Origin of the sequence: Streptomyces sp. NPDC057302 (assembly GCF_042667685.1) — a bacterium.
Classification (GTDB): Bacteria; Actinomycetota; Actinomycetes; order Streptomycetales; family Streptomycetaceae; genus Streptomyces.
Genome location: NZ_JBHUZJ010000010.1, coordinates 1 through 163,323 on the forward strand (window position 1 = coordinate 1; position 163,323 = coordinate 163,323).

General features: G+C 69.6%; 133 protein-coding genes and 10 pseudogenes. 96 read left to right on the forward strand and 47 right to left on the reverse strand.

Annotated elements, in window-relative coordinates:
• From ACFUPX_RS10145 to ACFUPX_RS10210, 14 genes are all read left to right on the forward strand, one after another.
• Positions 1-1,185: glycoside hydrolase family 15 protein (locus ACFUPX_RS10145; RefSeq protein ID WP_383319062.1), on the forward strand; the 1,185-nt coding region annotated here is incomplete at its 5' end.
• 104 nt (positions 1,186-1,289) lie between these two features.
• Positions 1,290-1,763: a hypothetical protein gene (locus ACFUPX_RS10150; protein ID WP_383319065.1), complete on the forward strand. Its 474-nt coding sequence runs from the start codon at positions 1,290-1,292 to the stop codon at positions 1,761-1,763.
• Positions 1,764-1,855: 92 nt separating this feature from the next.
• Positions 1,856-2,437: a hypothetical protein gene (locus ACFUPX_RS10155; RefSeq protein WP_383319068.1), complete on the forward strand. Its 582-nt coding sequence runs from the start codon at positions 1,856-1,858 to the stop codon at positions 2,435-2,437.
• A 106-nt stretch (positions 2,438-2,543) separates the two neighbouring features.
• Positions 2,544-4,073 carry an ATP-binding protein gene (locus ACFUPX_RS10160; protein ID WP_383319071.1) on the forward strand — a complete coding sequence of 510 codons (1,530 nt, stop codon included), beginning with the start codon at positions 2,544-2,546 and terminating at the stop codon, positions 4,071-4,073.
• On the forward strand, positions 4,070-4,477 hold the full coding sequence (locus tag ACFUPX_RS10165; protein ID WP_383319074.1) for a roadblock/LC7 domain-containing protein: 408 nt from the start codon (positions 4,070-4,072) through the stop codon (positions 4,475-4,477). Before ACFUPX_RS10160 ends, ACFUPX_RS10165 begins: the two co-directional genes overlap by 4 nt.
• A gap of 1 nt (position 4,478) precedes the next feature.
• Positions 4,479-4,865 (forward strand): DUF742 domain-containing protein, encoded by a 387-nt coding sequence (locus tag ACFUPX_RS10170; RefSeq protein ID WP_383319077.1) that lies wholly within the window; start codon positions 4,479-4,481, stop codon positions 4,863-4,865.
• A gap of 13 nt (positions 4,866-4,878) precedes the next feature.
• Positions 4,879-5,445, forward strand: a complete 567-nt coding sequence (locus ACFUPX_RS10175; RefSeq protein ID WP_383319080.1) for an ATP/GTP-binding protein — start codon at positions 4,879-4,881, stop codon at positions 5,443-5,445.
• Between the two features lie 55 nt (positions 5,446-5,500).
• Positions 5,501-6,094, forward strand: a complete 594-nt coding sequence (locus ACFUPX_RS10180) for a GAF domain-containing protein (RefSeq protein WP_383319083.1) — start codon at positions 5,501-5,503, stop codon at positions 6,092-6,094.
• A 36-nt stretch (positions 6,095-6,130) separates the two neighbouring features.
• Positions 6,131-7,357 carry an acyl-CoA dehydrogenase family protein gene (locus tag ACFUPX_RS10185; protein WP_383319086.1) on the forward strand — a complete coding sequence of 409 codons (1,227 nt, stop codon included), beginning with the start codon at positions 6,131-6,133 and terminating at the stop codon, positions 7,355-7,357.
• Positions 7,358-7,378: 21 nt separating this feature from the next.
• Positions 7,379-7,918, forward strand: a complete 540-nt coding sequence (locus ACFUPX_RS10190; protein WP_383319089.1) for a hypothetical protein — start codon at positions 7,379-7,381, stop codon at positions 7,916-7,918.
• A 5-nt stretch (positions 7,919-7,923) separates the two neighbouring features.
• Positions 7,924-8,796 carry a helix-turn-helix transcriptional regulator gene (locus tag ACFUPX_RS10195; protein WP_383319092.1) on the forward strand — a complete coding sequence of 291 codons (873 nt, stop codon included), beginning with the start codon at positions 7,924-7,926 and terminating at the stop codon, positions 8,794-8,796.
• 197 nt (positions 8,797-8,993) lie between these two features.
• A complete protein-coding gene (locus ACFUPX_RS10200; RefSeq protein ID WP_383319095.1) occupies positions 8,994-10,298 on the forward strand; it encodes an MFS transporter in 1,305 nt (434 codons plus the stop codon).
• Positions 10,299-10,474: 176 nt separating this feature from the next.
• Complete coding sequence (locus tag ACFUPX_RS10205) at positions 10,475-11,368, forward strand: endonuclease/exonuclease/phosphatase family protein (RefSeq protein ID WP_383319098.1); 894 nt, start codon at positions 10,475-10,477, stop codon at positions 11,366-11,368.
• Entirely contained in the window at positions 11,365-12,699 is a 1,335-nt protein-coding gene (locus ACFUPX_RS10210; RefSeq protein WP_383319101.1) for a protein-L-isoaspartate O-methyltransferase, read from the forward strand. The genes ACFUPX_RS10205 and ACFUPX_RS10210 overlap by 4 nt, the downstream gene beginning before the upstream one ends.
• A 177-nt stretch (positions 12,700-12,876) precedes the next feature.
• Here ACFUPX_RS10210 and ACFUPX_RS10215 read toward each other — a convergent pair whose 3' ends face one another.
• On the reverse strand, positions 12,877-14,343 hold the full coding sequence (locus tag ACFUPX_RS10215) for a peptide deformylase (protein WP_383319104.1): 1,467 nt from the start codon (positions 14,341-14,343) through the stop codon (positions 12,877-12,879).
• Between the two features lie 270 nt (positions 14,344-14,613).
• Here ACFUPX_RS10215 and ACFUPX_RS10220 point away from each other — a divergent pair, with 270 nt between their 5' ends.
• The 7 genes from ACFUPX_RS10220 (at position 14,614) to ACFUPX_RS10250 (ending at position 22,591) form a co-directional block, all read left to right on the forward strand.
• Positions 14,614-15,861, forward strand: a complete 1,248-nt coding sequence (locus ACFUPX_RS10220; RefSeq protein ID WP_383319107.1) for a methyltransferase domain-containing protein — start codon at positions 14,614-14,616, stop codon at positions 15,859-15,861.
• 80 nt (positions 15,862-15,941) lie between these two features.
• Positions 15,942-16,658 carry a uracil-DNA glycosylase family protein gene (locus ACFUPX_RS10225; protein ID WP_383319110.1) on the forward strand — a complete coding sequence of 239 codons (717 nt, stop codon included), beginning with the start codon at positions 15,942-15,944 and terminating at the stop codon, positions 16,656-16,658.
• A gap of 89 nt (positions 16,659-16,747) precedes the next feature.
• Positions 16,748-17,521 carry a nucleoside 2-deoxyribosyltransferase gene (locus ACFUPX_RS10230; protein ID WP_383319113.1) on the forward strand — a complete coding sequence of 258 codons (774 nt, stop codon included), beginning with the start codon at positions 16,748-16,750 and terminating at the stop codon, positions 17,519-17,521.
• Between the two features lie 160 nt (positions 17,522-17,681).
• On the forward strand, positions 17,682-19,454 hold the full coding sequence (locus tag ACFUPX_RS10235) for an AMP-binding protein (RefSeq protein ID WP_383319116.1): 1,773 nt from the start codon (positions 17,682-17,684) through the stop codon (positions 19,452-19,454).
• Positions 19,451-20,587, forward strand: coding sequence for a beta-ketoacyl synthase N-terminal-like domain-containing protein (locus ACFUPX_RS10240; protein ID WP_383319119.1), 1,137 nt, complete (start codon positions 19,451-19,453; stop codon positions 20,585-20,587). Before ACFUPX_RS10235 ends, ACFUPX_RS10240 begins: the two co-directional genes overlap by 4 nt.
• A complete protein-coding gene (locus ACFUPX_RS10245; RefSeq protein WP_383319121.1) occupies positions 20,584-21,552 on the forward strand; it encodes a beta-ketoacyl synthase N-terminal-like domain-containing protein in 969 nt (322 codons plus the stop codon). The genes ACFUPX_RS10240 and ACFUPX_RS10245 overlap by 4 nt, the downstream gene beginning before the upstream one ends.
• Before the next feature lie 40 nt (positions 21,553-21,592).
• The gene (locus ACFUPX_RS10250; protein ID WP_383319124.1) at positions 21,593-22,591 is read left to right on the forward strand and encodes an alpha/beta fold hydrolase; all 999 of its coding nucleotides are present in this window, start codon (positions 21,593-21,595) and stop codon (positions 22,589-22,591) included.
• 77 nt (positions 22,592-22,668) lie between these two features.
• Here ACFUPX_RS10250 and ACFUPX_RS10255 read toward each other — a convergent pair whose 3' ends face one another.
• On the reverse strand, positions 22,669-23,064 hold the full coding sequence (locus ACFUPX_RS10255; protein WP_383319127.1) for a hypothetical protein: 396 nt from the start codon (positions 23,062-23,064) through the stop codon (positions 22,669-22,671).
• A 775-nt stretch (positions 23,065-23,839) separates the two neighbouring features.
• On the opposite strand from ACFUPX_RS10255, the gene ACFUPX_RS10260 reads away from it, so the two are divergent.
• From ACFUPX_RS10260 to ACFUPX_RS10315, 12 genes and pseudogenes are all read left to right on the forward strand, one after another.
• Positions 23,840-25,840 carry an ABC transporter ATP-binding protein gene (locus ACFUPX_RS10260; RefSeq protein WP_383319130.1) on the forward strand — a complete coding sequence of 667 codons (2,001 nt, stop codon included), beginning with the start codon at positions 23,840-23,842 and terminating at the stop codon, positions 25,838-25,840.
• Positions 25,837-27,189, forward strand: a complete 1,353-nt coding sequence (locus ACFUPX_RS10265) for an MFS transporter (protein ID WP_383319133.1) — start codon at positions 25,837-25,839, stop codon at positions 27,187-27,189. Before ACFUPX_RS10260 ends, ACFUPX_RS10265 begins: the two co-directional genes overlap by 4 nt.
• Positions 27,190-27,299: 110 nt before the next feature.
• Entirely contained in the window at positions 27,300-28,787 is a 1,488-nt protein-coding gene (locus tag ACFUPX_RS10270) for an NUDIX domain-containing protein (protein ID WP_383319136.1), read from the forward strand.
• Positions 28,784-30,046: a methyltransferase domain-containing protein gene (locus tag ACFUPX_RS10275; protein WP_383319139.1), complete on the forward strand. Its 1,263-nt coding sequence runs from the start codon at positions 28,784-28,786 to the stop codon at positions 30,044-30,046. Before ACFUPX_RS10270 ends, ACFUPX_RS10275 begins: the two co-directional genes overlap by 4 nt.
• A 267-nt stretch (positions 30,047-30,313) precedes the next feature.
• A complete protein-coding gene (fxlM, locus tag ACFUPX_RS10280) occupies positions 30,314-32,689 on the forward strand; it encodes a methyltransferase, FxLD system (RefSeq protein WP_383319142.1) in 2,376 nt (791 codons plus the stop codon).
• Entirely contained in the window at positions 32,686-33,552 is an 867-nt protein-coding gene (locus tag ACFUPX_RS10285) for a hypothetical protein (protein ID WP_383319145.1), read from the forward strand. The genes fxlM and ACFUPX_RS10285 overlap by 4 nt, the downstream gene beginning before the upstream one ends.
• 33 nt (positions 33,553-33,585) lie before the next feature.
• Positions 33,586-34,452 (forward strand): glycosyltransferase family 2 protein, encoded by an 867-nt coding sequence (locus ACFUPX_RS10290; protein WP_383319148.1) that lies wholly within the window; start codon positions 33,586-33,588, stop codon positions 34,450-34,452.
• Positions 34,453-34,566: 114 nt separating this feature from the next.
• On the forward strand, positions 34,567-35,070 hold the full coding sequence (locus ACFUPX_RS10295; protein WP_383319151.1) for a GFA family protein: 504 nt from the start codon (positions 34,567-34,569) through the stop codon (positions 35,068-35,070).
• Positions 35,067-36,113 (forward strand): phosphotransferase enzyme family protein, encoded by a 1,047-nt coding sequence (locus ACFUPX_RS10300; RefSeq protein ID WP_383319154.1) that lies wholly within the window; start codon positions 35,067-35,069, stop codon positions 36,111-36,113. Before ACFUPX_RS10295 ends, ACFUPX_RS10300 begins: the two co-directional genes overlap by 4 nt.
• Before the next feature lie 171 nt (positions 36,114-36,284).
• Positions 36,285-37,031 carry a PIG-L deacetylase family protein gene (locus tag ACFUPX_RS10305; RefSeq protein WP_383319157.1) on the forward strand — a complete coding sequence of 249 codons (747 nt, stop codon included), beginning with the start codon at positions 36,285-36,287 and terminating at the stop codon, positions 37,029-37,031.
• A 102-nt stretch (positions 37,032-37,133) separates the two neighbouring features.
• Positions 37,134-37,382 (forward strand): annotated as a pseudogene (locus ACFUPX_RS10310) (NUDIX domain-containing protein); the annotation flags it as partial.
• A 134-nt stretch (positions 37,383-37,516) separates the two neighbouring features.
• Positions 37,517-38,122 (forward strand): hypothetical protein, encoded by a 606-nt coding sequence (locus ACFUPX_RS10315; RefSeq protein WP_383319452.1) that lies wholly within the window; start codon positions 37,517-37,519, stop codon positions 38,120-38,122.
• A 235-nt stretch (positions 38,123-38,357) separates the two neighbouring features.
• Here the strand turns inward: ACFUPX_RS10315 and ACFUPX_RS10320 are convergent, their stop codons facing one another.
• On the reverse strand, positions 38,358-38,600 hold the full coding sequence (locus ACFUPX_RS10320) for a hypothetical protein (protein ID WP_383319160.1): 243 nt from the start codon (positions 38,598-38,600) through the stop codon (positions 38,358-38,360).
• Positions 38,601-38,888: 288 nt separating this feature from the next.
• Between ACFUPX_RS10320 and ACFUPX_RS10325 the strand changes: the two genes are divergently transcribed.
• Positions 38,889-39,716: a hypothetical protein gene (locus ACFUPX_RS10325; RefSeq protein ID WP_383319163.1), complete on the forward strand. Its 828-nt coding sequence runs from the start codon at positions 38,889-38,891 to the stop codon at positions 39,714-39,716.
• Positions 39,717-40,147: 431 nt separating this feature from the next.
• Here ACFUPX_RS10325 and ACFUPX_RS10330 read toward each other — a convergent pair whose 3' ends face one another.
• Both ACFUPX_RS10330 and ACFUPX_RS10335 read right to left on the reverse strand, forming a co-directional pair.
• Complete coding sequence (locus tag ACFUPX_RS10330; RefSeq protein ID WP_383319165.1) at positions 40,148-40,636, reverse strand: glutathione peroxidase; 489 nt, start codon at positions 40,634-40,636, stop codon at positions 40,148-40,150.
• A gap of 37 nt (positions 40,637-40,673) precedes the next feature.
• Entirely contained in the window at positions 40,674-42,152 is a 1,479-nt protein-coding gene (locus tag ACFUPX_RS10335; RefSeq protein ID WP_383319168.1) for an MFS transporter, read from the reverse strand.
• A 128-nt stretch (positions 42,153-42,280) separates the two neighbouring features.
• On the opposite strand from ACFUPX_RS10335, the gene ACFUPX_RS10340 reads away from it, so the two are divergent.
• Complete coding sequence (locus ACFUPX_RS10340; RefSeq protein WP_383319171.1) at positions 42,281-43,243, forward strand: Lrp/AsnC family transcriptional regulator; 963 nt, start codon at positions 42,281-42,283, stop codon at positions 43,241-43,243.
• A 186-nt stretch (positions 43,244-43,429) separates the two neighbouring features.
• Here the strand turns inward: ACFUPX_RS10340 and ACFUPX_RS10345 are convergent, their stop codons facing one another.
• Positions 43,430-43,687 carry a hypothetical protein gene (locus ACFUPX_RS10345; protein ID WP_383319174.1) on the reverse strand — a complete coding sequence of 86 codons (258 nt, stop codon included), beginning with the start codon at positions 43,685-43,687 and terminating at the stop codon, positions 43,430-43,432.
• 200 nt (positions 43,688-43,887) lie between these two features.
• Here ACFUPX_RS10345 and ACFUPX_RS10350 point away from each other — a divergent pair, with 200 nt between their 5' ends.
• The gene (locus ACFUPX_RS10350; protein ID WP_383319177.1) at positions 43,888-45,114 is read left to right on the forward strand and encodes a tyrosine-type recombinase/integrase; all 1,227 of its coding nucleotides are present in this window, start codon (positions 43,888-43,890) and stop codon (positions 45,112-45,114) included.
• On the forward strand, positions 45,111-47,510 hold the full coding sequence (locus ACFUPX_RS10355; RefSeq protein ID WP_383319180.1) for a tyrosine-type recombinase/integrase: 2,400 nt from the start codon (positions 45,111-45,113) through the stop codon (positions 47,508-47,510). Before ACFUPX_RS10350 ends, ACFUPX_RS10355 begins: the two co-directional genes overlap by 4 nt.
• A 54-nt stretch (positions 47,511-47,564) precedes the next feature.
• On the opposite strand, the gene ACFUPX_RS10360 is transcribed toward ACFUPX_RS10355, so the two are convergent.
• From ACFUPX_RS10360 to ACFUPX_RS10370, 3 genes are all read right to left on the reverse strand, one after another.
• Complete coding sequence (locus ACFUPX_RS10360; RefSeq protein WP_383319183.1) at positions 47,565-48,149, reverse strand: hypothetical protein; 585 nt, start codon at positions 48,147-48,149, stop codon at positions 47,565-47,567.
• Positions 48,150-48,295: 146 nt separating this feature from the next.
• Positions 48,296-50,515 carry a tyrosine-type recombinase/integrase gene (locus tag ACFUPX_RS10365; protein WP_383319439.1) on the reverse strand — a complete coding sequence of 740 codons (2,220 nt, stop codon included), beginning with the start codon at positions 50,513-50,515 and terminating at the stop codon, positions 48,296-48,298.
• Between the two features lie 2 nt (positions 50,516-50,517).
• Entirely contained in the window at positions 50,518-51,786 is a 1,269-nt protein-coding gene (locus ACFUPX_RS10370) for a tyrosine-type recombinase/integrase (RefSeq protein WP_383319186.1), read from the reverse strand.
• A 138-nt stretch (positions 51,787-51,924) separates the two neighbouring features.
• On the opposite strand from ACFUPX_RS10370, the gene ACFUPX_RS10375 reads away from it, so the two are divergent.
• Complete coding sequence (locus ACFUPX_RS10375) at positions 51,925-52,098, forward strand: hypothetical protein (protein ID WP_383319188.1); 174 nt, start codon at positions 51,925-51,927, stop codon at positions 52,096-52,098.
• Between the two features lie 81 nt (positions 52,099-52,179).
• Here ACFUPX_RS10375 and ACFUPX_RS10380 read toward each other — a convergent pair whose 3' ends face one another.
• The 4 genes from ACFUPX_RS10380 to ACFUPX_RS10395 form a co-directional block, all read right to left on the reverse strand.
• The gene (locus ACFUPX_RS10380) at positions 52,180-52,554 is read right to left on the reverse strand and encodes a fic family toxin-antitoxin system, toxin component (RefSeq protein WP_383319191.1); all 375 of its coding nucleotides are present in this window, start codon (positions 52,552-52,554) and stop codon (positions 52,180-52,182) included.
• Between the two features lies 1 nt (position 52,555).
• Complete coding sequence (locus ACFUPX_RS10385; RefSeq protein WP_383319194.1) at positions 52,556-52,777, reverse strand: hypothetical protein; 222 nt, start codon at positions 52,775-52,777, stop codon at positions 52,556-52,558.
• A 124-nt stretch (positions 52,778-52,901) separates the two neighbouring features.
• Positions 52,902-53,414, reverse strand: a complete 513-nt coding sequence (locus ACFUPX_RS10390) for a PIN domain-containing protein (protein ID WP_383319197.1) — start codon at positions 53,412-53,414, stop codon at positions 52,902-52,904.
• A 386-nt stretch (positions 53,415-53,800) separates the two neighbouring features.
• A complete protein-coding gene (locus tag ACFUPX_RS10395; RefSeq protein ID WP_383319200.1) occupies positions 53,801-54,061 on the reverse strand; it encodes a hypothetical protein in 261 nt (86 codons plus the stop codon).
• Between the two features lie 255 nt (positions 54,062-54,316).
• On the opposite strand from ACFUPX_RS10395, the pseudogene ACFUPX_RS10400 reads away from it, so the two are divergent.
• From ACFUPX_RS10400 to ACFUPX_RS10415, 4 genes and pseudogenes are all read left to right on the forward strand, one after another.
• A pseudogene (locus tag ACFUPX_RS10400) lies at positions 54,317-54,733 on the forward strand (PHP domain-containing protein); the annotation flags it as partial.
• Positions 54,734-55,076: 343 nt separating this feature from the next.
• Positions 55,077-55,835 (forward strand): DUF6193 family natural product biosynthesis protein, encoded by a 759-nt coding sequence (locus ACFUPX_RS10405; RefSeq protein WP_383319203.1) that lies wholly within the window; start codon positions 55,077-55,079, stop codon positions 55,833-55,835.
• Between the two features lie 9 nt (positions 55,836-55,844).
• Positions 55,845-56,777: pseudogene (locus tag ACFUPX_RS10410) on the forward strand (DNA polymerase III subunit alpha); the annotation flags it as partial.
• 5 nt (positions 56,778-56,782) lie between these two features.
• Positions 56,783-57,820: pseudogene (locus tag ACFUPX_RS10415) on the forward strand (hypothetical protein).
• Between the two features lie 124 nt (positions 57,821-57,944).
• On the opposite strand, the gene ACFUPX_RS10420 reads toward ACFUPX_RS10415, so the two are convergent.
• Positions 57,945-59,078 (reverse strand): hypothetical protein, encoded by a 1,134-nt coding sequence (locus tag ACFUPX_RS10420; protein ID WP_383319206.1) that lies wholly within the window; start codon positions 59,076-59,078, stop codon positions 57,945-57,947.
• 122 nt (positions 59,079-59,200) lie between these two features.
• Here ACFUPX_RS10420 and ACFUPX_RS10425 point away from each other — a divergent pair, with 122 nt between their 5' ends.
• From ACFUPX_RS10425 to ACFUPX_RS10445, 5 genes are all read left to right on the forward strand, one after another.
• Positions 59,201-59,536, forward strand: coding sequence for a hypothetical protein (locus tag ACFUPX_RS10425; protein ID WP_383319209.1), 336 nt, complete (start codon positions 59,201-59,203; stop codon positions 59,534-59,536).
• 101 nt (positions 59,537-59,637) lie between these two features.
• Positions 59,638-59,931 (forward strand): DUF732 domain-containing protein, encoded by a 294-nt coding sequence (locus ACFUPX_RS10430; RefSeq protein ID WP_383319212.1) that lies wholly within the window; start codon positions 59,638-59,640, stop codon positions 59,929-59,931.
• Between the two features lie 664 nt (positions 59,932-60,595).
• Positions 60,596-61,492 carry an alpha/beta fold hydrolase gene (locus tag ACFUPX_RS10435; RefSeq protein WP_383319214.1) on the forward strand — a complete coding sequence of 299 codons (897 nt, stop codon included), beginning with the start codon at positions 60,596-60,598 and terminating at the stop codon, positions 61,490-61,492.
• Positions 61,493-61,723: 231 nt separating this feature from the next.
• Entirely contained in the window at positions 61,724-62,269 is a 546-nt protein-coding gene (locus ACFUPX_RS10440) for a winged helix-turn-helix domain-containing protein (protein ID WP_383319217.1), read from the forward strand.
• Complete coding sequence (locus ACFUPX_RS10445; RefSeq protein ID WP_383319443.1) at positions 62,266-62,826, forward strand: transposase; 561 nt, start codon at positions 62,266-62,268, stop codon at positions 62,824-62,826. Before ACFUPX_RS10440 ends, ACFUPX_RS10445 begins: the two co-directional genes overlap by 4 nt.
• A gap of 152 nt (positions 62,827-62,978) precedes the next feature.
• On the opposite strand, the gene ACFUPX_RS10450 is transcribed toward ACFUPX_RS10445, so the two are convergent.
• Positions 62,979-63,914: a Ku protein gene (locus ACFUPX_RS10450; RefSeq protein WP_383319219.1), complete on the reverse strand. Its 936-nt coding sequence runs from the start codon at positions 63,912-63,914 to the stop codon at positions 62,979-62,981.
• A gap of 166 nt (positions 63,915-64,080) precedes the next feature.
• Between ACFUPX_RS10450 and lexA the strand changes: the two genes are divergently transcribed.
• The 3 genes from lexA to ACFUPX_RS10465 all read left to right on the forward strand — a co-directional run bounded on the left by lexA (position 64,081) and on the right by ACFUPX_RS10465 (position 67,253).
• Positions 64,081-64,740 carry a transcriptional repressor LexA gene (gene lexA, locus ACFUPX_RS10455; RefSeq protein ID WP_383319222.1) on the forward strand — a complete coding sequence of 220 codons (660 nt, stop codon included), beginning with the start codon at positions 64,081-64,083 and terminating at the stop codon, positions 64,738-64,740.
• Between the two features lie 852 nt (positions 64,741-65,592).
• Entirely contained in the window at positions 65,593-65,967 is a 375-nt protein-coding gene (locus ACFUPX_RS10460) for a helix-turn-helix domain-containing protein (RefSeq protein WP_383319225.1), read from the forward strand.
• An 8-nt stretch (positions 65,968-65,975) separates the two neighbouring features.
• Entirely contained in the window at positions 65,976-67,253 is a 1,278-nt protein-coding gene (locus ACFUPX_RS10465) for a tyrosine-type recombinase/integrase (RefSeq protein ID WP_383319228.1), read from the forward strand.
• 199 nt (positions 67,254-67,452) lie between these two features.
• Here the strand turns inward: ACFUPX_RS10465 and ACFUPX_RS10470 are convergent.
• Positions 67,453-68,283: pseudogene (locus tag ACFUPX_RS10470) on the reverse strand (peptide-N4-asparagine amidase); the annotation flags it as partial.
• 41 nt (positions 68,284-68,324) lie between these two features.
• On the reverse strand, positions 68,325-69,065 hold the full coding sequence (locus ACFUPX_RS10475; protein WP_383319231.1) for a L,D-transpeptidase family protein: 741 nt from the start codon (positions 69,063-69,065) through the stop codon (positions 68,325-68,327).
• A 276-nt stretch (positions 69,066-69,341) separates the two neighbouring features.
• Between ACFUPX_RS10475 and ACFUPX_RS10480 the strand changes: the two genes are divergently transcribed.
• The 3 genes from ACFUPX_RS10480 to ACFUPX_RS10490 are packed head-to-tail and all read left to right on the forward strand — an operon-like array spanning position 69,342 to position 73,967.
• On the forward strand, positions 69,342-71,240 hold the full coding sequence (locus ACFUPX_RS10480) for an ABC transporter transmembrane domain-containing protein (protein WP_383319234.1): 1,899 nt from the start codon (positions 69,342-69,344) through the stop codon (positions 71,238-71,240).
• Entirely contained in the window at positions 71,237-73,018 is a 1,782-nt protein-coding gene (locus ACFUPX_RS10485; protein ID WP_383319237.1) for an ABC transporter ATP-binding protein, read from the forward strand. The genes ACFUPX_RS10480 and ACFUPX_RS10485 overlap by 4 nt, the downstream gene beginning before the upstream one ends.
• Positions 73,011-73,967, forward strand: coding sequence for a phosphotransferase family protein (locus ACFUPX_RS10490; protein WP_383319240.1), 957 nt, complete (start codon positions 73,011-73,013; stop codon positions 73,965-73,967). Before ACFUPX_RS10485 ends, ACFUPX_RS10490 begins: the two co-directional genes overlap by 8 nt.
• Positions 73,968-74,025: 58 nt before the next feature.
• On the opposite strand, the gene ACFUPX_RS10495 is transcribed toward ACFUPX_RS10490, so the two are convergent.
• Positions 74,026-74,820, reverse strand: a complete 795-nt coding sequence (locus ACFUPX_RS10495) for a metal-dependent hydrolase (protein WP_383319244.1) — start codon at positions 74,818-74,820, stop codon at positions 74,026-74,028.
• A 61-nt stretch (positions 74,821-74,881) separates the two neighbouring features.
• Between ACFUPX_RS10495 and ACFUPX_RS10500 the strand changes: the two genes are divergently transcribed.
• The 3 genes from ACFUPX_RS10500 to ACFUPX_RS10510 all read left to right on the forward strand — a co-directional run bounded on the left by ACFUPX_RS10500 (position 74,882) and on the right by ACFUPX_RS10510 (position 79,024).
• Positions 74,882-77,455: a DEAD/DEAH box helicase gene (locus ACFUPX_RS10500; RefSeq protein WP_383319247.1), complete on the forward strand. Its 2,574-nt coding sequence runs from the start codon at positions 74,882-74,884 to the stop codon at positions 77,453-77,455.
• A gap of 70 nt (positions 77,456-77,525) precedes the next feature.
• Positions 77,526-78,431 carry an acyl-CoA thioesterase gene (locus ACFUPX_RS10505; protein WP_383319249.1) on the forward strand — a complete coding sequence of 302 codons (906 nt, stop codon included), beginning with the start codon at positions 77,526-77,528 and terminating at the stop codon, positions 78,429-78,431.
• Positions 78,432-78,508: 77 nt separating this feature from the next.
• Entirely contained in the window at positions 78,509-79,024 is a 516-nt protein-coding gene (locus ACFUPX_RS10510; RefSeq protein ID WP_383319252.1) for a tetratricopeptide repeat protein, read from the forward strand.
• Positions 79,025-79,067: 43 nt separating this feature from the next.
• Here the strand turns inward: ACFUPX_RS10510 and ACFUPX_RS10515 are convergent, their stop codons facing one another.
• Together ACFUPX_RS10515 and ACFUPX_RS10520 are read right to left on the reverse strand one after the other, a co-directional pair.
• A complete protein-coding gene (locus ACFUPX_RS10515; protein WP_383319255.1) occupies positions 79,068-80,036 on the reverse strand; it encodes a DUF6397 family protein in 969 nt (322 codons plus the stop codon).
• Positions 80,037-80,145: 109 nt separating this feature from the next.
• On the reverse strand, positions 80,146-80,559 hold the full coding sequence (locus ACFUPX_RS10520) for a roadblock/LC7 domain-containing protein (RefSeq protein WP_383319258.1): 414 nt from the start codon (positions 80,557-80,559) through the stop codon (positions 80,146-80,148).
• Between the two features lie 93 nt (positions 80,560-80,652).
• Between ACFUPX_RS10520 and ACFUPX_RS10525 the strand changes: the two genes are divergently transcribed.
• Positions 80,653-81,081, forward strand: a complete 429-nt coding sequence (locus ACFUPX_RS10525; protein WP_383319261.1) for a PPOX class F420-dependent oxidoreductase — start codon at positions 80,653-80,655, stop codon at positions 81,079-81,081.
• A gap of 23 nt (positions 81,082-81,104) precedes the next feature.
• On the opposite strand, the gene ACFUPX_RS10530 is transcribed toward ACFUPX_RS10525, so the two are convergent.
• The 5 genes from ACFUPX_RS10530 to ACFUPX_RS10550 form a co-directional block, all read right to left on the reverse strand.
• Positions 81,105-81,710, reverse strand: coding sequence for an ATP/GTP-binding protein (locus ACFUPX_RS10530; RefSeq protein ID WP_383319264.1), 606 nt, complete (start codon positions 81,708-81,710; stop codon positions 81,105-81,107).
• Positions 81,691-82,104 carry a DUF742 domain-containing protein gene (locus ACFUPX_RS10535; RefSeq protein WP_383319267.1) on the reverse strand — a complete coding sequence of 138 codons (414 nt, stop codon included), beginning with the start codon at positions 82,102-82,104 and terminating at the stop codon, positions 81,691-81,693. Before ACFUPX_RS10535 ends, ACFUPX_RS10530 begins: the two co-directional genes overlap by 20 nt.
• Before the next feature lie 19 nt (positions 82,105-82,123).
• Entirely contained in the window at positions 82,124-82,558 is a 435-nt protein-coding gene (locus tag ACFUPX_RS10540) for a roadblock/LC7 domain-containing protein (RefSeq protein WP_383319270.1), read from the reverse strand.
• Entirely contained in the window at positions 82,555-85,113 is a 2,559-nt protein-coding gene (locus ACFUPX_RS10545; RefSeq protein WP_383319273.1) for a nitrate- and nitrite sensing domain-containing protein, read from the reverse strand. The genes ACFUPX_RS10540 and ACFUPX_RS10545 overlap by 4 nt, the downstream gene beginning before the upstream one ends.
• Positions 85,114-85,178: 65 nt before the next feature.
• Positions 85,179-85,952 (reverse strand): MHYT domain-containing protein, encoded by a 774-nt coding sequence (locus tag ACFUPX_RS10550; RefSeq protein WP_383319276.1) that lies wholly within the window; start codon positions 85,950-85,952, stop codon positions 85,179-85,181.
• 151 nt (positions 85,953-86,103) lie between these two features.
• Between ACFUPX_RS10550 and ACFUPX_RS10555 the strand changes: the two genes are divergently transcribed.
• The gene (locus ACFUPX_RS10555) at positions 86,104-86,703 is read left to right on the forward strand and encodes a class I SAM-dependent methyltransferase (RefSeq protein ID WP_383319279.1); all 600 of its coding nucleotides are present in this window, start codon (positions 86,104-86,106) and stop codon (positions 86,701-86,703) included.
• A gap of 47 nt (positions 86,704-86,750) precedes the next feature.
• On the opposite strand, the gene ACFUPX_RS10560 is transcribed toward ACFUPX_RS10555, so the two are convergent.
• Positions 86,751-87,506 carry an alpha/beta fold hydrolase gene (locus tag ACFUPX_RS10560; RefSeq protein ID WP_383319282.1) on the reverse strand — a complete coding sequence of 252 codons (756 nt, stop codon included), beginning with the start codon at positions 87,504-87,506 and terminating at the stop codon, positions 86,751-86,753.
• Between the two features lie 137 nt (positions 87,507-87,643).
• Between ACFUPX_RS10560 and ACFUPX_RS10565 the strand changes: the two genes are divergently transcribed.
• Positions 87,644-88,165, forward strand: coding sequence for a PadR family transcriptional regulator (locus tag ACFUPX_RS10565; protein ID WP_383319286.1), 522 nt, complete (start codon positions 87,644-87,646; stop codon positions 88,163-88,165).
• A 9-nt stretch (positions 88,166-88,174) separates the two neighbouring features.
• Here the strand turns inward: ACFUPX_RS10565 and ACFUPX_RS10570 are convergent, their stop codons facing one another.
• Positions 88,175-89,059, reverse strand: coding sequence for an oxygenase MpaB family protein (locus tag ACFUPX_RS10570; RefSeq protein ID WP_383319289.1), 885 nt, complete (start codon positions 89,057-89,059; stop codon positions 88,175-88,177).
• 100 nt (positions 89,060-89,159) lie between these two features.
• On the opposite strand from ACFUPX_RS10570, the gene ACFUPX_RS10575 reads away from it, so the two are divergent.
• Together ACFUPX_RS10575 and ACFUPX_RS10580 are read left to right on the forward strand one after the other, a co-directional pair.
• Positions 89,160-89,438, forward strand: a complete 279-nt coding sequence (locus ACFUPX_RS10575) for a hypothetical protein (RefSeq protein WP_383319292.1) — start codon at positions 89,160-89,162, stop codon at positions 89,436-89,438.
• Positions 89,439-89,605: 167 nt separating this feature from the next.
• Positions 89,606-90,460 carry a hypothetical protein gene (locus ACFUPX_RS10580; RefSeq protein ID WP_383319294.1) on the forward strand — a complete coding sequence of 285 codons (855 nt, stop codon included), beginning with the start codon at positions 89,606-89,608 and terminating at the stop codon, positions 90,458-90,460.
• Between the two features lie 38 nt (positions 90,461-90,498).
• Here ACFUPX_RS10580 and ACFUPX_RS10585 read toward each other — a convergent pair whose 3' ends face one another.
• The 3 genes from ACFUPX_RS10585 to ACFUPX_RS10595 all read right to left on the reverse strand — a co-directional run bounded on the left by ACFUPX_RS10585 (position 90,499) and on the right by ACFUPX_RS10595 (position 95,490).
• Positions 90,499-93,918, reverse strand: a complete 3,420-nt coding sequence (locus ACFUPX_RS10585; protein WP_383319297.1) for a hypothetical protein — start codon at positions 93,916-93,918, stop codon at positions 90,499-90,501.
• 191 nt (positions 93,919-94,109) lie between these two features.
• Positions 94,110-94,292, reverse strand: coding sequence for a hypothetical protein (locus ACFUPX_RS10590; RefSeq protein WP_383319300.1), 183 nt, complete (start codon positions 94,290-94,292; stop codon positions 94,110-94,112).
• A 142-nt stretch (positions 94,293-94,434) separates the two neighbouring features.
• Entirely contained in the window at positions 94,435-95,490 is a 1,056-nt protein-coding gene (locus ACFUPX_RS10595) for a fatty acid desaturase family protein (protein ID WP_383319302.1), read from the reverse strand.
• 247 nt (positions 95,491-95,737) lie between these two features.
• Between ACFUPX_RS10595 and ACFUPX_RS10600 the strand changes: the two genes are divergently transcribed.
• The 4 genes from ACFUPX_RS10600 (at position 95,738) to ACFUPX_RS10615 (ending at position 101,856) form a co-directional block, all read left to right on the forward strand.
• Entirely contained in the window at positions 95,738-98,605 is a 2,868-nt protein-coding gene (locus tag ACFUPX_RS10600; protein ID WP_383319305.1) for a DEAD/DEAH box helicase, read from the forward strand.
• Positions 98,602-99,930: an SWF or SNF family helicase gene (locus tag ACFUPX_RS10605; protein WP_383319307.1), complete on the forward strand. Its 1,329-nt coding sequence runs from the start codon at positions 98,602-98,604 to the stop codon at positions 99,928-99,930. Before ACFUPX_RS10600 ends, ACFUPX_RS10605 begins: the two co-directional genes overlap by 4 nt.
• 274 nt (positions 99,931-100,204) lie before the next feature.
• Positions 100,205-100,354, forward strand: a complete 150-nt coding sequence (locus tag ACFUPX_RS10610) for a hypothetical protein (RefSeq protein WP_383319310.1) — start codon at positions 100,205-100,207, stop codon at positions 100,352-100,354.
• A gap of 149 nt (positions 100,355-100,503) precedes the next feature.
• Positions 100,504-101,856 (forward strand): esterase-like activity of phytase family protein, encoded by a 1,353-nt coding sequence (locus tag ACFUPX_RS10615; protein ID WP_383319313.1) that lies wholly within the window; start codon positions 100,504-100,506, stop codon positions 101,854-101,856.
• Positions 101,857-101,883: 27 nt separating this feature from the next.
• Here ACFUPX_RS10615 and ACFUPX_RS10620 read toward each other — a convergent pair whose 3' ends face one another.
• Positions 101,884-102,306 (reverse strand): hypothetical protein, encoded by a 423-nt coding sequence (locus ACFUPX_RS10620; protein WP_383319316.1) that lies wholly within the window; start codon positions 102,304-102,306, stop codon positions 101,884-101,886.
• A gap of 246 nt (positions 102,307-102,552) precedes the next feature.
• Positions 102,553-103,719: a xylose isomerase gene (xylA, locus tag ACFUPX_RS10625; RefSeq protein ID WP_383319319.1), complete on the reverse strand. Its 1,167-nt coding sequence runs from the start codon at positions 103,717-103,719 to the stop codon at positions 102,553-102,555.
• Between the two features lie 193 nt (positions 103,720-103,912).
• Here xylA and xylB point away from each other — a divergent pair, with 193 nt between their 5' ends.
• Both xylB and ACFUPX_RS10635 read left to right on the forward strand, forming a co-directional pair.
• The gene (xylB, locus tag ACFUPX_RS10630) at positions 103,913-105,376 is read left to right on the forward strand and encodes a xylulokinase (protein ID WP_383319322.1); all 1,464 of its coding nucleotides are present in this window, start codon (positions 103,913-103,915) and stop codon (positions 105,374-105,376) included.
• Between the two features lie 28 nt (positions 105,377-105,404).
• A complete protein-coding gene (locus ACFUPX_RS10635; protein ID WP_383319325.1) occupies positions 105,405-106,607 on the forward strand; it encodes an ROK family protein in 1,203 nt (400 codons plus the stop codon).
• A gap of 32 nt (positions 106,608-106,639) precedes the next feature.
• On the opposite strand, the gene ACFUPX_RS10640 is transcribed toward ACFUPX_RS10635, so the two are convergent.
• Positions 106,640-107,113, reverse strand: a complete 474-nt coding sequence (locus tag ACFUPX_RS10640; protein ID WP_383319328.1) for a cupin domain-containing protein — start codon at positions 107,111-107,113, stop codon at positions 106,640-106,642.
• Between the two features lie 147 nt (positions 107,114-107,260).
• Between ACFUPX_RS10640 and ACFUPX_RS10645 the strand changes: the two genes are divergently transcribed.
• The 9 genes and pseudogenes from ACFUPX_RS10645 to ACFUPX_RS10685 all read left to right on the forward strand — a co-directional run bounded on the left by ACFUPX_RS10645 (position 107,261) and on the right by ACFUPX_RS10685 (position 118,541).
• A complete protein-coding gene (locus ACFUPX_RS10645; RefSeq protein ID WP_383319331.1) occupies positions 107,261-108,166 on the forward strand; it encodes a LysR substrate-binding domain-containing protein in 906 nt (301 codons plus the stop codon).
• Positions 108,167-108,235: 69 nt separating this feature from the next.
• Positions 108,236-109,174 (forward strand): MerR family transcriptional regulator, encoded by a 939-nt coding sequence (locus tag ACFUPX_RS10650; RefSeq protein ID WP_383319334.1) that lies wholly within the window; start codon positions 108,236-108,238, stop codon positions 109,172-109,174.
• A 167-nt stretch (positions 109,175-109,341) separates the two neighbouring features.
• The gene (locus ACFUPX_RS10655) at positions 109,342-110,457 is read left to right on the forward strand and encodes an MFS transporter (RefSeq protein ID WP_383319337.1); all 1,116 of its coding nucleotides are present in this window, start codon (positions 109,342-109,344) and stop codon (positions 110,455-110,457) included.
• Between the two features lie 219 nt (positions 110,458-110,676).
• Positions 110,677-112,092 (forward strand): tetratricopeptide repeat protein, encoded by a 1,416-nt coding sequence (locus tag ACFUPX_RS10660; RefSeq protein WP_383319339.1) that lies wholly within the window; start codon positions 110,677-110,679, stop codon positions 112,090-112,092.
• Between the two features lie 297 nt (positions 112,093-112,389).
• Positions 112,390-112,536: pseudogene (locus ACFUPX_RS10665) on the forward strand (acetamidase); the annotation flags it as partial.
• 39 nt (positions 112,537-112,575) lie between these two features.
• Complete coding sequence (locus ACFUPX_RS10670; RefSeq protein WP_383319342.1) at positions 112,576-113,175, forward strand: N-acetylmuramoyl-L-alanine amidase; 600 nt, start codon at positions 112,576-112,578, stop codon at positions 113,173-113,175.
• A gap of 99 nt (positions 113,176-113,274) precedes the next feature.
• Positions 113,275-114,540: a GAF domain-containing protein gene (locus tag ACFUPX_RS10675; RefSeq protein ID WP_383319345.1), complete on the forward strand. Its 1,266-nt coding sequence runs from the start codon at positions 113,275-113,277 to the stop codon at positions 114,538-114,540.
• A gap of 392 nt (positions 114,541-114,932) precedes the next feature.
• Positions 114,933-116,456 carry an aldehyde dehydrogenase family protein gene (locus tag ACFUPX_RS10680; RefSeq protein ID WP_383319348.1) on the forward strand — a complete coding sequence of 508 codons (1,524 nt, stop codon included), beginning with the start codon at positions 114,933-114,935 and terminating at the stop codon, positions 116,454-116,456.
• 399 nt (positions 116,457-116,855) lie between these two features.
• A complete protein-coding gene (locus ACFUPX_RS10685) occupies positions 116,856-118,541 on the forward strand; it encodes an acetolactate synthase large subunit (protein ID WP_383319351.1) in 1,686 nt (561 codons plus the stop codon).
• Positions 118,542-118,722: 181 nt separating this feature from the next.
• Here the strand turns inward: ACFUPX_RS10685 and ACFUPX_RS10690 are convergent, their stop codons facing one another.
• From ACFUPX_RS10690 to ACFUPX_RS10700, 3 genes are all read right to left on the reverse strand, one after another.
• On the reverse strand, positions 118,723-120,237 hold the full coding sequence (locus ACFUPX_RS10690; RefSeq protein WP_383319354.1) for a glutamate synthase-related protein: 1,515 nt from the start codon (positions 120,235-120,237) through the stop codon (positions 118,723-118,725).
• Positions 120,238-120,481: 244 nt separating this feature from the next.
• A complete protein-coding gene (locus ACFUPX_RS10695; protein ID WP_383319357.1) occupies positions 120,482-120,976 on the reverse strand; it encodes a hypothetical protein in 495 nt (164 codons plus the stop codon).
• Positions 120,977-121,155: 179 nt separating this feature from the next.
• Positions 121,156-125,019 carry a hypothetical protein gene (locus tag ACFUPX_RS10700; RefSeq protein ID WP_383319360.1) on the reverse strand — a complete coding sequence of 1,288 codons (3,864 nt, stop codon included), beginning with the start codon at positions 125,017-125,019 and terminating at the stop codon, positions 121,156-121,158.
• Between the two features lie 279 nt (positions 125,020-125,298).
• Here ACFUPX_RS10700 and ACFUPX_RS10705 point away from each other — a divergent pair, with 279 nt between their 5' ends.
• The 3 genes and pseudogenes from ACFUPX_RS10705 to ACFUPX_RS10715 all read left to right on the forward strand — a co-directional run.
• On the forward strand, positions 125,299-125,769 hold the full coding sequence (locus tag ACFUPX_RS10705) for a hypothetical protein (protein ID WP_383319363.1): 471 nt from the start codon (positions 125,299-125,301) through the stop codon (positions 125,767-125,769).
• Between the two features lie 426 nt (positions 125,770-126,195).
• Positions 126,196-127,503, forward strand: coding sequence for a hypothetical protein (locus ACFUPX_RS10710; protein WP_383319366.1), 1,308 nt, complete (start codon positions 126,196-126,198; stop codon positions 127,501-127,503).
• A 113-nt stretch (positions 127,504-127,616) separates the two neighbouring features.
• A pseudogene (locus tag ACFUPX_RS10715) lies at positions 127,617-127,874 on the forward strand (transposase); the annotation flags it as partial.
• A gap of 308 nt (positions 127,875-128,182) precedes the next feature.
• On the opposite strand, the gene ACFUPX_RS10720 reads toward ACFUPX_RS10715, so the two are convergent.
• Both ACFUPX_RS10720 and ACFUPX_RS10725 read right to left on the reverse strand, forming a co-directional pair.
• Positions 128,183-128,815, reverse strand: coding sequence for a hypothetical protein (locus ACFUPX_RS10720; protein WP_383319369.1), 633 nt, complete (start codon positions 128,813-128,815; stop codon positions 128,183-128,185).
• Entirely contained in the window at positions 128,812-129,249 is a 438-nt protein-coding gene (locus tag ACFUPX_RS10725) for a hypothetical protein (protein WP_383319372.1), read from the reverse strand. Before ACFUPX_RS10725 ends, ACFUPX_RS10720 begins: the two co-directional genes overlap by 4 nt.
• A 233-nt stretch (positions 129,250-129,482) precedes the next feature.
• On the opposite strand from ACFUPX_RS10725, the pseudogene ACFUPX_RS10730 reads away from it, so the two are divergent.
• A pseudogene (locus ACFUPX_RS10730) lies at positions 129,483-129,656 on the forward strand (IS701 family transposase); the annotation flags it as partial.
• A 460-nt stretch (positions 129,657-130,116) separates the two neighbouring features.
• Here the strand turns inward: ACFUPX_RS10730 and ACFUPX_RS10735 are convergent.
• The 3 genes and pseudogenes from ACFUPX_RS10735 to ACFUPX_RS10745 form a co-directional block, all read right to left on the reverse strand.
• A pseudogene (locus ACFUPX_RS10735) lies at positions 130,117-130,584 on the reverse strand (aminotransferase class I/II-fold pyridoxal phosphate-dependent enzyme); the annotation flags it as partial.
• Between the two features lie 439 nt (positions 130,585-131,023).
• On the reverse strand, positions 131,024-131,869 hold the full coding sequence (locus tag ACFUPX_RS10740; RefSeq protein WP_383319375.1) for an SDR family oxidoreductase: 846 nt from the start codon (positions 131,867-131,869) through the stop codon (positions 131,024-131,026).
• A 42-nt stretch (positions 131,870-131,911) separates the two neighbouring features.
• The gene (locus tag ACFUPX_RS10745) at positions 131,912-132,376 is read right to left on the reverse strand and encodes a MarR family winged helix-turn-helix transcriptional regulator (RefSeq protein ID WP_383319378.1); all 465 of its coding nucleotides are present in this window, start codon (positions 132,374-132,376) and stop codon (positions 131,912-131,914) included.
• 479 nt (positions 132,377-132,855) lie between these two features.
• Here ACFUPX_RS10745 and ACFUPX_RS10750 point away from each other — a divergent pair, with 479 nt between their 5' ends.
• From ACFUPX_RS10750 to ACFUPX_RS10775, 6 genes are all read left to right on the forward strand, one after another.
• A complete protein-coding gene (locus ACFUPX_RS10750; RefSeq protein WP_383319381.1) occupies positions 132,856-134,757 on the forward strand; it encodes an amino acid adenylation domain-containing protein in 1,902 nt (633 codons plus the stop codon).
• 66 nt (positions 134,758-134,823) lie between these two features.
• Positions 134,824-139,473 carry an amino acid adenylation domain-containing protein gene (locus ACFUPX_RS10755; protein WP_383319384.1) on the forward strand — a complete coding sequence of 1,550 codons (4,650 nt, stop codon included), beginning with the start codon at positions 134,824-134,826 and terminating at the stop codon, positions 139,471-139,473.
• Positions 139,474-139,556: 83 nt separating this feature from the next.
• Complete coding sequence (locus ACFUPX_RS10760) at positions 139,557-140,774, forward strand: 3-deoxy-7-phosphoheptulonate synthase (RefSeq protein WP_383319387.1); 1,218 nt, start codon at positions 139,557-139,559, stop codon at positions 140,772-140,774.
• Complete coding sequence (locus ACFUPX_RS10765; RefSeq protein WP_383319390.1) at positions 140,771-142,786, forward strand: chorismate-binding protein; 2,016 nt, start codon at positions 140,771-140,773, stop codon at positions 142,784-142,786. Before ACFUPX_RS10760 ends, ACFUPX_RS10765 begins: the two co-directional genes overlap by 4 nt.
• Positions 142,773-143,381 carry a flavin reductase family protein gene (locus ACFUPX_RS10770; protein ID WP_383319394.1) on the forward strand — a complete coding sequence of 203 codons (609 nt, stop codon included), beginning with the start codon at positions 142,773-142,775 and terminating at the stop codon, positions 143,379-143,381. Before ACFUPX_RS10765 ends, ACFUPX_RS10770 begins: the two co-directional genes overlap by 14 nt.
• A gap of 95 nt (positions 143,382-143,476) precedes the next feature.
• Complete coding sequence (locus ACFUPX_RS10775) at positions 143,477-144,970, forward strand: 4-hydroxyphenylacetate 3-hydroxylase family protein (protein WP_383319446.1); 1,494 nt, start codon at positions 143,477-143,479, stop codon at positions 144,968-144,970.
• An 83-nt stretch (positions 144,971-145,053) separates the two neighbouring features.
• Here the strand turns inward: ACFUPX_RS10775 and ACFUPX_RS10780 are convergent, their stop codons facing one another.
• Positions 145,054-145,722: an O-methyltransferase gene (locus tag ACFUPX_RS10780; RefSeq protein ID WP_383319397.1), complete on the reverse strand. Its 669-nt coding sequence runs from the start codon at positions 145,720-145,722 to the stop codon at positions 145,054-145,056.
• A 155-nt stretch (positions 145,723-145,877) separates the two neighbouring features.
• Here ACFUPX_RS10780 and ACFUPX_RS10785 point away from each other — a divergent pair, with 155 nt between their 5' ends.
• The 6 genes from ACFUPX_RS10785 to ACFUPX_RS10810 all read left to right on the forward strand — a co-directional run bounded on the left by ACFUPX_RS10785 (position 145,878) and on the right by ACFUPX_RS10810 (position 153,734).
• Positions 145,878-146,381 (forward strand): VOC family protein, encoded by a 504-nt coding sequence (locus ACFUPX_RS10785; RefSeq protein ID WP_383319400.1) that lies wholly within the window; start codon positions 145,878-145,880, stop codon positions 146,379-146,381.
• A complete protein-coding gene (locus ACFUPX_RS10790) occupies positions 146,378-147,334 on the forward strand; it encodes a hypothetical protein (RefSeq protein WP_383319403.1) in 957 nt (318 codons plus the stop codon). Before ACFUPX_RS10785 ends, ACFUPX_RS10790 begins: the two co-directional genes overlap by 4 nt.
• A 59-nt stretch (positions 147,335-147,393) precedes the next feature.
• Entirely contained in the window at positions 147,394-148,365 is a 972-nt protein-coding gene (locus ACFUPX_RS10795; RefSeq protein ID WP_383319406.1) for an LLM class flavin-dependent oxidoreductase, read from the forward strand.
• Positions 148,366-148,385: 20 nt separating this feature from the next.
• The gene (locus ACFUPX_RS10800; protein ID WP_383319449.1) at positions 148,386-151,091 is read left to right on the forward strand and encodes a PhzF family phenazine biosynthesis isomerase; all 2,706 of its coding nucleotides are present in this window, start codon (positions 148,386-148,388) and stop codon (positions 151,089-151,091) included.
• Positions 151,092-151,153: 62 nt separating this feature from the next.
• Positions 151,154-153,457 carry an ATP-binding cassette domain-containing protein gene (locus ACFUPX_RS10805; RefSeq protein WP_383319409.1) on the forward strand — a complete coding sequence of 768 codons (2,304 nt, stop codon included), beginning with the start codon at positions 151,154-151,156 and terminating at the stop codon, positions 153,455-153,457.
• A 76-nt stretch (positions 153,458-153,533) separates the two neighbouring features.
• A complete protein-coding gene (locus ACFUPX_RS10810) occupies positions 153,534-153,734 on the forward strand; it encodes a 4-oxalocrotonate tautomerase family protein (RefSeq protein WP_383319412.1) in 201 nt (66 codons plus the stop codon).
• Between the two features lie 37 nt (positions 153,735-153,771).
• On the opposite strand, the gene ACFUPX_RS10815 is transcribed toward ACFUPX_RS10810, so the two are convergent.
• The gene (locus ACFUPX_RS10815; protein WP_383319415.1) at positions 153,772-154,956 is read right to left on the reverse strand and encodes an FAD-dependent monooxygenase; all 1,185 of its coding nucleotides are present in this window, start codon (positions 154,954-154,956) and stop codon (positions 153,772-153,774) included.
• Between the two features lie 170 nt (positions 154,957-155,126).
• Between ACFUPX_RS10815 and ACFUPX_RS10820 the strand changes: the two genes are divergently transcribed.
• Entirely contained in the window at positions 155,127-157,016 is a 1,890-nt protein-coding gene (locus ACFUPX_RS10820) for a chorismate-binding protein (RefSeq protein ID WP_383319418.1), read from the forward strand.
• Between the two features lie 33 nt (positions 157,017-157,049).
• Here ACFUPX_RS10820 and ACFUPX_RS10825 read toward each other — a convergent pair whose 3' ends face one another.
• A complete protein-coding gene (locus ACFUPX_RS10825) occupies positions 157,050-158,498 on the reverse strand; it encodes a flavin monoamine oxidase family protein (protein ID WP_383319421.1) in 1,449 nt (482 codons plus the stop codon).
• Between the two features lie 411 nt (positions 158,499-158,909).
• Positions 158,910-159,674 (reverse strand): helix-turn-helix domain-containing protein, encoded by a 765-nt coding sequence (locus ACFUPX_RS10830; RefSeq protein ID WP_383319424.1) that lies wholly within the window; start codon positions 159,672-159,674, stop codon positions 158,910-158,912.
• Positions 159,675-159,680: 6 nt separating this feature from the next.
• On the opposite strand from ACFUPX_RS10830, the gene ACFUPX_RS10835 reads away from it, so the two are divergent.
• Positions 159,681-160,052, forward strand: a complete 372-nt coding sequence (locus ACFUPX_RS10835) for a MauE/DoxX family redox-associated membrane protein (protein ID WP_383319427.1) — start codon at positions 159,681-159,683, stop codon at positions 160,050-160,052.
• Positions 160,053-160,143: 91 nt separating this feature from the next.
• Here ACFUPX_RS10835 and ACFUPX_RS10840 read toward each other — a convergent pair whose 3' ends face one another.
• Both ACFUPX_RS10840 and ACFUPX_RS10845 read right to left on the reverse strand, forming a co-directional pair.
• Positions 160,144-160,395, reverse strand: a complete 252-nt coding sequence (locus ACFUPX_RS10840) for an EF-hand domain-containing protein (RefSeq protein WP_383319430.1) — start codon at positions 160,393-160,395, stop codon at positions 160,144-160,146.
• 793 nt (positions 160,396-161,188) lie between these two features.
• Positions 161,189-161,374, reverse strand: a pseudogene (locus ACFUPX_RS10845) (MerR family transcriptional regulator); the annotation flags it as partial.
• Between the two features lie 393 nt (positions 161,375-161,767).
• Here ACFUPX_RS10845 and ACFUPX_RS10850 point away from each other — a divergent pair.
• The gene (locus tag ACFUPX_RS10850; RefSeq protein WP_383319433.1) at positions 161,768-163,090 is read left to right on the forward strand and encodes a sensor histidine kinase; all 1,323 of its coding nucleotides are present in this window, start codon (positions 161,768-161,770) and stop codon (positions 163,088-163,090) included.
• A 3-nt stretch (positions 163,091-163,093) separates the two neighbouring features.
• A partial coding sequence (locus tag ACFUPX_RS10855; protein WP_383319436.1) for a response regulator transcription factor occupies positions 163,094-163,323 on the forward strand: 230 nt, incomplete at its 3' end.

Here is a 163,323-nt window from a genome sequence, read left to right on the forward strand (position 1 = left end):
GGCGGCATCGTCGCGGCGCCGACGACCTCACTGCCGGAGGACATCGGCGGCTCCCGCAACTGGGACTACCGCTACACGTGGCTGCGCGACGCCGCCATCACCCTGTCGTCGCTGCTGCGCACCGGATATCGCGAGGAGGCCCGCGCCTGGCGCGAGTGGCTGCTGCGCGCGGTGGCGGGCGACCCGGAGAACCTCCAAATCATGTACGGCATCGCCGGCGAGCGCGAGCTCGGCGAGACCGAACTGGACTGGCTGCCGGGCTTCGAGGACTCCACGCCGGTCCGCGCGGGCAACGGCGCCGCGCACCAGCTCCAGCTCGACGTGTACGGCGAGGTCACCGAGGCCCTGCACCTGGCGCACGGGGCTGGGCTGGATCCCAACGACTATGCCGCGCAGTTGCAGCTCCGCCTTATCCGCCACTTGGAGACCGCGTGGAGGCAGCCCGACGAGGGCATCTGGGAGGTGCGCGGCCCGCGCCGCCACTTCGTGCACTCCAAGGTGATGGTGTGGGTCGCCGTGGACCGCACCATCAAGCTCATCGAGTCCGGTGACGCGGACGGCCCCCTGGAGAAGTGGCGCGAGCTGCGCGACGACATCCACCGGGACGTCTGCGAGAAGGGCTACGACAAGGAGCGGAACACGTTCACGCAGTCGTACGGCTCCAAGGAGCTGGACGCCTCGCTGCTGCTCATCCCGCAGATGGGTTTCCTGCCGCCCGACGACAAGCGCGTCATCGGCACGATCGAGGCGATCCAGCGGGAGCTCTCGACGCCGGACGGCTTCATCCTGCGCTACCCCACCACGGGCGACGACGCGGGCGTGGACGGGCTCGAAGGCGACGAAGGCGCCTTCCTGGCCTGTTCGTTCTGGATGGCGGACGACCTGGCGATGATCGGCCGCGTCGACGAGGCCCGCAGGCTCTTCGAGAAGCTGCTCGCGCTCCGCAACGACCTGGGGCTGCTCGCCGAGGAGTGGGATCCCCGGCTGCAGCGCCAGGTCGGCAACTTCCCGCAGGCGTTCAGCCACGTCGCCCTCATCGACACGGCACTGCGGCTGACGGCCAGCGGGGCGTACGGCGTCACCACGGCGCCACACCTCGCCCAGGCTGTGTGGCCGCCTGCAGTCACCCGCCCGCCGTTCACGCAGGCTGCCCGCCGAAACCACCTGGCGCCCACACGCGCCTGACCCGCGCGGTGAGCGGATCACACCATTGGCGCCCTCCTACCGCCACATTCAGGGCCCTCTCGCCCTGGGACCTTTCTGATATTCGACCCGACCAGGAACCTGAGATGACCACTACGCCCGCTGTTGCCCTTACCTCGGCGCAGAAGGAGATCGCTCTCCGGCTTGTCGACGGCACCTTCGACAAGCTCGCCGCGCACAGGAACCGCTCCCCCGTCACGATCCGGGGTCATCTGTCCCGTGTGCGAATCCGCGTGGCAGCGCCCGGCTCCTCGCGCGCGGCTCTGGCGCACGTGCTGCTGTTCACCGGTCAGGTGCCGCCGCCTGCCCCCGACAGGCCTGCCCCCGACTTCACCGATGCCGACCAGCTGCTCATGCGCGCACTCGCCCACCACTCCCGGGCAAGAACGATTGCCGAGGTGTGCGGTCTGCCCCTGAGGGGCTTGCGGAACCGCATCGATGAGCTGTGTACCAAGTCCGGTGCCGCTGATCCCGCCCACCTGGTGGCCCTGGGACATTCCTGGCAGGTCCTGGCGCCCGCTCCGATGACCGCCGAGCCCAGCAGCGGAGCGACGCAGTGAGCGGCATCCACCGGTCGCCGCAGCACGATGCAGCAAAAGCGGCACCAGCGCCGGCACCGTCTTGGCCCACGACTCTCCCCTCCGCCTACGTGATGCGTCCCGTACGCACCGCGGCCGCCCGCGCCGAGGTGGAAGCGCTGATGGAGGACCGCCGACAGTGGCAGGCCAAGCGCGGCTACACCGATGCCCGCCAGCACTGCCCGGATGCGGACACCGACGAGGTGGGCCTCTACGAGGACGACGTCCTCATCGGTTACCTGCACCTGCACCTGCACCGCGAACCGGTCCTGCAGCACTGGGGACGCGGGGGCAGTGAGCCAAGCGTGCTGCTCTGCGATGCGTACGGTGTCCCGGGCCGGGACGACAGCATCGGCCGGCTCATGACGCTGTGGGCCACCGACTTCGCCGCGCGCAACGGCTGCACCTGGGCGCGGTGCGAGGTCCGTGAGCCGAAGCCGAGCAGCGTTGCCGTGCCCGGGCGCCTGAGTGCCTTCCTCCGCAGTGAATGCGGCTGGGAGCAGACGAACTTGTACTTCCTGCCCAGCGGCGAGCGTGTGGTTCATCTGCAGGCCAGAGCCCTGGACCGGCGTGGTCTGGCGCCGATGATCCGCTGCGAGATTCCGGTACCCGGCCCTTCGGTGACGGCGGTCGAGGGCGAGGCGAGACATGCCTGACACCACAGCGCCCGCGCATGCCCGTCAACACCTCACGGGCCGTCGTGCGGCAGCACCGAGCACGTTGAGCCGGAGATTGCGTCGCATCGCGGTCCTACCGGCTCTGGTGACGGTGCCGATGCTACTCATCGCCATCTATCTGACGCGTGATCCTGCCCGCCAGATCTCACACGGCTGGCTGATCTGGGCCGCTGTGACGAGCGCGTGCGCTCTCGCCTCGGCAGTGGCCTGGTCGATGAGCACGTCCGTGGCGAACACGCTCCAGCACCAAGCCAAGCTCGACGCGCAGTGGGCCAGCCAGTTACGCGAAGGGCTGCCGCAGACGTTCAAGGACATCCATGCCTGTATGGATCAAGTGCACCGCGGGGAGCAGCCGCAGATCCGTGCCCTGCCGGACGCGAGTCCCGGCCATCATCCGCTGGCACAACTGGCCCGCGCCTGGGACGCTTTCGTGCACGATATCCAGGTCTTGGTGGCCAACAGCTCGGCGGACAGGGACCGGGCTGCACTGCTGGTGCTCGGGCGTCGCATGCTGGGGCTTTCCAACCAGGCCATCAGCGGATTTGATGACCTGGAGCGCAACACCGAGGATCCCGAGGTGTTGCGCGGGCTGTTCGTCCTTGACCACAAGACGACCCGCATGCGGCGTTTCGCCGACAGCCTGATCATCCTGGGAGGCGGCGCACCCCAGGAGCCCCGGGAGCCGGCCGCGCTGTCGCTTGTCCTGCAGCATGCGATCCAGGAGGTCGAGGACTACCGCCGTGTCGAGGTGATCGCGCCGATCGACACCACCGTCCGGGGCCGCGTCACGGGCGCACTGGCGCACCTGCTGGCCGAACTCATCGACAACGGCCTCAACTTCTCCCCGCCCGAGCATCCGGTGAGGGTGCGCCTGACGCAGGCTCCCGCGGGAGCCTGCGTCGAGATCGAGGACCGCGGTACCTCGATGCCGACCGCCACCCTGGAGCACCTCAACCAGCTGCTGGCAGGCACCGCGCACCACACCAACGAGTACGTCCGCGACGGACGCCTGGGGATCTGGGCTGTGTCCGACCTCGCCCAGCGCTATGGCCTGCGCGTGCACCTGGAAACCAACGTGTACGGGGCGATCACCGCCGTCGTCGTGATCCCGGCCCCTCAGCTGCACGAGAGCGACGCATCACCGCGACCCCACCGGACGTCCGCATCCGCGCCTGCGAAGGCACCGTCTGCGACGTCCTCGCCCCCCGGTGCCGGTGACAGCTCCGCAGGGCAGATGCCCGCGGAAACCACCCTCGCGCTCTCGGTCGTCCACCCGACGGATCCCACCGCCGGTTCAGCCCAAGCAAGCCCGAAAGCACCGCTGCCGCAACGGCACGTTCCCCGGCCGCCGGAGCACGGCCACCCCGCCGCGGCGGAGCCAGCAGCCCGGACACCGCTACCGGCACGCGACCCCTCAAAGTCCTACCGCCATCCCGAACTGCAGGACCAGCAGCAGCGCCCGGCCGCCTCCCGAGAGAGCGCGCCCGATCCAGGCGTAGTGCGTGCCTTCGCCCAGGGAGTCGACCGGTCCGCGCCCGAGCCCTTTGCCACAGCCCCTGACGCCGAAGCCGAAGCCGACCCGACCAACCCTCACCAGCACGGAGGACGAGCATGACCACCCCCACCGCTCCGCCTATGGACTGGCTCTTGCAGAACTTCGTGAACAAGACCCGTGGTGTGCGCTCCACGCTGGTCACCTCCAATGACGGGATGCTGGTCAGCCAGGTGAATCTCGGCGATCACGCCTCCGGACTCGCCGACGTCCTCAGCGCCCTTGCGAGCGGTGTGCACTCCCTGGCCAAAGGTGCCAGCAAAAGGCTCGGAAGCGACGGCGTAGTGGATCAGGCCCTCATTCAGATGAAAGACACCAACCTGCTGGTCATGGAGGCCGGTTCCGGGGCACTCTTGACGGTGGTCAGCGAGCCCGGAGCCGATATCGGCCAGATCCACTACGAGATGGCGCTGCTGGCCAAGCAGGTGCCGCAGAGTCTGTCCGTGCCCGCGCGGCAGCGCATCTGACATGAGCGGGCATACGGCCGCACAGGGGGCTGGGGACGGTCTGGGACCGCTCCGTCCCTACCTCCTGGTGCGGGGCCGCTCCGAGCCGTCCCGAGACCTTGACCGCACCACCCTGGTGGTCATCGCCACCGTCGGTGCTCCTCATGCGGCCCCGCAGCCCTACTACCTGCCGATCCTCGAAACCTGCCGGTTGGGCGCCTGCTCCCTCGCACAGATCGCCGGAACGATCGGCCAGCCACTCCAAGTCGTCAAGATCATGGTCTGTGACCTGATGGACGACGGCTACCTCGCCACTCCCATGCCAGCCGGCCTGCGCGATCCCTCCGAGGCAGGCAAAGACCCACGCATCCTGGAGGACGTCCTCAATGGCCTACGCAACCTGCCCTGACACCGCAACGCCCATGGCGGTGGCAGTCAAGGTCGTCATCGCCGGTGGTTTCGGCGTCGGGAAGACGACCCTGGTCGGCGCGCTCAGCGAGATCGAGGTGTTGCGGACCGAGGAGGTCATGTCCGTGGCTAGTGAGGATGTTGACCACCTGACCGGGACCGAACCGAAAACCACCACCACCGTGGCCATGGACGTCGGACGCATCACGCTGCCCGTGAGGAGGACAGAGTTCGACTACGAGGTGCAGGTGATGCTGTTCGGCACGCCTGGACAGGACCGCTTTTGGTTCATGTGGGACGACCTGACCCGCGGCGCGCTCGGAGCGATTGTCCTGGCCGACACCCGACGGCTGAAGGACTGCTTCGCCGCCGTGGAGTACTTCGAGGTGGAGGACATCCCCTTCCTGGTCGCCGTCAACCACTTCGAGGGCGCCGAGCCCTATCCCGTGTCCGAAGTGCGGCACGCACTGGGCCTCGCCCCGGCCGTCCCCCTGCTGACCTGCGACGCGCGAAACAGAAGCTCGGCACATGACGTACTGATCGAACTCGTCACGCACGCACACCACCGCGCCAGCACATGAAGCTGACACAACTCCCGACCAGCCCCTTGCGGCTGCCACCTCCGAGGAAGTTTTGATGCCCACCTACAACATCGCGACCGGTCGCCACGATGCACCCATCGACCGGGAACTCCCCAAGCGCCTGGCCCTGCTGGAGGAACTGGGGCTGAACGACCGCCGCCCGATGCAGGAACTGGACGCACTCGCCAGCCGCTTCGCCGAGGCCGCCAGCGCGCTCACCGGCGGTCGGGAGCTGGACGGCATCGTCAACATCATCACCCACGACCAGTTCTTCGCCGGACTGTCCACACCACGCGCGGCAGGCGGCCACAGCACCGGACAAGCCTGCGCGCCCCACACCGCGCGCACCATGAGCCGCACGGAAGGCTGGTGCGTGTACACCCTCGACCGCCGTAAAGCCTTTCCGCTGAACAACGTTCTCGACTACCCCCGCAGCGCCGGCAACGGCGCCATGCACAAACTCGGCGTCAAGACCTACCTGGGTGCCCCGATGATCCACCAGCCCACGGGGATCAGCCTCGGCACGGCCTGCGTCATCGGCAGGCAGGAGACCCAGTGGGACCGCGAGGCGGTCGACCTCAGCAAGCGCTTCGCGGAGGAAGCGGTCGCACTGCTCGCACCTCACACATCCCGCACAGCGCTGATCTGACCTGCGACCACTGCCACTGACAGGGAGGGGAACCAGATGATATCCGAGGTCGAGCCATACCTGAGCGAGGAGCAGAAGTGTCTGCGGGCACTGGTCCGCGATTTCGCCCGGGAAGAGATCGCGCCGCTCACCGCGCGGATGGAGGAGGCCGGCACGCACGTCGACCGCATCATCCCCGCCCTTCTGGCGAAGCAGGGCTGGACCGGTGTGCTCATACCCGAAGAGCCATACCGCGGGATGGGCGCCGGGCACGTCGCCAAGATGCTCCTGATCCAGGAGCTGTCCTACTGGTGCGGCGCGGCCGGCGCCACCTACCAGGCCTCCCTCATCCCCGCCTACGCCCTGCAGGTGCTGGCCAACCCCGAACAGCGGGCACAGTGGCTGCCGCAGATCGCCGCCGGACTCTGGATGACCATCGCCGTCACCGAACCTGACGCAGGCAGTGACATCCTCGGCATGACCAGCACCGCCGATCCCCAAAGCGACGGTTCCTGGGTGCTGAACGGCCACAAGTGTTTCATCGGTAACAGCCACATCGCCGGGCTGCACCTGATCGTCGCCCGCACCGGCAAACCCGGCAGCCGGGACACTCGCGCGCTGTCGGCGTTCCTCGTCGAAGCCGACCGCGACGGTGTCACCCTGGAGCTGCCCTCCTACGTCGGTCTGCATGGCTTCAGCGCCGGCACTCTCCTCCTGGACAACGTCCGTGTACCGGCCGCCAACCTGCTGGGCGACGAAGGTGACGGCATGGCCGCCGCGTACGGCGCCTCGGTGGTGTGCGGGCGTCTCAACCTGGCCGCGGTCGCGCTCGGCCTGCACCAGCGACTACTCGATGACACCGTCACCTTCGTCACCACCCGCCCACGCCGCGGCGGTCGCCTCTCCGACAATCCCGTCGTCCGCAACCACGTCGCCGAGATCCGCCATGGGCTCATGGCCTCCGAGTTGGCCACCTACCACGCCTCGGCTCTGCTCGACCGGGCGGTGCCATGCGATCCCGCGCTGCTCAACGCCAAACTCACGGCCAAGCGAGCCGCAGTAGCCGCAGCGCAGCAGGCCGCCGACCTCTTCGGCGGCTACGCGACCCGCACCGACTACCCCTTCGCCCGTCTTGACCGCGACATCCGCCATATCGCCGCGCCCGCAGGACCCGATGACATCCAGCTCCACCACCTGGGCGAAGCCACCCTTAGCAGTGAACGCGACCAGTGGTCACAGCTTTTCACCGCTCCCTCCACCACGCAGGCCACCAGCGTGGCCTGACCCCTTCCAAGGACACTCCACATGGACCACGATCGCGCCGCGCGCATCCCCGCAGATCACTCGCCCAACCCACCGGACAGTGACGCGAAGGCCGATAGCCTCACCGCTCTACTGGCGGGTGAGTACCCGCTGCGTCCGAGTCAGGACCCAACGCGTGTCTCCGCCCACCTCGACACCCTGCGCACCCACTACATGGGCGACCTACTCAAAGACCTCACGCAGGAACCCACCGTCACTCTCATTCCCTACGTGGTTGCAACCCCCGGTGAAAAGCGGCGCCAAGCGCTGGAGCAGCTGCGCCGGTGCGCCAGCCAGAAGCCTGGCTGGCATGTGACGGAGCACTCCTACTTCGACGACAACGACGCCGTATGGCGCTCCAGTGAGCAGCGGCATGGCCTGGCGGCAGCCTGCCGCTACGCAGTGATCGGCCCTGCCCACGGTCTCCTCGTCATGGGACGGTCCGCGATGCCGCTGGACAACTACGAGTACCAGCGCATCCTCCACTACTTCCACCAGCACCAGCGCTTCGTCGCTTTCGCGTCAGAGATGGCTGCAAGGTGAGCGGCATGACCCCACACCCCACGGCCCCCTCGGCTGGCGGGGTGGTCGCCGGAACATACCTGCGGTCCCTGCGCCATGACCGCCAACTGCCCCTCAGCTACGCGGCCGAGATCATCGGTGGTGGCTACGCGATGGCCCGCGAGATCGAAACGGGCTACCTCATCCCGGACGAAGCCATGGTGGAGGACCTGCTACGCGCATACGGCGTCGTCGGCGAGCATCACGCCCAAGCGCTCATGTCGTTGATCCGGGATGCCACCAAGGGCCGATTCGCCTGCCACGACGGCGGCCCCGGGTGGCTCTCACGTCTCCGGGCGTGTGAAGGATCGGCAAGCACAATCGTGGCCTACAGCGCCTGGTTCATCCCCGGCATTCTCCACACACCGGCATATGCAGCACTCTGGCGCAGCGTCCAGTTCGGGGCCCACACACCCACCGCTTCTGAGACCTCGGCCCGTGTCCTCCCCGCCGCTCCCGGCAAGCACATCACCGTGTTGCTGGACGAGTCCGTGCTGCTTCGGGCCATCGGAGGTCCCACGGTGATGGCCGACCAGCTCGCCCACGTCCTCGAGACGGTCGACAGCGGCGACGTTCGGGTTCGGATCGTTCCGATGTCCGCGCCCCTCGTCGTGCCCCCTGGCACCCTGAGCGAGCTCTCATTGACCCGGCAACGCCTGTACGTGGAAGAGGCACATGGGGTGGTCTACTCCACCGGGCCCGACGAGAGCCCCTTAAGAAACAGCATCCTGGAACACGCATTCCAGGTGTCGCTGTCCCCGGAGAACAGCTTGGCTCGCGTCCATGCAGCGCAGCGCAGTTTCGCGTCAGCAGCTGCCGCCGCGCCTGCTCCGCACACTGCCCATCGGAATGCGGAGTGATGGACCAGCGCCAGACGGGGATCCGCAGCGGATCAGAACGAATCGAAGGGATGCGTCTCTCTGTAGACGCTTCGCCACATCCATACGGGACCTGGATCAAAATGCGCACTGGCTCGCCATCCGAGACCTCACTCGGCGTGCGGGCACCCACGAAATCCGAATCAACAGCCACAGCAGTATCGGATACGCCACAGCGGATGAGCGTGACAAAGTGGAGTAGAGACTCGTGTAGGCCTCCTCAATTCGCTCACGACGCCGCACCGGGAGCCAACGAGGTTGCGCGCAGGGACTTGGGTTACTACCTCGCCTCTGTCGTGGTCCGGACACTTGGAATGGCCTTCACGTCAGTGGCCCTCCCCCTATTCGCGCTGATCCACCTCAGGGCCACCGTGGTGGAGATGAGCCTTCTGGTGGCGGCAGGTACGGCGCCGTCAGTGGTGACTGCCCTGGTGGCGGGGGCCCTGGTCGACCGGTATCGGCGGCTGCCGCTGCTCGTCTGGGGCAGAGCAGCAGGCGCTGCCATCCTTGCCGTTGTGCCGCTCGCGGCGATGACAGGGGCACTGTCCATGCCGATCCTCTACGGTGTGGCCCTCCTGCTCGCAGCAGTCAATGACGTTGTCGGCACGGCGTCGGTCAGCTATCCGCCAATGCTGGTAAGGCAAGAGCAGTTGGCGCAGGTCAATGCCCGCGTGTGGGAGCTATGGGCGTGTGCCCAAACCGCGGGCAAGCCTCTCGCGGTGGGGTTGATCGCCATTGCCGGCCCCTGTTGGGCGGTCGCGGTCGATGTCGTCGCCTATCTGGTCAGTGCCGTGTGCATCACCCGGATTCAGACGGCGGAGCCTCAGCCGCAGCCGCGTGAGCGCGGCAGCACCGTGTGGGGCGAGACGAAATCGGGCCTGCGATACACCCGGGCTGATCCGATCATGTGGAGGCTGCTGCTCTGCACGACCGTGATGAGGGTGTCCCTCACGGCCTGGGACACGCTGCTGCTGGTGCTCCTTGTCCAGCATCTGCACTACTCGGCGGTCACCGTCGGCCTGGTGGTGGGGTGCGGTGGAATCGGCGGCCTCGTGGGCGCGAAGTCTGCGCCTCGGTGGGGGGACGGTCCGCTCATGCAGTGCGCGCTCGCGATTCTGCCGCTCGCCATGCTGCTCGTGCTGCTCGTGCTGCTCGTGGGGACAGGGCCTGCGGTGCCGTATGTGATCGGAGCGGCTGTCGCGGTGTGGACCGCAGCAGCCGTCGCATACGGGTCCAAACAGAGATTCGTCTGCCAGGGCCGGTGCAGCCCGGAGTACCAAGGACGACTTCAGTCGGTCAGCACCTGGATCACGCTCACCCCGTGCGCAGTAGCCGTGCTGGCCGCCGGGCAGCTCGTCGAGCTGGTTGGCCTGCGCCCCGCCATGGCCTTCGCTGCCGTCACAGCGGTGAGTGCCTTCGCACTGGTTCGCTCTCCCGCCCGTCACCTGCGCGACAGTCCGAGCAGAAACATGGCGAAGGCGTAGAAGAGGGCTGGGCAGTCAACATGCCATTGTGCAGGCGCATTTGTCAGGCACACCGGACAGAGAGTCCAGCGCCCTCGCGCTGGGCCTCCCTCGCAATATCCCTGCCGGTCCAGCTCCTCCCATCGCGCAGACCGGGACGAGCGGCCCTCGACCAAGACTACGAAGAGAGCGAGCACGTGATGACCCCCTCCACTCAAGGCCAGATCACCCTCGTGTTCTGCAATATCAGGAAGGGCGAGCATGTCGAAGCGGCCTGCGAATGGATTCGCGAACAGACGCCGCATGTCGTGCTCTGGCAAGAGACGCAGGCCCGCGACCTGCTCCATGTCCAGGCCCGCCTCGAGATGCACGGATACCCGGCGGCGAGAACCTCGGCATCCGGAAACGACAATGTCATCTTCCTGCGCGACGACGGCCCGTTCGCAGTTACCCAGAAACACCGGCACCCGTGGGCTGGGTGGCACGCACCGGCGAATGTATCGGTCAGGATGCGCAACACCGACGGACAGCTCAGTCCCCGCTCACTGAGCCTGACCTCCGAGCATTCCTGCTACTGGTCGGCCGACAGGCGTATGGACGAGGCGAATTGGTACACCACCTTGGCCAAGGACGGGTGGCTGGCGATCGCCGCGGGCGACTGGAACGGATACGCCCAGAACGAGGGTCCGACCGAGGACGGTAGCCGCCGCACCGACGACCGTGGCGATCGGATCCTGACGGCGGCTGGCTTTGTCGACGCCGCACGGTGGGCGGCCGAGCATCTCGGCCTGTCCGACGCCCTCAAGCCAACCGCCGGCTACGGAAAGGAGAAGGCGCGCCAGGGCGGTGCCAGCCGCATCGACCGGGCCTACCTGAGTGAGGCCCTCGGCCCGGCCATTGAGACGTTCCGCATCGCGGACACTGAACGCACCCGGCGGATGTCGGACCACCTGCCCGGAGTCCTGACCCTGCACCGGCACATCTTGGCTGAATTGCTCAACAGCACCTCGGCCACCGGCAACCAGGGCAGCCCGGACGGCCCCAAGCATCCCCACGGTGTTCCCACTCTGCACCGGGATGAGACGTCATGACGGCGTCGAACGAGGCGGCTGGTCCGGGACGATCGGGCACCCCGCACACGCACATCGAACACCGCCCGGGACCGTCCTCACAGCCTCCCCCCGGCCCGGCCCGCACCAATGAGGTGCTCGGCACCGTGGCGGATCCGGTCACCGCACGGACGGCCATGGTGGCGCGGCTGGAGGGGGACGGGACGCTCGGGAGGGGCCGCGTGCGAGACGCTCTTCTGGCGCTGTCGTGCGAGGTGCTGATACCGCAGGCTTACGTGCGGCGCAGCGCTCCCGGCGAGAGGCCGGGGCGGTGGGATCTGCTGGACTGGACGGAACGGGAGGACCGCGGAGAACTGCTTTCCGTGCTGTACGGCGGGGCCAGCGTAGGGATCCAGCGCGACGAGGAGCCGATCCTGGGCCGGGCCCGCGGCACCAGTTTGACCGGGTCGATCACCTCAGCTTTCCCCGGGATGGGCCTGACCGCCTTCCTGCTCCGGGAGCTGGATCTTCTGCCCGGACAAAGGGTGCTGGACATCGGGACGGGCGCGGGGGTGATCGCCGCGGTGGCCAGTCACGTCTGTGGCCACTCGGGTGTGGTCACGGTCGCCCGGGACGCCCACGTGACGGATGCCGCCGGGGCCCGCCTAGCCGAACTCGGCTACTGGCCCACCGTGGTGAACGGCCCTGGCGATCAGGGCTGTCCTGCCGCTGCGCCCTACGACCGGATCTTGGCGTGCGCTGGGCCGCGTGTACCGGACGCGCTGGTTGAACAGCTGGCTCCGGGAGGCCGGTTGCTGGTGCACGTCATCACGACGTCGCCGTTGCGGCCGGGGCTTGCCGTAGTTACGCGGACTGCGAACGGCAAGGTCAGGGCGGAGCTACGAGCCTCGGACGGCGCCCACCATGGCGGGGACAGCACGAAGCTGAGTGTCCTCACGTCGGAGTTCCGCGCGCGGATAGCTACGGAGTCGGGTGACTGGACGCAGTGGAGCCGGTTGGCCCCGCCTGGGGAGACGGCACATGGTTTGTGGCTGGCAGTCGACCATCATCTGGGCGGGCTGGTGCGGGACTTCGACGATGAGCAGCTGCTGGTCGGCGCCCCCGCTTGTGGATCGTGGATGCGCGTGCGGCCCGAGGGCTATCACCGGTGGGCCGTTACCACCTCCGGCCCCCGCGACGTCTGGATGGAGATCCAGCGTGTGGCTGCCCGATGGCGGGCGGCTGGCCAACCATCTGTCTACCGGGTGCACGTCGACGGGCACGAGCAGTGGGTCAGCGGCGGTTCCGGCAACACGGAGATGTCCTGGCCGCTCCCCCTCCCGGACACGTCGCCTGTCACCGAGACCCCGTAGGCGTCGGTCGATGGTTTCCCTCGGGGCGGTGCGCCGCGGCCGCACGGTGAAGTCGGCCCCGCGCAGCGGGAGTACGGCAGTCGTACGTCCGCGTCCGGCCGCCCTGCCCGGAGCCCTAACTCATGTGGAGGCCCTATGCCGATCGTGCACGCCGCGCAGCCCGCATTCGGCCGTCTCTCAGCCGTACGTCCATCGCTGACCGGTTCCGCGGTACTCCTCCACCGGGATCGGCTCCATGCCCGCTCGCATGCGCTCGCGATACAGCACTCCAGCCAGGTGATCGACCTCATGGTGAACGAGCCGAGACAGACCGTGGGTGAACCGGGTCAAGTGCGTGGAGCCGTCCGCATCCTTGTGTTCGACGACGATGCTCAGCGGGCGGGGCACGAGGCCTCGCACGTCGAAGTAGCTCAGGCAGCCCTCGTACTGCTCGTCCTCGTCTTCGGCGGACTCGGCAACGGCAGCGTTCAGCAGCACGATCGGGTCCGCGCCCGCATCCGGCGGGATCACTACGGCGGCGGATCGGTCGATGCCAAGCTGGGGAGCGGCGATACCCATGCCCTTCCCGAACGTGTGAAGTTGGCGCACGCGGGCGACCGCGTCCATCAATGCGCTGACAACCTGCTTGGCCTCATCGGCCTCACCGGGAAGGTCGAAGGGGCGGGCGGGGCGGGCCAGGATGGGATCACCGTCCTGGACGATCCCGGCGTTGGCCATGGCTTGGCTCGCGGACAGGGTGCTCACGGGGCCGTTCTCTTTCTCGTCGACTGCGTTCTTCAGACGCCACTCAAGGCGGAAGCGGGCGTGCAGGGGCGGGTCGAGCGTTGTCCAGGAGAAGACACTCTGCTCGCCTCGCTCGGTGCGCCGCGGCGGCGTGCGCAGCGGCGCGAAGTCGGCGCTCATGGACGTTTCGGTTCCCCAGACGGACGGTTCGAGGTCACGGGGGAAGGTAAGTTCCACTGCCAGACGTCGGGTGGGGAGCCTCACCGCTCGCTGGAACCATGGGCCCCATTTCTCCGCGCCGACGGAGTACGAGTAGGCGATCTCCGCCTCCTGTCCAGGGTAGAGAGGGAAGCGGCTTCTCGGGTTTTGGAACTGCAGCCAGACTTCCTTGAACGCGTCCCGGTCGTGCTTGACGGTCCAGCCCATCGGCTCGTCTCCGCAGTGCGCCGTCAGCTGGAGCTCCTCCCAGGTCAGCGGGTTGCGGCGGTAGAGGGCGTTGGACCGTTCAGGCTCGGAAGGATATCGATCGACGGCAATGCGCACGAGGTAGCGGGTCACGGGATCGGTGCCGGTGTTGCGCAGGAGTCGTCGCATGCTCAGGTGGAAGCGGCCGTCGTAGCGGAGCGCTGCGTCGTCCTCCAGGACCAGCAGTCCGGAGCCGGATGGCGGCTCGCTCAACTCGGGAGCCTGCGAAGACGCATCGGTGCGTTGCCACGCCTGCCACAGGGCTCCACCTGCGTCGAGTTCTACGTCGGCGCGGCGCGCGAGCTGGGAGCTGCCGTGTTCGCGTCCGGACTCAAGGTGGCTCACGTACGAGGGGTCGATGTTGAGGCGCTGGGCGAGACCTGCCATCGACAGGCCCCGCACGTTGCGCCAGTGCTTGAGTTCCGCAGCGAACGACGCCCCTTCCTCTCTATCCAAGGTGGCTGTCCTCTCCGGGAGTTGCTGATGATCGTGAGTGAGCGCTCCTCATGGTCGCCTCATCCTGCCCGGTTGCAGCCCAATGGTGCTAGGCAACGGCCCCGGCGAACCTCCAGGACGGCGTACTCGTCGTCCTCCAACAGTTGCTACGGCGACCTCATCCGAAGTTCACGCTCCGTGTCACCCCGAAGGATGTCTCGTGAAGGTGATCACCCGCTTGGTTCTGCAAAACAACAGGAAGCGCAGTGCCGCCGAGGGGCAGAGGTCCAGATGAGTCCGAACAGTACCTACTGGATGAACCACGCCATTAGGGTCGCGCAAACGGCGCCATGCCCAGGTCGGCGGGTCGGCGTTGCGCTCGTTTCTGAACACGACGAGTTGATTTGTTTCGCCTTCGAGGGCGAAGTACGCGGCGCATCCTGGTATCGAATTCTGCGGCGCAGGATGCAAGAACTCGGAACACCCAGCGTTCATGGCGCATATCTGACGATAAACACCCTGTCAGCAGACGGCTCGTTCGAGCTCGGCGATCTCTTGAGGGAGGTGCGCGTTGACAGGGTCTACGTCGGTCTGCCAGATCCTGCGCTGACGACGTACCGAGACGACGATCCCGTCACCACACACGGCCAGGTCCACCGATTCCCCGATGACTTGCAGTGTCAGATTCTCAAGCAGAATCCGGACCTCTACGCCACGAGCGAGCAGAGCATCGAGTGCAACCCCCACTACTCCACACACCGCATCAGTAAGGCCGTCTCCAGGACGCTGACGTCGATGGGGTTGGCCCTCACCAGGAGCGATGTCAGCGCGAACCGGGGGAGGTTTGCGCTCGCTTCCTTCATTCGTCAGCGGTACGGGATCGAGCACGAGGAGGCTGTTCGCGTCGTGGGGGCCGCACTATCCGAGGCGTTCGATGCGAAATACGGCGCCTATGACGATGCGTTCGACGCTCGCTCCGCAAACGCGAGGTGGATGGACGACTTCATGGCGGTCTACAGCCAGTCGTCCCCACGCCCACTGTCTGCCGTCAACATCCTCAACGTCGGAGTCGGCGCCGGCCACGAAGCGTCTGCCCTGTTCACCGACTGCCCGGAGATAACGTTTGTCGACATCGCGGAAAGCGGCCTTGTGAACATAAGGCAACGCATTCCGGCATCGCGGACGGTCGTCTCCAGCGCCGAAAATCTGTCCGAACTCCCGGAAGGGAGTTTCGATCTCTATGTCTCCTTAAGGACATACAACTCGTCTTTCTTCGACACGCCCGCGGCGGCGTCAGAGGCCCACAGAATCCTGAAGTCCGGTGCGGTGATTATCGTCTCCGTGGCCAATGGATTCTTATACGCTCAGCGGGGCTGCGTCGTGCCAGGGTTGATTATCCCCGGCACTGAGTTCGTCGACCTCTACCGCGGAATGGACACGGCCAGACTGATCGGCGCGGAGCTGGAAAGCGCCGGTTTCAAGAACATCCAAATACGCCCAACCAGCACCGAGATTTACCTGTCGGCTACCGCCGGCTGACCTTGGCGGGCGGCACGGCCGGCAACGACCGCGCTGTGCAGCGCAGCTGGCGTGAAGGCGTGAAGGAAGGAACTACTGCAATGAGCGGGCACACGACCGTCGCCGATCAGATCCTGCAGTTCAACGAGGAACTCGCGGAGACGACGCTTCAACTTCCGCCCGGATACGCGGTCCTCAACCCGTTCAGCGGCCCCCAGAAAGAGCGTGTCCTCGAAGTGACGACCGCTTTTTATCGCAAGTACTTCAACGACAACAGGCCACGCCGTCTCGTGCTGGGGAGCTCACCCGCCCGGCGGGGATCAGCCGTGACCGGGGTCCCGTTCGAAGACGCCAAGCTCCTCGCAAGCGAAACCGGAGTCGAGGTCGGCGGCTATGCGGTCAGTCGACCCTCCGCAGGGTTCCTGGACGACGTCATCAGCGGCTACGGGGGGCGGACCAAGTTCTACGCCGACTTCGTCATGAGCTTTGTGTGCCCCCTCGGACTGGTCAAACCGAATCGCCAGGGCCGAGAGGTCAACTGCAACTTCTACGACAACAAGAAGCTCTTGGGGATTCTACGTGATTTCCTTGTGGGCACCCTGGAACGCCAGCTCGCACTTGGAACCGACACGTCGGTGTGCTATTGCATCGGGGTCAGCGGGAACTTCGAGTTCCTCTCGGAGGTGAACGAGCACCAGCGCTTCTTCAAGAGGATCGTGCCCTTGGAGCACCCCCGCTTCATCACGCAATACAACGGTGGACGAAAAGAAGAGTTCATGGAGAAGTACCTCAGTGCTTTTCGCGGAGAAGGTGACTGACTGCGCCGCCCTCCGCAGCGCCTCCCACGGCTGACTCCTCACAGGATCGGCTTCCCACGCAACGAACCGAGAAGAAGGAGAACGGCACGGTGACGACACAGATCCTGGTCCACTTCGGCACGGAACGCGTCAGCCTCCACCGCCGTCACAGCGGCGAGCTGCAGCTGCTCACGAGGAAGCGGCTTCCCTTCAGAGCCGGCCTCACCGGCGAGGCGCTGGCCGACAGCGTCAGCGGGTTCTGCGCCGGGCTAAAGGAGTTCACCGAGGTCGTCGACACCAAGAGCACCCGGGTGCACGCCACCGGGGTCTTCCAGCGGCTCCCGCAGCCGGAAGCAGCCACGCTGGTCAACAGCTTCTTCGTCGACACGGGCCTCTACTTCAACATCGTCGGTCCGGAGCTGGAACGGTTCTACCTGGACGTGGCCGCGTCCGCCGGCGGTTCGGACGACATGGTGGAGGGCCTGATCCGGCAGGAGTTGCGGACGGCCGTCGTCTGCGGGAGCTTCCAGCAGTGCCTGGGGGACATCGAGGGCACCATCGCCCAGCTGCGCGAAACCGGCGCCGAGGTCCTCAGTCCGCGCAGTACCAGGATCAAGCCGGAGACCGAGGGCACCGACTTCATCCTCTTCGACTACCAGGACGAGCTGAAGAACGCGCGCGACACGTGGCGGCACAAGTACGTGCACATGGAAGCGTTCCGGCGTGCCGATGCTGTCGTCGTGTGCAACCCGGGCGGTCGCGTCGGAAGCGGCACCGTCTTCGAGCTCGGCTTCCTGGCCGCGCTCGGCAAGAGGGTCATCTTCACGCAGGAGCCGCGGGGCGTGTCTGTCTCCTTCCCCTGCGAGGTGGGCCTGGGCGCCTGAGTAGCCCGCGGAGGGCTGCGCACCCCATCTCGTTCCCGCACCTTCGCCCGGATCGAGGCTGGAGTTGGCGCCGTTCCAGCACGTGAGCCGCCTGCTCGTACTCCCTGTTCACCCCGAACCCCACTCTTCGGCTACGAAGATTCGGAAAGGACTCCCGCCGGTGAAAGACATCGACATAGCGCGCGCCAGGCTGCGAGAGATCGTTGCGTCTGTCCTGGAGGTGGACGAGGAAGCCGTCGCGCCTGGTGCCCTGTTCTATGAGGAGCTAGGCATGAGCTCGTTGGAGAAGGTCGCGGTCGTGGTCGCGGTTGAGCGCGAAATCGGGGCCCTGTCCGCGCAGGAGGCGGCAGCGTTCACCAGCCTGGACACCGCGGCGGCTGTGCTCGCCGCGCGGGCGGCAGACCCTCAGGGCGTCACCCTGCTCGACCACCTGGTGGGGTGCCACGTCGGTGCCGGGCGGGGTGACCGGACCAGCTACCTCGACCCTCAGGTCGGAGAGGTCACTTACGCCGATCTCTGGGACGCAGCCCGCGGCTATGCGGGCACGGTGCGGGCCGCAGGCGTCCCCAGGGGCACCCGCGGCCTGCTGGTCGCCGATGACTCCGTGGCAACCGTCGTCGCCGTCCTCGGCCTGTGGTGGCACGGCTGCGTCCCCGTGGTGATCAGCCCGATGCTCAGGGACGACGAAGTCCGTTACATCGCTGTGGACTGCGCCGCCGCGATGGTGCACCTGGATGCGGCCCCCGCGCGCCAGCATGCCCTGGAGAAGCTGTTCGCGACGACCACTCAGCTCACCGGCGCCGACATCCGCACCGCGTTAGCCAGGGGCGTGCCAGGCCTCACACACGGCGCGGAGGTGATCCTGCCCCCAGCGAGGTGGAGTGCGGAGGGTGAGGCGCTGGTGCAATACACCTCGGGCAGCACCGGCAGACCCAAGGGAGTTCGGCACTCGGCGGGCGCGATCGCGGCCGTGTCTGACGGCATCGGAACCGTCCTGGCGCTGACCCCGGAGGACACCGTGCTGTCCAGCGCACGGATGAGCTTTGGCTACGGCTTCGGCAGCTCCGTCCTGTGCCCGCTGGCGGCCGGCTCCCGCGTCGCGCTCATCAGCGGCACCGTCGACGTGCACTCCGTCGCCGCCGCGATGCAGCGCCACCGGCCCACCGTGCTGTTCTCCGTCCCCCGGCTGTATGCCGCGCTGGTGAACACCCCCGGAACGCTCATCCCCGACTCTGTGCGGCTGTGCGTATCGGCGGGCGAGAACCTGCCGGGCCCGCTCAGCAAGAGGATCCGTACCGCTTTCCAGGCCCAGCTGTACAACGGCCTCGGCGCCACCGAAGTCCTCTATACCGTCGTCGGTACGCCACTGGGGAACGAGCAACCGGGCACGTTCGGGGTGCCGGTGCCCGGGATCACCGCGACCGTCCGCGGCGCGGACGGAACGCCCGTCTCCGACGGCCAGGAGGGCCGACTGCACATCGCCGGACCGACGGTTGCCCTCGGCTACATCGGATGTCCAGAGGCCGCAGCAGTCACGTTCGCCGACGGCGGCGCCTACACCGGCGACCTGGTGTGCCGCGCCGAGGACGGCACGTTCACTCATCTGTGCCGCACCGACGACCTGCTCAACCTGGGCGGCTACAAAGTCGTCCCGGGCGAGATCGAGACGGTCCTGCGTGCCGTGGACGGGGTTGAGGAATGCGTGGTGGCCGGCGGTCGCGACGCCGACGGTCTGGAGCAGGCGGTGGCGTTCCTGGTGGCCCGGCCGGGAGTTGACGCGGCCGTGGTGCGGCGCGCGGTGCTCGCCGCGATCCGTGGCCGCCTGGCCGCGTTCAGGCGCCCCGCCCGTCTGGAGTTCCTCGACAAGCTGCCGACCACGTCGACCGGCAAGCTGGCCGTCGGGGAACTGAGGAAGGCGGCCACGCAACCGTGACCTGGGACCTCACGGGCATGGCCGCCATCGCCAACATCGGCGTCAGCCCTCAGCAGATCTTCGCTGCGCTGTGCGCGGGCCAGGAGAGCCGCACACGCCTCAGAGCGTTCAACCCGGACCAGTACCGCGCGGCCTACGCCTACGAGATCGACGACCGGCCCGCAGGCGGCGGCGATATCGCGCGGCGCGCCACCCGCTGGCTCACCACCGTCGTGCGCCAGGCCGCCGCCGACGCAGGCCTGGGCCAGGACCTGTCCCAGGTGCCCGTGCTGGTCGGGACGACGATGCGGGAGCAGCGCAGCCTCGAGTTGTGGTGGCGCGACCAGGCGGACGTCGCCCTCGAAGACCTGCACTTCGGCACCGCCCTGAGCAAGGCCTTCGGGGCGTCCACCACGTACACCTTCGCCAACGCCTGCTCGGCCACGCTGTACGCGCTCGCCATGGCCACCGACCTAATTGAGCTGGGCGTGGCCGACACGGTGGTCGTCGCGGGCACCGACGCCGCCACCGAGAGCGGCTTCGGCACGCTCGACCGGGTACAGAACGACCTCCCCGACGCGCTGCGCCCCTTCGACACCACCCACAAGGGCATGCTCATGGGCGAAGGCGCGGCCGCCCTCGTCGTACAACGCGCCGGGACCGGGACCGGGCCCGTGCACGCCCGGCTGCGCGGTGTGTCCGCGAACTGCGACGCCCGCCACGCCACCGCACCCGACCCTGACGGCATCACCCGAGCGGTGCTCGACGCCTACCGCAGGGCCGGGGTGCGGGCCCGGGACATCGACCTGGTGATGCTGCACGGCAGTGGCACCCCCCTCAACGACGCGACGGAGTCGAGCGTCCTGCGCCGCGCCTTCGACGGCTCCGAGCGCCGGCCGCTGATGACCGCCATCAAGGCAATGACCGGCCACACCCTGGGCGGATCGGGACTGCTCAGCCTGCTGATGGCGGTGCTCGCCATGAAAGAGGGAACGGTCCCCCCGATCTTCGGACTCGCCGATCCGATCCCCGAGGCCGCAGGACTGCGCCTGGTTCAGGGATCGGCTGCCTCCGGCGACCTGGCCCTGGCGCAGATCGACGCGTTCGGCTTCGGAGGCATCAACGCCGTCGCGATCGTGGAGGCAGCCCGATGAGCACGAAGAGCACCACGGATAGGCGGAACACGAACAGCCGGGAAGTCGTCGTCACGGGTATCGGACTGGCGCTGCCCGGAGTCGCGGCGCCCCGCGACCTCCTCGGTCCCCTGCCCGGGGTGGGCTGCTTCGACCTGGGCACCGGACTTATCGGGCGCGAGCTGCGCAACAAGGACCGCGCGTCCCGGCTCTCGCTGCGGGCCGCCGAGTTCGCCCTCCACGACGCTGGTCTGACCGACGCCGACGGCGTCTTCATGGGCGCGGCTGATGCGACCGCCGTCGTGGTCAGCACCAACCTGGGCAACGCGGACTACGTCTGCGACGCCACCGACACGATCGCCAGAGAAGGCGTCAGGGGACTCAGCCCCTTGGGCCTGCCCCAGACCTCGAGCAACGTCATCGCCGGTTGGGTGGCCATCCGCTACGGGCTGCGTGGCCCCAACGTGACCGTCTGCAACGGCGCCACGAGCGGTCTGGACGCCGTCGCCTGGGCAAGGAACCTCATCATGGCCGGGCGCGCCGAGACCGCCGTCGTCGTCGGCGTCGAACCAGTCAATGACGTGACGAGGAAGCTGCTCGGCGAGCGGTCCACGGACGCGGCGATCGCCATCATTCTCGAACCGGCGCACGCAGCCGCTTCCCGTGGCGCGCGGCCGCGCGCCACCATCGCCGGATACGCACGGACCCGCGACTACGCCACGGCGGTGTCATCCGCCGGCGTGCGAGACGAGAAGCCCATCGGACTGTGGCTCGTCAGCCAGGCGGACACCGAGGCGTACCAGCTGCTCGCCGCCACGCCTCGGATCGACCTGGAAGCCCAGCTGGGCCCGCTGTCCGGGGCGCTCGGGGTCCTTCAATGCGCAGCCGCGGTCGCCCGGTTGGAGATGGATGCCACCCGGCACGTGCTGGCGACGGCGGGAGGGCCTCGCCATGACGCAGCAGCCGCTGTCCTGCTGACTCCCTGACTGACCACAGGCTCATCCGCGAGGAGCGAGGGGAACACCCATGACCACCCAGCCCGTGACCATTGAGGAGCTCCGCACCCTGATAGCCGACGCGCTGGAGACCGATCCACAGGAGGTGACCGACCAGGCGCACTTCGCCGACGAGCTCGGCATCGACTCGCTGCTGATGCTGGAGATCTCCACGCGCGTCGAGAACACCTACGACATCCCGGAGAACACCGTGGTCATCAGCGGTGCCACCACCCTCGCCGCACTGCACGCCTTCCTCACGCCGAAGGGCGCGGGCGCACCGTCGGCCGGCCCCGTCATCCGCCCCCGGCCGCTGACCGAACCGGCCGTGCGCCTGTTCCTGTTGCACCACGCCGGCGGCTCCCACCTGCTCTACCGAGGCTGGACGGAGCACTTCCCCGAGGACTGGGAGCTTTGTCTCCTGGAGGCGCCCGGCCGAGGCCAGTCTCCCCAGCTGCCCCTGATCGACAACTGCGACGAGCTGGTCGACTACTTCCACTCCGCCATCGCACCGCTGCTCGACCGGCCCTTCGGGATCTTCGGCCACAGCATGGGCGCCCTGATCGCCTACCAGCTCACGCGCCGGCTTCTCCACGAACGGGGCCCGCTACCCACCTGGCTGGGCGTGTCCGCCTACGGCGCCCCGCAGGCCTGCCCCGGCGCAACTCAGCCTCATCTGCTGGACGATGACGCGTTGCGCGGCTGGCTGCGCAACGCCGGCGCCAGCCCCCCACAGCTCCTCGACAACGAGGACGTGTGGCGTACGTTCGCCCCCGTGTTCCGCAGCGACTTCAAGCTCGTGGACACCTGGGCTCCTCCCCGTGAGCGTGGGCCGCTGCCCGTTCCGCTGACGGTGTTCGGGGGCCGCCACGACAAGGTCATCGGCGCTGAGCAGCTGCTCGCCTGGCGAGCGTTCACGACGCACTTCGGCGGACTCGAAACGTACGAGGGCGACCACTTCTATCTGGTAGCCCACCAACAGCCACTCGCGGCCGCCGTGACGGCCGCGATGCGGGTCGCCGCCTCATGAGCGCATCTTCACCGCTCCGCCCCTCCGCCGACAATCAGCCCGTGGGGCGCCCGGGTCAGGGGCGTAGAACCGGGCTGTCAGGCGCCGGGGTCGACCTCGGGATGCGTGAACCTCACTGGCTTGCCCAGCGACCGGGCGTAGACGATCTCGGCGCGGGTGCTGTCCCCGATGTAGTCACCCACGACGAGCACCTCATCAGCGAGAACGATCTTGGACCGGTGCAGTGCGTCGAGCCGGATCTTCAACGCCTGAGCCTCGACGGGGTCGGACCAAAGGTCATGCGACGACTTCATGTCACAGCCCGGCTTGACGACGATCTTCGCAGGACGAGCGATGGTCTCCAGCAGCTCGGCCTCAGCCATCTCGGCCATGAAGCGGGTGGAGCCGCAGATCACGACGATCCGCGGGATGTCCAGCTGCTTCTTCGCGTCGGCGAGTGCCGCCTCCGGGGTGCCCAACTGCGCGGATGCCACAGGTTCCTCCTGATCGTGCGGCCCGAGGGGAGCCTGCGGAGACGAGGTCCAAGAGCACCCAGCAGTGATCGGCAAGGGCGCTCTCGCGACGGAACTCTAGGCGACGAGCAGCACGGCCCCGCGCCCGCCCGTCGACTCCCGGCCGGGGCCGGGTCGCGCCGAACTGATCGCCTGTGGCGTGAACAGCGGGTGCCGGCCAGCAGGGGCACCTCGGCTCGGCCAGACTGCGCGGACTCGAGCCGCCTCACAGACATCGCCGAACGAGGGACGCGCGATCGGACCTTCGTGTTGACGGGCCGCCGGGTGGCAGCGAGGACGCTCCGCCACCCGATAGCGCTCCTCTGCGGTCCTCGCCCTCTGCGCGATCGGCGTCCCGCGTCTGCGATGGCGATCGCTGCGTGGGTCGTCGAGGAGACGGGCTTGGCCGATCGGATACGCAAGCCCCTGATCGGGTGCCGGACCTCGACGACCACTCGAACGTGTGAGTTCAACAGCGGTGCGGCAGGCGGTGCTTGGCGCAGACGCGCATCCGCATTCCTGTTCGACTTTTTCACCCGTCCGGGGCCGTTACGGCCCCGGAAGCGGCGCGTTCTTAGAGCACCAGTACCAACCAGCCGCCCCAGATGGAGGACACCATGAACACTGAGCCCGCCCCCACCCCTTGCCCTGGATTCGAACAGCAGCGGCGGACCGTGCCTTCTTCCCGGACCGGCGACCTTGAGCAGACGTCCGCTCGCGCCCGCCGCTCAGCACGACTGGATACGAGGTGGGGGGCATGAGCGCCGATGGGACCACCGAGGACATCCGACCCGGCGCGGTGCCCGGTCCGCGCGCCGGGGAGCTGCCCTTGCCGCCCGCCGCCGTCTCCGGCGGCCCGGACGACCGGGACATCACTGACGGGCTGGAGGAGGCGTACTGGTCCATCTACGACGGTGCCGCGTCCAAGGCCACGGTGCGGGAGATCCTCGTGCGGCTGCCGCGGATCATGCGACAGATCGGACAGTTGGCCTGGAACACGGACCGCAGCGCGACGATCGCGGTCGTGGTCCTGCAGCTGACGTCGGCCGCGATGACCGCCTTCGGCCTCATGGCCTCCGTGGCGGTGCTCCGGGAGCTGTTCGCGGAGGGGCCGACACCGGACCGGGTCCGCGCGGCCATCCCTCAACTCCTGCTCGTCGTCGGCTTCCTGTCCGCCCGCGCGCTCCTGGAAGCGGGGGTCGCCGTCGCCCAGGCCCGCGTGACGCCGAAGATCCGCGCGGCGCTGGAGAAGGAGTTCCTCACCCTGACCGCCCACGTGCGGCTGGAGATCGTGGACGACGCGGACTGGCACGATCAGGCGTACCGCGCCAACGACCGCGGGCTGTTCTACGCCCGGCAGATCGTCGGCCAGGTCGTCTCCCTGGCCGCGGCTCTCCTCAGGCTCGTGGGCACCGCGGGCGTTCTGGGCGTGCTCCACCGCGCTTTGTTGCCTCTGCTCCTGCTGTCCGTTGTGCCGGTCGGCGCGGCCGCCGTGCGCAGTGCCCGGGCCCGTTTCCACTCCTTCAAGCGCTACAACACCTTGCAGCGCAGGGTGCGGGTCTTCTCCTGGCTGCTGCTGGAGCGGGACGCCGCCGCCGAGCTGCGCTCGGACACCGCCCAGGGCGCGCTGCTGGACGAGCACTCCCGTCTGACGACTCGCATCGCCGAGGAAGACACCCGCCTGGGCGTCAGCTCGGCCAGGCTGGCCCTGGCAGGCCGGGCCGTCGGCGGACTCGGCACGGGCATCACCTACACGGCGCTCGCCGCCATGCTGATCGCGGGCTGGCTGCCCCTGGCCGCTGGCGCGGGCGCAGTCCTCGCCATCCAGACCGCCCAGGCCTCGCTCACCCAGCTCGTCGACGTCTCCCACCTGCTCTACGAACACGCCATGTGGGTGGACGATCTCCTCGCCTTCGAACAGAAGTGCCGCGCTTTGCAGCCGCGCCGAAGCGGCCGGCCCGCCCCCGAGTCGGTGAAGACGATCAGCCTGGAGAACGTGTCGTTCACCTACCCGGGCAAGGACGCCCCGGCCCTCGACGGCATCTCCATGACGCTCCACGCCGGGCAGACCGTCGCGTTCGTCGGCGTCAACGGCAGCGGCAAGTCGACCTGCGCCCGCCTGCTCGCCGGTCTGTACGACCCGTCGGACGGCGGGAGACTCGCCTGGGACGGCGTGAACGTGATGGACATGGACACCGAGTCGTTGCAGGCCCGGGTCGCCTGCGTGCTCCAGGACCCCGTCCGATTCCCTTTCAGCACGCTGGCCAACCTGACCATCTCCCGAGGCACCCTCACCGAAGCTGACCCACAGCGCGCGCTGGACTCCGCGCGGGCCTCCGGCGCCGAACCGGTCATCGCCGGCCTGCCCGGCCAGTGGGAGGCCCTGCTGTCCAAAAGGTTCCGCGGCGGCCAGGAGTTGTCCGCCGGCCAATGGGCGAAGATCGCCGTCGCGCGCGGCCTGTACAAGGGGGCTCCCGTCCTGCTGCTGGATGAGCCGACGGCCAGCATGGACCCCCGTGCCGAGCACGCGGTGTACGAGGCCGTGCTGCGCGACGATCAGCGCCCCGACCAGATCACCGTACTCATCTCCCACCGCCTGGCCAGCGTCGTCGCCTGCGACCACATCTACGTGTTCGACGCCGGCCGCATCATCGAGAGCGGCACCCACCAAGAGCTGATGCACGGCGGTGGTGAGTACGCCGCCATGTTCACCCTCCAGGCCGCCGGGTACCGCTCCGAGCTGGGGGAGAGCGTATGACGGTCCCCGTGTCGCTGTGGCGGCACCGCACCTTCCGCCGCTACCTGTCCGGGCAGGCGGCGAGCGTGACCGGCAGCGCGATCAGCAGCATGGTGATCCCCGTGCTGGCGGTCCTCGAACTGGACGCCTCCACCGCCGAGGTCGCCTGGCTGACCTTCCTCGGGCAACTGCCGCCGGCCTTGCTGGCGTTGCATGCGGGCGCGCTCGCCGACCGGCACGCGAAGCGACACCTGATGATCATCGGTGACCTGGTCAGCGCCGTGGCGCTGGCCACGGTGCCGGTGACGGCCGCGCTCGACCGGCTCTCACTGACCCAGCTGATGGTGGTCGCAGCCGTGCAGGGCGCCGCGGGCGTCCTGCACGACGCCGCCGCAATCAGCCTCCTGCCCAGCCTCGTCGACCGCTCGCTCCTCCAGCGCAGCAACAGCCGCATCGGCATCCTCTTCGCCATCTCCGCGACCGCAGGCAGCAACCTCGGCGCCGCCCTGACCGCGCTCCTCGGCCCCGCCCGGGCCCTGCTCGGCGACGTCCTGTCCCACCTCGTCAGCGCCTGGTGCACCGCCCGGATCCAGGTGACAGCACAGCCCAGAGTTACGGCGGAGCGCGGCCATCTGCACACCGAGATCGGTCAAGGCCTGCGCTACGTGCAACGCGATCACCGGCTGCGGACCCTGACCCTCGTCAACGCGACCACGTCGGGCGCCCTCGCGCTCCTGAACACCTTGTGGGCGCTCTACCTGCTGCGCTCCCTCGCCATGGGCGCCACCGTCTTCGGTGTGGTGCTCGGCCTCGGTGCGCTCGGCGCAGCGGCCGGGGCCCTGGCCGCTCCGTCGCTGACCACGCGGTACGGGCCCGGGCCGATGATGCTCACCGCGCTCGCCCTCACCCCGCTCACCCAGATCCCGCTGCTCCTCGCCTCCCCGGGCCTCGCCTGGCAGATCGCCATCGCCTGCGCCCTGTTCATCCAGCTGGCCTGCGCGGCGGCAGCCGGAACGACGCAACGCACGATCCGGCAGAGCATCACCTCGCACGGCATGCAGGCCCGGATGCAGGCGGTAAGTACCTGGCTCACCGCGAGTGCCCGGCCCGCGGCCGCGCTGCTCGCCGGCGGCCTGGGCACCTGGATCGGCGTGCGCCCGACCCTGGTGGCAGGCTCCGTGCTGCTGCTCGTGCCGCTGGTGGTGCTCTACCGGTCGCCGGTGCGCGGCCTGATGGACATGCCCAACTCCCCCGGCACCGGCTCCCGAGCACAGGCCGGCACGCTGCCCGGGCCGTCTGCGCCGCCCGCCTCCGGCCCCGTGTCCACCGTGGACGGGCGGCATGACCGCTCGACGGAAGGCGGACCGTGACCGTGACCAACCGCCCGCATGCACCCGGCGGTGGACAATCGCTGCCCTCGCCGGCCCAGCAGCCCGCCCGGTCTGCTCCTCTTCCGTCCCCCACGTCCCAAGGTGATCTCGTGCCGCCGTCCCGCTCTCACATCCACGCGACCATCGAGACCTATCTCCAACGGCACGCCGAGGAACGGGGCTCCCTGGAGAGCTTGTTGGCGGTCCTGGACCAGGCCGAGGAGCCGTCCAGCCGCTCCACGCTGCCCGCCCACGTCACGTGCAGCGCGGTGATCATCGACCGTGACCGACGGGTCCTCCACATCGGCAATCGGGGCACCGGGCTTCGATTCTGCCCTGGGGGCCATGTTGAGGACGGGGACCGTACCCTCCTGGCCGCAGCCGTCCGCGAGGCCTGTGAGGCGGCAGGGCTGCGGCCCGGTGACCTGTGCCTGACCTCGCAGTTCCTCGACGAGCCGATCGAGGTCGACGTGCACGATATCGACGCGAACCCTGCCAAAGGTGAACCAGCTCATCAGCACGTGGATGTCCGGTTCGCGTTCTACCTCACCGCCGAGCAGCCGCCCGTGCTTGCTCTGCAGGACGAGAAGGTTACCGGGGCCGAGTGGCTGTCGTACGCCGACGTGCGCTCCCCCACACTCCGGGCCAAACTCCTGGCCGCCGAGGCACGCTGCCTGGACGGACGCCCGCAGCCCGTGAACGCCAGCGCCATGGTCTTCGACGGGGCCGGCCGGTATCTCCTTCACCTGCGCGATGACCGCGACGACATCTGGGAGCCCTGGGTGCTTTCCCTCCTGGGGGGCGGCCGCACTCGCGACGACGCGGACTTAGAGGCGACCGTGCGGCGCGAGCTCGCCGAGGAGGTACTGGGCCTGGAGCCCGCGGACCTGGTTCCCTTCGCGGTGGAGGAGGCCACGAGCGTCGACGGCCTGGCGGTACCCATTCAGGTCTTCTCCGGCCGCTGGAGGGGGGACGCCGCGGCTCTGGAGCTCCGCGAAGGCGTCCTGCTCACCTGGTGCACCCTGGACATGCTCGACCGGGTACGCCTAAGCCCCGGACTCGATGAGCTGATCCGGCAGCACGCCGCCAAGCAGCCCGCAGCGCAAATCCCTTCGGCCGCCCCCCTTGCTCCGGCCGCCGAGGCACCGGCGGGAACCGAGCTTCACATCGTCGGTCTTCACCTCCATCTCCAGGACGAGAAGAACCGGATCCTCCTGGGCCGTCGCCACCCAACCTCGGCTTTCGGAGGCGGCAGTTGGCATTTCCTGGCCGGACATTGCGAGCGGGAGGCCGCCGTTGCTGGCCTGCTGCGTGAGGCCAAGGAAGAGGCAGGCTTGATCATCGCGCCCGAGGATGTCGAGCTGGTCCACACGGTGCACCACGTCGACTCCCCTGACGCGCGGCCGCGGATCGCGCTCATCTTCCAGGCCTGCGCCTGGACCGGCACGCCGCAGGTCCTGGAGCCCGACCGGACGGTGGAGTGGCGGTGGTTCTCGCCAGAGGAACTGCCGGACGCGGTCGTGCCGTACGCGCGCGTGGCGATCGACGGCATCCGTCTGGGACGCCCGTACTCCGAGCAGGGCTGGAACGAGCGATGAGCCCTCTGGACACCGGCCCCAGTGCCGGTCCGGCCAGCGCGCGCAGGCCGGCGTATACGGATCCGGCCGCTGCGCGGGCGGCGATGGTCACCCGACTCGAAGAAGAAGGCTCCCTTCAGCCGGGGGTGATCCGCGACGCGCTCCTCACGCTGCCGATGGAACGGCTGATGCCGCAGGCCTACGTACGGCGCACCGCCCAGGACGAGAAACCGCCGCGATGGGAACTGCTGGACTGGGCGGAACCAGAGGACCGGCCGGAGCTGGTCGGCGTGCTGTACAGCGGGGCCAGTGTCCCCGTCCAGCACGATGGTGAGGTGCTGCTGGGCCGGGCGCGCGGGATCCGCACGGGGGCGTCGATCACGTCGATGTCGACGCTGCTGGGCCTGACCACCCAGCTGCTCCAAGAGCTGGATCTGCGTCCGGGGCTGCGTGTGCTGGACGTGGGGACCGGCGCGGGGGTGAGCGCCGCGGTGGCCTGTCAGATCTGCGGTGATGAGCAGGTGGTCACCCTCGACCGGGACGAGCACCTCGTCGCCGCAGCCCGGGCCCGTCTGTCCGACCTGGGCCTGCATCCACAAGCCGTGGCTGGTGCGGGCGAACACGGCGTGCCCGGCGCGGCGTTCGACCGGATCTTCGTGTCGTACACGGTCGAGTGCGTACCGACGGCGTTGGTCGAGCAGCTCGCGTCGGGCGGCAGATTGCTGGCCCACGTGACGAGTGCCTCTCCGTCGTGGCCCGGCCTCGCGGTCGTGGAGCGCGAGGCCGGGCGGCAGCTCACCGCGTACCTGAAGGCGGTGGAGTTCGCCCACCGTGCCGGGCACGGCATGCAGCGGATCTGGCTCACCAAGGAGTTCAAGGAGCGCATTGCCATCGACACGGACACGTGGACCCAGCGGAGCATGCTGGCGCCCCCCGCGGATAGTGACCGCGGGTTTTGGCTGGCGGCCGACCATCTCCTCGGCGGAGGTCTGGTGCGCGATTTCGGCGCGGAGCATCTGGTGATCGGGGCGCCCGGCTGCGGCTCGTGGATGCGCGCCGAGCCGGACGGCCGCCGGCGCTGGTCCGTCACCGTCCACGGACCGAGGGACATCTGGGCCGAACTCCAGGACCTTGCCGTCACGTGGCGCGCCGCAGGCTCCCCGGACCGCTACCGCCTCACCGTCGACGCCAACGGTGCACAGCGGGCCGCGTCCGCGTGCGGGCGCCTGTCCTGGTCGCTGCCCGCCTACCGACCCTGTACCGAAGGAGCTGCCTCATGATCGCCGCCTCCTCATCCCCGCCCGGACCCGCCCCGGAGCAGGAGGACCTGTTCGGCCCGACGGCCACCGACTACGACCGCTGCCGGCCCGGCGACCCGGCATCCGCGGTGCAGCTGCTCACCGATGCGGTACGCCACCTGCCGGACCCGAGTTCTGGCACTGGTCGTTCGGTTGTAGGTACTGGGCCCTGCAGAGCCAGCAGCCGGCCGCCCTATACGGCCCCGTCGAACTTCCCTGACACCGCCTTTCACGAAACAGGAGCGATCTGTGGGATCTACCCGCACTGAATGGTCCGAGCACTACAACAACGGCAAGGGATTCCGGCGGCTCGGAGACGAGGAGAAGCGTCTACTGGCGGAGCACGCCGCCCCACCGGCGGACGGCGGGGAGGCGCTCGACATCGGCTGTGGAACGGGCGAGTTGGCCGTCTACCTCACGTCCCTCGGCTACTCCGTCGACGGTGTCGACTTCGCCGAAGGTGCGCTCGGGCGAGCTCGCGCCGAGCACGTGCAGACGCCCGGGGTGCAATGGCTGTGCCTGGACGTGGAGAACGACGACCTCGAGCCGCTGTCCGGCGGCGGCTACGACCTGATCACCTTGCGCCTGGCTGTCGCCTTCCTCAGCAATCCCACCGCTACCCTGGCGCGGCTGGCCGAGCTGCTGACCAAGCAGGGTCGGATCGTCGTGATCACGCCGACCGCGGAGCACACGCCCGCTGAGCGGCACCACATCGCACTCGACGAGGAACAACTCGCTGTCCTCACGGATCCGTTCGTCGAGACCGCGCGCTACACCGCAGACCAGCTGGCCGTCGTAGTGCTGAGCAAGAAGGCACGCCCCGGCCGGGCCGTCGAGCGCACCCACCCGCCCGAGCCACGCGCGGTGTTCGGCGCGGCTGCGGTGGTGACCGACAGCCAGGGACGTGTGCTGCTCGGCCGCCGTCTGGGGCGTACTCCAGCATGGGAGCTGCCGGCCGGGCGGATCGAGCCCGGCGAATCGGCGGCCGCGGCCGCGGTGCGAGAGCTCGGCGAGGAGAGCGGACTGTCCGCATGCGCCGACGACGCCCACGTCCTTGCCGTTCTGCACGACGCACGCGAAGACGTCACCCGCGTGACAGCCGTCGTGCGGATCAGCGCGCACACAGGCACGGTCGGGCGACCTGAGGAGCAGTTCCTGCGCTGGGAGTGGCACCGCCTGCATACCCTCCGCGCCATCGGCGACGTGTTCGCTCCCACGGCTCAGGCGCTCAACTCGGTATGGCCCGGCGTCCTGCCGGATGCGCCGTCGGCCATCTCGTATCGCGTCGCCGCCGATGGTCCGGCCGTTCCCGGAGAGCCCGCCGAGGCCGGCCGACTGCGCGAGGTGATGGCGCAGACCGTCATCGACGGTGGCTGGGCGCCGTCCGATCCCGTCCGCGACGCGCTGCGGACCGTCCCCCGCCACCGGTTCGCCCCGGAAGCGAGCCTGGCGGACGCGTACGACGGCGGCGACCGGGCCGTCATCACCCGGCGCGAGGAGACCGGGAGGGCCATCAGCTCGGTGTCCGCGGCCTGGCTCCAGGCCGACATGATGGAGAGCCTGCGCCTCCGTCCGGGCGCGATCGCGTTCGAGGCGGGGTCCGGTGGCTACAACGCGGAGCTGATCGCCCACGCCGCCGGGGCCGACGGTCGCGTGGTGAGCGTCGACATCGACCCGTGGGTCATCCGCCGCACCCGTGCCTTCCTCGCGGAGGTCGGCACCGGCCGCGTCACTGCCGTCGAAGCCGACGCCGCCCTCGGCGCGCCCGCCCACCTCGTGCCTCGCGGCGGCTTCGACGGCAGCGTGATCACCTACAACTGCTGGGATATTCCGCCGGCTTGGCGGGATCAGCTGGCCGAGGGCGGGCGCCTGGTCATGCCGCTGGAGATGGGCGGCTACAGTCGGTCGATCGAGTTCGAACGGCGCGGCGAGGTGCTGCACGCCCGCCGCTTCACCTACTGCGGCTTCGTCCGCGACCAGGGGCAGCAGGCCCGCCCGGCCCCGGTCGTCCCCCTGCTCGACGGAGCACTGGCCGTGCGCTTCGACGACGGCCCCACCGCCGACACCCAGGGCCTGGAGGAGGCGCTGCGCGGGAGGCGGCACCAGATCGCGATCGGCGTGACCATGAGGGCTGCGAACTCCTACTTCGGCTCCCTCCAGCTGTTCGCGGCCACCACCTTGCCGGGCTTTTGCCGACTGGCCGCCCACCACGAGTCCGCCGAAGCGGTGACCGGCATCGAGAAGGACCGCGACGCCCCCGCGATCCTCGGCGAGGCCTCGCTGGCCTACCTGATCCACGTCCAGACCAGGGACAGTGACCGCCGGGAAGACAAGGAGTGGGAGTGGTTCGCCTACGCCTTCGGCGAGCAGGGGCCCGAACTCGCCGAGCAGTTGGTTGCCACAGTTGTGGCCTGGGACCGGCACATCCGCGCCGAGGCCAACGACGAGCACGCCGATCCCGTCCTGACAGTTCACTCGGCCGGCACGCCCGACGACGCCCTGCCCGCCGGCGATGTCCTGGACAAGCACCACAGCCGCCTCGTGTTCCGGTGGCCGGGGCGTGACGCGGTTCTGCCCGGGCCCGTTGAGCGTCCTGTGGCCGACGCTGTGGCGAAGGGGGTGTGACGGTGGAACGAGCCGTGCGGGAGGCGGTGTTCGCTGCCCCGGCGGAGCGCGACGAGCTCGACCGGATGCGCCGCGCGCACGCGTCCGCCGCGCAGCAGTTCAAGGTGTCCGCGTCGGGTCCGGAGGTGTGGGGGTGGCAGGGTCGCACGCTGGGGCGACGGGCCGGGGACTGCTGGCTCCGCATCGTCTCCGCCGCAGTTGAGAAGGCGGGCGGACGGCTGTGGGAGGGGACGGCGACCGCTGACACCTACGTCCCCCGGTCGGTGCCGCGGCCACGGCTTCGCGGCGTTCTCGACTGGACCTCCCGGGAGGTCGCCTACCGGGCGGAGCTCACCGAATACGTGTCCGTTCCGCCGATCACCAGCGGCACGCCCGCGCTCGATCAGGACATCGCTCTGCCCCATGCGTGGTGGGCCGAGCTGAGGACGGCGCTCGGAACGCTCGCGACGGTGTCCACCAACCGGGAATCGGTACGGCAGAACTGGGTCGACCGGAACTTTCGCCGCTTCCTGGGCATCGACCCCGTCCGGATCCGTGAGATGTCGACCGGGCATGCCGATCTGCACTGGGCGAACCTCACCGGAGCGCCCCTGATCTTGTTGGACTGGGAGAACTGGGGCCGCCTGCCCGTGGGCTACGACCTTGGGCTGTTTCACGCGTACGCGCTGGCCGCGCCGACGACCGCCGCCCGGATCCGGCGCGAATTCGGCCCCATCCTCGACACGGACGCTGGCCGGACCGGGGAGCTCATCGCCCTCGGGCAACTCCTCCAGGCATGCTCCCGCGGCGTCCACCCTCACCTCGCCCCGCTCATCGCCCGCCAGGCCGAGCACCTGACCGGCATCCCGGTGCCCATGCCCTGACCCCAATACGGCCTTCACGGCCTGGAGGAATACATGTCGCGACCGCGCGTCGACGTCGTGCTGACTATGAACGATCGCCCTGCCGAGGAAGCAGCCGCGCAGGCGACACTTCGTGCCCAGAGCGGTGTGGACGTGCGGGTCGTGGTGGTCGGTAATGGCTGCAAGCCCGAGGTCGTGCCACCCGGCGCGCTCACCTTGCACCTGCCCGAGAACGCCGGCATCCCCGGTGGGCGCAACGCCGGAGCCGACGCGCTGCACGAGACGGACGATCCGGCCGAGTGGCTGTACTTCCTCGACAACGACGCCAGCTTCCCCCGGCCGGACGTCCTTGCCCGGCTCGTCGCCGAGGCCGAGGGGCATCCAGAGGCCGGCTGGGTGCAGCCCCGGCTGACCGGCCCGGACGATGTGACCACGCCACGCCGCTGGGTCCCCCGGCTGCGCGCCTCGAACCCGGGACGGCCGGGGAAGGTCGCCTCGATGACCGAAGGCGTCGTCCTGATCCGGCGCGACGCCTTCGATAAGGTCGGCGGGTGGGACGATCAACTCTTCCTGTATCACGAGGGGTTCGACCTGGCCTGGCGGCTGTATGACGCGGGCTGGAGTGGCTGGTACGCGGCCTCGATCCGCATGCACCACCCCCTCACCAAACCCGCCCGCCTGCCTGCCTGCCTGCCTGCCTGCCTGCCTGCCTGCCTGCCTGCCTGCCTGCCACGCGCTCTACCACCGGCTCGCCGCCCGCAACAGGATCTGGATCGCCCACCGCCACCTCCCCGCCCTGCTCCTCCCCCTCTACCTGAGCGCCTGGACCGTGATCACCCTGGCCCGGGCCGTACGCGGCAGCGGACTGCGACAAACACTGCGCGGAATGCGCGAGGGCTGGACGGGACGGCACAGCCATGAACGCCGGCCGATGAGCTGGCGCACCGTGTGGCGCCTGACCGTGGCCGGACGCCCGCCCATCATCTGACCGCCAACAGACCGATGCCGCTCTGCGGCGAACCCGACGAGGAGACCATGTCCACCGCACCCGACCAGCCCGGCCCCGGCCGCCCCACTCAGCCTGCCGCCGCTTCCGCCCACACCGAAAAGGGACCTGCCCCCGTCACCTCTGGCTCGGAGCCCAGGGTGAGGACCGGGGGCTGTCTGTGCGGCCACATCCAGTACGAGGTGACCGGTGATCCGGACGATCCGCACCTGTGTGCATGCCGCCACGAGACCCGGATCTCCGGGGCACCAGCAGTCCTGTGGGTCGGCTTTCCCCGGAAGAGCCTGCGGTGGGTCGGGCCGGGCGGAGAGCCTACGTGGTATGCGAGTTGGCCGACCCTGCACCGCGGGTTCTGCCCACGCTGTGGAAGCCAGCTCGTCTCGGACGCCTACGACTCCGCCATGGTCATGGTGACCGCCTTCAGCCTCGACGACCCGACCGGCACGACCCCTGTCGGATTCTCCTTCCGCGATGAAGCGGTGCCGTGGATGACCGTTCAACTGGCTTCCGAGCCCGCGGAGGCAACGCCGTGATCTTCACCGATACCGAGGAAAGGCTCACGACGCTCGCCAGCACCCTGCTGCTCGCGTACGGGCTGACCCCGGCCGAGATATCGAGAATCCCGGAAGGCACCGCGACGGACAACTACTCCGTCGTGGACCATCAGGGAAGGCGGCACTTCGCCAAGGTCTACCGCACCCGAGAGCACTTGGACCTGGAACGGGCAGCGGTCGAGCTCTCCGAATACGCCGCCGACGCAGGAGTCGCCACCGCCCGCGCAGCCCGCACGCGCGAGCATGAACTCCTCGAGACGAGCGGTCGCCTGCCGATGTCCCTGTGGTCGTACGTGCCGCACACCGCAACAGCCGAGGGCGGCCTGAAGGGAGCACGGTGGGCCGCCGCCGGCGAAGCGATGGGCCGCCTCCACAGCCGGCTCGCCTCTCACCCCGTCGCCGCGCCCACCCTGCAACCCGGAGCCGCGGTATGCGACGTCGCCGCATCACGAGACCGCTTCGAACGCCTGATTCGCGCCTACCAGGGCAAGCCCACACTTGGGGAGTTCGAGACGTGGGCGCTGCAGGCGGCTCGTGATCGCCTTGCCATCCTCGGAGATGTCCAGCGCACGCTCGCTTCACTCCCACCGCTGACCGTCCAGGTCGTGCACGGCGACACGGCCGGTCCCAACGTCCTGTTCCAGCACGACGACGTCGCGGCGTTCGTGGACTTCCGGCCGCCCGCTACCGGCTACCTCGCCTGGGAGATCGCACGTCTGGGCTGCGACCCCAAGAGTGTGCTGGACAACAGCGCGGAGAGCTGGATCACCGGATACACCGATCTCACCCTGGCCTACCGGGACGCCAACCCGAAGGCGTTCACCACCGACCTCTTGTCCTCGCTTCGTGTCGGCTGCACGGCCATGCTCTGCTCCGCTTTCCCGCTGTCGGTCCCCATCGAACGCCCGCACATCGTCGATCCCGCGATGGAGGCCTACGGGCGAGTCCGGCACGAGGCCGCTCTGAGGCTGCTGAACCGACTGCCCGTCATGGAGGAGACCCTGCGTGACGCTCTCCTGTGAACTCATGCTCTCCCCGACCGACGTACCCCCCCGTCCTGAGCCACATCTGCGTGCGGCACGGCATGAGGCATCTGGAGGTCTCGCACTGCGCACCCATCCTGTCGACCAGCAGAAAACGAAGGGGCTGACGTCGAAGTGATGCCAGAGAATGCGTCCCTAACCCCGTCCTTGATGGGCGTGTTCGCTCATCCCGACGACGAGAGCCTCCTCGCCGGCGGCATCCTCGCCCAACACGCCGCCGCGCAGGCGCGCACCACCGTCGTCACCATGACCTGGGCGCCCGATACACCGCGTGCGGCCGAACTCGCCGACGCCTTGCAGGCGCTCGGCGCGGGAGCCCCGCGCATGCTCGGATATGGCGACGCCCGCGACGAACGGTCCGCGCCCAGCCGCGCACGGCTCGTCGACGCACCACTCGACCAGGTGATCGCCGACGTGGTCCAGCAGATGCGCACTTTCCGCCCCGACATCGTGGTCACCCACGACGCCCTGGGCCAGCTGACTGGTCACCCGGATCACCGTCGCACCCATCAGGCCGTCCTTCTGGCCGTCCAGGGCGCGGGGCACGCTCATCTCCACCCGCAGGCCGGTGAGCCCTGGCAACCGCGCGCCGTGTACTGCGCCACGCACCCCGAGTCCGGTGTCCGGGACCTCGGACCGCTCCTGGAAGCGGTCGGCAAGGCCGTGCTCGCCGTGCCGGATGCGTACGTGACCACGACGGTTGACGTCGAGCGCTGGGTGGAAGCGAAGTGGGCGGCCATCGTCGCGCATCGCGGAGAGGTCGCCCGAGCACGATCGCTGCCCGGCATCCTCGACCGTCAGCCCGCAGAGATTCGGCGGCGCATCCTCGCGACCGAGTACTTCACCCGCTACGCGGCCGGCCCCGCTCCGGAGATCTACGACCGGCTCACCGCCTGACCGCCACCACCCTCCCTGTCTCGGGCCGTGCGACCGGCCTCGTCTTCTGATCGGAGAGCTATGACAGCAACCTCTGTTCCCGGCGACATGTCCGGAAGCCGCATGAGCGACGACGCATACGGCGCACTGCGGGCGTCGGGCGCGTTGTGGGTCGGCACCTCTGTACTCATCACGAACCTGGCCGGTCAGGTCCTCGTCCAGCACGTCGACTACCTCAGCACCTGCCTGCTCCCGGGCGGCGCCGTCGACAAGGGCGAGTCACCGGCACAGGCCGCCGCGCGCGAAATCAGCGAAGAACTGGGCATCAGCACCACCATCGACCGGGGACTCGCCGTCGACTGGGTCTCGGCCAACAGCACCAACGCGCCACCGACCATGGGATTCCCGGGAGAGCTTTTGCACGTGTTCGACGGCGCGTCTGGGATGACGAACGGATCAACGCCATCCTCAAGGGCCACGATTCCAACAACACCCCGGCCCTGCTGGTGTTCAAGGAGGGACCGGCCGGACAGGAACGTGAAGCGCTCCTCCTGGTCCACCGCGGTGTCGACCGGTACGTGCCGCCCGTTCCGCCGACTCCTCCGGTTCCGCCCAGCCTCGCGGACGTCAAGAGCCGCGGCAGCACGGTGACCGGCGACCGCGTCTCTGACTACGGGACCGGGGCCTGGTCCCGCGTCGACCACCGCGTGTCCGCCACCCCCGCCACCCTGAAGAACGGCAAGAAGGCACTGATCGCGACGCTGGACGCGACAGCCGAGTACTACTGGGGCTTTTGGTACTACCGCGAGAGCGGCGGCACGACCCCGGCACGGATCGACGGGGGAACGCTGTGGGTGAAGAAGCCCGGAGAGAAGAACTTCCAGCGCTCGGCCGACTTCTCCGGCGGCAGGTTCGACTCGTCCGGCCGGTTCCACATCGACGTCCTGGTCCCCGACCTGGAACCGGGCACCTACGAGGTCACCCTCAGCTCCAGCAACAGCGTCAAGCTGGGCGGCTACTGGTGGGACGAACACCTCTTCAACGACCGCACCGACAGCGACTACTGGACCCGCATCGAACTCACCAAGTCCAGGGCCACCGTCACCATCTGACCTGACACCGGCCACCGGCCCCCGCAGCCACCCGGGCTGCGGGGGCCATACGTCCGTCGCAACGAGACTCGCGTACTGGACGGCGAGTCTCCCACACGGCCGAACGGCTTTCTGGTGAATCCTGTCTGCGGGTACGGGGTCAACGGCAGGTCCGCGACTGTCGTGTCGCCGCAGACAGCTGGTACCCGTCACGTATTCAGAACCTGGTCAGGTGCGGGGCACAGGAACCGGGCGGTCAGTCACCCAGCGGCAAGGTTCCTCGTGCGTGGTCGATGACGTTGCCGGTGGTGCAGTTGTCGGCGCCGTCACCCACCCAATCGCCCAGGACCGGTACGACGGCCAATTCCTGATGACACACGGCCGATGAGGTGAAGTCCCAGTTGTTCGCGGCGCCGGGGCCGTCGTCGGCGGCCTGGGCGGGGGCGGTCAGAGCGAGGCTGCCGAGAGCGAGGCCGGCAAGCGCGGTGATCTTCTTCATGATCCGTCAACGACGATTCCCAAGCGGAGTCACGGCGGCCTCAGCCCATGCAGGCAGGTCACCGCCGATGTGCGCATGTGGCCCGAGGCGATGACGTTGTTGTGGATGTCTGCCACGCATTCGGATCCTGGGCTGCCGACGCGTCACGATCTCTCACCGACGCTGGCCGACGTGCGGGGAGGCTTTGTGGCGCAAGGGTTTCCCTCGTTCGAGGTCGAGGAGACGGATTGAGGCTTTCGGGCGGTGCGAAGCTGGTCATGATCACGTCGGATTCCCCGGTGGCGGGGGATGTCGTCTGCGCAGGAGGTTGCCGTGGTCCTGGTCATCGTTGTCGCTGTACTGGCTCTGTGTGCGGGGCTGGCGGCGAACCGGTTCCTGCGGCCCCGGCTGCTGGCGGGCGATGACGACGACGCGGGTATGGCCGTCAAGGACCTGGTCGGCCCGCTGCTGACACTGACGGTCCTTCTGCTGGCTTTCGTGCTGGTCACCGCCTCCGGTTCCTACGGCAAGGCTGAGGTCGCCGCACGCGGTGAGGCCCGCGCGCTGGACCAGCTCACCGAGATCGCCGAATACACCCCGCCGGCCGAGCGGGAACGGGTCCAGGCGGACACCGTCTGCTACGCACGTGCCGTACGCACCCAGGAGTGGCACGCCATGGCCAACGGCCACGGGTCGGCCGCGCCCAGCGTCTGGTCCACCGACGTCCGCCGCTCCTTCCGCGACCTGGAAGGCAAGCCCGTCTTCGGCATGCTGATCAGCGCCGACAGTAAACGCTCCGACGAGCGCGAGGAACGCCTCACCCAGGCCACCGCCAGCATCCCCTCCGCCATCTTCTGGTTCCTGCTGGCCACTCTCACCATCACCGTCGTGGCACTGGGCATCTGCCTGCCCCGCAGAAACAACCGCGGCCAGATCATCGCGCTCACCGTGATCACCGCGCTCCTGACCACAGCGCTGTGCATCATCCGCGACGTCGACCGGCCTTTCGACGGCGTCATCAACGTCCACCCCACCGCCATCACCGAAGTCGAACGCCAAGCCACCCGCGACTTCCTCGCCAACCACCAACCCGCCGACCTGCCCTGCGACGACAACGGCAACAAGCGCAACACGTAATCGGCGCCCCCGGCGGCCGAGTTGCCGGCCACAGCCGGGCTCGTCACGTCGGGCCGGCTCCTCCACGAACCAGTCTCCGAGCGAGCCCTGCCCCGACGCTCATCTGCTGGCCAGGCTGCCCTAGGGGGCTCAGCTTCCGGGCTGGGCGTGAGCGGGGAGTGGTGTCAGGGCTCTTCGGGCATGCCGTGGCCCCGGGGCACCTCCCGAGAAGTTAGAGCCGCTAACGTCCGCTGGAGGAATGGAATAGCACAGGGTTGGAATACTGCGTCTTTACCAGTCATCCACCGGCTGATGCCGGGCTGCCGCGCCTTCTCTGAACTAGGACTCTTAGACGCGTAGTTGAGGCATCGTCATTCGAGGTCCTGATGAAGGGGGATTGGCCCAGGGCGCAGACGAACCCTGGGCCAACATGCGTGAGTGGTACACGACCGTTAGGCGGGTAGGACCGCCTCGATTGCGGTGGTGACCTGGTCGGTGTCGGGTTCGGTCTGTGGCGCGAAGCGCGCGGTGACGGTGCCGTTGGGGGCGATGAGGAATTTCTCGAAGTTCCAGCGCACGTCGCCGGTGTATCCCTCGGCGTCGGGGGTGTCGATCAGCTTGTCGTAGAGGGGGTGGCGGGTCGGGCCGTGAACGTCGGTCTTCTGCGTCATGGGGAAGGTGGTGCCGTACGTGGCGGAGCAGAACGTGGCGATTTCCTCGGGGGTGCCGGGTTCCTGGCCCATGAACTGGTTGCAGGGCACGCCCAGGACGGTGAAGCCGCGGTCCACGTAGGTCTGCTGGAGCTTTTCCAGGGCGGCGTACTGGGGGGTGAGGCCGCACTGGGAGGCAACGTTGACGATGAGGACGGCCTTGCCTTGGTACTGGTCGAGGTGGGCGGGGCCGCCGGTGAGGGCGTCGATCTCGGTGTCGAAGACGGTCATGTCTCTCTCCTTGTGTGTGGTGCGTGGGCGGGTGACGTCAGCGGTGGGTGGCGGGGGTCTTGTCCGGGGTGTGCGGCTGTGCGGTGCCCGGGCGGGGCCGGGGATCGTGGGTGATGAGGAGGGTGGCGGCGAGCGCGGCGAGGGTGAGGATGCCGGCGGCCCACCACAGGGCGGTGCTGTAGCCGTGGACGAGGGCGTCGGTCTTCTGCCCGGCATGGGCGCCGAGGTAGGTGGCGGTGGAGGTGGCGGCGAGGGTGTTGAGGAGGGCGGTGCCGATCGCGCCGCCGACCTGCTGGGAGGTGTTGACCATGGCGGAGGCGATGCCTGCGTCCTCGGGGCGGGCGCCGAGGGTGCCCAGGCTGAAGGCGGGCATCAGCGCGGTGCCCAGGCCCAGGCCGGTGACGAGCATGCCGGGCAGCACGATCGCCCAGTACGAGCTGTGCGGGGTGATCTGGGTGAGGATCAGCAGCCCTGCGGCGGCGATGAGGAAGCCGGGGCCCATCAGTGCGCGGGCGGGCAGGCGGGGGGCGAGGCGGGGGCCGATCTGGGTGGAGGCGAACACCGAGGCGGCGGCGATCGGCAGGAAGCCCGCTCCGGTCTGCACGGGACTGAGTCGAAGGACGGTCTGCAGGTAGTAGGTCAGGAAGAGGTACATGCCGAAATTGCCGATGACGGCCAGGCCCACCGCGAGGTAGGCGCCCCCGCGGTTACGGTCGGCCAGGACGCGCAGGGGCAGCAGCGGGGACTTCGCCCGAGTCTGCCATCCGGCGAAGGCGGCCAGCAGAATCAGTCCGGCACCGATGGGGCCCAGGGTGGCAGCAGAGGTCCAGCCGTCCTCGGAGGCGTGGGACAGGCCGTAGACGAAACCGGTCACCCCGAGGGAAGCGAGCAGGACGCCGGGCACATCGAGGCGGGGCCGAGGTCGGTCGGCGGCCGGGGCGGGCAGGGTACGTAGGGCGCCGAGGGCGGCGGCGATGCCGAAGAAGATGTTGATCAGCAGGGTCCAGCGCCAGTTCAGGGCCTGGGTGAGGATGCCGCCGAGCATGAGGCCGATGGCCGCGCCGCCGCCGGACAGGGCGCCGAAGACTCCGAATGCCTTGGCGCGCTCCTTGGTGTCGGTGAACATCACCGACATCAGGGAGAGCACGGCGGGCACGAGCATCGCGCCGAAGATGCCCTGCAGGGCGCGAGCGCCGATCAGCATGCCGGTGTTCAGGGCTGCGCCGCCGAGCGCGGAGGCGGCGGCGAAGCCGATGATGCCCGTCAGCAGGGTCCGCTTGTGCCCCCACAGGTCCGCGAGGCGCCCTCCGAGGAGGAGCAGCCCGCCGAAGGTGAGGGAGTAGGCGGTGATCACCCACTGGCGGGAGCCGTCGGAGAAGCCGAGATCGGACTGGACGGAGGGCAGCGCGATGTTCATGACGGTCACGTCCAGGACGACCATCAGCTGGGCGAGACAGATGAAGAACAGCGCCTTCCAGCGTCTGGGATCTGCCGGCGCGGGCGTGGGGGTAGGCATGGCGGTTTTCCTGTCGCATCGGAGAACAGTGCAGGTGGGGGCGTGCTCCACGGTCACAACAGGAAGGAGAGATCCTGAAGCCGTACGCTGAAATCCGAAGAAATCCGTCACACAGGCAGGACGAACCGATGGTTTCCGGCGCCATCCCCGACGAGACCGATCAGCGCCTGGTGCAGGAACTCCTGCGGGACGCCCGCGCACCCTTCGCCCGCATCGCCGAAGCGATCGGTGTCTCCGAGCACACCGTCGCCCGCCGCTACCGCCGCCTGCACCACATGGGCCTGCGCGTCATCGGCGTCCCAGGAACCCAGCACAGCGGACCGACCCGGTGGATGCTGCGCGTGCACTGCGCCCCCGACGCCGCCACCAAGATCGCCGACGCCCTCGCCCGCCGCGACGACACCAGCTGGGTCGTCATCGCCTCCGGCGGCACCGAACTCCACTGCGCCGTCGACACCTACAGCACCCGCGAACGCGACGCCCTCCTCCTGGACAAACTCCCCCACACCCCCCGCGTCGTGTCCGTCCAGGCCCACCTGATCCTGCAGACCTTCGCCGGCACCTCCGACATCTGGTACGCACCCCTGCCCGGACCCGACACCCCGCAGGAGACCCGCGACGAGGCAGCCGCCGCCGATCCCGCCCCCGACGCCGTGAACCTGCAGCTCATGGCCGAACTCGCCAAGGACGGCCGCACCCCGCTCACCGAACTCGCCCACGCCACCGGCCGCTCACCGGCCGGCATCACCCGGCGTCTGGAACGCCTGAGAGCGACCCGGGCCCTGCACCTGGCCGTCGACTACGCCCCCGAATACCTCGGCTTCCACGTCCTGGTCCGGTTCTGGCTGCGCATCGCCCCCGGCCAGCTCGGAACGGTCGGCACCGCCCTCGCCGACCACCCGGAGATCCCCTTCGTGGCCGCCACCACCGGCGCCTCCCACATGGTCGCCACCGGCATGTTCCACAACACCCAGGAGCTCTACCAGTACCTCGACCACCGCATCGGCGCCCTGCCCGGAGTGGAATCCATCGAGACCGCCCCGATCCTCCGCGAAGTCAAACGCCTCACCTACCACCCCACCTCCCGATAGACATCACACAGCAAGCGTTCTCGCTACTGTCGAGCTCTCCCGCCAACGGCCCGCACCTAAGCGAGATCGGGCAAGGCCCGGATCGCGGAACTTCACATCAAGGGCCGATGAGAAACGACTCCCGCTCAAACCTCCACAGTCACCATTCAGAGACAAGGAGCCGCAGCGTACGAGTCCGTGCCGGCGCTATGCCCGGACGACAGAACTGGATGAGGTGCGGATGGCGAGGTCCGGGAAGGTCGGCATGCCCAGGTGGACAGCCTGTTGCTTGCGATCAACGGCAGCATCAAGTTGAGCCAGCTTGTCCTCGGAACCGGAGAGGCTGACCTGTAAGCCTTCGATTTCTCCGGGCCACCCTTCTCGTTCGGCTTCCAGAATCCGGGCGATCAGGTTGTCACGGATCTCAACGAGGCGTGGACGTTGGGCGGGCTCGGGTCGAAGCATGGAACATCGGACGTCCCGTTGACCGAACTAGCTTGGGCTCCCTTCGAGGTCAACTCATAGTGACGACAAGGGATTTGTGGCTCCTGCTGGCGGGTTGTGGTGACTGCGCGTGTGGTGGTGGATCTGGTTTCATCGCGTGTCGTCGAGTACGTCGGCCCGTGGAGGTATGGGTGCCAGAGCAGAGCGCGACGGTCCGGGACGTGGCGGCGTTGAAGGTGGCGAGGGTCGGCCGCGTGGAGAAGAGCGATGACCCGCTGCGGCCGTTTCGGCTCGTAGATGTCGATGGCATCGAGGTGACGGCGGTCAGTGAGTTCCTGCACCACATGCTCGCCGACGATGCGAGTCCGACGTCGCTGCGGTCCTACGCCTACGAGTTGTTGGCGTGGGTCCGGTTCTTACGCGCCGTGGACGTTCCCTGGGATCTGGCGAGCCGGGTCGAGGCTCGCGACTTCGCGCTGTGGCTGAAGACGACGAAGAAGCCACCGCGGCGGCGCCGTCCCGAAGCGCCCGCCCCGGGCTCGGTGAACCCGGTCACGGGGAAGGCCGCACCCGGCGAGAACTATGCCGCTCGGACCAGGCGGCACGCTCGCGCGGTGATCCGCTCGTTCTACGAGTACCACCGCGAGACCCACGGCCGGCCGCTGATCAACCCGTTCCCGCAGGGCGGGGCTGCCGACGAGGGGAGTCCGAATGCGCATCACAACCCGATGCAGCCGTTCCGGCGGCCCTCGCGCCGGGGCACCTATCAGCCCAAGGAGCCCAAGCCGACCCCGCGGATCATTCCTGACCAGGCATTCAACGACCTGTTCGCTAGGTTGAAGTACAACCGGGACAGGGCTCTGATCGCGTTCTACATCTCCACTGGCGCCCGCGCCTCCGAGCTGCTGGGTGTCCCGCAGGGCCTGGTCTCACCCGGGGACCAGACAATCGGCGTGGTCCGCAAGGGCAGCCAGGTCCTGCAGCACCTTCCCGCCTCCGCCGACGCATTCGTTTGGCTGCGGCTCTACCAGCAAGAACTGTGCGGCATGGTCCCCAAGCACCCGTCGGAGCCGCTGTGGTGGACGCTGCGACGGCCCTTCCGCCCGCTGGAGTACGACGCAGCCCGGATGGTCTTCACTCGTGCCAACCAGCTGCTCGGCGCGAACTGGACCCTGCACGACCTGCGACACAGCGCGGCCAAGAGGATGGTCCGCGATCCGAACCTGACCCTCGCCGACGTGCAGTGGGTCATGGGACATGCCCACATCACCACCACGGAAACTTACATCGCTCCCACGCCCGACGAGGTCGTCGCCCACGTCCTGGCCCACCATGAACGACAGCGCACCGAGCACGGAAAACCCCCAGCACCGCCAGCGCCGGGATACCGCCCTGAAGTGCTGGCAGCGCTTTTCGGCACCTCGACCGCCAACGGGGAGAGCCGGTGAACTCGTCCGCGAACGTCGACATCGCCAGGCCCGTCGAGCAACCTGCGGTGGACCAAGCACTCGAGTGGCAACCGCGAGTCGGCGAGGCGAGCTGGTGGCAGACCCGTCAGAGCCGGGAGAGCCTGGTCGAGCGGCTGCTGGGAATGTTCACCGACCCCGCTGCGGGCCTGACCCGCGACAAGACCCGGCGACGGGGCCTGGGCAAGCTGCTGGACTGGCTCGAAGGCCAGCCCGGAGAGACCTGGCAGGATCGCTGGATGGCCAGCGGGGCGGACGACGCCGGCTTCGACTGGACCGATCTGCCCCTGCAGGGACGCGGCACACCCAAAAGCCACTGGCGCGATGAACTGGCCACGGGACTGGTGCTTCTGGTCGCCGGGCAGGCGATCCGACCCAGCTACCCGTGGCTGCTGCGGCAGCGGGTGACGGTGATGCTCACCGAGACTCGGGCCGCCAGTGACCCCGATGCCTTCCAGCGGCTCGAACAACTGGCTCAGCACGCGACCCCGACAGCGAGGTCCGACGCCCTGAACAAGCTCACCTGGATCGTGATCCGCAAGGGCGGGTTGGTCAGCGACATCACCGTCGGCGACTGCATCGAGCTGACCGCCGCACTTGAGGAACACCACTTCCGGGGCAGCGCGGGCCGGCCACTGTTCTATGCCCTGCTCAAGGAGACCGGCGTGCTCCCGGCCAGCGCACCGCTGCGGCTGCGGGCGCTTCGCATCGAAGGCCGCCGCAGCGTCGAGCAGATCGTCGACGCGTACGCCATCGAGTGCCGGGCCGTCCGTGACCTGCTGGTCGAGTACTTCACCGAGCGGTCTTCCGAGCTCGACCACGTCTCGCTGCGTTCGATCGCCCGCAACCTGTGCCGGTTGTTCTGGCGCGACCTGGAGATCCACCATCCCGGCATCGACTCGCTACGACTGACAGCGGAGGTCGCGCAGGCGTGGAAGGAACGCCTGGCCTACATCCGTGACGCCCAGGGCCACCCGGTGCGGCCGCGGGTGAACTTCCGCAGCGAGCTGGTGTTCGTCCGGGCGTTCTACCAGGACATCGCCCGCTGGGCCGCCGACGACCCGGCGCGGTGGGCGCCCTGGGTGGCGCCGTGTCCGATCAAGGCCAACGAGTGCGCGACGAAGAAGTCCCGGTCCGGGGTGAAGTCCCGGATGGACCAGCGGACCCGGACCCAGCTGCCGCTGCTGCCCGCCCTGCTCCGCGCCGTCGACCGGCACCGCAAGGACACCATGGCCCGTATCACCGCAGCTCGTGCGACGTCGGTCGGTGGACGGTTCCTCGTTGCCGGGGAGGAGTTCGAGCGCTGCGGGTCCGGGCAGGCCCGCCGCGTCTACGTCACCGAGGTGGCCGCCGGCAGGCGGCGGAACCTGACCCACGAGGAGGAGGCGGCGTTCTGGTCCTGGGCGACGGTGGAGGTGCTGCGGCACACCGGAATCCGGATCGAGGAGATGCTGGAGCTCACCCACCACAGCTTCATCGCCTACGCCCTGCCCACCACCGGCGAGGTGGTGCCGATGCTGCAGGTCGCCCCGTCCAAGACCGATTCGGAGCGGCTGCTGCTGGTCTCCCCGGAGCTGGCGGAGGTGCTGACCGCGGTGATCTTCCGGGTCCGGGCCGGGAACGCCGCCCTGCCGCTGGTGTCGGCCTACGACGTGTTCGAGCAGACCTGGAGCCCGCCCATGCCGTTCCTGTTCCAACGCCGGTACGGCACCGAGGACCGCCCGCTGACCCGCAGCTACATCCGCGAGTGCCTGGTCGCGACCTCACAGTCCGCCCAGATCACCGCGGCAGGCGACCCGCTCGAATGGCGTCCCCACGACTTCAGAAGGATCTTCGTGACTGACGCCATCCGCTCCGGGCTGCCCCCGCACATCGCCGCGAAGATCTGCGGACACGCTGCTCTGGACACCACCATGGGCTATGCCGCGATCTACCCGGAGGACGTGATCTCTCATCATCGGGCCTTCATCGCCCGCCGCCGAACCGAGCGGCCCAGCGAGGAGTACCGCGAGCTCACTACCACCGAGTGGGACGAATTCCTCTCCCACTTCGAACTCCGCAAGGTTGCCCTGGGGACCTGCGGTCGCGACTACTCGACGCCGTGCCAACATGAAAACGCTTGCGTCCGGTGCCCCCTATTGCTCGTGGATCCAGCCCAGTTGCCACGCCTGCAGGAGATCCACGCCAACCTCGTCGACCGTCTCGAGGAGGCCAGGGAGCAAGGCTGGCTCGGCGAGGTGGCCGCCATTGAGACCACCATGGCTGCCGCCGCGCAGAAGCTGGAGGCGATGCGCGTACGTGCAGCCGAGCCGTCCACAGTCCACCTCGGCATGCCCGACTTCCGCGCGAGCGCCGGCCGAGTCACCCCTGAGCTCTGACCGCGGCTGACGGCCGTCCCCGCCGGCATCTCGCACCTGACTGGCCCAGTGGCCTCAGATGCGAGGCGGCAGGACCTCGATGATCTCGGCGATGCCGGCGACCGGTTGCGCTTCGTACATGAGGATCACGTCACCGGGCTTCAGATGCCGCCATTGCTCGGGCTGAAGGGGGGCCAGGCGAACGTCTGCGGTCTCTCCAGGGCCGAGCTGTGGCTCGAACTCCACCCATAGCCTTGCGATGCTGAGTGCTGGTTTCCCGTCGGTGGTGCGATTGCCGATGTCCCACATGGGCCTGAGCCGACCGTCCCCGGAAAAGGCGGTTCGGCGTCCGCCCTCCTTCGGGTCCATCAGACTCAGCGTCACCCGGAGAGTGCCGTGCTGGACTTCCCAGCCCCGCCACTGACACCAACGGTGGCTGCGGTCGAGCATCATCTGCCGAGCGGCTTCGGCGAGAAGCTCCCAGAAGTCCACGGAGACGGGGTGGACATCCCCGAACTCTTCGAGAAGGCCGAGCACCATCTCCCACTCTTGGCGCCTGATGTCCTCGCGAACATCCCCGACCGTCTGGCCGTTCTCTGCCATCGCGTCCTCGGGCAGCAGATCGACGGCCTGCCGAAGGAGTGTGAACGCATCATCCATGCCGTGCATTGTTCCTTGCTCCCGGATGCCCCGTTCATGGGAGCCCCAGCAGGACCCGGCGGCGTGACACGCCCGGATGTTCCCAGGCGCCAATCTGTCTGCCCACTACTTTCAGCAACCCGACTGCGGTCCTACTTACCCGGCCGTCAGACGGCTAGTTCGGATAAGCAGGCGTGTTCGTGGATGCATTCTGTGCCGTAGGCGCGTCCGCAGGTGCCGACGGAAAGCTTCCGTCGTTCGAAGTGTCCGAGGAAGGCTTCCCATTCTTTTTCGGTTGGCCTGCGGTACTCCTCGCTCGGGCGCAGGGCTCGACGACGTGCAATAAACGCTCGGTGGGCCTCGATCGCCTCGTTAGGGTAGGTCGCCTTGTAGCCCATGGTCGTGGACAACTGTTTATGCCCGGCGATGACTTGAGCGATGTGCGGCGGCAGCCCGTTCAGGATCGCATCTGTGATGAAGATGCGGCGGAAGTCGTGCGGTTGATATCGCAGGGGCTTTCCTGAGCTGTCAGTCAGCCCGGAGGCTTCCAGGGTTTCGTTGAGTGTCTTGCGGATCGCAGTAGCCGGGACGTGCCTGTTTTGCCCGCTCCTGTGCCATTGGAAGAGGAGGGGCATCGGTGGGTTCCAGAGCCTCTCTCCTTCGTCCCAGCATGGGATGCAGGGGATGACGTTGGAAGCCTCCCGGACCCGGCAGATGATCGCGCTGAGTACGTCGGCGAGTTCGGGCGAGACGAGCATCAAACGTTCCTCGTCCGTCTTGGACGGGGCGATCTGAAGCAGCGGGATGATTTCCCCTGTGGACGGCAGCCTGTATTGGATGAGGCTGTGGTGGCTGACTTCGAGCATTTCCTCGATCCGGGCTCCGGTCAGTCGCAGGAACTCGATCGATGCCCACGCCCAGAAGGCTCGGTTCTCGTCCAGGTCGAGCGCGACGCGGCGGCCTCGGGAGTTGAACGCGACGCCCGCCGTGGGCGTTTGAGTCCGGGATCTGGCCTTGGTGTAGGTCTCGCCGCAGACGGTGAATGTTGAGCCGGATGCTGTGGTTCGCAGCGCCTGCAGCCGGGCTTGAGCCTGTTTGAGTCGCTCGTCGGCGGCTCTGACGAGCGTGGGAAGGACTGGCAGTCGTTCGCGTGTGCGCTGGTCGGCTCGGGCTTTCCGTCGGTTCTCGTGTTTCTTGTAGGCGATCTCCGATTCCTTGATCGGGCAGGGCGCGACCCATGGCCCCCAGCGGCCTGGTTCCTCCGCGGCCCAGAACGCGAGGTCGAGGTAGAAGGCTTTGACGGTGGTCAAGGTAGCGAAGGCGTTCATGCGAGGGAGAGTGACGTCGATGATCGTGCCGTCTGGCTGCCGTTGCCGGATCGTCTTGCTGCGGATGCGGGTTTTCCAGGCGGAGGCGACCTCTGGCGACAAGTGAAGGGAGTCGATCCCCGGGTGGTGTCTTTCCAGATCGCCCCAGAAGTGTATGGCCAAGGCCCGCGCGAGCCCTTCCAACGAGTTGTAGTCGAGGGCGGGTTGACGTTCGGAGACGTAGTCGACGAGGAGGTCACGGATAGGCCGACACCGGAGTTGGTAGCGGTCGATGAGTGCTTCGACGCTGACCTGGCCCACGCGGTTGGCAAGGCTCCTCAAGGTGCTTGGCGCGTCGGAGGGAAAGTTCCCCAGTTCTCTCAACCACGTGTAGAACAGCGACCGCCCCGAGCCGCCCTTGCTGTAGATCTGGGTCTCTACTTCCTTGAGTTCAAGGCAATCTCCGACGGTGATCTCGCGGATGGTCCCCCCTTTGGCAACAGTCATGATCGCGATCTGGTTGCGGGACTGCATTCCCAGGCGGGTGTGCCACATGTCCGTCCCTGCGATGTCAGCAAGGGCCTCGAAGCCTTCCGGATCGCGGAAGGTGCCGATAGTGGATCTCAAGTGCTTCGACCTGCGGGTCAACAGCCACGGGAGGCCCGGGCGGATCACATCGCAGCCGACCAAGGCGAGTGCCCCGGTCTTCAGAATGGTCGGTGTTGCCGATCTGGGGTCGCGGGTCGCAAGCCAGGACCTGAGACTTTCGAACCACTCGGCCGGTGCGCTGTCAGCCGGGCTGCTTCTCCACCGCTGCTGCCAGGTGTTGCCGGGGAACTGACTGAGCCAGTGCAGGATCATTTCGGCACCGGTATGGCGCGCGTAGCGGGTGCTCTTGACCTGTGACGGTAACGCTGACGCGATGTGGTCGAGAATCTGCGCAGCGTCCAGCGCAGTGGTCGACCAGTAGTCCGGGACCTCACGAGGCAGATAGGCGGCGCGCAACGATTTCTGCGTGGCTCCGCGGTATTTGAGAGCCGGCTGCAGCACTAGAGGTGCTGCAGCCGCATCGGAGGGCATGGTCACAGGTTCCTCCCGAATAGGACGTCCAAGCTTGCTGGGTTGTAGCCCTCCGCGAGCTGGATCTGCTCGGGTTGACTGGCTCGTCGGGCATGATGTGCTCGGATCTGCTTGATCACGTCATCGAGGCCGGCCGCCACATAGATCTCTGTCGTGGACAGGTGAGCATGGCCGAGGACCCATTGCACGTGTGTCAAAGGCATGTTGGGGTCCTCGGCCATGCGGAACCCTGCGGTGTGTCGTAGATCGTGCAGGGTCCAGTTCGATCCGAGCAGAGAGTTTGCGCGGTTCAGCATCGCCCTCGCAGCGTGGTAGTTCAGTGGGCGCCAAGGGCGCCGGAGGGTCCACCACAGCGGCTGCTCGCAGCCGCGAGGGACGTCCATCCGGCGGAGATCTTCCTGGTAGAGGCGAATCCAGACGAAGGTGTCCGGTGAGGCAGGGAGCGACTGACTGTTCCGGGTGCCCTTGCGGATTACGGTGATCAGCTGCTGGCCTGGATCGGCGTCGGCCTCGGTGCTGGTGAGGAGTTCTTCCGCTCTGGCGGCGGTGGAGACCCAGGATGCGAGTAGGGCTCGGTCGCGGTTGTACTTCAGGGCGGCAAAGAGGGCGTTGAACAGCTCGTCGGGGATCCGCCGCGGCACCCGCTTGGGCACCTTGGGGCGGTATCGGCCTTGACGCTCGTTCTGGAATGGATCCATCGGGTTGTGACGGGCGTTGGCGCGACGTGTGCGACGAGATCGGTCGAGCGGGAACGGGTTCAGGAGCGGTCCGGTGCCCTCGTCAAGGTGGAAGTCGTAGAAGGCCCGCAGAACGGTCTCGGAGTGCACTCGGGTCGAAGCGGCGTACTTCGGTCCGGGAGGCGCTTTGCCCGTCACAGGGTTTGGTGTCTGGGCCGCCCGTGGTGTCGGAATTGCCTCGGCAGCAGCACCGGTGCGCTTGTGCCGCCAGTGCACCCGAACAGGCTTGTCGGCAATCGCCATCCAGCGAGAGAAGTCCCGGCCCTCAGCGCGCGTGGCCTGGCTCCATGGAACCTCAACCGCCCACAGAAATCGGAACCATCGCAACAGGTCCATCCCGTACGACCGCAAGGTGGCGTCCGGCTTGGACGCTGCCTGAAGGTCGGCAAAGTAGAGCTGTACAGGAACGACAACGGCCCCGGCAGGGTCGATGAGCCGATAGGGATCCCATTGCTCGCCTGTCTCATCAAGGCGACCCAGATCCGGCAGAACGAAACGTGCCAAGTCCCTCATGGAGACCTCTCGGTCCGGCATGACCGGAAGCTAGCAGAGACACCTTCTGATCTGCGAATACTCATCGGTTAGTTCAGTCAATAGGCCGTGGCCTGCTCCTCTGGACTCGCCGATCACAGCCGGAGCCATCAGATCGATCAGGCCGAGTGGGACCGCGTGATGACGCGGATCACCCGGGGGTGGCAACGGGTCGGCTTCCAGCCCTACCGGGACAACGTGCTGCTGTTGTCCCCGGCCTCACTCCTCCTGGAGGAGCAACGCTCTTTTCTGCGGCGGGAGTTCGCCGAGCTCGGCGCCGCCTGGCGGGTGGAGAGAGCGCGTGCGGGCCTCTGATGAGCGTGTCAATGCGCGGGCAGTCCGTCACCCTGCAGGCTTGGCGCCTCATGTCCCAGCCCGCCGAACGCTGCGGTGGGTTCACATCCAGGTTCTCAGCGCTGCGGCTACGTCGCGCACGCCGAGGCGGCCTTCGACCACCGCGGCGACCAGGGCGACGGCATCCTTGCTGCTGACCTCGGCTTTGATGCCGCTGGCGTGCAGATAGGCGTAGGCGACCTGGGCGGCGAACAGCTCGTTGGAGTGCTCCAGGGCCGGGACCCTGGCCAGCGAGTGCAGGAGTGCCGCAGCTCGGTGGTGGGGGAGCTCATAGATCAGGGTGCCCATCACGGTATGCCGGTGGCGGGCGACGGCAGCTCCTATCGCTCCGTGATCAGTGACATCCGGATCCCCGGGGACCAGGCTCTGCGCGGCCTCCAGGAGCCAGCGCTCATCGACGATGAGGACGAAGGCCACGTCAGGCGGCGTGACTGGTGGTGCCCGCACCGAATTCCTCGGCGAAGGCGCTGCCGTGCTCGTCGGCGAAAGCCTTGGCCGCCGCGGTGAAGCGGGGCCGAGCAAGGTCGGCGGTCAGCAGTTGCGCGGCATAGCGGTCGGGCTCGACCTGACCGCCGGCGGCCTGGCGCACCAGCTCCGCGTACGTCTCTTCGTCCATCTGCAGACGGATCTCCTTGGCCATGCCCCTACGGTAGCCGCACCGTCGACCCGGCAGGCAGAGAATGCGCAGTGATATCCAGAGCTCCGTCCTCGGGTCCACGCGCTGTCTATCGGGCTTGCGGTGGCTGGCCATCCAGGGCTGTGCCCTACTTTCGGTGGTCCCCGGGCAGACGCACCGCCCTGAGGTCCATCTGTTGGGCGCGTAGGCGCATACCGATGTCATCTGTCAGAACGCGCGCACCGGTGTCCGGATGCAGATTGGCCAGGTCGGCGGCGCACCGCAGGATCGACAGATCGGTGTCGCCGCGCCGGTCGTCCGTGTCGACCCAGATTTCCAGCGTGACGCCCTGCCGCAGCGACACAGGCTGCCCGGGCCGGCTGTTCTGCACGGTGCTCTCGAGAAAGCGGATGGCGGTGGCAGCTCTCTTGGCCAGCTCCCCCTGCCCGTACTTCTGGCGGTCGAGTTCGTCCACCACGCACAGCGGTACGACGAGCCGGGTCTGCGGCGTGTTCTCTCCCTGGCCTCTGAGCACCTCGCGCCAGAGCACGTCACTGGGCTGTCGCCAGTGGTTGAGCATGTTGGTGTCGTACACGACGGGCAGACCCGGCCGGGCGGCCAGATCCTTCAGCGCATTCAGTTCGGTGCGGGCCTGCTGCATGGCCTTCACCTGGTGGTCGATCTCGGTGGTGAGCGCCTGGTTCTGCGCACGCCACGCTCGCTGCGTGCCGGGGGAGCTCGGTAGCGCTGACCCACCCGCTTCGGTCGGCGCTGCCGATCGGCAGGAGGTTCCAGTAGGCCGCAGAGTGGAGTCCTGCAGCCAGATCCGGGGCAGCGAAGGCCTGCTTGAGCGCGGGGTACGTGTCGTGCACCGCGTCGGTGTAGGCGGCGTAGAGGTCTTGGGCGCCACGCGCGTTGGACCACTTGTTCTCCGCTCGGAGGAGCACGTCTTCTGCGTGGACCAGGGTCGTCCCCAAGTTGAGCCTCATGACCAGAGCGTGGCAGAGCGGGGCAGCGCGGCGCGGACAACGGCTGAAGTCGGCGGACTCAGATCGCCCGTACCGTCCGTGCTGCTCCTGCACTGATCGACTCACCGCGCCCGGCTGTCCAGGTCTTCAACAGGACTTCTTCCTCGGGATCTTCTGCCTGTACCGAGAGCGTGATGACCACACCAGGAATGGATCCGTAGACACCGATCTCGCCCATGTACTTCGCCTCGGCGACCTCCTTCACGGTCCACCAGCCAGTCACCGCCGGGCCGTCCTCGCGGAACCGGAGCCGAAGGATGTAAGTGCCGGGCTTCGCCATGCCCGTAGCTTCGCACGACTGGCCGATTTCAGAGGTTCCGGCGGAGCGGCCGCTCTGCGGCTGCCCGATGCGATGGGCATTCCTGCAGGTGAGGCATATCCTGGCCCGTCGTCTGGTGCTGCTGTACCGACAGGATTCAGACGTGATCGATTCGCCGCTTTCACTCATTCGAACTATTGTGCGAGTAGTGATGATCGTGGCCAACTGGGACGGGACCGTCGGGCAGGGGGTGTGACGAGTGGCAGGAGGTGCGTGATGGGCGGCTTCGCGCATCTTCATGTCGCCTCCGGCTACTCGGCCCGCTACGGCGCCTCGCTCCCCCACGACCTCGTCCGCCGCGCCGCCGAGCGCGGTATCAGCGCGCTGGCGCTGACCGACCGGGACACGGTGGCCGGAACGGTGCGCTTCGCGAAGGCGGCTTCGGCCGCCGGGGTGCGCCCGATCTTCGGTGTCGATCTCGCGGTTGCTCCCGCCACGGCCCAGGAGGATGCGGGGGCGCGGCGCCGGGTACCGGTGCGCGGAGGCGCGCATGTCATCCAGGCGAGGTGGCGGGTGACGCTGCTGGCGCAGGATGCGGGCGGCTGGGCGCGGCTGTGCCGGATCGTGTCGGCCGCGCATGCCGCGCCGGTGGACGGGGTGCCGGTGGCGCCCTGGCCGGTGCTTGCTGAACACATCGTGAGTCCGAAGGAACGATCTCGTCTGCTCGAAATTCGACAGAACCTCACGGACCGCATTGCCGAGGCCGAACGAGAAGGCTGGCTTGGGGAAGCCGAAGGACTTTCGGTCAGCCTTGCCGCAGCAGAGGAGAAGATTGAGCGCCTGGACGCACAAGAGTCACGGCGAGATTCGCCCGTCTTCCTCGGTGTTCCCTCGCTCTTCCAGTCATAAGGCGGGTTTCAGCCCAGGAGTTCCGCCATGGGCACCACGTGGCAGCTCGCCACCGACAAGTTCGGTGGACCGGTGCAGCGGGATCCGGCCGCACGCCCACGCGAACCGTCAGGCACAATCTGGCGTCGTGCCTATACCTCCCGATCCAGCAGACCTGTATCCCGACATCGCGGTATATGGCAGCCTCCGCGCCGCGCTGCACGCCGCGTCAGAAGGTCGCCTGTCATCCACCTCAATGCGGTTCTCGGAGTCCGAGCCGCTGGACCATGTGGCGGTCGACTGCTCCCTGCCCTATCGCAACTCGCTGTTGATCAGCGCCTGGGTCCATGAGCGAAGGTGGTCGATCCGAGGGACCGACTCATTCCAGGAATTGGCGCTCGTCGGCGGCAAAACGGAAGATTTGATGGAGGTCGCTGCGGCCGCCCTGGCATGGCACAACGGTGAACCCCTCGACGCCATTCAACAGGCCGCCCCGTTTGTGCACCTCAGTGGCCGCTTCGAAGTGCCCGATCTTGACCCCGCTCGCCTGACAGCAAGCGAATGGCAGCACCTACGCACGGAGGCCAGCGAGCTGGAGTACCCGTGGGGTCCCGCCTATCAGGCGCTGGTCGAAGCGGCTCATGCCGAGCCGGCGCTGCGTCGGCTCTACCCCTTCACCAGCCATTGGGCCTTGCGTTTCTCCACCACCACCCGCCCAAGCCTCACTGTCGTGGGACCGATGCTGTCCGCCCGCAGCATCGACCACTACACGGTCTCCAGGACGTTGACGGGCGACGAAGGGGCGCAGTTCAGCGCACCAGCAGATGCGGTGGCAGCGGCCGTGCGCGAGCTGCCGTTGGGCCTCGCGTCAGTCACCCTCGGCGACACCGAGATGCGGCGCCGCTAGTTCGGAGAAGGCTTCTGCCGCGCGCACGCGGTCGCCTTCGCCGTCCCCGCGGTGCAGTCGGCCTGGCTCAAGGCCCACCATCCCGCCGCCTTGTATGCGGGGCTGCTGGAACACGACCCGGGGATGTGGCCGATGCGGGTGATCGTGGCCGACGCCCGCCGCCACAGGGTGGCGGTGCTGCCCGTCGACATCTCCCGCTCATATCTGCTGCTGCAGGCCACCGAACTGCACCGGCACACCCGCAACCGAAGCACCGCGAGCGGGCAGTTGGCCCTGGGCGGCGACCTGGTGACGGCCGAGCCCAGCGGACTGAAGGAGCTCACCGGCCGCGAGCGGATGAGCGCCGAGCTCGAGGTCCTGTCCATCGACGTCTCCCAGCATCTGATGGAGCACCACCACCGGCTGCTGCGCGAGCTCGGCGCCACCGACGCGATGCACCTGCAGCGCCTGCACCCCGGCCAGCGGGTCCTGGTCGCCGGGGTGCGGGCCTCCACCCAGACACCGCCCATCCCCTCGGGCAAGCGCGTCATCTTCGTCACCCTGGAAGACGGCGCCGGCCTGGTCGACCTGGCGTTCTTCGAGGACTCCCACGACGCCTGCGCCCACACCATCTTCCATTCCGGGCTGCTGCTGGTCGAGGGCACCGTGGAGGCCCGCGGCCCGCGGCGCACCGTGGTCGGCGACATGGCCTGGGACCTGGAAGCCGTGACCGCCGCCCGCCGTGACCACGGCCCGCAGGCGGCCCTGGACCTGCTCGGCCACAGCGCCCTCTCCCCCACCCCCGCCCAGCCCCCGACGGCGGGGGCGGCCGAACCCAGGCCGGGCCGGGTGCTGCAGGACGGCCAGGCGAAGCTGCATCCGTGGGCTGACCTCGAGCCCGCGGGCAGCCGCTCGGCCGACCTGCGCCGACTGGGCCACCGCTCCACCGGTTCGGCCGGGTGAGCGCCATGCCCGCCTCCCAACTCCAGCCTGCGGCAGGCCGGCGGCCGCAGTGGGTGCTGCGCGTGCGTTTCGACCTTGCCGAACACACAGATCCGGATGCCGTGTTCGAGCAGCTGCTCACGCTGGTGGAGGACCTCACCCCCGTCTACCAGCCCAACCCGCAGGACTACAGCGTCGACCTGGATGTCACCGGCGCCCTGCGGGTGTTCGACCGCAGCGCCCGGGAGCTCGGACAGCTGCTGCAACTGCGGGCCGTCGCCTGGTACGGGGTGCGCACCGCTGCGGTCGGCGGCGGCCGCTCCCCGCTCATCGCCGCCATGGCCGCTGCCACCTCCCACGGCCATGTGACCGTCATCGCCGCGGACGACGCCTCGGTGGCCGCCTTCCTCAATCCGCAGCCGCTGACCGCGTTGCCGGGCATCGGACCGGCCACCGCCCGGACACTGGGCCGCTACGGCATCACGACGATCGGGCAGCTCGCCGCCACCCCCGCCGGTCCGCTGGCACGCCTGCTGGGTGCGCACGCCGCCCGTGAACTGCACGCCCGGGCACACGGGCTGGATGACCGGACCGTCCAGCGCACCGCCCTGGTCCGCTCCACCAGCGCCGGCCACACCTTCGACCGCGACGTCCTGGACCCTGCCCTCCATCGTCGCGCGCTGCTCGCCCTGACCGACGAACTCGGCCTGCGCCTGCGCGTGAGCGGCGAGGTCTGCCGCGTCCTGACGTTGAGCGTCCGCTAGGCAGACGGTAGCCGCACCACCCGCAGCCGCACCCTGGCCGAAGCCACCAGCCACTCCCCCGCCCTCGCCCGCACCGCCTACGACATCTACGAGGGCCTCGGCCTGCAGCGCGCCCGCGTGCGGTCCCTGAGCGTTCGGGCCGATCTCGCACCGGCCGCGGCCGCGCACCACCAACTCAGCCTGGACGCCAGCGACGACAAAGCCCGGCGGATCGAATCCATCGCCGACCAGGCCCGGGCACGCTTTGGCCCGCACGCGGTCAAACCCGCCACGCTCGCCACCCGGCGCCCGGCCCACTGACCGGGAATCCGGCAGGCTGTCGCGCTGTAGGGGGTCGATTTAGTTCAGCAATCGGGCCTGTATCTCCGCAATACATCAGCAGGGTCGGGTAGTTCAGCAGTCCGGAATCCCGATCCTTGGGAGATTAGTCCAGCGGTGGCCAGGGACCGGCGAGCAGGCGATCGGCCTCCGCGACGATCACTTTGGCCAGCTGCTCGCGTGTGCTGTGCCGGATCGCCTCCCAATCGTTGTACGCGTCGACCTTGACGACCAGCGGCCGAAGCGACTGAGGCCGGGCCAGTGCGCCCCAGCCCTCGTACGTGATCAGGTCACCGCCTGCCCCGGGGGCCAGATTCCCGTTCACGATCAGTCGGAGCCACCAGCGCACGAGTTCCCAGCGTGCCTTCTCCCAGGGAATATCGGTGTCATCGGCGGGAAGGCCCTCGGTCAGACCCAGCTCAGCCAGTACCTGGTCGAAGAGCACATCGGCGTTCTCATGTTCAGTGCGCGACAGGCCGGCGAGCAGCGGAAGCGTCTCCGTCGCAAGGTCGAGGACCAGTGCCGTGAGCCCTGCCTCGATCAGCTGGTGCGGGTAGTGGTGTCGGCCGATCAGGCGCTCCAGTGCCAGCATCCGCAGGTACTCGGCAGACTCCTGCGCGCTGACGGCGTAGGGGGTGTGCGGGGTGGGCCTGGCGACGTCGGCGCCGGGCCCGCCGTGGACGAAGTACGACCAGAAGCCGACGGTCGAGTGGGCGGGAAGGCGGCTCGCCCGGCCGGTGAACTCGTTTCGTATGTAGTCGGCGAGGTCGTTTCCGTAGATGATGATGTCGGTCTGGTGGACGGACAACACGGGGTGGCCGCGTTCACCGGCTGTGCCGGGCAGGTAGCGGTGGCTGTAGACGGGGACCAGCTGCGGGACGGCCGCCAACTCGGACCGTGCGATCTGCAGTGCGTCGGACGTCCCTGCCGGCCTCGGACTCCAGGCGGGGTGCCAGAAGCCGTTGTGCTCCACGTCGAAGAGCACACCCTCGACCGGTTGGGAGAGCCGCTCGGCCAGGTCCTCGGGGTCGCCGTTCCGCCAGTCGGGCCAGCTTCGCGACCCGTGCGGGAGCCCGGCGGCGAGGAAGACCCTGTGGTCCGCCGAGAAGGTGAAGCCGAACCGTGCTTCGACTGCGTTGAGTTCCCGCTCACTGAGGCCGGGCCTGATCTCGGCTCGGAGCATGTTCTGAAGGTCCCTGGCCGCTTCCAGGGTCAGCGGCAGGGGCGAATGTGCGGTCATCCTTGCAGCGTAGTGACCAGTACGAACTGCTGAACTAGGCGTGACAGAGACCCTGACGTGTCTGCTGAACTACGGGAAAGCCGCAGGTCGTCACGCCAGTCTGGAGCAATTCCCTACAGCGCATGACTGATTACGACATAGCCGCCCTGATCCAACGCTTCGACCGGTTCGAAGGCGCACAGGGCAAAGTGACGGGCCAGCTGAGCGCGGCGATAGGAAGATCTGCTGCTGGACGTCGTCGGCTCTCGCCCACGCACCCCTGTGACCTCTCGGGCCACAGGGCCAGCCACCGCATCACCGCGTCCCTGACCTTCGGTTTGCACCACTCACCGGCCGGGGTGAGGATCACGCACGCGCAGCCCTGCTTCACTGATCACGATGACGACGATGTGCCTACGGCCGCGTTCCAGGAAGTGCGCTCGCGCCGACGTCATGTCGGCGAGACGATGCAGGCGTAGCACCTGCGTCCCAAAGGTAGATCGTCATGGTGCGCCGATCACTTGCGTTGGCCGCGACTGCGCTGGTCCTGCTTACAGCTGGGGGCTTGAGCGGTTGCGGCATGGACGACGGCAATACTGCACCGTCGCAATCGTCCACGCTCAGCGCGAAGGATGAGAAGGACGCCCGGATCCTCGTGATCGTCGAACAGCAGGGAGTCCTCTCCACGAAGCCCGATGCGGATCTGGTGAAGCTTGGCCACCTCGTCTGCCGGGACAACCTGGGCATGCTGAAGGCCGATCCAGGTCTGGCGGCCGCTGAGCTCGTGTCGGAGGATCACTCGCTGACTCAGGCGGAAGCCGAGACCGTGCAACAAGCCGCGGTCAAGGTCTACTGCCCGGACATGGCCGCGTAGGACGTGGCCGCGAGGAGTACTCAGGTTGAATTCGTGATGTCCGGGGCTGCGATCAGGTCGAGCAGGCCGAGGCGTACGGCGGCTTGACACGGACAAACAACTCAACCTGGCGCCCCTAGTAGATCCCCGACCCTGGCAGTTCAATGCAGCCGACACGGCACGCGCGAGGCGATAAGAGCTCGTAACAAGATCATGAGTCGGCTTCCGTAGGGTGCCTCCAACAGATCAGGCTGTAGACCGACGAGACCTGACGCGTCGTGGAGTGTCCGTGCTTTTGGTAGGGTCCTCGGCATGTCCTACATGTTCGTTCGCCTCCGTAGCGCCTAAGACGTCTGCCGCCGCAGTCGCTCAGCGACCGGCGCCAGCCGAGGAACCCGCAGAAGACCATCGTGTCTCACGGCACTGCCCTGCGGGTGCCGCTCGGCCCTGACCGTCGACGCGCACTCTTGCCGGTGAGCCCATCCACGTCGTGTGCTGCCCCTGATCAGGCGGCTGACGCTGGTTGATCGCTGCCGTCGGCCTGTGTGCGCCCGGCCACTGAACCGTGCTGCGCCTGGCGACAGGCGTGCCCGTTTCTCTCTTCGACTTCAGGCGGCGCACCGCGTCGGCATCAGCCTTTCAGGCATGCCTGCTGCGCCACCCACCGGACATAGGACTGACCCGAATGACATCTGTCTCCAGTAACTCTCCCCGTCCACGCCAGGCCCGCGAGGCCAATGCGACGTTCGTGCTCGTCCACGGCGTGTGCACCAGCTCGTTCATGTGGGCTCCCATCCAGCGCGAGCTGGCGCTGCTCGGGCACCGCAGCTTCGCCGTGGACCTGCCGGGGCACGGCTTTGACGCGCAGTACTCTGCCGCCTACCAGACCCCGCAGGACCTTGACGCGTGGGCGGCCGAACCGTCCGAACTGGCCGGGGTCACCCTTCAGGACAACGTCGACATGGTCGTCGACGTCGTCCGGCGGGTGGCCGAGCACGGTCCGGTGGTCCTGGTGGGCGCCAGCCTCGGTGGAACCACCATCACCGGCGTAGGCAACACGATTCCTGACCTGGTGGGCCGGCTCGTCTACGTCTCCGGCTGGTCGTGCGTAGAACGCTCCAACCCCATCGCATACATGCAGGAGCCCGAGTTCGCCGACAACCTGATGGCCCCGCTGGCCGCGCTGAACGTCGGCAATCCCGCCGAACTCGGCGTCGGCCGGGCGAACTACCGCACCGCCGACCCGGTCATGCTGGCCGGGCTCAAAGCGGCGATGATGGCGGACAGCACCGATGAACAGTTCCGCGCCTTCCTCAACATCTTGCAGCCGGACGAGTCCCTGGCGGTGATGATGTCCGACGCTCGCGGCCACGCGGACACCTGGGGCACCATCGCCCGCTCCTACATCCGTCTTACCGAAGACCGATCGCTTCCCGTGGCCATGCAGGACCGCCTGATCGCCGAAGCCAACGCACTGACGCCCGGCAATCCGTTCGACGTGCACACCCTGGCCACCAGCCACGTCGGGTTCCTGCTCAAGCCGGCGGAAGTGGCCGGCATCCTCGACCAACTGACCGTCTGACCCCAAAGGCACAGACCACTGCCTAGCGCATGGGATGGAGGCAGCCCGCGGCTGCCTCCATCCCATGAACGCCGCAGGCAAGCCCTACGAACTCGCCAACGGATCAGGAGTTGGCCTCCGAAGCCCCGACTGCCGCGCGGTAGGCGGAGCTGCGACAGCGGACTACTCAGGTTGAATCGGCGATTTCCGGGCCTTCGTGACGGTTGGTGATCCCTGCGGTATGTCCAGGTGATGCGGTATGCGCAAGGGGGCGGGCTGACGCCTGCCGAGCAGGAGAGGCGTGAGGTTGTGCGGCTGGAGGCTGCCAAGGGGTTCGAGGCCGGGGCGGGCACCGCGCGGATCGCGGCCGAACTGCGGGTGACGGACCGGTCGGTGCGCCGCTGGCGGGCGGCCTGGCGGCAAGGGGGTGTGGCGGCGCTGGTTTCGGCAGGTCCGATGGCGGTGGAACGGCTTTCGGCAGCCCAATGGCAGCGTCTGGAAGCCGAGTTGAAGCGCGGTCCCTTGGTCCACGGGTTCGATGACGAGCATCAGGGCTGGACGCTGAAGCGGGTGAAGCTGCTGATCGGCCGGCTGTTCCACGTCGGCTACACCCTGCAGGGGGTGTGGCGGCTGCTGAGGCGGCATGGCTGGTCTTGCCAGGTGCCCGTGCGGCGTGCGCTGGAGCGCGACGAGGCCGCGATCGAGGTGTGGAAAGCCGAGGTGTGGCCACGGGTAAAAGTACCGCGCACGACCTGGGCGCCCACATCTGCTTCGCGGACGAGGCTGGGCAGTCGTTGATCCCGCCCAGGGGGCGGACCTGGGCACCGCGCGGGGCCAGACCCGTGGTGCGGGTGGCCGGACGTCGCGGCGGCCGGGTCAACATCGCCGGTGTCGTGTGCTTCAAACCGGGTGCGCGACCGCGGATGTTCTACAAGCTGCACGTCTACCACCGGCGGCGGGGCGAGCCGAAGACATTCACCTGGCGGGACCACCGGGACTTCATGCGCCTGGTGCATGCCCAGCTCGACACCCCGGTGGTGTGGGTCTGGGACAACCTGTCCGTGCACCTGCAACAGGAGATCTTCGACTTCGCGGAGGAGCACAAGGACTGGCTGGTCATCTTCCATCTGCCGCCGTACGCACCGGAGATCAATCCGCAGGAAGGGATCTGGAGCCTGCTCAAGCGGTCCTTGACCGACTTCGCCGCAGCCGATCTCGCGCACCTGACCCGGGTCATCAAGCGGAAGCTGAAGAGCATCCAATACCGGCCCGACCTCATCACCGGCTGCCTGCCGACCACCGGCCTCGACCTTCACGACCTGATCGCAGCCCCGGACATCACGAATTCAACCTGAGTAAAGGCCGGTGGTCCCGCCGAGCGCCCGGAGCGCCCGGCGGAGTGCCGTCGGCTCGGGCTGACCGGACAGCTTGGCCAGCCAGAAGATGGCAGTGGTGACCTGACCTGGGTCGACGGCGCGTCAGCGGCTTCGGTGAGAGTGGTGCTGGTTCAGACGCCGCGCTTCCTCACCGTCTTTGTGGCGGGGGCCGTCTTCTTTGTTGCTGTCTTCTTTGTTGCTGTCTTCTTGGCAGCCGTCTTCTTCGTCGTCCGCTTCTTCGGCATCTCGTGGATGGTGGCCTCCTCGCCGCTCTCACCGCGGGCGGCCTGAGCCTTGGATACAGACTCCTCAAGGGCTGCCATCAGGTCGACGACCTTCCCCGTCGGCTTCTCTTCCGTGTTGGCCTTGGGTGGCCTTTTCCCGTCGGCCTTCGCGTGGATGACCTGCTCAAGGGCTTCGGTGTAGCGGTCGGTGGCCCAGTCCTGGCCAGTGATCTGGCCGACGGCCATGGAGTCGATGAGCAGGACCGCCTCGTCGATCTCGCGGTCGGTCAGCTCGACGGGCTTGGGGGCGAGGCTGCTGGGGCTGCGGACTTCGTCGTCCCACTTCATCGCGTGCAGGAGGATCGCGTCGCCCTGGACGCGCAGCAGGCCCAGACGCTCGCGGCCGTGCCACGCAAATTTGGCAACGGCGGCTTTCGAGGAGCGCTCCAAGGCTTTGCGCAACAGCACGTAGGGCTTGGCGGCTACCTGCCCGTCGCCTTGCAGGTAGTAGCCCTCGCCGATGCGTATCGGGTCGATCGACTCGTAGGGCACGAACGCGGCGATCTCGATGGCTTTGGCGGTGGGGAGCGGCATGTCGTCCAGCTCGGCATCCGTGACGGCGACGAGCTGGTCCTTGCTGACCTCGTACCCTTTGCCGATTTCGGCGGTAGTGAGCTGCTTGCCGTCGATCTCGCACACCTTGCGGGTGCGGACCCGGCCCATGTCCTCCAAGTGGTACTGGTGGAAAGAGATCGAGTGATTCTCTGTGGCGGGCAGCACCTTGATCGGAATGGTGACCAGGCCAAAGCTGATCGCACCGGACCAGACAGGGCGGGCGGGCATGCGGCACCTCCGTGACAGCTCCGAGACGACCAGCCTAGAAGCCGCAGCCCCGCCCCGCATGGTGAGACGCGGGGCAAGATGACGCTGCCACCAGCATCGATGCGAGCTTGGCGCGGTCAGGCCCGGGGGTCTACCCGCAGCCGGGCAGGGATGATCCAATGCATGGATGTCTGAGGGATCCGAGCTGAATCCGCCCCCGACCGGTCGGACGAAAGGCCTGACCGTCCGGCAGGACCAGGTGCTTCGGGCGATCCGAGACGGGATCCGTGCACGCGGATACCCGCCTTCCCTGCAAGAGATCGGCGCGGCAGCCGGTCTCACCAGTACCTCCTCAGTCAGCCACCACCTTGACGTGCTGTGCCAAAAGGGATGGCTACGCCACGTCCCTAATCAGGCGCGCTCCTACGTGCCGGCTGAGCTGGTGCACGAGCCCGATGTCGCCGCGCACGAGACGAGCGTGGTCCGCGTCCCCCTCATCGACGTTGCCACCGTCGGGGGCAGTGCCGGAAGGGAGCCGGTCCTGGAGATGCTTGATCTCCCCCGTCAGCTGGTTGGGGACGGGGAGCTGTTCTCTGCTGTGGTCATCGGCCGTGGCATGGAGTCCGCGGGCGTGCTGGATCAAGACATAGCGGTGGTCCGGCGTTCAGGACCGGTGGAAAGCGGCGTGCTGGTGGCCCTGCTGCTGGACGGCGAGGCCACGGTGCGGCGGCTGAAGAGGGACGGCGCGAACACGTGGCTGCTGACCGGTAACGGCGCAGGCCGGCCGGTCTGGTGCCATGAAGCCGCCCTCCTGGGGCGGGTCGTCGCCGTGCTGCGATGCCTGTGACCTACTGCCGACGCTCTGATCGTGTCCGCGGATGAGGGGGAGATGACCAGTGGTGACGCGAATTCCTCGGCCCGCTATGAGGGCAGGGTCCTCAGTGATGTCCCGGATTCGGACGTCGTCGATCGGGCATTCTTCGCGCCCCCGGCATCGCTGTTGGCGATCTGCCCGAGATCGTTCGGCAGAAGTTGAGCTGGCCGCTGGTGAGGTGGCGGCGCCGTGCTGGGCGCAGCCGGAGTCGGCGCCACCGCGAATAGGTGGCGCTCCGGTGTGATGGGGTCGGGATCCGCGACGCCAGAATCGAGTGACTCGCTTCTTGGTCAGAGCCTCGAGCGTCCCGGCCCCTGCGACTTGAGCCTGGGCCGCTAGTCGGCCCCCGTTCCTGGCCAACGCGCGCACAGGATGCGATCACACAGGGCCCAACGGTCTATTCCACGGCGCGCCGAGCCGACCAGCATGCGACCGAGGCTCACCTGCATGACGGGTTACAGACATTCAGGAGCTAAGGGATTCGACAAGAGGTCGATAGCGATCGACCGAGCGAGCGACTAGCGACTCACATCGAAGCGTGGAAGTTCTGATTGACGAGTCAATACGCCAGTCGTTAGGCTTTCAGAGTGAGCCTTGATAGGTGAACCGGAGCACCACTCATGAGGACTTGACACACACCAGGAACCGACTCGACATCATCGCTGCATCACAGTGGCGGCAGTGCCGCAGCTTCAAGGTGCACTCCGCGCCGACATGTAAGGACCAGCCGTCTACGGGTTCATACAAGTTCCTGCGCTCGCTTCATGCCCGGGTGACTCCCAGCTGACGTAGCGCCCCAACAGCTCGAGACGGAAGAGAGGTGCCATGACTAGCCCGGAGGCAAACCGCACCGGCGGCGAGCGCCAGGTCATAGCCACCCCGGAACCCGACCGTGGCCGAAAACATCTGTATCCCGTCCGCGCAGGTGATCGACTGAGCATCCCGATCGCCCCTGACACGTGGCTGACAGCCAAGGATGTCGCCGGGCTTCTCGGGGTCTCCCAGAAGACGCTCCAGAAGTGGCGCACCGCCCGGAAGGGACCGCGTTTCCACCGCCTTGGCGCCGTCGGTGGACGTGTCCGCTACGCCCCAGCCGATGTCTCCGCCTTCCAGGAGGAAACGCAGGTGACCGTTGTGAGCGCGGGCAGTGGGAGAGATGAGAGTCCGTCCACCCGACGTTTGAAACGTCCACGATCATAAGGACGAGCATGGCCAAGGCCTGGGTTGAAGACCTCTGGCACAAGAGGAACGGCAAGCCGACCGAGTACTGCCGCCGGCACAAAGGGGCCAAGCGCTACCGCAGTGCGGCCCACGGAGTCGGCGCGCAATGGCAGGTTCGCGGCTACAACGACCAGGGCGACGCACTGCCCAAGGAGAACTGGGAGTCGTACGACGAGGCGGAGAACCGAGCTCGGGATCTGACTACGGATGTCATCTCAGGCAGGCTCCGGCAGCAACAACGAGGTCAAATCACCCTGACGGCATACTACGAGACCGTGTGGTGGCCGAATGCGGAGATCCTGCCCGGTACCCGGGAGCGCACCGACCAGCGTGTGAAGTCCTGCATCTTGCCCTACCTCGGGGAGAAGCGGCTGCTCGACATCGGCACGGAAGAACTGAACGCCTGGAAGCTCGCTCTGCGCAAGCAGGTCGCGTCGGGGACAGTCCGCACAGCGTGGCAGAACCTGTCGAAGATCCTCCAGGCCGCGTGCGAGGCAAACCGCATTCCCCGCAATCCCTGCCGGGGGCTGGATTCTGCTCGGCCGCCGATAAGGCCGCCGACGAACAAGGAGGCGTGGGGTCCGTCGGTGTTCCGGGATGTGCGTGTTGCCCTCCACCCGCGGTACCGCGCCCTCGCCGAACTCGGCGTCGCCGCCGGCCTGCGCCCCGGCGAGGCGCTCGCGTGGAGCCCCGACGATCTGCGGGACGGCTGGCTTTATGTCGACCGGCAGCTCCAGAGCATCGGGGCGCGGCACTGGTTCAAGCTGCCAAAGAGGAACAAGACCCGCCGTCTGCCCGTGCCGACGGAGTTGGAGGAGGCCCTGCTCGCCCACATTGAGGCATTCCCACCCGTAGAGGTGACGCTGCCCTGGGTCGACGCGAGCGAACCCACCATGGCATGGGAGCAGAGGCCAAAGGTGACGGTCCGGTTGCTCACCGCTACGGCGTACGGCAACCCGATCACCAGCAACACCTTCCGGACCGACAACTGGAATCCGGCTCTGGAGGAAGCCGGGCTGGTGGAGCGGCTATACCGGGCGGACGGGACGCCTCGGGATGCCTGGAATGGCACGGCGCCGTTCACATTCCACGCTTTGCGGCACACCTACGCCTCGGTGCAGCTCGGCGCAGGCGAGACGCCGGTGACGGTGGCGGAGTACATGGGCGACACCGTGGAGACCGTGCTGGAGACCTATGCGCACTTCATCCCCGACACCGGCGGCCGGGGAGTCGAGGCCATGGGCAACTTCATGACGGCGGCCTGATCATGTCTCAACTGACCGCGGCAGGTGTGGTGATGGCTTCGATTGTGCCAGGCTATCGGGCCATGACGACTGAGCTGAGCGGCTTCGGCCCGGCAAATGTCACTTCGGCGGGTACCCGGTGCGCCCATGTGCCCGATCGATGCCCGACTGCGCGTGCTGCAGGCCTTTCACCTGCGGGAAAGCCCATCCCCAACCCCTTCCACAGGAAGGGGTTGGACCAGCCGCCCGTCCACACGGTCGGGAACGGCGTGGCGATTCCGGCGAGTCGACCGTCCACGGTGACCTGCACCTCGCGGTAGGGGCCGTCCTCGGCCTTGCAGGAGTAGGGCGCCGCGTCGGGAACCGTCAGGTACCAGTACTCCTCGCAGCCGCCGCCGGAGCCGGTCGCGTAGACCTCGGCGACGATGCGCTCGCTGTTGCGCGGGGTGGTGAGGGTGGTGCCGTCGCCCAGCGGCAGGACGCGGTCCGGGGGCGTCTGCCCGCCCTTCGCGCCACCCTTCTGCGCCGCGTAGAAGGTGAGGGTCGCCTTGACGTCGATGATGCCCGTGTACGTCTCGTTGACGACGTTCCCGATGAGCAACTCGACCTGCTGGTCGCGCTCCAGGGTCTCGCGGTAGCGCGTGACGTCCTTCTCCACGGACCAGGTGATGCCGTCGGCGGACGGCTCCGGCGTCGACGTGCGGAAGACCTCGACGCCTCCTATGCGGAGATACCCGAGGCGGTCGTACTGACGCCCCTTGACCTTGCCGTCGAGGCGGAGCACCACCTTGCTCCAGTCACCCGCGCCGCACTTCCCCGGCGGGCTGTAGGTGCCTACGTAGGGCGTGAAGTCCTTGAACTGGGCCTTGGCCACGGTCACTTCGCAGGACCTGGTGTGCGGCTTCGGGACGGGCGGGGCGGCCGTGACGGGGTCGTGCCAGTCGTTGCCGAACTCCGGTAGGGGCGACACGGCCGTCGCCGGGCCCGCGCTGAAGAGTGTGCTCGCCGCGAGGGTGACCCCGGCGAGCATGGACATGACGCGTCTTCTCATGGGGGATTTCTACGGCGGGTCGACGACCACCGCCAGCCCCTCTAGCCCCTCAGGTTCGCCTTGTCCCCCATCAGCACGACCGGGTGCTTCTTCGGATCGATGTTCTTGAGGAGGTACTCCATGCCGGACTTCGACAGGCTCACACAGCCCGACGTGCCGCTGCCGTGGTCCATGTGCAGCCAGATGCTGCCGCCCTTGGACTGGCCCTGGGGGCGGGTCGGGTCGTTGGGCGGGGTGCCCTTGGCGCGGTTGTAGTCGATGGCGATGACGTAGTCGAAGTCGTGCCAGTGCGACTTGGCCCAGTAGTGCGGGGCCTGCATCGACGCGCTCTTCGTGTACGGGAGCCCGGCGCCCGGATCGGCCAGGACACCGCCCGCGTCGGTGAGCGTGTAGACGCCGACGGGGCTGCGCTTGTCGTTCTCGCGGTGGTCGGTGGTCCAGCCCTTCTTGCCGTTGTGCGCGGCCCAGCTGCGGGTCTTGTCCCAGGTCGCCCCGGACTTCTCGTACAGGACGACGGTGGACTTCGCCGAGTCCTCGCCCTCTCCGTAGACCGCGACGACCTGCCGGGAGTTCTTGGGGATCTTGTTCTGGAGGCGGTCGCCCACGTCGGGGATGCGCTTGAGGTCGGTCGTCGCCGACGCCTCCGCTCTCTTCGCCCGGCCCGCGCCCTCGTCGTTCTTCGCTCCGGCCTTCGATCCGTCGTCCGAACTTCCGCAGGACGTCAGAAGAACACCGCAGGCCGCGACCGCGGCCGCCGTTCGCACCGCACCGGCTATACGCATCCGTCCATGGTCGCACTCGGTTCACGCGAGCCGCTCCGGCGCCCTGCCCGGGGCGGAGAAGGGGCCGAATCTTTACTCCCCGACGGAAAATCGTTTGCTTCGCGCCACCGTCCGAGGCGAACCTTTCACGGCCTGTTACCGCCGCTCGATGTCAGCAGCCTCCGCCCGTGGAGCGCTCCTCCGCCCGTTCACCACCGTCCGTTCACGCCGGCACGCTCCGCCGAACCGACGGTCCGCTTCTCCGACCCCGACCCCGACCCTGGGACGTCACACGCCATGCAGATTCGCGATCTTCCGTTCACCGACCCGGGCATGCCGGATGCCCGCTCGGGCCCCCACTTCCTGCGCTGGCTCGGGCGGAACCAGCTCGACGGCCAGCTGAAATCACTCGCCTGGGGCCTCCTGCACTTCGGCTCCATCGCGGTACTGCCCTACCTCGTCGGCCTCGCCGTGCAGGCCGTGGTCGACCGCTCGGGGGAGCGGCTCGCCGTGGCGGGCGCGGTGATGGCACTGTGCGGCATCGCCATCGCCCTGGGCGACACCATGCTGCACCGCACGGCGGTCACCAACTGGATCACCGCGGCGGCCCGCGTCCAGCAGCTCCTGGCCCGCAAGACCGCGCAGCTCGGCTCCGCGCTCACGCGGCGCGTGGCCGCCGGTGAGGTGGTCGCGGTCTCCACCGGTGACGTCGAGAAGATCGGCTGGTTCGTGGAGGCGGCATCGCGATTCGCGGCGGCGGCGCTCACGGTCGTCTTCGTCTGCGTGGGCCTCGTCGTGTACCAGCCCGCTCTCGGCGTCGTCGTCGCCGTCGGCGTCCCGGTGCTCGCCCTCGCCGTGCTGCCGCTGCTGCCGCGCGCCACCCGGCGCGCCGACCACCAGCGCGAGAAGGCCGGGCGTGCGACCGAACTGGCCTCGGACACCGTGGCCGGGCTGCGGGTACTCCGTGGCATCGGCGGCGAGGAGCTCTTCCTCGACCGCTACCGCCGCGCCTCGCAGGAAGTACGTACGGCCGCCGTGCGCAGCGCCCGGATGTGGGCTGCCATCTCGGCGGTCCAGGTGCTGATGCCGGGGCTGCTGTTGATCGTGGTCGTCTGGCACGGCGTGAACCTGGCCCGCGAGGGCCGGATCACCATCGGCGAGCTGGTCACCGTCTACAGCGCGGTCACGATGCTGACCTACCCCTTGCGGCACTTCGAGGAGATCGCGATGGCCTACAGCTTCTCGCGCCCCTCGGCCAAGCGCGCCGCCCGGGTGCTCTCGCTCCAGCGCACGACGCATGCCGAGGGCTCCCAGGGTGCCAAGGGTTTCGAGGGTGCCAAGGGTTCCGAGGGCGCCGAGCGGCGTGACCCCGGGGAGACGCCCACGGGTGATCTCTACGACCCGGTGACCGGGCTTCTGGCGCCCTCGGGCCGGCTCACCGCCGTCGTGTGCGGCGACCCGGACGAGGCGGGGCGGCTCGCCGAACGCCTCGGCGGGCACGCGGCGTTCGACGACGCGGAGGAGCTGCCGTCCGTGCTGCTCGGCGGGGTGCCGCTCGACGAGGTCCCGCTGGCCACCGCCCGCACCGCCGTCCTCGTACAGGACAAGGACCCCGTCCTGCTGTCGGGCACGCTGCGCGCACTCCTCGACGTACCGGCGTCGGGAGCGGTCAGCGCCGACGACGCCCTGGAGGCCGCGCAGTGCGCGGACGTCCTGGACGCCTTGGCGCAGGCTTCGGTGGACGAGGCGCCCTTGGACGCCCATGTCACCGAGCGCGGGCGCTCCCTTTCGGGCGGGCAGCGGCAACGTCTCGCGCTGGCCCGCTCGTTGATCACCGATCCCGGCGTCCTCGTGCTCGACGAGCCGACGTCCGCCGTCGACTCGCACACCGAGGCGCGGGTCGCCGAGGGCGTCAAGGGGCTGCGCAAGGGGCGTACGACCGTGGTCCTCACGTCGTCGCCGCTGCTCCTCGACCGGGCCGAGCGCGTGGTCTTCCTCCATGAGGGGCAGGTCGTGGCGGTGGGCGAGCACCGCGAACTGGTGCACAGCGAACCGCGCTACCGGGCGGTCGTGACGCGCGAGACGGACGAGGAACGGACGCCGCAGGCACCGGACGACGGCGAGACCGCCCCCCATACCCACACCGACGTCAACGTCAACGTCGGCATCGACATCGACATCGAGGAGACGGCATGATCGGCCTGGCGCCACCGGAGTACGACCCGGCGGCCCCGACCACCGCGGACACCCTGCCCGTCGGTGCGCCCGCGACGGTGGGAGCCTACGTACGCGAGCTGTTCAAGCGGCACCGCCGGGCCTTCGTCCTGCTCATCACGGTCAACACCTGCGCGGTGGTGGCCTCCATGGCCGGTCCCTACTTGCTGGGTGATCTGGTCGAGAGCGTCTCGGACGGCGCCCGCGACCTCCATCTGGGGCGCACCATCGGGCTGTTCACCGTCGCCCTGATCGTGCAGGCCGTCTTCGTGCAGCAGGTGCGGGTACGCGGCGCGATGCTCGGTGAGCGGATGCTGGCCGATCTGCGCGAGGACTTCCTCGTGCGTTCGGTCGGACTGCCGCCGGGTGTGCTGGAGCGGGCCGGGACGGGGGATCTGCTGTCGCGGATCACCACGGACGTCGACCGGCTCGCGAACGCCATGCGGGAGGCCGTGCCGCAGCTCGCCATCGGCGTGGTCTGGGCCGTGCTCCTGATCGGCGGTCTTGCCGTGACGGCGCCGCCGCTGGCGCCCGCCATCCTCATCGCGGCGCCGCTCCTCGTGATCGGCTGCCGCTGGTACTTCAAGCGGGCGCCCTCCGCCTACCGTTCGGAGGCCGCCGGGTACGCCGCCGTCGCCGCCGCTCTCGCCGAGACCATCGACGCGGGGCGCACGGTGGAGGCGCACCGGCTCGGGGAGCGCCGCGTGAAGCTGTCGGAGCGCCGTATCAAGGAATGGACGGCGTGGGAACGGCACACGCTGTACCTGCGCTCCGTCCTCTTCCCGGTCATCACCTTCACCCACACCATCGTGCTCTGCTCCGTCCTGATGATCGGCGGCGTGTTCGTCCTCCAGGGCTGGATCGGCGTGGGCCAGCTGGCCACCGGCGCCCTGATCGCCCAGATGCTCGTCGATCCACTGGGGATCATCCTCAGGTGGTACGACGAGCTGCAGGTCGCCCAGGTCTCGCTGGCGCGCCTGGTGGGCGTACGGGACATCGAACCGGACGCGGGCGACGGCTCCGTCACTCCCGAGGGACGCCACGTCCTCGCGGACGACGTGCACTTCGGCTACCGCGCGGGCGTCGACGTCCTGCGCGAGGTGTCGCTCGCCGTCGAGCCGGGTTCGCGCGTCGCCCTGGTCGGCCCGTCGGGCGCGGGCAAGTCCACCCTCGGCAGGCTGCTCGCGGGGATCTACGCACCGCGCGACGGCCGCGTGACGCTGGGCGGAGCCGAGCTGTCCGCCATGCCCGCGGAGGAGGTCCGCTCCCACGTGGCGCTGGTCAACCAGGAGCATCACGTCTTCGTGGGCTCCCTGCGCGACAACCTCCTGCTCGCCAGGACGGGGGCGCGGGACGCGGAACTGTGGGCGGCTCTGGGCGCGGTCGACGCCGACGGCTGGGCACAGGCTCTGGGTGAGGGTCTGGACACCGAGGTGGGCTCGGGCGGCTTCGCCCTCACCCCCGCGCAGGCCCAGCAGATCGCCCTTGCCCGCCTCGTCCTCGCCGACCCGCACACCCTGGTCCTCGACGAGGCGACCTCGCTCCTCGACCCGCGTGCGGCCCGCCACTTGGAGCGCTCGCTCGCGCGCGTCCTGGACGGCCGCACGGTCGTGGCCATCGCCCACCGCCTGCACACCGCGCACGACGCGGACGTGATCGCGGTGGTCGAGAACGGCCGGATCAGCGAGCTGGGCAGCCATGACGAGCTGGTGGGCGCGGGGGGTGCGTACGCGGCGCTGTGGCTGTCCTGGCATGGATAGTCCGTCACCCGCGGCGGCCTCTTCCCGCTTCGCGCCGGGCGTGACGCATGAAGCGTTGCTGAGGCGTCTGCTGCCCGGGGAACCGGTGTCCGACCTCCCCGTCGTCCAGGGGCAGTTTCACCATGTGGTGATCGGCTCGGACCGGGTGGTGCGCTTTGCCCGTACCGAGGCGGCGGCCGCCCGGCTGACCGAGCGGGCGGCTGTCCTGCGCGTGCTCGCCGGGCTCGACCTCGGCTTCCGCACGCCCGAGCCCCTGCTCGCCGGTGGCACCCGGGGCACGGACGAGCCTCCGTTCCTGCTGCTCAGCCGGGTCCCCGGAGCGCCCCTGGCAGACGGCGTGCTCGACCACTCCGATCTCGACCACGCCGAGGTGGCTGCGTCCGTGGCCGCGCAGTACGCCTCGCTGCTGGCCGCCCTCGCCGACGCGGGCACCGATACGGCGGTACGGGCGGCGCTGCCGCATGCGAGGGAGGGCGAGTGGCGGCGGCTCGCGGCGGACGTCCGCGCCGAGCTGTTCGGCCTCATGTCGGATGCGGGGCGGCTGCGCGCCGAGCGGGACATCGCGGAGCTCGACGGCCTGCCGCACCTCACCGGGGCACTGGTGCACGGCGACCTGGGCGGGGAGAACGTGCTGTGGCAGGTCGTCGGGGGACGGCCGCGGCTCAGCGGAGTCGTCGACTGGGACGAGGTCACGCTCGGCGATCCGGCGGAGGATCTCGCGGCGATCGGCGTCGGCTGGGGCTGTGCCTGCGGCTGCGGCTGCGGCGGGGAGCTGGGAGACCGGGTGCTTGACCGGGTGCTCGCGCTGGGCGGCCGATCCGAGGCGTACGCCGGGGTGGCCGGACGCGCCGCCACGATCCGCGGAACGTTCGCCTTGCAGCAGGCGCTTTCCGCGTATCGCGACGGTGACGAGCAGGAGCTGGCGGAAGGGCTTGCGGGATACCTGTAGCGGGGACGTGGTGGGGGGTAGCTGTAGGGGACCACGCCCCGCCCGGCCCCCGCCCCCCTCAGATGAAGTTCAGCGCGGCCGCGCCGCCCACTCCCCCGAGCAGCATGAAGACCGGCATCAGCACCTTCAGCTCGATCCAGCTGCCCGCCCGGAACCGCATCAGCTTCGGCGGCCCGATCGGATACCAGCGCTTGCGGCCGATGGGGATGGGCCACAGGATCGGGCAGCCGGAGACCGTGAGCGCGTCCCCGATGTCGTGCACCAGGGCGCCGAGCACGATCGGCAGGCCCAGCCACAGGTACTCCTGGCCCGGCGCGGTGAACAGCCAGTCCGCGCCGTTCCCGGGCTTGTCCAGGACTCCGGCCAGGATCCAGGCGCTCGTCGCGGCGAGCAGCCACACCAACACATCGCTGCTCGACCCGCGCGCGGCCCGCCACAGCAGGCCTTCGATGGCGAGCACCATGTGGACGAAGAGCAGCGCCAGGACCGCCCAGCGGCCGCCGAAGATGGCGAGCCCCGAGGCCCCGGCCCCGATGAGGACCGCCCACAGCCAGGTGTGCGTGAGGGTGCGGTGACCACCGGCCCTGCGCGGGTCGCCCTGTTTGCGGGTCGCCTTGTAGACGGCGGCCGAGAGCTTGTCGACGATCTCGCACAGGCCCCGGGATACCGGCCCGAAGGCCCGCGAGATGGTCGCCGACTTGTGGTCGAGGTCGGGTGCGAGCGCGGCCCCGGCGCAGATCAAGGCTCCGACGAGGAGAACGGGCCAGGGCATCGTGTGCCCCGCCGCCGCCGCGGCCGCTCCGACGCCGAGCCAGGCCGCCGCCCCCGACAGTGAGTGTGCCGGACCCATCATGGCTGTTCCCCGCCTCATTTCCGTTGTACTGACGCCCCGTTGGCGACACAGCGTAGCGTTCGTGATCTTCGTACGGACCGCCGGTTCCCAGATCGGGTCGGAAGGAAGGCAAGATGGGGGTGTGACACTTATTGATCAGCTGCCGCCGGATGCCGACCCCGATGCCCTCTTCGAAGCCTTCTCCTCGTGGGCCGAGGGTCAGGGGATCACTCTCTATCCGGCTCAGGAGGAGGCGCTGATCGAGGTGGTCTCCGGAGCCAACGTGATCTTGTCCACGCCGACCGGCTCCGGAAAGAGCCTGGTCGCGGCGGGCGCGCACTTCACCGCCCTTGCCCAGGACAAGGTCACCTTCTACACGGCTCCGATCAAGGCGCTGGTGTCGGAGAAGTTCTTCGACCTGTGCAAGCTCTTCGGCACCGAGAACGTCGGCATGCTGACCGGCGACGCTTCCGTGAACTCCGACGCGCCCGTCATCTGCTGCACGGCCGAGGTCCTCGCCTCGATCGCGCTGCGGGACGGCAAGCACGCCGACATCGGCCAGGTCGTGATGGACGAGTTCCACTTCTACGCGGAAGGGGACCGTGGCTGGGCCTGGCAGATCCCGATCCTGGAACTGCCGCAGGCACAGTTCATCCTCATGTCCGCGACGCTCGGCGACGTCTCGATGTTCGAGAAGGACCTGACACGCCGCACGGGACGCCCCACCTCGGTGGTCCGCTCCGCGACACGCCCGGTCCCGCTCTCGTACGAGTACCGCCTGACGCCCATCACGGAGACGCTCACCGAGCTCCTGGAGACCAAGCAGGCGCCGGTCTACATCGTCCACTTCACGCAGGCACAGGCCGTCGAGCGCGCGCAGTCGCTGATGAGCATCAACATGTGCACCCGCGAGGAGAAGGACAAGATCGCCGATCTGATCGGCAACTTCCGCTTCACCACCAAGTTCGGCCGCAACCTCTCCCGGTACGTACGCCACGGGATCGGCGTGCACCACGCGGGCATGCTGCCCAAGTACCGACGGCTCGTCGAAAAGCTGGCCCAGGCCGGTCTCCTGAAGGTCATCTGCGGCACGGACACCCTCGGCGTCGGCGTCAACGTCCCGATCCGTACGGTGCTGTTCACCGCCCTCGCCAAGTACGACGGCACACGCGTGCGAACGCTGCGCGCCCGGGAGTTCCACCAGATCGCGGGCCGGGCCGGCCGGGCGGGCTTCGACACGGCGGGCCTCGTCGTGGCGCAGGCGCCCGAGCACATCATCGAGAACGAGAAGGCGCTCAACAAGGCGGGCGACGACCCGAAGAAGCGCCGCAAGGTGGTGCGCAAGAAGGCGCCGGAAGGCTTCGTGGGGTGGACCGAGGAGGGCTTCGACAAGCTCATCACCTCCGAGCCCGAGCCGCTGACCTCCCGCTTCCGCGTCACGCACACCATGCTCCTCGCGGTGATCGCCCGCCCGGGCAACGCCTTCGAAGCGATGCGCCACCTCCTCGAGGACAATCACGAGCCGCGCAAGCAGCAGCTGCGGCACATCCGCCGCGCCATTGCCATCTACCGTTCGCTGCTCGACGGCGGCGTGGTGGAGAAGCTCGACGAGCCGGACGCCTCGGGCCGCATCGTGCGTCTGACGGTCGACCTCCAGCAGAACTTCGCGCTCAACCAGCCCCTCTCGACGTTCGCGCTCGCCGCCTTCGACCTGCTCGACCAGGAATCCCCTTCGTACGCCCTCGACATGGTGTCCGTCGTCGAGTCCACCCTGGACGACCCACGCCAGATCCTCGCCGCCCAGCAGAACAAGGCGCGCGGCGAGGCCGTGGCTCTGATGAAGGCGGACGGCGTCGAGTACGAGGACCGCATGGAGCGCCTCCAGGACGTCACGTACCCCAAGCCTCTGGAGGAGCTCCTCTTCCACGCGTACAACACCTACCGGACGAGCCACCCGTGGGTCGGCGACCACACGCTCTCCCCCAAGTCCGTGATCCGCGACATGTACGAACGGGCGCTGACCTTCACGGAGTTCACCTCCTTCTACGAACTCGCCCGCACCGAGGGCATCGTCCTTCGCTACCTTGCGAGCGCGTACAAGGCGCTTGAGCACACCATCCCGGACGACCTGAAGTCCGAGGACCTCGAAGACCTCATCGCCTGGCTCGGCGAGATGGTCCGTCAGGTCGACTCCAGCCTGCTCGACGAGTGGGAGCAGCTCGCCAACCCCGAGGTCATGACCGCCGAGGAGGCCCAGGAGCGCGCCGACCAGGTCAAGCCGGTCACCGCCAACTCCCGCGCCTTCCGTGTCCTGGTCCGCAACGCGCTCTTCCGGCGCGTCGAGCTCGCCGCCCTCGACCACGTCGAGGAGCTGGGCGAACTGGACGCCGATTCCGGCTGGGACGCGGACGCCTGGGGCGAGGCCATGGACAAGTACTGGGACGAGTACGACGATCTCGGCACCGGTCCCGACGCCCGCGGCCCCAAGCTCTTGCTCATCGAGGAGGACCCGGACCACGGTCTGTGGCGCGTCCGGCAGACGTTCGCCGACCCGAACGGCGACCATGACTGGGGTATCGGCGCGGAGGTCGATCTCGCGGCCTCCGACGAGGAAGGCCGTGCCGTCGTCCGGGTCACCGACGTCGGCCAGCTCTGACCGTTCGCGTTGATGCCGACGCAGACGCTGACCGCACCGGGTCTCCCCCGGACTGAAGCCGAGGAATGCCATGACCAACCCCGCCGACCGCCTTGTCGATCTGCTTGACCTGGAGCAGATCGAGCTCAACATCTTCCGTGGCCGCAGCCCGCAGGAGTCCTTGCAGCGCGTGTTCGGCGGGCAGGTCGCCGGGCAGGCTCTGGTGGCCGCCGGGCGTACCACCGAGGGCGAGCGCCCGGTGCACTCGCTGCACGCGTACTTCCTGCGGCCCGGCCGGCCGGGCGTGCCGATCGTGTACCAGGTCGAGCGGGTGCGGGACGGGCGGTCCTTCACCACGCGCCGGGTCACCGCGGTCCAGCAGGGTCGCACCATCTTCAATCTCACCGCTTCCTTCCATCAGCCCGAGGAGGGCGCGTTCGAACACCAGCTGCCGCCGCGCATCACGGCTCCCGACCCCGAGTCGCTGCCGACGGTCGCCCAGGAGATCACCGAGCATCTGGGTGAGCTCCCCGAGCAGCTGGAGCGCATGGCCAGACGTCAGCCCTTCGACATCCGCTACGTCGACCGGCTGCGCTGGACCCCCGAGGAGATCAAGGACGCCGAGCCGCGCAGCGCGGTCTGGATGCGCGCGGTCGGCCCGCTCGGCGACGATCCCCTCGTCCACACCTGCGCGCTGACGTACGCGAGCGACATGACGCTCCTGGACGCCGTCCGCATCCCGGTGGAACCGCTGTGGGGCCCACGAGGCTTCGACATGGCCTCGCTGGACCACGCCATGTGGTTCCACCGCCCCTTCCGCGCGGACGAGTGGTTCCTGTACGACCAGGAATCCCCGATCGCGACGGGCGGCCGCGGTCTGGCCCGCGGACGCATCTACGACATCGAGGGCAGGCTGCTGGTCTCGGTCGTCCAGGAAGGTCTCTTCCGGCCCTACGGGGAGCGGCACATGGACGGCCGCCCGTCGACGGGGGCGTGAGCGGACGCGTCAGGCGTCGGGGTTGAGGTTGGGATTGGGATGTGGGTTGGGGTTGGGGCATCGATGAGGGAGACGACATGACCGGACACCGCGACCACCTGCTGGCCGAGGCCGTTCGGCTCCGCGAGGACGGTCGCCGCGAGGAGGCGCGGGAGCGGCTGCTCGCCCTGTGCGAGCAGTTCCCCACGGATCCGGAAGTGGCGTACCAGACCGCGTGGGTGCACGACACACTCGGCCTGGAGGCCGAGGCGGTGCCGCATTACGTCCGCGCGGTCGAGCGGGTCGAGGGGGCTCAGGGGCAGGGGCTTTCTTCTGATGACCGCCGAGGAGCTCTCCTTGGTCTGGGCAGTACGTACCGCGTCCTCGGCCGGTATCCGGAAGCCGTCGTGACCTTGGGGGACGCGGTGGCCGAGTTCCCCGACGACGACGCCCTCAAGACCTTTCTGGCCATGGCGCTCTACAACACCGGCCGGGCGCACGACGCCATGGAGATCCTGCTGACCGTGCTCGCCAGTACGAGCCAGGACCCGGACATCGTCAGCTACCGGCCCGCGATCGAGCACTACGCGAAGGATCTCGACGCGACGGAGTAGCGATCACCCACCCTGCCTGTCACTCCCACGCCCATCACGGAGGTCACGCTCCCCTGCGGCGCAACCACTTGAGCAAGCCTCGTGACGTCGGCGCATCTGGCGCGTCAGGCACCGCCGATACCTCCGGCACAGGGTGAGGGGGTTCCGACGCCGGCTCCGACGCCGGCCCCGGCTCCGACTCCGGTTCCAGTTCCGCCACCGGATGAGGCACCGATTCGGGCCTCGGCGCCGGGCGCTGCCTGCGCGCCTGGGAGAGGCCGATGGTCAGGTTCGCCCGCAGCCAGCGGATCTCGTCCGGGTCGTCCGCGGTCATGATCTTCTGAATGATCTGTCCCGCCGGTGAATCGAGCGCGCCCCGAGCGAGGGGCTCGGGCATGAGCCTGCGTACATAGGCGCGTTCGTACGGATCCTTGATGATCTCCGCGATCTGGACCGGGTCGAGCAGCCAGGCCACGGCGGCGGCTCGCTCCCAGGGATCGTCGCACTGCTCCAGCAGCGCTCCCGCGTGGCGTCCCCGCCAGTTGCGTGCCCGAAGGTCGACGCCCGCCTCCAGTTGGGCGCGGATCGCGCCGGGGGCTCGGCCGGTGAGCAGACCGGCGTTGATCTCGGCCTCGGCGAAGTGCCGCAGCTCCTCCGCCAGATAGAGCCAGACCACCGCTCGATAGCGGTTGAGGTAGACCTTCACCGGCGTGACGAGGCCCACGCGAGTGAGCCGAGTGAACCGGGCCGTGGAGATGCCCATGAGAGCCGCGCCCTCAGTGGTCCCCACGGCTCTGATGCGCTCCACCCATGCCTCGGGAAAGCCCTCCCCGGCACGGACACGCTCGATCTCCTCGCGTGTGACGCGGCGCCGTCCCCCGACCGTGTCGCTCACGGTGTGGATGCGGCCCAGCATCACGGCGAGCTCGAACTCGCCGCGTTTCAGCCCCAGTTCCCGTGCCGCGTGGCCCTGCGTGACCGATGTCCGCGCTGCCGCGTCGACGGCTTCTCGCGTGATCGTGTGACCTGTCATGGTGGTTCTCCCCCGTGAGGCGTCTTTGCTCTCGGGAAAACCGTAGCGCGATCACCGCAATCCGCGCCGAGCCTGTGGATAACTCTCGCCGCGACGACGTTTTAGCTGGTCATAGGTCTACCACTGACGTCCGTTCGGGCTGCCGGGCGCCCACGCCGAGATGCTCTCCGACCCGGTTGACGAGGAGTGTCATCTCGTACGCGACCTGACCGATGTCCGCTTCCGCCGAACTGAGGACGCACAGGCAGCTGCCGTCGCCCGCCGCGGTGACGAACAGCACCGCGTCATCGAATTCGATCATGGTCTGGCGCACGTTGCCCGCCTGGAAGTGCCGGCCTGAACCCTTGGCGAGGCTGTGCAGACCGGAGGAGACCGCGGCCAGGTGTTCCGCGTCCTCCCGCTTCAGTTCGGAACTCGCGCCGGTCACCAGTCCGTCGTTGGACAGCACCAGCGCGTGCCGTACGGGCTCCATTCGCTCGGTCAAGTCGTCGAGCAGCCAGCCGAGCCCCGTGTTCTGCACCATGTTCCCGTCTCCCCGCCTTCTGTTCCCCCTGTCCGGAGGAACTGACCTGCCAGCCTTCCCCACCAGCGGCGCCCGGGCAAGCATGATGAGGACATGGCACAGAAGATGACCGAGGACCAGTGGCGGGCTTTCGTCTCGCAGGGCACCCGAACCGGCAAGCTTTCGACCGTCCGTGCGGACGGCAGCCCGCATATCGCACCGATCTGGTTCTTGTTGGACGGGGACGATCTGGTGTTCAACACCGGGGCGGAGACCGTCAAGGGGAGGAATCTGGCGCGGGACGGGCGCGTCGCCCTGTGTGTGGACGACGACAAGCCTCCGTTCGCGTTCGTGGTGCTGCAAGGGCAGGCCCGGCTGATCGACGATCTCGACGAGGTGCGGCACTGGGCGGCCCGGCTCGGCGCCCGCTACATGGGTGAGGGGCGCGCCGAGGAGTTCGGCGAGCGCAACGGCGTGCCCGGCGAACTCCTCGTGCGCGTCAAGATCGACAAGGTCGTCGCTCTCGGCGCCGTCGCCGACTGAGGCCCGAACTCACGGCCTGACGGTCAGCCCACCGTGTCGAGCAGCCGGGCGGTATGCATCCGCCCGGCGTACTCGACCAGGCGTATCAACACCTCCTTTCCCGAATCGCGGTCCCGTGCGTCGCACAGCACCACGGGGGTGCCGCGGTCGAGGTCCAGAGCCCGTGACACTTCGTGCGCCCCGTACGTACGCGCGGTCGCGAAGCAGTTGACGGCCACCACGAACGGGATGTGCCGATGCTCGAAGTAGTCGACGGCGGGGAAGCAGTCCTCGAGCCGTCGTGTGTCCGCGAGGACGACGGCACCGAGCGCGCCCTGGGACAGCTCGTCCCACAGGAACCAGAAACGGTCCTGCCCCGGCGTACCGAAGAGGTACAGCGACAGGCCCGACCTGATGGTGATGCGGCCGAAGTCCATGGCGACGGTCGTCGTGGTCTTGCGGTCGACTCCGCCGGTGTCGTCCACCGACTGGCCCGCCTCGCTGAGCAGTTCCTCGGTGCGCAGCGGGCGGATCTCGCTGACCGCGCCGACGAGGGTGGTCTTGCCCACCCCGAAGCCGCCCGCGACCAGAATCTTCAACGCCATGGCGGTCGTGTCGCCGCCGCCGGCGTCAGAGTGCTCGGAGCCCATCGATCACCTCTCGCAGGATCTTCTCGTCGGGCAGTTGTGCGGGTGGCACGGGTCGGCTCACCTTCACGCAGCCCATTTCCAGCAGATCGCCGAGCAGCACCCTGACCACGCCCACGGGCAGATCGGCGTCGGCAGCAAGCTCGGCGACCGATTGGGTCTCGGTGCGGCACAGTTCGATGAGCGACCGGTGTTCCGGTCCGAGCGCGGTGTCGTCGCCGGGGCCCGGTGCGTTCTCGTCCAGCGTGACGAGTGCGATCAGGTCGAAGCGCACTCCGCTGGGCCCAGGCTGGGTCCGGCCGCCCGTCATCGCGTAGGGACGGACCAGGGGCCCGGCCTCGTTGTCGTACCACTGGCTGCCCGCGTCGCGCGGGATGCCGCTGATGTCCTCGGTCATCTGCGTCGACCGCCCTGCCTCATCCGGCGGCCGGCGGCTGTGCCGCGAGGCGCGGTGGCGTGTAGAGGTGCTCGCCCACCCGTTTGACCAGGCGTGCCATCTCGTAGGCGACCAAGCCGATGTCGGCCGTCACGGTGCTGAGTACGGCCAGGCAGGAGCCGTCGCCCGCCGCTGCCACGAACAAGAAGGCGTCGTCCATCTCGACCATGGTCTGGCGCACTCCCCCGGCCCCGAAGTGCCGTCCGGCGCCCTTGGCGAGGCTGTGGAACCCGGAGGCGACCGCGGCGAGGTGCTCGGCGTCCTCACGGGCGAGGGCGGTCGAGGCACCGACAGCGAGCCCGTCGTTGGAGAGCACCACGGCGTGCCGTACCTCGCCGACGCGCAGGACCAAGTCATCCAGCAGCCAGTCGAGTTCGCCGGACCGGCCGGCGGTGATGCTCTGATCCTGGATCATGGGTGGTCTCCTTCGGTGCTGTCACTGGCCGGTGCGGGCCCCGGGATGTCGGGGACCGCGCCGACGATGCCCGGGCGGCGACCTCCGCCGCGGACCCAGCCCTCGCGGTAGGCGGCCATGCGGTCCCGTACGTCTTCGGGGCTGCGTTCGGTGTCTTCGCGCACACTCACGGATCCGGCGGCGACCTCGGGGGGCCGCTCGCGCAGTTGCGGGGCCAGGCTGGCCTGGCGCACGCGGCGCGGGAGGTCGTCCGAAGGCTCCGGGGCCGCCCTGTCGGGCTCCGCGTCCGGCGGTTTGTGCAGGCGCAGAGCGGTGACGCCGGGGGGCGTCGCCGCGGGGGTCTCCGTGGACGGGGCCAGTACGGGACGGACGGCCGGGGCGGGCACGGAGTTGCCGTTCATCGGTGCGGTGTCGGGCACGCGCGCGTGTCCGTCCTGTCTGCTGTCGCGTTCCATGGTGTGGGCTCCGGGGCTCTCCGATGCGGTGCTCTGCAGCAGTGCGGTGGGCAGAAGGACTACTGCGGTGGTTCCGCCGTAAGGGGACGTACGGAGGTGCACTTTGACTCCGTGCCGCGCGGCGAGCCTGCTGACTACGAAGAGCCCCAATTGGTCGCTGTCGAACAGGTCGAGCGTTTCGGACTGCTCGATGCGGTGGTTGGCCTCCGCCAGGGTCTCTGCGCCCATACCGAGGCCACGGTCCTCGATCTCCAGGGCGTAGCCGTTGCCGACCGGTTCACCGTTGACCCGCACTTTGGTGTGGGGCGGCGAGAACTGGGCCGCGTTCTCGACGAGTTCGGCCAGGAGGTGGGTGAGGTCGGCGACCGCCGTGCCGACGACCGCGGCGGCGGGGAGCTGTCGCACCTCCACGCGCGCGTAGTCCTCGACTTCGGAGACCGCCGCCCGGACGACGTTCGTCAGGGAGACGGGCATGCGCCAGGCTCGTCCCGGAGCCGCTCCGGAGAGGATGATCAGGCTCTCGGCGTGCCGCCTCATGCGGGTGGTGAGGTGGTCGAGCCGGAAGAGGTCGCTGAGTTCGTTCGGGTCGTCCGCCCTGCGCTCCATGCTGTCGAGAAGGCTGAGCTGGCGGTGGACGAGGACCTGGCTCCTGCGGGCGAGGTTGACGAAGACGCCTGAGATGCCGCTGGCGAGTTCGGCGCGTTCGATGGCGGCGTGCAGGGCCGCCCTGTGTACCGTGCCCAGCGCTTCGTAGACCTGCCCCGTCTCGTCCTCGGCGAGCGGGCCGGGGGGCGCTTCGGCGTGGATGTCGATCTCCTCGCCTGCCCGCAGCCTCCGCATGGCGTGCGGGAGTTTGTGACGGGCGATCTCCAGTGCGCCGTTGCGCAGGCTCACCAGCTCGATGACCAGGCCTCGCCCGATGCGTACGGAGATGACCAGTGAGGCGGCGACGGCCAGCAGTCCGAGGAGCACCGCGGCGCCCGCCGGTGTGAGCAACCCGCGGGTGAACGGGTCGGCCCGGTCGGCGGCGCTGCGGCTGGCGCCCGCGTCGATCGCGCGCAGTTCGTCCCGTACCGCGGCGTGGGAGCTGTCCCACTCGGCGGCCGACGCCGCGGCGGCGGCTTTGCGGCCCGGAGGTGCGACGAGCACCTTGTCCTCGACGGCGCGTACGTCGGCGTACGCGCTCCCCTCCACGAGGTTCTGCCAGGCTGCTCGTTCGGGTCCGCGCAGATCCGCCACCGCCGCGTCGGTCAGGGTCCGCCGGGTGTCGACGGCCCCGGTGAACTGCCGCAGTCGCTCACCGTCCAGCGAGCCGGTGAGCCGGGCGCTGGAGAGGACGACGTCCTCGCGCGCCAGCATCTCGGCGGCCCGGGAGAACTCGAGGAGCACGCGTGCGTGGGAGCCGAGTTCGGCTTCCTGGATGCCGGTGAGGGCGCCGCCGACTCCGAAGGCTGCCGAGATGGTCTTCGTGTACTGACCGTAGGTCGCGTCCCAGGCGGTGCGGCGGTCGAGCACATCGGTCCGTACCGTACTCAGGCCTTCGGCCTGGGAGACGAATGTTTCGAGCCTGGACGCCACTCCGGTGGGCAGGTCGGCGCCATCGGCGACGGTCCGGCCCTCGCCACGGCGCAGCTTGGCCACCGCGCGGTCCGTGCGTCCCGCTCGCCTCTCGAGTTCGCTGGCGCGCTCGGGCGCGGGCTCGGTCGCGTAGCGCACGGCCGCCACTCGCTCGGCCTGCAGCGCCGCGATGGCTGTGTCGACAGGGCCGCGCACCTGGGCGTCGACACGCTGCAACTGCCGCAGATGTGCCACGTCCTGGGCCGTGCTGACCGTAGCGTACCCCCACAGCCCGAGCAGGGAGACGACCGGGACCATCAGCAGGCACACGATCTTGGCTCGTACGGTGCGAGGGCGCGGCAGCCACGCGCGTCCGCGATTCGTCGCGGGGAGTGTCGGCGGACCGGGCTCCAAGGGCGCTTCCGTGTCGCGTCGTTCGTCGGCGGGCGCCCCCGCGTGTGCGCGGCGACCACGTGCCGGGGCCCCGGGCTGCGGCGGCGCGCCGCCGTCGGCCGGGTCGGGGGTCCTACGGGGTGTACGCATGGCCTCCTCGCTCGGAAAGATTTCGGGGCGTGCGCCCGGCCGACCGTGACCGGTCCGGGGTGGCGCTACTGGGCGGCGCGTTCCACCGGTCGCTGGGCCGCCACGGAGGCCTCACGCTCCCCCGTTGTCGGGGAGAGCGCGACGAACGCCGAGGTCAGGAAGAGATAGGACCCGAGGCCCACCGCGAGGGGGAAGATGAACTGCATCGTCGTGGCCCCGGACAGCGCCGCACCCGACTCGTTGACCCGCACGCTCACGGCCAGCATTCCGGTGTAGTGCATGCTGCTCACCGCCCCGCCCATGACGAGCGACGCGACGGCGACCGCGAGCGGCGATTTGATGTTCAGCGCCGCCCACAGGGCGGCGGTCGCGGCGACGACGGCGATGACCACGGAGAGCCCGACCAGCACGGGGTCGTAGTGCACCTTGCCGTGCAGCCGCAGCGCGGCCATGCCCAGGTAGTGCATGCTCGCGACGCCGAGCCCGGTGGTGAGTCCACCGAGCGCGAGCGCGCGCCCGCGGTCGCGGCCGTAGCCGACCGCGAAGACGCCGGCTCCGACGACGGCCATCGCGACGATCAGGCTCAGTATCGTCAGGGGCACGTTGTAGTGGATCTCGGTGCCCGTGACGCCGAAGCCGAGCATGGCCACGAAGTGCATCGTCCAGATGCCCGTGCCGATGGCGGAGGCCGCGGTGATGAGCCAGTTGCGGCGTGACGTGCCCGTGGCGCCGAGCGCACGGACGGTGCAGCGCAGCCCGAGAGCGGCGCCGATACAAGCCATCGCGTACGACAGCGCGGGGGTCAGCCAGCCGAAGGTGGCGTGGTCCAGGTGTCCCATGGCTCCGGGACGCTAGCCCTGACAGGGGCGCACAGCGGGGGCGCAGTTCGAAAGGTGTTGGAATATGACAGAGAGAGGATGCTGAACGATCGCGTGACGCTCGAACGTGTGCCCCCAACGCGCATGCGAGTCGTTGAGTAATCATGGCCACATGAGCGATGACCACACGCGTGTCCGTGACTTCTTCAGCACCCGGGCCTCCGACTGGGACGCCCGGTTCCCCGACGACGGGCCCGCCTACCTGGCCGCCGCGTCCGAGGTCGGCCTGCGGCCAGGCGGCCGCGTCCTCGACGCCGGGTGCGGCACCGGACGTGCGCTGCCCGCGCTCAGGGAGGCCGTGGGGCCCTCCGGAGCCGTCCTCGGGGTCGATCTGACGCCCGCCATGCTGGAGGCCGCCACGCGGGCGGGCAGGGACCGTGAAGGGCAGCTCCTGCTCGCGGACGTGACCCGGCTCCCGCTGCGGAGCTCGTCACTCGACGCGGTGTTCGGGGCGGGCCTGATCTCCCATCTGCCCGACCCCGCGGAGAACCTGCGGGAGTTGAGGCGTGTGGTGCGCCCCGGAGGGACTCTCGCCCTCTTCCACCCCATCGGCCGTGCGGCGCTCGCGGCGCGCCAGGGCCGCCAGATCACCCCGGACGATCTGCGGGCCGAGGCGAACCTCCGTCCGCTGCTCGCCGGTTCGGGGTGGCTTCTGAGCTCGTACGTCGACGAGGACGCACGGTTCCTCGCTCTGGCCGTGCGGCAGGGCTGAAGCCGCAGTCGGACCTGACGCGCCCGGCTGGCGCCTCATGTGGTGGATCACTGACGTCCGGCAACTACCGAGGCGAACACCTCCGGGTTCTCGAACATGACGTTGTGCCCCGCCTCCGGCACGGTCACCACCCGCACCCCGGATGCCACCAGCCCGTCCGCGCCCGCGAGTTCGCCACTCCGCGCGCCCTGCAAGAAGACGCGTTCCACAGGCAGGTCCATGAGCATCGCGCGCATGGTGGGGCTCGTCCCCTTCACGAGCCCCGTCGCGCTGCGGTGCAGGGCGCGGGGGTCGGCCAGCCGCATGGTCGCCGCCCACAGGGGGCCGACCTTCTCGAGCAAGCGCGCGTGGCCGCCGGCTACGAAGTCTTTTTCCTCGTAGGACGCGATGGCGCTGCTGCCCTCCGTCGGGGCCGGGTCGGGGTCGAGATTGGCCTCGGTGAGGACCAGCCGTGACACCAGGTCGCCGCGGCGGTGCGCGAGCACGATGGCGACGGAGCCGCCCATGCTGTGCGCGACGATTTCCGCTCCGGCCACGTGGGCCTCGTCCAGCGCGGCGGCCAAGGCATCCGCGTGTTCCTCCAGGGAGTAGCCGAAATCCGAGGGACGGTCGCTGATGCCGTGACCCGGCAGGTCGACGAAGAGCGACCGGCGTCCGGCCAGCTCGGGCCTGGCCGCGATGTGCGCGTGATAGACCGTCGACGCCGCGCCCAGCCCGTGTACGTACACGCGGGCCGGGCCGGATCCTTCGCTCTCCGTCCAGCGGACACAGCTGCCCTGTGCGTCGAACCGTGCCTGTCGCATCGCCGCTCCCTCACTCGCCTGCCAGTACTTCACTCGGTACGTTCGAGGAGAATACATCGGGGGCGATGTATAGCGACTGTGAGGTATGACGTAGGTGATGTACACCGCTAGTGCGGCTGGTGCGGCAGAATGCGGGCATGCTCGAACTGGCCATCCTCGGATTCCTCTACGACGCGCCCCTGCACGGCTATGAGCTGCGCAAGCGCATCACCGCCCTGACCGGGCACGTGCGTCCGGTCGCGGAGAGCACGCTGTACCCCGCCATCAAACGCCTCGAGAAGGCCGGCTTGCTGGCCCGGGAGACGCAGCCGGGCTCGGTGGCGGCTCCGCGCCACGTCCTGAACCTCACCGCGCAAGGCAGGAGCGAGCTGCGCCGCAGGCTCACCGAACCGCAGCAGACCGACATCACCGACGAGAACCGCTGGTTCACCGTCCTCGCCTTTCTCCGCCACCTGGACGACAAGGCGGCCCAGGCCGCGGTCCTCGAGCGCCGCCTGGCCTTCCTTGAGGAGCCGGCCAGCTTCTTCTACGACGGTGAGCGGCCCTTGCGTGCGGAGGAGCTGGAGGACCCGTTCCGACAGGGCATCCTCACCATCGCCCGCGCGACGAGCCGTGCCGAACTCGCCTGGCTGCGGTCGACGTTGAAGTCACTCCAGTGAGGCGGCCGCCTACTCGCCCGTGTGCACCACCGGGCAGCCCTGGACGCCGGGCACCGGGAACGTGCCGAGCTCGCCGACCCGGTACCCCTTCCGATAGCTCTTGATCTCCCAGTTCTGCCGGGCGTAGTGCGGCACGGCACGGGGTGGCATCAGGCGCACCGCACGGCCCCGCAACCGCACCGCGCGCCGGACCAGCGTGCGGGTGACGACGCCCGGCCGTTCGTAGCGAAAGGCGCGCAGGAGGGGCTCGTCGAGCAGGGCGCGGGTCGAGGCGCGCATCATGGACGCCAGTGGTCCCGGGTACCAGGAGGCCATGAGGTCCAGGGTCGCGTCGGAGACCTTGCGCGCACTTTCGTCCCACGCGAAGTGGGCCTCTTCGTAGGCATCGAGGCACTTCTCGAAGGCTTCGTAGGAGTCCGGGATGTCCTGGATCCCCATGTGCCGCCCCAAGGTGCGGTAGTAGACGGCGGCCGCGGTCGTCTCGTGGCGTGACAACCTGCGCCATCCGTAGGCGTCGATCCAGCGCTTGGGCACCACCACGAACGTGCACAGCACGTAGCGCATGTCCTCGTTGCTGATGTCGTAGCTGCGGTGCATCTGGTTGATGCGCCGGATCGCGGTACGGCCCTCGTCCGTACCGAAGCCGTGCTCGACGATGGTGTCGAGGAGCAGGGCCGTGTCGTCGTACCGCTTCTGCGTACGGCCCGTCAGTTCCGCCGTGTCGGCGAGGAGTCGCCCGATGCTGGGCACGGCGTACGTCCGATAGAGCGCCAGTTCGAGGGCGCGGGTGTAATCCCAGGGGAACTCGTACGTGGCGGTGAGCCGGTAGATCGCCAGGGCGTCCTTCTCCGGGTGGAGACGGCGAATCTCCTTGAGCCGGTCATAGCGCTTCACCGTACGGCCCCCCTTCTGTCGTCGGAGCTCCAACTCTACGTTGGGGTAGGGCAGATGAGTGATCATCTGCGGCAACGACAACCGGGGGAAGGTGGCCCACATGTTTGACAAGCTCCGCAAGCTGTGGCGCACGGATCAAGCTGTTGACAGCAAGAAGGAGCGTCCGCACAACCTCTTCGAGGCGGCTGCCGTCTACGTGGCGGCCTGCGCCGAGGACGACCAGGACCGCATCGACGAGGCCGCGGGCTGGGTGTCGCCGGAGGCCTTGTCCTTCGGCGTCAGCGAACTCGCCTGCCGGGCTGTCATCGCCCTCGCCCGGCAGCGCGACGAGTCGCCGACGGACGTGGCACGTACGCTTCTCGGCCTGCCCGCCGCCTGACGTCCGTGTGCGCGGGGGCGGGAGCAGGCCTCCGGCGCGGAGGCTCGCGGAGGCTCGCGGAGGAGTTTGCGGTGCGTACGAGCGGGTTTCCTGGTCACGCCCCCCTCGACGATCAAGCGGACCTGTGGTTAGGGTGCGCCGACGGATGAAGCGATGGGGAGGCTGGCATGGCCGGAACGGACGACGCTGTCGCCGCCGAGGACGACGCGCTGTACGTGCTGACCGCGGTGCTGCTGACACCTGCGAAGTTCCCGAGCGTTCTCGGTGACGACTATCCGGAGGCGTGCGCGGCCCTGGGGCTCGCACCCCTCGCCGCCGGGTACGGCCTGGTGCTCGGTCAGGACGGTGCGGGCGCCCGGTGGACCGTCGTCGTCGACGACGTATCGCTCGTGGCCGTCGCGATCGCCTCCTGGGACTGCGGCATGGAGTACGACCTGTCACCCGACGAGCGCACGGTGGTCGCCGCGCTGCCCGGCTGGCCGCTCGCGGTCGCCGTCGCGGCGCCCAACGTGCCCGCTCCCCACGACCCCGAGCCCGAGGAAGCGGACGAGAAGCCGCTCTCGCCGCCTCAGGCCGACATCTGGGGTCCTGCTCAGCGTCGGCTCGGCGCCGACGAGATCGCGCTCCAGTGGACGGCGTGGCGCGAGCAGATCGACGACGCCGACTTCCTGGCCGACAGCACCGAAGAAGGCACGGACACCGGCGAGGCACCCACGGCCGATGCCGATGCCGATGCCGACAGCGATCAGGCTCCGCCCACCGGCGTACGCCGCGTCCTGGCGGAAGCACGGGCGTACGTGAGCACGCCACCGCCCCTGGGCCGCGTACGGTCGTCGTTCGCTTCCGGAGAGGCCCGCATCTTGCGTGCCGACGGTCCTGGCTGGTCAATGGTCGCCAGGACCGACGACATCGCGTTCGTACTTCTCGACGAAGAGCCGGGAGAAGTGCTACCGGTGGGACGCGGACCCGAACTCCCCTGGCTACTCGACGCGCTCGACAAAATGGCCGTACGCCCCGCCTGACCCCCTTGATCCCCCTGGTCTCCTGGTCATGTGTCTGCTCAGGGGTTCTGCTCGGGGTCGAGGAGCATCGCTGCCATCGCCGTGTCGTGGTCCGCGTGATCGCGCAGAGCCACGAGTTCAGCGCGCCAGGTCTCGTCCCATGACGTCGCCCGGCCACCGACGCGCACCAGCGCGAGTGCCAGCGCCCCGGCCACCGAGGTGCCCCGCTCGCGCAGCAGGCGGACCGCGGCCAGCAGCGCCCCACGCGCGCGTGGCGTCGGAGCATCGAGGTGCAATCCGTTCCCCAGGGGCAGCCGTTCGGGGCGTTCCTCGACCAGCGCCAGGAACCGCTGCCAGCGGGCCGGCCGATGCTCGCCGTGGCGCAGGGCCGCCAGCGTCGTGTCCCATGTCAGAGCCGCCTCATCGGTGTAGAGGCCCACGGTGTGCAGCGCCAAGGCCAGGTCGTCGGCGATGAGCAGCGTCCTGGGCGAACCTTGGCGGACGCGCAGGGCCTCGCTGACGCCTGCCAGACGACGGAGCGCGTCGGCGCGCGCCTGCGGATCCGCCGTGACGGCATGTTCCTGGAGCCGCCGGATCACCTCCTTGAGGATGGGCCCTCCTACCGGCCCCAGGGGGAACCAGGCGAGCTGCTGTGCGGCCTCGTGCCACTCGCGTCGGCGCCGCCCCGGGTCCGTCGCGACATCGGCGACGGCGCGCAGGGCGCCGACCGATTCCGGGGTGAACCATGCGGGCAGGGCGCGGCACGCGGCGACGACGGTCTCTTCGTCGCCTTCCCTCACCAGGCGGGCCAGGAAGTCCGCGTAGGGCTCACGCGCGGACTCGCTCACGGGCCCCACGCGCGCGTGGACCACCGCTTCACGTACGGCGGGCTCGTCGGCCGCCCGAGCCAGGCGGTCGGCGATGGCGGGGCGGTCGATCGCGGCAAGGAGGTGGCGTGCCACGACCGCGCGTACGTCACGGTGTTGGCCCGGTTCGTCCCAGGCCGCCACCAGGGCGTCGAACGCCGCGTCACCGGTGAGCGCGCCCAGGGCTCGGACCGCCTCCTTCCGCGAGCCGACGGGTGCATCCGTCGCACGGGCCACAGGGGCGAGCAGGGCGACCGCCTCCGGGTCCGGCACGGCCTCCAGAAGTCGCCGGACGGAGGCCATGGCGGCCCGCCCCCGGACGCCGCCCGTCGCGGTGTGCCGGAGCAGGACGTCCAGCAGTGGCTCGGTCGGCGGCGGTGCGCCGCCCTGAACCATCCCAAGCACGTCGCCCAGTGCGCCAAGTGCCGCCGCCGCGACGGGCTGTGGCGCCGACTGCGCGAGGGTCGTGAGCAGCACCGGTTCACGCACCTGCGCTGCCGCGTCGGCACGGGTACGCAGCGGGGCCAGCTCATCGGCGGCCACGCGCGCGTGGTGTTCGTCCCAGGCGCGGCGCTGCTCGGGCAGCCAGCGGCCGGTGACACCGGGGTGCAGTCCCCCGGCCCAGGCCGCGGCTCGGGGGCCCACCCGGCCCGCCAGCCCCTCTCGGGCGGCGAGCAGCACGGAGTCCAGCAGGTCGGTGCGCCGGGTGGCGACGGTACGCAGGACGACCGGTACCGAGGCGAACGAAGTATCGCGGCCGATCAGTTCGGCGCTGCGTTGCTCCCGCAGCCCGGTAGGCGCGGTCCAGGCGGCTGCCGCGCGGGCCGCGATGTCCGGGTCGCCGGATTCCAGGGCCATGGCGCGTACCAGAGCGTCGAGTTCGGGCAGCGCGGCGAGGTGCGGTGCGAGGAGTTCCGCGATGGCGATGCCGAGCTCGGGGCGCGCTGGTGTGCCCCGCGATGGCGCGGACCAGACGGCACGCGCCGCTTCCTCGCTGAGGCGCAGCGGCGCGACGGGGTGGCGGGAGCGCGGGTCGGACACGACATGGCAGAGCAATTCCGTGGCGTAGGCGGCACGGTTGAGCCTGCCGGTAGCAGCGGCGCTCTCGGCGGCGCGGCGGAGCAGGCGCTCGGCCGCGGCCAGGGTGTGGGTGGTGGAGTCGCGGGACTGGACGGTGGTCAGCGCCACGTCACGAAGGACCCGGTCGGGCAGCGCTGCGAGGAGATCCGGGGCCGTGCCCGCTAGCTGCTGGAGAGCGGCCCTGCGTACCTCCTCCTGGTCGTGCCAGGCTCGCTCGCAGTCCCCGGCGATGCGCGCGAACTCGTCCGGGTCGCCTTCGAGCTCCGCGCAGGCGAGCAGCGCGGGCCAGGCCATCAGGCGCTGGTGGATGCGGTGCTGGCCCGCCATGTCGCGCAGGAGGGGTTCTCCCAGGGCGAGCGGGAGCGCGGCGGCCAGGCGGCTCGATGTCCACGCCTGACGTGACCAGCGCTCCACCCAGGGCATGAGGAGCGCCGCCCTGTCGGCCGGTGCCAGGGCCGTGAGTGTGGCTATGTGAAGGCTGCGCACCGAGCGGCGACGGGCCATGCGTTCCTCGACCAGGCGGCGGCGTTCCGGTGCGGGCAGCAGCATCAGCAGGCTGTCGGGCTCGATGTCGTGGCGTCCCGGTCCTTGATGCCGTGGCTGTGTGACGGGGCAGCGCAGGGCGAGGTCCACCAGGTCCGGGGGCAGGAGTTCGCGCAGGGCACGCCGCGTGGCTGGTGGCAGCATCCCGGCGCAGAGCCGTAGTTCGTGGGGAGTGCCGTCCTGGTTCGGTGGGGCCGCGCGCAGGATCTCCAGGGCCCTGGCGGGATGGCGCAGCAGTGCGCGGGCCGCTTGAGGCGTCAGGAGATCGGGGGTCCGTGCCAGGAGCAGCAGTCCGGCTTCCGGGTCGCGTTGGGCGGCCAGGCTCGCGATCGCGCGGTTGCGGCCCGTGAAGCGGTGGCGGTGTCGGCCGCGGTTGGCACGGCTCTCGCTCTGGGTGACGAGCAGGCGGGCCACGGCGAGCGGTGCCGTGCGGGTCAGCTGGTTCAGTACGCCCGCGGGCGGATCTAGTCGGGGAAGCCAGGTGCCGACCGTCTCGGCGGGGCATGCGGGCAGAAGCCGGGCGGCGTCCCCGGCGCCGAAGCGTTCGGCGACCTCCGGCAGGAGGCGGGCGGCGAGGGTGTGACGGCGGCTCAGGCGAAGGACGCGGTACGTCTCGTGCCGCGCCGCCCTGGTGTCGCTCAACGCGAGCTGCTCCAGGGACGCTTCCGGCACGGGAAGCCGGATGGCGGCCGAGAGGGCGCGGCGGCGCAGCAGGGGGTCGGTCAGGGCCTCGGCGACGGTGGTGAGATCGCGCCGGGTCACGGCGAGGAAGAGGCCGGTGTGCCGCTCGTCGGAAGTGCCGGCTGCGAGGGCGTCGCGAAGGGCCTCGTACGCGTCGGTGGTGAGCGCGCGGGCGTAGCGGGCGAGGGCGCCCATGCGGGCCGGGAAGGGCAGTGGGTCGAAGTGGGCCTTCAGCCAGGCCGCCGTCAGCGGCGCGGGTGTGGGCTGAGGCGGGGAGGACGGCGTCTGCGACGCCTCGCGTGCGGCCATCAGCGATCACCGAGGGATCGCTGGGCCTCCTTTCGGGAAGTCATGTGCGCCATGGTCACCGCCGCACAGCTGGGGCGCAACGGGTTTTCCGCTCGCGGAGCCGCGCTGGGCAGGACCGCGAGCGGAGCAGCCGTCAGCCCCTGTTCGTCGAGCGTCCGCTCATCGGTGCGGTGCCCCTCCGGAGTGCCGGGTCAGTGGCCGAGCTCCTTGCGGGAGACGCGGCGCAGCCTGCGCCTCTGTCCGGGGTCGAGGGTCAGATAGGCCGCGGCCGGGACCCCGAGCACGATCACGAGGGCGGCCCACCAGGGCAGCCAGATCAACAGGATGATGCCGGCCGCCACACCTCCTGCGGCGATCTTCGCGTTCTTCGACATGTGCGTCGCCTCCTTCGCGGCTGTTGCCGCTCTCTGTCTTGGGAAACGGCCTCGGACCGCCCACAGTTCCAGTCTGCTCCCCTGACAGACCCCTGAGGAGCGACCCTGACACAACCCTGAGACGCACCGCGGGTCCGTGTGGCTACTCGACCCTCAGCGGCTCGCCGACCTCGTACATGTGGCGCAGTACCTGCCGGTAGGAGTCGAGGAATCCGGCCTCTGTGTACGGCATGCCCAGCTCGGCGCAGTGGGCGCGGACCAGGGGCTGGGCGCGCCGCAGGCTGGGGCGGGGCATGCTGGGGAACAGGTGGTGCTCGATCTGGTAGTTGAGTCCGCCCAGGAACCAGTCGGTCAGCACGCTGCCGCGGACGTTGCGCGAGGTGAGGACCTGGCGGCTGAGGTGACCCCACCGCTCCCCGTCGGGGTCGGGCATCTCCATGCCCTTGTGATTGGGCGCGAAGGCCAGTCCCAGGTGCAGCCCGAAGAGCGCCTGGTGGATGGCGGCGAAGACAAGGGCGTGTCCCACCGGCATGGTGGCGAGCAGGAGGCCCACGTATCCGACGAGGTGCGCCACCAGGAGAAAGCCCTCAAGGACGCGCTCGCGCGGGGACTGGCGGCGCAGGTCCTGGAAGCCGTAGATCTTCATGGCGATGCCCTGGAGCAGCGTCAGCGGGAAGAACAGCCAGGCCTGGTTGCGGGTGAGCCAGCGCCGGAAGCCCAGGCGGACCCTGGCCTGCTTGCTGGTCCAGACAAGGATGTTCGCGGCGACGTCCGGATCCTTCTCGAGGTGGTTGGGGTTGGCGTGGTGGCGGTTGTGCTTGTCGTTCCACCAGGCCGAGCTCATGCCGAGGAGGAGGTTGCCGTGGATGAGGCCGATGGCGCGGCTCACGCCTCGGTCGCCGGTGATCTGGGAGTGCCCCGCGTCGTGGCCTATGAACGCCGTACGGGCGCAGAGCACGGCCAGGACGGGCGCGAGGAGGAGCACCCACCACGAGCCTCCGATGAGGAACATGCCCGTCGCGACGGCGGCCAGCGCCACGGTGTTGACCACGATGGTGCGGGCGTACCAGCCGGTGCGGCGGCCCAGAAGACCCTGCTCCTTGACGGTGCGCAGGAGAGGCGCGAAATCGCTCCCGGCGGGCTGCCTTGTGGTGGTGCCTGGGGAGCGCTCCGCGACTGCGGCGGCGGCCTGGGACATGGTGAGGTCTCCGGTCTCTGACTGGATCGGGCTGACGCGACACAACGTATGAGCCGGTGACCTGGGACAACCATGGCGCCTTCACCCGTCTTGGAAGGGGGCCAGCACCGTCTGGAAGGGGGGTTAAGTACACCACGGGGATGGCGTGACGGGGATCACTCCATGATCGCTCACGACTAGGGCGGGGCGTGCTGTACCCTCGGCGACTCCGGTCCTAGTAGTCAAGTTTGAGGAATGCGCCATCGCCGTGCCCAGGCTCCCTGCCGCGTCACCTTCCGAGATCTCTGAACTGTCCCGCTGTTCTGTGCTGTTCGTATCCGCCGACCCGGCACGCATGGGCCGGGTCGCCTTCTGGCACCCCGACGGGGACGCACCGCCCGCCTGCTCCGCGGGCGCTGTCGAGGAGCTGACCCTCGCCGTGCCGGGAGACCAGGGAGCGCAACTCACCGATGTGTCGGCGGTGGTGCTCCCGGTGCGCACGGCACTTCCGGTGCTGACACGCGTGCGTGCCACGGCCGAAGCTCACCCGACCGCCGCGTTCTGGGGAGCGGCGAGCGTGCTGGCACTGCAATTCGTCGCGCGCGGGCTGCTGTTGCCCGGACTGACGTCGAGCGATCACGACGCGTGGCGCTCGGGCCCGCTGGGCGCCGACGACCTGCGACGCCTGCGCGATCTGGCCGCCGCGATGCCCCCTGCGGCGCACGCCCTGCCGCTGGGCGACACCGAGCCGCTGCGGCTGCCCGAACCCGAGCGGCTGCTGCGCCAGTTCCTCGACGCGGTGGCCGATACGCTGCCGCGCTCCCCCGCCGCGACGCTGGTCGCCGGCGCTCCGGCCTTCGCCTCGCCGCGGCCCCAGTCCATCCCCGAACAGCGCCCGTGGGCCGCCGATGTCGCCGCAGGGCACGACGCGGGCGTACGCATCTCGCTGCGCGTCGAGGTGCCCGGCCTGATGTCGGACACCTCCGACGGGGCCCGGCTGCCGTTCCGCGCCGTGCTGCAGATGCACAGCGTCAGCGACCCCTCGCTCGTCGCGGACGCGGCCGAGGCATGGGCCGGTTCCGGAGCTTCCGGGCAAGCCTTCGGGCCGCGGTCACGGATGGACGCCCTGCTCGCCCTGCGTCGCGCCACGCGCGCGTGGCCGCCGCTCGCCCCGCTGCTCTCGGCCACCGTCCCCGATGCGATCGAGCTCGCCGACGAAGAGGTCACCTCGCTCCTTGGCGAGGGGGCCCGCATGCTCGCCACCGCGGGTGTCGAGGTGCACTGGCCCAGGGAGTTGGCGCGCAATCTGACCGCCCGTGCGGTCATCGGCCCGCCCGAGGACGAGGCGAAGGAGCCGGACAAGCCGTCCTCGGACACGCCGTCCTACCTCTCCGCCGACGCCCTGCTCACCTTCAACTGGCGGTTCGCGCTGGGCGGTCAGCAACTGTCCCGCGAGGAGCTTGACCGTCTCGCCGAAGCCAACCGCCCCGTGGTGCGCCTGCGCGACCAGTGGGTCCTGATCGACCCCGAAGAGGCACGGCGCGCTCGCGCGCACCAGGACCACAAGCTCACGCCGATCGACGCCCTGAGCGCCGTCCTGACGGGCACCACCGAAGTGGCGGGGCGCCGGGTGGACGTCCAGCCGACGGGCTGGCTCGCCACGCTGCGCGAACGCTTCGCCGACCCCGAGGGCATGGAGCCCGTCGGCCAGCCCGAAGCACTCGCCGCGGACCTTCGCGATTACCAGCTGCGCGGCCTGAACTGGCTGGCCCGGATGACCTCCCTGGGCCTTGGCGGCTGCCTCGCGGACGACATGGGGCTCGGCAAGACGATCACGCTCATCTCCCTGCATCTGCACCGGCAGTCGGACCGTGAGTCCGCAGGGCCCACCCTCGTCGTCTGCCCCACGTCCCTCATGGGCAACTGGCAGCGCGAAATCGAGAAGTTCGCCCCCGGCACCCCCGTACGCCGCTTCCACGGCGCTCAGCGCAGCCTGGAGGACCTTGCCGACGGGGAGTTCGTGCTTACCACGTACGGCACAATGCGACTCGACGCGGACAGCCTGGCGCGCGCCTCTTGGGGAATGGTCGTCGCCGACGAGGCCCAGCACGTCAAGAACCCCTACTCCGCCACCGCCAAACAGCTGCGCGCCATCGGGGCACGCGCACGCGTGGCGCTCACCGGCACCCCCGTGGAGAACAACCTCTCCGAGCTGTGGGCCATCCTCGACTGGACGACACCGGGCCTGCTCGGCAAGCTCGGCACCTTCCGCACCCGGTACGCCCAGGCCGTCGAAAGCGGCACGGACCCGTCGGCCGCCGAGCGGCTCGGCCAGCTCGTACGCCCCTTCCTGCTGCGCAGGCGCAAGTCCGACCCGGGCATCGCGCCCGAACTGCCGCCCAAGACGGAGACCGACCGGGCCGTTTCCCTCACCACGGAGCAGACGGGCCTCTACGAAGCGGTGGTGCGCGAGACACTCGCGGAGATCTCCGGAGCCGACGGCTTCGCCCGCCGCGGCCTGATCGTCAAGCTGCTGACCGGCCTCAAACAGATCTGCAACCACCCCGCGCAGTACCTCAAGGAGGACAAGCCGCGGATCGAGGGCCGTTCCGGGAAACTGGAGCTCCTCGACGAGCTGCTCGACACGATCCTCTCCGAAGACGCGAGCGTGCTCATCTTCACGCAGTACGTCCAGATGGCGCGGCTCATCGAGCAGCACCTGGCGGCCCGCGGCACCCCGTCCCAGTTCCTCCACGGCGGTACGCCCATCGCGGCGCGCGAGGCGATGGTGGAGCGCTTCCAGGACGGCGAAGTACCCGTCTTCCTACTGTCGTTGAAGGCGGCGGGCACCGGTCTGAATCTGACCCGGGCCGAGCACGTCGTGCACTACGACCGCTGGTGGAACCCCGCCGTCGAGGCTCAGGCCACCGACCGGGCGTACCGCATCGGGCAGACGCAGCCGGTGCAGGTGCACCGGCTGATCGCGGAGGGGACGATCGAGGACCGGATCGCGGACATGCTGCTGCGCAAGCGGGAGTTGGCGGACGCGGTCCTGGGTTCGGGCGAGGCCGCGCTGACCGAACTCACCGACTCCGAACTGTCGGATCTGGTGGAGCTGCGAGGGGGGACGCGATGAGCGACATGCACGAGGAGCCGAACGGCGACACACACGCGGACGGCCGCCATGGGGAAGGCGCTTACGAACAGGAGCGCACCTTCGCCGCACTACCGGCCACGCACGGGCGGGGCTTCGCACAGAGCTGGTGGGGGCAGGCCTGGCTGAAGGCGCTCGAGGACACGGCGCTGGACCTCGCACAGCTGAAGGCCGGACGCAGGCTCGCGCGCGCGGGAGCCGTGGGCGCGGTCTCGGTGCGACCCGGCCGGATCACCGCGGTCGTCCAGGACCGTGACGGCACCCCGCGCCGCTCCGACGTACTGCTGCAGCGGCTCAGCGAGGACGAATGGGACCGCTTCCTGGGCATGGCCGTCGAGCGGGCCGGACACATCGCGGCGCTCCTGGACCGCGAGATGCCGCCGCACCTGGTGGAGGACGCGGCGGCAGCGGGTGTCGAGCTTTTGCCCGGCATCGGTGACCTGGAGGCGGAGTGCGACTGCGACGCGTGGGACCACTGCGGGCACACCGCCGCACTCTGCTACCAGGTGGCCCGGCTGCTCGACCAGGATCCGTTCGTGCTGTTCCTGATGCGTGGCCGCGCCGAGCGCGAACTGCTGGATGAGCTGCAAGTACGCAGCGTGGCGCAGGCCGAGACCGAGGAGACCCCGGCGCAGGAGCAGGAGGGGGCCCAGGAAGGCGTGGACGCCGACGAGGCGTACGCGGAGGGGTCCATCCTGCCGCCGCTGCCCGGCCCTCCTTCGCTGCCCTCTGAGCCGGGTCTGCCGCCTTCGCTCGACACGGAGGCCGAGCCCGCGCCCGGTCTCGACGTGGCGGCACTGGAGTTCCTGGCGGCGCAGGCCGCCGTGGAGGCGCGCCGGCTGTTGGCCGAGGCGCTCTCGCCCGGACACGAACGGCAGTTTCTCGATCAGGAATTGACGCTGGAGGAGGACGCCGTACGTCTCGCCGCCGCGGCTCCTGCCGCGCCGGTGTCCGTACGTCTCGCGGCCGCGGCCGACCGTGGCAGGGACGGGCTCGCGCTGGCCGTGCGCGCCTGGGAGTACGGAGGTCCGGCCGCGCTGTCCGTCCTGGAGGAGGAGTGGACCCCTGAGGCGGACGCACTGGCACGCGCGCGTGCGGCGCTGGACGCGGCCTGGGACGACGGCGAGCGGCCACGGCTGCGCGCCGCCCGCAATCGCTGGACGGTGGTCGGGAGCGACGCCCAACTGCGGCACGGGACCGACGGCCGCTGGTGGCCCTACCGCAAGGAGCGCGGCCGCTGGACCCCGGCGGGCCCGGCGGCGCACGACCCGGCGACGGCACTGGCCGTGGTGAGCGGCGCCGAGTAGAGCAGGCAGGTCCGGTGCCGGCATCCTCATGCGCCTGCACCGGACAGAGGCGCTGCCCACTGGCGACCGCGTCCGCCCGCCGCAGAGGTAGCGTCCCGAGGCGGGCCACCGGAGGCGATCACGTCGTGAAGCAAGCCACCCACCGTGTTCACGCCACCGAAGCACGCCTGCTGGCCGGAACGCGCACGGCGGCCACCGGCGTATCCACGCCGCTCACACACACGCCGGGAACACCGGCGCATGCACTCCCCCTGACCAGCGATTGAGCGCGAGCATGACATCCGCGAGTGTGGATCACACCGGATTCCGGGGGTATCGACCGCGACTGGACTCCCCCGTCCCGCAGGCCCCCGGAGCGAACGACTGCGTCAGCGTGATCCAGGCGAAGGGGGAGGACAAGGGCCAGGTGCCCAACTACCGCTGACCGGCCTGCGGGTGACGGCGGCGCCTCCTGCCCCTCGCGGGAGGCGCCGTCAGCACGCCCCCTCACGTTCACCTTTCTGCCTCCCTGTGTTCGCGGCGACGGCGAAGTCTGATGGCCGTCACCGAACACTCGCGCCCCAGGAGGCCCACATGTCCCCGCACGCCGCCCGCAAGCGTCGCGTCCGCCGTTCCGTCGCCGCGGGTGTGCCGATCGCCGTGCTCGCCGCGATCGCGGTGACCGGGACCGCCACCGGCGCCCCTGCCGGCGGCAAGGAGAAGGCGCCCCGCATCACGTCGAGGGCCACGCTGGACGACGTCCCTCTGGGCACGTTCAGCAATTCCCTGCTGCCCGGGACGGTGAGCGACGACCGCGGTGTGGATCTCGGCGGCATCGGCAGTGACACCTACCCGGCGGGCCGCAAGGGCGAGTTCTGGACGGTCACCGACCGGGGGCCCAACGGTCAGATCAAGGTGGACGGCAAGAAGCGACGCACCTTCCCCGTCCCCGGTTTCGATCCGGCGATCGTCAAGATCCGCGTGTCCGGCGACACCGTGAAGGTCGTCGACGCGCTCCCGCTGACGACCTCCTCCGGGAAGCCCGTCTCCGGTCTGTCGAACCAGGCGGGGCGCGACGAGGCGCCGTACACCTACGACGCCAAGAAGCCGCTGACGTACGACCCGAACGGCCTGGACACCGAGGGCATCGTGCGGTCGCACGACGGCAGCTTCTGGCTGGTCGACGAGTACGGGCCCTCGCTCGTCCATGTCTCCGCCCGCGGGAAGGTGCTCAAGCGCTACGTCCCCCAGGGCCTGAAGCTGTCGGGCGCCGACTACCCGGTCATCGAGGCGCTGCCGGGCATCCTGCTGCATCGCAAGGGCAATCGCGGCTTCGAGGGGCTGGCTCAGCTCCCGGGCGGGGACCTGGTGATGGCGGTCCAGAGCCCGCTGTCCCTGCCCGACGAGGACGCGGGCGACGCTTCCCGGACGACGCGGCTGCTGCGCTTCTCGCCGAAGAAGCAGACGGTCACCGCCGAGTACGCCTACCGCTTCGACGCGGTGGGGGTCGTCGACCCGGGCGAGGACGACACGTCCGAGTTGAAGATCTCCTCCGTGGTGGCCCTCGGCCGTGACCAGCTGCTCGTCGAGGAGCGCACCGACAAGGCCGCGCGGCTGCAGACGGTGAAGCTGGACCGCCGCTCCGACATCCTCGGCGAGCAGTGGGACGATGCCGCCACGAAGCCCTCCTTGGAGCAGCTCGACGATCCGGCCGCCTCCGGAGTACCCGTCCTGAAGAAGCGCCTCCTGGTCGACCTGGGCGCCATCGACGGTGTACCCGACAAGATCGAAGGTGTGGCCCGCGTCAACAGCCACACCCTGGCCCTGATCAACGACAACGACTTCGGGATGACGGACGGGGCGGAGGCGTTCGACCAGGACGGCCGGCTCGTGGACAGCGGTGTGGAGACCACGGTGACGTACGTGCGGCTGCCGAAGGGCATCTGAATCGGCGACCCGCATTCAACGCGCCGGTCAGGAGTCCGGGTTGATGACGCCCACCTTCAGGAAGAAGTAGCGCACTTCATGGCCGGCACTGTCTGTATTGCCGGTGTTGTCAGCGCGGGACGGGACCAGGGAGTCCAGGTCGCTCGGCAGATCGCTGGGGAAGTCCGACGGCAGGCCGCTGGGCAGGTTCGAGGGAACCTCCGACGGCAGCTCGGAGGGGATCTTCGAGGGGATGCTCAGCGACGGGGTGGGCTTGCCGTCCGAGCTCTCGCCGGTCTCGGAGGGGCCCTTCTTGTCACCGGATCCATCGCCGCTGGTGGCCACAAGGACCACCGCGACGACAGCTCCGATCGCGACGAGCACGGCGAGCAGGACGAACAGCCCGCCCCGGCGCCCGGACGGCCCTCCTGGCGCCGGCTGAGGCGGCCACCCGTCTCCTCCAGGGGGCACACCGCCGCCTCCCGCGGGAGGCCATCCCCCGCCGCCGGGAGGTGGTCCGTACCCGTCCCCCGGAGGCGGACCGTACCCCCCTCCGGGCGGGCCGAAGCCGCCATCACCCGGAGGGGGTGCGTCACCCGGCGGAGGAGGAGGCTGCGGCGGTACGGGCGGCATGGCCATACCGTCAAGAGTCGCCGCGAAAGGGTCAAGATGCGACCCCTGTGCGGGATTTGATGCCTCCGGAGTGAGGGCCGCCGGTCAGCCCCGAGCCCCCAGGAGATGATCCATGGCCAGCTGGTCGAGGTGCTCGAAGGCCATGCCACGCTCCGCGGCGGCCGTCACGTCGAAGTCCTCGAAGGCACCGCGGTCTGCCAGCAGCCCGGAGATGCCGTCCTCCGCGGTCGGCAGTGCCAGTTCGTCCAGGCGGGAGGCCCGCAGAGCCTCCTGGACCGCCGGGTCGGCACGGAAGGCGGCCGCACGCTCCCGAAGGATCAAGTAGTTGCGCATTGAGCCGGATGCCGACGCCCACACGCCCGCGTAGTCCTCCGTACGCGGCGGCTTGAAGTCGAAGTGCCGGGGGCCCTCGTAACCGCCCCTCTCCAGGAGGTCGACCAACCAGAAGGCGCTGCGCAGGTCGCCCGCCCCGAAGCGCAGGTCCTGGTCGTACTTGATGCCGGTCTGGCCGTTGAGGTCGATGTGGAAGAGCTTGCCCGCCCAGAGGGCTTGGGCGATGGAGTGCGGGAAGTTGAGGCCGGCCATCTGCTCGTGGCCCACTTCGGGGTTGACGCCGAACAGCTCGGAGCGCTCGAGCCGCTCGATGAAGGCGAGGGCGTGTCCGACGGTGGGCAGCAGGATGTCGCCGCGCGGCTCGTTCGGCTTGGGCTCGATCGCGAAGCGCAGGTCGTATCCCTGCTCCGTCACGTAGTCGGCGAGCAGGTCGAAGGCCTCCTTCATGCGGTCGAGAGCGACACGTACGTCCTTGGCCGCGCCGGACTCGGCGCCTTCCCTGCCGCCCCACGCGACATAGGTGCGCGCGCCCAGCTCCACCGCGAGGTCGATGTTGCGGATCGTCTTGCGCAGCGCGTAACGGCGTACGTCCCGGTCGTTGGCGGTGAACGCCCCGTCCTTGAAGACGGGGTGCGTGAAGAGGTTCGTGGTCGCCATCGGGACGACGAGGCCCGTCGCGTCCAGCGCCTGGCGGAAGCGCTTGATGTGCGATTCGCGCTCGGTGTCCGTGGCGCCGAAGGGGATCAGATCGTCGTCGTGGAAGGTCACTCCGTAGGCACCCAGTTCAGCGAGGTGACGCACGGAGTCGGCCGGGTCGATGGCCGCCCTGGTCGCGTCCCCGAACGGGTCCCTTCCCTGCCAGCCTACGGTCCACAGGCCGAAGGTGAACTTGTCCTCAGGAGTGGGCTGGTACGTCATGTGCGGCTCCCTGGATGACTGGTGCACAACTGCGTGGCCGACCCGGGCATGGCTGCATGCCCGCTCATGTGCGGCTGCCGAGACTATTTCGTCATGGCACTTAACAAATTAGTATCCAGAGGCATCCCTGGGAAGGTCGGACGGAAAGAAGTCCGGGCACACCCGGAAAGAGCCGCGGGAACGGAGACCCCCGATGTCATCAGCACCAGCAGCCGACGGGCCCCTCGTCGTCGGCGTGGACAGCTCCACGCAGTCCACCAAGGTCCTGGTCGTCGACGCCGCCACGGGCAGGGTGGTGGCCAGCGGTCAGGCCCCGCACAGCGTCAGCTCGGGGGCCGCCCGAGAGAGCGACCCCGAGGAGTGGTGGAACGCCCTGTGCGCGGCCCTCGACCAGTGCGGCGTCGCCGCGCGCGAGGCCGCCGCGGTCTCGGTCGGCGGCCAGCAGCACGGACTCGTCACGCTGGACGCCCGGTCCAGGCCGGTGCGCCCCGCGCTGCTGTGGAACGACGTGCGCTCGGCGACGCAGGCCCGCTCGCTGGTGGACCGCCTTGGGGGCCCGAAGGCGTGGGCGGAGCGCGTCGGGAGCGTGCCGGGGCCCTCTTTCACCGTGACCAAATGGGCCTGGCTCAAGGAGCATGAGCCCGAGGCGGCCCGCGCCACCGCGGCCGTGCGGCTCCCCCACGACTACCTCACCGAACGCCTCACCGGGTCCGGCACGACCGACCGGGGCGACGTCTCCGGTACGGGGTGGTGGGCGTCAGGGACGGAGGCGTACGACGAAGAGATCCTGGGCCTGGTAGGCCTGGACCCCGAGCTGCTGCCGCGTGTGGTCCGGCCCGGTGAGATCGCGGGCACCGTGCGCGGCAACGGCGAACTGCCCTTCTCCAAGGGCACGCTGGTCGCCCCCGGAACCGGCGACAACGCGGCAGCGGCACTCGGACTCGGCCTGCGCCCCGGCACCCCGGTGCTGAGCCTGGGAACGTCGGGCACCGTCTACGCGGTCTCCAGGCAACGCCCCGCGGATCCGACCGGAACGGTGGCGGGCTTCGCCGACGCGCGCGGCGACTGGCTGCCGCTGGCCTGCACCCTCAACTGCACCCTGGCCGTGGACCGGGTGGCCGAGCTGCTGAGCCTCGACCGGGAGGCGGTGGAGGCGGGCGGCGCCGTCACCCTGCTGCCCTACCTGGACGGCGAGCGCACCCCCGACCTGCCGCACGCTTCGGGGCTGCTGCACGGACTGCGGCACGACACGACCCCCGGGCAGCTGCTGCAGGCGGCCTACGACGGAGCCGTGCACTCGCTGCTCGGCGCCCTTGACCTGGTCCTGGAAGCGGACGCGGACCGCTCGGCTCCGCTCCTGCTCATCGGCGGCGGAGCCCGGGGCGCGGCCTGGCAGGACACCGTGCGCCGGCTTTCCGGACGTCCCGTCCAGGTGCCCGAGGCCCGGGAGCTCGTCGCGCTCGGCGCCGCCGCACAGGCCGCGGGCCTCCTCACCGGCGAGGATCCGGCGGCTGTCGCGCGGCGCTGGGGCACGGCCGAAGGGCCCGTACTGCCGCCTGTGGAGCGGGACGAATCGGCGCTCGCCCGGATCGCCGGGGTAGTCTCCGACGCGGCGCCGCTGCTCGGCGGCGCGGGCCACCAGGACGCACGGCCATGAGGACGGAAGAACAGGGACTGACGGGGGCATGACCGCACCACCGCACGACGCGCGCCAGGGCACGTCCGGAGCCCCGCTGCCCGACACCCAACAGGGGATGCGCCGCCGCAACCTCTCCCGCGTCATGCACGCCGTCGCGGCGCACGGGCCGCTCTCCCGTGCCGCCGTGGCCACCCGGATCGGTCTGACACGGGCCGCCGTCTCCACCCTGGTGGACGAATTGACCCGCTCCGGGCTCCTGGACGAGCTGGGCCCCGAGCGTCCCGGCAAGGTGGGCCGCCCCGGCTCCGCACTCGCGGTCAGCAGGAGCGGACCCGCCGGCATCGGCGCTGAAGTGGGCGTCGACCATCTCTCGGTGTGCGTCGTCGACTTGCGCGGGGAAGTACGCGCGCGTGCCGTGCGACAGGGCGACAACAGGGGGCGCGCTCCCCACCCGGTCCTCAAGGAACTCATCTCCCTGGTGCGGCAGGTGACCGACGAAGCCCAGCTCGCCGGGCTGCGTCCCGCGGGCCTGGCCGTCGCCGTGCCGGGCCTCGTCGCCCGCGGCACGGGGACGGTGGTCCGCGCCCCCAACCTCGACTGGCACGACGTCGACCTCGGCACGCTGCTGCCGGGCAGGCTGCCGCTGACGGTGGACAACGAGGCCAACTTCGGGGCTCTGGCCGAGCTGTGGCTCGGCGACGAGGCGCCGCAGGACTTCCTGCACGTCTCGGCGGAGATCGGCATCGGCGCCGCGCTGGTCGTCGACGGGCGGCTGCTGCGCGGGACACGTGGCTTCGCGGGCGAGTTGGGGCACGTCCCGGTGTGGCCCGACGGCCCGGCATGTCCGTGCGGCGGCCGTGGCTGCCTGGAGCAGTACGCGGGCGAGGAGGCGGTGCTGCGCGCGGCGGGCCTCGACCCGGGCGCGGACCGCGTCGTCCTGCTCGCGGAGCGCGCCGCGCAGGGCGACGAGAACGTACGCAACGCGCTGCACGGCGCCGGAACAGCGCTGGGCATCGCCCTCACCGGTGCGGTCAATCTGCTGGACCCGCGCTCGGTGGTGCTGGGCGGAGCCCTGTCGCGCCTCGCGCCGTGGCTGCTGCCCTCACTGGAGGTCGAGTTGAGGCGCCGCACAGCGGGCACGGCGTGCGACGTCGCTGTCTCCGGGCTGGGCTCCGACGGCCCCTTGCTGGGGGCCGCGCACTCGGTGGTACGGGCGGTGCTCGACGATCCGGCGGGTGCGGCGGCGTAAGGACCGGGCTTCCGATCGGGGTCAGTGCGGTGTCATCGCCACCGCGATCCCCCGACGAAATGCACGTCGTACCTCTCGTGGAGGTCGTCCATGCTGTCCCAGCCCGCCTCGCCTCTGGCGATGCGCCCCAGCTGCCGGAAGTACCCGAACCGTTCGATCCCCGGGGTGAGCACGGCGAAGAACTCCGCCGGACCGTCGGCCGACGCTCCGAAAGCATGCACCGTGCCGGGCGGCACCACGATCAGTGCGCCCTTGCCGACGGCCGTCAGGGTGTCGTCGACCAAAAACTCCATGGTGCCGTCGAGCACATAGAAGAGCTCCGTCGACAGGCGATGGCGGTGCGGGCGCGTTCCGTCTGCCCCGGGGGGCAGGACAAGCCGGTTGGCTCCCAGGAGGCCGCCGGTCGCTCGACTGTCCTCGAGCAGATGGAATCGGCCGCCTCCGGGCAGGGACACTTCCTCCGCGTCCCGTTCGTGGACGATCATGGCTTGCGGTTTGCGGGGCATGTCGTGCTCCTTCGGGCTGCGTGGTGGTCGTGCGGTTAAGTCCATCGCGGGAACACAGCGCGTCCAAGAAGCCGTTCACGAAGACAGTGATCACTTGCACTGATGAATGGCGGGGTGCGACCGGATGCGGGAGGGGCGGCGACGGCAGTGGAGCTTCGGCAACTCGAGTACTTCGTAGCGGTCGCGGACGAGGGCGGCTTCGGCCGGGCAGCCGTGCGGCTTCATGTCGTGCAGGCCTCGGTGAGCCAACAGATCGCCCGCCTCGAGCGCGAGCTGGGCGTACGCCTCTTCGACCGGACCACCCGCCGAGTGGGCCTGACAGCGGCCGGAGAACGGCTGCTGCCGGAGGTGCGGACCGCGCTCGCCGCCGCTGCCCGCGTGGGTCATGTGGCCGCTGAGATCGTCTCCGGTGGGCAGGGGGTGTTGCGGCTCGGCACTGCCCGAGCGTTCGCGGAACGCGTGCACCCCGCCCTCGACGTGCTGTCGGAGCGCGTTCCGGGACTTCGGGTCCGGTTGGTCCAAGAGGCCCGTGAGCGGCGTATCGACGCCCTACGGAGTGGGGAGTTGGATGCCGCGCTCGTCCGGGGTGAGGGACCGCCGCGAGGCCTGGCGGCGGTGCCGGTCTGGGACGACCCGTTGATCGTGGCTCTGCCCGCGACGCATCCACTGGCGGCCTTGCCGCGTCTCGAACCGACCGATCTCGCGGGCCTGCCCCTGCGGTTGGCCCCGCGGGGCCGGAATCCCGCCTTCCATGACCTGGTTACGGGGTTGCTGCGAACCTCCGGCATCGATGTGCCGGCCGGCCCGCACTTCACCACCTTGCAGGAGACTCTGACGGCGATCGCAGCGGATTCCGCGAGCGGCGCGGAGTCCTGGACCGTCTTCGACCTCGCCGGTGAGGTGCCCCCGGCCCGCCGTATCGCCTTCAGGCCGCTGCTCGGTGCGCGCTCGACCGTCAGCCTCGCCATGCGGCCGGGGCCGCTGTCCCCAGCGATCCGGCACCTGCTCACCGCCCTGAAGCCCGCAGATGCGCAGGAGGTACTGCGGCAGTAAATACTGCGCTCCATCCCCGTGGGTGACGAGGCTTGAGTCTCCAGTAGGGGGAGACGTGAAGGTGGGGACATGAACGGCGACACGCTCTACTCGATCGGTGATCTGGCGCGGCGGACCGGACTGACGGTCAAGACCGTCCGGTTCTACTCCGACGCGGGAATCGTGCCGCCCGCCGACCGCAGCCCGGCCGGCTACCGCTTGTACGGCACCGATGCCGTCGCCCGCCTTGATCTCGTACGCACCCTGCGCGACCTGGGGCTCGACCTTCCCACGATCCGGAAGGTCGTGGACCGTGAGGTCTCGCTCCCCGAGGTCGCCGCAGCGCACGCTGATGCGCTGGAGGTACAGATCCGTGTGCTGCGCCTGAGGCGCGCGGTCCTGACTGCGGTGGCCAAGCGCGGGTCCACGCCTGAGGAGTTGGAACTCATGCACAAGCTCGCCAAGCTCTCCGAGGACGAACGCCAACGTCTGATCGACGATTTCCTGGGCGCCGTCTTCGACAGCCTGTACGACCACCCTGCCTTCGCGGCGGTCACCCGCTCCCTCACCCCCGAACTGCCCGACGACCCCGAGGTCGAGCAGGTCGAGGCATGGGTGGAACTGGCCGAGCTGTTCCAGGATCCGGGGTTCCGCTCCACGATGCAGGGCATGGCCAGAGACCTGGCGGCCGATCGCGCCCCCGACGACAGCACCGGTATGCCCCGCGTCCTCGCCGAGGCCCTGCGCGCGAAGGTCACCCCGGCCCTGGCGGCAGGCGCCGACCCCGCTTCGCCCGAGGCCGAGCCCATCGTCGCAGCGCTCACGACGCACTACGCACACATCCTCGGCCTCCCCGACGATGTCGCCCTCCGGCGGCGTCTGGTGACCCGCTTGGAGACCATGGACGACCCTCGCAGGGACCGCTATCTGACACTCCTCGCGGTGATCAACGGCTGGCCCCCGCCGGAGAGTCTGGCGCCGGTGCTCGACTGGGCCCTCCTGGCCCTGCGTGCCCGAACGCCTCGATAGTGGGCCGGTCAATCGCGAGCCGGACCCGTTCGGCCCGTGCCGACGGCCCCGCCGAACGGACCGATACCTCATCGCGGCGACTTCTCTCCAGTTACCGGGACCTGAGGAACGTACCCGGCTTCTGGCGGCTCGCCACCATCGGCATGGTCTCGAAACTGCCGCCCAGCATGGTCGGATTGAGTCTGCTGCTCCTGGTCGGGCGGGACCACTCGTACGGAACCGCGGGCCTCGCGGTGAGCGGCTTGGCGGTCGGTCAAGGTGTCACCGCTCCCCTGCGGGGTCGGCTCATCGACCGTCTCTCTGCCCGTCCCGTGCTGCTGGGCTGTCTTGTCGCGTATCTGACGGTCACGCTGCTCCTGGTCCTGGTGGTACGCGGCGGCGGGTCCTTCGCCGCGATCCTGGCGCTCGCCGCGGGCATGGGAGCGAGCGCCCCGCCGGTCGCCGTCATGATGCGCTCCGTATGGCATCGCGGCACCACGGGCGGGTCCACGGACGGCTCCAGAGGCAGCCCCAGGGACATGGGGAGGCTGGCCAGCGCGATGGCCCTCGACTCGTCGATGATGGGGGCCGCGCTGATCACCGGTCCTGTGCTCGCCAGCTTGCTGAGTCTTTCCGTCTCACCGATCGCGCCCTTCGTAGTCGTGGCACTGGTGACGGCCGCCGCGGTCGGCCTGCTGATCAACTCAGCGAACCCGCCGCCACGTTCCGCACGGGCCGGGCACTGGCTCGGCCCTCTGACCTCGGCTCCCCTGCGGCGCCTGCTGGTCGCGGACGCCCTGTTCGTCATGGCGGTGACCGCGGTGGACGTGGTGCTGCCGATCTACGCACGGGAATACCACGCGGCCGGGTTCACCGGTCTGTACCTGGGTTTTCTTTCCGTCGGCAGCGTTCTCGGCAGCCTCGCCCTGGGCGCCGCACCGAATCTGCTGTCCCGTGGTCCCAAGATCTCCGTGCTGCTCTGTGTTTTCGCGGCAGGGACCGGTGCGCTGACGTTGGCCACGGCGGTGTCGCCTCTCGCGGTGCTCATGGTCTGCCCGCTGGCCGGTCTGGTCATCGGCTGCGCCTTCGCGACGTTGCGCACTACAGGCGGCGACCTCGCACCTGAGGGGCGCGTCACCGAGACGATGTCCTGGCTGAGCAGTTTCGACATGGTGGGTGGAGCGGTGGGCGCGGCCGTGTTCGCGTACATCGCGGCGGACGAGGGAAGCAGGGCGGCGCTTCTGCTGGTACCGGTGGTCGTGCTGCTGGCCGCGGTGACCGGCTGGAACACGCGGAAGCCGTGACGGCTCCGGGGCCAAGGAACGTCGGTATGTGCTGCGCGCCAAGGGGCGAGGAGCCGAAGACCGGAAGTGCCGAAGGGGAATCGGAGTTCGGTTCGGCAGTATGTCGTTCCGGTGAACCGAGCGTCGCTCTCGTATCGCGCGGGCAGAATCGCGAGACTGAACGGACTGAGCTGAACAGACTCAACAGACCGGACAGAGCCGACGGGAGAGGGGACAGCGATGGAAATGGACCGGCATGCGCACGTCCTGAGCGGCACCGGCGACGAAGCCGCGCGCCACTACGAGCGGGCACTCGACGCACTGTTGTTCTTCCGCGAGGAAGTCGCCGACGAGACGCAGGCCATGGTGGCCGCGTCCCCGGATTCCGCGATGGCGCACGTTTTCAGCGCCTACCTCGGCCTCCTCGGCACCGAGGAGCAGGAAGCGGCCGAGGCCCGGCGGTCTTTCGCGGCGTACCGCGACACCCTCGATCTTGCCGGGCTTTCACCGCGCGAGAGGATGCACGCGGCGGCTGCAGAGTCGTGGCTGGACGGGGACATGCTGCGGGCCGGCGCCATCCTCGGCGAGATCAGTACCGAGTTCCCTCGTGACGCCCTCGCCCTGGCCGTCGGTCATCAGATCGACTTCTTCACGGGCGACGCCCAGCGGCTGCGCGACCGGGTCGGTGGCGCGCTCTCCGCGTGGGACAGTGACGACCCGCATTTCGGCCCTCTTCTGGGGATGTACGCCTTCGGGCTCGAAGAGGCCGGGCGCTACGGCCACGCCGAGGAGATCGGGCTGCGAGCGGTCGAACGCCATCCACGGGATGTGTGGGGCATCCACGCGGTCGTCCACACGTACGAGATGCGGGGGCTGTTCGGCGAAGGAATCCGCTATTTGGACGCACGGACCGAGGACTGGGCCGACGGGAACTACCTTTCCGTGCACAACGCGTGGCACTACGCCCTGTACGCGTTGGAGGCGGGAAGCATTGAACGGGTCCTCGGCGTCTACGACAACACCCTCCACAACGAGGCTTCGCAGCCCGTTGCCATGGAACTGCTGGACGCCTCCGCCCTGTTGTGGCGGCTGCTCCTTGCCGACATCGACGTCGAGCCGCGCTGGGCGGTGCTCGCCCAGGCGTGGGCCGGGCGTGAGGTAGGCGCCCACTATGCCTTCAACGACGTCCATGCCGTGATGGCGTACGCGGGGGCCGGGCGGCTCTCCGATGCCGAGCGGCTGGTGAAGGACCGCGAGCTGTGGATCGCCCGAACCGATGCGGCGGTGTCGAACCACGCGATGACGCTCGAGATCGGGATCCCGGTGTGCCGCGCACTCATCGCCTACCGGCAGCGGCAGTACGACCGCGTGGTCGAGCTGCTCGCCCCGATCCGCTACCGCCTCAATTCCTTCGGCGGCAGCCACGCCCAGCGCGACGCCGTTCAGCGCACCCTGGTGGAGGCAGCCATCCGCTCCGGCCGGCACGATCTGGCGCGCACCTTGCTCAGCGAGCGCATCAACCTGCGCCCCATCTGCCCCTACAACTGGCGGGCCCGCGCCCGGCTGGCCGACCGGCTCGGGGACACGGTTCAGGCCGCGAGCGCCCGTACTCGCGCCGAGGAGCAGGCCGCTGTGGGGGCAGCCGCCCTGGGCTGAGCACGGCCGGTTCGCCCTTGCCCACGGGCTCCCTGCCCCTTCGGGCGCCCCTGGCCCCAGGGTCGCCCGGCCTCCTCCCCCCCTTGTCCTCCTTGTCCCCCTCAAGGGTGGCCGCGTTATCCACAATCACGGTGCTGTACACAGATTCAGGCTGCACCCTTCCGCCTCAACCAGCCTTCGCCGTAACGTAATTGAGGCAGGACGACATCGCCCCGACGGCGGTTTCGTGTCCACGTGGATCGGGGGATTCAGGTGTAGCGGAGCACAGACCTGGAATCCGACACCCACATCCTCCCCACCGGCGCCGAGTCGCCGCTCGCCACCGTCTGCGACACCAACTACACGTGCCTGGCCGAGATCCGCAAGGAGTGGCTTCTCGCGCGTGAAACTCACCGGGGGCTGTACGCGCGGCCGCGAGCGACGGCCAAGGTGCCGCCCCACTGAAGAGTCCAGCTGTTCCCCCCACCGAGAGGTTGGCCGGCCATGGATCGAGCCAGACGGTTTCCCAGCAGGCGCGGGCTGTTGCAAGGAGCGGCCCTGGCCGCCCTTCCCGCCGCGCTTCTTCCCGCGACCCGCGCCACGGCCCGACCTCGGGCGGTCGACTATCCGCTCGCCGAGTGGGTTCCGGCAAGCACCTCCAACTACACGGCCGCCAACCGCCCCAGCACCTATCCCGTCGAATACGTGATCGTCCACGTCACCCAGGAGACCTACGCCGACACGCTCGCCATCTTCCAGAACTCGGCGAAGAAGGTGTCGGCCCACTACGTGGTGCGCTCCAAGGACGGCCATGTCGCCCAGTGCGTCCGCGAACGCAACGTCGGCTGGCACGCGGGGAACTGGAACTACAACACCCGCAGCATCGGCATCGAGCACGAAGGATGGGTGGACCAGCCCGAGTACTTCACCGCCGCGATGTACGAGCAGTCCGCGCTGCTGACCTCGGCCATCTGCGATACGTACGACATTCCCAAGGACCGCAAGCACATCATCGGGCACGTCGAAGTACCCGGCACCGACCACACCGATCCGGGGCCGCACTGGGACTGGACGCGCTACATCCGACTGGTCAACTCTGCTTGACGCCGGTCGCCTGATGCCGTGGTGCCTGTCGGGGCGCTTGTCGGGGCACGCTCGCGGGGCGACGATGGCAGCACCGCATCGCCGTCCCGGGAGGCCGAGTTGACCGAACCATGGGTGGCCCTGGATTCCGGTGCCGATCCGGCCGAGCGGGTGCGGGTGCTGCGCCGCGCCCATGAGAGGTTCACCGAGGCGGGGACGGTCACGCGGCCGGTCCGGTCCGTGGTGGCCGACTCGTGGCGGCGTTCGGCCAGGGCCAGGGTCAGCCCGGAGGACACCGGCGCGATGGTGGAGCTCACCGACGGGGATCTCGGTTCGTACCGGGCCGAGCATCCGCTGGCGGGGGTGATGCCGCTGTTCCGTGAGCTGATGGGCACGTTCGCGATGGACGGTGAGCATCTCCTCGCGGTGTGCGACGCGAACGGCAGGCTGCTGTGGGTCGAGGGGCACTCCGCGACCCGGCAGAAGGCGGGGCGGATGAACTTCGTACCGGGTGCCCGGTGGGCGGAGTCCGCGATGGGGACGAACGCCCCGGGCACGGCGGTGGCGTTGGACCGACCGGTGCAGGTGTTCGCCGCGGAGCACTTCATCCGGCGCGTCCAGCCGTGGACGTGCGCGGCGGCTCCGGTGCACGATCCGCGGACCGGGCGGTTGATCGGGGCGGTGGACATCACCGGGGGCGACGGTCTCGCGCATCCGCACAGCCTGGCCTTCGTGCAGGCGGTCGCTCGGGCAGCAGAATCCCAACTGGCGCTGCTGTCGCCACCGGTGGACAGCAGGGACACCGCGGCTCTCACCGCACTCGGCCGTGATGAGGCGCTGTTGCTGACCGGCGGCCGCAAGATACGGCTGAGCCGCAGGCACAGCGAGATCCTCGTCCTGCTGGCCCGCCACCCGGAGGGGCTGACCGGGGACGAGCTGCTGTGCGCGCTGTACGAGGACGAGTCGGTGACGCCGGTGACGCTGCGGGCCGAACTGGCCAGGCTGCGACGTCTTCTGGGGCCGGAGCTGCTGAGGTCGCGCCCGTATCGGCTCGCGGTGTCGGTCGAGTCGGACGTCGACGCCGTCGAGCGTCGGCTCGGTTCGGGGGCTGTCACCGCGGCCGCCGCCGCGTACGCCGGCCCGCTCCTGCCCGCTTCGCAGGCGCCTGCCGTGACGCGGCTGCGGCGCAGGCTCGCCGATCAGCTGCGGGCGGCGCTCATCGCACGCCGCGACCCCGATCTCCTGGCCGACTGGGCGCACACCCCGTGGGGCGAGGACGACCTCGCGGTGTGGCACGCGCTGGCGCAGGTACGCCCGAGCCCACCGGTACTGGCCCGCCTCCGAGAGCTGGACGCGGAGCTGGCTGCCGCGGCCCGGCCGGGCTGAACGCCGGGCGGCGGGCGCCCTGTGCCAGGCTCCCCGGGGCCGGGCCCGAACGCAGGATCATCGCCGCCCGCCCCGATACGGACGCGGGCGGGCGCTGGCAGGGACAGGGGTCAACGCTCCCTCGTCGACCGCCGGGCGGCCACGCAGTCGACGTACCCGCAAGGAACCGCTGAACCCGCAGGACCCGCAGGACCCGCAGGACCCGCAGCCCCCTCAGAGCAGACACAGCCCACCGCACCCGAAGCCGAACCGCCCGCCCGCCCGCCCGCCCGCCCGGTCACGAGCGAACCAGCCGCCGATCGGCTTACGCAACGTACCTGCAACGTCGGCGCTCCTAGCCTCCGGGCGAGAGCTGCCCAACGGCGGGCAGCCTTCCCCGGGAGGCCACCAGAATGACCCGTTACGCAGCGCCCGGCACCGACGGAGCAGTTGTCTCCTACCAGTCCCGCTACGACCACTTCATCGGCGGCGAGTACGTCCCGCCCGCCCGCGGCCAGTACTTCGAGAACCCGAGCCCGATCAACGGTCAGCCCTTCACCGAGATCGCCCGGGGCACGGCCGAGGACGTGGAGCGCGCCCTGGATGCCGCTCACGCCGCCGCGCCCGCCTGGGGCCGCACCTCCGCGACCGAACGCGCCGACGTCCTAAGGAAGATCGCCGACCGTATGGAGGCGAACCTCGAGAGCCTCGCGGTGGCCGAGAGCTGGGAGAACGGGAAGCCGGTCCGCGAGACGCTGGCCGCCGACATCCCGCTCGCCATCGACCACTTCCGCTATTTCGCGGGGGTCATCCGCGCGCAGGAGGGGTCGCTGAGCGAGGTGGACGAGGACACCATCGCGTACCACTTCCATGAGCCGCTCGGTGTCGTCGCGCAGATCATCCCGTGGAACTTCCCCATCCTGATGGCCACATGGAAGCTCGCGCCGGCGCTCGCCGCGGGCAACGCGGTCGTCCTCAAGCCCGCCGAGCAGACCCCGGCCTCCATCCACTACTGGATGAGCCTGGTGTCCGACCTGCTGCCGCCGGGCGTCGTCAACATCATCAACGGCTTCGGCGTCGAGGCGGGCAAGCCCCTCGCCTCGAGCCCGCGCGTCGCGAAGGTCGCCTTCACCGGTGAGACCACGACGGGGCGGCTGATCATGCAGTACGCATCCGAGAACATCAAGCCGGTGACGCTGGAGCTGGGCGGGAAGTCGCCGAACATCTTCTTCGACGACGTCTGGGCCGCCAACGACGACTTCCGTGACAAGGCGCTCGAGGGCTTCACGATGTTCGCTCTCAACAACGGCGAGGTCTGTACCTGCCCGTCGCGTGCTCTCGTCCAGCGGGGTCACTACAGCGAGTTCATGGAGGCTGCGGTCGCCCGCACCGAGCAGATCGTGCCGGGGCACCCGCTGGACACCGACACGATGATCGGCGCCCAGGCCTCCAACGACCAGCTGGAGAAGATCCTCTCCTACCTGGACATCGGCCAGCAGGAGGGCGCCAAGGTCCTGACAGGTGGTCAGCGCATCACGTACGACGGGGAATTGGCCGGCGGCTATTACGTCCAGCCGACCATCTTCGAGGGCGACAACCGCATGCGGATCTTCCAGGAGGAGATCTTCGGCCCGGTCGTCTCGGTCGCGTCGTTCAGCGACTTCGACGACGCCATCAAGACCGCCAACGACACGCTGTACGGCCTGGGGGCCGGAGTCTGGACACGCGACATGAACACCGCCTACCGGGCGGGCCGTGCGATCCAGGCGGGCCGAGTGTGGACGAACTGCTACCACGCGTACCCCGCGCATGCGGCGTTCGGCGGCTACAAGCAGTCCGGGATCGGGCGCGAGACGCACAAGATGATGCTGGAGCACTACCAGCAGACGAAGAACCTCCTGGTGTCGTATTCGCCGAAGAAGCTGGGGTTCTTCTAGGCGTCAGGGAAAGGGCGTCTGACCAGGCGTTTCACCTGTTAGGCGCCCGCCCTGAGCACCTCTTAAGACGTAGGGGGTGTCGCGAAGTAACTCCCGATATATCCCACTGCTATCCCACCTCTGACCAGCTGTTCTGGGGCATTTCCGGGCCAAGGCCCGGCTCATGTGTCTTCTGCACTGCGGTCCTGCCTCTCCCACCATCGCATCGACTCCTCAATCAGACTGTTGGCATGGTTCCGCGCCTCGGCCAGAAACTTGGCGTAGTAGCGAAAGAGGACCTGGATGCTGAGGGTCTGGCTCGTAAGACCGGTCCGCAGGCGTCCGAGCGGTGGGCCGGGGTAGACGACTGACCGGTCCGCCCATCGGCGCGGCCGAAACCCGGGAGAGGACACGATCAGCGTGAGCGACGCCGAGCACCGGAAGCAGACCCCCGACGGAGCGGCCGAACTCCTGGTTCGCTGCCTGGAGAACGAGGGCGTCGAGGTGGTGTTCGGCGTGCCCGGTGAGGAGAACATCCGTTTCACCAACGCCCTCGCCCGCTCGGAGAAGATCCGCTACGTCCTGACCCGGCACGAGCAGGCCGCGTCCTTCATGGCGGAGATGCACGGCCGGCTCACCGGCTCGGCGGGGGTGATGTCCGCGACGCTGGGGCCCGGCGCGATCAACCTGATGCTGGGCGTCGCCGACGCCATGACGAACAGCACGCCCGTCGTCGCGATCACCGCGCAGGTCGGCAAGGAGCGCAACTACAAGGAGTCCCACCAGTTCGTGGACCTGGTGAGCATGTTCGCCCCGGTCACGAAGTGGTCGGCGGACGTCCCGGCCACCGGGGCCATCCCGGAGATGGTGCGGCGCGCGTTCAAGACAGCGGAGTCCGAGCGGCCCGGCGCCGTCTACCTCGCCGTGCCCGAGGATGTCGACGAGGCGACGGACGGCTCGGACCTGCGCCCGCTGCGCAGGGACGTCGTGCAGCCCGAGGCGCCGTCCCCGCAGCAGATCAAGCGGGCGGCGGAGCTGCTGCGCAACGCCCGCCGGCCGGTGATCCTGGCCGGACACGGCGCGGCGCGCGGCGGCGCCCAGGAGTCGCTGACGGCGTTTGCCACCGCGCTGGACGTGTCGACGGCGACCACCTTCCACGGCAAGGGCGTCCTGCCCGACGACCACCCGTGCGCGACCGGCACGTTCGGCTTCATGCGGCGCGACTACACCAACTTCGGGTTCGAGGAGGCCGACGTCGTCATCGCCGTCGGCTACGAACTGCAGGAGTTCGACCCGTCCCGGATCAACCCGGACGGTGACAAGAAGATCATCCACATCCACCGCTTCCCGGCGGAGGTGGACGACAGCTACTCGGTCGACGTCGGCATCATCGGCGACATCGCCGCCTCCCTCGACGCCCTGGCCACCGAACTCGACGGCCTGCGCTGGACCATCGACGACAAGGACACCACGGCCACCCGCGCACTGCTGGCAAAGGAACTCGCGCAGGGCGCCGCCAACGAGCGCTACCCGCTGGCCCCGCAGCGCATCATCGCCGACACCCGCGCCGCGCTCGATCGCGACGATATCGTGCTGGTCGACACCGGCGCGCTGAAGATGTGGATGGCCCGGCTCTACCCGACGTACGCGCCGAACACCTGCCTCATCTCCAACGGCCTGTCCACCATGGGCTTCGCGCTGCCCGGCGCGCTCGCGATCCAGCTCGCCAGGCCGCAGACCAAGGTGCTGGCGGCGGTCGGCGACGGCTCGTTCCTCATGCACTCCCAGGAGATCGAGACAGCCGTCCGCGAAAACATCCCGCTGACCGTGCTGATCTGGCAGGACAACGGCTACGGGCTCATCAAGTGGAAGATGGACCTGGAGGTCGGGGAGAACTCCAACACCGACTTCACCAACCCCGACATCGTCCAGTACGCCCGCAGCTTCGGCGCGAAGGGCTACCACATCGCCTCCGCCGGGGACCTGCTGCCCACGCTCCGTGAGGCACTGGCGGACCCGGGCGTGTCGATCATCAACTGCCCGGTGGACTACGCCGAGAACATGAACCTCATCGACCACCTCGGACACCTGGACTCGGCGCTCTGACCCGCCCGCGCGGTGCGGCCCGACCCCCGTACGGGCCGCGCTGCCCGGGCCGCTGTCACGCCACGCGCGCAGCGTCCCGCCCCAAGGACCGCCCCGGACAGGACTGCGCAAACTCGTGACGTCGCGTGCTGATCAGGCCGCAGTCGTATCTCCGCATACCCGACGAGGGGCAAGGACGTGCTCAGGCAATGAGCAGCTCGGTGATCTCATCGGCGAGCTTGGGGCCGAGCGAGCCCCAGCCGTCCTTGTAGCCGTAGACGCTCGCCAGGGTGCGGGCGTCGTAGTCGCCGTTGAGGATGTCGATGTCGGTGGGGGTGATGAGCGAGGGATGGGCGACGCCGACGGCGCCCGAGACCCTCAGCAACTCCCTGCGCAGGGTGCGCAGGTAGCCCGCGGCCCGGATGGCCTTCGAGGGTGCGTCGATGCCGCGCGTCAGCCACGGGTTCTGGGTGGCGATGCCGGTGGGGCATGCGTCGGTGTGGCACTTCTGCGCCTGGATGCAGCCAATGGACAGCATCGCCTCACGGCCCACGTTGACCATGTCGACGCCGAGGGCGAACGCGACGACGGCGTTCTCGGGCAGGCCGAGCTTGCCGGAGCCGATGAAGGTGATGTCGTCGCTCAGCCCGCGCTCGGCGAACACGCTATAGACGCGGGAGAAGCCCATGCGGAACGGCAGGGCCACCGAGTCGGCGAAGATCAAGGGAGCAGCCCCGGTGCCGCCCTCGCCTCCGTCGATGGTCACGAAGTCGACCCCTCGATCACCTCGCTCCATCAGGGTGGCGAGTTCCTCCCAGAAGCCCATTTCCCCGATGGCGCTCTTGATCCCGACGGGCAATCCGGTCTCCGTGGCGAGCAGTTCCACGAAGTCGAGCATCGAGTCCACATCGTGGAACGCGGTATGCCGCGACGGCGACGCACAGTCCTTGCCCGCGGGGATGCCGCGGATCTCGGCGATCTCGTCGGTCACCTTCGCGCTCGGCAGCATGCCGCCGAGCCCCGGCTTCGCGCCCTGCGAGAGCTTGATCTCGATCGCCTTGACGGGCCCGCTCGCGACCACGGACTTGAGCTTGTCGAGGTTGAACGTCCCGTCCTCGTTGCGGCAGCCGAAGTACGACGTACCGATCTGGAGGACGAGTTCCCCACCGTTGAGGTGGTAAGGCGACAGGCCGCCCTCGCCGGTGTTGTGCATCGTCCCGGCCAGCGCCGCGCCCTTGTTGAGCGCCGTGACGGCCGCGCCGGACAGCGAGCCGAAGCTCATCGCCGAGATGTTGACGACGCTCGCCGGACGGAACGCCTTCGCGCGGCCTCGTGGTCCGCCGAGCACCTTGGCCGAGGGCAACGGCGCCTGCGCGTCGCGCAGATCGGGCAGCCGGCCGGCGAACGTGCGCTGCTTCACGTACGCGTGCCCCTGCACGTGCTCGACGTCGTTGTCGGTGCCGAACCCGAAGTAGTTGTTCTCCTCCTTCGCCGACGCGTAGATCCAACTGCGCTGGTCACGGCTGAAGGGCCGTTCCTCGTCGTTGGAGGTCACGACGTACTGCCGCAGCTCGGGGCCGATCTTCTCCAGCAAGTACCTGGCGTGCCCCAGCACGGGGAAGTTCCTCAGCAGTGCGTGCTTCTTCTGCACGAGGTCGCGGGCGGCCACCAGCGCCAACGCCGTGGCGGCTGACGCACCTATGTTCCGAGCACGCATGAAAGACGTTCCTCTCCTCAACTGGCCAAACCTCACCACGACCGGCTACCCCACGCTAGCGAAAAGCCACGGGAGGGCGGCGACGGCTCTCCTCTTGCGCGCGGTCGGGGAAGCGGGCGCAGGGGCCGAGGCCGAGGCCGGAAACCTTCTTGAGGGTGGCGTCCCAGCTGACCGCTCAGACCCGAGTCGCCGTGCTGTATACAGGAGTAGAGCCCCCGAGCCAGCCACGTGGCCAAGTCCAGCCTCAGCAGCGGATGTCGACGATCTGGAGCTTCTGGCCGTTTCGGACTTTGTGCCAGCCGGGACCGACCGTACGCAGGCCCAGGGACCGCTTCACCTTGCAGCCCGGCCCCACCCAGTAGCCATCCACGTCGCGCACGCCTACGTGGTGACCGTTCTGCCCGGGCCGCAGGATGCGCCAAGTGGAGCGATCGTAGTGTTTTCCCCACTGGTTGGTGATCAGCAGGTTGTAGCGGTTGTCACGGTTATAGACGTTGCCGCAGATACGGCCGCCTACCCAGCATTCGCCCAGCGGGGTCACCTCTCCCGGGGCCGGCCGTGCGTCGCTCACCGCACTGCTCGGTTCCGTGGACTTCGCGGGTGTGGGCAGGGAGCGCTGGGCGAGCGCGGTGCCGTGCGACGGCGATGACGGCAGGGTCTCTCCTGCCGCCGGGGACGCGCAGACGGCGAGGGCAGCTGCCGCCGCCAGCAGTGTGATCGATGAACGTGGGGAGCGCATACATTCCCTTTCTGTCTTCGTACTTCGACCCACCGGCCGCGAAGTGCGCCGCAGAGCCGGTGACGGACATAAGCGTGCGACTCCGCGGGGTTGTCTCCTACCCCGTTCCGGACCTGGCGACAAAACACCGGGTGATCCGCGGCACAGTGGCCTGCCGCAGGCCCGGGCCGCATCAGTGGTCAGGAACAGCCGCGGGAGTAGGCGGTATCCGGTGCGTAGCGCTCCCATTCGCTGTGGGTGAGGCTGCGGCCGACGGTGGCACAGAGCTGCCGGATGGTGCGCTCGGGGTCGGTGCTCCACAGCACCGCCGTGTTGTCCACGCTGCCGGTGGCCAGGGTCCGGCCGTCCGGGCTGAAGGCAACACTCCGCACCTGTCGGGTGTGTCTGGTCAACGTCGCCAGCCGACGGTGGTCCGCCACGTCCCACAGAACGACTGAGGTGTCCGCGTCGGCGATGGCCAGGGTCCGGCCGTCCGGACTGAACGCCACGCTCATGGCACTGGCGTCACCAGTGAACGTGCGGATGCGGCGGCCGTCGGCGGTGCCCCACAGAATGACCCTGCGATCGATGCCGGCGCTCGCCAGGGTCCGGCCGTCGGGGCTGAACGCGACAGCCCGCAGCGACCCGGTGTGCCCGCGCAGGGTGAGCCGCCGGGTGTGTCGCGCAGCGTCCCACAGCACGGTGGTGCCGTCGTGCCCTGCCGACGCCACGGTACGGCCGTCCGGGCTGAACGCCACCGCGTTCACCCCCCACTTCGGCGCTCCGGCGTCAGCCCTGCCTGGAGCACGGCGGGATGGCGACGGGCCGTGGAAGCGGGTGGCCAGGCGAGTCCGGCGCTCGGTGTCCCAGAAGGTGATGGTGTCGTCGGAGCTGCCGGTCACCGCCGTGCGGCCATCCGGCTCGTACGCGGTGTCGGTGACCCGTTCGGCAAACCCGGTGACCGCGCCCGTGCGATGGAAGGGAGCGCGGGACTGCCACAAGGTGAGTGCTTGTTCGTCGGGGGCGCGTGACAGCGAGGCCGTCCCCCCGGCGGAGGTGGCCACGGCCCTCCCGTCGGGACTGAACGCCACCGAATTCACCGTCCCGGTCGGGTCGTTGAACGTCGCGGCACGTACTCCGCGCCGTAGATCCCACAGCGCCGCCGTGCCGTCGTCGGCGGCGGTGGCCAGCATCCGACGGTCCGGGCTGAAGGCGACCCGGTTCACCCGGTCCCGGTGACCCGAGAGAGGGATGCGGGACGGATCCCACAGGGTGATGGTGCCGTCCTCCCCCGAAGAAGCGAGCAGGGGCCGCGGCCCGGGTGAAAAGGCCAGGCTGTAGACGTTTGTGCTGTGGCCGGTCAGTGTGGCCGTGCGGGTCCCGCGGGACGGATCCCACAGGGTGACGGTCCGATCCAGCCCTGCGCTGGCCAGTTGGCGCCCGTCGGGACTGAAGGCGAGAGCCCGAATCGAGCCGGTGTGACCGGTGAGAGTGGCCCGGCGGGTGCGTTGTTTGCTGTTCCACAGGAGCACCCGCTGATCGTCGCCGGCGGTGGCGAGCATGCGGCCGTCGGGGCTGAAAGCCACGCTGGTGACAGCGTCGGCGTGGCCTGTCAGCTCCGACCGCTCGCCGGTCGTTGTGTCCCAGAGCAGTACCTTGTCGTCCTCGGCGGCGGCGACAGTCTTGCCATCGGGACTGTAAGCCACCGATCTGAGAGATCCCCGATGTCCATCCATGGTGCGCTGGCGGGAGCGTTCGGCGACATTCCACAACACGACGGTTCCGTCCGCGGAGGCGACCGCCAAGGTTCGGCCGTCCGGTGCGTACGCGAGACTGCGGACCGGCGCCGAGTTACCCGGCAGAGTCGCGACCACCCTACGGTCGGCAGTGCTCCACAGCACCACCCTCCGGTCGTCGCCGCCGGTGGCCAAGGTCCGGCCGTCCGGGCTGAACGCCACGGCCCGCAGCCACGTGCGGTGCCCGGTGAGCGCCGCCGGACGGGCACGGCGCCGCGTGTCCCACAGCCTGACCGTACGGTCCCGGCTGACCGAGGCCAGCGTGCCGTCGGGGCCGAAGGCGACCTCGGAGACCGCGTCGTCGTGACCGGTGAGCTCGGTCTGGTGGTACTGGTAGGTGGACATCGTCAGGAGTGCGCCGCGTGCCTCGGGCGTGGGAGCCGTACGGAACGCCTCGACGCTCAGCAACTTGGCCACCGAAGGGCTGGACCCGGCCAGGACGAGAGCTTGAGAGGCCAGTTGGCGTGAGAGTGTGAGCTGCCGCTGCTGTACGGCGTCCTGACGCTGCTGCAGAGCGACCGTGCCGGCCGTCACGGTCAGGGCCAGCAGCACCATGAGCGCGGTCGCGAGCACCCGCAGACGACGGTGACGGCGGGCCACAGCGGCCTGCTCGGACTCTGCCAGCGCGACGCTGGCATCGAGGAAGTCCCGCTCGCGGGCATTGAGGTCGGATCGGGAGCCCTCGCGCGCCGCCCATTCCCGCAACACCCCCAGCCGGCTGCCCCGGTACAGAGCGCCGCTGTCCCGGTCGGTGTCCTCCCACGCCCGCGCGGCCTCGGTCAGGCGGCGATGGACTACAAGGCGCCCGCGGTCCTCGTCGATCCATCGGCGTAGCCGCGGCCAGGAGACGATGAGCGCTTCGTGCGCGAGGCTGAGGGTATTGCCGTCCAGGGTCACGAGCCGTGCACGGACGAGGTGCTCCACAACCTCGCCCACGGTGTCCTCGGCGGCTGCGTGCCCGCCTTGGACGTTCCCGCGCGGCTCATCGGCGCCTGGGACGGCGGGAGCCTCGCCGCCGGTGTCCGATCCCGCGTCCGACGGGGCGTGCTCCGGCTTCGCGCGGCTCACGTCGTACTCGAAACCCGACCCCGCCGGCCCCAGCCCGAGCTCGGCGAGGTCGACAGGACGGCGGGTGTCCTGAGCGCCTTCGCCCGGAGTTACCAGCCGCAGCAGCGTGCGGCGAGCGACCCGCGCATGCCTCGTCGGCATCCGGGAGTAGACCTCTTCGGCAGTCTGGGTGACGGCACCGTTCATGCCGCCGGCCGCCTCGTACGCCTCCATGGTCAGGCTGCGTCCTCGACGACGACGCCAGGTCTCCAGCAGGGCGTGCGAGAGCAGCGGCAGGCCGCCCGGCTCCGCGGACACCTCCTCGACCAGGCGGGCCGTCAACGCACGCTCCACGATCAGCCCCCGCGCCATGGCGGGTTTGACGATCGCCTGGCGCAGCTCGTCCGGTCCCAGAGGGCCGACGGGCAGCCCGGCGTCGCGCACGGCTTCGGCCAGCGGCCCGTACTCCAGGAAGCGGCCGTAGAAGTCCGACCGCACTCCGAACACCACGCGGAGCCTGCTGGCGGGCTCGCGGGCCGCAAGCAGCATGTCGATGAACTCCGCGCGCTCCTTCGCGTCCTGGCAGAGGGTGAATGCCTCCTCCAACTGGTCGACCACTATCAAGGTGTCGCCGTCGGCTTCCTCGGGCCGCAGAACTTGGCGGTACGAGGAGGCCGGACGCTCGCCCGGGGTCAGGATGCGGATCGCTGCCAGCGGGACTGCAGCATCACCAGCGTCCCGGAGGCGAGGGATCAGTCCGGCGCGCAGAAGGGAAGACTTGCCGCTGCCGGAGGGGCCGAAGACCACCGTCAGGGGGTGCTGCACAACCAGTCGGAGCAGGGCGGCTGTCAGTTCGTCACGGCCGAAGAACAGGTCTTGGTCACCCGGTTCGAACCGGGCCAGGCCCCGGTAGGGCGGCTCCGACTCGTCGTGGTCCGCGTGCGAAGTCAGGTCGTCGAGCTCCCTCTGCGCATTTCGCCAGCGCTCTTCCCACTCCCCCGTGTCCCCGCCGCAAGCCCGTACATAGGCCGCCACCACGGAAAGCGCCGGCAGTCGCTCCCCGGAAGCCGCTCTCGCCAGCGCGGCCGTCGAGTACTCCGCGCGCTCCGCCATGGTGCGGTAGGTCGGCTTACCCGCCTCCTGGCGCAATTCCCGCAGTTCGTGAGCGAAGCGTTCCGTCGGTCCGGCACTCGGGTCGACAGGCTTCTCGCGACGTCCCATGGAGCTTCCTCTCTGATCTCAGCGAGCTCAGCCCAACACGCCGCACTGCATGCCAACAGCCCTTCTCCGGCCATCCCACGCACCCAGGATCTTCCTCTGAGGTTTTGTCGCCCCCTAGGCGCATGTGGTGGAGGACAACGCCGGCCTTTGTCGCCCATAGGCGCATGGGGTGCTAGACAACGCGTCGGCCGTTCAGATCAGGAGTGCACACCGGATCCACCCACCGAAGAAGTGGTCCCTTCCACCCGACGACAACGGTTCAATGGAGGACTCAAACTCATGCATCCACGTAAAAGCCTTGCCCTGGCGACGGCCACAGTCGCACTCGGCGCTGGCGTCTCCCTGTCGGCCCCGACTGCCCAGGCGCATGACGCCCAGCAGGCTCCGCAACGCGCGGCGGTCGCGGACAACACTGCCGCCTCGGCCGATGCCGCACAGCGCCCCGGCTGGCACACGGTCTGGGGCAACACCTGGGTGAAGCCGAACGGCAAGTGGACATCGAACAGCTACAAGGCACCCACCAAGGGCAACCGCGCCGTGCTGAGGTGCTACAACACCCGGGCGAAGAACTACGTAGCGATCCACAAGTATGTCGGCGGCCGCTGGAAGGTCGCCGGAAGCAGCGGCTGGCGCACCTGCAACCCCAACGGAGGCATGACCGCCAAGGCACAAGTCACGCCCGGCACCTGGCTGCGCGTGCGGGTCGGCGGAAAGCAGGGCTCGTTCGTCCGCGCAGAGAAGTGGTCATGAGGCGCTGATGCGCCTCAGCCTGATCACGTGATGTAGCCGCTTGCCGCAGTCGCCGCCTCGTCGCGGCGGCGACTGCGGCCTTCATACGCGCAGCTCAGAGGGCGTCAAATCCCGCCCCTCCGTCCGGCGAGCTCGGCGACGGACCAGGTTGCACGATCGGAGAGGGCGTTCCCGTGCGGGCCGAAGAGGCGATTCAGGCGCACCTAGCCTTCCTGGCCAGGCGTCGACCTCTTCACGCGAGCGAGGCATACCGCGGCACCATGGGCGAGGAATGGCAGGTCCGCCGCCACTTCGAACGCCGCAAAGTCTCCACCAGCGCATGCGGCCGAGCGTTCGGCACCCCCTGCATCCACGAACACGCCTGCTTCTCTGAACTTGACCACCGGGCGTCCCGCCTGCTGCGAGGACCTCACTGGAGTCGGGCCAGTGACAGGTAACCGGGGCCGCCGGCAAAAGATCGACCAGGATCATGGCGTCGAGGACGCTTCCTTGGTGGTGCTGACGGGGCAGGGCTCGAAGACGATCGCCGAACAGCAACAGGCCGTCGCCGACGCCCACGCCAAGAACGCCGATGAGGAAGCCAAGGCCGCCAAGGCCATCGCCGACAAGGCACAGGACGACACGAAGGCGGCCTACCAGCACGCCGCCAACGCCGCCGGATACGCGGCCACCGCGCGCGGCTACGCCAAGGAAGACCTCGGCTACTCGGCGGACGCCGCCAAGGCCGCCACGAAGGCCGCGCAGTCCCTGGCCCGAACGATCGAGTACGGCAGGCAGGCCACCGAGGACGCCGAAGCGGCCGACAAGGCGGCGGGCCGGGCCGAAGGGCATGCCAAGGACGCCCGCGACTCCGCCGACGAAGCCGCCCTCGACGCGCAGGCGGCCCGGGACGCGGCGGACGCGGCCGAACAGGACGCGAAGGACGCACGCGCCGCGGCCGACCGTGCCGACGAGGCGGCAACCGAGGCCGAGCAGTACGCCAAGGACGCGAAGAAGTACGCCGACGACGCTCAGGACGCCGCAGACCGCACCGAACGCAAGGAAGCCAACAAGCAGGTATCCGTCGGAGCGGGCACGGGAATCGGCGGCACTTTCTACGTCGTCGACGGCATCAGACTCACCGGCGACCCGAAGGCGAAGAACGACTGCGTCATCGACATCGGCCTCTCCGGCTGCACCGTGACCTTCACCCTCACCTTCGACGCCGACGTCGATTTCTACCTGTGCGCCAACCCCGACGTCGCCGCGACCGAATCCAGCTGCCCTAAGCGCGACACGGTCTATCTCGCCTCGCAGACCTTCAAGAACCTGAAGAAGGACGTCACCCGCTACTTCACCAAGCTGGAGATCGCCCAGGACATCGTCAAGGTGATCGCCAGGCTCGCCTGGGACATCCTCGTCCAGGACTTCGTCGACTGCTACCACGGCAGTGCCAGCGGATGCGGTTGGGCAGCCGCCAACTTCATCCCCGGCAAGAAGATCGAAGACGCCGTCCAGGCCATCCGCTCCCTCGACACAGCACTCAAGGCGGGAAGCAAGACGGCCGGCGCCTGGAAGGCCGTCAAGGCGTCCGGTCTCTCGTCCGACGTGATCTCCGGAATCGGGAAGCGGGCCAAGGAGGCGCTGAGGGCCTGCGGTGTCCGCGGCGCGGCCGTACTGCGGAGCGCGGCAGACGAGTGCGTGATACGTGACCGGACCTTCACCCAAACCTGGCACCAGACCCGAGGACGTTGAACACACCGTGGCTTGCTCATGGCGTTGGCTGAGGTACGCCGAGGCTTGTCCGACCTTGCGGCCAGCCGGTGCCGCATACGTACTTCCGGGAGGTTCTCCCATGCGCCAGCCCCGCCGACCGCGGCTACGACCACGACATGTACCGGCGCCTGCTCTGGCAGCGCGGGATTCGCCCGGTGATCGCGAAACGAGGCGAACCACACGGCACCGGCCTGGGCAATATCCGGTACGTCGTCGAGCGCACCATCGCCTGGCTGCACGGCTTTCGCCGCCTGCGCATCCGCTGGGAACGACGCGACGACATCCACGAGGCCTTCCTCAATCTCGCGGTCTGCCTGATCACTCACCGCCACGTCCAACGGCTCTGTTAGCGCCTTTAAGAAGCAGTTCCGGGGTCCATCCCGAACGCGCGGGGAGCAGCGCCGAGGGCACGGTCGAGCTGAGCAAAGCCGGGGTCCATCCCCGCACGCGCGGGGAGCAGATGACACTGCGGCGCTGTCGAAATACGCGACGGGTCCATCCCCCGCGGGTGCGGGGAGCAGACCTGACCGATCGGCACGTCCAGCCCGCCGGTGGGGCCATACCCGCGCGTGCAGGGAACAGGCGAGTTCACCAACCCGTCGCGCACGTCGATCGGGACCATCCCCGCGCGAGGCGACCACGGCCCTGGCGTGGGCGGTCACCAGTGTGTGAGATCGACGGTCCGCACACAGTGCGGATCCGCCTCATCCACCGTCCACGTCTCCTCGTCACCCACGAGCGAGGGCAACGCAGCCAACAAGGCCGTCACGGCACCCGCCAGTCGCACGTCAGCCCCGACCATGCCGCCTGCTTCCTGAACCGCCAGGTACAGCCTCATCCGGTCCGTGCCCGTGAACAAGAAGCCGCAGAGTGCTGGGGTGGGGGGCTCCTCGACGAACGGCCATGCCAGGGTCCTCAGGACCCGCATGGCACGGTCGTCTCCGGTCGCGTCAGCGATCTCCGTACACGCAGGGTGAACGCGCACCAGTTCCATGCCCATGACTGAGGCGTCCGGCTTCGCGCGGCCCTCGCTCGCCAGAGTGCGGACCCACCCCAGTGCCATGGAAGCCGTTACCGGCTCATCATCGTCGTCCACCAGCGGAATCTCGAACGCGGTCAACTCGCCGACCTCTGCTGCGCCAGCAGCGCCGACCACGAGCCTCACGGCGTCTGATGCCGGCAGGATGCCGCGAAGGAACAGACCTTCGCCCAGAGGCGCTTGGACGTAATGGAACAGCAGGCTCGTGATGGACGCCTGCTGCTCCACTACGTCCTCGTCGACTCCACTCATACGTTCACCCAGTCCGGACACTTCCTCACACCCTTGCAGTAGGCAGTGACGACGCCGATCTTCTGCCCACGTCCCGCATCGTATTCGCCATCGGCGCTTCTGCGGGCGTACTGGACGACGACCACGATCTTGACTTGTCGCCCTCCGTTGGCGATGGCGTAGCCCCAGTACTCACGACGTGGGCCGTTCTTCTTGTCCACATTGCCCCTCAGGGCAGCATTGACGACCGCGCACTTCCTGATGTTGTGCTTTCCCGAGAAGTGATTCCAACCGAGGTCTCCGTTGCCACGCCGGGTGGGAATCACCAGTCCGTCGGGATCGGTCTCCTTGCACTTAACGGTCTTGTTCCAGTAGGGGCCTGCCGAGGCAGGAGAAGCTGGGGCGAGGAGGGCTGCTGCTGCGATGGCTGCTGACGCAGCCTTGATCATCTTCATGATCGGACGTTGCCACACAGCGAGGACGAACATTCCACCCTTCGGAATGAATCGCCCTCTTGCCGACGTCACGTGTGCTTTCGGCCTACGTCCGGGTCCAAGACGGCCACCCACCAGACACGATCCGGCTCCGGGACGATGAGATCGACTGGACGAGCTCCAGAGAATCGCTCGGACTAGTACTGCAACGGTGCTTGCCGTGACTGCTGGGCAGCTCCGTCGTTGATGTGGTTATGGGTGGGGACCTTGCTGATGTCAGGTTGTGGGCCGGAGAACTGGGTGTGGTGCATGAGCGGTTCGTGCACCGGTTCAACCGGCAGGAGCCGCGTCAGTCTGCGCTGGCTTACATGCGGGGACTGATCGCTTCGTTGAAGCGGAAGAACGGCTGGACGCTCGCGGAAGAAGCCCCCTCTTTCCCCACGGAGAGCGCGACGCCGACTCGGGACCGCGGTGCCGGTGCGGGGTCACGTCCGTTCCGGCACCGCCGCCAGTCCCCGCCGCGCTGTGGGGCCGGCCGTGATGCCGAGACCCTCAAGGGGGTAAGCGCGCGCACGGCCCCTCGGGGTATGCCCTCGACCATCAGTTGACAGCCGCATCCAGACCGTTACTCGCTGGGAGCACAGGAAGCGGCTCCCAGCGCATCCTTTTGCCTCGTGCTCCCACCACAAAGTAAGGGCCATCGAGGTAGCCTGAGCAGCAGGGTGTTGAAGGTTGAGGCTTCGGCGAGACTGACTTCGGCGACTCACACGGCCTGCTACGCAAGTTCAAGCCGGGAGCCGGACCCTGCAGGTCGGCCGCGACTCACCCGGTGCCGAACACCTCGATTATTAGCACCTGCCGATCACTTCCCGTCGACTCCCGTGCTGATCAAAGGTCGGCGATATGCCGACGGAAGCGACCCGCCGCCTTCACTACGGCGTCGTTGGCCTGCCGTTCTCCGATGGTGACCCGCACGCCATCCTGGCCGTAGGGGCGCACGGTCACCCCGGCGTTACGGCAGTGTTCAGCGAAAGCGGCTGTCTGCTGACCGAGACGAAGCCAGACGAAGTTGGCCTGGCTGTCGGGCAGGGACCAGCCCTGGTCCAGGAGCGCCTCGTGTACGCGCGCCCGTTCGGAGACCAGTTCCTCAACTCGTTCCATCAGCTCGGTCCGTCGATCGAGGGACGCGATGGCAGCGCTTTGCGCTGTTGTGGAGACTCCGAAGGGTACGGCAGCCTTGCGCAGGGCGTCGGCGACCGGTTCGTGAGCGACCGCGTAGCCCACTCGCAACCCGGCCAGGCCGTAGGCCTTCGAGAAGGTCCGAAGGGTCACGACGTTCGGACGATCCTGGTACGCAGGCCCCCCAGCACCCGTCGGCTCGTCATAGGAGGCTGTGCGTGCCGTCGGCCCCACCAAGATCCGGACCATCGGGCCAACTCCCCACATTGCACCTGTCCGACTAACATCCTTGCTGGTCAGATGGGTTTACTGCCTGTACCACCAGCAGACGAAGAACCTGCTGGTGTCGTACTCGCCGAAGAAGCTCGGCTTCTTCTAAGGGCACGAAAAAAGGCGCCTGACTCGGGCTTTTGCCCGTCAGGCGCCTTCCACTCGGCCCACGCAGAGCAGGGCCGGGTTTATGTCGTACCTCCCACTGCCTCTCACCTGCCTCTGACCGATTTCCCGCTCCTGACCAGCTCTTCCGGACCAGTCACCCACCTACGACACCGGCGTACTCCACCTGACCGAGTCCGGGCCTGCGTGGCGGGGTGGGCGGCTCCTTCCTGCCCGACTCTCATTCCTTGCCCGACCACGCGCCCATCGCCGCTGCCTCCTTCGCGTAGGTGGCGAAGCGCTTCGAGGGGTGGCCGGTGAGGCGGTGGACGGTGTCCGTGGGGTGCGCGTCCCCGAGAGCGGCGAGGGCGGCGAAGACGCTGATATCGCGTTCGACGTCCTGGGTAGGGCGGCCCTCGGCGCGGCCGGTGGCGCGGTAGGTGTCCTGGTCTCCGTGGAACGCGACGGAGAGATCGGCGGCGCGGCCGATCGTCGCCAGCGCATCCGCGAAGGAGAGGGCCTCGGGGCCGGTCACCTCGTACGTGCGGCTGGTGTGGCCGTCCTCGGTGAGGGCGGCGACGGCCACCGCGGCGATGTCGTCCGCGTCGACGAACGTCTGACGGCACTCGCCAAGCGGCAGCGCCAGCGAGCCGTCGAGGACGGCCTCCCGGAAGATGCCTTCGTCGAAGTTCTGGTTGAACCAGTCGGCCCGTACGACTGTCCAGTCCGCCCCGGAGTCACGGACGAGGCGCTCGGCGGCCATCAGCCGCTCGTCGCCCATCTCCTCGATGGCGCGGCTGGACAGCAGGACCAAACGCCGTACGCCGGTCGCGAGCGCGCGCTGGACGAAGTCCGGTGCCAGCGGTAGTTCGTGAGGGAGCATCAGGTAGACGCGTTCGGCGCCGGCGAGCGCCGGTTCCCAGGTGGTGTCGTCGTGCCAGTCGAAGGGGACGTCGGAGTCTCGGGAGGCGGCCCGGACCGGGTGGTGGGCCTCGCGCAGCCGGGCGGCGACCCGGCGGCCGGTGGTGCCGCGGGCGCCGAGGACGAGAACCGGGGCGTGGGGGGTGGCGGGGGGTGCGTCATGCATGCCCGGTGCAACGAGAGAAGTCCCGTTGAGGCACCGGGGCCGTCACCGTCCCTGTTCGGACTCCATGGCCGCGGACACCTTCTCGCAGAGTTCCGCGAACAGGGCACTCTCGCCCTCGGTGAGAACCGAGGCGGCGATCTGTCCGATGTCGTGGTGGCCGCGGGCGATCCGGGCGAGGAACAGGTGGCCCTCGGGGGTGAGGGAGGTGCTCAGTTCGCGCCGGTCCTCTCCAGCCGCCACCTGCTTCACCAGGTTCAGGTCCTTCAGCACGCGCAGGGCCTTCGACGTGGTCTGCCGGGAGACCTCCAGCATGTCGCTCAGTTCGGAGGGCCGCATGGAACCGTGCGCCCGCAGAAGTTCGAGCGTGTCGTACTGGTGCCAGTTGACGCCCTCGGGGTTGACGCGGGACCGGCGCGCGACGAAGAGGCACTGAAGGTGGGTCAGGGCCGCCTGCAGAACGGTCGGCTGCGGATGATGAGTGGGGATCAAGCCGTCTCGTGGAGTCATGAGCGCTTCCGGTACGGGGGTCACCGGTGGGGGGGAACCCCAAGATATCAAGGGGTCGCGGGCCTGGGCCGTCGCGGTGGCCGGGAAATGTTTTCCCTGAGGACACCATCTGGGGGCGTGATCGGGCCAACCGGGGGTACCGGAGTGCGAGGGCCGGTCGCGGACACGTACCGGTCGCCCCGCACCGGACGGTCAGATCAGACGATACGGGGACGGGGCTGTGCTTCATGCCCAATTCCGTCGGCCGACGTACACGCGTAACGCACGGAAAAGCCCGCTCAACCTGCGGAAAAGCACGAGTGTTTGACATCGACACAAAATCGTGGTTAGCATCGATTTCCGCGAAGAAATTATATTTTTATCCTGCTCCGCTGGCAATGCACAAGCCCGAATCAGGTTCTCCACGCAATGCGCGGCGCGCATCCGTGGACCTGCGGGTGCCCTCCCTCCGGACCCCCACCCCGAGGAGATCAGCGATCATGGAAAAGAACGTAGATGTCCCGTCCTTATTACGTACGGGATTACGCAAGGGATTACGCACGGGAAATCCACCGACTTCGGCACCCCCTCTCGTCCTGACGACCCTCTTCGAACGGATCGTCCGCACACACGGCGGGTCCGTCGCCCTCGCGGACGGCACGGAACGGGTCACGTACGACCGCCTCAACCGGCGGGCCAACCGGATGGCTCTCCACCTCCAGGACCGAGGTGTCACCAGAGGCGACCGCGTCGGAGTGCACATGCGCCGGTCCCCCGACCTCTACGCGGTCCTCCTGGCGGTCCTCAAGGCCGGGGGCTGCGTGGTCCCCCTCGACCCCGCGTATCCCACGGAGTACCTCGCCCGCATCCTCCGCGAGGCCCGCCCGTCGCCGGTGATCTGCGACGACCCCACCGCTCTGCCCCCCGACGTCCGCGACGGTGCGCTCGCCCGGGACGACCTGGTCAGGGGCAGCGAGGGCCTCCCCGACGGCGACCCGGACCCCGGCACCGGCCCGGAGGACACCGCGTTCCTCATGTACACCTCGGGCTCCACGGGCCGGCCCAAGGGCGTACGGATCGCGCACCGCGGACTGGCGCGGCTCGGACCGCACAGCGGTCCCCTCGACATCACCCCCGAGGACGGACTGACCCAGTCGGCCGCGTTCTCGTTCGCCGCATCGACCATCGAGATCTGGCTGGCGTTCCTGCACGGCGCCACCCTGCTGCCCATGCCCCCCGGACTGCCCTCGCTGCCGGACTTGCGCGAGGCCGTCGAGAAACGCGGCGCGACCGTGCTCAGCCTCCCCTGCGGCCTGTTCAACGCCCTGGTCGACCAGGAACCCGAATGCCTGCGTTCGGTGCGGATCGTCCTGCTCAGCGGCGACTTCCCCTCCCCCGACCACCTGCGACGGGCCCTGGCGCACACCGACGCGGTCCTCTACAACGGCTACGGCTGCACCGAGAACTCCTCCATCACCGCCCTGCACCCGCTGACCTCGCCCAAAGACGTCGACGGCGCGGGCGTCGTCCCGATCGGACGGCCACTGCCGGCGGTCGCGCTGGACGTCTACGACCCGCTGATGCACCCCTGCGCCACCGACGAGGTGGGCGAACTCTGCGTGGGCGGCACCGGTGTGGCGCTCGGGTACGCCGACCAGCCGGAGCTGACCGCCGAGAAGTTCACCCAGGACCCGAACGGTGACGGGCTGCTCTACCGCACCGGAGACCTCGCACGGCGGAACAAGAACGGCGACATCGTGCTGGTCGGGCGCTCCGACAGCATGGTGAAGATCCGCGGGTTCCGGGTGGAGACCAGCGCCGTGACGCTGGCGGTGCGCGCCCTGGACGGGATCGCGGACGCCGCCGTGAAGGCGTTCGAGGACGACGACACCCGCGAGAAGCACCTCGTCGCCTTCTACACCACCCCCGACGGCCGCCCGGCCGCCCCGGGGGACCTGGTCCGGGGGCTCTCGGCGGACCTGCCCTCCCACATGGTCCCCTCCACGTTCCGGCACCTGGAGAAAATGCCGACGAACGTGAACGGGAAGATCGACCGCACCGCGCTCACCGTGGAATCCCAGAAGAAAAATAAAATCCAGAAGACCCAGAACGAGAATTCAGAGAAAGGCAAGAAGACTATGCAGAACCCCCTCGAAAGTGTCGTCCTCCAGGCCTGGATCGATATCTCCGGAATGGACGACTTCTCGACCACCGACTCATTCCTGGGACACGGCGGGAATTCCCTGCACTTCGTGCAGCTGGCCTCCCGCCTCCAGAAGATATTCGGAATCGAGGTCACCACCGAGTCGGTCTTCCGGCACGGCACGGTCGAGCAGCTCGCGCGCTTCATCGACGAGTCCCGCGACCAGGCAGCCACCGCCTCTTCGTCGTCGCAGGGCTGACGGAGCGCCGGACAGCGACCGGCACGTCGGGCCGGTCGCCCGACGTCCGAGGAGGGTGGCAAACCCGTGAACAACCCCTTGATCACGGCAATTCTGAACCTGGCACGGAGAACACTCCGGTCTCCCGGCCTGGGACCGGACGAGCCCTTCTTGGACCACTGCGACGATCCCGCGCTGCTGGACGAACTGGGCGCGGTGCTGCGGTCCGTGTTCGGCGTCGACCCGCCGTCCGAGGGTGGAATGGGCGGGCAGAGCGCGGCGGCGGTGGCCGATCGGCTCACTCGGAGCCGGTCCGGCTCCGCCGGGCAGGACGGGCAGGAGGTGACGGCCGGGTCCGCGCCGCGCAACGGCGGCACGGCGGAGGCCTCGTTCGGCCAGAGCGGCATCTGGCTCATCGACCAGTACCTGCCGACCCCGCAGGCGTACAACGGGCCGTTCCTGGCGCGGCTGCCGTTCCGGCTCGACGGGGACCGGCTGCGCCGGGCCGTCGCCGGGGTGCTGCGGCGCCAGGAAATCCTGCGCACCACCTACGCGTTACGTGACGCCCGGCTCCTCCAGGTCGTCTCCGACGACGACACGGCCTTCCACTACGGCATCGAGCACTACGGCGACGACAAGGAGCTCGACGCGCTCGCCCAGCGGGTGGCGAACGCCCGCCTCGACCTGGAGCACGGACCGGTGCTCTCCGTGACCTGCGCGCTCGGTCCTGGCGGGGAGAGCGCGATCCTCTGCAACATCCACCACATCGCCTCCGACGCCGCCTCGGCCGGTGTCTTCCTGCGCGAACTCGTCGACGCCTACGACCGCATCGGACGGGGCCTGCCGGTGGAGAGCGTGCCGGGACGCCCGCAGTACGCCGACTTCGCGCACTGGCACCGCACGCACCTCACGCCCGAACGGACCACGCGCCTGCTCGACGAGTGGGCCGACCGGCTCGCCGGGGAGCTGCCCGTGCTCGCCCTGCCCGCGGACCGGCCCCGGCCCGCCACGCAGGAACACCGGGGCGGCACCGTCCCGTTGCACGTTCCGGCCGCAGTGACCGAGAAGCTGGAGCGGCTCGCGGAACGCGAGGGCGTCACGCTGTTCATGACGCTGCTCGCGGTGTACGGCACGTTCCTCACCAAGCTGACCCGTCAGGAACGGGTCCTTGTCGGCTCGCCCGTCTCCCTGCGGGACGACCCGCAGACCAAGGACCTCGTCGGCTACTTCGTCAACATGGTCGTGCTGCGCCAGGACGTGGCGGGCTCGATGACCGTGCGCGAGGTGCTGGGGCGGGCGCGCGAGGAGGTGGCCGACGCGCTGCGGCTGAAGTGGGCCCCCTTCGACAAGGTCGTCGAGCGGCTGCGGCCCGACCGCGGCGGCGGTCATACGCCCGTCGTCCAGACGATGCTCGTCCTCACCGACCCCGGCTCCGCCCAGGTCGCCTACGACGGAGCGCCGTTGAGCATCCGGCGGGACATGGCGCACGGCGCCAAGTACGACCTGTCGGTGGTGTTCGCCCGGGAGGCGGACGGGCTGCACTGCGGCCTGGAGTACGACGCGCACCTCTTCGACGAGGCGACTGCGCGGAGCATGGGCGAGCGACTGGGCCGGCTGCTGTCCCGGTTCGCCGAGGCCTCGCCGGACACCCCGGTCCGCGAACTCGGGCTGCTCGCCGCCGACGAGGAGCGGGAGGTGCTGGCCCACGACGACCGCGTGGACCGGTCCGCGCCCCCGGTGCCGGTGACCGAGCTCTTCGAGCGGCGGGCCGCGGCCGCCCCGGACGCCGTGGCCGTCACCGACGGCGGCCGCCGGTGGACGTACCGGGAACTCGACGAACGGGCCGGACGGCTCGCCCGGGTCCTGCGCGAGGAGGGCGCGGCGGCGGGCCGCCGGGTCGCCATCGCGCTGCCCCGCTCTCTCGACATGGTCGCGGGACTGCTCGCGGTCGTGAAGTCCGGGGCGTCCTACGTCCCGCTGGACCCGTCCCACCCGCCGCAGCGGGTGGCGTACGTCCTCGACGACACCGAGGCGCTCCTCGTCCTCACCGACAGCGCCACCGGTGCACAACTCCCGCCCGGGACAAAGCTGCTGGAGACCGACCGACAGGAGGAGAGGATCGCGGCGGCCGACCCCGCGCCGCTCGGCCCCGCCCGCACGCCCGACGACGAGATCTATGTGATCCACACCTCCGGGTCGACCGGCGCCCCCAAGGGCGTCGTCATCAAGGACCGCACGGTCGGCAACCTGGTCGCCGCACAGGACCGGGTCTCCCCGTGCGGGGCGAGGGGCACCACCCTCCAGTACATGACGCTCTCCTTCGACGTCTCCGTGATGGAGATCCTGGGGACGCTCTGCGTCGGCGGAACGCTCGCCCTGATCCCGGACGAACTCCAGAAGGACCTGCACCGGCTGGCCGCCTTCGTCGCCGAGCACGACGTCACCCGCCTGTACCTGCCGTACATCGCCCTCCAGAGGTTCGCGGCCCTCGCCGTCGCGGAGGACCTGCGCTGCGACGCGCTGCGCGAGGTGACCTCGGTGGGCGAGGCGCTGGTCGTCTCCCCGCAGATCCGGGAGTTCTTCACCCGGCACCCCCGGGCCCGGCTGCTCAACATGTACGGCCCGTCCGAGACCCACCTCGCCACCTGGCACGAGCTGTCCGGCGAACCCGCCGACTGGCCCGAGGCTCCGCCGATCGGGCGGGCGGTCGACGGGATGCGGCTGCGTGTCCTCGGCCCGGACCGCGAACTCCTCCCGCCTGGCGTCACGGGTGAGCTGTACATCGGCGGCCCCCACCTGTCGCCGGGATACCGGGGCCGCCCCGAGGAGACGGCGCGCCGCTTCCTGCCCGATCCCTACGGCGTCGAGGGCGAGCTGGTCTACCGTACGGGCGACCTCGTGCGGTGGAACTCGCGCGGCGACCTGGAGTACCTGGGCCGTGCCGACGACCAGATCAAGATCCGCGGCTACCGCGTGGAACCCAGCGAGGTGGAGGCCCGCCTCGACGCCCTTGACGGGGTGCGCGACTCTGCGGTGGTCGCGGTGGAGTTCGGGCCCGGCGACCGGCGGCTGGTGGCCGCCGTCACGGGTGACGGCGCCGACGACGGCACAAGGCTGCGGGCCGCACTGGCCGAGCGGCTGCCCGAGTACCTGGTGCCCGCGCACCTCGTCCGGCTTGACCGGCTGCCGACCACGCCGAGCGGGAAGATCGACCGGGCCGGGCTGGCCGGGCGACTGGCCCAGGAGGTGCGCGACCGGCGCGCGGACGAAGCCTCGGGGACGGCCCAGCCGCCGCGGGCCGGCACCGAACGCGCGATCGCCGAAGCCTGGTCGGACGTTCTCGGCAGCGGCTCCCCCGGGCGCGACGACGACTTCTTCGCAGTGGGCGGCAACAGCATCATCGCCACCGAACTCGTCTACCGGCTGCGGACGTTGTTCGAGGTCGACATCCCGCTGCGCGCCCTGTTCGACAGCCCCACGGTCGCCGGAATGGCCGCGCGGATCGACGAGCGCCGAGCGGGCGGCACCCAGGCGTTCACGGAGCCCGCGGCCGACCTGCGCGCCGATGTGACCCTGCCGGACGCCGTCCGGCCCGGCAACCGTGAACCGGTCGCGCCGAACACCGCGACCCGGTTCCTGCTCACCGGGGCGACCGGCTTCCTCGGCAGCTGGCTGCTGCGCGAACTGGCGGCCGTCCCCGGGCACACCGTCACCTGCCTGGTGCGCGCCGACGACGCGGCCGCCGCCCTGGCCCGGCTGCACACCACGGCCGACCGCTACGGCATCTCCGGCGGTATCGCCTGGGACCGGGTGCGCGCCGTCCCCGGCGACCTCGCCCGGGACCGGATGGGACTGTCCGACGCGGACCACGCCGACCTGGCCGATTCGGTCGAGGCGGTCCACCACGCGGCGGCGCACATCAACTTCGTGCTGCCGTACGCCTCGGTGAAGCCGACCAACGTCGACGGCCTTCGCTCCGTCCTTGAGTTCGCCGCCGCGGGACGGCTCAAGCATGTGCACCACATGTCGACCGTCGCCGTGTTCGCCCCCGGCCGCGAGGGCGGGCCGATCACCGAGGAGGCGGTGCCCGACACGTGCGAGGGGCTCGGCATCGGCTACACGCAGAGCAAGTGGGTGGCCGAGGGCATCGCCCGGCTGGCCCAGGAGCGCGGGATGCCGATGACCGTCTACCGCATCGGCCGGATCTCCGGCGACAGCGTCACCGGCGCCTGCCAGGCCGACGACTTCCTGTGGCGGCAGATCAAGAGCTTCATCGAACTCGGTTCGGCCCCGCCCGCCGAGGAGCTGACCACCGACCTGCTGCCGGTGGACTTCGTCGGCAGGGCCGTGCACGCCCTGTCCCGCGAACCGTCAACCGACGGTGCCACGTACCACCTGTTCCACCCGCGCGGCTCCGACTTCACGCCGGTGCACGCCGCCGTCCGCGACTGCGGCCACCCGCTCGACACGGTTCCGGCCGAGGAGTGGCTGACCCGCCTGGAGGAATCGGCCCGTCGCCCCGGGGGCAACGCCCTCGCCGCGGCCGTGCCGCTGTTCCGGGAGGGTGCGCTGGAACTCGGCGACAACACCTACGCCAACGAGCGGACGACCCGGCTTCTGGACCGGCTCGGACTGCACTGGCCCGACATCGAGCGCCGCTCCCTGACCCGCATGATCCGCTGGTTCGAAGCGGCCGGTGAGCTGGACCGCCGGCCCCCCGGGCGCCAGAGCGCGTAGACCGGGCCGCACAGCGGCTCCCCCCACCCAGACATCCGCAGGCGGCCACCCCCACACGCCGCCTCCGAACGAAGGCTGACAGCATGCCTCCATACCCCGTTCCGGGTGCCGGACACGACCCGTTGATCGCCTCGATGGTGGCCGGGCTCCCCGCCCGCCAGCAGCCCCGGTGGCCCGACCGTTCTCTGCTGCCCCCGGTCCACGACCGGCTGGCCCGTGAGTCCCCGCTGGTGTCGTACGCGAGCGTCCGCGAGCTGCACGCGCTCCTCGCGCGGGCCGCCGAGGGCGACTTCTGCCTCATCCAGGCCGGTGACTGCGTGGAGCTGACCACCGAGTGCGAACCGCGCGACGTCGCACGCAAGGTGGAGATGCTGGACGTCCTCGGGGACGTCATGCGCACCGGCTCCGGGCTGCCCGTGGTACGCGTCGGGCGGATGGCCGGGCAGTTCGCCAAGCCCCGCTCCGACGACTGGGAGGCCGTGCCCGGCGGGCGGCTCCCGGTGTTCCGGGGCCCGGTCGTCAACGCGCCGGACGCCCGCGAGGAGGACCGCACCCCCGACCCGTCCCGCGTCGTCACCGGCCTGGAGGCCGCCCGCTGCGCCGTCAGCGCCCTCGACGGGCTCGGCCGCGGCGAGGGCGCCGCATCCGATGACCGGGTGTGGACCAGCCACGAGGCACTCCTGCTCGACTACGAACTCCCCCAGGTACGGCGGCACGCGGACAGCGGCAGCTATCTGGCGTCGACGCACTGGCCCTGGATCGGCGAGCGCACCCGGCAGACCGACTCCGCGCACGTGCGGCTGATGGCCGAGCTGGACAACCCGGTGGCGTGCAAGATCGGGCCCGAGGCCACGGCCGACGAGGTGCTTGACCTGTGCGCGGTGCTCGACCCGCACCGCACCCCGGGCCGGCTGACCCTGATCGCCCGGTTCGGAGCGAGTCGGGTCGCCGAACTGGCCCCGCTGGTACGGGCCGTCCGGCAGGCCGGGCATCCGGTGCTGTGGATGTGCGACCCGATGCACGGCAACACCGTGAAGACGCCCGACGGGCTCAAGACGCGCCGCCTCGACGCGATCATGTCCGAGATCCGGCAGTGCGTGGACGTCCTGGCCGAGAACTCGGGGCGGTGCGCGGGCCTCCATCTGGAGGCCTCCCCCGACGACATCTCCGAGTGCGAGGGCGCGGGCCGCAGCCCGGCCCGCGGGCCGGGCTACCGCAGTCTGTGCGACCCCCGGCTGAGCCTCGTCCAGGCCGTCGCCGCCGCCGCGCACTGGCGGCTTCCCGTGGGGGCCGTGGCATGACCACGACCCTCACCACCGCTCCGGCGCAGGCCCACGAGGTGCTGCTGCCACCGCCGGGCCGGCCCTTCGCGGTGCTGCACCGCCCCGGCGCCGACCGGGCGGCACCGGTGGAGATCCTCAGCGGCCCGGTACGGCGCGCGGGCGACCTGGACACCCTCGAACTGGACCTGGACGGCGGCCAGGACGGCACTCAGACCCTGGTCCTGGCCCCCTACCGGCAGATCAGGGAGCGCGGCTTCGCGCACCCCGACGACGGCGAGCCGCTGCTGGCCATGGAGGTGCGCGAGCACCGGCGCGTCCCGCTCGACCGGCTGCTGGCCTGCCTGCCGGACCGGGCACCGCAGGTGGAGGAGACCCGCTTCGACATCGACGACGACGGCTACGCGGCCGCGGTGGACGGCATCGTCCACCACGAGATCCACCGCGGCGAGGGCTCCAACTTCGTACTGGCCCGCAGTCTGCACGGCAGGATCCGCGGCTTCGACCGCACCGCCGCCCTCGCGGTGCTGCGCGGGCTGATGACGGCGGAGACCGGCGCGTACTGGACGTTCCTGATCTTCACCGGCGACCGGTACTTCATCGGCTCCACCCCGGAGCAGCAGGTGCGGGTGCGGGGCGACCGGGTGGAGATGAACCCGATCAGCGGGACCTACCGGTATCCGCGGACCGGCGCCGACCTGCCGGGGCTGCTGCGCTTCCTGCGCGACCCCAAGGAGACCGACGAGCTCTACATGGTCGTCGACGAGGAACTCAAGATGATGGCGGCCCTGTGCGGCGACGGCGTACGGGTCAGCGGACCGTCCCTGAAGTGGATGTCCCGCCTCGCGCACACCGAGTACTACCTCTCCGGCCAATCGGACCGCCCGCTCACCGAGATCCTGCGCACCACGATGCCCGCGCCGACCGTGACGGGCAGCCCGGTGGAGAACGCCTGCCGGGTGATCGAACGGTACGAGCCGCACGGCCGGGGCTACTACAGCGGGGTCATCGCCCTGCTGGGCCGCGCGGGCGGGCAGCGGCAGTTGGACGCGGCGCTGACGCTGCGCACGGCGGACCTCGGGGCGGACGGCACCGTGCGGCTGACGGCGGGCGCCAGTGTCGTGCGGGAGTCGGTGCCGGCGCACGAGACGGCGGAGACCACCGCCAAGCTGTCGGGCCTGCTGGACGCCCTGTCGGGGCGGCGGTCGGCGAAGGTCCCCGTCCCGGCGTCCGCCGCCGGTCTTGCCGAGGCCGGTCCGGTGCGCGGCGCGCTGGCCGCCCGCAACGACGGTCTTGCGGCCTTCTGGCTGCGGGGGGCCGCTGACGCACCCGCCGCCCGGTCCGTCGCGGGCACCGGGGTCACCATCGTCGACGCCGAGGACGGCTTCACCTCGATGCTCGCCCACCAACTGCGGGCGCTGGGCTGCGCGGTGCGGCTGGTGCCCTGGGCCCGGGCAGCGCGTGCGGGCGTCGCCGCAGCGCCGGGCGTGGTCCTGCTCGGTCCGGGTCCAGGCGACCCGCGGGACGAGGCGAACCCCCGGGTGCGCGCCCTGCGGGCCACGGCCGCCGAACGACTCGCGGCCGGTCTGCCGCTGGCGGCGGTCTGCCTGGGGCACCAGGCGGTGTGCACCCTGCTGGGGCTGCGGGTCACCAGGCTGCCCGACCCGGCGCAGGGCAGGCGGCTGCGGGTCCCGCTGTGGGGCAAGCCGCGCATGGCCGGTTTCTACAACAGCTACGTCGCGCGGGCCGACGAGGACTGGCTGCGCCCGCAGTTCGGCGGCGGCCCGGTCCAGGTGCAGCGCGTCGGCGACGAGGTGATCGCGCTGCGCGGTCCTGCCCTGTCCACGATCCAGTTTCACGCGGAGTCGTTCCTGACCCAGGACGGCCCCGGCATCCTGGCCGACCTGCTGACCGGCGCCCTGGCACCGGCCGCGGCGCACCGGCCGGGCGTCCACGACAGCTACGGGGCCGGTGTACCCGGTGTACACAGCACCGGCCCCCGGGAGTCCAGGGGGACCCATGAGCATGCCTGAGCGAGGGGGCGTGGACACCGCGCCCCGCCCCATCGACCCACGTGCCCTGCGCAGTTGCATGGGCCAGTTCGCGACCGGGGTGACGGTGATCACCTGCCGCCGCGGCGACCTCGTACACGGCACGACGGTCAACGCCTTCACCTCGGTGTCGCTTGACCCGCCGCTGGCCCTGGTGGCGCTGGACCGGCGCAGCCGGGCGGGCGCGCTGCTGCGGGAGGACGGCGACTACGTCGTCAACATCCTCGACGCCTCGCAGCGCGACCTGGCGATGCACTTCGCCGGACGGCCCATGGCGGAGCCGGTGCCGTGGGTGGACGAGCAGGGGCCGCACCCGCGGCTGGCGGGCACGGTGGCCCATCTGGTCTGCCGGCCCTGGCAGATCCACGACGGCGGCGACCACACGCTGCACATCGGGAGCGTCGAGGAGTTCGAAAGCCGACCGGGGCGGCCGCTGTTGTTCCACGGCGGCGCCTTCCCGGAACTGGTGCCGGACGACTCGCTCGTCGCCTGGTCGCTGTGCCTGGACGGCATGGACCCGGTGGCGCACCTCCCGCTACACGACGAGCCCAGCAGGGCGGACAGGACAGGGGACTGACGCACATGACGGACACGACGCACAGCACGGACACGGCGGGCGCCTCCGGACACGACACCACCGGGGACACCGGACCGCGCCGCAAGACGCGCCCGATGACCGGTGACGAGTACCTGGAGAGCATCCGTGACGGCCGGGAGATATGGGCGTACGGGGAGCGGGTCGACGACGTCACCAAGCATCCGGCGTTCCGCAACACGGCCCGGATGACCGCGCGGCTGTACGACGCGCTGCACGACCCGGAGCACCACGACACGCTGACCACGCCGACGGACACCGGCAGCGACGGCTACACGCACAAGTTCTTCCGGGTGCCGCGCAGTGTGGAGGACATGGTCGGCGACCGGGACGCGATCGCCAAGTGGGCCCGGATGACGTATGGCTGGATGGGCCGCAGCCCGGACTACAAGGCGAGCTTCCTCGTCACGCTGGGCGCGAACCCGGAGTACTACGGGGAGTTCGCGGACAACGCCCGCCGCTGGTACGCCCAGGCGCAGGAGCGGGTGCTGTTCTGGAACCACGCGGTGATCAACCCTCCGGTGGACCGCGACCGGGCGCCGGACGACGTCGGCGACGTGTTCGTGCACGTCGAGAAGGAGTGCGACGACGGCCTGGTGGTCAGCGGCGCGAAAGTGGTGGCGACAGGGTCGGCGCTGACCCACTTCAACTTCGTGGCGCACTACGGACTGCCGGTGAAGAAGAAGGAGTTCGCGCTCGTCGCGACGCTGCCGATGGACGCGCCTGGGGTGAAGCTGATCTGCCGTCAGTCCTACGAGCTGGCCGCGAACCGGATGGGCAGCCCGTTCGACTACCCGCTGTCGAGCCGCCTCGACGAGAACGACACCGTCTTCATCCTCGACAAGGTGAAGATCCCCTGGGAGAACGTCTTCATCTACGGCGACACCGCCAAGGCAGGCACCTTCCTGAACACGTCCGGGTTCACGCACCGGCTGACCTTCCACGGGGTGACCCGGCTCGCGGTGAAACTCGACTTCCTGGCCGGTCTGCTGCTCAAGGGTCTGGACGTGACCGGGACGAAGGACTTCCGGGGCATTCAGACCCGGGTGGGCGAAGTGCTCGCCTGGCGGAACATGTTCTGGGGTCTCAGTGACGCGATGGCGCGCAATCCGAACGGCTGGCACGACGGCGGACTGCTGCCGAACCTGGATTACGGAATGGCGTACCGCTGGTTCATGACGATCGGATATCCGCGGGTCCGCGAGATCATTCTCCAGGACCTCAGCAGCGGACTCATCTACTTGAATTCACACGCCAAGGACTTCAAGAACCCCGAACTGCGGCCGCATCTGGACCGGTACATGCGCGGGTCGAACGGATACGACTCGGTGGAGCGGGTCAAGCTGATGAAGCTGATCTGGGACTCGGTGGGCACGGAGTTCGCGGGCCGCCACGAGCTGTACGAGCGCAACTACTCGGGCAGCCACGAGAACGTGCGTATCGAGATCCTGATGGCGCAGACGGCGTCCGGCCTGGTCGACGACTACCGGGGTTTCGCCGAGGAGTGCATGGCGGAGTACGACCTGGACGGCTGGACGGCGCCGGACCTGATCGGGCCCGACCAGGCATGAGCGCCGGGGCGAAACGGCGACGGGGCCGGCGGGCGGCAGGTGTCCGCGCCGCCGCCCCCGCAGGGCCGACCTCCCGCCGGGTGTCAGGGCAGGATCACGGCCAGGGTGAAGCCGTCGTAGCCCTTGGCGCCCACCGTCTGGATCGTGGTGGCGCTCACCCGGGGCTCCGCGGCCACCTTCTCGTGGAAGCGCCGCATTCCGCGGACGCCGCCGTCCGGGTTGTCGGCGTCGGCGACCGCGCCGCCGAGCACCACGTTGTCGACGACGATCACGCCGCCGGGCCGGGAGAGTTCGAGCGCCCAGTCGAAGTACTCCGGGGTGTCGGGCTTGTTGGCGTCGATGAAGACCAGGTCGAAGGGCCGCTCCGCGGTCTTCGCGAGGTCGGGCAGGATGTCGAGCGCCCGTCCCACCTTCTGCTCGACACGGTCGGCGACACCGGCCCGCTGCAGGTGGCCGGCGGCGGTCTGGGCGAACGAGCGCTCCCACTCGATGGTGACCAGCCGTCCGCCTGGCGGCAGGGCGCGGGCGAGCCAGATGGAGCTGTACCCGCCGAAGGTGCCTATCTCCAGAATGCGCTCGGCGCGCTGGACGAGGGCCAGCAGATGCAGCAGCTTTCCCTGGGAGCGGGAGACCCCGATATCGGGGAGATCGAATCCGATGTGCGCCTGGGCGGCGGCGGCAAGCGCGGAATCCTCGTCACCGAGAACCGCGTCGAAGTAGCCGTCCACCGCACTCCATTGATTCTGTGTCATGACTCAAGTGTTCCTCGTGAGGAGAACATTCGGTACCCGGACGGAAAAAAATTCCGGGAAATCGCCTGCCTGAACGAGAAAAAAGAAAGCCCCTTCGATCCCTTCTTTCTGACATGACCGCAATGACATGACCGCAATGAGAGGAGCGCAGTATCTTGCCGCGAACCGGGACCACGAAAGAGCGGCCGACGGACCTCCATCTCGTACCGGAACTGCACCACGTGGGCGTGCAGACGGACGACCTCGACAACTGCGCGTCCTGGTACGAGGAGTTCTTCGGCTGCCGGACCAACTGGACGCTTGACACCTTCTGCGACCTGACGCTGAGCCGCCTGCCCGGCATCACCCGGCTGACCGAGGTGATGGTGGCCGGTCTGCGCTTCCACCTCTTCGAACGCACCGGCCACGACGGCGCCGTCCCCGGCGCCAACACCCGCCAGTTCCAGCACATCTGCCTGGCCACCGGCTCCCCGCAAGAGCTGCGGGCCTGGCGCGAGCGCTGGATTCGGCTGTACGAATCCGGCCGCTTCAGCTTCGCCGGCGACGAGTTGCCCACCGACATCGTCATCGACGCGGACGGCGTCCAGAGCTGCTACGTCCTGGACGTCAACGGCCTGGAGTTCGAGTTCGCCTACACACCACCAGGAGGAGACCGATGAGCACGCGCGTTCAACGCACCGTCACCGAACTGCCGGTGCCCGACGACTGGGACTTCGGGGACTTCCCCTACGGTTTGGAGCCGCTGACGCTGCCCGAACCGCCGGCACCGGGGACCGAGACCGCGATATCCGACGTGCGGCCCGCCGACCCCTCCCGCGTGGACCGCAGCGGACCGGGCCCGCGGACCGGCCCCGCCCTCGCCGCCGACGAGATCTCCCACCAGCTGTTCTGGTTCCGCTGGATCACGGGCCACCAGGCGACCTTCGCCATCTGGCAGTTGACCGCGCACGCCCTGCACCAGGCCCGCTCCCACTCCGATCCCGCCACCTCCCTGCGGGCGATGACGGACCTCACCGACGCCTACACCGCGATGCTGCTGTACACCAGCTCCTGCCCCGCCGACGTCTACGGCACCGTCATCCGGCCCAGCATGTACCTGCAGCACCGCAGCTTCAGCGGCACCTGGGCCCCCGACTTCGTGCCCGTGCGCTCGCTGTTGCGGGGGAAGAAGACCGAGTGGGAGGGAACGCCCGAGGCAGAGCGGCTGAAGAAGGCGGTGCGGATGTACCACACGGTGCACGCGGGGGTGGCGGCCAAGCTGGTGCCGGGCGGCCGGTCGCTGCTCCAGGAGTCGGCCGCGGAGATCACGCCGACCCGTCCCGAGACCCAGGCGCTCATCTACGACCACTACTTCCTGACCCTGCGGGCGCCGGTCGACGCGACGGAGCTGGTCGACCAGTTGCGGTCCCGGCTGCGCGCGATCACGCAGGACGTGGCGGCCAACGGCCTCTATCCCGGCCTCACCCCGCAGGAGGACGCCGCCTTCCCCGAGGAACTGCGCAGCGAAGAGGTCCGGCGGGGCTACGAGGAGGGTTTCGCGACCGTCCTGGGCCGGATCGACGCCTCCGCCGGGCAGCTCAGGCCGAGGGTGCTGCACCACAGCGCGCCCTGACCGGACAGCGTGCGACACGACCGAGCACGACACGACGAAGGAACGAAGGAGGAGTACGCGTGCGGCACGGAGTGGTGATCCTGCCCGAGCGGCGCTGGTCGCGGGCGCGCGAACAGTGGGTCCTGGCCGAGCAACTGGGCTTCGACCACGCCTGGACGTACGACCAGTTGATGTGGCGGTGGCTACGGGACGAGCCCTGGTTCGCCGGCGTCCCCACCCTGGCCGCCGCGGCGGCCGTCACCTCGCGGATCACTCTGGGCACGATGGTCGCCACGCCCACCTATCGCCACCCGGTGACGCTGGCCAAGGAGGTGATGTCGCTGGAGGACATCGCCGGGGGTCGCTTCGTCTGCGGTCTTGGCGCGGGGGCGGGCGGCCTGGACGACCGGGTGGTGGACCCCACCGAGCGGACCCCGCGCCAACGCGCCGACCGTTTCGCCGAGTTCGTCGAGGCCCTGGACCGGCTGCTGACCGAGCGGAGCACCTCGTACGCGGGCGAGCACTACGCCTTCGACGACGTGCCGGTGAATCCCGGGTGCCTGACGCGGCCCCGGGTGCCGTTCGCCGTCGCCGCGACCGGCCCGCGCGGCATGCGGCTCGCGGCCCGGCGGGCGGACACCTGGATCACCGCCGGTCCCCCGGGCCGCTTCGACGCCCTGCCCTACGAGAAGGCGCTGCCGGACATCGCCCGGCAACTGGACCGCCTTGACACGGCGTGCGAGGCGACCGGCCGGGACCCGGCCACGCTGAACCGGCTGCTGCTGACCGGCGCCCTGGTCGGCGGGGTGCTCGACTCCGTCGAGTCCTACCGCGACGCGATGGGCCGCTTCGGCGAACTGGGCATCACCGACCTGGTGGTGCACTGGCCTCGCGCGTCCTTCCCGTACCAGGGGGACCCGCGGGTGCTGGAGGCCGTGGCGGAGGAAGTGCTCCGCCCCGGGCGGGAAGCGGCGCCTCGGACCGCACCCGTGACGGCCCCGCCGGGCGGCGGATCGGGCAGTGGCCCCGACGGCAAAGGAGAGGGACGTTGATCGCGTACGAGATCGTCGACATGTTCACACAAACCCCGTACGACGGCTGCGCCCTCGGGGTGGTCCCCGACGCCGCGGATCTCTCGGCGGCGGACATGCTCGCCATCGCCCGGGAGACCGCCCTGACCGAGACGGTGTTCGTGGTGCCGCCCCGACTGCCGGGGTCGACGTACGGGGTGCGCGTGATGACCCCGGCCGGCGAGTCGCCGTTCGGCGGCCACAGCGCGGTGGGCACCGCGAGCACCCTGGTGCGCGCCGGGCGGCTGGCGGCCGGGGAGGCGGTGCAGGAGTGCGGCGGGCGGCAGCTCACCGTGATCGCGGGGGCCGACGGCTCCACCGTGTCCGTCGCGGGCGAGCCGCTCCTGGAGCCGGAGTGGGACCCCGCCCCGCTCCTGTCGGCGTGCGGTCTGACGGACGCCGACCTGGCGGGCACCCCGCACCTGACCGGCTTCGGCCCGGCGTTCCACGTCCTGCCGGTGGGCGCAAAGGCCCTGGCCCGCGCAGCGGCCGACCTGAGGGACCCGGTCTGGGCGGACTGCCCGGACGCGGTGCTCCTCGCCTGGGACCCCGCGAACCGCACCGCCCGCGTCCGTGTGTTCGCCCCCGGCTACGGCATGCCCGAGGACCCCGCCTGCGCCTCCGCCGCGCTGGGTCTTGGCGTCTGGCTCGGCCGGGAGAAGGCGTTGCCCGGCACCGACGGCCGCCACAGCTACCAGGTCCGTCAGGGCGAGGACCTGGGCCGACCAGCCACCCTCTCCTGCACCGTCGACCTCATCGAGGGCCGGGCCCACGCCGCCACGGTCCACGGCCGGGTCACCGCCACCGCATCCGGCCGGATGACACCCCCCCGGGCGGGCCTGAGCCGCCAGGAGCCCCACGCGGTACGACCCGTACGCCCCGTACGGCCCTGCGACGAGAAAGGATCCCCCCAGGTGCTCTTCCGACCAGAACTGCACGGCGCCCGCGGCGCCGTGGCCTCCACCCACTGGCTGGCCTCCACAGCGGGCATGTCCATGCTGAACCGCGGCGGCAATGCCTTCGACGCCGCGACCGCCGCCGCCTTCGTCATCCAGGTGGTGGAACCGCATCTCAACGGGCCGGGCGGCGACGTGCCGATCCTCGCCCACCGCTCCGGAAGCGGCTCGGTCGACGTCGTCTGCGGGCAGGGCCCGATGCCCGCGGCGGCGACCGTGGAGGCCTTCACCGGACGGGGTCTGGCCGTCGTTCCCGGTTCCGGACTGCTGCCCGCCGTCGTCCCCGGCGCCGTCGGTGCCTGGCTCCGTCTGCTGAAGGAGTACGGCACGCTGCCTCTGGAGGACGTACTGGAACCGGCGATCGGCTATGCGCAGGACGGCTATCCGGTGCTGCCCAAGTGCGCCGCCATGATCGGCGCGCTCACGGAGCTGTTCCGCGACACCTGGACGGAGTCGGGCCGTACCTACCTGCGGGGCGGCCTCGCCCCGCGTGCCGGGGAGCGGGTCACCAACCCGGCCCTTGCGCGCACCTACCGGCGGCTGGTCGCCGAGGCTAAGGCGTCAGGACCAGGCCGCGAAGGACAGATCGACGCGGCGACGGAGGCGTTCTACGGCGGCTTCGTGGCGGAGGCGATCGACACCTATCTCGCCAAGGCCGAGGAGATGGACTCCACCGGCCGCCGCAACGGCGGTCTGCTCACCGGCGCGGACCTCGCGGCGTGGCGGCCGCACGTGGAGCGTCCGCTGACCCTCGATCACCGCTCTCTCACCGTGCACAAGGCGGGGCCCTGGTCGCAGGGCCCGGTCTTCCTCCAGCAGCTCGCCCTGCTGGCCGACGCCGATCTCGCCGCGATGGGTCCGCACAGCGCGGAGTACGTCCACACGGTGGTCGAGGCCGCCAAGCTCGCCTTCGCCGACCGCGAGGCCTGGTACGGAGACCCGGACCACGCGGATGTGCCGGTCGACGCCCTGCTGGACCCGGCGTACACCGCCGCGCGCCGGGCGCTGCTCGGCGCTCGGGCCTCGCGGGAACTGCGGCCGGGGCGGCCCGGCGGGCGCGAGCCGCTGCTGCCGCCGCTGCACGACGAGAGCGTCGCACCGGCGGACCCGGCCTGGCTGGGCGAGCTGGAACAGGGCATTCCGGCGATCATGAAGCTGACCGCTGCGACCGGCGACACGTGCTGCGTCAGCGTGACCGACGCGGCGGGCAACATGGTGGTGGCGACGCCCAGCGGCGGCTGGCTGAAGAGTTCCCCGGTGGTACCGGGGCTTGGCTTCCCGCTGGGCACCCGGGGGCAGATGGCGACCCTCGCCCCCGGCCACCCGAACACGCTGGCGCCGGGCAAGCGCCCGCGGACCACCCTCAGCCCGACCCTGGTTCTGCGGGACGGCCGGCCGTACCTGGCGTTCGGGACGCCCGGCGGCGACCAGCAGGACCAGTGGACGCTGAGCTTCTTCCTGCACCACACGGAGCACGGGATGGGCCCGCAGGCGGCGATCGAGGCGCGCACCTTCCACACCGACCACGTGCCCACGTCCTTCGCCCCGCGCCGGTTCCGCCCGGGGACCGTGGTCCTGGAGGGCGGCTGGGCGGCGGCGGAGGTCGAGGCGCTGCGGGGGCGGGGGCACCAGGTGGACCTGGTGGCCGACTACTCACTCAGCAAGGTGTGCGCCACCGGGCTCACCGACAACGGTCTTGTGCTGGGCGCGGCCAGTCCACGCGGCGCGCAGGCGTACGCGGTCGCGGGGTAGCAGGGGAGGACATGGAATGGTTTCCCGAGGGAAATCACCCGTCCTATGCGGAAGGTGCTGACATGGCGGCTCACCGGAAGAACCACGACGAGGACTTCATCGTGCTGGGCGAAGCCCGGCAGAACAATCTCAAGGGCGTCGACCTGCGCATCCCCAAAGGGAAGCTGACGGTCTTCACCGGGGTCTCCGGGTCGGGGAAGTCCTCGGTGGTCTTCGACACCCTGGCGATCGAGTCGCAGCGGCAGCTCAATGAAACCTTGCCGGCCTTCGTCCGCAACCGGATGCCGAAGTACGAACGGCCGCACGCGGGGGTGATGGAGAACCTCTCCACGGCGATCGTCGTCGACCAGCGGCAGGTCGGCGGCAACGCCCGTTCCACGGTCGGCACGATGACCGAGATCCTGCCCGCGCTGCGGGTGCTGTTCTCCCGCGCGGGCACACCCAGCGCGGGCCCCTCGCACATGTACTCGCCCAACGACCCGCGCGGCATGTGCGAGGAGTGCCAGGGCCTCGGCACGACGGTCCGCCTCGAACTGGGCAAGCTGCTCGACGAGGACAAGAGCCTCAACGAAGGTGCCATCCGCTTCCCCTCGTTCGCGGTCGGCACCTTCCAGTGGCAGTTGTACGGCGAGTCCGGGCTCTTCGACCCCGACAGGCCGGTGCGCGACTTCTCCGCGAAGGACCGTGAACTGCTGCTGCACGGCAAGGGGTTCACGGTCGACCGGGCGGGCCGCAACGGCGTATACAAGAACGAGTACGAGGGCATCGTCGAGCGTTTCACCCGCCGGTACATCACCCCCGGCCTCGACAACGCGAAGAGCAAGGAGCGCGCGGAGATCGAGCGGGTGGTGACCCAGGGCCCCTGCGACGTCTGCCACGGCGGACGGCTGAACGAGGCCGCCCTCGCCTCACGCATCGACGGCGACAACATCGCGGACTTCTCGGCCATGGAGATCACCGACCTGATCGAGCGGCTCGCCCGGATCGACGCGCCCTCCGTCAAGCCGGCCGTGATGGGCGCGCGGGCCGCGCTGGAGCGCGTCAAGTCGGTCGGACTCGGCTATCTGAGCCTCGGACGGCAGACCAGGACGCTGTCCGGCGGCGAGGCCCAGCGGCTGAAGATGGTGCGCCACCTGGGCAGCAGCCTGACCGGGCTGACGTACATCTTCGACGAGCCCAGCGTCGGCCTGCACCCGCGGGACGTACGGCGGCTGAACGACATCCTGCTCGCCCTGCGCGACAAGGGGAACACCGTGCTGGTCGTGGAGCACGACCGGGACGTCATCGCGATCGCCGACCACGTCGTCGACATGGGTCCTGGGGCCGGGCGCGACGGCGGCGAGGTGACGTTCGAGGGCACCCCGGCGGGGCTGCGCCGCTCCGGCACCGTCACAGGGAAACAGCTGCGGAGCGTGACCGGGCTCAAGGAGGCGGTCCGCTCCCCCACCGGCGAGCTGACCGTCCGGGCGGCGAATCTGCACAATCTGCACGACGTCACGGTCGGCCTCCCCACCGGGGTGCTCACCGCGGTGACCGGCGTGGCCGGTTCCGGCAAGAGCACGCTCGTATCGAAGGTGTTCATCGCGCAGCACCCCGAAGCGGTGGTGATCGACCAGTCGTCGGTGGGCATCTCCACGCGGTCCAACCCGGCGACGTACACCGACATCATGGACAGCCTGCGCCAGCGGTTCGCGCGTGCCTCGGGCGAGAAGCCGGGGCTGTTCAGCTTCAACTCCGAGGGCGCCTGTCCGGAGTGCGGCGGCAAGGGCGTCATCGAAACCGACCTCGCCTTCATGGACCCGGTGACCACGGTGTGCGAACGCTGCGACGGACGCCGGTTCAATGACGAGGCCCTGCGCCACACCGTGCACGGCCGGACGGTCGTCGATGTCCTCGCCATGACCACCGAGGAGGCGTCGGACTTCTTCGACGACGCGCCCGTACGGCGCAAGCTGGCCCTCCTCGCCGAGGTCGGACTTGGCTACCTCACCCTGGGCCAGCCGCTGTCCACGCTCTCCGGCGGCGAGCGGCAGCGGCTCAAGCTGGCGCACCGCCTGAAGGAGACCGGCACCGTCTACGTCTTCGACGAGCCGACCACGGGGCTGCACATGAGCGATACGCGCCGGCTCCTGGGCCTGTTCGACCGGCTCGTGGACGGCGGCAACACGGTGCTGGTGATCGAGCACGACCTGGACGTCGTCAAGCACGCCGACTGGGTGGTGGATCTCGGCCCGGAGGCGGGCAGCCAGGGCGGCCGGGTGGTGTTCGAGGGCACGCCCGCCGAACTGGCCGGGGCGAAGGACTCGCACACGGGCCGCAGCCTCGCGGCCGACCTGCGGACCGCCCGCAGGCAACTCCCGTCCTGAGACGTCGTCCCGGGTGTCCCGGGACCGCGACGGAAAGTCGTTCAAGCACCGCGACAGAGATCGGAAGGAGTCGGACATGCCCCTCATCCGGGTCACCCTGCTGGAGGGCCGGTCCCCACAGGAGGTGGCCGCGCTCGGCGAGGCACTCACGGCCGCCGCGCACGAGGCGCTCGGCGCCCCGGTGGAGGCCGTCCGGGTGATCGTGGAGGAGGCGCCCGCGGACCACTGGTTCGTGGGGGGCCGGTCCATGGCCGAGCGGCGCGCCTCCCCCTCGTGACGCTCCCGGCGGCCGCCGGGTCGGGAGGACCGCTGGTTCAGCGGACCGCGGCCTCGCGCGAGCTGCGGTCGGCGCGCGCGAAGCGCTCCCGGACCCGCTCGACGCGCTCCGGGGACCAGGAGGCCAGGTCGTCGCGGGTGAGGCGGCCGCTGCGGGTGATCAGGTGGGCGTTGAACGCCTCCGGTTCGAGGTCCGCGTACCGCTCCAGTTCCTCGAACCACTCCTGGCTCGTCCGCGCGGTGCGCTGCATGTCCTCGACCTCCGGCAGGCGCGCGGCCTGGTAGGCGGCGAGCGCCTCGGGAACCGACCCGTGGTCGTCCAGCGCCAGGGCGAGCGCCAGGCCGTCCTCCATGGCGAGCCGGGTGCCCGAGCCGACGGAGAAGTGGGTGGTGTGCGCGCTGTCGCCGAGGAGAGCGATGGGGCCGTGGCTCCAGCGCTGGTTGCGGACGGAGACGAAGCGGCCCCAGCGCGACCGGTTGGTGCGCAGCCCGTGCCCGTCCAGGACGTCGGCGAAGAGGTCGGCGAGCCGGTCCGTGTCACTCCTCCCGGAGGCGTCAGGCACACCGGTGTCGCCTTCGGTGAACCCGGCGGCCTCCCACACCCGGTCGTCGACCTCGGCGATGAAGGTGCTGAGGCCAGGGGCGTAGGGGTAGGCGTGGGCGTGCAGCGTGCCGTGCTCCGTCTCGGCGACAGCGAAGGTCAGGGCGGTGAAGGACCGTTCGGTGCCGAGCCACAGGTAGCGGGAGCCGCGTCGGGTGGTCTCGGTACCGAACGCCTCCCGACGGGCCTCGCGGGTCGCGGAGTTGACGCCGTCGGCCGCCACCACCAAGTCGTACGTCCGGGCCAGCACGTCCGCCTCGGGGGCGCGGGTGCCGTGGCGGACGGTGACGCCGAGGTCGGCGCAACGGTCGCGCAGCATGGCAAGCAGGGCGCGGCGGCCGATCGCCGAGAAGCGGTAGCCACCGTTGCGCGAGGTGCGGCCCCGGTGGTGGACGTCGATCCTCGACCAGTGGGCGCACTCGTCGCCGAGCGCGGCGAACAGCGCGGGGTCGGCCGCCTCGATACCGCCGAGCGCACCCTCCGAGAAGACGACGCCGAAGCCGAAGGTCTCATCGGGGGCGTTCACCTCCCATACGTCGATCTCGCTGCGCGGCCGCAGCCGTTTGACGAGCGCAGCCGTGTAAAGGCCGCCGGGTCCGGCTCCGCTGATCGCGATTCGCATGACACCTCACGGGTACTCGGTCGGGTGGCGGGGGTGTGCACGGGGGGGACGGCAAGTGGCCCCTCCCACGGTCTACTTGTTGCCCGTCGGGCCGAAATCATGAGCCGCACCAGAACCCAATGCCTCGGGCGGGCCGCCGCCGCGCGGCCGACCGGAAGGGAGTGCGGTCGATGAGGCCGACGACGGACGCGGACGTGATGGAGCGGTTGTACGGGGCTGACGTGCCACCCTTCGCGCTGCTCCGCAGGCAGCGTCCCGGCTTGCGCGAACGGGCCCCGGTAGAGCTGCTGTTCGGGGAGATGGAAACCGTCCGGTCGCTGGATGAAGCGGCTGCACCGAACGACGCGCCGGGTCCGGGGGTGCTGGCCCTGCTGCCCTTCAGACACCTGGCTGAACACGGCCTGCCGTGCCACGACGACGGTACGCCGCTGCGGCTGCTGCGGGTACGCGAGCACCACGTGCTGCCCGAGGACGCGTTCACCGGCCGGCGCCCCGCCGCGGCACCGCCGGTGCAGTGGCGGGACGCCGGGTTCGCGACGAGCGACGCTCACTACGAGGGCCTGGTGCGGGAGTTCGTCGAATCGGACGCGGCCCGCGGCGGGCTGAACGTCCTGCTGCGCCGGGACTGGTCCGCGCGACTGCCGGAATTTGGGCCCGCGGTGGCCGTGGAGCTGTTCCGGCGGCTGCTGACCGCGGAGTCGGGCGCGTACTGGACCTTCGTCGTGCACACCGGGGGCCCACGCCCGGTCACCCTGGTGGGCGCGACCCCGCAGGGGCATGTGGGCGTCGAGGGCGGCCGGGTGGTGATGAATCCGCTGTGCGGCACTTACCGGCGCCCGCCGGAGGGGCCGCGCGCCGAGGGCCTGCTCTCCTTCCTCGCCGACCGCAAGGAGGCGGAGGAGCTGGCGACCACGGTGGACGCGGAGCTGGCGGTGCTGTGCCGGCTGGCAGGGCCCGGGGTGCGGGTGGAGGGGCCTTTCCTGCGCGGGATGGCGCATCTGCTGCACACACAGTGCCGGATCAGCGGACCCGCGGCGGCCGGAGCGCGGGAGACCCTCGCACGGGCCCTGTTCGCGTCGACGGTGGTGGGCAGCCCGTTCGCGGAGGCGTGCGAGACCATACACGGCTACGAAGCGACCGGACGCGGCTACTACGGCGGTCTCCTCGCGCTGATCGGCCGCGACGGGGCGGGCGCGGATGAGCTGGACTCGGCGGCGGTGATCCGGACCCTGGTCGTGGATCACCGGGGCGAGGCACGCCTGTCGGTGGGAGCGACCGTGGGCGGCCGGTCGTCGCCGCAGGCCGAGGCGGCCGAGACACGGACCAAGGCCCAGGCCGTGCTGACCGCCCTCACGGCGCCACCGCCATCCGACGAGCGGGCACGCACACCGCCCACCCCCGCCACACCGGACCCTGACGACCTCCACAGCAGCACCGTGCAGGAGGCGCTGGCCCTGCGGCACGCGGCGCTCTCGACGTTCTGGACCAAGGGCATTGCCACACCGCCCACGGGCGGCCCGGCAGTGCTGGTACTCGACCCGGGCGGCGACGCCCGCGCCGAACTGGCCGCCCTGCTGCACCTGGTGACCGCCGTGCACAGCCCCGCCGAGATGATCCGCCACGACGACCCCGGCGCCGCCGGCACCCTGGTCCGGCACCCGGGGCCCGTACTGCTGGCGTCCGGTCCCGGCCGCCCCGACGACCCCGGCTGCGCGCGGATGGCGGCGCTGCACCGGACAGCCGCACTCCTGGTCAGGGACCGGCCGCCCGGCGGGCCACCGGTGGCCGGGGTGGGCCTCGGCTTCCAGCTGCTGGCGCTGGCCACCCTGCCGGACGCCCGGGTCGTGGCCAGGTCCGGCGGCGCCGGACTGGCGCGGGAGGTGGACTTCTTCGGACGACCGGTCACCGCCGCCTTCCGCAACACCTGCACGATCGTCTCAGGACCGGACCGACACGAGCTGATCGCGCTGCACGAACAGGCCGTACGGGGTGTGCAGTTCCGCCCGGAGTCGGTGCTGACCACCGATGGGGCCGGGGTCCTGCGCCGACTGCTCGGCTGACTCCCCCGGCCCCTCCGGCGCGGGCTCAGGAGCTCAGGACACGTCGGCCGCCGCGCCGAGTTCCACCAGAGTGCGGGCCGCGGACTCCAACGCGAAGGTCATCGAGCCGCCGTTGGGCTCGAACCCGGCGTGGTCACCGGCGAAGTGGACCCGCCCCTCGGGCCTGCGGATCACCGGCATCAGGGCGCTGTGCCCGCGCTCGGGCAGGATGTACGCGCCCTCGGCGTAGAGGCGCTGGTCCCAGCAGACGGACGTGCCGGTCTCGAAGTGGTCGCGGGCGCCCGGCAGCATCCGCTCGACCTCGGTGAGGACGAAGCCGAGGCGCTCCTCCTCGGTCATGACCGACACCGCCCGGGCCCGCCACCCTGTCATCAGGCACTCCAGTATCTTGCGGGGGCCCGGGAGTTGGGGCGTGGCGTCGCGTATCCAGCGTATGGGCAGGTCAGTGGAGAAGCTGGCGTTGTGCTGCGGCCAGAACTGGCGGCGCATCTGGAGGTAGACGCGGACGATCGAGGCGTACTTCACCCGGCGCATCACATCGTGCTTGGCGTCGGAGAGGCCCGCGTCGGTGAAGTCGATGTGCCGGATCGTGCTGAACGGGACGGTGACGACGACGCGTTCGGCCTCCAGGGTCTCCAGGCGGCCGTGGGCGAGGACGGTGACCCGGGCCCGCTCCGCGTCCTGCTCGACGCGGACCACCGGACGGCGGTAGTGAATACGGCTCTTGAGCCGCTCGGCGAAGGCCTGCGGGAAGCGGTCGGTGCCGTCCTTCACCTTGGCCCAGCGGGGGTCGGCGTTGCCCAGCGAGTGCGGGCTCGCCTCGTGGCGCAGCCAGGACAGCGCGGACGCCGCCTTCAGGTCGCCGCCGCGCATTTCCAGGAAGAGCGGCTCCATGAGGTCGATGGCCGCCTGGGAGGCGCCGCGGTCGGTGAGAACCTCGTGCACGGAGAGGTGGTCGTAGGGGCCGAGGCGCTGGGTGACCGCCCAGTCGGGGGCGCTCAGATCGGGCTGGAGGCTCTCGGCGACGGCGGAGACGTAGCGCTCGATCATGCCGTTGACGCCGAGGTCCTTCTCGTGCGGGTGCAGGTCGAGCCCGGCTCCGGCGACCGCGTCCGGGTCGGGGGTGAAGAAGCGGCCCCGGGCGAAGTAGGAGAATGTGGTACCGAAGAGGTCGGCGGTGTCCGTCTCGACGCCGAGTTCGCGCAGGTAGTGCATGGCGTAGTGACAGTGCGGGGTGAGCGTCATCGCGCCGGCCTCGGCGTGCAGGCCGTCGGCGAACGGCTCCCTCAACGTATACGCGCGCCCGCCGGGCCGGTCGGACGCTTCCAGGACCGTCACCTCGCAGTCCCGGGCGGCGAGTTCGTGGGCGACTGCCAGTCCGGCGAGTCCGGCGCCGACGACGATGACGGAGCGCGGGGGCCGCAGCCCCGGTAGCCCGCTGTCGAAGGCACGGCGTACTTCGGTCTGGGTGGCTTCCCGCATGGAGTGCTCCGTTTCCGTGGTTCGGTGACTCGACGGCTCCGCGGCCGGGTTCATCAACGGCTCCATGGCCGAACACCCGTACCCGTGGCGCTCTCCGCTCGTCTACCACCTGCCGCCGAAGCCATGTGCGCGGCCGCCCCGGTGGAGCTGTCGCTGTCCGCCGAGCGGCGCGCTGCACGACGCGCTCGACCACGGCCGCCTGGACGTGAACCGGATACGCGACCTGCTGGTTTCAGTGCCAGTACGACGATCCGGCGGGCGGATCGTGCACGGCCGTCTCCGAAGGGCTCCAGTAACTCTCCGGCCGGGAGAAGGAGATCCTCACAAGAACCGGCCTCGTCACCCCAGGCGCCACTGCCGAAGCCCACCGGGAACCGTAAGCGCCATGGCGTGAGCGCGCTCCATGTCGCTCTACCTCTCGGCGCGGTGCAGCGAGGCCGGCGATCGGCCGATGAACTCCCGTGCTGTACGGGCGAGATGGGCCTGGTCGGCGAAGCCCGCCGTGGCTGCGGCCAGGGCGGCGGTCGAATCCGGCAGGTCGGCGATCGCGGTACGGAGCCGGCCCCACCGGCGCAGGTGGGCGAGCGTGATACCCACGTCCTGGCGGACCAGGGCGCGCAGCCGGGGGGCCGACAGGCCGACCTCGTGGGCGAGGGAGGTGAGAGAGGCGGGGGACGAAGGGTCCCGGCCGGACCACGTGCCGCACAGCTGGACAGCGTGCGCGACTCGCGGATCGAGCCGGGCCGGACGTCCGGCGAGTGCCCGCAGCTCGGTGTATCCGGCGGCCAGGTCCACACAGGTGTCCGGGCCGTCGGCATCAGTGCTGCCGAGCGCGGCGAGCAGGCGGCGGACCGCGCCCGCGTCGAGGCGTATCGGCTCCGGGTGGGAGGGCAGCAGCCAGGAGTCGACGAACAGGGCGACGTAGGGCGAGGTCACCGTACAACTGTGGGCCAGCCGGGGCGGAACGAGCAACCCGGCAGCCGCCACCAACGGCCGCCCCCACCAACCTAGTTGGGCATGGCCGCCGATCGGCAGCACGGCCTTGCACGCGGGCAGCCGGTGTGCGGCGACACGGAACGGGCGGGACTCGGCGAACATCGTCGCCTCGGCGCCGGGGGCGACGACGACGCGGCGATCGTTTTGTTCAAGCGCCCGGGCATGCGGTGAGCGGATCACCGTGCCATGCACGCTATCGCTGCCGTCGCTCTGGCGGTGTTCCTGGTCGTCACGGGGATCATGCACTTCCTGGCCCCCCACTACTTCCGCACGTTGGTGCCTGCCTGGCTTCCCGGGGACCGGCTCCTGGTGGCCGTCAGCGGGGCGGCGGAGATCGTGGTCGGTGCGCTGGTGCTGGTTCCGTACAGCAGGTCGGCAGGTGGCTGGATCGCCGCCGCCCTGATCGCCTGCTACCTGGTGTCCCACGCGGACGCCCTGCGCCGCGCACGGCCGGACCGGCCCCGGCCGCTGGAACGGCCGACCGGCGCGGTGGCCCGGCTGGCGGTGAACGCCCTGTACATCGGCTGGGCGGTCGCCGTGGCGGGATCGGCGGCTTAGATTTCGGACGACGACGGAGCGGGAAGGCCCGGCCCGCCGGTCGGCCACGAGGCGTTCGATCGTGAGGGGCGGCTGCTCGGCTCGTTCGGCACTACCAGCCGAACTTCCGGTTCACCTGGTCGGCGAACTCCTCAAAGGTCAGCACAGCGTCACCGTTCTTGTCCGCGGCGTCGAACAGGGCCGACGAAGCCTCCGCGTCCTGGACACCCCAGAACGGCAGATCCCCTCGGGCTGCCAGTGTGGGCCCCTTCGTCCGGAGCGCAGTGATCACCTCATCCCGGGTCAGCTGCCCGTCGCCGTTGAGGTCGAGAGCGTCAAAGAGTTTGCGAGCCTTCTCACTCATCACAGGATCCCCGTTGGGTCGCGACAGATTCGGCTTCGCATCCTACGCGCGGCCCTTGGGGCAGCCACGATCCGGATCAGGAGCGGACCAGGTCGGCTGCACAGCATGCGATCTCGACCAGGTCGCAGGCCAGAGGGGTGCACATCCGTGTGCCACAAGCAGACCAAGAATCTTCTTGTTTCATACAGCCCGAAGAAACTTGGGTTCTTCTAGAGCCTCGTCCGCCCCCTAGTGGGTGCCTCCCGGACGAGCCCGACCAAACGGTGTCGTCCTTGTCGGTCCGCTCCGCTACCTGAGCGCAAGTAGCGTTCGCGTGCCGAGTTTCAGGCCGTTACTCGCTGGGAGCACAGGAAGCGGCTCCCAGCGCATGCCCGGTCCCGAACACCTCGATTGCTTGCGCCTGCCGATCATTTCCCATCGACTCGTGTGCTGATCACAGGGCGGCGATATGCCGACGGAAGTGACCGGTCGCCTTCACTACGGCGTCGTTGGCCTAACGTTCTCCGATGGTGACCCGCACGCCATCCTGGCCGTAGGGGCGCACGGTCAAACCGGCGTTGCGGCAGTGTTCAGCGAAAGGGGCTGTCTGCTGACCGAGACGAAGCCAGACGAAGTTGGCTTGGCTGTCGGGCAAGGACCAACCCTGGTGTCGTCCGCAGGTACGACTCCGACCGGTGAGGTGGAGCGGGGCGACCCGCCCGACGCTCGCCACACACCGTGAAGATCTAGCTGGCGACGGTTCCTGTAATGACCGGTGGCTGTCGGGTTCGCTCGTTCAGCGGTGCGGCGGCCTCAACGGGGTGCCCTGACCGACGAGTTCCCGCGCGCGGGCGGCGATGTGCAGCGGGGTGATCAGACGGGCTTCGCCGATGGCCCGCAGGAAGCCCTGGGTGGTGCCGAGCATCTCGGCGGCCCGGCCCATCGTGTAGGCGGGGTAATCGTCGTCGTCGAGACGGCCGAAGGAATCGTCTGCTGTCATCTCACCTCTCTGTGGAACGCGCGGAGGGGCCCTGGTGTCGTGCTGACACCAGGGCCCCGAAGGAACTGCCCGCCCACAGTTCCCGCGTGATCAGATCGACAGGGGCTCATCTAGCGTCCGTTGCCGCCGCCAGGCGGTCGGTGACGGTCTCAGCAGGCGACGCCCGCGCCCCGGTTGCAAGAGGTTGTGCTGGCGGAACTCTGCAGAGAGGGCAAGGGCCTGCTGGAGATCGACGATGCCCCGATCCACGGCTCGCACGTCTGGGCGCTCAAGGGTGGGCTCACACCGGAACTTCGCCAGTCGACCGCGCCGGCTCGGCAGCGAACACCACGTCATCGGGCCCACCCAGCGCACGGCCGCCGAGCAGCCGGGCGGCAAAAGTAAGCTGACCGCATGATTGCCAAGTCGCAGGCGAACGGACGGCCCAACGCGACCTCCTTCGCCCGTTGGAACGCTGTCTCCTGGGTCCTGTTGGGCCTGCTGCCCACGGCCCTCGCGGTAGTGGACTCCCCCGGTGCGCAGAAGTACTGGTCGCTGGGGGTGCTGGGCATGCTGGCGCTCTGTCATGGGGCCTTGTTCGCCCTGCGGAGCGGTCCCGCGCTCCGCCCGCTGACGCTGCTCAGCGTCTTCGCCCTCGGACTGGCCGGGACGTCCTATGTACTGGAAGGTGCGGCCGCGCTGTACATCGTGTCGCTGCCGCTCTACTGGATCTACGCGCGGGACGCACGCTCCTCGGTCGTGCTGAGCGGACTCGCCGCGCTGGCCACGGTGTTCGGCGGGACCCTGCCGCAGGGGTGGAGCCCGCAGTTCCTCACCGGGAACAACGTCGTCACCGTCGCGGCTTTCGCGGCGGGGGCCGCTCTCGGGCTGTGGGTGCACCGGTTCGTCGGACAGAGCGACTTGCGTGCCGCCCAGCTCAGCGCGGAGCTGGAGAGCGCTCAGCGGCGACTCGTGGAGGCGTATCAGCGCCAAGGCGCGGTGGAGGAGCGCGAACGGCTCGCTCGCGACATCCATGACACCCTCGCCCAGGGGTTCGCGTCCATCATCGTGCTGGCGGAGGCGGCCCGGTCCTCGGCCGAATCCGATCCCGCCAGGCGTGCCCAGCAGTTGCTCTCCATCGAGCGGACCGCCCGGGAGAACTTCACCGAGGCCCGGATCCTGGTCGGCTCCGCCCCGAGCGGAATTCTCGCCGCGGGCTCGCTCGCCGAGACGCTCGGCCGGACCCTGGACAGATTCACCGAGGACACCGGGCTTGCCGTCAGCGCGGAACTGCCGGACTTCGACTGCGACAGGACGGTGCGGATCGCGTTGCTGCGCTGCACGCAGGAGTCGCTGGCCAACATCCGTAAGCACGCAGCCGCTTCGACGGTCGGCGTCGTCCTGGCGCGGCACCAGGAGATCGTCGAGCTGGAGATCACCGACGACGGGTGTGGTTTCGTGGTCGATGAGTCGCTCGGCTTCGGCCTGGACGGGATGCGCAAGAGGCTGGCGGAGATGGGTGGCGAACTCACGGTCACCAGCTCTGTCGGTGACGGTACGCGCGTCCTCGCCTCGCTCCCGACTCCGGAGGTGTCGGGCACGCCGGAGACAGCGGAGGCGTTGGAGACAGCGGAGACAGCGGGGACACCGGTGACAGCGGTCACGCCTGTGACAGCTGCGACCAGCGCGACGTACCAGGCACCCGGCACACCCGTAATCACGACCGGTCAGGAGTGACGCATGTCCAAGGACGAGGGTCCTATCCGTGTCGTCCTGGCGGACGACCACACCGTGATGCGCGCGGGAGTCGCCGCGCTGCTGGCCGGCTCCCCCGGCATCGCCATCGTCGGTGAGGCGGGCAACGGCAGGGAGGCCGTCGACCTCGTCGCCTCCCTCGTCCCCGACGTCGCACTCGTGGACCTGCGGATGCCCGTACTCGACGGCGTCGAGGCGACCACCGAGATCGTCGC

Coding starts and splice junctions, on each gene's coding strand:
- ACFUPX_RS10150 (WP_383319065.1), top strand. CDS start 1,290: ATGACCACTACGCCCGCTGTTGCCCTTACCTCGGCGCAGAAGGAGATC.
- ACFUPX_RS10155 (WP_383319068.1), top strand. CDS start 1,856: ATGCGTCCCGTACGCACCGCGGCCGCCCGCGCCGAGGTGGAAGCGCTG.
- ACFUPX_RS10165 (WP_383319074.1), top strand. CDS start 4,070: ATGACCACCCCCACCGCTCCGCCTATGGACTGGCTCTTGCAGAACTTC.
- ACFUPX_RS10170 (WP_383319077.1), top strand. CDS start 4,479: ATGAGCGGGCATACGGCCGCACAGGGGGCTGGGGACGGTCTGGGACCG.
- ACFUPX_RS10175 (WP_383319080.1), top strand. CDS start 4,879: ATGGCGGTGGCAGTCAAGGTCGTCATCGCCGGTGGTTTCGGCGTCGGG.
- ACFUPX_RS10180 (WP_383319083.1), top strand. CDS start 5,501: ATGCCCACCTACAACATCGCGACCGGTCGCCACGATGCACCCATCGAC.
- ACFUPX_RS10185 (WP_383319086.1), top strand. CDS start 6,131: ATGATATCCGAGGTCGAGCCATACCTGAGCGAGGAGCAGAAGTGTCTG.
- ACFUPX_RS10190 (WP_383319089.1), top strand. CDS start 7,379: ATGGACCACGATCGCGCCGCGCGCATCCCCGCAGATCACTCGCCCAAC.
- ACFUPX_RS10195 (WP_383319092.1), top strand. CDS start 7,924: ATGACCCCACACCCCACGGCCCCCTCGGCTGGCGGGGTGGTCGCCGGA.
- ACFUPX_RS10200 (WP_383319095.1), top strand. CDS start 8,994: ATGAGCGTGACAAAGTGGAGTAGAGACTCGTGTAGGCCTCCTCAATTC.
- ACFUPX_RS10210 (WP_383319101.1), top strand. CDS start 11,365: ATGACGGCGTCGAACGAGGCGGCTGGTCCGGGACGATCGGGCACCCCG.
- ACFUPX_RS10220 (WP_383319107.1), top strand. CDS start 14,614: ATGAGTCCGAACAGTACCTACTGGATGAACCACGCCATTAGGGTCGCG.
- ACFUPX_RS10225 (WP_383319110.1), top strand. CDS start 15,942: ATGAGCGGGCACACGACCGTCGCCGATCAGATCCTGCAGTTCAACGAG.
- ACFUPX_RS10245 (WP_383319121.1), top strand. CDS start 20,584: ATGAGCACGAAGAGCACCACGGATAGGCGGAACACGAACAGCCGGGAA.
- ACFUPX_RS10250 (WP_383319124.1), top strand. CDS start 21,593: ATGACCACCCAGCCCGTGACCATTGAGGAGCTCCGCACCCTGATAGCC.
- ACFUPX_RS10260 (WP_383319130.1), top strand. CDS start 23,840: ATGAGCGCCGATGGGACCACCGAGGACATCCGACCCGGCGCGGTGCCC.
- ACFUPX_RS10265 (WP_383319133.1), top strand. CDS start 25,837: ATGACGGTCCCCGTGTCGCTGTGGCGGCACCGCACCTTCCGCCGCTAC.
- ACFUPX_RS10275 (WP_383319139.1), top strand. CDS start 28,784: ATGAGCCCTCTGGACACCGGCCCCAGTGCCGGTCCGGCCAGCGCGCGC.
- ACFUPX_RS10290 (WP_383319148.1), top strand. CDS start 33,586: ATGTCGCGACCGCGCGTCGACGTCGTGCTGACTATGAACGATCGCCCT.
- ACFUPX_RS10295 (WP_383319151.1), top strand. CDS start 34,567: ATGTCCACCGCACCCGACCAGCCCGGCCCCGGCCGCCCCACTCAGCCT.
- ACFUPX_RS10305 (WP_383319157.1), top strand. CDS start 36,285: ATGGGCGTGTTCGCTCATCCCGACGACGAGAGCCTCCTCGCCGGCGGC.
- ACFUPX_RS10320 (WP_383319160.1), bottom strand. CDS start 38,600: ATGAAGAAGATCACCGCGCTTGCCGGCCTCGCTCTCGGCAGCCTCGCT.
- ACFUPX_RS10325 (WP_383319163.1), top strand. CDS start 38,889: ATGTCGTCTGCGCAGGAGGTTGCCGTGGTCCTGGTCATCGTTGTCGCT.
- ACFUPX_RS10330 (WP_383319165.1), bottom strand. CDS start 40,636: ATGACCGTCTTCGACACCGAGATCGACGCCCTCACCGGCGGCCCCGCC.
- ACFUPX_RS10335 (WP_383319168.1), bottom strand. CDS start 42,152: ATGCCTACCCCCACGCCCGCGCCGGCAGATCCCAGACGCTGGAAGGCG.
- ACFUPX_RS10340 (WP_383319171.1), top strand. CDS start 42,281: ATGGTTTCCGGCGCCATCCCCGACGAGACCGATCAGCGCCTGGTGCAG.
- ACFUPX_RS10345 (WP_383319174.1), bottom strand. CDS start 43,687: ATGCTTCGACCCGAGCCCGCCCAACGTCCACGCCTCGTTGAGATCCGT.
- ACFUPX_RS10360 (WP_383319183.1), bottom strand. CDS start 48,149: ATGGATGATGCGTTCACACTCCTTCGGCAGGCCGTCGATCTGCTGCCC.
- ACFUPX_RS10365 (WP_383319439.1), bottom strand. CDS start 50,515: ATGCCCTCCGATGCGGCTGCAGCACCTCTAGTGCTGCAGCCGGCTCTC.
- ACFUPX_RS10370 (WP_383319186.1), bottom strand. CDS start 51,786: ATGCCGGACCGAGAGGTCTCCATGAGGGACTTGGCACGTTTCGTTCTG.
- ACFUPX_RS10375 (WP_383319188.1), top strand. CDS start 51,925: ATGACGCGGATCACCCGGGGGTGGCAACGGGTCGGCTTCCAGCCCTAC.
- ACFUPX_RS10385 (WP_383319194.1), bottom strand. CDS start 52,777: ATGGCCAAGGAGATCCGTCTGCAGATGGACGAAGAGACGTACGCGGAG.
- ACFUPX_RS10390 (WP_383319197.1), bottom strand. CDS start 53,414: ATGCAGCAGGCCCGCACCGAACTGAATGCGCTGAAGGATCTGGCCGCC.
- ACFUPX_RS10395 (WP_383319200.1), bottom strand. CDS start 54,061: ATGGCGAAGCCCGGCACTTACATCCTTCGGCTCCGGTTCCGCGAGGAC.
- ACFUPX_RS10420 (WP_383319206.1), bottom strand. CDS start 59,078: ATGACCGCACATTCGCCCCTGCCGCTGACCCTGGAAGCGGCCAGGGAC.
- ACFUPX_RS10425 (WP_383319209.1), top strand. CDS start 59,201: ATGACTGATTACGACATAGCCGCCCTGATCCAACGCTTCGACCGGTTC.
- ACFUPX_RS10430 (WP_383319212.1), top strand. CDS start 59,638: ATGGACGACGGCAATACTGCACCGTCGCAATCGTCCACGCTCAGCGCG.
- ACFUPX_RS10435 (WP_383319214.1), top strand. CDS start 60,596: ATGACATCTGTCTCCAGTAACTCTCCCCGTCCACGCCAGGCCCGCGAG.
- ACFUPX_RS10440 (WP_383319217.1), top strand. CDS start 61,724: ATGCGGTATGCGCAAGGGGGCGGGCTGACGCCTGCCGAGCAGGAGAGG.
- ACFUPX_RS10450 (WP_383319219.1), bottom strand. CDS start 63,914: ATGCCCGCCCGCCCTGTCTGGTCCGGTGCGATCAGCTTTGGCCTGGTC.
- lexA (WP_383319222.1), top strand. CDS start 64,081: ATGTCTGAGGGATCCGAGCTGAATCCGCCCCCGACCGGTCGGACGAAA.
- ACFUPX_RS10460 (WP_383319225.1), top strand. CDS start 65,593: ATGACTAGCCCGGAGGCAAACCGCACCGGCGGCGAGCGCCAGGTCATA.
- ACFUPX_RS10465 (WP_383319228.1), top strand. CDS start 65,976: ATGGCCAAGGCCTGGGTTGAAGACCTCTGGCACAAGAGGAACGGCAAG.
- ACFUPX_RS10475 (WP_383319231.1), bottom strand. CDS start 69,065: ATGCGTATAGCCGGTGCGGTGCGAACGGCGGCCGCGGTCGCGGCCTGC.
- ACFUPX_RS10480 (WP_383319234.1), top strand. CDS start 69,342: ATGCAGATTCGCGATCTTCCGTTCACCGACCCGGGCATGCCGGATGCC.
- ACFUPX_RS10485 (WP_383319237.1), top strand. CDS start 71,237: ATGATCGGCCTGGCGCCACCGGAGTACGACCCGGCGGCCCCGACCACC.
- ACFUPX_RS10490 (WP_383319240.1), top strand. CDS start 73,011: ATGGATAGTCCGTCACCCGCGGCGGCCTCTTCCCGCTTCGCGCCGGGC.
- ACFUPX_RS10495 (WP_383319244.1), bottom strand. CDS start 74,820: ATGATGGGTCCGGCACACTCACTGTCGGGGGCGGCGGCCTGGCTCGGC.
- ACFUPX_RS10505 (WP_383319249.1), top strand. CDS start 77,526: ATGACCAACCCCGCCGACCGCCTTGTCGATCTGCTTGACCTGGAGCAG.
- ACFUPX_RS10510 (WP_383319252.1), top strand. CDS start 78,509: ATGACCGGACACCGCGACCACCTGCTGGCCGAGGCCGTTCGGCTCCGC.
- ACFUPX_RS10515 (WP_383319255.1), bottom strand. CDS start 80,036: ATGACAGGTCACACGATCACGCGAGAAGCCGTCGACGCGGCAGCGCGG.
- ACFUPX_RS10520 (WP_383319258.1), bottom strand. CDS start 80,559: ATGGTGCAGAACACGGGGCTCGGCTGGCTGCTCGACGACTTGACCGAG.
- ACFUPX_RS10525 (WP_383319261.1), top strand. CDS start 80,653: ATGGCACAGAAGATGACCGAGGACCAGTGGCGGGCTTTCGTCTCGCAG.
- ACFUPX_RS10530 (WP_383319264.1), bottom strand. CDS start 81,710: ATGGGCTCCGAGCACTCTGACGCCGGCGGCGGCGACACGACCGCCATG.
- ACFUPX_RS10535 (WP_383319267.1), bottom strand. CDS start 82,104: ATGACCGAGGACATCAGCGGCATCCCGCGCGACGCGGGCAGCCAGTGG.
- ACFUPX_RS10540 (WP_383319270.1), bottom strand. CDS start 82,558: ATGATCCAGGATCAGAGCATCACCGCCGGCCGGTCCGGCGAACTCGAC.
- ACFUPX_RS10545 (WP_383319273.1), bottom strand. CDS start 85,113: ATGCGTACACCCCGTAGGACCCCCGACCCGGCCGACGGCGGCGCGCCG.
- ACFUPX_RS10550 (WP_383319276.1), bottom strand. CDS start 85,952: ATGGGACACCTGGACCACGCCACCTTCGGCTGGCTGACCCCCGCGCTG.
- ACFUPX_RS10555 (WP_383319279.1), top strand. CDS start 86,104: ATGAGCGATGACCACACGCGTGTCCGTGACTTCTTCAGCACCCGGGCC.
- ACFUPX_RS10560 (WP_383319282.1), bottom strand. CDS start 87,506: ATGCGACAGGCACGGTTCGACGCACAGGGCAGCTGTGTCCGCTGGACG.
- ACFUPX_RS10565 (WP_383319286.1), top strand. CDS start 87,644: ATGCTCGAACTGGCCATCCTCGGATTCCTCTACGACGCGCCCCTGCAC.
- ACFUPX_RS10575 (WP_383319292.1), top strand. CDS start 89,160: ATGTTTGACAAGCTCCGCAAGCTGTGGCGCACGGATCAAGCTGTTGAC.
- ACFUPX_RS10580 (WP_383319294.1), top strand. CDS start 89,606: ATGGCCGGAACGGACGACGCTGTCGCCGCCGAGGACGACGCGCTGTAC.
- ACFUPX_RS10585 (WP_383319297.1), bottom strand. CDS start 93,918: ATGGCCGCACGCGAGGCGTCGCAGACGCCGTCCTCCCCGCCTCAGCCC.
- ACFUPX_RS10590 (WP_383319300.1), bottom strand. CDS start 94,292: ATGTCGAAGAACGCGAAGATCGCCGCAGGAGGTGTGGCGGCCGGCATC.
- ACFUPX_RS10595 (WP_383319302.1), bottom strand. CDS start 95,490: ATGTCCCAGGCCGCCGCCGCAGTCGCGGAGCGCTCCCCAGGCACCACC.
- ACFUPX_RS10605 (WP_383319307.1), top strand. CDS start 98,602: ATGAGCGACATGCACGAGGAGCCGAACGGCGACACACACGCGGACGGC.
- ACFUPX_RS10610 (WP_383319310.1), top strand. CDS start 100,205: ATGACATCCGCGAGTGTGGATCACACCGGATTCCGGGGGTATCGACCG.
- ACFUPX_RS10615 (WP_383319313.1), top strand. CDS start 100,504: ATGTCCCCGCACGCCGCCCGCAAGCGTCGCGTCCGCCGTTCCGTCGCC.
- xylA (WP_383319319.1), bottom strand. CDS start 103,719: ATGACGTACCAGCCCACTCCTGAGGACAAGTTCACCTTCGGCCTGTGG.
- xylB (WP_383319322.1), top strand. CDS start 103,913: ATGTCATCAGCACCAGCAGCCGACGGGCCCCTCGTCGTCGGCGTGGAC.
- ACFUPX_RS10635 (WP_383319325.1), top strand. CDS start 105,405: ATGACCGCACCACCGCACGACGCGCGCCAGGGCACGTCCGGAGCCCCG.
- ACFUPX_RS10640 (WP_383319328.1), bottom strand. CDS start 107,113: ATGCCCCGCAAACCGCAAGCCATGATCGTCCACGAACGGGACGCGGAG.
- ACFUPX_RS10650 (WP_383319334.1), top strand. CDS start 108,236: ATGAACGGCGACACGCTCTACTCGATCGGTGATCTGGCGCGGCGGACC.
- ACFUPX_RS10655 (WP_383319337.1), top strand. CDS start 109,342: ATGGTCGGATTGAGTCTGCTGCTCCTGGTCGGGCGGGACCACTCGTAC.
- ACFUPX_RS10660 (WP_383319339.1), top strand. CDS start 110,677: ATGGAAATGGACCGGCATGCGCACGTCCTGAGCGGCACCGGCGACGAA.
- ACFUPX_RS10670 (WP_383319342.1), top strand. CDS start 112,576: ATGGATCGAGCCAGACGGTTTCCCAGCAGGCGCGGGCTGTTGCAAGGA.
- ACFUPX_RS10680 (WP_383319348.1), top strand. CDS start 114,933: ATGACCCGTTACGCAGCGCCCGGCACCGACGGAGCAGTTGTCTCCTAC.
- ACFUPX_RS10690 (WP_383319354.1), bottom strand. CDS start 120,237: ATGCGTGCTCGGAACATAGGTGCGTCAGCCGCCACGGCGTTGGCGCTG.
- ACFUPX_RS10695 (WP_383319357.1), bottom strand. CDS start 120,976: ATGCGCTCCCCACGTTCATCGATCACACTGCTGGCGGCGGCAGCTGCC.
- ACFUPX_RS10700 (WP_383319360.1), bottom strand. CDS start 125,019: ATGGGACGTCGCGAGAAGCCTGTCGACCCGAGTGCCGGACCGACGGAA.
- ACFUPX_RS10705 (WP_383319363.1), top strand. CDS start 125,299: ATGCATCCACGTAAAAGCCTTGCCCTGGCGACGGCCACAGTCGCACTC.
- ACFUPX_RS10720 (WP_383319369.1), bottom strand. CDS start 128,815: ATGAGTGGAGTCGACGAGGACGTAGTGGAGCAGCAGGCGTCCATCACG.
- ACFUPX_RS10725 (WP_383319372.1), bottom strand. CDS start 129,249: ATGAAGATGATCAAGGCTGCGTCAGCAGCCATCGCAGCAGCAGCCCTC.
- ACFUPX_RS10740 (WP_383319375.1), bottom strand. CDS start 131,869: ATGCATGACGCACCCCCCGCCACCCCCCACGCCCCGGTTCTCGTCCTC.
- ACFUPX_RS10745 (WP_383319378.1), bottom strand. CDS start 132,376: ATGACTCCACGAGACGGCTTGATCCCCACTCATCATCCGCAGCCGACC.
- ACFUPX_RS10750 (WP_383319381.1), top strand. CDS start 132,856: ATGGAAAAGAACGTAGATGTCCCGTCCTTATTACGTACGGGATTACGC.
- ACFUPX_RS10760 (WP_383319387.1), top strand. CDS start 139,557: ATGCCTCCATACCCCGTTCCGGGTGCCGGACACGACCCGTTGATCGCC.
- ACFUPX_RS10765 (WP_383319390.1), top strand. CDS start 140,771: ATGACCACGACCCTCACCACCGCTCCGGCGCAGGCCCACGAGGTGCTG.
- ACFUPX_RS10770 (WP_383319394.1), top strand. CDS start 142,773: ATGAGCATGCCTGAGCGAGGGGGCGTGGACACCGCGCCCCGCCCCATC.
- ACFUPX_RS10775 (WP_383319446.1), top strand. CDS start 143,477: ATGACCGGTGACGAGTACCTGGAGAGCATCCGTGACGGCCGGGAGATA.
- ACFUPX_RS10780 (WP_383319397.1), bottom strand. CDS start 145,722: ATGACACAGAATCAATGGAGTGCGGTGGACGGCTACTTCGACGCGGTT.
- ACFUPX_RS10790 (WP_383319403.1), top strand. CDS start 146,378: ATGAGCACGCGCGTTCAACGCACCGTCACCGAACTGCCGGTGCCCGAC.
- ACFUPX_RS10800 (WP_383319449.1), top strand. CDS start 148,386: ATGTTCACACAAACCCCGTACGACGGCTGCGCCCTCGGGGTGGTCCCC.
- ACFUPX_RS10805 (WP_383319409.1), top strand. CDS start 151,154: ATGGCGGCTCACCGGAAGAACCACGACGAGGACTTCATCGTGCTGGGC.
- ACFUPX_RS10810 (WP_383319412.1), top strand. CDS start 153,534: ATGCCCCTCATCCGGGTCACCCTGCTGGAGGGCCGGTCCCCACAGGAG.
- ACFUPX_RS10815 (WP_383319415.1), bottom strand. CDS start 154,956: ATGCGAATCGCGATCAGCGGAGCCGGACCCGGCGGCCTTTACACGGCT.
- ACFUPX_RS10820 (WP_383319418.1), top strand. CDS start 155,127: ATGAGGCCGACGACGGACGCGGACGTGATGGAGCGGTTGTACGGGGCT.
- ACFUPX_RS10825 (WP_383319421.1), bottom strand. CDS start 158,498: ATGCGGGAAGCCACCCAGACCGAAGTACGCCGTGCCTTCGACAGCGGG.
- ACFUPX_RS10835 (WP_383319427.1), top strand. CDS start 159,681: ATGCACGCTATCGCTGCCGTCGCTCTGGCGGTGTTCCTGGTCGTCACG.
- ACFUPX_RS10840 (WP_383319430.1), bottom strand. CDS start 160,395: ATGAGTGAGAAGGCTCGCAAACTCTTTGACGCTCTCGACCTCAACGGC.
- ACFUPX_RS10850 (WP_383319433.1), top strand. CDS start 161,768: ATGATTGCCAAGTCGCAGGCGAACGGACGGCCCAACGCGACCTCCTTC.